The organism is Streptomyces sp. NPDC031445 (assembly GCF_055581365.1).
Map to the genome: position 1 here is coordinate 1 of NZ_JBVIJO010000013.1, position 227,542 is coordinate 227,542.

Below are 227,542 nucleotides of genomic sequence, written 5' to 3' on the forward strand. Positions count from 1 at the left end.
TCGCTTCCTTTGTACTCACCCTCTCGGGCTTTCCTCCGGGCGCTTCCCTTCGGTCTTGCGTTTCCGACTCTATCAGATCTTTTCTCGATCCGATTTTCTCGGTGCTTTCCAGGTTCCCGCTCTCGCGTTTCCCTTTCCGGCGGTTCCGACTTTATCAGAAGTTCTGAGTCGGTTTTCCCACCCGCTCCGGGCATCCGTGTCCAGCGCGTGAAGTGCTGGGGTTCCCGGTTGGGCGGAGCCGTAAACGTACTGGAGCGGGGTGCCTCGATGCAAATCGAGGCACCCCGCTCCAGGTTCGGGCCGACGAGGCGTCAGACCTCCACGACCACCGGCAGGATCATCGGCCTGCGGCGATAGCTGTCCGAGACCCACTTGCCGAGGGTCCGGCGGATGAGCTGCTGGAGCTGGTGGGGCTCCACGACGCCGTCCTGGGCGGACCGCTCCAGGACCTCGGTGATCTTCGGGAGGACGTCCGCGAACGCCGAGTCCTCGATGCCGGAACCGCGCGCCTGGACGTGCGGGCCGCCCGTGATCTTGCCGGTGGAGGCGTCCACGACCACGAAGACCGAGATGATGCCCTCGTCGCCGAGGATCTTGCGGTCCTTCAGCGCCGGCTCGCCGACATCGCCGACCGAGAGGCCGTCGACGTAGACGTAACCCGCCTGGACCTTGCCGGCGATCTTCGCCTTGCCCTCGACCAGGTCGACGGCCACGCCGTCCTCGGCGATGACGATCCGGTCGTGCGGGACGCCGGTCAGGGCACCCAGCTCCGCGTTCGCCCGCAGGTGCCGCCACTCGCCGTGGACGGGCATCAGGTTCCTCGGGCGGCAGATGTTGTAGAAGTACAGCAGCTCGCCCGCGGACGCGTGGCCGGAGACATGCACCTTCGCGTTGCCCTTGTGGACGACGTTGGCGCCCCAGCGGGTCAGCCCGTTGATCACGCGGTAGACCGCGTTCTCGTTCCCGGGGATCAGCGAGGACGCGAGGATGACCGTGTCGCCCTGGACGATGCGGATCTGGTGGTCGCGGTTGGCCATGCGGGACAGCGCCGCCATCGGCTCGCCCTGCGAGCCCGTGCAGACGAGGACCACCTCGTGGTCGGGCAGGTCGTCCAGCGTCTTGACGTCGACCACCAGACCCGGCGGCACCTTCAGGTAGCCGAGGTCGCGGGCGATCCCCATGTTGCGGACCATGGAGCGGCCGACGAAGGCGACCCGGCGGCCGTACTCGTGGGCCGCGTCCAGAATCTGCTGGATGCGGTGGACATGGCTGGCGAAGCTCGCCACGATGATCCGCTTGCGGGCGCCGGCGAAGACCTGCCGCAGGACGCTGGAGATGTCGCGCTCGTGCGGGGTGAAGCCCGGGACCTCGGCGTTCGTGGAGTCGGCGAGGAGGAGGTCGATGCCCTCCTCGCTCAGCCGCGCGAAGGCGTGCAGGTCCGTGAGGCGGTTGTCCAGCGGGAGCTGGTCCATCTTGAAGTCGCCGGTGTGCACCACCATGCCGGCGGGGGTGCGGATGGCGACCGCCAGGGCGTCCGGGATGGAGTGGTTGACGGCGACGAACTCGCAGTCGAAGGGGCCGATGCGCTCGCGGTTCCCCTCCGCCACCTCCAGGGTGTACGGGCGGATCCGGTGCTCCTGGAGCTTGGCCTCGATCAGCGCGAGGGTGAGCTTGGAGCCGATCAGCGGGATGTCCGGCTTCTCGCGGAGCAGGAAGGGGACGCCGCCGATGTGGTCCTCGTGGCCGTGCGTGAGGACGATGCCCTCGATGTCGTCGAGGCGGTCCCGGATGGACGAGAAGTCCGGCAGGATCAGGTCGATTCCGGGCTGCTCCTCTTCGGGGAAGAGCACTCCGCAGTCGACGATCAGCAGGCGACCGCCGTACTCGAAGACCGTCATGTTTCGGCCGATCTCGCCGAGGCCGCCGAGCGGGGTGACCCGGAGGCCGCCCTGCGGCAGCGGGGGCGGCGGGCCGAGTTCAGGATGCGGATGACTCAAAAGACTCTCCTCACCACGCGCGCCACGTACCGGTACGGCACGTGGCGCGCATGACGTTCGTGCGGAAGCAGTTGTCGTTGTTGATCGCAGGCACCGGTGGCCTGCCTCTTCTTCTGTTGTTCTTCAGTTGTGAAGCCCCTGTGGTGCAAAGTCTGTTGTCAGAGCTGTACCCCGCCGGCGGCAAGATCGATCTTGAGCTGCGCGATCTCCTCGGGGGAACACTCGACCATCGGCGAGCGCAGCGGTCCGGCCGGCAGTCCCTGGAGCGCAAGGGCGGCCTTGGTGGTCATGACGCCCTGGGTGCGGAACATGCCGGTGTAGACCGGGAGCAGCTTCTGGTGGATCTCCGTGGCCTTGACGACGTCACCCGAGGTGTACGCGTCCACCAGGGCGCGCAGGTCGGGGGTGACCAGGTGGCCCACGACGGAGACGAAGCCGACGGCGCCCACGGAGAGCAGCGGGAGGTTGAGCATGTCGTCGCCGGAGTACCAGGCGAGGCCGGACCGGGCGATGGCCCAGCCGGCGCGGCCGAGGTCGCCCTTGGCGTCCTTGTTGGCCACGATCCGGGGGTGCTCCGCGAGCCGGACGAGGGTCTCCGTGCTGATCGGGACGCCGCTGCGGCCGGGGATGTCGTAGAGCATGACCGGCAGGCCGGTGGCGTCGGCGACGGCCGTGAAGTGCCGGTACAGGCCCTCCTGCGGGGGCTTGTTGTAGTACGGCGTGACGACCAGGAGGCCGTGGGCGCCGATCCGCTCGGCTTCGCGGGCCAGCTCGACGCTGTGACGGGTGTCGTTGGTGCCGACTCCGGCGACGACGTGGGCGCGGTCGCCGACGGCCTCCAGGACGGCTCGTACGAGGTCCGATTTCTCCGCGTCGCTGGTGGTGGGGGACTCGCCGGTGGTGCCGTTGACGATCAGGCCGTCGTTGCCTGCGTCCACCAGGTGGGCGGCGAGTCGCTGCGCGCCGTCGAGGTCGAGTGCGCCGTCCGCCGTGAAAGGCGTGACCATGGCGGTGAGGACCCGCCCGAAGGGGGTCTGCGGAGTCGAGGTCGGAGCCATGGTTACACGCTACTCGGTGCTCGATGCGGGGTGCGTCCTCGGGGTGCCGGGAAAGTCAGGACAAAGAGGGAACCCGGCACTGCCTGCTCGGGGGTTCAAGCAGTGCCGGGTCCGTTTGATCAGGCTAGATGAACTTCTCTAAATGCCGCAATACGGACACCTCGCCAGGCTGACCCGTACATCCGTTCCCGGCAGGGGAACAAGGCTTCGTTACGGGGCCACACGCCCGTTCGCATTGAAGGCGGCGTGCGTCAGCGGCATGAGCGCGGCGAACTCCGCCTCCATCTTCTCGCCCACCATCTCGATCTCCCGCTGCGGGAAGGACGGCACCTTGGCCAGCTCGTGCTGGGTGCGCAGGCCGAGGAAGTGCATCAGGGAGCGCGCGTTGCAGGTGGCGTACATCGAGGAGTAGAGACCGACGGGGAGGGCGGCGCGGGCGACCTCGCGGGCGACGCCGTCGGCGAGCATCTTCTGGTAGGCCGTGTACGCCTGCTCGTACGACTCGCGCAGGGCGCCGCTCACTGCCTCGTGCTGGGCCGGGGTGCCCTCGACGAAGACGTACTTGCCCGGGCGGCCCTCCTGGACCAGCTTGCGGTCGGGGCCGGGGACGTAGAAGACCGGCTGGAGTTCGCGGTAGCGGCCCGACTCCTCGTTGTACGACCAGCCGACCCGGTGCCGCATGAACTCGCGGAAGACGAAGATCGGGGCGCTGATGAAGAAGGTCATCGAGTTGTGCTCGAACGGGCTGCCGTGCCGGTCGCGCATCAGAAAGTTGATCAGGCCCTTGGAGCGCTCGGGATCCTTCTTCAGCTCGTCCAGGGACTGCTCGCCGGCGGTGGAGACACGGGCGGCGAACAGCACGTCCGCGTCCGAAGCGCTGGACTTCACCAGCTCGACGGTGACGTCACTGCGGAACGTGAGCGACTCGGGGGTGGTCACGGGGGTTGAGGTCCTTCCCATCACTTCGGTGGTTGCGACCACCTTACGGGGGCACCCGGCGGGGCCTGGCACCGCACCACCTCGCCGCAAAAAACGCACCCACGATTTTTTCGGACATGGGCACCTTTTGTGTCACTCGATCGTCTGTATCGGTGAGGTCCGTACATTCGATCACCAACCCTGGAAGGAACGGCACCCACGATGCCCCGCCCCCAGCTGCCGCCGGGAGGTACCCCCCGCGCGTCCGTACCCTTCGCCTTCCTGGCCGAGGCGGACCGGTTCCGCAGCAATGTCACTCCCCCGCCCCGTCGGCGGGCGTCGTTCGGCGAGATGGCCGGGCGCTGGCTGCTGGGTCTCACCATCGTCGCCGGGCTCATAGGCGCCCTGGTCCTGGGCATGCCGGCGCTCTCCACGCCGGCCCACACACCGGCTCAGCAGTCCCAGGCGTCCCAGGGGCACTGACCACCGGCACTGCCCCTTACGGACGCTCAAGGCTGGTGGGCGGGAACGGGGCCGGATAGCCTCACCGCACAGCTCCCGTGAGGACCGAGTGAGGACCAGCCGTGCCCCTGCCCTTCCTGACGGCCGACCGCACCTTCGAGACGACGGCCGAGAGTGCGCTCCCGTACGACGACCCGGACCGCTGGCGGCGCCCGTACCGGCCCGGTCCCTGGCGGGTGGGCGTGGCCGCGCTGGTACTGCTGCTCGCCTCGTTCGTCCTGTTCGCCGGCGTGCTCACCGCTGTCACCGGCTCGCTCGCCGACGCCGGGGCGGTCCTCGGCGTGGGCCTCGCGATCGTCGTCGGCGCGCTCCGGCTGCTGCGCATGGGGGTGTGGGTGAGCCGGAGCGGACTGCGCCGCACCGGCTTCCTGCTGACGCGGACGGTGCCGTGGGCGCGGGTGGTCTCGGTGCGGACCGTCCAGCAGCCGGTGCGCTGGCTGGGTCTGCCGCGCACGGTGCAGGGGCAGGCGCTGGCGTTCGTACGCAAGGACCGGCGGCCGGAGGACACCCCACCGCTGCTCACCACGCACGGCCTGGACTTCCTCGGCCGGCCGATGGCGTTCGACCGGGCGGCGGACGCGGTGGAGGCGTGGGCGGCGGAGTACGGGCGCCGCTGAGCCGGCGCCGCGGGGGCTCTCGGGCGAGGGCGCCCGGTCAGGCGGCCTGGACCGGCTTCCCGTCGTGCAGGGCGATGGCCCTTTGCATCGCCTTGCGGGCGCGGGGGGTGTCGCGGGCGTCGTGGTAGGCGACGGCCAGGCGGAACCAGCAGCGCCAGTCGTCCGGGGATGTCTCCGTCTCGGCCTTGCGCCTGGCGAACACCTCGTCGGCCGAGTCGCGGTCGATCCGGCCGCTGGGCAGGCGTCGCAGTTCGTCGACCGGCAGGCCGCCCTCGGCGTCGAGTTCGGCGGCCAGCCGGTTGGCCTTGCGGACGAACTGGGTGTTCTTCCACAGGAACCACAGGCCGATGAGCGGCAGGATCAGCACCGCCACGCCGAAGGTGACGGTGACGGCCGTGCCGGACTGGATGAGCAGCACGCCACGGCTGCCGACCAGGACGAAATAGAAGACCAGGACGGCGGCCGTGACGAGATAGGTGATCTTCGCGCGCATCGGAGGGGTGTCTCGGCTCGTTCGTCTCAGCTCAGGTCCAGGAAGTGCTCCAGGCCGAAGGTGAGGCCCGGAGTGGTCACCACCCGTCGGGCGCCGAGCAGGATGCCCGGCATGAAGCTGCTGTGGTGCAGGGAGTCGTGCCGGACGGTGAGGGTCTCGCCCTCGCCGCCGAGCAGCACCTCCTGGTGGGCCAGCAGACCGCGCAGGCGGACCGCGTGCACGGGGACGCCGTCGACGCTGGCGCCCCGCGCGCCGTCCAGGGCCGTGACGGTGGCGTCCGGCGCCGGTGCCGTCCCGGCCGCCCGGCGGGCCTCGGCGATGAGCTGGGCCGTGCGGGTGGCCGTACCGCTGGGTGCGTCCACCTTGTTCGGGTGGTGCAGTTCGACCACCTCGACCGACTCGAAGTACGGCGCGGCGAGCTGCGCGAACTTCATCGTCAGCACGGCTCCGATGGAGAAGTTCGGCGCGATGAGCACGCCGGTCTCCGGGGACTGGGCGAGCCAGCCCGTCAGCTGCGCGAGGCGGTCCTCGGTCCAGCCCGTCGTACCGACGACGGCGTGGATGCCGTGGCGCACGCAGAAGTCCAGGTTGCCCATGACCGAGGCGGGGGTGGTCAGCTCGACGGCGACCTGGGCGCCGGTCTCCGCCAGCGTCTCCAGCTTGTCGCCGCGGCCGAGGGCGGCGACCAGCTCCATGTCCTCGGCGGCCTCGACCGCCTTGACGGCCTCCGAACCGATCCGGCCCCTGGCACCGAGGACCGCCACGCGCAGCTTGCTCATGTTCCTGTTTCCTAACCGGTGGTGTTTCAGGCGACCGCGTCGTGCAGCCGGGAGGCCTGCTTGTCCTTGAGCGGGCCGATGACCGACAGCGACGGGCGCTGTCCCAGGATGTCGCGGGCGACCTCGCGGACCTCGTCCGGAGTGACCGCCGCCATCTTCGCGAGCATGTCGTCCACGGACATCTGCTCGCCCCAGCACAGCTCACTCTTGCCGATACGGTTCATCAGCGCGCCGGTGTCCTCCAGGCCGAGGACCGTGGAGCCCCGCAGCTGGCCGATGGCGCGGGCGATCTCGTCGTCGGTCAGGCCGTTCTGCGCGACGTGGTCGAGTTCGTCGCGGCAGATCCGCAGGACGTCGTGCACCTGGCTGGGCCGGCAGCCGGCGTAGACGCCGAACAGGCCGCAGTCCGCGAAGGCGGAGGTGTACGAGTACACGCTGTAGGCGAGGCCGCGCTTCTCCCGGACCTCCTGGAAGAGGCGGGAGGACATGCCGCCGCCGAGGGCGGTGTTGAGCACGCCCATGGCCCAGCGGCGGTCGTCGGCGCGGGCGATGCCGGGCATGCCGAGGACGACATGGGCCTGCTCGGTCTTGCGGGCGAGCAGGTCGACCTTGCCGGCGGCGCGGATCGTCCGGCGGCCCTCGCGCGGGGCGATGGGCCGCGCGTCCGGGTCACGCAGGGCGCCCGCCTTCTCGAAGGCCGCGCGGACCTGTCGGACGACCTTGTTGTGGTCGACGTTGCCGGCGCAGGCGACCACGAGGTGGGTCGGGTCGTAGTGCTTCTTGTAGAAGCGGCGGATGCGGTCGGCGGTGAGGGCGTTGACCGTGTCGACCGTGCCGAGGACCGGGCGGCCGAGGGCGTTGTCGCCGAACATGGTCTGCGCGAACAGGTCGTGCACGCAGTCGCCCGGGTCGTCCTCGGTCATGGCGATCTCTTCGAGGATCGCGCCGCGCTCGACGTCGACGTCCTCCTCGCGGATCAGCGAGCCGGTCAGCATGTCGCAGACGACGTCGATGGCGAGGGGCAGGTCGGTGTCGAGCACGCGCGCGTAGTAGCACGTGTACTCCTTGGCCGTGAACGCGTTCATCTCGCCGCCGACCGCGTCGAGCGCGGAGGAGATGTCGAGCGCGCTGCGACGGTCCGTGCCCTTGAAGAGCAGGTGCTCGAGGTAGTGCGTGGCGCCGTTCAGCGACGGGGTCTCGTCGCGGGAGCCGACGTGCGCCCAGATGCCGAAGGTGGCGGAGCGGACCGAGGGCAGGGTCTCGGTGACGACGCGCAGGCCGCCCGGGAGGGTGGTCCTGCGGACCGTGCCGATGCCGCCTGTGCCCTTGATGAGGGTTTGGGTACGGGCGACGGCCCGCGCCTCCGAGGAGGAGCGGGCCGTCACCTTGGAGCCATGGGACGTCACTGCTCGGCGTCGTCCTTCGCCTCGTCGGAGCCCTCTTCACCCTCGATCACCGGAACGAGGGAGAGCTTGCCGCGGGAGTCGATCTCGGCGATCTCGACCTGGACCTTCTGGCCCACGCCGAGCACGTCCTCGACGTTCTCCACGCGCTTGCCGCCGGCGAGCTTGCGGATCTGCGAGATGTGCAGCAGACCGTCCTTGCCGGGCAGCAGGGAGACGAACGCACCGAAGGTGGTGGTCTTGACGACCGTGCCCAGGTACCGCTCGCCGACCTCGGGCATCGTCGGGTTGGCGATGCCGTTGATCGTGGCGCGGGCGGCCTCGGCCGAGGGACCGTCGGCGGCACCGATGTAGATCGTGCCGTCGTCCTCGATGGTGATCTCGGCGCCCGTGTCCTCCTGGATCTGGTTGATCATCTTGCCCTTGGGGCCGATGACCTCACCGATCTTGTCGACCGGGATCTTCACGGTGATGATCCGCGGAGCGTTCGGGGACATCTCGTCGGGCCGGTCGATGGCCTCCATCATCACGTCGAGGATGTGGAGGCGGGCGTCGCGGGCCTGCTTGAGGGCCGCGGCGAGGACGGAGGCCGGGATGCCGTCCAGCTTGGTGTCGAGCTGGAGGGCGGTCACGAACTCCTTGGTGCCGGCGACCTTGAAGTCCATGTCGCCGAAGGCGTCCTCCGCACCGAGGATGTCGGTGAGGGTGACGTAGTGCGTCTCGCCGTCGATCTCCTGGGAGATCAGGCCCATGGCGATACCGGCGACCGGGGCCTTCAGCGGCACACCGGCGTTCAGCAGCGACATGGTGGAGGCGCAGACCGAGCCCATGGACGTCGAGCCGTTGGAGCTCAGCGCCTCGGAGACCTGGCGGATCGCGTAGGGGAACTCCTCGCGCGCCGGCAGCACCGGCACGAGGGCGCGCTCGGCGAGGGCGCCGTGGCCGATCTCGCGGCGCTTCGGGGAGCCGACGCGGCCGGTCTCGCCGGTGGAGTACGGCGGGAAGTTGTAGTTGTGCATGTAGCGCTTGCGGGTCACCGGGGAGAGGGTGTCCAGCTGCTGCTCCATGCGGAGCATGTTGAGGGTGGTGACGCCCAGGATCTGGGTCTCGCCACGCTCGAACACCGCGGAGCCGTGCACGCGCGGGATGGCCTCGACCTCGGCGGCCAGGGTGCGGATGTCGGTGACACCGCGGCCGTCGATGCGCTTCTTCTCCTTGATCACGCGCTCGCGGACCAGCTGCTTGGTGAGCGAGCGGTACGCGGCGGAGATCTCCTTCTCGCGGCCCTCGAACTCCGGCAGGAGCTTCTCGGCGGCCAGACCCTTGACGCGGTCCAGCTCGGCCTCGCGCTCCTGCTTGCCGGCGATGGTGAGCGCCTGGGCCAGCTCGGGGCGGACGGCCGCGGTCAGGGCCTCGAACACGTCGTCCTGGTAGTCCAGGAAGATCGGGAACTCGGCGGTCGGCTTGGCGGCCTTGGCGGCGAGGTCGGCCTGCGCGCGGCACAGGACCTTGATGAAGGGCTTCGCGGCCTCCAGACCGGCGGCGACGACCTCCTCGGTCGGCGCCTCGGCGCCGCCCTCGACCAGCTTGATGGTCTTCTCGGTGGCCTCGGCCTCGACCATCATGATCGCGACGTCGCCGTCCTCCAGGACGCGGCCGGCGACGACCATGTCGAAGACGGCGTCCTCGAGCTCGGTGTGCGTCGGGAAGGCGACCCACTGGCCGCGGATCAGCGCGACGCGGACGCCGCCGATCGGGCCGGAGAAGGGCAGACCGGCCAGCTGCGTGGACGCGGACGCGGCGTTGATCGCCACGACGTCGTACAGGTGGTCGGGGTTGAGGGCCATGATCGTGGCGACGACCTGGATCTCGTTGCGCAGGCCCTTCTTGAAGGACGGGCGCAGCGGACGGTCGATGAGGCGGCAGGTGAGGATGGCGTCCTCGGACGGCCGGCCCTCACGGCGGAAGAAGCTGCCGGGGATCTTGCCGGCGGCGTACATCCGCTCCTCGACGTCCACCGTCAGCGGGAAGAAGTCGAGCTGGTCCTTGGGGTTCTTGGAGGCGGTGGTGGCCGACAGCACCATGGTGTCGTCGTCCAGGTACGCCACGGCGGAGCCGGCGGCCTGCTTGGCCAGGCGGCCCGTCTCGAAGCGGATGGTGCGGGTGCCGAAGGGACCGTTGTCAATGACGGCCTCGGCGTAGTGGGTCTCGTTCTCCACTAGCGTTTTCTCCGTTACGTATCGTCTTTCGTCCCTTGGCTGCCCGTGTGGCAGGGGGACGGTGGCGGAGAAGCGCTCCGTGCGGTGCGGGCCGGTCTTCGATCGAAGCACCCGGGGCTCGCTTCCCCCCGGGGGCCACTACCGAGGACCGGCGGCGGCTGGTGCGCTTCTCCTCGTTCAGTGACGTACCCCGTCATGCGTGGCGTACGTCGTTCCGTGTCGTGCGTCGTTCCGTGTCGTGCGTATTGCGTTGTGCTACCACACTACAAAGCGTGAGTGACACTCCGCACGTCTCCGCTCGTACGGCGGAAGGTTCCGTGTGCGCGGCGGGGCCCCGCATACGGCAAAGGGAGCGGCCCCCGACTACGTTCGGGAACCGCTCCCCTCATGGCGTCTTACCGGGCGCCCGCCGCACCGCGGCGGATGCCGAGGCGGTCGACCAGCGCACGGAAGCGCTGGATGTCCTTCTTCGCCAGGTACTGCAGAAGGCGGCGGCGCTGACCGACGAGGATCAGCAGGCCACGGCGGGAGTGGTGGTCGTGCTTGTGGGTCTTGAGGTGCTCCGTCAGGTCGGAGATCCGACGGGACAGCAGAGCGACCTGGACCTCGGGGGAGCCGGTGTCACCCTCCTTGGTACCGAACTCGCCGATGATCTGCTTCTTCGTAGCGGCGTCGAGCGACACGCGTACTCCTCATAGTCTGTTGAGTGCCACCGAGTGCCCCCGGTCTACGTCTCGGGGAAGCTTCCGTTACTCGGGAGGCGGGGATCCGCTGGGCGCGGCCTCCAGAACGAGCACGGGGCGGTTCCGGGGGTGCGTACACAAACGGCCGTCACTCAGGGTACCAGGCGACGGCGGGCACCTTGCGCCCGGTCGGCGAACCGCCCTGGTGGGGCGGCCCCGGCCACTAGGGTGAGCGCCCGGACCGTACCTACCTCGGGAAGGGGTCGCTGCACGATGGCGGAAACGGAAGCGGAGATCAAGGCGCGCAAGGAGCGGGAGCGGGACGAGCTGTACGCCCTCGACATCTCGGGCGTCGAGTGGCACTGCGCGCCGGGCACGGAGGAGCACGAGGAGCGGGTCGAGATCGCGTACCTGCCCGGCGGGGCGGTGGCGATGCGGTCCTCGCTCGACCCGGACACGGTGCTGCGCTACACGGAGGCGGAGTGGCGGGCGTTCGTGCTGGGAGCCCGGGACGGGGAGTTCGATCTGACGCCTACGGCTCACAACGGGGGGCTGGAGGCGTAGCGAGCCGGGCATGAGAAAGGGCGGCACGCGCGCGTGCCGCCCTTTCTGCCGCGCGCGTGCCGCCCTTTTTCTGCCGCCCGGCTCATCGCCGGTGACGGCCGGTGGCCCGGGCTCGCGGGCCGGCGCTCCGGTGGTCTGGCGGACCCCGACGCGCTGTGCGCCGCTCCCGCCGTCGGGCTGCTAGCTGGTCATGGCCCGTGCCTGCGCGTACACGTCGAAGACGGCCAGGGACAGGGGGATGAGGGTGAGGAGGACGAAGCTCTCGGCGATCTCCAGGAAGCGGCCCCAGAAGGGGGTGACACCGCGTCGCGGGGTGATCAGTGCGATCGAGGTGACCAGGGCGGTGGCCGCGGCGACGGCGGCGGCGAGCCAGACGCTGCGGATGTCCAGGGCCGTGGTGTCGCCCCGGAGCGCGTCGATCAGGTAGTCCTGGGGCGGGTTAAGGGCCAGCCCCAGGCCGAGGAAGACGATGGCGGCGAGCCCCGCGGCCAGGGTGGCGCCGACCTGCGCGGTGTAACGGAAGAGGTGCGCCCGCATGAGCATCGCCACGCCGGTCGCGAGAGCCAGCAGCTGCGCCCAGATGTTGCTGGAGAACCCGAGGACGATGGACGCGCCCACGGCGACGAGAGCGCAGCCGCCGACGAGGCCGACGAGGAGTTCGTGGCCGCGCCGGGCCTGGGCGGCCACGCGTTCGGCGTCCACGGGCTCCTGGGGAGCGGGCTCGCCGGTGTCGTAACCGCCGCGCGAGGGGTTGGGCGGTTCGAAACCGATGGGCAGCCGCGCGAAACGCATGGACAGCCCGGGCAGGAAGGCCAGCGCCACGACGGAGAGCGGGGCGCAGACGGCGGCCGTCTCGATGGACTTCAGCTCGGTGAGGATCGCGACGAAGGTCGTGATCAGGCCGATGGCGGAGGCGAAGACGAACGCCACGAAGGGTCCGTCTCCGCCCGGCGACACCAAGGTGAGCACCAGGGAGGCGACCAGGACGGTCGTGCAGGCGAGCAGGAACTGCAGTCGCCCGATGCCCTCGCCGGCGGAGAGCGACAGCAGGCCCGAGCCCGCCACGGCCACGTTGGGCAGTGCGCCGAGTCCCAGCGCGACGGCGGAGGCCCGGTCGTCGTACACACGCGCGCGTACGCACGCGATCGTGACGAGCAGGACGCCGCAGACTCCGGCGATGATGCCCTGCAGACTGTGCATGTCGTGCCGGATCTGCGAGCTCCAGGCCACGAACGCGAGCAGCGCGGGCAGGATGCCGCCCGCGACGAGCCCGGCGGCGCGGGTGAGGTCGCCGCTCCACAGGGTGCGGTCCCGGGTGACGGCGGCGGCCACCGCTTCGGAGACGTCGTCGAGGACAGCCGGGGGCAGCGACTCGGCGAACGGACGCAGGGTCAGCAGCTCGCCGTCGAGGATGCGCTGGGCCGTGAAGGACCGGGAGCCGTCGAGGACGGTCCCGTCACGGCGCACAAGGTGGTAACCGACCGGAGCGCCCTCGGCGGGGCTCTGCTGGGACAGGCGCAGGATCTCCGGATAGAGGTCGGCGACCGGTACGTCGTCGGGCAGTGCGACGTCGATGCGGCTGTCGGGCGCCACGATGGTGACGCGGCAGAAGCCGAAGCCCATCCCCGCCCCGGAAGGGGCTCCGGTGCCCGGTCCGCCGGTCGCGCCGGCCGGCACGGAGGCCGTCATGCTCACCTGCTGTTCCCCCTCGTCGGTGGTGGGGCGGCCCACGGTGCCACCGCGCACCTTCCGCCCGTAAAGATGCTGTGTAGGTTGTGCGGCGCCCTCCCGCCCCACCGGCCGACCGAGCGGTTCTGGCCGGGATCCGCGCAAGGCGCTGGCTTCGAGCAGGTGCGGATTGCCCGGGTTTTCCCGGAACGATTCGCAACTGCTCACGCGCTCCACCGGCACCCTACCGCCCGCCGTTGGCCGTGGTTGTCAGTAGGATCGCGGTTCGCGATCGACGTCCGTCTGACACGGGGCGGCGGATGAAAAATCTCGGTCCGGCAAGGGAATTGGTGCGTAGTGAGCCACATCATCGTCAAGCGCCCGCCACGGGCACTGCCGAAGGAAGTGCCCACGGACGAGATCGTGCTGCAGGCTCCGCCGGAACTGCCGCGCGGTCAGCAGGAAGGCGCACTGATGCAGCTCCTGCCCATGCTGGGCATGGGCGGATCCGTGGTGTTCTTTTTCAACCCGCAGGCCCAGCCCTTCATGAAGATCATGGGCCTGGTGATGGTGGCCTCGACAATCGCCATGGGCATCTCGATGCTCGTCCGCTACCGCCGCGGCAATCAGGGGCAGATGGCCGACCTGCGCCGTGACTACCTCCGTTACCTGTCACAGACCCGACGCGTCGCCGTGGAGACCGCGCAGGCCCAGCGCGACACCCAGTACTATCTGCACCCTTCGCCGGAGCAACTGTGGGCACTGGTCGCCGAGGGCAGCCGGGTATGGGAACGGCGCACCGCCGACGAGGACTTCGGGCAGGTGCGCGTGGGCCTCGGTCCGCAAGCCCTGGCCACGCCCCTGATCCCGCCCCAGACCGCCCCGGTCGACGAGCTGGAGCCACTGACCGCGGGCGCGATGCAGCGCTTCCTCGCGACGCACAGCACCCTCGACGACCTGCCGATGGCGGTGTCGCTGCGCGCCTTCTACCACGTGACGATCAGCGGCGAGCCGGGCACCGTGCGCGGCACGGCCCGAGCCGTCACCGCCTCCCTCGCCTCGCTGCACTCCCCCGAGGACCTGGTCATCGCCGTCGTCACCGCGCGTGAGTCGGCGCCCGAATGGGAGTGGGCCAAGTGGCTGCCGCACGTACAGGCCCCGGGCGTCACCGACGGCGCCGGCAGCATGCGCCTGATCAGCGCCGACCCCGTGGAGCTGGAGGACCGGCTCGCCTCCCGCCTCGAGGGCCGTCCGCGATTCCATCCCTCCGGGCCGCCCGTTCCGGAACACCCCCACCTGGTGGTGGTGCTCGACGGCGTCTCCCTACCGCCCACCTCCTTGCTGGCCAGCCCCGAGGGCCTGCAGGGCGTGACGGTCCTGGAGGTCGTGCCGGGCGACCTCACCATCGGACGCGGCGACCTGTCCGTCGTCGTGCAGCCGAAGGAACTGCGCCTGGAGTCCGCCCACGGCATGGTCTACGAGGGCACCCCTGACGTCCTTTCGTACGAGGCGGCGGAGGCGTTGGCGCGCCAGCTGGCGCCGTTGCGCATGGCATCCGGTGGTGACGACGACGAACCGCTGCTCTCCAACCTGGAGTTCACCGACCTGCTGAACCTGGGCGACGCCGCCTCGGTCGACCCTAAGCGGACCTGGCGGCCCCGGTCGCAGTCGGAGCGGCTGCGCGTACCGATCGGTGTCGGTGAGGACGGCCGGCCCGTGATGCTCGACCTCAAGGAGGCGGCGCAGGAGGGTATGGGTCCGCACGGCCTGTGCGTCGGCGCGACGGGCTCCGGCAAGTCCGAACTGCTGCGCACCCTCGTCCTCGGTCTCGCCGTGACCCACTCCTCCGAGACGCTGAACTTCGTCCTCGCCGACTTCAAGGGCGGTGCCACGTTCGCGGGTATGGCCCAGCTCCCGCACGTGGCCGCCGTGATCACCAACCTCGCGGACGACCTCACCCTCGTCGACCGCATGGGTGACTCCATCCGCGGTGAGCTCAACCGCCGGCAGGAGATGCTCCGCGACGCGGGCAACTACGCCAACATCCACGACTACGAGAAGGCGCGCGCGGCGGGTGCCCCGCTGCAGCCGATCCCGTCCCTCGTCCTGGTGATCGACGAGTTCAGCGAGCTGTTGACCGCCAAGCCGGACTTCATCGAGATGTTCGTGCAGATCGGCCGTATCGGCCGTTCGCTGGGCGTGCACCTGCTGCTGGCCTCCCAGCGCCTGGAGGAGGGCCGCCTGAGGGGCCTGGAGACGTACCTCTCCTATCGGATCGGTCTGCGGACGTTCTCGGCTGCCGAGTCCCGCGCCGCGCTCGGCGTCCCGGACGCCTACGAGCTGCCGAACGTCCCCGGTTCCGGCTTCCTGAAGTTCGGCACGGACGAGATGGTGCGTTTCAAGGCCGCGTACGTCTCCGGGGTGTACCGCACGAGCTCCCAGCAGGCCGCGGTGTTCGGCGGCCCACTGCCCGTCGACCGCAGGCCGGTCCTGTTCACGGCGGCCGAGGTACCGGTGCAGTACGTGCCGATCCCACAGCAGCGGCAGGAGGAGACCGGCAAACGGCAGGACGACGCGCTCGCCGACACCGTGCTCGACGTGATCGTGCGGCGTCTGGAGGCGCAGGGCCCGGCCGCCCACCAGGTGTGGCTGCCCCCGCTGGACAGCCCGCCGTCGCTCGACGCTCTGCTGCCGGGGCTCGCTCCGGTGCCCGGCCGCGGCATGACCCAGCCGGGCTACGAGGGCGCGGGCAGACTCGTCGTCCCGGTCGGCCTGATCGACAAGCCGTACGAGCAGCGGCGCGACCCGCTGTGGCTGGACTTCGGCGGCGCGGCCGGCCATATGCAGATCATCGGCGGCCCGCAGTCCGGCAAGTCGACGCTGCTGCGCTCGATCATCGCGTCGTTCGCACTGACCCACACGCCGTGGGAAGTGCAGTTCTACGGCCTCGACTTCGGTGGTGGCGGGATGGCCTCGGTGGCCGGCCTGCCGCACGTGGGCGGTGTCGCGTCCCGCCTGGACCCGGAGAAGGTCCGGCGCACGGCGGCCGAGGTGTACGGCGTCATGACCCGGCGCGAGGAGTACTTCCGCTCGGCGGGCATCTCCTCCATCGCGGAGTACCGTACCCGTCGCGCGCGCGGCGACATCTCGGTGACCGACCAGCCCTGGGGCGACGTCTTCCTGGTCATCGACGGCTGGGGCAACTTCCGCACGGATTATGAGGCGCTGGAGCCGTTGGTGCTGGACATCGCCGCGCGCGGCCTGGGCTACGGCATCCACCTCGTCCTGACCGCCTCGCGCTCGATGGAGGTCCGCGCCAACCTCAAGGACCACCTGATGAACCGCCTCGAGCTGCGGCTTGGCGACCCCATGGACTCCGAGATCGACCGCAAGGTCGCGGCGAACGTCCCCACCGGTGTGCCGGGCCGCGGTCAGACCCCGCAGAAGCAGCACTTCATGGCGGCGGTCCCGCGCATCGACGGTCTTTCGTCCGCCACGGACCTCGCGGAGGCGACGACCGCCCTCGCGGCCGAGGTCACCCGCCACTGGCAGGAGCCGGGCGCGCCCGAGGTGCGCCTGCTCCCCCGGGAGTTCCCGGCCACGCAGCTTCCGCCGGGCGACCACTTCCCGAACCGCGGCGTCTCCTTCGCCCTCGACGAGGACAACCTGGAACCCGTGTTCGTGGACTTCGAACAGGACCCGTTCTTCCTGGTGTTCGGTGAGAGCGAGTCCGGCAAGTCGAACCTGCTGAAACTGCTGATCAAGCGCCTGACAGAGCGGTACGACGGCAACACCTGCAAGCTCTTCGTCGTCGACAACCGCCGCTCGCTGCTCGGAGTGACCCCGAAGTCGCACCTGGCCGAGTACATCCCCATGTCGAACCAGATGCAGCACCACATGGACGCATTGGCCGACCTGATGCAGCGTCGCACGCCGACCGCCGACGTGACCCCGGAGCAGCTGCGCAACCGCAGCTGGTGGCGGGGCCCCACGGTGTACGTCGTCATCGACGACTACGACCTGGTGTCCACGTCGAGCGGCAACCCGCTGGCGGGCCTGACGGAACTGCTGCCGTTCGCCCGTGACGTCGGCGTCCGCTTCATCATCGCCCGCTCCACGGCGGGCGCCGGCCGTGCCGGCTACGAGTCCTTCATGCAGCGCATCAAAGAGCTCGGCGCCCAGGGCGTGGTCCTCGCGGGCGACCCGGCCGAGGGCGACCTGCTGGGCGGTGTCCGACCGCGGCCGATGCCGGCGGGGCGGGGGATTTTCGTGTCCCGGAAGCGGGGGAAGCCCATGATTCAGGTGGGGTCGATGGACATGGAGAACTGAGGCACGTAGGCACGGCTGACCTGACGAGGCTCTCGCTCATGAGCCGGAGCGGAGAGACGGGAGGAACCGCGCATGGCGTGGGACGAGTGGGAAGAGCTGAAAGCAAGGGCAGCGCAGAACCAGTCAGCACACATGCGGCTGAACCATGTGACGCCCGACGACGGAGGAGGCGAAAGTACGCGTGGCGATCTCACCGTGCGCCAGAAGGACCTCACCGCGATCGGTTCCGCGGCCCACGAATTGTTCCAGGACCTCAGCCGGTTCAGCGACCACGCTCGTCTGTCCTCCATCAAGGCGGCGGGAGGGCTCGAGAGTGAGGGCTTCGCCATCGGGGCGGCGCTCGATCACGTAGCCGAGCGCTGGGTGGACCAGGTACAGAGCCTCCTCGATGCCTGCGCCCACATCTCCAACCATCTCCGCTACACCAAGAACCAGCACGACGCTGACGAGTCCTACATCGCCGGCACTCTCAGCAGCATCTCCCAGCTCGACCAGGGCTTTGACGAGCGGAAGGGCAGCTGACGGCCATGGATCTCGACGCTTTGCGCTACGGAAACTTCTCGCAGCTGGGAGAGGCCATCACCGACTGGGAGGAGATGACCAAGAATCTGGCTGCGCTGAAGGAGGATGCCCAGAGCAACCTGAAGGGTCGCGCGGACAAGGCGGACTGGGCCGGTGTCAACGCTCAGGTGAGCCGGGAGTTCATCGACAAGACCGCGGAGGAGTTCGCGGACGCCCACGCGCAGGCGGATTCCATCACCAAGATCCTCAAGGACACCCGCGGCGAACTCATCGGCTACCGCGATCAGCTGAACGAGACCCTTGAGCGGGCGCCGTACAAGTACTGCACCGTCATCGACACGGGCGGCGGGACCTTCAGCGTCAGCGGCAACCCTCGTCCCGACTGGACATCCGATCCCAGTGGCAACACAAGCCCGGTCGGCCAGGCAGACGTCGATGCCCTTCGAAACGAGATTCAGCGCATTCTCAGCAAGGCGACCGAGAGTGACAGTACTGCGGCCAAGGCACTCGGTCTCCTCGTCGACCAGGCGAAGTACGGCTTCTCGGGCGCCCACTACGAAACCCGGGACGAAGCTGCCCATGCCATCTCGGAGGCCGACCGGATGGCCAAGATCCTTGCGAAGAACCCGCACGACGTGACGAGTACGGAGCTCGCCTCACTCAACTCGACCCTGACCAAGTACAAGAACGACCCTCTGTTCGCGGAAGAGTTCGCCACGCAGGTCGGCCCGAAGAAGGTGCTCACCTTCTGGGCCGGCATCGCCGATCCCTACCAGGGAACGTACGACCCCGACCGCGCCAAGCAGGCGAAGCAACTGCAGAAGAACCTCGGGACCGTCATCGGCCAGGCCACGCTCTCGGACAGCGACAAGATGCAGAGCTGGGAACGGCAGATGATCCGGCTGGGGCCCGACCAGCTCGGAATCGACGACGCGAGCAACCCGACGGGTTACGCGGTCATGAGTAACCTCATGCGCTTCGGCGACTACGACGACCAGTTCCTCAACGACTACGGCGACAAGCTCCTCGCGTACGACAAAAAGATGAACGGCCAGGGCATCAACGCCTGGGTCAACAACTTCAACGACGGTGACCTCAACTACTGGGGCTACAAGAACGATCGTGGCCGCGACCCCATGACCGGATTCCTGGAGGCGCTCGGTCACAATCCGGATGCGTCGACGCAGTTCTTCGCCCAGCCCGATGGCAGCGGCGAAACAGTCAACAAGGACGCCGAGGTCAACGAGCACCTCAAGTACCTGACGAAGGAACGGGTCTGGGTCTCCGACGCCACGATGGAGGGCGACCACGACTACGTCGCAGCACGCAACTCACTGGGCCGAGCGCTGGAGGCGGCCACGACCGGCTACTCTGCGGACGCCTCCCCGAAGGACGTCGCGGCAGGTGACCGACGCACCGCGGCCACGGCCGGCGTCATGGAACAGGTCGCCTACCTCTACGGTGGCGAGGACGGCCCGAAGATGCTGCACGATCAGCCCGAACTGGCCGACAGTCTGGGCAAGATGGCCGGCGCGTACATCGATGACATCGACTACGAACTGTCCGGTATCGGGGACCACGGCAAGGACGCCGGGGACTTCCCTGCGCGATATGCCGGACGCGCCCACTTCGGCAACCAGGGAGCCATCGATTTCCTGAGCGTCCTCGGGCAGGACGAGCACTCGCACAAGGCCGTGACCGCCGCCCAGCATGTGTACACCTTGAGCATGCTCGACGCCCATCCCCCGACCAGTGATGCCCATATGAACCAGGCGCGGGACATCATGTCGGTGGGTGCGGAAGCCCGCGGCATTCTGGATAATTCGCGTGTAGAGCAGGCGGCAACGACATACGGTGAGGACTCGGACGAAGCCAACAAGGCACTGGGACGATCGGGAGACTGGAAGAAACTCCTGGTCGGAGCAGTAGTCGCTGGTGGAGTCGCCTCCATCCCGCTGCCCGGTTCGACGGCTGCCGCAGTCGTCATCGCCCCCGTCGCGGCGGACACGATCACGAATGCGGCCAACACGCTGCTCGGGCACGAGATCGACAAGGCCACCGATGACGCGGAGTCCGATCCTCTGATTCCGTCACAGATGACGAGCCGTGAATTCTACGGCCGAGGGGTCGACGATCTCGGATCGACCTACGATGCGTACTTCAAGGACCACCCAAGCGCCAGGGCTGCCGCTGACCAGCAGCAATGGGTCGAAGAAACAAAAAGCAGTTACCTGGGCACCGGCTCCCACGAGAACGACTACCGTGGCCGGCCTCCCTACAAGGACTGAGCAGGGGCGTAAAGTGCTGCAAATCGTAAGGAATGGTACATATGGGACTGCTCTCTCTCTTACGGCTGTGGCGCTTCTTGTCGCAAGTTGCAGCAGTGATCCTGAGCATGAGCAGGCGAAGACGTCCGATACGACAGCGAGCAAGGTTTGCGGCGGAGCGCTCGACACTTCCGCCAGGCAAGCCCTGCGGAACCTGGCCGGTACGGATCAGTTCGACGACTCCACAGGTGCCGACGGGGCCGGACAGTCTCGTACGTTTTCCGTGCAGAACGCGGTCAGGCACCTGCACGACGAATATCGTCAGCGCGCAGCGTGCTGGGTGTACAGGGCCGGCGACGAGAGCGGGAAGCCCCTTCTTGAAATACGCTTCTCGGCGTCCCAGAGTTACCCCGCACCGTCCGACAGAGAAGTCAGCGGCAGTAAGGTCAGATACCCCGTGGGGCTGTATGCCCAAGTGGGCCGCGACGGAGCTGACTTGTTTTTCCGGTGCCCCACCAGAGCGGGATCAAAAGACGCGTACATCGGTGACACCAAGTATGTGAAAGCGGAACTCTATTCCACTCGTGCCCAACTGCGCGGGGACAGCGTCAACAAAGACCGTATGGTGATCCTCAACTCCGTCTCCCGCGAGGTGGCCCGAGAGGCAGGCTGCGCTTCGGAGGCCGGCCTGCCGACCGCGGTTCCCGATGCGTGATCGAAGCCGCGGGCGGCGAGGGGGACGCCGGCTGAATGCCGCGCAGACCGCCGGGCATGTCGTCGATGACGGCTGGGGCCGCCATAGGCGAGCCGGTGTAACGCTCCAGCCCGGTCCATAGCCGGGGACGGCGCGCGCAACTTCAGCCCTGTCCGCTGATCGGCTTCCTGCCGGACACGACAACAGGGTGGGCGCCTCCCGCACACGCCCACCCTGGAGTTGCTTCGTCACTTCCGCGAGTCTCGGCCTAGCGGAAGTAGCTGGCCGCCTTCTTGTCGCCTTCCATGTACGTACCGCCGGACTGGGCGACGACGTGGCCGATACCGGCCAGCGCCTGGTGGATGTCGTTCGCTTCCTTGTCCCAGTGGTTCAGCTTCTCGTGGAAGGTGTCCTGGGCCTGGCCCTCCCAGTACTGCAGGCTGCTCACGACCAGCCGACGCAGCTCCTGGAGGTCCTGCTCGAGCTGGCTCGCCTCGTTGCCGATCTTGGTCGCCGCGACGTCGAGCCCGTCGTAAGTGACGGACAGACCGTCAGCGTTGTTGGCCATACCTGTTACCTCGTCTCGCTGATGTGGATCCGATGGACGTGCCGGGGGTGCCCGGCCGAAGTTCTGGGTGCCGACCGGTCAGTAGGAGCTGAGCGGAGACACGGTGGGAGCGCCGTCCCGCACGTCGATCTTGTTGACGGCGGCGCGGACCTCGTCTTCCTTGCTGTCCTTGATGTTGCGCGTCGCGGTCATGGCCTCGATGACGTCACCGAGGATGCCGCCGATGGCCTGGAGGGACTGGTTGATCTCGTACTGCTTCGAGTCGAAGGCGGCACGACCGATACCGTGCCACTGGCCCTCCAGGCCGTCGATCACGCCCTGCAGCCCGTGCACCCGCTTCCGGATGCCGTCGTACTTCTCCAGCATCTGCTTCTGCAGGTGGATTACTGCGGCATCTTCGAGCTTCTGCTTGTTCTCGGCCATCTCAGCCCTTTCTCTCTGTCTCGTTGGTCCAACTGTCTCGGCCCACTACCGCACAGTGCGGTACGGCGGCGGGCGCGTACTGCACGCCCTATCCGAAGAGCACAGGGCTACAGACGGCTGACGTCGTCACTTGGCACGTCGCGCCCGCGCGACGGCCAGCCCGCCACCGCCGATCACGACGAGGGCGGCCACGGCGGCGAGCACGGCCCAGAGGGTGGTGTTGTCGTTCAACGACCGCGTGCTCGATCCTGCCGCCGAAGTACCGCCGGTAGAACCCTTGTCAGGGGCTTGTGACGGGGTTGATGCGGAGGAGGAAGCCGCGGACGGGGACGAGGAGGGAGACGTGGAGGACGCCGCGGACTTGGCCAGCAGGTCGCCGCCGTTCTCCTTGGCAAGCGGATCAACGTTCGCAGGACCGGGGTCGTAATGGGGGTTTGCCAGAACCACGCGCGGGCGAACGGCACCATAGCCAAGGTACTTGCTTGGTTTGTTCTTCGGCCAGCTACGGCCGGCGGTGTCGATCAGGGCACGGGTGACCTGGTTCACCGTCCAGTCGGGGTGAGCGGACCAGATCAGAGCGGCAGCCCCCGAGGCGATTGCGGCTGCCGGACTCGTTCCGTTCGCGTCATCGCAGTAGGAGCGGAAGGATATGTCGCACCAACCGGGGAAGCCCTGGCCCGGTGCCGCGAAGTCCACGTAGCCGCCGGACGAGGCGAACTTCGAAACAGTGCCGGTCTTGTCGGCCGCCGTCACACCCACTACGTAGGGGAAGGCGGCTGGGTAGCCGATGTTGTCCCCCGACGTCAGGCCCTCATTGCCGACCGCGGCGATCAGTAGCTTTCCCTTCGAGGCCGCGTACTTGATGGCCTCTTCCACTTCGGGTATCGGCGCGGACTCGCCGAAAGACATGCTGATGATCTTCGCGTCGGTGTCGGCCGCAGCCCTGATCGCGTCCTCGGGCTCGGGAGTCCTCTTCTTCTCCTCCGCCCCGCCCTTCAGATCGTCGAGCTCGATCCGGTACGGAACGATTTTCGCACCCGGCGCCAGCCCCTTAAGACTGCCATCGGCTCCCGTACCCGCGATCAACTCCGCCATGGTCGTTCCATGACCCTCGTAATCGACCGTCGCACGGTACGCCACCGACTTCGGGGTCTCGTCAACCAGAACCTGACCCTTGAGTGACGGAGTATCCGCGTTCACCCCACTGTCAATAAGGGCGACCTTCACCCCCTTCCCCGTGCTGACCTTCCACATCTGCTCGGCCTGCATCGGACCCAGGTACCACTGCTTCGCCTGGACGTCATCCGCAACAGCACCCGGCGCAAACACCACGGTCACAGCCACCAGGGCACCGACGGCCGCGCCTACAGCACTCACTCGTCTGCCACCGCGCGCCCCGTGGAGCGTATTCCGCTCGGCTCGTCGGCTCATCCCTGACTTCATCGTCTTCCGTGTCCTCGCTCGCGGTCAGTTCGCCACCGGCGGCACATCACGCCGGGGCTTGTCGGGCAGCTGTGTCTCTTCGTCCGCGTCCTCGGCCTTCCGTTTACGGTCGGCGCCGCGTACGAGACCGGCACCACCACGCGTCATACCGTTCCGCTCGGCACCCGCAGCTGAGTTCCGCCCAGCAGGCCTGCCCGTGACAGCTTCGGACACACCGGCGCTGGTACGAGCCCTGGAAGGGTTCGCTGGCTTCGCGCCGGGCCGCGCCGAAGACTCGGGCGCTCCGAAGACTCCACGCTGACCGAGCCGACCGGCCGTGGACTGCGAATTGGCCTGTCCCTCAGCCCCGATGACCGTGCCACGGGGAATCCTCGCGCCGCCCTTCACCGGACTGCCTGCGGCCGTCGGGCGCCCACCGACGACTCCGTTAGAACGACCGGCGCCGGTGGCCGGCGTGGCGTTCCCCTGGGGTGCCGCCGTGCCACCGGGCCGCGGCGTACCACCTGAGACCGCACGGCCCATCGAGGAAGCAGTACCCCCCCTGCCCGCGGGCTGTCCCGTCGACGCGGCACGCCCTATCTCGTTCATGGGCCCTCGTGCCGCGGTACGCCCGGGACCCTGGGGATTGGTAAGTCCCTCCGCACCCGCACGCCCCTGAACGAAGGGAGGCGTTCGGTACCCAGCCGAACCACTCATGCTTCGGCCTGACGTCGGATTGGGCAGTGGAAGCCGGTATCCAGCGCCACCCATCGGGTCGGGCTGACCGCCGCCCAGTGGGGGCGTTCCGGTGACCGGCGGGGTGGGACCGGTCGTGTGCGTGGTCGTGGGCGGAGGCAGCGTACCGGTGCTGTCGATGTTCGTACCGACCGGCACCTCTGGCACCGGGATTGTGTGGGTGTTGTGTGTCGTCGAAACCTGGGGCGGGGTGGCGTCACCGGTGACGTGGTGGGCGACGTTGTCCGCTCCCGCCATAGTTGCGTGATGGCTGACGACAAATGCCGAGCCGGTACCTGTGTGCAAGCCCGTGCCGGCCGTTGGACGGTCAGCCCCGTACGAGCTGACGGGCTGCGGCCGGGGCACTCCGACCTTGGGCATCGACGTGAAGTTCGGCGTCTTGTCCTTGGCGGGCAGCGCCGCCAGCACCTCTTCCGAGACCGCGTAGTACGACGCCAACCGGTTCATCTGGTTGATCGCCTCTTGGCGGTGCTTCTCCACCTGAACGGCGTGGTCGTACTCCGTCTTGTTCGCGGCCTTCTCCGCCTCGGTGAACTTCTCGGGCCGCTTCGGGTTCGCTCTGGTGTCGCGCGCCGGCATGGCACCCCGGACAGACGCGAGGCCCACGGCGGCAGCCGTGATCTGGTCGCCTGCTGCTCCGGCGAACTCACTGAGATGATGGGTGTTCGTGACCAGGTTGTTTCCCCAATCACGGAAGTCCTGACCTGACACTCCGACCCAATGCACCTTGTCGATGTAGGCCTTGAGGTCGTCAGCAGCCTTCTTGATGGCGTCGCGCGCATCCCACAGGGCCTTGCCGGATGACTCGAGGTCCTCCGGGTCGGTCTCCTTGACCAGATCGATCATCTTGTTGAGATCAAGGTCGCGCTTGTCGAAGTCGGTCCGAGCGGCAACCGCCCGCCCGAAGGGCGTCGTTTCCACTACCGAGCGCATCATGCCGTTGAGGAATCCGCCGAGCGGACCGTCCTCGATACCCCGGACGATGTCCGTCGCGGAGTTCTGCTGAGACACTCGATGCAGGTCGTCTCTGTGCTTCTTGTCCGTCATCGTCACCACTCCGCGCCGGTCTTCGAGTCGTTGGCGTCCTGATGGCCGTCCTTCTTGCGCTGGAGCTTCCCGATCTCCGTCTGGATTGCCCAGAACCGCTGACGCTGCTCCTCTTCGAGGTTGTCGAAGCCTTTGCGCGCACCAGTGACCGCGATACCGATCGCCTCGATCTGCAAGTGCAGGATCTTGGACAGGTTTGTCAGTTCCTGATGAACTCTTGTGTACTGCTTGTACAGACCGTGCGCCTCAGGGAACTCGCTCTCCCCGCCCGACGTCAGCGACGTGGCCCTGATCGTCTGGGCGCCAACCTTCGCCGGGTTGCCCGCAGATCCTTCGAGAGCGCTCAGCACCTCGTCCACTTGGCCCACGAACTTGCCCAGCGCCTCGCCACTGGCCTCCAGGTTCGCCGCCCTGGTCGCCGACACGCCCCCCACCATGTCTGACGGAAGCACGACGCTCCTCCCCGTTTCCCCGTACATCCATCGGCCACTCCGGAGCGAGGGCCGACCAACCGCTCGCCGTACGATCGCAAAGCGAGCCGCGTCTCACAACGCCTTTACCACTCTAGTCAACCCGTCCAACCGGTCCAACCAAGCAGGCGTGTTGACTCGGCTTCGCCGCCGAGGCAGGTGCCACACTTCGCCGGAAGTGCCGGTTTCTAGCGAGCGAACACGCACGGTGCGACGGAGTCACGCCTCACCACTCCATCGGTGAACCATGAGCTCACCTGAAAGGCATCAACGCATCGCCCTCATGCGATCTGCAACAAATCTCCACTCCTCATGGAATCTGTTCTCCGACGATTCCAGGCGAAGGTCTCGCCGGAGCCGCGTTCGGACGATGGCCAGGACTCGACCGTCCCTCATGGCAACGGCGGTCAGTGCGCCAAGCGTCACGCAGGAAGGGCTTCCGGCTCTTAGGCGGGGCTGATACGGAGAGGAAGGGGAGGGACCACGCAACGACACGCACGAGCAGACCGAACGGCGGAGCGGAAGCCTTTGTGGGTCAGGTCCCCGGGGCTACGACCTCGGTGACGCCATGGATCACTGAGGTCGCAGGCGCCTCCGGCTTTGCAAGCGCACTCGAGCGCCGAACGCGGGGCTCCATCTTCATCGGACCTCCACAGCCCGCGGCCACCGGAACGGTTGGGGCACGGCGCCGGCTCGCAGTACAGGCCATCAGACATAATCGCGTCCCATGACCGTACTGATGCCCGTGCTCATGATCCTGGTCGTGGGAGGGATCTTCGCCCTCGTCATCACCATGATGGTGCGCGCCCAGCGGAACCGGGCGCACGGCGTGCAGGCGAGAGCCGCGGCGATCCAACTCGCCCAGGAGCGCGGCTATGGCTACCAGCAAGCCGCCTACGGGGTGATCGACGGACTCTGTGGCACGGCGCCGTTGCCCGTCAGAGGTCACAACCTGCGGGCGGAGCACTACATCACCGGGGAGTTCCGGGGCCGCGGCTTTCGCTGCTTCGAGTATGTGACCGGCACCCTCAACGTCCACGACGGCCCGGGGCGGAGCCAGCCCGTCTTCTGGACGGTGTTCGCGGTAGCCGCGCCGGGCCCCGGGCCCGAGATGGTGGTGCGGCGGCCGCAGACGCTCGACGGGGTGACACAGCGGGGCCATGTGGTGCAGCTCGGCGTGCCGGAGTTCGACGAGGCGTTCCGGGTGATCACAGATGACGAGTCGTTCGCCCGTAACGCCCTGACGGGCGGCGTGGTGCCCTTCCTCACCGCGCAGCCACAGGCCGTGCAGGACTCCCCGATCCGGCTGCACAACGACGAACTGCTCACCTGGCGCCGCGGCCGACTGAGCCCGCAGGACTTCGACGAGCGGCTCGACTACCTGTGCGACGTGCTGGACCGCATCCCACCGCAGGTCTGGTCGGCGGTCTGAGCCCCCCGCCCCGGGGTCAGGCGGCTTGGTCCGCCCGTACCGAGCGGACGAACCGCTTGAAGTCGTCCAGCACCGCCGCCAGCTGTTCCGGCTTCGCCGTGAGCACCAGCTCGATCACGGCCCGCTGTGACGGACGGTCCACGTCCTCCAGGCCGAGGTAGACCTGGCTCTGCACCAGTTCGAGCGGTTCTCCGTGCAGGGTGGTCGACAGGCGCAGGTTCTGGACGATGCCTGGTGAGTCGGTCAGCCCCGGGATGTCGGGAGTCCCGACCTCTTCCTGCTTGGTGACTTCCACGGCGCCGGCCTGCCCGAGCCGCCGTACGGACTCATCGGCGATCTGCCGCATGGTAGCGCTGTCGTTGCGCATCCCGCCGGCGATGGTGATGTTCGCCGTGAACCCGTCGATGGAGGCGGGGTGCAGCGCGACGAAGGCCGCATCGGGCGCCCCCACCTCGTCGGGCGTTGCCGACCGCCAGCCGTCCGGCAACGAGAACGAGATCTTGACCGGCAGTGTGCCCGTCATCGTGAACCCACTTCCTTGCTGAGCTTCATCGCCGGCCTAGAACCACTTGCCCAGTGTGTGGTCGTACGCCGAGCCTGCGGCATCGCCGATCGCGTCCGCCGCGTCACCGACCGTGTCGACGACCTCACCCGGATCGACGGTGACCTGGAAGCCCACCTTCCCACCGAGTCCGAGTCCGACACCGACCTCACCGCCGACGTGGTACTTGCCGTCGTCCCCCTTGCCGACGTCGGCGCTGGCGGAGGCCCCCGCGCCGGCCCATGCCTCGCCGGTCACACCGGCACCGACACCGCCCACATCAGCGGCGGCCGACCCTTCGGCCTTCGCGCCGGCGAAAGCCTCCGCGCCCCCGTGCAGGCCGTCCTTGCCGACGGTGGCCTTCGCTTCGGCGTTGGCCCCCACCAGGGCGCTGCCCTGGGCCTGGAGACCGAGAATCCCGTACTCGGCCCTGCCGCCGACCTCGGCCTTGGCGAGATACAGGCTGGCCGTCCCCTTCACCTCCAGGTTCCCGTCGGTGACGCCTGCGACCGCGGAGGCGTCATAGCCGAGCAGTGAGACACCCGCGTTGCCGGACAGCTTGACGCCGCCCACCGTGGTCTCGCCCTTGGCGTCCGCCGACCAGACATTGGCGCCACCGCTGAACTCGGCGATCTTCACCGACCAGCTGACCTTCTTGGGCGCGTCAGGATCCTCCGACGTGGCGTTGGGGTCCTGGTAGCCCCATTGCCGCTTCCGCTTGTCGGCAGGGTTGTTGCCGTACTGCCACAGCTCGTCTTCCTTGACGGTGGTCTGGCCGAGCCCGAGCTCCTTGGCGAGCTGTCGCGCCTGGGTCAGCCAGCTCGGGCTGTCCTTGGCGCCGCCGGACAGCTTCTCCAGCTTGGACGACAGCGTTCCGGCCTCATGCTCCAGCTGGGTGCGCGCGGTGCTGAGGACCTGCTGTGCTCCCGCGTGATCGCCCTTGTCCCACTTCTCTATCGCGTCGGCCGCCTGCCCCTGTGCCCAGTGGAGCACGCTGGTGTACGACTTGATGGCACCGGCCGCACCTGCCATGTGGTCGGAGGCGACGTACCACTTGCCCTTCTCGCCGTCCAGGCTCCTCCAGAACGCGTCGCTGGCCTCTCCGTGCCAGCCGGGGACCTTCACGTCCCGCAGATTGGACCCGACCTTGTCGAACTTGTCGGACCAGTGCTGCAGGGTGTCTGCGAGCTCGGTCAACGCGTGTACGTCACCGGGAATGAGCTCCTTGGGGTCCTTCGTCGACCCGAGTGCGGCTGCCACTGCTTCCCCGCTCTTGCCTTACTTGCCCTGGTTCGTCTTGACGGAGTTGGCCGCGTCCCGGACCTGACCGTCCGTGTCCGTCAAGGTGCCCGACGCCGAGACCAGCCCGGCCGCACGCCGGGCCGTGCTGCCACTGAGGAGCTGCGCGCCCGCCTGCCAGGTCGCACAGAACGCCACGAACGACGAGGACACCGACGAATGTCCGAAGGACGAACCCCGCCCTGCCGACTCCTCCAAGTCGAAACCCTCGGTCGGGCGCAGGGCCTCGGTGACGTCTTTGGCGCCCTTTTTGAGAATCTGTGAATCCGCACCCAGATCAGGGTCACCCATTGCCGTCCTCTCCTTCTTCAACTCCTGCCGAAACGCTGCCTATTGGCGTACGCAGTGATCGGCGCGCGAAGTGTAGCATCGGCACTCACGAGCATCAGAAGGCGAACTCAGCGATGAACTTCGAGGACCTGCCGCATCCGGCGAAACGACGCGACGTGGTCATCGTCAACGACCGGGAGATACCCCGTCGTTACTTTCTTCTGGCCGCCGCAGGTGTCTTCGTCCTCTTCGGCGGCGCTTTCGGTGGGATCGTCTGGGCGAGCTGGTCCGACGCCCAGGAGGACCCCCTCGGTGATGACGAGGCGTCCGCCCTCGTCTCCCTTGCGCAGCGGCGGGGGTGGACGTACCGGGCGCAGGTCGCGGGAGGCGCCGATCGCTACGAGGGTGCGGCTCCCTTTCCTGACGTGTCGTCGGGATTGAGCGCCTGGAACTGCGTCGACGGCCGGCATCGAGGCCGCACCATCCGCTGCTTCGAGTACCGCGATGTGCGGACCGTCCAGTCGGCGGGCCCCGGGCACTCCCTCACGAAGACGTCGTACTACGGCGTCTTCTCCGCCACCGCCCCGGACACCGTCCCGCGTACCGCGCTCCGCGCAGCGGACGCCGAAAGGCCGCTGCGATTCGACAGGGGTGAACTCGTCACGTGGACCAAGGGTCGGCTCCGGGAAGAAGACGTCCTGCCGAGGCTCAATTACCTGTGCGATGTTCTCGACCGCGCGTTTGATTCCCGGTGATGCTTTTCGGCAGGCCAAGTGAAGGGCCGCGCAAGGGGAGTGGAGGATCCATGAAGCTTTCCGGGTGCCAGTATGATTCCGCCGTTCTCTCGTCCTGACACCCGGAATGGAGCCCCCTATGGTGATAGCCCGCGCGTCCGCGGCAGCATGGAGTCTTTCGGCTGTGGCCGCCGGTGTGCTGCTCGTCGGCTGTTCGGGATCGGTCACCGTGGAGAAGTCCGAGCCTAAGATCTCCGCCGGCAAGCTGGCCGACACGGTGGCCGGGAAGCTCGCGGCCCAGACGGGTCGGCCGAAGCCGGACATCACCTGTCCCGAGGACCTCACGGGCAAGGTCGGCGCCACCACCCGCTGCACGCTCACCGCCGACGACGGCAGCACGCTGGGCGTGACCGTGACCGTCTCCTCCGTGAAGGGGAGCCAGATCGGCTTCGACATCAAGGCCGACGACAAGGCCTCCCCGCCAACGAGCTGACGCGGGCGCTTCAGAGCGAACACCGTGGTACGACGTGCGGCGGCGGTGCCTCCCGAGGCACCGCCGCCGCACCACGTCTCCGTCTCCAACGGCGCCGAGAGCCGCTGTCAGGAGGTGCGCGGGCGGCCACCGCGTCTGCGGCGCGCGTCCCGGACCGCCACCGCCGTACCCGCCAGGCCTGCCACCAGCACCAAACCTCCCACGACCGTGTACGTCGCCAAACGGCTGTCGCGTTCCTCCGCCGTCTCACCGAAGTGCAGGGGCGTCACCGACGGGGCCTCTCCCCTGGCCATGCCGTTCTCGGGTTTCGGCGACTCGACGGGGTGCGCCGGGTCCACCTCCGCGAGTGCCTTCACTGGGTCCACCACGCCCCAGCCCACCAGCCGGTCGCGCCCGGGGATCGAGCGTTCCGCGGTCTGTTCGATCTGGGCGACGACCTGCTGGGCCGTCCAGTCGGGGTACTTGGACTTCAACAGGGCGGCCACGCCCGCGACATAGGGCGCCGAGAAGCTCGTACCGTTGTCCGAGCAGTGGCCGTTGCCCGGGACCGTGGAGATCATGTCGACGCCCGGCGCCGCGACACCCACGAAGTCCCCCGACTGTGAGAAGGCGGCGCGTTCGTTGTTGCGGTCGGAGGCCGCCACTGCCAGCACTCCTTCGTATGACGCCGGGTACGTGACCTTGACGTTGCCGCCCAGGCCGTCGTTGCCGGCGGAGGCCACCACGACGACCTTGCGGTTCAGGGCGTAGTCGACGGCGTCCTTCAGCTTCGAGGTCTTCGGGTTGAGCGCCTCGGCCGTGTCCTGGGAGATGTTGATGACGTCGGCGCCCGCCTGGACCGCGTACGTGATCGCCTGGGCCAGTGAGTCGGCCGTGCCGTCCCCCTCGGCGTCGTTCTGCTTGATCGGGATGATCGTGGCGTCCGGCGCCAGGCCCACGAAGCCCGTGCCTTTCGCAGGGCGGGCCGCGATGATGCCTGCCACGCGCGTGCCGTGGCCGACCGTGTCGGTGGTGCCCGACTTGTTGCCGCGGTCTATCTTCTCGCCCTCGCGGTTCTTGTCGGGTAGCAGGTTCCTGCCCCTGGACGCGTCAACGGCCTTGGTGAGCTGCGGGTTCTTCACGTCCACACCCGTGTCGATCACGGCCACCTGTACGCCCTTGCCCGTGGACCGCGCCCACAGCTCGTCCAGGTTGACGCGTTGGAGCGCCCACGGTCGGCCCGCGTACGGCTTCGAGGGGAACGTGCACTGGCCGTCGTCCGCGCGAGCCGGGGAAGCGGGCAGGGCGAGCACCGTGGTGGACGCGGTGAGGGCCACCGTCGCGGCCACGACCGCCGCCCGGCTCGCAGCTGCCGACACCCTTGCCTTCAGCATGAGTCCGTCCTCCTCCGCGCGCCGCTACGAACCCTGCGGCTGACGCGCCGCCGCCTCCGACAGGCGCGGGCCCGTCGGCAGGAACGTCGACCACGTGAGCGGGATGGGCGTGGGCGTCAGTTTCTCGTAACCGAGGCGGGTCTGGGCGATCCTCGCCTCGGCCAGTTCCTCCTTGCGCTTTTTGGCGGAGGTGCCGATGCCCTTGTCGTCGGTGGCGCTGTCGCTGTTGGACTGCAGGGCGTAGCGCAGGCCCGTGTCGGTGACCAGGAAGACGCCGCCGGCCGCGGTCTCCGTGCCCTGGAACTGACGGTAGAGCTGACCGGAACCAGCGGTGACGTAGGCACTGGAGGAACCCGTGGGCAGTTGCGCCGGGAAGTCCTTGCCGACCCAGGTGGACAGGGTCGTCACTCCCTTGGCGCCGACCGAACGCAGCACGTTGCAGACCGTGTTGCGGCCGCTGGTGGCGCTGGAGCCGTCGTTCACCGTCCTGGGCTTGTACGTCGGCCAGTCCTTGTCCGCGTCGAAGGCCGTGCTGTCGGCGACCGCGCCGGGGCTCACCTGCTGCGCCTCACCGGCCTGGCCGACGCCGACGAGCTGACCGCTGTTGAGCAGGAGCGTGGCGGTGAACTCGGAGATACGGGCCACCTCGCCCCGCAGGACGACGTAGTACCGCAACACCTGTCCGTCGTAGGCCTTGATGACCTCGCCTACCTTGTCGTACTGCGCGGGCATGATGCCGGCGTCGGCCTTCGCGCCGGGTGTGCCCTTGATCGGCGGGATGCTGATCGGGGTGCCCTTGCGGAGGGTGTCGAGCCATTCCTGGGAGACGCGCTGCGGGGCACGGCCCCGGGTGTCGAGGGCTTTGAGGAGTTCCTTGTCGCCCGGGTCGGCGAGCTTGTACGCCGTGCCCCGCGCGTCGACGACGTACTGGGTCTTGCCGTCCGGACCGACGACGTACATCAGGTCACCGCGGGTGAGCCTGTCGGGTCCCTCCGTCTTGGACCACTCCTTCTTCGCGAGGACGAACGCCGCCTTCTGGATGGCCCGGCCGCCGTCGGCGGGGCGCTCGCAGACCGCCCAGCGCTTGGCGGCCCCGGCCTCGTCCGGGGAGGGCATGCGGTCGGGGGCGTACGGGATGCCGATGGTGGCGCCGTGCGGAGGCTTGCCGCTGTCCAGGATCTTCTCGTCGACGGTGATGACGCTGGCCTTGCCGGGGTCCAGGAGCAACTTGGCCGAGGCCATGTTGAGGACGGGGTGGAGCTGCTTCTGCTTGCCCGTCTTCAAGACGACGTATCGGGTGGTCGACTTGCTGGCGACGATGACGTGTTCCTCGGGGGTGTCCCAGCCCTTGGGAGCCGTCGGGCTGAACATGCCGATCGCGCCGAACACCGCGAGGATCACGACACCGACGACGACGCCGGGGACCAGCGCGCCCAGCGGCTTGGGAGCACTCTCCTCAGAGCCGGAGGGGGAAGGCTGCAGGAAGGACGCGAGCGTGCGGCGCTTCGCGAAGGTGTAGGCGTTGAGTTCGTCCCGCCGTGATGCCATCTGTGTCCGCTCTCTCCCCGTTGCGGAGCCGTGGGGGACCTGTGAAGATCCGTCCCCCGTCCTCGGTTTGCCTCTGGTGACTCGACTGTCAGACCCGGCCCCTACTATGCCTGTTACGGAGACGTGCTGGTGGCACGGGTAGGGTGCTCAGGGCTTGAAGGGACCGGAGCGCACGGTCTTTCGGGAGAGTTCGGGGGTTTTGAAGTGATGGCTTCCGCAACGCGGATCCGGTCGCGATCGCAATCGAGGGCACGATCGGGCGGCGCACGCCGGTCGGGTGCCCTCGGCTCTTCCTCCGAGCGGGGTGGCGCCTCGCAGGCACCCACGTCCTACCGGGGCGCCTTCGCGCCTCGTCTGGCATCCCGATCGGGCCGTGGCGGTTCGTTCGCGGTGCAGCGGCTGGTGCTGCTGGAGATCACGGGCGCGCTCGCGCTGTGCGGCTGGCTGATCGGGACAATCGCGCTGATCGCCGTCGCCCCCGTCTGCGTGGTGCTCGTGGGCCTCGCCGTCGTGCGACGCCGGGGACGTTCCCTGCCGGAATGGCTCGGCACCCTGCTGGCGATGCGCGCCCGCATACGGCGGGCCTCGAGCATTCCGGTGGCTCCGGGGACCGACTCCGGTCTCGCGCCCGCCGTGGAGTGCGACCCGACCCTGCGCACATACAGCTTCAACCGCGGTGACGACCGCGATCAGCGGCCGATCGGCATGGTGGGCGACGGCGGCTTCCTGACCGCGGTGCTCCAGGTGGAGTCGGACGTCGACGCGCTCCGCGCGGAGCACGGAAGGCGACCGCTGCCGATGGCCCTGGTCCGGGACGTCCTCGGAGTCGACGGCATCCAGTTGGAGTCGGCGCAGATCGTGGTGCACACCCAGCCCGCGCCCGCGCTGCACCTGCCCCAGCAGTCCGTCGTCGTCAGCAACTACGCGCCGTTGCAAGCCCAGACCGGCTCCCCCGCGGTCCGCATCACGTGGATCGCGCTGAAGCTCGACCCCGAGCTGTGCCCGGAGGCGGTGGCCGCGCGCGGCGGCGGGCTGCTGGGGGCCCAGAAGTGCCTGGCACGCTCGGCCGAACACCTGTCGAGCCGGCTGACCGGCGCCGGGTTCCGGGCGAACGTGCTCACCGAGGAGGAGCTGACGGCCGCCATCGCCACTTCGGCGTGTGCCAACCCGATGGTGACCGCCCAGGCCGGGCGGGGCGAGGCGCCACAGCGGCGGACCGAGGAGTCCAGCCGAAGCTGGCGCTGCGACAACCGCCGGCACACCACCTACTGGGTGCGGCGCTGGCCCCAGCTCGGCGGCTCCGAGGGCTCGCTGGCCCAGCTGGTGGCACAGCTGACCGCGGTGCCGGCGCTCGCGACGACCTTCAGCCTGACGCTGGCCAAGGGCGCGCAGCAGGACGTGTCCGTCACCGGCCACGTGCGGATCACCGGCCGCAGCAAGCAGGAACTGACCGACGCGCGACGCGATCTGGAACGTGCGGCGCAGCAGGCACGCACCGGGCTGGCGCGCCTGGACCGTGAACAACTCCCCGGCGTTCTGGCCACGCTGCCGCTCGGAGGTGCCCGCTGATGACCACGACGACCCCATCCGCCCCGTCCGGTCCGGGCCTCGGTGAGCGGCTGCGCACCGGCTTCGGGCTGCTCGGTCCCCGTCACCCGCGGCACACCCTGCCCGTGGAGCAGGCGGACGCGCTGACGCTGCCCATCGGTGACGACGGTGTGGTGGTCGGCGTCAACAACGAGGGGCGGCCCGCCATCCTCGGGGTGAACCGCCCCACGCCGTACGACATCGTGCTCATCGGCGGCCTGTGGACCGCGCAGGTCATGGCTCTGCGCTCCGCCGCCACCGGTGCCCGGGTCGCGGTGGAGACCGGGCGGCCGCAGGCATGGATGCAGATGGTGCATGCCATGGGCGGTGGGCAGAACGGGTTGTCCGTGTACGACGTCGGGCGGGTGCCGCCGCAGGGGGCCTCCGCCGGTACGCCGGTGCTGGTGGTGCGGGACTGCGGTATGCGGCCCCCGCGCGGCCGGGTGGTGTCCGGGCCCTGGCAGTCGGTGCTGACCCTGCTGCCGTACCTCAGCCCCGTCGCGCCCCGGCTGCTGCGGCAGGCGCGGCTCGCCGGTATCCAGCGGGTCTCGCCCGACGAGGCGGCCGAACTGGGGCGCACGATGGGGTTGTCGCGGACCGAGGTGGAGTCGCTGCCGGGGCTGCCCGACGGCGTCACCCTGTGGTGTACCGACCGCGACCGGCAATACGTGCTGACGCAACCCACCGATGCCGAGATCGGATTGTTGGGCACGCCTCGCCGGATGGACTGAACTGCCCTTTTCCCTCCCTTTTGTTCAGGGTGACGTAGGCGATCGCGCGGCGCGGGCGGGTGTCTGCGCGCGTGCCGTGACCTGGTGCGCGGGCGCGGAGGGGCGGGCGGCCCTGCCGAGGGGTGGCTCCTGGTGATTAGGCTGGGAGCGGGCGCGATGGCAGGACCCGTGAACCGGCGTCGGTGTCCCCGGGGGGAGAGCCGGTGCTTCGGACCGCCCCGAACGACTACGGACGACTCGGTACGACACGACATGGTCGCCCCGGCACGGCATGAGGGTGCTCGACCACACCAGGAGGAACTGTGAGCAGCGATCGGGACGGGATGCGCGGGGGCTGGGACACACCCGGCGATGACCAGCCCGACGCGGAGGCCGTCGAGACCACCGGCGAGTTCACCATCGACTACGCTCCCCCCGCCTGGTACACGCAGAACGCGTCCGGAGCGGGCGGTACGGGTACCGGTGGCGCGGGCGGTGCGGGCGGTTTCGCCGCATCCACCGGGTCCGCGGCCGCCGGTGAGCCGGTCGCTCCGGCGGCTCCTGGGCTGCCGTTCCCCACGGGCACGCCGGTTCCGGGTCCGACACCGCCTCCGCCGGCCGCCCCGCCGGTGGGTACTCCGCCGCAGGGGACGCCGTTCATTCCGGGGCAGGGGGCTCCCTACGGTCCGGCGCAGGACGCCTCGTCCACTCCGCCGCAGGGCGCTGCCCACGCTCACCCGGCCGGGCCCGCGCAGCCCGCGCCGCCGACCGGTGATCCCGTCCCGATGCCGCGGCTGCCCGAGGGCTTCGAGCCGCAGCCGGCCCAGCCCGCCCAGCCGGAGGCGTCGGCCGCTTCCGGCGCGGTCGAGCCGGAGACCGACAACGGGGATCTGGAGAGCGGGGCGACCATGCGGTTCTCCGCCGTCGCCCTGAAGCGGCAGATGGCGGAGATCGCCGAGCGGGCCGGCACCGGGGGTGAGGGTTCCTCCGGTAACGAGGGCGCCAACGGTGCGGGGCGTTCAGGTGGTTCGGAGGGTTCCGGTAGGTCGGACGACACCGCTGGTGTCGAAGGGGCCGCTGGTGCCGACGGTTCCAGCGGCTCAGACGGTTCTGTCGGTGCTTCCGGTGCCGCCGGTGGCGACCGGGCCGTCGATGCCGAGGGCGACGTCGGCCGTGCCGGGACGTCCGGTGGCCAGGACGGTGCCGAGGAGTCCGGTGGCGAGGTTGCCGCGCGGGACGGTTCGGTGGCGGAGGCCGCCGTTTCCGGGGGTTCCGCGTCCGACGCGACCGCCGCCGATGAGAAGGCCGCAGCGGAAGAGAGCATGGCCGAGCAGGCCGCCGCCGAGCTGACCGCCAGTGAGAAGGACGGCTCCGACGAGGAGCGCGCCGAGCAGGGTGGTGCCGACGAGGGCGCGGCCGACGCCGTGCGCCCTGCCCCGGCCTCCGTAGGCTCCTCCGACTCGGCGCGGTCCGACGTGCCGGAGCCCTCGACCGCCGGGGCAGCGGACCTGGCGGCCCCGGCCGGTGCGCCTCAGGCGGACGCGGCGGAAGACGGCGCCCCGTCGGGTGGTGAGGCTGCGGACCACGGTGCCTCCGACAGCCCGGACCAGCAGGCCGGCGCCGCCCAGCCCGGTACCCCCGGACCCGGCGCTCCGCAGGCCGACGCGCCCCAGCCTGTCCCCGGCGCGCCCGGCGGATACGGCTTCCCCCAGCGGGACGCCGCCCTTCCCGGCGCCCAGCCCGCCCCCGGCGCCCAGCCCCTCGCGGCTCAGCCCGCCCCCGGCGCCCCCTACGGCGCCCTGCCCCCCGCTCCCCCGGCCCCGCCGGGCGCCCAGCCCGGCTGGACCGCGCCCGCGTCGCAGGGCGGGGTGCCCCCGCTGCCGCCGTCGTACCAGCCGGCCGCCCCTGCCGCCGCCGCCCAGTGGCCCGCGCAGCCCGGGCAGCAGCCGGGTGCCGCCCCGCAGCAGCCCGGTCCGATGCCCGGTCAGCAGCCGCAGTCGACCGGCCCGCAGGGCCCCGCCGGCGCACCCGGTCAGCAGCCGCCGTTCCACCCGCAGGCCCCGCAGCCCGCGCCCGCCGCGTGGAACCAGCCGCACCACACCGCGGACCAGGCCGACCCCGCCCAGCGACCGGGCCAGCAGGGCGCAGCCGGCGCGCCGGTCCCCAACGGCCCGACTCCCGGCCCCACACCCCCGAGCGGCTACGGCTTCCCCCAGCCCGGCGCCCCGGCTCCCGGCGTTCCCAGCCCGTCGGCCCAGCCCGGCGCCGGCCATCCGCCCGCCCAGACAGGCGGTTACGGCTTCCCGCAGCCCCCGGCACCCCAGCCGCACCCCAACGGTTCCACTCCGCCGAGTGGTTACGGCTTCCCGCAGCCGGGCGCGCCCAACCCCCCGGCGCAGACCGGCGGCTACGGTTTCCCGCCGCCAGGGAATCCCAACCCCCAGGCCCAGCCGGGCGGTTACGGCTTCCCGCAGCCGCCCCACAACCCGGACGGCACCCCCGGCGCCCCGCAGGTCCCGCACGCCCCGGTCGACCCCCGCTCCGGTGCCTCGTGGCCGCAGCCCGTTCAGCACGATCAGCGGCAGCCGACCAACCCCGGTGCCGCGCCGCTGGGTTACACGGCCGCCGTGGAGCTGTCCTCGGACCGGCTGCTCAACAACAAGAGGCAGAAGGCGAAGAGCGGGCGGCCCGCGGCGGCGGGCGGCCGGTTCAAGCTCGGGGGCAAGAAGGAGGAGGCCGAGCGGCAGCGCAAGCTGGAGCTGATCCGTACGCCGGTGCTGTCCTGCTACCGGATCGCGGTCATCAGCCTCAAGGGCGGCGTCGGGAAGACCACGACCACCACCGCGCTCGGCTCCACCCTCGCCACCGAGCGGCAGGACAAGATCCTCGCCATCGACGCCAACCCGGACGCCGGTACGCTCGGGCGGCGGGTGCGCCGGGAGACCGGGGCCACCATCCGTGACCTCGTCCAGGCCATCCCGTACCTGAACTCGTACATGGACATCCGGCGGTTCACCTCCCAGGCGCCCTCCGGTCTGGAGATCATCGCCAACGACGTGGACCCGGCCGTCTCGACCACGTTCAACGACGAGGACTACCGGCGCGCGATCGACGTGCTCGGCCGGCAGTACCCGGTCATCCTGACCGACTCGGGCACCGGGCTGCTGTACAGCGCCATGCGCGGGGTGCTCGACCTCGCCGACCAGCTCATCATCATCTCCACGCCGTCCGTGGACGGCGCCAGCAGCGCCAGTACGACGCTGGACTGGCTGTCCGCGCACGGCTACTCCGACCTGGTCTCCCGGTCCCTCACCGTGATCTCCGGGGTGCGCGAGACCGGCAAGATGATCAAGGTCGAGGACATCGTGGCGCACTTCGAGACCCGCACCCGCGGGGTCGTCGTCGTGCCGTTCGACGAGCACCTGGCGGCCGGCGCCGAGGTCGACCTGGACATGATGCGGCCGAAGACGCGCGAGGCGTACTTCAACCTCGCCGCGCTGGTCGCCGAGGACTTCACCCGCCACCAGCAGGCACACGGCCTGTGGACGAGCGACGGCAACCCGCCCCCGGTGGCCGCCCCGCCCATGCCGGGAGGGCCGATGCCGCCCGCACCCATGCCGGGAGCACCCATGCCGGGCCAGCCCGGGCCCGGACAGCCCGTGCCCGGACAGCCGCTGCCGGAACAGCTGTACGGCGCCGGGCAGCCGTACCCCCAGGCTCCCGGCCAGCCGTATCCCCCGGCCGCAGGCCAGCCGTACGCCCCGGCCCCCGGTCAGCCGTACGCCCCGCCCGCAGGCCAGCCGTACGCTCCGGCGCAGCAGCCGTACCCGCCTCAGCCGGGCCAGCCACAGCCCTATCCGGGGGCGCCGCAGCAGCCGGGCTACCCGCAGGCCGGACAGCCGCAGCCGCAGCCGCCGTCACAGCCGCAACCGCAGCCGGAACCGCAACCCCAGCCGGGGCAGCAGGCGCAGCAGCCTCCGCAGGCGCCCCCGGCCCCGCCCCAGCAGTAAGGGCCGCGAAAAGAGGGCGGCCGGTGCTCACCGCACCGGCCGCCCTTCTCGTGTGACGAGGCCCGCCGAGGGCCTCCCGCCGCAGCGGCTACTCCTGGGCCGCCACGATCTCCCGGCACCGCTTCACGTCCGCGGCCATCTGCTCCAGCAGGGCCTCCAGCGAGTCGAACTTCGCCTGCCCGCGCACGTAGGCGAGGAAGTCGACCGCGACGTGCAGGCCGTACAGATCGAGGCCGACGCGGTCGATCGCGTACGCCTCCACCGTGCGCTCGGTGCCGTCGAACTGCGGGTTCGTGCCGACGGAGATCGCGGCCGGCATGGCCTCGCCCTGCGCGTGCAGATACCCGGCGTACACGCCGTCGGCCGGGATGGCGGTGTGCGGGAGCGTCTCGACGTTGGCCGTCGGGAAGCCCAGTTCCCGGCCGCGCTGGGCGCCGCGGACGACGACGCCCTCCACGCGGTGCGGGCGGCCGAGGATCTCGCGGGCGCCCGCGACGTCGCCCTCGGCGACCAGGCGGCGGGTCAGCGTGGAGGAGAACGGCTCGCCGCCGCCCGCCTCACCGGTGACGTACAGGTCGACGACCTCGACGTCGAAGTCGTAGATCTTGCCCTGCTCGATGAGGAACTCGACGTTGCCGGCCGCCTTGTGGCCGAAGCGGAAGTTCGGGCCCTCCACGACCGCCTTGGCGTGCAGCTTGTCCACCAGGACCTTCACCACGAAGTCGGCGGGCGAGAGCTTGGAGAACTCGGTGGTGAAGGGCAGGACGAGGCACGCGTCGACGCCCAGCTCGGCCATCAGTTCCGCACGGCGGTGGTGCGGGGCGAGCAGCGGCGGGTGGCTGCCCGGGCGGACGACCTCGCTGGGGTGCGGGTCGAAGGTGACCATGACGGCCGGGACGCCGAGCTCGCGGGCCCGGTCGACGGCGTGCTTGATGATCAGCTGGTGGCCGCGGTGGACGCCGTCGTAGGAACCGATGGTGACGACGCTGCGCCCCCAGTCCTGGGGAATGTCCTCCAAGCCACGCCAGCGCTGCACTGTGACCGCTCCTCGAACCCGTGTCCGTGTCTACCTTGACCTCGTCGTGCAGGTCTAAGGGTGCCATGCCGGGTGCATCTCGCCAGCATCGGCATGGGGGCTGTGACGGGGCGCACGCTCCCGCCGCCGCTCAGGCCGGTACGCGGATGCCCGACAGGTTCTCGATCGTGCGGCGGGCGCTGGGGCCGACGACGGCCGCCCAGTCGTCCGGGGCCTCGGTCAGCCAGCGTGCCATGCGGGCGGCGAAGCCGGGCACCTGCCGGCCGATGTCGACCAGGGCGCGGTCGAAACGAGTGGCTCCCTCGGGTGTGCGGACGAGGAGCAGGCCGGTGCGGTGGACCAGGCCGCGGGCCTCCTCCGCCCGGCCGCCGTGTTCCGTGGCCGCGTACAGGACGGCGAGCAGGACGGACGGGTCCTCCTCCCGGGCGAGCAGAGCCTCCAGCAGCTCGCGGCGGAGCGGGTGGGAGGCCGGGGTGCCGGGGGCGGCGAGGACGGTGGCGAGGGCCGCCCGGAGCGGTTCGGGGCCGCCGTCCAGCAGGCCGGTGACGAGGGGCAGCAGGACCGGGCGGGCGGTGGGGCCCTGTTCCAGGCGGCGCTCGACCTGGACGGCGACCTGTCCGGCGACGGGTCCGGCGGCCTCCGGGCGCCGCAGCAGCGCCTCCCGGACGAGGACGGCGACCCGGCGGGCCAGGGCCGCGGTGGGGACCTGGGTGAGACCGCGCAGGACCGCTCCGGTGTCCGGACCACCGGCGCCCGGAGCGCACAGGCGGGCGCGGAAGGCCTCCAGGACCGGTTCCGGGTGCGTGGCGAGGGCCGGGACGAGGGCGCTGGGCGGGAACTGCGGATCGCCGTCGGTGAAGTGGCGCAGGGCCGCGGACAGGTGCCGGTCCCGGGTGCGCGGATCGCGGACCAGCAGGGCCAGCGCGGCGCCGTGCAGGCCGCGGTCGGCGGGGCGGGCGAGCAGGGTGAGGGCGGCGTAGCGCAGCAGCTCGCGGTCGGCGTCCGAGCGGGTGTGGGGGGCCGCGCGCAGGGCGAAGGCCACGGCCGCGACCCGGCGGGCGGGACGCTCGTCGTGCGCCCAGCGGTCCACCGCCCGGCACAGGGCCGACGGCTCCTCCTCGGCGAGGACGGCGAGCAGTTCGTCGGCACGCCGGTGCGCGCAGGCCACCAGCACCTCGGTGAGGTCGTCCAGGGCACCGTGCCGGTGGGTGTGCAGCAGTGCCTGCGCGGCGGTGGCCACGGTGGCGTGCGGGGTCGCGGGCAGCGGCCGCTCGTCCGTGAACCACTGGGTGAGCAGGGGCTGTACGACGGCGGGTGCGGCGGCGAGCAGTCCGGCGGCGGCGTCCAGGTACCGGTCGCCGGCGGCGGGCGGCGCCGGGTCCGCCAGGACGAGGCGGCGCAGCAGGTCCACGCGCTCGGCGCCGGGGAGGGGCAGGCCGGTCCAGAAGGCGGGGCGGAAGTCGGCCGGCACGGGCCGTCCGTCACCGTGCCAGGCGACGACACGGTCCGCGAGCAGACGCAGCACCTCGGTGTACGGCGTCGCGTCCGGGACCTGGAGCAGGGTCCGGGCGAGCAGCCGCGCGGCCCACCAGGAGCCGGTGTCACGGTCCAGCGCGTCCACCATCTCCCGCAGGCGGAGGGCGAGTTGTCCGGGACCCTGCTGGCGGGCGAGGAGCAGCAGCGCCTGGACGACGGGGCCGACGCGGTGGTGCGGCACCGGAACCGGGCGGGCCGCGCCCGGCTCGCCGGCGCGGTGCACCAGGGCCGGCAGTGCCGCGTCCAGGTCCAGGTGCGTGCCCTGGATCCAGTCGGCCAGCTCCTCGTGGGCGAAGCGGTAGCCGGTGCCGGCCGGCACGAGGAGGCCCTCGGCCAGCACGGCGGACGCCCAGCCGGTGCCGCCGCCGAGCCGGGCCGGGGCGGGACCCCGGGGGAACAGCGCCTCGAACGACTCCCGGTCCAGCTCCCCCTGACCCGGTCCGAGACTGCGCCGGGCGGCCTCGTGCACCTGCCCGGCCACCCGCGCCGCGAGCCGCCGCAGGGCCGTGCCACGCGGACCGCCGGCGGCGGCGAGGCGGACCGCGACGCGCAGGCACATCAGATCGAGGTAGGCGGCGAACACGTCGTGCCGGTCGACGGGCCCGGCGACCGGTGCGTCGGGTACGGCGGCCCGGACCTCGGACAACAGCCGCAGCACGAGCGGATGCCGCGCGTCCCGCTCACCGAGCACGCCCTCCGGGATCCCGTACCGCACCCGAGCCCACCGCGCCTCCCCGAACGAGAAGTCCCCGATCCGCAGACAGGGCGGAAGGGGATCGGTGGCTGGGGGGTGGGGGGCTTCGCCGGGGGGCGGCTCGGTGGGTACGGGGCGGGGCGGAGGCTCGGAGGTGCGGGCAGGGCGGTCCGGTGCGGGGCTGTCGGACGGGGAGCTGAGGTGGCCCGGTGGGAGGTCCGGGTCGGGGCTGCCCGCCGGGGAGGTGAGGCGGACCGGGGTGTGATGGGGCTCGGGACCGCCCTCCGAGGAGGCGAACCGGGGCAGGGGGACCCGCGGTTCGCCGCCGTCGGTGGAGGCGCCGCCGGCCGAGGCACCGGGCGAGGGCAGGCGACCGGCGAGACCGTACGGCGGCTCGGCCGGTCCGGCTGAACCCGGGGGCGCGGCCGGAGGACCGGCCGGTGCGCTGCGCGGCGGATCACCGCCACACGCCAGGACGACGGGCCCAGCCGGGCCGCGCCTCGCGCCGGCACCGTCCGCCTCGGCCACAGGGCCGGTCGACGCACACCCCGCACCGGCACCGTCCGCCTCGACCGCGGGCCCAGCCGACGCGCGCTCCGCTCCGGCACAGTCCGCGGCCGACGGCTCACCGTTCTCCGCCGCAACGCTGTGATCCCGCTCCCCCGGGTCGCCCGGCACGTGCAGGACGTCCGGTGGGAAGGCCCGGCCAGTGCGTTCCCAGTGTTCCTCCCGGCAGGCCACCACCAGGCGGGTTCCCGTCCCGGTCAGCCAGGTGGCCGTGGTCCGGGCCCAGGCGGACAGGCGGTCGGCGAGGGCGGGGGGCATCTCCTCGGGGCAGTCCAGGAGGAGCAGCAGCGGACGGCCGGCCCGGGCGGCCAGGCGGGCCACGCGTTCGGGCGTGACGTCGCCCAGGTCGTCGGGCCGCCCGGCACGGGCCCCGGCGACGACCCGGGCGGCTCGCGCCAGGGTGCGGCGGGCCACGTCGGCCACCGAGTCGTCCGTGGCCCTCAGGTCGGCACCGCGCAGCCAGAGCGTGGGGGCCGGCCGCTCACCCCGGGCACGGCGGGCGGTGAGCGCCGCGAGTTGTGTCGTACGCCCGCAGCCCGGCGCGCCGACGAGGCCGAGCACGGGCCGGTCGCCCGTGGTGAAGGCGGCCAGCTCGCGGGCGACGCCGGGGCGTTCGACCGGCTCGACGGCGCCCGGAGGGCCGTCGGGTCCGGCCGAGGCCGTGGTCAGCTGGAGGATGCCGGCGAGGTTGAGGTCGGCGCCGTACGCGGGCACGGTGGCCGCGTTGCGGGCGAGCAGGTCGGCGAGGGCGCCGTCGAGCGGCCGCAGCGGCACCGCGAAGCCCGCGTCGCGCTGGGCGCTGTGCAGGGCGGTGCCGAGGACGCCGACGACCGCGCCGGTGCGCGCGTCGAGCACCGGTCCGCCGGCCGCGCCGCCGCCCAGCCGCAGCGCGTCCCGGCCGGCCGTGCCGATGGCGAGTTCCAGCGCGTCGTCCAGGAGGTGGAAGCGGTCCGTGGCGGTGTACGTCACCTGCGTGGCGGCCAGCACCCGCGCCTCGCGCCAGCAGCCGGCGGCGACCTGCACGTAGGTGCCGGCGTCGATGCGCTCCCGCACGGTCAGCGGCAGCGGCTCCACGCCGAGGCCCTCGGTGCGCACCAGGGCGAGGCCGAGACCGGGCAGTGCGGTGACCGCGTCGGGGCCGACCACGCAGGTACGGTCCCCACCGGCGTGCAGCACCAGCCGGGGCAGGCCGTCGACAGCCTCGTGGCTGGTGAGCAGGGTGCCCTGGTGATCGGCGAGGAAGCCGAGTCCGCGCGGGCGCCCTGCCAGGTCCCGGATGCGGACGAGGGCGGCGGCCCGGTCACCCGGACCCGCACCCGGCGCGCCGCCCGCACAGCCCCCGTACGCGCCGTCCCCGCCCGCGCGGTCCCCCTCCGCGCGCTGCTCGGACGGCCGCTCCTCGCTCCCGTCCCCCCGGCGCCCGCTTCCGCTCCGCGGGCCCCGTTCCGTCATGCTCGTACCTCCCCGCCCGTCCCCGTGCCCTGGGTCCGACGGTAGGCGCGGGATGATCGGCCGGAAAGATCGCGCGGGGAACGCGCCCCCTTCCGCTCCCCCGGTTCACTCCGAGCGCCTGCCCGGACGGGTGAATAGGCGGATGTCGCTGGATATCCCTAGGGGTGGGGGAACCGAGGGGGGACCGTGGAGCGGCGGCAAGACCGACCCCGTGTGGCCGGCCGCCGCTCCACGGCGGACGGCCACTCCACGGCGGGCGACCCGGGGCCCGGACGCCGGCGCCTCAGCCGAACACGGCCAGGCTCTTCGCCTTCCCCCGGTCCTCCTCGACCAGCGCGAGGAAACGGCCGTCGGGGTCGAACACGGCGACGGCACCGGCTCCGGCGTACTCGTCGGGGATCTCCAGCCGGACGCCGTTGAGCAGCAGCCGGGACCGCTTGGCGTCGACCTCCCAGCGCGGGAACGCGGCGGTGGCGGCCTCGGCGATCGGCATCACGGTCAGCTCCTGCTGGAGCTGGTCCAGTGTCCTCGCCGCGTCCAGCCGGTACGGGCCGACGCGGGTGCGGCGCAGCGCGGTGAGGTGGCCGCCGACGCCGAGGTCGGCGCCCAGGTCGCGGGCGAGGGCGCGGATGTAGGTGCCGGAGGAGCAGACCACCGACACCACCAGGTCGAGCACGGGCGTGCCGTCCTCGGCGACCGCGTCCCGGACGTCGTACACCGCGAAGGAGGAGATGGTCACCGGCCGGGCGGGGATCTCGAAGTCCTCGCCCTCACGGGCCCGCTTGTACGACCGTACGCCGTCGATCTTGATGGCGCTGACCTTGGACGGCACCTGCATGATGTCGCCGGTCAGCTTGGCGATGCCCGCGTCGATGGCGTCCCGGGTCACCTTGGAGGCGTCGGTGGACGAGGTGATCTCGCCCTCGGCGTCGTCGGTGAGGGTGTTCTGGCCCAGGCGGACCGTGCCCAGGTACTCCTTCTCGGTGAGCGCGAGGTGCCCGAGGAGCTTGGTGGCGCGCTCGACGCCGAGGACCAGGACGCCGGTCGCCATCGGGTCGAGGGTGCCGGCGTGGCCGACGCGGCGGGTCCTGGCGATCCCGCGCATCTTGGCGACCACGTCGTGCGAAGTGAAGCCCGACGGCTTGTCGACGATGACGAGGCCGTCGGGCGTGGTGTGCTTCGAGGTCATTCGGTGGCGTCGCCGTCCGTGTCGGTGTCGTCGTCCGCCGGCTTGCGGTACGGGTCGGCGCCGCCGGCGTACGTGGCGCCCGTGGCCGCCTCGCGCACCTTCTCGTCGGACTGCCGGGCCTTGTCGAGGAGGTCCTCGATGGTCCGGGCGGTGTCCGGCAGGGCGTCCGCGACGAAGGCCAGGGTGGGTGTGAACTTCACCCCGGCCGCGCGGCCCACCTCGGAGCGCAGGATGCCCTTGGCGCTCTCCAGGCCGGCGGCCGCCGCCTCGCGCTCCTCCTCGTCGCCGTAGACCGTGTAGAAGACGGTCGCCTCCCGGAGGTCACCCGTGACCCGGGTGTCCGTGATGGTGACGTGTGAGCCGAGCCGCGGGTCCTTGATCCCGCGCTGCAGCTTCTGGGCCACCACCTCCCGGATGAGGTCCGCCAGCCTTTTAGCCCGCGCGTTGTCGGCCACTGGTCCGTCTCCCGTTCTTTCTCTTGCTTGCGTTTCGTGGTCAGTCGTCGTCGCCGTGGATGCGCCGTCGCACGGACAGCAGTTCCACCTCGGGGCGGCCGGCGACCAGCCGCTCGCACCGGTCCAGGACGTCGGTGAGGTGCGCCACGTCGCCGGAGACCGCGGCGAGGCCGATGACCGCCCGCCGGTGGAGGTTCATGTGGTCCACCTCGGCCGCGCTCACGGCGTACTTCCGCTGGAGTTCGGCGACGATCGGGCGGACGACGGAGCGCTTCTCCTTCAGCGAGTGGACGTCGCCGAGGAGGAGGTCGAAGGACAGAGTCCCCACGTACATGTGTGCAACCGGTTCACCCGCCGGTACGGGATCGATGGCCCCGGGTCCGTGTGGCCGGGGACATCAAGAACCGTACCGCGTACCCGCCGGTGGCTCGACAGGGTTTCGGTGCGGCCGGCCGGACGGGCGCCCGGCGCAAAACGGCGCGCTGGCCGACGGGACCGCAGTCCCGCCGGCCAGCGCGAACCCCGGGCGTTACGCCCGCGGCTTCTCCCGCATCTCGTACGTCGCGATGACGTCGTCGACCTTGATGTCGTTGAAGTTTCCGAGGTTGATACCACCCTCGTAGCCTTCGCGGATCTCGGTGACGTCGTCCTTGAAGCGACGCAGACCCTCGATGTTGAGGTTCTCCGCGATGACCTTGCCGTCGCGGATGAGGCGCGCCTTGGTGTTGCGCTTGACCTCGCCGGAGCGGATGAGGACACCCGCGATGTTGCCCAGCTTGGACGAGCGGAAGACCTCGCGGATCTCCGCCGTACCGAGCTCGACCTCTTCGTACTCCGGCTTGAGCATGCCCTTGAGGGCCGCCTCGATCTCCTCGATCGCCTGGTAGATGACCGAGTAGTACCGGACGTCCACGCCCTCGCGCTCGGCCATCTGCGCCGCGCGGCCGGCCGCGCGGACGTTGAAGCCGATCACGATGGCGTCCGAGCCCATCGCCAGGTCGATGTCGGACTCCGTGACCGCACCGACGCCGCGGTGCAGGACGCGGATGTCGACCTCTTCGCCGACGTCCAGCTGGAGCAGGGAGGACTCCAGGGCCTCGACCGAACCGGAAGCGTCACCCTTGATGATCAGGTTCAGCTGCTGGACCTCGCCGGCCTTGAGCACCTTGTCCAGGTCCTCCAGCGAGACGCGGCGCGTGCGCTTGGCGAAGGCCGCGTTGCGCTCGCGGGCGGCGCGCTTCTCGGCGATCTGACGGGCCGTACGGTCCTCGTCGACCACCAGGAAGTTGTCGCCCGCACCCGGGACGTTGGTCAGGCCCAGGACCTGCACCGGCGTCGACGGGCCGGCCTCGGCGACGTTGTTGCCGTTGTCGTCGAGCATGGCGCGCACACGGCCGTAGGCGTCGCCCACGACCATCGTGTCGCCGACCCGCAGCGTGCCTCGCTGGACGAGGACCGTCGCCACGGCACCGCGGCCGCGGTCGAGACGGGACTCGATCGAGATGCCCTGCGCGTCCTGGTTCGGGTTGGCCCGCAGGTCGAGCGAGGCGTCCGCCGTGAGGATCACGGCCTCCAGCAGCGAGTCGATGTGCAGACCCTGCTTGGCGGAGATGTCGACGAACATGGTGTCGCCGCCGTACTCCTCGGCCACCAGGCCGTACTCGGTCAGCTGACCGCGCACCTTGGTCGGGTCCGCGCCCTCGACGTCGATCTTGTTGACCGCGACGACGATCGGCACGTCGGCCGCCTTGGCGTGGTTGAGCGCCTCGACCGTCTGCGGCATGACGCCGTCGTTGGCCGCGACGACCAGGATCGCGATGTCGGTCGACTTCGCACCACGGGCACGCATGGCGGTGAACGCCTCGTGACCCGGGGTGTCGATGAAGGTGATCTTGCGCTCTTCGTCGTTGACCTCGGTCGCGACCTGGTAGGCACCGATGTGCTGGGTGATGCCGCCGGCCTCGCCCGCGATGACGTTCGTCTTGCGGATGGCGTCGAGCAGCCGGGTCTTACCGTGGTCGACGTGACCCATGACGGTCACGACCGGCGGACGGACCACCAGGTCCTCGTCGGAGCCCTCGTCCTCGCCGAACTCGATGTCGAAGGACTCGAGCAGCTCGCGGTCCTCCTCCTCCGGGCTGACGATCTGAACCGTGTAGTTCATCTCGTCGGCGAGGAGCTGGAGGGTCTCGTCGGAGACGGACTGGGTCGCGGTGACCATCTCGCCGAGGTTCATCATGACCGCGACGAGGGACGCCGGGTTGGCGTTGATCTTCTCCGCGAAGTCGGTGAGCGACGCGCCGCGGGAGAGACGGATGGTCTCGCCGTTGCCGCGCGGCAGCATCACGCCGCCGACGCTCGGGGCCTGCATGGCCTCGTACTCCTGGCGACGCTGCCGCTTCGACTTGCGGCCACGACGCGCCGGACCGCCGGGACGGCCGAAGGCGCCCTGCGTGCCACCGCGGCCACCGGGACCGCCGGGACGGCCGCCGAAGCCGGGACGGCCACCGCCGCCAGCGCCGGGACCGCCGCCGAAGCCGCCGCCACCGCCGGGACGGCCGGCGAAGCCGCCGCCACCACCCGGACGGGCACCGCCGCCGCCACCGGGACGGCCGGCGAAGCCGCCGCCACCGGGACGACCGCCGCCGCCGCCGGGACGACCGGCACCGGCCGGGCCGCGACCGCCGCCGGGGCCGGGACGCGGGCCGGCAGCGGGACGCTGCGGCATCATGCCGGGGTTCGGACGCGGACCGGCCGGGCCGGGACGCGGACCGCCCTGCGGCCGGGGCATGCCGGCCGGCGACGGACGGGCACCGCCCGGAGCCTGCGGACGCGGACCGCCGCCCTGGGCGCCGGGCGCCTGCGGACGGGGACCGGCGCCGGGGGCACCGCCGGGGCCGGGACGCGGACCGCCCTGCGGGCGCGGGGCCTGCGGACGGGCCATGCCGGCGTTGCCGCCGGAGGTGAAGGGGTTGTTGCCCGGACGCGGACCGGCCGGACGGGCACCGGGACGCGCGGCCTGGCCACCGGGGCGGCCACCGCCCTGACCCGGACGGGCACCCTGGCCCTGGCCGGGGGCCGGACGGGCGCCACCGGGCTTCGGGGCACCGGGACGGGCGCCGGGACGCGGGCCCTGGGCGGCCGGAGCCTGCGGGGCCTGCGCGGCCGGGGCCGGCGGAGCGGTGAACTCCGGGGCGGCCGGGGCCGGACGCGGCGCGGGCTTGGGACCCGGCACCGGGCGCGGGCCCGGGGCCGGAGCCTGGGCGGGCGCCGAGGGGGCCGACGGGGCGGCCGGCTGCTGGGCAGCGGGCGCCGTCGCGGGCTTGGGGGCCGCCGGCCTCGGGGCCGGAGCAGCCGGACGGGCCGCCTGCGCCGGAGAGGGCGCGGCGGGCCTGGGGGCGGCCTTGCGCGGGGCGGGCTTGCCGGCGGACTTGCCGTTGCCACCGCCCTGGAAGGCGTCGGTCAGCTTGCGTACAACCGGCGCTTCGATGGTCGAAGACGCCGAACGGACGAATTCACCGAGTTCCTGGAGCTTGGCCATGACGACCTTGCTCTCGACACCGAACTCCTTGGCGAGTTCGTAGACCCGGACCTTAGCCACTTCGCTCCTTTGAGGTCCGGGTTGAAGCCGGACCGTCGCTAGTTCATGGGCGTACTCATCGCGTACTCATCGAGTGCTCATCGCAATCTCGACCTGCTTTCGACTCGCGAGGTACCAGACCGCACGGGGTTCCGTGCGGCTTGTCTTACCGCGTTGCCTGCTCGGCAACTGTTGTCTGCTCGACGTATCGGCGCAACGCCTTTGTGTCGAGCGGTCCCGGGACGCGCAGTGCCCGCGGGAACGCCCGGCGGCGTACCGCCTGGTCGAGACAGACCAGGGCGGGGTGTACGTACGCACCCCGGCCGGGCAGCGTACCGCGAGGATCGGGGACGCACGCATCCCCGGTCTTCACGATCCGCAGGAGATCGTTCTTGGCCGCCCGCTCCCGGCACCCCACACAGGTGCGTTCAGGGCGTGCTCGGTCGTGCGTCCGGCCAGACACAGCTAAGTCTACCTCCCCGTACCGACCTCACCCCTTCGGGGCAAAAATCGAACGGCTGTTGTCGTGATCTCAGCGCCGGGCGGCTTGGATCTATTCCCCCGGCGCCTCGGGCCGCTCCCCGGTCTACTCCCCGGCCTGCTCGGTGTCGGGCCGGATGTCGATCCGCCAGCCGGTCAGCCGGGCCGCCAGGCGGGCGTTCTGGCCCTCCTTGCCGATCGCCAGCGACAGCTGGTAGTCCGGCACGGTCACCCGCGCGGACCGGGCGGCCATGTCCACGACCTCCACCTTGCTCACCCGAGCGGGTGACAGGGCGTTCGCGACCATCTCCGCCGGGTCGTCCGACCAGTCGACGATGTCGATCTTCTCGCCGTTCAGCTCGCCCATCACGTTGCGCACCCGGCCGCCCATGGGGCCGATGCAGGCGCCCTTGGCGTTCAGGCCCGAACGGGTGGACCGTACGGCGATCTTGGTGCGGTGACCGGCCTCGCGGGCGATCGCCGCGATCTCCACGGACCCGTCGGCGATCTCCGGCACCTCCAGGGCGAAGAGCTTCTTCACCAGGTTCGGGTGCGTACGGGAGAGGGTGACGGACGGCCCGCGCACGCCCTTGGCCACCCGGACGACGTACGACCGCAGGCGCATGCCGTGCGGGTAGGTCTCGCCGGGCACCTGCTCCTGCACCGGCAGGATGGCCTCCAGCTTGCCGATGTCCACCAGCACGTTCTTCGGGTCGCGGCCCTGCTGGACCACACCGGTGACGATGTCGCCCTCGCGGCCGACGTACTCGCCGAGCGTCGCGTCGTCCTCGGCGTCGCGCAGCCGCTGGAGGATCACCTGCTTGGCGGTGGTGGCGGCGATGCGGCCGAAGCCGGACGGGGTGTCGTCGAACTCACGGGGCTCCTGCCCCTCGGCGAGGTCGTCGGGGTCCTCCTTCGCCCACACGGTCACATGCCCGGTCTCCCGGTTGAGCTCCACGCGCGCGTGCCGGCGGCTTCCCTCGGTGCGGTGGTAGGCGATGAGGAGGGCCGACTCGATCGCCTCGACCAGCAGGTCGAAGGAGATCTCCTTCTCCCGAACCAAGCCCCGCAGGGCGCTCATGTCGATGTCCACGGCTACGCCTCCTCCTCTTCCTTCATGTTCTTCTCGCCGGCCTGGCCGGCGCTGTCCTTGCGGTTGAACTCGACCTGCACGCGCGCTCTGGCGATCTCCGGGAAGCCGAGTCTGCGGGCGGTGGCCTTGCGGCCCTTCACGCCGGGCACCTCGACGTCGACGCCCTCGTCGTCGACCTGAAGGATCCGCGCGACCAGCTCGCCGCCCTCCGTGAGCTGGAACCTCACGAGCCGGTCGGTGGCGCGCACGAAGTGCCGGTGCTCGGTGAGGAGGCGCTCCGCGCCGGGGGTTCCGACCTCCAGGTCGTACGCCGCGTCACCCATCGCGTTGGTCTCGTCCAGCTTCGCCGAGAGCGCGCGGCTCACATCGGCGACGGCGTCCAGATCCGCCCCGGCGTCGGAGTCGACGACCACGCGCAGCACCCGCTTGCGTCCGACGGAGTCCACGGCGATCTCTTCGAGATCCAGCCCCTGGGAGGTGACGAGCGGTTCCAGCAGCTCTCGCAGCCTCTCGCTCTGGGTGGTGCTCATCCGGGTGACTCCTCGGCCGCGTGTGCTGTTGTGGGATGGGTCGCGTGTCTGATCAAAGGGTACTGCCTCCGGCGGGGGCCGGATCGCAGGAGAGGTCCGGGGCGGTTCGCGGGCAGGACGGGCAGGACGGGCGGCCGTCGAGCCGGTGACGCGAGGCGGAGGGACTCGCGGGTACCGTGATCAACGGCGGGCCGGCGTTCCCGCCCGTGTGTTCGTACGAGCCCCCGAGGACGTCAGCCGTGCCGTACCCCCCGCCTCCGCGCGTGCCCCCGGGGCCGCGCAGAAGAACCCTGCTCGCCTCGGCCGCCGGCGGCGCCCTGCTGGTGGGCTGCTCGGCCGGACCAGGCTCCGGCGACGACGGTCCGTCGGCCGCGCAGCGGGCACGCGCGCGTGCGGCGCGCGACAGCCGGGGGCTGCTGGCGCGGTACGACGCCGTGCTCGCCGCGCATCCCGGGCTGGCCGGGCGGCTGCGCCCGCTGCGGGCCCAGGTGGCGGCGCACGCGGCGGCCTTCACGGACGGCACGGCGCCCACGGCCTCCGCCACGGCCACCGCCTCGCCCGCTCCCGTCCCGGCCGGCGAGAAGGACGCCGTGGCCGGGCTGGCCGCCGCCGAGCGCGCCCTCGCCGACCAGCGCGCCAAGGACCTGCTGGAGGTGCCGGGCGAGTTGGCGCGGCTGCTGGCGTCGGTCGCGGCGGCCGGGGCCGCGCACGCGTACCTGCTGACGGAGGGGGCCAAGTGAGCGACGGGACCGAGCAGGCCGCGGATGCCGAGCTGACCGCGTTGCAGGCCGCGCTGGCGGCGGAGCACGCGGCGGTGTACGGGTACGGCGTCGTGGGCGGACGGATCGGCGAGCCGCGGCGGGCGGAGGCGCGGTCGGCGTACGACGCCCACCGCGCGCGCCGGGACGCGCTGGTGCGCGCCGTGCGCGACCTGGGCGGCGCGCCGGTCGCCGCGAGCGCCGCGTACGCGCTGCCGTTCCCGGTCGAGGACGGGGCGGCCGCGCTGCGGCTGGCCGCGCGGCTGGAGGAGCGGGTGGCCGGCGTGTACTCGGACCTGGTGCGGGCCACGAGCGGCGCGCGGCGTGCCGACGCGGCCGGGGCGCTGCGGGAGGCCGCGGTGCGGGCGGTGCGCTGGAGCGGGGGGAGCGTAGCCTTCCCTGGTCTGGCCGAGCGGTCCGGCGAGCGGACGGGCGCGGCCGGCACGGCGCCGTCGCCGTCCGGGTCGCCGGCGCGTTGACCGCCGGCGGGGCGGCAGGACGGCAGGACGGCACCGGACACGAAGGGAACGACTCGCGCATGGCTTTCGAACCGCCGCAGCGCCTGGTGCGGGCGCTCGGTGAGACGGCACCGGCCGGTGACGACTGGCTGGCGCGGCTGCCCGCGGTGGCCGAGCGGGCCGTCGCCCGGCGCGAGTTGACCGTCGAGCGGGTGCAGGTGCCGGGCGGCCGCAGCAGCCTGGTGGTGCTGGTGCGGCGGGCCGACGGCACCCCGGCCGTGCTGAAGCTGGCGCCGCCCCGGGCCCGCCCGGAGAGCGAGCGGGCGGCGCTGGCGCACTGGGGCGGGCTGGGCGCCGTACAGCTGCTGGAAGCCGGGGCGGAGGACGGGGTGCTGCTGCTGGAGCGGCTGCACCCGGACGTGTCGGTGCGGTCGCTGCCGGAGGCGAAGGCGCTGCTGGAGGCGGCGGGCACGCTGCGCAGGCTGTGGGTCGCGCCGCCGGCCGGGCACGTCTTCGAGACCGTCGCCGAGCGGACCGGACGGCAGGCGGTGGCGATGCGGGCGGGTGCCGGGGCCGACCCGGAGGCGGCCCCGCTGGTGGAGGCGGCCCTCGCCGCCCGTGCCGAGCTGCTGGCCGCGCCGCCCGAGCACCTGCTGCTGCACGGCACGTTCCGGCAGAGCAAGGTCCTCTCCGGGGACCGGATGCCCTGGCTGGCGGTGGGCCCGGACCCGGTGGTCGGCGAGAGCGCCTTCGATCTGGCGCGGCTGGTGCGCGACCGGGTGGAGGACCTCATCGCGGCGTCCTCCGGGCCGTCCACCACCCGGCGCCGGATCAAGCGCCTCGCCGAGTCGCTGGAGGTCGACCAGGAACGGCTGCGGGGCTGGACCCTGTTCCGGGCGGTGGAGTCCGGGGTACGGGCCCGCCGGGTCGGCCGCGAGAAGGACGCGGAACTCCTGCTGGAGTTCGCGAGCTGGCTCTGACCGGCCGACGCCGCCGTGCCCGGACCGGCGACGAGAAGCGGCGCCATCGAGCCGGGCGCGGGCGGGCCGCGTCGGCCGGCGGGGCCTGATGCGCGCGAGACCCGTCGGCCGGCGGCAGCCCGGTGCGCGCAGGCCGCGCAGGCAGCGGAGCGTGCTAACACGAGGGGCCCCGCGCGAGCGCGGCCGAACGACGGGGCCAGGCGGAGCCAGGCCGGGCCACAGGGCCCGCGAGCCGTGAAAGGCTCCCCCGCACCACCGAGCCAGGCGCGGCGGAGCCTACGGCGCCCGGACCGCGCAACGCGCCAACGGAAGGGCCCCGCGCGAGCGCGGCCGAACGACGGGGCCAGGCGGAGCGCGGCCGGCCCGCCACCCTCGGGAGCCGTGAAGGACAAGTCGTCCGGCGCCGGCGAGCCGGTCGCGGCGGGGCCTGATGCGCGCGAGACCCGTCGGCCGGCGGCAGCCCGGTGCGCGCAGGCCGCCCAGGCGATGGACGGCGCCGACGCGAGAAGCCCGCGCGAGCGCCGCCGAACGTCAGCGCCTGGGTGAGCGGGGCCGGGCCGCCAGGCCCGTGAGCCGTGAAGGACAAGTCCCCGGCACCACCAGGGCTCCGGGCGCGGCGACCGCGCCCGGGCTCACGGACTGCACGGGCTCCTGGGACGCCCCGGTCCCATGAGACGCCCCGTGTCCATGGAACGCCCCGGGGCGGACCCGGGGTGTCCCTCGCCGCTGCCGCTCCCGCTTACCGTGCGGTCAGGCGGGCGATCGCGGCCTCGACCGTCAGTTCCTCGCGCTCGCCGGTCTTGCGGTCCTTCAGCTCCAGGACGCCCTCGCCGGAGCGGCGGCCGGCGACCAGGATCTGCGGGACGCCGATCAGCTCCGCGTCGGTGAACTTCACGCCCGGGGAGACCCCGGCGCGGTCGTCCACCAGGACGCGGACGCCCGCGGCGGCGAGCTTGTCGGAGACCTCGAGGGCCAGCTCGGTCTGGAGCGCCTTGCCGGCGGCGACGACGTGCACGTCGGCCGGGGCGATCTCCTTGGGCCAGACCAGGCCGTGCTCGTCGGCGGTCTGCTCGGCGAGCGCGGCGACGGCACGGGAGACGCCGATGCCGTAGGAGCCCATGGTGACGCGGACCGGCTTGCCGTTCTGGCCGAGGACGTCCAGCTTGAGCGCGTCGGCGTACTTGCGGCCCAGCTGGAAGATGTGGCCGATCTCGATGGCGCGGTCCAGCTTCAGGCCGGTGCCGCACCGGGGGCAGGGGTCGCCCTCCTGGACCACCACGACGTCCACGTACGCGTCGACCTCGAAGTCCCGGCCGGCGACGACGTTCCTGGTGTGCGTGTGCTCCTTGTTGGCGCCGGTGATCCAGGCGGTGCCGGGGGCCACGCGCGGGTCGGCGATGTACTTCACCTTCTCGCCCAGGCCCTGCGGGCCGACGTAGCCACGGACCAGGTCGCCGCGCGCGGCGAAGTCCGCCTCGGTGACCATCTCGACGGTGGCCGGGGCGAAGTGGGCCTCGACCTTGCCCAGGTCCACCTCGCGGTCCCCGGGCACGCCGACGGCGACGATCTCGCCGTCCACCTTGACCAGCAGGTTCTTCAGCGTGGCGGAGGCCGGGACGCCGAGCGAGGCGGCCAGCGTCTCGATGGTCGGGGTGTCGGGGGTCGGGATGTCCTCGGCGGCGGGCACGCCGGAGGCGTCCACCGGCTTCAGCTCGTACGTGATCGCCTCGGTGTTCGCGGCGAAGTCGCAGTTCGGGCAGTCGGCGAAGGTGTCCTCGCCGGCCTCGGCCGGGGCGAGGAACTCCTCCGACTTGGAGCCGCCCATGGCGCCGGCGGTGGCCGCGACGATGCGGTAGTCGAGGCCGAGGCGCTCGAAGACGCGCCGGTAGGCCTCGCGGTGCAGGGCGTAGGACCGGGCGAGGCCCTCGTCGTCCAGGTCGAAGGAGTACGAGTCCTTCATCAGGAACTCGCGGCCGCGCAGGATGCCGGCGCGGGGCCGGGCCTCGTCACGGAACTTGGTCTGGATCTGGTACAGGATCACCGGCAGGTCCTTGTAGGACGTGCACTGGTCCTTGACCAGGAGGGTGAAGATCTCCTCGTGGGTGGGGCCGAGGAGGTAGTCGCCGCCCTTGCGGTCCTTGAGCCGGAACAGCTCCTGGCCGTACTCGTCCCAGCGGCCGGTGGCCTCGTAGGGCTCACGCGGCAGCAGGGCGGGCAGCGTGACCTCCTGGGCGCCGATGGCGTCCATCTCCTCGCGCACGACGCGCTCGACGTTGGCGAGGACCTTCTTGCCGAGGGGCAGCCAGCTCCAGATGCCGGCGGCCGTGCGGCGGACGTAGCCGGCGCGGACGAGGAGCTTGTGGCTGAGGACCTCGGCGTCCGCCGGGTCGTCGCGCAGCGTCTTCGCCATCAACTGGGACATGCGCTGGACCGGTGCGTTGGCCATGGTTCTCGTACTCCTGCCGGGTAAAGGTGATGGCATGGAGGTTAGCCGGGCCGCCCGTGCCGGTGGAAATCGGTTAACGCCTGCGCAGTGGCAGCGGGGCGCCCATCACGGCGTACGGCCTCGGCGCGCTCGGGAAGTGGACTTGGCGGGCGAGGTCGACGTAGCCGAGGGAGTGGTAGAGGCCGCGGGCGGGGCTGTCGGTGTCGATCGCGGAGAGGATCGAGCGGGGTTCGTCGGCGGTGTCGGTGATGGTGGTGATCAGACGCCGGCCGATGCCGCGGTTCTGGTGGTCGGGGTGGACGTGCAGTTCGGTGATGACGAAGGAGTCGTCCAGCCAGAAGTCGTTGCCGCCCGCGCGCAGGTAGGGCTCGACGACGGTGGACCACCAGTGGGTACGGCTGTTGGGCATGCCGTAGACGAAGCCGACGAGCCGCCCCCGGACGGTGGCCCCGTAGGCGCGCGCGCCGCGGTACTGCATGTGCCGCTGGACGATCTGCCGGCGCACGGCGACCTCGTCCGGGCCGAGCCCGAAGGCGAGGGCTTGGACGGCGAGGGCCTCGTCCACGTGGGCGGTGAGGTCCAGGGGGCCGATCACGAGGTCCATGCGGGGAGCGTACAGGGCGGTCAGAAGAGCACGCTCATGAAGGCTCCCACCTCACGGAAGCCCACCTTGCGGTACGCCCTGCGCGCCGCGGTGTTGAAGTCGTTCACGTACAGGCTGACCACGGGGGCCACGTCGGTCAGGGCGTAGCGCAGTACGGCCGCCATGCCGGGGGCCGCCAGGCCCCTGCCCCGGTACTCGGGGGCCACCCACACGCCCTGGATCTGGCAGGCCTGGGGGGTCGCCGCGCCGATCTCCGCCTTGAACACGACCCGGCCCTGGTCGTCGACGCGGGCGAAGGAGCGGCCGGAGCCGACGAGTTCGGCGACCCGGGCCTGGTAGAGCAGGCCGCCGTCGCCGGCGAGGGGCGAGACGCCGACCTCCTCGGTGAACATCGCCACGCACGCCGGCATGATCGTCTCGATCTCGTCCTTGCGGACGCGGCGGACGTACGGGTCCGGGGTGATGTCGGCCGGCATACGGTCGGTGACCATCAGCGGCTGGTGGGCGCGGACCTCGCGGGCCGGACCCCAGTGCGGCTCCAGCAGCCGCCACAGTTCGGCGGTGGATTCGGCGGGGCCGACGATGGAGGAGCAGCGCCGGCCGGCCCGGCGGGCGCGGTCGGCGAAGGCGCGGACGGCGCGGGGGGTGGCGCAGATCGGCACGAGGTTGGCGCCCGCGTAGCACAGGGACGTGAGCATGCCGTCCTCGTACCAGCCCCACATCTCGCCGCCGAGCCGCCAGGGGTCGAGGCCCGCGACCTGGACCCGGGAGGTCACGAAGGCGTTCGCGACCGGCTCGCGGTCGAGGACGGCGAGCGCGGCGTCCAGGTCGCCGGGTTCGAGCACTCGTGAGGTGGTCTGGGTCAACACGTGCGGGGCCTCACGCTGGGGGTCTGCTGATCTCCGCACTATAGCCGCGCCGGCTTCGGGGTGCGCCTCCGAGGCCGGGGGCCGGGATCGCCGCCGACCGCGGGCCGGCCGTGGCCGCGCGCCCCCGTGGCCGAGCCGCGCATCCAGCGTGGTCCCGCGCCCCTTGCGGGGCGCGGTCCGGCCGGTGCCGGAAAGCTCAGCCCGCCACCGACACCGACGGTTCGCCGGAGGCGACGCCCTCGGCCTCCATCTGCTCCGCCAGCTTCATGGCCTCCTCGATGAGGGTTTCCACGATCTTGGACTCGGGGACGGTCTTGATGACCTCGCCCTTGACGAAGATCTGCCCCTTGCCGTTGCCGGAGGCGACGCCGAGGTCGGCCTCGCGGGCCTCGCCGGGGCCGTTGACGACGCAGCCCATGACGGCGACGCGGAGCGGGACCTCCATGCCGGTCAGGCCGGCGGTGACCTCTTCGGCGAGCTTGTAGACGTCGACCTGGGCACGGCCGCAGGACGGGCAGGAGACGATCTCCAGGCCGCGCTGGCGCAGGCCGAGCGACTGGAGGATCTGCAGGCCGACCTTGACCTCCTCGACCGGCGGGGCCGAGAGGGAGACCCGGATCGTGTCGCCGATGCCCTGGGAGAGCAGGGCGCCGAAGGCGACGGCCGACTTGATCGTGCCCTGGAAGGCGGGGCCGGCCTCGGTGACGCCGAGGTGGAGGGGGTAGTCGCACTGTTCGGCGAGCTGCCGGTAGGCCTCGATCATCACGACCGGGTCGTTGTGCTTGACGGAGATCTTGATGTCGCGGAAGTCGTGCTCCTCGAAGAGGGACGCCTCCCACAGCGCCGACTCGACCAGGGCCTCGGGGGTGGCCTTGCCGTACTTCTGGAGCAGGCGCTTGTCCAGGGAGCCGGCGTTGACGCCGATGCGGATCGGGGTGCCGTGGTCCTTGGCGGCCTTGGCGATCTCCTTGACCTTGTCGTCGAACTGCTTGATGTTGCCGGGGTTGACGCGGACGGCGGCGCAGCCGGCCTCGATGGCGGCGAAGACGTACTTGGGCTGGAAGTGGATGTCCGCGATCACCGGGATCTGGGACTTCTTCGCGATGGTGGCGAGGGCGTCGGCGTCGTCCTGGGTGGGGCAGGCCACCCGGACGATCTGGCAGCCGGAGGCGGTCAGCTCGGCGATCTGCTGGAGGGTGGCGCCGATGTCGGACGTGCGGGTCGTGGTCATCGACTGGACCGACACGGGCGCGTCCCCGCCGACCGCCACGCTTCCGACCTGGATCTGCCGGCTCTTCCGGCGCTCGGCGAGCTTGGTCGGAACGGACGGCATGCCGAGAGAAATCGCAGTCATCTGCTGTGCAACCCCAAGTCGTGAATCAAGGTCCGGTCCCGTGCAACGGCGGGCTCCAGGCTTTGAGATTACGGCACCGGGTCCCGCGTCAGCACATCCCACCCGTAAACCACCCGATGGAATGCGGCCCGGAACCCGAGGGTCCGGGCCGCGGTGGGGCGACGGGCGGCTAGGAGATCTTCACCGGGTTCACGACGTCGGCGATGAGCACCAGGACGGTGAAGCAGACGAAGATCCCGGCGACCACGTACGCCACCGGCATCAGCTTGGCGACGTCGAACGGTCCGGGATCGGGGCGGCGCAGCACCCGGGCCAGGTTGCGCCGCAGCGACTCCCACAGGGCGCCCGCGATGTGCCCGCCGTCGAGCGGGAGCAGCGGGAGCATGTTGAACAGGAACAGGGAGAGGTTGAAGCCGGCCAGCACGAACACGAACATGGCCAGCTGCTGTGAGGCGGGGATGTCCAGGGTGGCGATCTCGCCGGTGACCCGGGCCGCGCCGACGATGCCCATCGGGGAGTCCGGCTCGCGCGGGCCGTCGCCGAAGGCCGCGTCCCACAGGGCCGGGATCTTGCCGGGCAGGGCGACGAGGGAGTCGACGGCGTCGCCGACCCGGTCGGTCATCCAGGTCACGGACTGGCCGAAGTCCTGTTTGACGACGCCGGTGGCGGGGCTGAAGCCGAGGAAGCCGGCCTTGACGTAGCCGTCGACGTAGTTGCCGCCCGTGTCCTTCTTGGCGACCTGGTTCGTGGCGATCCTCGCGTGCAGGGTCACGTCCCGGCCGTCGCGGTCGACGACGAAGGAGACGTCCTTCCCGGCGCTGTCCCGGATGAGGTCCGAGAGCGTGTTCCAGTCCTCGGTCGGCTTGCCGTCGAAGGAGACGATCCTGTCGCCCGCCTTCATGCCGGCCTGCGCGGCCGGGGACGACGGGTCGGACTTCTTGCAGCTGTCGCGGTGCTGGCTCTGCGCGATGACGCAGGGCGAGACGGATTCCACGACGGTGGTCTCCTTCTGGATGCCGAAGCCCATCAGCACCGTGAGGAAGAGGGCGACCGCGAGCACCAGGTTCATGAAGGGGCCCGCGAACATGACGATGACCCGCTTCCACGGCTTGCGCGTGTAGAACATGCGCGTCTCGTCGCCGGGCTGGAGCTCCTCGAAGGCCGCCGAGCGGGCGTCCTCGATCATGCCGCGCCACGGGGAGGTGGAGCGGGCGGAGACCCGGCCCTGGTCGTCCGGCGGGAACATCCCGATCATGCGGATGTAGCCGCCGAGCGGGATCGCCTTGATGCCGTACTCGGTGTCGCCCTTCCTGCGTGACCAGATGGTCGGGCCGAAGCCGACCATGTACTGCGGCACGCGGATGCCGAAGAGCTTGGCCGTCGACAGGTGCCCCAGCTCGTGCCACGCGATCGAGACGAGCAGGCCGACCGCGAAGACCACTATGCCGAGGATGAACATCAAGGTCGTCATGCACGCGCCTCCGCGGTCGCCGTCGTGGCTGTGAGTTCACGGGCCCGGGCCCTCGCCCAGGTCTCCGCTTCGAGGACGTCCGACACCGTGAGTGAAGTTCCCGTGACCGGGGTGCCGTGCTCCTCCACCACCCGGGTGACGGTATCCATGATCCCGTTGAAGGGCAGCGCGCCGCTCAGGAAGGCCGCGACGCACTCCTCGTTGGCGGCATTGAACACCGCCGGGGCCGTGCCCGCGAGCCGCCCCACGTGCCGGGCGAGGTTCACCGAGGGGAAGGCCTCGTCGTCCAGCGGGAAGAACTCCCAGGTGGATGCCTTGGCCCAGTCGAACGCGGGGGCCGCGTCCGGGACACGTTCGGGCCAGCCCAGTCCGATGGCGATGGGCCCGCGCATGTCGGGGGGCGTCGCCTGGGCGATCGTGGATCCGTCGGTGAACTCGACCATCGAGTGGACATACGACTGCGGGTGCACGACCACCTCAATGCGGTCGAAGGGAAGGTCGTAGAGGAGGTGGGCCTCGATGACCTCCAGCCCCTTGTTGACGAGGGTCGCGGAGTTGACGGTGATGACCGGGCCCATCGCCCACGTGGGGTGGGCGAGGGCGTCCGCGACGGTGACGTGTTCCAGTTCGTCCCTGGTCCGGCCGCGGAAGGGGCCGCCGGAGGCGGTGACGACGAGCTTGCGGACGTCGGCCCGGGTGCCGGCGGCGAGCGCCTGGAAGAGGGCCGCGTGCTCGGAGTCCACCGGGATGATCTGGCCCGGCTTCGCGAGCGCGGTGACCAGCGGGCCGCCGACGATCAGCGACTCCTTGTTGGCGAGCGCGAGGGTGCGGCCCGCCTCCAGGGCGGCGAGGGTGGGCGCGAGGCCGATGGAGCCGGTGATGCCGTTGAGCACCGTGTGGCACTCGGAGGCGGCGACCTCGGTGGCCGCGTCCGGTCCGGCGAGGATCTCGGGCAGCGGCTCCGCGCCGCCGTACTCGGCCGCGAGCGCCTCGCGCAGCGCGGGCACGACGTCCTCGCGGGCGACCGCCACGGTCCGCACCCGCAGCCGGTGCGCCTGCTCGGCGAGGAGCGCCACCCGGCCGCCGTTCGCGGACAGGGCGGTGACCCGGAAGCGGTCGGGGTTGCGCAGCACGAGGTCGATGGCCTGGGTGCCGATGGATCCGGTGGAGCCGAGGACCACCACGTCCTTGGGGCCCCCGCCGGGGGCGGGGTCGTAGACGAGGTGCGGGTCGGCGAGGGGGGCCGGACGGGCGGGACTGTCGGTCATCCCCCCATTGTGGCGGCACGCGGTGACGGCCCGGACAGCGCGTCCCCCGCGCGGGTGCGTTCAGCAGAACTGTGGACACATGGTGAAGATCATGTGATAACACTTCAGTCCGGGCCGGTCGCCGACCGGCCCGGCCACGACTTCGCGGACGACATCCTGGGGGGATCTCTCCATGCGTACTGTGCGCATACGCGCAGCCCTGCCCGCCCTCGCCGGCGCGGCCCTGCTCACCGGCACCCTGCTCAGCACCCCGGCCGAGGCCGCCGGTGGCGTGCGGATCCACCACGTGTGGTTCGACAGCCCCGGCACGGACAACCGCTCGAACAAGAGCCTGAACGCCGAGTGGGTGCAGCTGAAGAACACCAGCGGCTCGGCGGTCTCGCTCAAGGGGTGGGTGCTGAAGGACGCCTCCAACCACAAGTACGTCTTCGGCAACGTCAAGATCGGCGCCGGGAAGTACGTGAAGGTGCACACCGGCAGCGGCTCGGACACGGCGTCGGACAAGTACCAGGGCCGCCGTGCCTACGTCTGGAACAACGACAAGGACACGGCGACCCTGACCAAGGCGGGCGGCAGCAAGGTCGACACCTGCTCCTGGACGACGCGGGACCCGAGCGACAAGTACTGCTAGCCGCCGAAGGGGCGGCGGGCGTTCTCGTGGGTCGAGGGTCCGGGGGTCGCGTCCGCGATCCACGGCCCCTCGCCCGACGGGTCGAGGATGCCCTCCTCCAGCCAGGTGTAGGCCCCGCCGAGGACGTGCTTGACCACCTTGCGGTCCAGGTCGTCGGTGTTGGTCCACAGCCGGGCGAAGAGTTCGTCCACCCGGATGCGGGCCTGGCGGCAGAAGGCGTCGGCGAGCTGGTATGCCTCGCGGCCGTGCTCGCCCTCGCGCCACAGCCGCTCGGCGCGGACGCAGGCCGCGCTCATCGCGAACAGCTCGGCGCCGATGTCCACGATCCGGCCGAGGAAGCCCTGCTTGGTCTCCATCCGGCCCTGCCAGCGGGACATGGCGTAGAAGGTTGAGCGGGCCAGCTTGCGGGCCGTGCGCTCGACGTAGCGCAGATGCCCGGAGAGGTCGATGCCGTGCTTGAACTCGCCGTACGCCGTCGGCAGCTGCCCCGGTCCGGCGACCAGCTTCGGCAGCCACTTGGCGTAGAACACGCCCGCGTTGGCGCCCGCCTTCGCCTTGGCGGACAGCGGTTTGTCGGGGTCGATGAGGTTACCGGCGACCGAGAGGTGGGCGTCGACGGCCTCCCGTGCGATCAGCAGGTGCATGATCTCCGTGGAGCCCTCGAAGATGCGGTTGATGCGCAGGTCGCGCAGGATCTGCTCGGCCGGCACCGCACGCTCGCCGCGCGCCCGCAGCGACTCGGCCGTCTCGTAGCCGCGCCCGCCCCGGATCTGGACCAGTTCGTCGGCCATCCTCCAGGCCATCTCGGAGCCGTAGAGCTTGGCGAGGGCGGCCTCGATGCGGATGTCGTTGCGGTCCTCGTCGGCCATCTGCGAGGACAGGTCGAGCACGGCCTCCAGGGCGAAGGTGGTGGCCGCGATGAAGCTGATCTTGGCGCCGACCGCCTCGTGCAGCGCGACCGGCTTGCCCCACTGCTCGCGCTCGGCCGCCCACTCGCGGGCGATCTTCAGGCACCACTTGCCGGCACCGGCGCACATCGCGGGCAGCGACAGCCGGCCGGTGTTCAGGGTGGTGAGGGCGATCTTCAGCCCGGCTCCCTCGGGGCCGATGCGGTTGGCCGCAGGGACCCGCACCCGGTGGAAGCGGGTGACGCCGTTCTCGATGCCGCGCAGCCCCATGAAGGCGTTGCGGTTCTCGACGGTGACGCCCTCGGACGCCGCCTCCACGACGAACGCGGTGATGCCGCCCTTGTGCCCCTCGGACTTCGGCACGCGCGCCATGACGACGAGCAGGTCGGCGACCACCCCGTTGGTGGTCCACAGCTTCACCCCGTCGAGCACGTAGTCCTCGCCGTCGGGTACGGCGGTGGTGGCGAGGCGGGCCGGGTCGGAGCCCACGTCCGGCTCGGTGAGCAGGAAGGCGGAGATGTCGGTGCGGGCGCAGCGGGGCAGGAAGGCGTCCTTCTGCTCCTGGGTGCCGAACATCTTGAGCGGCTGCGGTACGCCGATCGACTGATGGGCGGAGAGCAGCGCGCCGACGGCGGGGCTGACGGAGCCGACCAGGGCGAGGGCCTTGTTGTAGTACAACTGGGTGAGGCCGAGGCCGCCGTACGCGGGGTCGATCTTGATGCCGAGGGCGCCGAGTTCCTTCAGGCCCGCCACGACCTCGTCGGGGATGCGGGCCTCGCGCTCGATCCGGGCGGGGTCGATCGCGCTCTCGCAGAACGCGCGCAGCTTCGCCAGGAACTCCTCGCCGCGGCGCACGGACTCGTCGTCGGGCAGCGGGTGGGGGTGGATGAGGTCGAGCCGGAAGCGCCCGAGGAACAGCTCCTTGGCGAAGCTGGGCTTGTGCCAGTCCTGCTGCCGGGCGGCCTCCGCCACCTGGCGCGCCTCGCGCTCGGTGACGGTGGTGCGTGGGGTGGTGGTGGCGGACATGCAGGCTCACCTCGCCGCGAAGAGGGACGAATGGGACCGTTCGTTACCGACCAGTGCTACTGGATCGTTGGTACCCGAAACGGGCCGACCCCACCACCCCTCGCGCGCGAACGGTGGAAGGGCCCGCCGGAAGTGTCGAAGCGCTTCGACACCTATGGACACCCTGCCTAGCTTGCGGTTAGTGTCTGCCTTACCCTTACCCACCTTGTCCGTACGGCGCAGCGTCGAAGCGCTTCACAAACTCTGGAGAGCCGGATGGTCACCCTCGCCGAGGTCGCTCAGCACGCCGGGGTCTCGGCGAGCACGGTGAGCTATGTCCTCAGCGGCAAGCGGTCCATCTCCGCGGCCACCCGGCAGCGGGTCGAGCAGAGCATCCGGGAGCTGGGCTACCACCCGAACGCGGGCGCCCGCGCCCTGGCCGGCAAACGGTCCAACATCATCGCGCTGATGGTCCCCCTGCGCACCGACATGTACGTGCCGGTGATGATGGAGATCGCCATCGCGGTGGCCACCACGGCCCGGGCGCACGGCTACGACGTCCTGCTGCTCACCGGTGAGGAGGGGCCCGACGCGGTGCGCCGGGTCACCGGCAGCGGTCTCGCCGACGCGATGATCCTGATGGACGTCGAACTGGAGGACGAGCGGCTGCCGCTGCTGCGGGGCACCGGCCAGCCCTCGGTCCTCATCGGTCTGCCCGCCGACACCGCCGGGCTGACCTGCGTGGACCTGGACTGGAGCGCGACCGGCGCGCTGTGCGTGGAGCATCTGGCGGGGCTCGGGCACCGCGACATCGCCGTCATAGGCGAGGCCCCGGCGGTCTACGAGCGGCACACCGGCTTCGCCGAGCGCACCCTGGACGGCCTGCGCTCGCGCGCCCGGGAGACGGGCGTGCGGGTGCTGCACCGGCCGTGCGAGGGCGGCTACGACGCGCTGGCGCTGACCGTGGCCCGGATCTTCGACGAGCGGCCGGGGACGACCGGGTTCGTGGTGCAGAACGAGTCGGCGGTGGAACCGCTGCTCGCGCTGCTGCGCCAGCAGGGCCGGGCCGTGCCCGAGGACGTGTCCGTGGTCGCGGTCTGCCCGGACCAGGTCGCCGTCCAGGCCTCGGTACGGCTGACCTCGGTCGCCATCCCCGCCCAGGAGATGGGCCGGCAGGCGGTGGAGCACCTGGTGGCGAAGCTGGACGGGCCGGGCGGCGACGAGGTCGTGCTGCTCACGCCCGAGCTGACCGTACGGGCGAGTTCGGGACCGGCGCCGGCCGCGCCCTGACCACCCGCCGGGCCCGGCATCGGAAGGCATGCCGGGCCCCTACGGGGTGGCGGGGTGCGGGGGACGTGCCCTGTCACCGTTAGCGGACCACGATGATCACGGTGCCTCCGTTGCCGAACCGGTGATCGAACCGATGATCGAAGCGGTGGTCGAAGCGATGCCCGAAGCCGTGGTCGAAGCGATCGCCGAAGCCGTGGTCGAAGCGATGGTCGAAGCAGCTCCAGCCGTAGTGGCCCCAGCACCAGTCGTCGGTGACCCGGGTGGACACGGCGGGGGCTGCCGCCGAAGCCGTGCCTGCCGCGCCGACCGCGGCGCCGCCGGCCATCACCAGGCCGGCCGCGGACGCCGCGACGAGGCGCCTCGCGCGTGATGCTCGCATGATGGCCCTCCTTCTTCCCTCGGGGATGCGGCCCTACTTTCTGTACGTCCGCGGAGCCCTTCCGGATTGCCTCGGCGAGAGGGAACGGCGAACGGCCGCAGCCCCCGCACAGTGGGCTGCGGCCGTTCCGTTTCCCGACCTGTCCGAGGCAGGTCAGAGCGCGAGGCCGGTGAGGACCAGCACGCGCTCGTAGGTGTAGTCCTCCATCGCGAACCGCACACCCTCGCGGCCCACACCGGACTGCTTGACGCCGCCGTACGGCATCTGGTCGGCACGGTAGGACGGGACGTCGCCGATCACCACACCGCCGACCTCCAGGGCGCGGTGGGCCCGGAAGGCGGCCTGGAGGTCGTGGGTGAACACGCCCGCCTGGAGGCCGTACTTGGAGTCGTTGACCGCGGCGAACGCCTCGGCCTCGCCGTTCACCTTCTGCACGGTGAGGACGGGCCCGAAGACCTCCTCGCAGGAGAGGGTCGCACCGGCCGGTACGTCGGTGAGCACGGTCGGCGCGTAGGAGGCGCCGTCACGGTCACCGCCGGTGAGCAGGCTGGCGCCGGCCTCGACCGCCTCCTTGACCCAGGACTCGACGCGCTTGGCCGCGTCCTCGCTGACCAGCGGGCCGACGTCGGTCTTCGGGTCGGACGGGTCACCGGTGACCTGGGCCTCGACGGCGGCGACGATCCGCGGCAGCAGCCGGTCGTACACGGAGGCGTCGGCGATCACGCGCTGCACCGAGATGCAGGACTGGCCGCCCTGGTAGTTGGAGAAGGTCGCGATGCGGGTCGCGGCCCAGTCCAGGTCGGCGTCGGAGGCGTAGTCGCCGAGGACGACCGCGGCCCCGTTGCCGCCCAGCTCCAGCGTGCAGTGCTTGCGCGGCACCGAGTCCATGATCGCGTAACCGACCTTCTCGGAACCGGTGAAGGAGATGACCGGCAGGCGCTCGTCCTGGACCAGGGCGGGCATCTTGTCGTTCGGCACCGGCAGGATGCTCCACGACCCGGCCGGCAGCTCGGTCTCGGCGAGCAGGTCACCGATGATCAGGCCGGACAGCGGGGTGGCCGGGGCCGGCTTGAGGATGATCGGGGCGCCGGCGGCGATCGCCGGGGCGACCTTGTGGGCGCACAGGTTCAGCGGGAAGTTGAACGGCGCGATGCCGAGCACGACACCCTTCGGGAAGCGGCGGGTGAGCGCGAGCCGGCCCTGGCCGCCGGCGTCGGTGTCGAGCCGCTGGGCCTCGCCGCCGTTGAACCGGCGGGCCTCCTCGGCCGCGAACCGGAACACGGAGACGGCACGGCCGACCTCGCCCCGGGCCCACTTGACCGGCTTGCCGTTCTCGGCGGAGATCAACTGGGCGATCTCCTCGGTGCGCTCGGCCAGCCGCTTGCTGACGTGGTCCAGAGCGGCGGCGCGGACGTGCGCCGGGGTGGCGGCGAAGTCATCGCGGACGGCGTACGCGGCGGCCACGGCCTCCTCGACCTGGGCGTCGGTCGGCACGCTGACCTTGCCGACGAGCCGGCCGTCCCACGGGGAGGTGACGTCGAAGGTGTCCTCGCCGGTGGCCTGGCGGCCGGCGAGCCAGAAGGCATGGGTGGAAGTCATGTACGAGTCCCGGCCCTTCCGCGTTGGAGGTGTGTCGCTTGGCTTGCGTGGTCCACGGTAGGGCGGGGCCGGCTCGGGGGTGCTTGTCCGAGTCGTAGCAGTGGGCGGACGGGACACTACTGATTGGACTACTCGGCGCTCCAGCCCTCTCCATGCCACTTCGTCCGACTGGGGTCTAGTCCGTGGACGTCGCCTTCAGGGCGAGCCACAGCTCCATCCGCACATCGGGATCGTCCAGGCTGCGCCCCAGGATCTCCTCGACCCTGCGCATCCGGTACCGCAGGGTGTGCCGGTGCACCCCCAGGTCGGCCGCCGCCGCGTCCCACTGCCCGTGCCGCGACAACCACGCCCGCAGCGAGGCGACCAGGTCACCCCGGCCGGTGGCGTCGTGCTCGTGCAGCGCCCGCAGCAACCCGTCGGCGAACGCCTTGACCGCGTCGTCGGCCAGCAGCGGCAGGACCGACCCGGCGGCGAGCTGCTCGTGCTCCACGAACACCCGCCCCCGCCGCCGCGCCACCGACAGCGCCTGCTCGGCCTGCTTGTACGCCGCCGCCGCCGCGATCGGCCCGGCGGGCGCGGACAGGCCGACGACCAGCGTGTCCTCCTCCGCCCGCCCCTGCTCGGCCGCCGCCCGGTCGGCCTCCCGCGCCGCCGCGTGATCGACGCACGCGGCCACCGCGGCGCCCCGGTCGGCGGCCAGCACGACCAGCCGCTCCCCCTCGGGCACGACCAGCACGGCCTCCCCGGCCCGCGCCGCCGCGCTCTCCACGGTCTCCGCCAGCTCGCCCAGCGGTTCGCCGGCCGGGCCGGAGCCGGACTCGGCGACGATCATCCGGAACGGGGCGTCCAGCAGCTCGCCGTACAGGTCCCCGGCGACCGCCCGGGCGTGGTCGGGCTCGCCCGCGAGGAGCATGCGCAGCACCGCCGCACCGACGCGCTGCTCGGCCGCGTGCAGCGAGCGGGAACGTTCGGTGGTGAGGGTGAGCAGGGCGATGGCGGAGTGCACGGCGTACCGTTCGGCGGTGCCGAGCGCGGCGGCCGTCCCCACGGCGAGCGCGGCGCGCGGGCGGCGGCCGGTGCCGAGGCTGTGCAGCTCCACCCGGTCCTCGTGCTCGGGGCCGCCGACGACGGAGGACGCGGGCGCGGGCCGCTCCCGCAGCCGTTCCACCTCGGTGGTGAGCCGGGCGGCGCGGCGGCCGGCCCACTCCGGCGCGGCGGCGACGACGGCGCCCGAGGCGTCGTACAGCGCGGCCCAGCCGTCGACCTGGGCGGCGAGCGCGGTGAGCACCCCTTCCGGGCCGGCGTTCAGCGCCTGTCTGGTCAGCTCGCGCTGGGCGGCGAAGCCCGCGGTGACGGCCCGGTACTGGTCGGCGGCTATCGCCGCGGAGACGGCCTTGCTGATGGCGAGGAAGGGGGTGCGGCGGGGCACCTCCAGCAGCGGCAGCCCCTCCTGCGCGCAGGCGTCGACGAGGGCGTCGGGGATCTGTTCGTAGTTGACCCCGACGGCGAAGCCCAGCCCGACCACGCCCGCGCCGACGAGCCGCCGCACGTACCGCCGCATGGCCTCGGGATCCTCCGCGTCCAGCTTGAGCGCGGTGATCAGCAGCAGCTCGCCGCCCTCCATGTAGGGGACGGGGTCGGCCAGCTCGCTGACGTGGGCCCAGCGGACGGGCACGTCCAGACGGTCCTCGCCCGCGCGCACGGTCAGCTTGAGCGCGGAGTGGTGGACGAGCGAGGCGAGAGTCGGAGGCATGGGGCCTTCACGGTGAGGGAGATCCGTCGATCCCGGTGATCTTGGCCGCCGTGTATGAACGGCCCACGCCGATTCTGCCTCACCGTACGAGCCCGCGCCCGCCCCTCACCCCCGCAGATCCACCAGCAACGGCGGCGCGTGCTCGCCTTCCACGGTGGTCAGCGACAACACGGCATGCCCCGGCGGCACCCCGTGGGCCAACTCGGAAGCCGACCACCGCTCCCGCTCGACCTGGCGCACGGTGACGGCACGGGCGGTGGGCGCCTGGCCGGTGATGACCCGGCGCAGCATGTGCACGGCCTTGCCGGCCGGGGTCTCGGCGATGATCTGCCGGTCGGTGACGTCCCGGGTCTCGGTCCACTCCTTGCCCCACACCTCGGCGAAGTCCTGGCCGTCCCAGGGGGTGAGCCCGGACAGCGCCATCCGGCAGCCCGTGGCGCCCAGCAGCGGTCCGCGCAGCGGCCGGGGCGCGTCGTCCAGGGTGCGCAGCGTGAGCACCACGCCGGCGTTGGCGCTGCGCAGCCGCTGGATGCCGCGTACGGCCTCCGGCGTGACGACCCCGGAGGCGTCGTCGAGCAGCAGGCAGGCGAAGAGCGACCGGTCCTCCCGCACCGTCACGGAGGCCGTGAACTGGGCGAGCACCAGCCGCGCCAGGATCCGGGAGGCGTCGGCGTGACCACGCTGGGGCAGGTCGATGCGGACCCGGACCGGGTGGTCGAGAGCCTTCAGGGAGAACGGCCGGCTCTGTCCGGAGGTGTCGAAGAAGGCGGCGAAGGCGGGCCGGTCGAGCAGGGCGATCCGGTCGGCGAGGACCGTCCCGACGTCGCCCGGGTGGGCCATCTGCCGCTCCCGGGCGTCGAGTTCCCTGAGCAGGGACGCGTTCCCGGTGTCGGTGAGGCCCTTGCGCAGCGCGGCCAGCGGGCCGGGGGCGCCGTCGAGCAGTTGCCGCAGCTCCGGCACGGAGGGGAAGCGGTCGTGGACGGCGCGGAACGGGCCGAGCAGCTGGGCGAGGACGGTGGTGGACCGGCGGCTGTCGCTGCCGGGGTGCGGGTCCGCGAGGTCGCCGACGAGGGCCTCGGCGAGTATGGCGGCGGCCTCGTCGGGGTCGGTGGTACCGCCGTAGAGGTCGAGGTCGTACACGGATTCGGGGTGGCCGACGCGGACGACGACGTCGTAGGCCTCGGCCGGCCCGAGCCCGGCGCCCGCCGCGCCGACCACCACGACCGACGTCCGGCCGGCCAGCGCGTGCAGGCACAGGGACTCGGCGAGCGGACGCACCACCGCGCCGGTCTTCCCCGAGCCGGCCGGGCCGACGGCGAGCAGGGAGGTGCCGAGCAGGTCGGGGCCCAGGGCGAGGCCGGCGCCGCGGTAGTGGTACGGGTTGCGGGGGTCGTCGGCGGTGGTGCCGAGCCGGACCTGTCCGGTGAGCAGGTCGTGGCGGGCGTGCCGGGCGGGCAGGTCGCGTTCGCCGGAGGGGTGCGGGCAGGCGGCGGCGCCGTCCTTCAGTACGGCGCCGGTGAAGCCGGCCAGGCTGTGCCGGCCGGACCGCACGCCCTGCCAGGCCCTGCTGATCCGCGCGTGATCCACGTCTCGCATGAGCCCGGCCCTCGCCTCACCGGCCAGCCGCTCGGCAGCCTCGTGGGCTCCGGCCTGCCGCAGCAGCGGCCATTCGGCGGGGTCTTGTCCGGGGGTGGGCGGGGGTGCGGCCGCGGGCGTGGCGGGACGCCAGGCGCGCGGCCCATAGCGGCGCCAGACCTCGCCCCAGCGGCCCAGGCGGCCGACGACGAACAGGATGGCGAGGGCGATGAGGGTGTAGTACGAGTACCAGAGGATCGCGTTGCCCACGGCGTCGTTGCCCTGGCGCCAGGAGTCCGGTGTGAACAGCTCCAGCGGCAGCACCCACCAGGCGCCGAGGTAGCCGTTCCACAGCAGGGACCACACCAGCCAGCCCACGAGGAAGGCGATCAGCGCGCCGCTGAGCAGCTGCCGGGAGGGGATCTGCTCGGGCTCCTGCTCGGGACGGGGCCGGTGTCCGAAGCGCCACACACCCGGCGGCGCCTCCGGGCGGGGGGTCCGCAGCCAGGTGAGGAAGACAGAGCCGTCCGGTTTCGGCGGTGCGCCGGGCGGCATCGGGGGCGCCGGCGGCACCCCGGGCGGCATCGGGGGTACTCCCGCCCCCTCCGGCGCCGCCATAGGCCGCGGTAGCGGGTTCGCGTGGGTGCCGCGGGTCTCGCGCGTCGCGTCGCTGTCCATCGACCTTGCCCCCTGACCAGCCGTTCCGTCCGTCGTCAGCGAGTCAATCTAACGCCCCGGCAGGGGGAGTTCACCGCTTACGCGGCCGTAAGGAGCCGGCCCGCCCGGCCGGGCTATGTCCACGGCGGACAAGGGGGGCCGCCGACAACGCCCACATGGAGCATGCCCACCTTCCGGAACCGGTCTTAGCCTGCGAGAAAAGAAGGTATGCGTCCGAAAACGCACCGCCCGGAACCGCCCGGGACCGCCCGGTACGCAAGATCATCAGGGAGCCCCCATGACCGCACTTCCGCAGGAGCGCCGCGTCGTCACCGCCATCCCCGGTCCGAAGTCGCAGGAGCTTCAGGCCCGCCGTACCGCCGCGGTCGCCCAGGGCGTGGGCTCCGTGCTGCCCGTGTTCACCGCGCGCGCCGGCGGCGGCATCATCGAGGACGTCGACGGCAACCGGCTGATCGACTTCGGGTCCGGCATCGCCGTGACGAGCGTCGGCGCCTCCGCCGAGGCCGTGGTGCGCCGCGCGAGCGCCCAGCTCGCCGACTTCACCCACACCTGTTTCATGGTCACCCCGTACGAGGGCTACGTGGAGGTCGCGGAGGCGCTCGCCGAGCTGACCCCGGGCGACCACGCCAAGAAGTCCGCGCTGTTCAACTCGGGCGCCGAAGCCGTGGAGAACGCCGTCAAGATCGCGCGTGCCTACACCAAGCGGCAGGCCGTGGTGGTGTTCGACCACGGCTACCACGGGCGGACCAACCTCACGATGGCGCTGACGGCGAAGAACATGCCGTACAAGCACGGCTTCGGCCCGTTCGCGCCCGAGGTGTACCGCGTGCCCGTCGCGTACGCGTACCGCTGGCCGACCGGCCCGCAGAACGCCGGCCCGGAGGCCGCCGCGCAGGCCATCGACCAGATCACCAAGCAGGTCGGCCCGGACAACGTGGCCGCGATCATCATCGAGCCGGTGCTCGGCGAGGGCGGCTTCATCGAGCCGGCCAAGGGCTTCCTGCCCGCCATCCGGCAGTTCGCCGCCGACAACGGGATCGTCTTCGTCGCCGACGAGATCCAGTCCGGCTTCTGCCGGACCGGGCAGTGGTTCGCCTGCGAGGACGAGGGGATCGTGCCCGACCTGATCACGACCGCCAAGGGCATCGCCGGCGGTCTGCCGCTCGCCGCCGTCACGGGCCGCGCGGAGATCATGGACGCCGCGCACGCCGGCGGCCTCGGTGGTACCTACGGCGGCAACCCGGTCGCGTGCGCCGGTGCGATCGGTGCGATCGAGACGATGAAGGAGCTGGACCTCAACGGCAAGGCCAAGCGCATCGAGGAGATCATGAAGGGTCGCCTCACCGCCATGGCCGAGAAGTTCGACGTCATCGGTGACGTGCGCGGACGCGGTGCCATGATCGCGATCGAGCTGGTCAAGGACCGCACCACCAAGGAGCCGAACCCGGAGGCCACCGCCGCGCTCGCCAAGGCCTGCCACGCCGAGGGCCTGCTGGTCCTGACCTGCGGCACCTACGGCAACGTGCTGCGTTTCCTGCCGCCGCTGGTCATCGGCGAGGACCTGCTGAACGAGGGCCTCGACATCATCGAGCAGGGGCTCGCCCGCATCTGAGCGGCGCCCCGGGACCCGCGCATCCGAGCGGGAGGTCCGCACCTTGGAAGGCGCCTGCGGCAGGCCGTGTGAAGAAGGTGTGCGGGGTGGATGACGGGAGCCGATTCCGTCTGCCCAAGCGCCGCCGCCTGCCGTAGGTTCTCCTCAGATGAGAGATACACCCGCCCGCGGGGGACTGCGGGCGGACGCCGGGCCGGGGCCTCCCCAGCTTCGACCTGGTCGTGCCCTCGCGCACACAACCGGCGCCTGACGGCTCCGGGATCTCCTCACCGATCGGACGGTCGCCGCCCCAAACCCCCCGGGGCGCGCGACGTTCCGGTCCGGACGGCCGCCTCGGAACCACCCCCCCGTTCCGGGGCGGCCGGCCTCCTCCCCCGCGGCCGTCTGCCAAGCTGGGCCCATGCTGCTCCTGGTCCTCCCGGCGCTCGTCTTCGCCCTCGTCACCTGGCAGGTCGTCGCCGACGGGCCGCTGCTCGGGCTGGACGCGGACGCCAGCCGGGCCCTCGTGCACCCGGACCGGTTCTCCCAGCTGCTCTCCGACCTCGGCAACGTCCAGGTCGCCCTGCCCGTGCTCGCCGTGGCCCTCGGGTACACGGCCTGGCGGGGCCGGGCCGCCGGTGCCGGGCGGTGGTGGCTGCCGCCGCTCGCCGCGGCCGTGCTGATGGCGCTGGTCCCGGCGGTCGTCGTCCCGCTGAAGGAGTGGACGGCCCGGCCGGGGACACCGGTGGTGCCCCCGGGGACGGGCTACTTCCCGTCCGGTCACACGACGACGGCCGCGGTCGCGTACGGTTCCGCGACCCTCCTCCTCCTCCCCTGGCTCCGCTCCCCCGTCGCCCGCCGCGCCCTGGTCGCGGGGTGCGCGGCCCTGGTCCTCGGGGTGTCGTACGGCCTCGTCCGCCACGGCTGGCACTGGCCGCTGGACGTGGTGGCCGGCTGGTGCCTGGGCACCGTGCTGCTGGCCGCCCTGTCCCGCGTGCTCAGCCGAAGTACGCGTCGAAGTTCTTCTGGAACTCCCAGTTCGCGTAGCGGTCCCAGTTCACCGACCACGTCATCAGGCCCCGCAGCGCGGGCCAGGTCCCGTGGGTGGCGTACGAGCCGCAGTTCGTCCTCTTCGTCAGGCAGTCCAGGGTCTTGGTGACCTCGGACGGGGAGACGTAGCCGTTGCCCGCGTTGGTCGACGCCGGCATGCCGATCGCGACCTGGTCGGGGCGCAGCGGCGGGAAGACGTTGCCGGGATCGCCCGCGACCGGGAACCCGGTCAGGAGCATGTCGGTCATGGCGATGTGGAAGTCGGCGCCGCCCATGGAGTGGTACTGGTTGTCCAGGCCCATGATCGGGCCGGAGTTGTAGTCCTGGACGTGCAGGAGCGTGAGGTCGTCCCGGAGCGCGTAGATCACCGGGAGGTAGGCGCCGCAGCGGGGGTCCTGGCCGCCCCATTTGCCGGTGCCGTAGTACTGGTAGCCGTTCTGCACGAAGAAGGTCTCCGGGGCCATGGTGAGGACGAACTTCGCGCCGTACTTGGCCTTCAGGGTCTTCAGCGCGGAGATGAGGTTCACGATCACGGGGGTGGTCGGGTTCCTGAAGTCCGTGTCGTTCGCGTTCAGGGAGAGCGAGTGGCCCTCGAAGTCGATGTCCAGGCCGTCGAGGCCGTAGGTGTCGATGATCTTCGAGACGGAGGAGACGAAGGTGTCGCGGGCCGCGGTCGTGGTGAGCTGGACCTGGCCGTTCTGGCCGCCGATCGAGATCAGGACCTTCTTGCCGGCGGCCTGCTTGGCCTTGACGGCCGCCTTGAAGTCGGCGTCGCTCTCCACGTTCGGGCACTCGGTGACCGGGCAGCGGTTGAAGCGGATGTCCCCGGAGGTGACCGAGGTGGGCTCGCCGAAGGCCAGGTCGATGACGTCCCAGCTGTCGGGGACGTCGGCGAGGCGGGTGTAGCCGGCGCCGTTGGCGAAGCTGGCGTGCAGGTAGCCGACGAGGGCGTGGGCGGGCAGGTCGGACGTGCCCCCGCCGCCGGTGCCGGTGCCGGTCGTCGCCGTCACGGCCGCTGACTTCGCGGACTCGCCGGCGTCGTTCACCGCGGTGACCTGGAAGCTGTACGCCGTGGAGGCCGCGAGGCCGGAGACGGTGGCCGAGGTGCCGGTCACGGTCTGCGCTTTGGTGCCGTCGCGGTAGACCGCGTAACCGGTCGCGCCGGTCACCGCGGACCAGGACAGGCCGACGGAGGACGAGGTCACGGTGGTGGTCCGCAGACCGGTGGGGGCGGCGGGCGGCTGCGCGGTGCCGCTGCCGCCGGGGCCGACGAGGGTGAGGTCGTCGGCGTAGTAGGCGCCGGTGCCGTACCAGCCGTGGGTGTAGATCGTGACCTTGGTGGTGGCCGCCCCGGTGCGGAAGGTGGTGCTGAGCTTCTGCCAGTCGGGGGCGGACTGGGTCCAGGTGGAGACGTCGGTGGTGCCGGTGCCGCTCGCGCCGAGGTAGACGTAGGAGCCGCGGACGTACCCGGAGAGGGTGTACTGCGCGTTCGGCTGGACGGTGACCGTCTGGGAGCACTGGGCGTTGTCGCTGCCGGCCGGGGTGGCCTGGAGCGCCGCGCTCCCGCTGTGCACGGGCGAGGTGACGGTGGTGCCGGCGGTGCAGGTCCAGCCGGTCAGGCCGGACTCGAAACCGCCGTTGACCGCGACGTCCGCGTCGGCCGCGCGGGCGGCCGACGAGAGCGCGGTGATGCCGGGCACGGCCAGCAGTGCGGCCGTGAGCACGGCGAGGACGGATCTGGGGCGTCGGGCACGATCCACAAGGGCCTCCGGGTGCCGGGGAGTTGGAGGGGCGGAGCGCACACAACTTGGTCCAGACCAATCGCGTTGTCAAGGTGTCGGGGCGTCAGCGGTTCCCACCTCTCTCCCTCGCCGCCCCCGCCGCCGCCTCGTGCATCGCCAGTTCCAGCAGCGCCGGGTCGGTCAGCGTGCCCGAGCCGTCCGGCGGCACCAGCCAGCGCACGCCCCGGGTCGCCCGGCCCGGATACGGCACGACGATCCAGGTGCCGGCCCCCGCGGTCCTGATCCCGGTGCCGAGCCAGCGGGCCGCGGTGCCCGGGGGCACGAGGAACCCGACCCGGTCGTCGCCGAAGCCGACGAGCACCGGGCCGAGTTGGTCGAGGACGCGGGTGAGCACGTCGAGGGTCGGGTAGCCGAGGGCACCCGGCAGGATCAGGACGTCCCACGCCTTGCCGGCGGGCAGCAGCGCGACCCCGAGGGGGTTGCGCTCCCACTCCCGGCGGCAGGCCTCGGGGTCCGGTGCGGCGGATGCCAGCCATTCGACCGCCGTCTTCGACCCAGTCATGGCAGGGCCTCCCTCTCTCCCGTGGTTGTCGTGGACGCGGTCGCGTCCGTCACGGGGGAGAGGGAGGTCCTGCGGGGAGCATTACGCGGGTTCGGCCGACTTGTCACGGTGGCCCGGGGTGGACCCGGGCTAACTGTCGAAGCCCAGTCCCAGCCGGTCCATCGTCCGCAGCCACAGGTTCCGGCGGCCCCCGTGGGCGTCCGCGCGGGCCAGCGACCACTTGGTCAGGGCGATGCCCGTCCAGGCGAAGGGCTCCGGCGGGAACGGCAGCGGCTTCTTGCGGACCATCTCCAGCTCGGTCCGCTCGGTGCGCTCCCCGTCCAGCAGGTCGAGCATCACGTCCGCGCCGAACCGGGTCGCGCCGACGCCGAGGCCGGTGTAGCCCGCCGCGTAGGCCACGCGGCCCTGGTGGGCGGTGCCGAAGAACGCCGAGAAGCGGGAGCAGGTGTCGATCGCGCCGCCCCAGGCGTGGGTGAAGCGGACGCCCTCCAGCTGCGGGAAGCACGTGAAGAAGTGGCCCGCGAGCTTGGCGTACGTCTCGGGCCGGTCGTCGTACTCGGCGCGGACCCGGCCGCCGTAGGGGTAGATCGCGTCGTAGCCGCCCCACAGGACGCGGTTGTCGGCGGACAGCCGGAAGTAGTGGAACTGGTTCGCCGAGTCCCCGAGGCCCTGTCTGTTCTTCCAGCCGATCGAGGCCAGCTGCTCGGCGGTCAGCGGCTCGGTCATCAGGGCGTAGTCGTAGACGGGGACGGTGTACGAGCGCACCCGGCGCAGCAGGCTCGGGAAGATGTTCGTGCCGAGCGCGACCTTGCGGGCGCGGACGGCGCCGTACGGGGTGCGTACGGCCATCCCGGCGCCGTAGCCCTTCAGGGTCAGGGCGGGGGTGTGCTCGTACACCCGCACCCCGAGCTTCAGGCAGGCCTTCTTCAGGCCCCACGCCAGCTTGGCCGGGTGGAGCATGGCCACGCCCCGGCGGTCCCACAGGCCGGCCTCGAAGGTGGGCGAGTTCACCTGCTCGCGCACGGCGTCGGCGTCCAGGAACTCGATGCCGTCCGCGAGGCCCTTCTCCTGGAGCTGCCGGTGCCAGTCGCGCAGTTCCCGGGCCTGGTAGGTCTCGGTGGCGACGTCGATCTCGCCGGTGCGTTCGAAGTCGCAGTCGATGCCGTGCCGGGCGATCGCCGCCTCGATCCCGTCGAGGTTGCGCCGGCCCAGCTCCTGAAGCCTGTGGATCTCGTCGGGCCAGCGGGCCAGGCCGTTGGGCAGGCCGTGCGTGAGGGAGGCGGCGCAGAAGCCGCCGTTGCGGCCGGAGGCGGCCCAGCCCACCTCGCGGCCTTCCAGCAGCACCACATCGCGCCGCGGGTCGCGCTCCTTGGCGTTGAGCGCGGTCCACAGCCCGCTGTAGCCGCCGCCGACCACCAGCAGGTCGCAGGTCTCGGTGCCGGTGAGGGCGGGCTCGGCGGGCGGCTTGCCGGGGTCTTCCAGCCAGTACGGGACCGGCTGGGCTTCGGAGAGAGAGGCGGTCCAGTCGTCTTTGCCACGGCTCATGGCGCTCGGGGCCATGATTTCAACTCCCTACAGAGGACGTGCCGGGAAAGGGCTTATGCCTTTTGCTTGTTCCGGCGATTGCCGACGACCATCGACGTCAGCACGAGGAGAACGGCGATCAGGAACATGGCCGTGCCGATCACGTTGATCTGGACGGGTGTTCCACGCTGGGCCGAGCCCCACACGAACATGGGGAAGGTGACGGTCGAGCCCGCGTTGAAATTGGTGATGATGAAATCGTCGAAGGAGAGCGCGAACGACAGCAGCGCGCCCGCGGCGATCCCGGGGGCCGCGATGGGCAGGGTGACCCGCACGAAGGTCTGCGCGGGACCGGCGTACAGGTCCCGGGCGGCCTCCTCCAGGCGCGGGTCCATCGACATCACGCGGGCCTTGACCGCGGTGACGACGAAGCTCAGGCAGAACATGATGTGGGCGATGAGGATGGTCCAGAAGCCCAGCTGGGCGCCCATGTTCAGGAACAGGGTGAGCAGCGAGGCGGCCATGACGACCTCGGGCATCGCCATCGGCAGGAAGATCAGCGAGTTGACGGCGCCGCGCGCGCGGAAGCGGTAGCGGACCAGCGCGAAGGAGATCATCGTGCCGAGGATCGTGGCGCCGACCGTCGCCCACACGGCGATCTGGAGGCTGATGGACAGCGAGCCGCACATGTCGGCGACGCCGCAGGGGTCCTTCCAGGCGTCCGTGGAGAACCGCTGCCATTCGTAGTTGAAGCGCCCCTTCGGTTTGTTGAAGGAGAACACCGTGACGACGACGTTCGGCAGCAGGAGATAGGCGAGCGTCAGCAGTCCGGCGATGACGACGAGACGGCGCTTGAGCCAGGTGACGAAGGGCATTTAGACCAGATCCTCCGTCCCGGAGCGGCGGATGTAGAGCGTGACCATGGCCAGGATCGCGGCCATGAGGATGAAGGAGAGGGCCGCGGCCGTCGGATAGTCGAGGATGCGCAGGAACTGCGTCTGGATGACGTTGCCGATCATGCGGGTGTCGGTGGAGCCGAGGAGTTCGGCGTTGACGTAGTCACCGGCCGCCGGGATGAAGGTCAGCAGCGTCCCGGAGACCACGCCGGGCATGGACAGCGGGAAGGTGACCTTGCGGAAGGTGGTCCACGGCTTGGCGTACAGGTCGCCGGCCGCCTCGTGCAGCCGGCCGTCGATCCGCTCCAGCGAGGTGTACAGCGGCAGGATCATGAACGGCAGGAAGTTGTACGTCAGGCCGCACACGACCGCGAGCGGGGTGGCCAGGACGCGGTCGCCGGCCGTCCAGCCGAGCCAGTTGGTGAGGTCCAGGACGTGCAGTGAGTTCAGCGTGTGCACGACCACGCCGTTGTCGGCGAGGATCGTCTTCCAGGCCAGGGTGCGGATCAGGAAGCTGGTGAAGAACGGCGCGATCACCAGGATCATGATCAGGTTCTTCCACCGGCCGGCACGGAAGGCGATGAGGTAGGCCAGCGGATAGCCCAGCAGCAGGCACAGCACGGTCGCGGCGGCGGCGTAGAACACGGACCGCAGGAACTGCGGCCAGTACGCGGACAGGGCGTCCCAGTAGGTCGCGAAGTGCCAGGTGACCTTGTAGCCCGCCTCCAGGGAGCCCTGCTGCACGGAGGTGGAGGCCTGGTAGAGCATCGGCAGCGCGAAGAAGACGATCAGCCACAGCATGCCGGGCAGCAGCAGCCAGTAAGGGGTGAACCTGCCGCGCCTGCGCGGGGGCTCCTTGGCGGGTTCGGCGGGGGCGAGGGGCGGTGGCGCCTCGGTGAGCGTCGACATCAGGCGGCGACCTCTTCCTCGGTGCCCGCGGAGCCCACTGTCCCAGCAAGCAGGGACTGAGCCGCGTCCAGTCCGAAGGTGTGCGCCGGGCTCCAGTGCAGGACGACCTCGGCGCCGGGCACGAGCCGGCCGTCCCGCTCGACGTTCTGCACGTACACCGCCAGCTCGTCGCAGACCGGGCTGTCGATGACGTACTGCGTGGAGACGCCGATGAAGCTGGCGTCGGCGATCGTGCCGGTGAGGCGGTTGCGGCCCGCCGGGATCTCCCCCGCGTCGTCGGCGTGCGTGAGCGAGATCTTCTCCGGGCGGATGCCGACCAGCACCTTGCCGCCGGCCGTCGTCGGGGCGGAACACCGCGCCTCGGGCAGCACCAGCTTGCCGCCGCCCGCCTTGAGCACGATGTCGTCGCCGTTCTTCGTGTCGACCTCGGCCTCGATGAGGTTGGAGGTCCCGAGGAAGTTCGCGACGAAGGTGCTCCGCGGGTTCTCGTACAGGTCGGCCGGCGAGCCTAGCTGCTCGACCCGGCCGCCGTTCATCACGGCGACCGTGTCGGCCATCGTCATGGCCTCCTCCTGGTCGTGCGTGACGTGGACGAAGGTGATGCCGACCTCGGTCTGGATGCGCTTGAGCTCCAGCTGCATCTGGCGGCGCAGCTTGAGGTCCAGGGCGCCGAGCGGCTCGTCCAGCAGGAGCACCTTGGGGTGGTTGATCAGCGCGCGGGCCACGGCGACGCGCTGCTGCTGGCCGCCGGAGAGCTGGTGCGGCTTCTTGCGCGCCTGCTCGCCGAGCTGGACCAGCTCCAGCATGTCCTCCACCTGCTTCTTCACGCTCTTGATGCCGCGCCGGCGCAGACCGAAGGCGACGTTCTCGAAGATGTCGAGGTGCGGGAAGAGGGCGTAGGACTGGAAGACCGTGTTCACCGGCCGCTTGTACGGCGGCAGGTGCGTGACGTCCTGGTCGCCGAGCCGGACCGTGCCCGTGGTGGGCTCCTCCAGGCCGGCGATCATGCGCAGGGTGGTGGTCTTGCCGCAGCCGGAGGCGCCGAGCAGGGCGAAGAAGGAGCCCTGCGGCACGACCAGGTCGAGCGGATGCACGGCGGTGAAGCCGTTGTCGTAGGTCTTGCTGATACCGGAGAGGCGGACGTCGCCGCTGTTGTCTGTCGTCATGGTCGTCACGCCCCTGTGAGCTTCGCGAACTTCTCTTCGTAGGCCGTCTCTTCCTTCTGGCTCAGCGAGCGGAAGGAGTGGGACTTCGCCTGCATGGCCTTGTCGGGGACGATCAGCGGGTTGTCCGCCGCGTCCTGGTCGATCTTCGCAAGGTAGGGCTTCACGCCGTCGACGGGAGTCGCGTAGTTGATGTACGCGGCGAGCGCGGCGGCCTGCTCCGGCTCGTAGTAGAAGTCGATCAGCCGTTCGGCGTTCGTTTTGTGCCGCGCCTTGTTCGGGACCAGCAGGTTGTCGCTGGACGTCATGTAGCCGCCGGCCGGGATGACGTAGTCGACGTCCGGGCTGTCGTGCTTGAGCTGGACGATGTCGCCGGCCCAGGCGACACAGGCGGCGATGTCGCCCTTGGTGAGGTCGGACGTGTAGTCGTTGCCGGTGAAGCGGCGGATCTGGCCCTTGTCGACGGCCTTCTGCAGCCGGGCTATGACCGCGTCGAAGTCGTCGTCGGTGAACTTCGCCGGGTCCTTGCCCATGTCGAGCAGCGTCATGCCGATGCTGTCGCGCATCTCCGACAGGAAGGAGACGCGGCCCTTCAGCTTCGGGTTGTCGAGCAGGTCGGAGACCGACTTCACCTCGATGCCGTCGAGCGCCTTCTTGTTGTAGGCGATGACCGTCGGGATGCCCTGCCAGGGGTAGGAGTACGCCCGCCCCGGGTCCCAGTCGGGGTCGCGGAACTGGGGCGAGAGGTTGGTGTACGCGTGCGGGAGGTTCGACGGGTCGAGCTTCTGCACCCAGCCCAGGCGGATCAGCCGGGCGGCCAGCCAGTCGGTGAGGACGATGAGGTCGCGGCCGGTGTCCTGGCCCGCGGCCAGCTGCGGCTTGATCTTGCCGAAGAACTCGTTGTTGTCGTTGATGTCCTCGGTGTAGTCGACCGTGATCCCGGTCCGCTTGCGGAAGGTCTCCAGGGTGGGGTGGTGCTTGCCGCTGTCGTCGACGTCGATGTACTCGGTCCAGTTGGAGAAGTTCACGGTCTTCTCCCGGGCCGAGCGGTCCTCGGCGGAGGTGCCGCCCTGGGTCCTGCCCGCGGCGGGGATCCCGCAGCCGCTCAGCGCCCCGAGGCCGCCGGCGGCGAGCGCGCCGCCCGCGGACGCCCGCAGCAGCGACCGGCGGGTCAGAGCGGCCCTTCCGCCCAGCAGGCTGCGCCGCATGGCGGCCACCTGGGGCGGAGTGAGGCGGTCGGGCTCGTACTGCTCCATGCGCGTGGTGCCCTTTCGGAGGATCGGCCTGGTCGGTGGCCTGGTCGTCGCTAGCGGTCCCCGAAGATCGTGCGGTGCCAGTCCTTCGCGGCCACCGCGGTGTTGTCGAACATTACGTGTTTGACCTGCGTGTACTCCTCGAAGGAGTACGCCGACATGTCCTTGCCGAAGCCGGATGCCTTGTAGCCGCCGTGCGGCATCTCGCTGATGATCGGGATGTGGTCGTTGATCCAGACGCAGCCCGCCCTCAGCTCGCGGGTGGCCCGGTTCGCGCGGTAGACGTCGCGGCTCCACGCGGAGGCGGCGAGGCCGTACGGGGTGTCGTTGGCCAGCCGGATGCCCTCATCATCACTGTCGAACGGCAGTACGACCAGTACCGGACCGAAGATCTCCGACTGGACGATCTCGCTGTCCTGGGCCGCGTCGGCGATCAGGGTGGGCCGGTAGTAGGCGCCGTCCTTGAGATCGCCCCCGGGGGCCTCGCCGCCGGTCACCACGCGCGCGTAGCCCCGCGCGCGGTCCACGAAACCGGCGACCCGGTCGCGCTGGACGTGCGAGATCAGCGGCCCCAGGTCGGTGCCGGGCGCGAAGGGGTCGCCGAGCCGCACGGTCTCCATCAGCGCGGCGGTGCGCTCCACGAACGCCTCGTACAGCGGGCGCTGCACGTACGCGCGCGTGGCGGCCGTGCAGTCCTGCCCGGTGTTGATGAGCGCGCCGGCGACCGCGCCGTGCGCGGCGGCCTCCAGGTCGGCGTCGTCGAAGACGACGAAGGGCGCCTTGCCGCCCAGCTCCAGGTGCAGCCGCTTGACGGTGGCGGTGGCGATCCGGGCGACGCGCTTGCCGACGGCGGTGGAGCCGGTGAAGGAGGTCATGGCCACGTCGGGGTGCCCGACGAGGTGCTCACCGGCCTCCTTCCCGGTCCCGGTGACGACGTTGACCACGCCCTCCGGGATGCCGGCGTCCACGGCGGCCCGCGCGAACAGCAGCGAGGTCAGCGGGGTCAGCTCGGCGGGCTTCAGCACGATGGTGTTGCCCGCGGCGATCGCCGGGAGGATCTTCCAGGCGGCCATCTGGAGCGGGTAGTTCCAGGGTGCGATGGAGCCGACGACCCCGATGGGCTCGCGCCGGACGTACGACGTGTGGTCGCCCGAGTACTCACCGGCGGACTGCCCCTGCAGGTGCCGCGCCGCGCCCGCGAAGAACGCGGTGTTGTCGATGGTCCCCGGCACGTCGAACTCGCGGCTGAGCTTGAGCGGCTTGCCGCACTGGAGGGACTCCGCGCGGGCGAACTCCTCGGCGCGGTCGGCGAGCACGGCCGCGAACCGGTGCAGGGCGTCCGAGCGCTCGCCCGGGGTGGCGGCGGCCCAGCCGGGGAAGGCGGCGCGCGCGGCGGCGACGGCCGCGTCGACGTCCTCGGTACCGGCCAGCTCGTAGGTGTACACCTCGGCGCCGGTGGCCGGGTCGACCACGGAGTGCGTACGGCCCGAGGTGCCCCCGGCGGGCCGGCCGGCGATGAACTGCGCGCCGTCCGCGAGGCGGTCCTGTGCGGGGAATCGTTCCGGGGTGGCGGTGCCCGGGTTGTGCATGTCGCTCTCCTCCGCCGTGCGCCCGTCCCGAGGGGCGGGGGGCGTGGCTCCAGCTCGATTTGAGTGCCGATCCTGACAGAGGGGCCGGACGCCAACAAGTGATTCCGTTGTTGCCTTTTGGTTACGCGACGGAATCTGTCGACCAGGTGTCGAGTCGGGGCGGAAAAGGACGGACGGAGTGTCAGTGGTGCGTGCCACACTCGCGTGCATGGGGAAGATCGACGGGGTGGACGCCCTGATCAGGGAGGTCCGGGCGGGGTCCCGGATCAGGTACCTGCACTTCTGGGGACACCGGCCGCGGCCGGACGGCCGGATCGGGGCGAGCTGTCTGAGCCAGTGGTGGCCGTCACCGTTCGTGGTGGACGGCGTGCGGTACGCGACGGCCGAGCACTGGATGATGGCGGGCAAGGCCCGGCTGTTCGGGGACGCGGAGGCCGAGCGCCGGGTGCTGGCCGCGGAGCACCCCGCGGAGGCGAAGAAGGTGGGCCGGCTGGTGCGGGACTTCGACGCGGCGGTGTGGGAGCGGGAGCGCTTCCGGCTGGTGGTCGAGGGCAGCGTGCACAAGTTCGCCGCCGACGACGACCTCGGGATGTTCCTGCTGGGGACCGGTGAGCGGGTGCTGGTGGAGGCGAGCCCCGTGGACCGGATATGGGGCATCGGCCTCTCGGCGGGCGACGAGGCGGCCTCTGACCCGGAGCGCTGGCAGGGCCTGAACCTCCTGGGCTTCGCCCTGATGGAGGCCCGGGAACGACTGGCGGGGGCCGGCGCGTAGGCCTGCGGCGCTTCGGCGGGGTCGTCGGCCTGTGGTGCCTCGATGGGGCGGCGTGTGCCGGGGTGCTTCGGGAGGGTCAGCGGGTGCGGGGGCACCTTGGCGCGGCGGCCGGTGTCGGGGTGCCTCGGGAGGGTCAGCGGGCGCGTGGGCACTTTGGCGCGGCGGCCGGTGCTGGGGTGCTTCGGCGGGGCGGCGGGGGCCGGGGTGCTTCGGGCGGGGCGGCGGGGGCCGGGGTGCCTCGGGTGGGGCAGCGGGGGCCGGGGTGCCTCGGGTGGGGCAGCGGGTGCCGGGGCGCCTTGGCGAGGCAGCCGCTTCGGCACGGCGGCGGGTGCCGGGCACATCGGCAGGGCAGCGGGTGCTGGGGCACTTCGGGCGGGGCGGCGGGGGCCGGGGTGCCTCGGGCGGGGCGGCGCGTGCTGGGTGCTTCTGGCGGGGCAGCCGGTGCCGGGACACTTCGGCGAGGCGACGGGTGCTGGAGCTTCGAGCGGGGCGGCGGGTGCCGGGCGCCTCGGCGAGGCAGCCGGTGCTGGGGCATTTCGGACGGGGCGGCGGGGGCCGGGACACATCGACGGGGCAGCGGGTGCTGGGGCACATCGACAGGGCAGCGGGTACTGGGGCATTTCGGGCGGGGCGGCGGGTGCCGCAGTGCTTCAGGCGGGGCGGCGCGTGCCGGGGCACATCGACGGTACAGCCGGTGCTGAGGTGCTTCGGGCGGGGCAGCACGCTTCGGCGGGCGGCGCGCGCCGGGCGGTGCGTCAGACGCCCGTCGCTATGAACGCGGCGAACAGGACCAGCACCAGGACGATCCCGGCGGCGCCGCAGATGATGCCGGCCAGGGCCACGCCCGGGTTCGTCGCCTCGCCCCGGTTGGCCTTGCGCCGGCCCAGCCCGCCGAGGATCAGGGCCAGGATGCCCATGGCCAGGGCGATCGGCCACAGGACGAAGCCGACCGTCGAGACGATGCCCAGCACCAGCGAGGCCGTACCCATGCCGTTGCTGGGGGGCGGCCGCATACCGGGCCAGGCGTAGCCGTGGGCGGCGGGGTAGGGGGCGACGCCGCCGTACGGGGCCTGCTGCGGGCCGGGGTAGCCGTACGCGGGCCCGGGCCCCGGGTAGCCGTACGCCGGCGCCGCACCCGGGTAGCCGTACGGCACCTGGCCGGGCCCGTCGGGGGCGATGGGGGGCGGCGGCACCGGCTCCGCTCCCCCGTGCGCGCCCACGGGGGGCGCCGGCGGGGCGAAGGGGTTCGCCGTGGGCGAGTAGGAGTGCGGCGGCGGTGCGAACGGGTTCGGCGAGGGGGCCGGGACCCTGGAGGTGGGGCCTTCAGCCGGGGCGGCCCAGGGCGCGGGTGCGGCGTCGGCGGGCGTGGCCGGGCCCGGGAACGCCGGCAGCGACGTCACCGTCTGCTGGTCGTGCACGGCGCCGGGGCCGGGCGCGGGGGCGGCGTCCTGGACGCGTGCCCCGTCCGCTCCCCGGGCGGCCGGTGCCGTCCGCTCCGGTTCCTTGTCGAAGGAGACCCGGGGTGTCACGGAGTAGGGCCCGTCGCTCCGCTCCCCCGGCGTGGACCGCGGAACCTCGTCGGACATGGTCGGCACACCCCTCGGCTGGACGTCCCGTCATGCTACGGGCAGCGCGGGGCACCGCGGCCCGGGGCCTACGATGATGCGGCGCAACCCGATCAGCCGATCACCGCGCCCGCACCACGGACCGCGTCCACCGCACGACGTGCCGGGGACCACGTGCCGCGGGCGCCCGTCCCGGGGAGGACCCCTTGACCGACAGCTCCGTACCCGCCACCGGCACCGCCGACCGCGATCTGCGCGCCTTCATCGCCGGCCTGCCGAAGGCGGAACTGCACGTCCACCACGTCGGCTCCGCCTCCCCCCGCATCGTCTCCGAACTGGCCGCCCGGCACCCCGACTCCAGGGTCCCCAGCGACCCCGAGGCCCTGGCCGACTACTTCACCTTCACCGACTTCGCGCACTTCATCGAGGTGTACCTGTCGGTCGTGGACCTCATCCGCACCCCGGAGGACGTCCGGCTGCTCACCTACGAGGTGGCCCGCGACATGGCCCGGCAGCAGGTGCGGTACGCCGAGCTGACGATCACCCCGTTCTCCTCGACCCGGCGCGGCATCGACCCGCGGGCGTTCATGGACGCCATAGAGGACGCCCGGAAGGCCGCCGAGGCAGAGTTCGGGACCGTGCTGCGCTGGTGCTTCGACATCCCCGGCGAGGCCGGTCTGGAGTCGGCCGAGGAGACGGTGCGGCTGGCCACCGACGACCGGTTCCGCCCGGAGGGCCTGGTGTCGTTCGGGCTCGGCGGGCCGGAGATCGGCGTGCCCCGGCCGCAGTTCAAGCCGTACTTCGACCGGGCCATCGCGGCCGGCCTGCGCTCCGTCCCGCACGCCGGGGAGACGACCGGCCCGGAGACGGTGTGGGACGCGCTGACCGAGCTGCGCGCCGAGCGGATCGGGCACGGCACCAGCTCGGCGCGGGACCCGAAGCTGCTCGCCCACCTCGCCGAGCACCGCGTCCCGCTGGAGGTGTGCCCGACCTCCAACATCGCCACCCGCGCGGTCCGCACGCTGGAGGAGCACCCGATCAAGGAGTTCACGCGGGCCGGGGTACTGGTCACGATCAACTCCGACGACCCGCCGATGTTCGGCACCGACCTGAACAACGAGTACGCGGTGGCCGCCCGGCTCCTGGACCTCGACGAGCGGGGCGTGGCGGACCTGGCGAAGAACGCCGTTCAGGCCTCCTTCCTGGACGCGGCGGGCAAGGCGCGGATCACGGCGGAGATCGACACGTACACCGCCGCCTGGCCGGCCTCCTGACACCGGCCACAATGGGGCCATGCAGACGCTGACCGCCGTGGCCCACCGCGGCGACCCCTACCGTTTCCGTGAGAACACCCTCCCTTCACTGCGGTCCGCGCTCGACCGGGGCGCGGACGCCGTGGAGGTCGACGTACGGCTCACCCGGGACGGCGTTCCCGTGCTGCTGCACGACGACACGCTGCGGCGGCTGTGGGAGGCCGACCGGCCGCTGGCCGCGCTGTCCGCCGACGAGCTGCGCGGGCTCACGGCGGGCGGTGTGCCGACGCTGGCGGAGGCGCTGGCCGCGACCGGGGACAGCAGGGTGATGGTGGACCTGTGCGGACCGGTCGGCCGTCGCGCGGTGGCGCGGACCCTGGACGTGGTCCGGCAGTGCGGGGCCGGGGAGCGGGTCTACTACAGCGCGCACGCCGAGGCGATGCTCGCCGTCCGCGCCGCCGACCCGGCCGCCGAGATCGCCCTGACCTGGACGAGCCTGGCGCCGCCCCGGCCCGCGCTGCTGGCCGCGATCCGCCCGCGCTGGCTCAACTACCGCTTCTCCCTGGTGAGCCGGGAGCTCGCGGCCCGCGTGCACCACGACGGTCTGCTGCTGTCGGTCTGGACCCCGGACACCCGCCGTTCCATGAGCCGCCTGCTGGACCTGGGCGCCGACTCCATCACGACGAACCGGATCGACGTCCTGCACGCCCTGCGCACCGCGGGCTAGGGTCCTTCGTTCGGACCGGGCCCGGATCAGCGAGCGGGGTCCGGTGCCGTGCATCGCGTTCGAGCACGGCGACGAGGTGACGGCCGCACGGGAGCACCGCACCCGCGCGGGAGCGGACCGTAGGGGTGATCCCGGACAACTCCCCTAGAAAAGCGGCTGGTTGATCGGGGACGAGCAAGGGGCGCGGGACCTCCTCGGTGAGGATCCGCCGCCCGGCCCGGCGTCTGAGGATGATCACGCACCGTCTTCCGGTGCCCGACGTCCGGCCCCCCGAAGGAGTCCCGCATGCCCCGCACCAGCCGTTCCGCCCTCCTGGCCGCCGCCCTCGTCACCGCGGTGGCCGCCGGCCCGCTGGCCGCCCCCGCCTTCGCCGCGCCCGCCCGTACCGCGGCCACGACCGCCACGACCACCCCCGACACCACCGGCCCCGACACCGAGGCCCTCGCCGCCGCGATCGCCGGGCTGCCCGACCACGACGCCACCGCCGCGCTGCTCCGCGTCGGCGGTGACGGGACCTGGCGCGGGACGGCCGGGGTGCGCGACGTGCGCACCGGAGCGCCGGCCCTGGAGGACGCGCGCTTCCGGGCCGGTTCGGTGACGAAGGTGGTGACCGCGTCGATCGTGCTGCAACTGGCCGCGGAGGGCCGGATCGACCTCGACGGGACCGTGCAGCACTATCTGCCGGGCCTGCTCACCGCGGACTTCGCGCCGGTCACCGTACGGCAGTTGCTGAACTACACCAGCGGACTGCGCCCGGGTGCGTCCCTCGGCGACACGGTCGAGGAGGGCTACCCGCACCGCTTCGAGACGCTGACGCCACGTCAGGTGGTCGCGGACGCCGTGGCGGGGGGTCCGGCGTACGCGCCGGGCACGCGGCAGACCTACGGCAACATCCACTACACCGTGCTCGGCATGCTCATCGAGAAGGTGACCGGCGACTCGTACGCGCACCAGGCCGAGGTGCGGGTCTTCCGGCCGCTCGGCATGCGGCACAGCTCCTTCCCGGTCGGCGCGGACCCCCGGATCCACGGCCCGCACAACCGGGGCTACGACTGGATCGACGGCGAACTGGTCGACGTGACCGACTGGAACATGTCCGACCGGTTCGCGGCCGGCGACCTGATCTCCACGACCGCCGATCTGGAGCGGCTGCTCGTCGGGCTGTTCCGCGGCCGGGTGGTGCCGCAGCCGCAGCTGAAGGAGATGTTCACGCTGCCGGACGTGCCCGGGGCGCGGTACGGCGCGGCGCTGGAGCGGTTCGAGGTGAACGGCAAGGTGATCTGGGGCAAGACCGGTTCGCGCCCCGGCTACGCGACGGTGATCGCCGCGACCCCGGACCTGTCCCGCACGCTGGTCTACTCGGTCGACTCCACGGACGCCAAGGGCGACGGGCTGGCCACCGCCCAGCGCTTCGCGTTCCCGGCGTTCAACCGCTGACCGGGGATGACCCGTTCGCCGGTGCCCCGGTTCAGCCCGCGGCGGTGGCGGCCGGGAACCCGGACGGCGCGCCGCCGAGCGCCTCCAGCCGCTTGGTCTTCTTCCGTACGAGGTACAGCGGGACGATCCCGAAGACCCCGAACGACATGTCGATGACGCTCCACCAGAAGGGGATTCCGCGGACCGGTCCGCAGACGAGGGCGAGCGGGATGATCCCGGCACAGGCGATCATCCCGAACTCGACCACCCAGATGTTGCGGACGGGGTCGCGGTAGGGGCCGTAGAACGCGACCGCGATGACGAGGTGGGCGAAGGCGAGCCAGTCGGTGCCGTACAGGACGAAGGGCTGGTCGGCGTCGACGGTGTCCAGCCCGTCCCGCACCCGGGAGATCCACGCCATCAGCCCGGGCAGGTACTCCGGCACGGACAGCGCCCGCAACGCGCTCTCGGTCCAGCGCAGTTCGTGCACCAGCGGGAAGGCGGTCGCCCCGCTGAGGGCGAGGCACACGACGAAGAGGGCCAGCCAGACGCGGATGCCCTTGAGCAGGGCGGCTCTGTCGCTCATGGAAGCAGCGTACGCGTGGAATTGAACATGTTCAAAACCTTGCGAGCGAGGTGACGGGTACCGCCGAATCGGAACGAACCTCCCTGAATCATTGCGAAATTCCCGGACATCCCAGTAAATTGCGCCCCACCCTTCGAGACGTCACCGGCAGACGGGGCAACGGATGAGCACGGACGACCGCGCCGCGGTGACGACCGGGATCGAATCTCCGACCGGTTGCGGCGCGCCGTCGACGCGGGCGACGACCCGCTGCCGCTGTGCGACCCACCGGCACCACCCGCCGACTGGGCCGGCGCCGACGTGCTGCTCTACCCCTGAGCCCGCGGCCGCCGTCGTACGCCCCGCCCCGGCACCGAGGCCGTACCGACCGCCCTCGCCGCCCACTGCCCCGCACCCGCGCAGGAAGGACACCGCCGTCGATGACCGACCGCACGACGACATCCGGGGCCGGGACGCGCGGTTTCCGCGTGGGTGACGGGCCCGGGCTGGTGGAGGCCTGGCGGCGGAGCGCGCCGGCCGATCCCCTCACCCCGGACCGCTTCCGCTCCCTGGTGCTGCTCGACGCCAACTTCGATCCGGAGGGGCTCCGGGTCGCCGTCGACGGCGACCGGGTCGTCGGCGCGGCCTACGCGGTGCGCCGCCTGACGCCGATGAGCGGCACCGACCTGGAGCCGGAGCAGGGCTGGATCCCGTTCTTCTTCGTCGACCCGGCCGCCCGTGGGCGCGGCCTCGGCCGCCGGCTGGTGACCGACGCCCTCGACTGGCTGCACGGTCACGGCCGCACCCGCGTGGACTTCTCCTCGTACACCCCGAACTACGTCCTGCCCGGGCTGGACGCCGAGACGTACCCGGAGGCGGCGAAGCTCCTCGACTCGCTGGGCTTCCGGACGCTGTACGAGGCGGCGGCGATGGACCGCTGCCTGGTCGGCTACCGCTTCCCCGGCGTGGCCGCGCGCCGCCACGACGAGCTGACGGCCCGCGGCCACCGGTTCGCCACCCCGTCCGACGACGACCTGGTGGACCTGCTCGCGCTCGCCGGACGCTTCAACCCGGACTGGGCGCGGGCGATCCGGGGCTGCCTGGCCGCCGGCACGCCGCTGGACCGGATCGTCGTCGCCCGGGACCCGTCGGGCCGCCTGGCCGGGTGGGCGATGCACGGCGCGTACGCGTCGGCGGACGAGCGGTTCGGGCCGTTCGGCGTGCTGGAGGAGATGCGCGGCACCGGGCTCGGCACGGTCCTGCTCCACCTGGTCCTGGAGCGGATGCGGGCGCGCGGCGCGCACTCCGCGTGGTTCCTGTGGACCGGCGAGCGGTCCCCGGCGGGCCGGCTGTACCGCGCGGCCGGCTTCACCACGACCCGGGTGTTCCGCGTGCTGCGCCGGGAGGCCGCCCGATGACTCAGCCCCGCCGCACCGACGGCCCGCCCGGCCGCCGGCCACCGCGCCGCACCACGCGCCTGAGCCGCCGTCACTTCGCGCTGGCGCTCCCCTCGGCACTGCTCGCCACCGGCTGCGCGGCGCCGCACCGGGGCACCGGGCGGCCCGGTGACCCCATCGTCCTCACCATCCTCTCCCACTACGCGAGCGGGGAGCTCAAGGAGGCGCTGCGGGGCCCGGTGGACGAGTGGAACGCCACGCACGACCGGGTCAAGGTGCGGACGACGGCGGTGGAGTTCACGGACCTGCTGACCACGTTCATGGTCCGGCAGGCCGCCGGCCAGGGCGCCGACATCCTCCACCCGTACTGCCTGTGGAACGGCCAGCTCGTCCGGGCCGGCGTCCTGCGGCCCGCTCCGGACGAGCACGCGGAGGAGATCCGGCGCGGCTACAGCGCCGCCGCGGTCGGCGCGGCGTCGGTGGGCGGCCGGGTGTACGGCTACCCCACCGAACTCCAGACGTACGCCCTGTACTACAACAAGCGGCTGCTGCGCGCGGCCGGCGTCGACGGGCCGCCGCGCACCTGGCGAGAGCTGGAGGAGACCGCCTACCGCACCACCAGGCGGGACCCGTACGGCAACACGCTCGTCCAGGGTTTCGGCCTGTCGGTCTACGACGACTCCACCACCGTCGGCCAGACGCTCGCGCTGCTCAACGCCGCCGGCGGGGCGTTCGTCTCGGCGGACGGCAGGAGCACCGGCATCGACTCACCGGCGGGCCGGGCCGTCTTCGGCCTGGAGGACCGCCTCGTCACCAGGGGGGCCAGCTCCCCCGGGGTCAACGTCTACCGCGCGTTCCCGTCCGGGCAGGTGGCCATGGTGATCAGCGCCGGCTGGTGGACCGCCAGCCTGAAGAGCGAGATGGGCGCGGACTACCGCGACGTCGGCGTCGCGCCGCTGCCCCTGCCCGAGCCGGGCGGCACCCGCGCCACGCTCTGCACCGGGTTCATGCTCGGGGTCAACACGGCCAGTGCGCACCCGCGCGAGGCGTGGGAGTTCCTGCGCTGGCTCAACGCCGAGCGGGCGGCCGCCGGGAAGGGTGCGGTGGCGACCCGGATGAGCGCCCTCCAGGTGGCGGTCGGCTCCCTGACCGGCCGCGCCGACGACATGCGGGCGCTCCTGGGCGCGGGCGGCGGGAAGGGCGGGGCCGGCGATCCGAACCTGCGGCCCTTCCTGGACGCGCTGGCCTACGCGGTGCCGGAGCCGAACGTGCCGGGCGCGCAGCAGGCCAAGTCGCTGCTGCGCACGAACATCGAGGGGCTGTGGACCGGCCGGCGGTCGGTCGAGGAGGCGCTGCGCCTCACCCGCCGTCAGGTCGATCAGGAGGTGGCGCGCGCATGGTGAACGCCCTGGTGCCGGAGGCGGCCGAAGGGGCCCCGCGCGAACGGGCCGTCCGGCCCGCCGTCGACGGCCGCGTCCGCCACCGGCGCCGCCAGAGTGTCGTCGCCTACCTCTTCCTGGCGCCGGTGCTGCTGTTCTTCGCGGTCTTCCTGGTGCTGCCGCTCGGTTTCGCGCTGCTGCTGTCGACGTCCCACTGGTCCGGGTTCGCGCTGGGCGACATCGAGCCGGCCGGCCTGGACAACTTCACCGGCCTTGTCGCGGACGGGTCGACGTTCCTGACGCCGGTCCTCACCAACACGCTGCTGTTCGCCCTGGGCACCGTCGCCCTCGCCCTCACGGGCTCGGTGCTCGTCGCGACCTGCATCGACAGGCTGCGGTTCCAGGGGCTGTGGCGCACCCTGTACTTCCTGCCGATCGTCACGACCGTCGTCGCCGTCGGCAACGTGTGGAAGTACATGTACGAGCCGGGCGGTCTGGTCAACGGCGTCCTCAACGCCGTCGGGCTGGACTCGGTGGCGTTCCTCGCGGACCCGGACACCGCGCTGCCCTCGGTCGTGGTCGTCCAGGCGTGGGCCTCGCTCGGCTCGGCGGTCCTCGTGCTGACCGCCGGGCTGAAGTCCGTCCCGGAGTCGTACTACGAGGCCGCCGCGCTGGACGGCGCCGGGCCGGTCACCGTCTTCCGCAGGATCACCCTGCCGCTGCTGCGGCCGTCGCTGCTGTTCGTGTGCGTCACCCAGTTCCTCACCGGTCTTCAGTCGTTCGCGCTGATCACCGTGATGACCAGGGGCGGGCCGGGTGACGCGACCGACGTGGCCGCGCTGGAGATGTACCGGCTGGCCTTCGGCTACGGCGACTGGGGCACCGCGAGCGCCGCGGCGTTCGTGCTGTTCGTGGTGGTCCTCGCGGTCACGCTGGCGCAGTTGTGGTGGTTCCGGCGCACGGGGGAGGACGCGTGACGCGGAAAAGGGGCGCCGGCCGCCGTGGTGTGCCGTGGCTGTCGTACCTCGTGGTCGTGACCGGCGCCGTGCTCACGGTGGTGCCGTTCCTCGACATGGTGATGACGTCCTTCAAGGGCCCCGGTGAGGCCGGCACGCTGCCGTACCGCTTCCTGCCCCAGGCGTTCGACCTCTCCAACTACCGGGCGGCGGTGCGCCAGTTGGACCTGCCGGTGCTCTTCCGCAACAGCGTGGTCGCCACCGCGCTGATCACCGGCTCCGTGCTGCTGACGTCGTCCCTGGCGGGCTACGCGCTCGCCAAACTGCGCTTCCCCGGCCGCGACTTCGTCTTCCGCCTCGTGCTGTCCACGATGATGTTCCCGCCGTTCCTCTTCTTCGTCCCGCACTTCCTGATCCTGGTGCACTGGCCGCTGGCGGGCGGCAACGACCTGTCCGGGCGCGGCGGCGCCGGCCTGACCGTCAGCATCGCGGCGCTCGCCGTGCCGTTCCTCGTCAACGGCTTCGGGATCTTCCTGACCCGCCAGTTCATGGTCGCGATCCCGGACGAGGTCCTGGAGGCGGCGCGCATCGACGGGGCCGGGGAGTTCGCCGTGTGGTGGCGGATCGTGGTGCCGCAGACCAAGCCGGTCCTGGTCACGCTCGGGCTGCTGACCTTCGTCGACGCCTGGAACGAGTACATCTGGGCGCTGCTCGTCTCGACCGCCAACCCGGACGTGATGACCCTGCCCGTCGGCATCCAGCTGCTCCAGGACCACGTCGACCCGGCCCGCACGATGCCCATCGTCATGGCCGGCCTCGTCCTGAGCGTCCTGCCGGTCCTGCTCCTGTTCCTGCTGCTCCAGAAGCACTACGTCAGGGGCGTCATGCTCAGCGGCCTGAAGTGACCCCGGCCCCGCCGCCGGCCGGCCGCGCGCCGGGGCCTAGAACCCCACGATCCCGTTCCACCGCCGGGTGAACTCCGGGCGTTCCGCGGAGGTGATGTCGCGGGCGACGGCGAGGCGGCGGCGCATGCCGGAGTCCGGGAAGATCAGGGGGTTGCCGGCGAGGGCCGCGGTGTCCTTGTCCTTGGCGGCGGCCAGGACCTCGCGGGCGGCCGGGACCGGGCAGACGTAGTTCACCCAGGCGGCGAGCCGGGCCGCGACCTCGGGGGCGTAGTAGTAGTCGATCAGGCGCTCGGCGTTGGCCTTGTGGCGGGCCCGGTCGGGGATCATCAGGGAGTCCGACCACAGTTCGGCGCCCTCCTCGGGGACGACGAAGCGGATGTCGGGGTTGTCCGCCTGGAGCTGGATGACGTCGCCGGAGTACGCCTGGCAGGCGAGGACGTCCCCGCTGACCAGGTCCTTGGTGTAGTCGTTGCCGGTGAACCGGCGTATCTGGCCCCGGTGGACCTGCCGCTCCACCTGGTCGCAGACCCGGTGGAAGTCGTCCGCGGTCCACCGGGTGATGTCGACGCCGTTGCCCTGCATGAGCAGCGCGAACGACTCGTCCAGGCCCGACAGCAGGGTCACGCGTCCCTTGAGGTCCTTGGCCCACAGGTCGGAGACGGACCGTATCTCGCGGCCGAGCCCGCGGCGGTTGTAGGCGATGCCGGTGATGCCGGACTGCCAGGGCACGGTGAACCGGCGGCCCTTGTCGAAGGCGGGCGAGCGCAGCAGCGGGTCCAGGTGCCGCGCCACGTTCGGCTGGCGGGCGCGGTCCATCTCCTGTACCCAGCCGAGCCGGACGAACCGGGCGCACATCCAGTCGCTGATGACGATCAGATCGCGGCCGGTGGACCGGTGGCTCATCAGCGCGGGGCTGATCTTGCCGAAGAACTCGTCGTTGTCGTTGATCTCCTCGACGTAGTCGACGGAGATCCCGGTGCGTTTCCCGAACCCCTCCAGCGTGGGCCGCCGGCCGGGGTCGTCGTCGGCGGTGTCGATGTAGAGCGGCCAGTTCGCCCAGGTCAGCTTGTTGTCGCGGGCGGACGCGTCGGCGACGGCCCGGTCACCGGGCGTCACGTACGCCGCGGGCACCCCGCAGCCGGCGAGGGCACCGAGCGCGGCGGTGCCCCCGAGGGCGGCGAGGAGGGAACGGCGGGACGGCCAGGGCGTGCGGGAAGGGGTCCGGAACACCCCGGAAGCATGCCGTCCCACCGTGTCCACGGACAATCAGCCCCGTCGGCCGTCAGCCGTCAGCCGTCCAGCGACGTCATCACGTGCTTGATGCGGGTGTAGTCCTCGAAGCCGTACGCCGACAGGTCCTTGCCGTAGCCGGACTTCTTGAAGCCGCCGTGCGGCATCTCGGCGACCAGCGGGATGTGGGTGTTGATCCACACGCAGCCGAAGTCGAGCTTCTTGGACATGCGCATCGCGCGGGCGTGGTCCTTGGTCCAGACGGAGGACGCGAGGGCGTACTCGACGCCGTTGGCCCACTCGACGGCCTGGTCCTCGTCGGTGAAGGACTGGACGGTGATGACCGGGCCGAAGACCTCGTTCTGGATGATCTCGTCGTCCTGCTTCAGGCCGGAGACGACGGTCGGGGCGTAGAAGTAGCCCTTGTCGCCGACCTGCTGGCCGCCCGCCTCGACCTTGGCGTGGGCGGGGAGGCGCTCGATGAAGCCGGAGACCTGCTTGAGCTGGTTGGGGTTGTTCAGCGGGCCGAACAGCACGTCCTCGTCGTCCGGCCGGCCGGTCTTCGTCTCGGACGCGGCCTTGGCGAGCGCGGCCACGAACTCGTCGTGGATGGACTCCTGCACGAGGACGCGGGTGGCGGCCGTACAGTCCTGGCCGGCGTTGAAGAAGCCCGCCACGGAGATGTCCTCGACGGCCTTGGCGATGTCGGTGTCCTCGAAGACGACGACCGGGGCCTTGCCGCCCAGCTCCAGGTGGACCCGCTTGAGGTCCTTGGACGCGGACTCGGCGACGGACATGCCGGCGCGCACGGAACCGGTGATGGAGGCCATGGCCGGGATGTCGTGCTCGACCATCATGCGGCCGGTGTCGCGGTCGCCGCAGATGACGTTGAAGACGCCCTTGGGCAGGATCGAGCCGATGATGTCGGCGATCAGGACGGTGGAGGCCGGGGTGGTGTCCGACGGCTTCAGGACGACCGTGTTGCCGGCGGCGATGGCCGGGGCGAACTTCCACACCGCCATCATCATCGGGTAGTTCCACGGCGCGACCTGCGCGCAGACGCCGACCGGCTCACGGCGGATGATCGAGGTCATCCCGTCCATGTACTCGCCCGCCGAGCGGCCCTCCAGCATCCGGGCCGCGCCCGCGAAGAAGCGGATCTGGTCGACCATCGGCGGGATCTCCTCGGAGCGGGTGAGCCCGACCGGCTTGCCGGTGTTCTCCACCTCGGCCGCGATCAGCTCCTCGGCGCGCTCCTCGAAGGCGTCGGCGATCTTCAGGAGGGCCTTCTGGCGCTCGGCCGGCGTGGTGTCGCGCCAGCCCGGGAAGGCACGGGCGGCGGCCTCCATGGCGGCGTCCACGTCCGCCTGCCCGGACAGCGGCGCGGTGGCGTACGCCTCGCCCGTCGCCGGGTTGACCACCTCGGTGGTCCGTCCGTCGGCGGCGTCCCGGAACTCACCGTCGATGTAGTTGCGCAGACGACGCAGCTCGGTGCTCACTGCCGGCCTCCTGATCTGGTTCAAGCTGTCCGATCTCTGAGACACCCACCCTAGTCGGCGCGCCGACGTTTTCAACACCCCCAGCGCGACCAGTTCTGCGAAATCCGCAAGGTGTGGTCCCGTAAACAACGAATTTCATCGCTCGGGCCTTGCGAAACTGTCGAGACGTCGTGCACAGTGAGGCCGTGGCCAGTCGAAGCGCAGACCAGAGGGACCCGTCCCGCGAGTCAAGGAACGGCGGCAGTCCCCAGCTGGACGCCGTCTCCCTCGCCATCATCCAGCAGCTCCAGGAGGACGGCCGCCGGCCGTACGCCGCGATCGGCAAGGCCGTCGGCCTGTCCGAGGCGGCCGTGCGGCAGCGCGTGCAGAAGCTGCTGGACCAGGGCGTGATGCAGATCGTCGCCGTCACGGACCCGCTCACCGTGGGCTTCCGCCGGCAGGCGATGGTCGGGATCAACGCCGAGGGCGATGTCGAGAAGATCGCGGACGCGCTGACTGACATGTCGGAAGTCGAGTACGTGGTGATGACCGCGGGCTCGTTCGACATCCTCGCCGAGATCGTCTGCGAGGACGACGACCACCTGCTGGACGTCATCAACAAACGCATCCGGTCCCTGCCCGGAGTGCGCTCCACCGAGAGCTTCGTCTACCTGAAGCTCAAGAAGCAGACCTACATGTGGGGAACCCGATAACCGTGAGGACCCGATAACCGTGAGCAGCAAGGACCTCAGCCGCACCGCGTACGACCACCTGTGGATGCACTTCACCCGCATGTCCTCGTACGAGAACTCCCCCGTACCGACCATCGTGCGGGGCGAGGGCACCTACATCTACGACGACAAGGGCAAGCGCTACCTCGACGGTCTCGCGGGTCTGTTCGTGGTCCAGGCCGGACACGGCCGCACGGAACTCGCCGAGACCGCCTTCAAGCAGGCCCAGGAGCTCGCCTTCTTCCCGGTGTGGTCCTACGCCCACCCCAAGGCCGTCGAGCTGGCCGAGCGCCTCGCCGACTACGCCCCGGGCGACCTGAACAAGGTCTTCTTCACCACCGGCGGCGGCGAGGCCGTCGAGACCGCCTGGAAGCTCGCCAAGCAGTACTTCAAGCTCCAGGGCAAGCCGACCAAGTACAAGGTCATCTCCCGCGCGGTCGCCTACCACGGCACCCCGCAGGGCGCCCTGTCGATCACCGGCCTGCCGGCCCTGAAGGCGCCGTTCGAGCCGCTCGTCCCGGGCGCGCACAAGGTGCCGAACACCAACATCTACCGCGCCCCGATCTTCGGTGACGACCCGGAGGCCTTCGGCCGCTGGGCCGCCGACCAGATCGAGCAGCAGATCCTCTTCGAGGGCCCGGAAACCGTCGCCGCGGTCTTCCTGGAGCCGGTGCAGAACGCCGGCGGCTGCTTCCCGCCGCCGCCCGGCTACTTCCAGCGCGTGCGCGAGATCTGCGACCAGTACGACGTGCTGCTCGTGTCGGACGAGGTCATCTGCGCCTTCGGCCGCCTCGGCACGATGTTCGCCTGCGACAAGTTCGACTACGTCCCGGACATGATCACCTGCGCCAAGGGCATGACCTCGGGCTACTCCCCGATCGGCGCGTGCATCGTCTCCGACCGCGTCGCCGAGCCGTTCTACAAGGGCGACAACACCTTCCTGCACGGCTACACCTTCGGCGGCCACCCCGTGTCGGCCGCGGTGGGCCTCGCCAACCTGGACCTGTTCGAACGCGAGAACCTCACCCAGCACGTGCTGGACAACGAGGGCGCCTTCCTCCAGACGCTCCAGAAGCTGCACGACCTGCCCATCGTCGGCGACGTCCGCGGCAACGGCTTCTTCTACGGCATCGAACTGGTGAAGGACAAGAACACCAAGGAGTCCTTCAACGAGGAGGAGACCGAGCGCGTCCTGTACGGCTTCCTCTCCAAGGCGCTGTTCGACAACGGCCTGTACTGCCGTGCCGACGACCGCGGCGACCCGGTCGTCCAGCTCGCCCCGCCGCTGATCTCCGACCAGGGGACCTTCGACGAGATCGAGCAGATCCTGCGGGCCACCCTCACGGAGGCGTGGACCAAGCTCTGATCATCCGACGGGATGACCGAACCCGGCCCCGGCGCCCTCCGTTCGAGTGAGAACGGCGGCCCGGGGCCGTGTGCTGTCCGGGCTCCCGTCCGGGACCTGCCTAGCGTGCCAGTGACCGATCGGCCCTGCCTTCGTTCCCCCGGACGGGGGAACAGGCACGGGAAAAACGGATCTGAACCGAGGTGTACGCCCATGGAGGCTCCGCCGGACAACGACGTGCTCTGGGCACGCTCCCTGCACTTCACCCACCGCGACGGCTCCCCCGGACTCGCCGGGATCTCGCTCGGCGTACGGCAGGGCGAGATCCTCGCCGTGAGCGGACCCCGCGGCAGCGGCAAGACGACCCTGCTGCGCTGCCTGTCCGGCCTGGAGCCGGTGCGGTGCGGCGAGGTCTGGTTCAACAGCTCCCCCGTGCACACCCTCGGCCCGATGGCCCGCGAGCGGCTGCGCCGGGACCGCTTCGGCTGGATCGACCCGGAGCCGTTCCTCGTCCCCGAGCTGAACGTCTGGGAGAACGCCGCGCTCCCGCTGATGCTGCGCGGCGCCGGGCGCCGCCGGGCCAAGGTGGCCGCGCTGGAGTGGCTGGAGCGGCTGGACGTCGGCGAGAAGGCCCGCAGCCGCCCCCGCGACCTCCAGCACGCCGAACGCCAGCGCGTCGCCATCGCCCGCGCGCTCGCCCCCGGGCCCACGGTCCTCTTCGCCGACGAGCCCACGGCCCCGCTGCACCGCGCCGACCGCGGCCACGTCCTGCGCACGCTCACCGCGGCGGCCCGCTCGCACGGCATCACGGTCGTCCTCGCCACGCACGACGCCGAGACCGCCGCCCTCGCCGACCGTACGGTGGCCCTGCTGGACGGGCGGCGCGTGCACACCGTGCACCTGCCGGACAGCCCCGACACGGAAGGCCGGGCCGCGTGCTCGCTCTCCGCCTGACCCGTGCCGCCCGGCCCGCCGTCCAGCTGCGCCGCCTGCTGGTGGCCGCGGCCTCGGCGGGCACCGGTTTCCTGCTGCTGTCCTGCCTCGCGCACGCCCTGAAGCACCCGGAGGCCGCGAGCGCCTCCGCGCAGCGCCTGGCCTGGTGCGCGGTGCCGCTCGCCGCCACGGTGTACCTCGCGCTCGCGGTCGCCCGCACCGACCCCGGCACCCGGCCGCGCCCCGGCCTGTCCGCCGTGGGCCTGGGCCCGGCCCGCCTCATGGCCGTCTCCGCGCTGACGACGGCCCTGTCCTGCACCCTGGGCTCGCTGCTGGCCCTGCTGGTCTTCCTCCACCTGCGCGGCGACCTGACGGGCATGCCGTTCGACGGCGCGGCCGCGGGCATGCTGGCGGCGGACCGCTCCCTCCCCCTCCCGGCGACCCTGACCCTCCTCGCCCTGCTCCCGGCCACGGCGACGGCGGCGGTGGCCCTGGCCCTGCGCCCGAGGGACCCGGTCCCGCCGCCCCGCACCGGCCGGGGCTTCGGCCGCTTCGGCGCGTACGGGGGGTCGCCGGGGAAGGAGACGTTCAGAGCGGCGGGACGCTTCAGGGGACGGGCGACAAGGCCGAAGGCACCGGCCGCGGCGAACCCGTCCGCCACGGGCGGCCGTGCCGCCGGGGCGACGGTCACGGACGGCGACGCACCGGCGCCGGGTACCGGAGCCGGCCCCGAGCCCTCCGCACCGGCGCCGGACACCGAGGTCCGGCCCCCGGCCGGCCTCCCCTGGGGCGTGGCCCTCGTCACCGCCGGACTGGCCGTACAGGCCTACTCCGGCCGCACCGCGCCCGCCCCCGCCCTCGCCGTGCTCCTCGGCTGGCTGCTCACCGCCACCGGTCTCGTCCTGGCCGCCCCCGGCCTCACCCACCTGTGCGGACGGCTCCTGCAGTCCACGCGCCCGGGAGCGCTGAGGCTGCTCGCCGGCCGGGTGCTCATGGCGGAGGCCGCCCGGATCGGCCGCCCGCTGGGCGTGGTGTGCGCGGTGGCGTCCGCCGGCTACGCCATGACCGCCCTGTACGACGGCACCGGCCCGGGCTCCGCCTCCGGGCCGCTGTCCGCCCTCGGCGCGCTCGTCGTCGCCGGTTCCACGCTCGCCACCCTGCTCACCGCGGCCGTGGAGGCCCGGCAGTGCCGTGCCGACACCATCGCCGCGCTGCTCCGCCTCGGCGCGCCCGCCGGGATGCTGCGCGGTGCCGCCGCCCTCCGCGCGGCGGCCCTGCTGGTCCTGTTCGTTCCGCTCACCCTCGGGATCGCCGCGCTGTCGGTGCTGCCGCTCAGCTGAGAGCAACCCCGGCGGTCGCCGATGAGTTCGGCGCGGGCCGCCGGTCTACCCACCGAACGCGACGAACGCGCACCACCCGGACGGGAGAGGCCCGCATGTACCAGCAGATGATCTTCGTGAACCTGCCCGTGAACGACCTGGACGCCTCGAAGAAGTTCTTCACGGAACTCGGCTACTCGATCAACCCGCAGTTCAGCGACGACAAGGCGGCCTCCGTGGTGATCAGCGACAGCATCGTCGCGATGCTGCTGACCAAGCCGTTCTACGCGACCTTCACCGACAAGGAGATCGCCGACGCGACGACGACCAGCGAGGTGCTGCTCTGTCTGAGCGCCGAGAGCCGCGAGAAGGTGGACGAGCTGGTCGACCGGGCCGTCGCGGCCGGCGGCACGGCGAGCGGCCGGACCCAGGACCACGGCTTCATGTACGGCCGTGCCTTCGACGACCTCGACGGCCACACCTGGGAGGTCGTGTGGATGGACCCGGCGGCCGTCCAGGGCTGACCGCGCGGCCCGAACATCCGTGCCAGCATGGGCGGGTGCAACCGACACCCGCCCAGCCGCACCGCGCCGCCCACGACCGCGAGATAGAGTCGCTCGCCGAGTTCGACGAGGCCGTCGCCGAACACGGCTCGCTCGCCCGGTTCCGGGTCCAGGCCGTCGACCTGACCAGCCGTACGGACGTCCTGCTCCGCCTCGACACCACGGGAGCCGTCTTCCTCGGCTGCCCGATGGACCCGGAGGCCGCCGCCCGGGTCCGGGCGTCCGGGGCCCTGGTGTTCCCGCCGGTACCCGGGCTCCCGTTCGACCCGTACCGCGCCTTCGTCTACACCCCCGGCGAACTGTTCGAGTCACTGGACACGGGGTACGAGGTGACGCCGGACGCACGCGCCTACGCCTGGTACCAGCGCACGAAGGCCGACGGAGACGTCTTCTCCTCGATGCTCCGCGCGATACACGACGACGCCGTCTCCGACGCGCTGGACGAACTCCTCGCCGGAGCCCGGGTGGTGGGCGTCATGGGCGGCCACGCGATGGCCCGTGGGACCGAAGCGTACGCCGGTGCAGCCCGGCTCGGCCGCGAACTCGCCCGCGCCGGTTACACGGTCGCCACCGGCGGCGGACCGGGCGCGATGGAGGCCGCCAACCTCGGCGCCTACGCCGCCCCGTTCGCCGACGGCATGCTGGACGACGCGCTCCGGCTGCTCGCCAAGACGCCCTCGTTCCGGCCGTCGGTCAGCGAGTGGGCGCGCGCCGCGTTCGAGGTGCGCGAGCGCTGGCCGGGCGGCGGGGACTCGGTGGGCATCCCCACCTGGTTCTACGGCCACGAGCCGCCGAACGCCTTCGCCGCGCACATCGCCAAGTACTTCGCCAACGCCACCCGCGAGGACGGCCTGCTGGCCCGCTCCACCGCCGGGGTGGTCTTCCTGCCGGGCGCCGCCGGGACCGTGCAGGAGGTCTTCGACAACGCGACGCCCAACTACTACGAGTCGCGCGGCGAGCCGACCCCGATGGTGCTCGTGGACAGCGGGCACTGGACGCGGGAGCTGCCGGTCTGGCCGTTGCTCCGGTCGCTGGCGCGGGGGCGGGCCATGGAGTCCCGTATCGCCCTCGTTGACCGGATCGAGCAGGCTCCGGACGCGCTCAAACGTCTGGGCGGTTAATAAGCGGGCAAAGTCAACGGCCGTTGACGGCCTGCGCGTTGACACTTCTTATGGAGCGCTTATAAACCTGGGAGCCTCCCGGGGATGCTGGGGCCTCAGCTGTCCGTCGTCTCGTCCGACGCCCCAACTCCCCCTCCACCCCCCGCAATTGCACTCTGTAAAGGACAAACGTTGTCCATGACTCTCCGCGGCGTACGCCGTTCCGCACGCGTCCTGGGTGTCGCCTCCGGGTCGGCGGCGCTGGTGCTCGGACTGGCCGGCTCGGCCCTCGCGTGCAACATCAAGGACTTCTCCGCCGAAGCCAAGTGCGACGGTGACAAGGGCGTCATCGTCGTTACCGACACGGACGCGTCCGCCAAGGACGCCACCGTCAGCGTCTTCCTCAAGGGCGTCGGCGGCATCGAGACGAAGGTCGGCGAGCAGCCGGTCACGGGGTCCAAGGAGGGCGCCCGGATCACCTTCTCCGAGGACTGGAAGCCGAGTGCCACCTACCGGATCCACGTCAAGGCCGGGAACATCGTCGACGAGGACATCCAGCCGGACCTGGTGACCCCGTCCACCGCCTGCACGACCGAGAGCGAGACCCCGAAGCCGACGGCCAGCGCGACCCCGTCGCCCTCGGCGACGCCGTCGTCGTCGCCGAGCGAGTCCGCCCCGGCCCAGCCGGCGACCCCGGTCCCGTCCGCCTCCGGGTCGAGCTCCGCCCCGGCCGGCACCTCCGGGAACGCGCCGTCCCCGGCCGCCGGTGAGTCCAACCTCGCCGAGACCGGTGCGAACTCCAACACCGGTCTGATAGCCGGTGTCGCGGCGCTCCTGGTCGTCGCCGGCGGCGGCGCCGTCTGGTTCGGCATGCGCCGCCGCGGGGCGAGCCGCAACGGCTGACCGCACCTCGGTACCACGTCCCGGCCCGTCCCCCGCACCCAGGGGGGCGGGCCGGGGCGCGTCAGCCGAACGAGGTCCGCTCAGAACGCCGGCACCTAGGTGAGCGGGCCGCGCGGGGCGACCGTCGCCTTCTCGTGCCCACGCCCCTGCGGACCGGCGCCTTTTCGCCAGGGGCGCGTTGATCAGTCGAGCACGACCGTTTCGGCCGCGTCGAACTCCACGCCGACCGGCGCGCCGGGCTCCGGCGCGTCCCGCAGCGGGCAGGCCGCCTCCAGCCGGGGGCCGTCCGCCGGCTGGAGGCGGACGGCCACATGGGTGCCCTTGAAGGTGCGCGCGGTCACCGTGCACGCCAGGCCCTGGTCGGCGGGCACGAGCCGGACGCCGGCCGGGCGGACCAGGACCGTGCGGTGGCCCTGCGCGGACCCGTCGGGCACCGGCACCTTGCCCCACGGGCTGTCGGCGGCGGTGCCGGCGACGGTCGCCGGGACCACGTTCTCGAAGCCGAGGAAGCGGGCCACGAACGCGTCGGCGGGCCGCTGCCACACCTCGAGCGGCGTCCCGGACTGGGCGATCCGCCCGTCCCGCATCACCACCACCCGGTCGGCCAGCGCGAACGCCTCCGACTGGTCGTGCGTCACGGCGAGCACGGTCGTCCCCAGCCGGCCGAACAACTCCCGCAGTTCGACCACCAGCCGCTCCCGCAGCGAACGGTCAAGCTGGCCCAGCGGTTCGTCCAGCATCAGCAGCCGGGGCCGGGGCGCGAGCGCCCGGGCGAGGGCCACGCGCTGCTGCTCGCCGCCGGACAGCGAGGCCACCGCCCGCCGGGCGGCGCCGGGCAGCCCGACCAGCTCCAGCAACCGGCCCACCTCGGCGTCCCGTTCGCCCTTGGCGACGCCGTGCATGCGCAGACCGAAGGCCACGTTCGCGCCGACGTCCCGCTGCGGGAACAACTGGTGGTCCTGGAACATCAGTCCGACGCCCCGCCGGTGCGCGGGTACGCCCGCCTGGTCCCGGCCCCCGAGCAGGACGCGGCCGCCGGACAGGTGCTGAAGCCCGGCCACGGCCCGCAGCAGGGTGGACTTGCCGCTGCCGCTGGGGCCGAGGACGCACACCACCTCCTGCTCGGCGACATCGAGGGCGACGGCGTCGAGCACGGCCCGCCCGCCGAAGCGCACGGTCGCGGCATCCAGGTTCAGCAGCATCTAGAACTCCCCCGTCCGGTCGGTCCGCAGCCGCTCCAGAACGAGCAGCGCGGCGGCGCACACCACCATGAGAATCGTCGAAAGGGCCATCGCCTGGCCGTAGTTGAGTTCGCCGGGGCGGCTGAGCAACCGGGCCACCGCGACGGGGAGCGTCGGGTTGTCGGGCCGGGCGATGAACACGGTGGCCCCGAACTCGCCCAGTGACACGGCGAACGCGAACCCGGACGCGACCAGCAGCGCCCGCCGCACCAGCGGCAGGTCCACCTCCCGCCACACCCGCCAGGGCGAGGCGCCGAGCACGGCCGCCGCCTCCCGGAGCCGGACGTCCACCGCGCGCAGCACGGGCAGCATGGTCCGTACGACGAAGGGGGCGCCGACCAGTGCCTGCGCGAGCGGCACCAGGATCCAGGACTGGCGCAGGTCCAGCGGCGGCCTGTCGAGGGCGATCAGGAAGCCGAAGCCGACGGTCACGGCGGAGACGCCGAGCGGCAGCATGAGCAGGGCGTCGAAGCCCCGCACCAGCCGTCCCGCGTCCCGCCGGGCCAGCGCGGCGGCGGCGAGAGCGCCGATCACCACGGCGATGGCGGTGGCCGCGACCGCGTACTGCAGCGAGGTCCACACCGCGTGCACGGGCGCCACCAGGAACGTACCGCCGTCCGCGCGGGTCAGCGCCCGGTAGTAGCCGAGACCGGGCGCGTCCAGGGAGCGGCGGACGAGGACGGTAAGGGGCAGGACCAGCAGCAGCGCGACGACGGCGAGGACCGAGGCGAGCAGGGTCCACTGTCCGGCGCCGCGCGGGCGCCGGGCCGTCACCGCCGGGTCCACGAGCCGCAGCGCGGTCTCCCGGCGCCGTACCGTCCAGGCGTGCACGGCGAGGACCGCGCCGACCGCCGCGAACTGGACCAGGGTGAGGACGGCGGCCGTGGACAGGTCGAAGACCTCGGAGGTCTGCCGGTAGATCTCCACTTCGAGGGTGGAGAAGGTGGGGCCGCCGAGGATCTGCACCACGCCGAAGGAGGTGAAGGTGAACAGGAACACCATCAGGGCGGCGGCGGCCACGGCGGGCGCGAGCGCGGGCAGGGTGACCTTCCGCCAGGCCGTCAGCGGTGAGGAGCCCAGCATCCGGGCGGCCTCCTCCTGCCGGGGGTCGAGCTGCGCCCACAGGCCGCCCACGGTCCGCACGACGACCGCGAAGTTGAAGAAGACGTGGGCCAGCAGGATCGCCCACACCGTGGTGTCCAGCCGTACCCCCCACAGCTCGTCCAGCAGCCCGCCCCGGCCGAGCAGCGCCAGGAAGGCGCTGCCCGCGACGACGGTCGGCAGCACGAACGGGACGGTGACGACGGCCCGCAGCAGCTGCTTGCCCGGGAAGTCGAGGCGGGCGAAGACGTAGCCGGCGGGCAGGGCGAGCAGCAGGGTGAGCGCGGTGGAGGCGAGCGCCTGCCAGGTGGTGAACCACAGCACGTGCCGGATGTCCGGCCGGGTGACGACGCCCGCGATCCGGCCGAGGTGCCAGGCGCCGTCCGTCTTCAGCCCGCGCGCGACGATCGCGGCCACGGGCCAGGCGAAGAACAGCGCGAAGAACGCGACGGGCAGGGCCATGAGGCCGAGCCGCACCGCGCTCCCGCGCCGGTCCCTGACGCGGGCGGTCACTTCAGTACGAGTGACGTCCACGACTTGACCCACTGGTCGCGGTTGGCGGCGATCTTGTCCGGGGCCACGGTCGCGGGATCCTTGGCGGCCGGCCCGTACTTCGTGAAGTCGGCGGGGACGGCCGCCCCCCGCACCACCGGGTAGACGAACATGTTCAGCGGCATGTCCTGCTGGAACTCCTTGGTCAGCAGGAAGTCGAGGAACGCCTTGCCGCCCTTGGTGTTCTTCGCGTTGCTCAGCAGTCCGGCGTACTCGGTCTGCCGGAAGCAGGTGCCGTACGACACCCCGGTCGGGGCGGTGCCGGGCCGCTTCTTGGCGTAGATCACCTCGGCGGGCGGGGAGGAGGCGTACGACACCACCAACGGCCGGTCGCCACCCGCCTTCTTGCCCTCGGAGGAACCGGAGAACTCCTGGTAGTAGGCCTGCTCCCAGCCGTCGACGACCTTGACGCCGTTGGCCTTGAGCTTCTTCCAGTAGTCCTGCCAGCCGTTGTCCCCGAACCGGGCGGCGCTGCCGAGCAGGAAGCCGAGGCCCGGCGAGGAGGTGGCCGCGTTCTCGGTGACGAGGAGGTTCTTGTACGCGGGCTCGGCGAGGTCCGCGAAGGACTGCGGCGGGGTCAGCTTGTGCGCGCTGAACCAGGCCTTGTCGTAGTTGACGCAGATGTCGCCGGTGTCGACGGGCGTGACGCGGTGCTTGTCCTGGTCGACGCGGAACTCGGGCCGGACGGTGTCGTAGCCCTTGGCCAGGTACGGCTGGAACAGCCCGTTGTCCAGGGCTCGGGAGAGCAGGGTGTTGTCGACGCCGAAGAAGACGTCGCCCTGCGGGTTGTCCTTGGTCAGGACGGCCTTGTTGACGGCCTGCCCGGCGTCGCCGTCCTTGAGGACCCTGACCTTGTACCCGGACTGCTTCTCGAAGTCCTTCAGCACGTTCTTGGAGACGGCCCACGAGTCGTGGCTGACCAGGGTCACGGTCTTGGAGTCCGCGGCCGGCCCGCTCGTGCCGGAACCGCACGCGGACAGGCCGAGCAGGCCGAACCCGACCGCCACGGCCACGAAGGTCTTGTTGTGCACTGGATGTCCTCCTGGGGTTGGCCAGGAAGAGGCGCGGCCCTGCCCGGGCTCCGCTGGGGAGACCGGGCAGGGCGCAACAGCTTGAGTGGTGACCGAACTTCCTACCCAGAATGACCTGGGCGAGGTTCAGAGGGTCTGCGGCCCGGTGCCGCACTCTCAGCGCTGTGGCGCTCCCCTGTCGGAATATGAAGATATGTGGACGGGGTCAGATTACCGCTCGGTGGCCGCGAGCTGACCGCAGGCCCCGTCGATCTCCTGCCCCCGGGTGTCCCGGACGGTGACGGGCACGCCGTGCGCGGCGATCGCCTCCACGAACGCCTTCTCGTCCTCCGGCCGCGACGCGGTCCACTTCGACCCCGGCGTCGGGTTCAGCGGGATGAGGTTGACGTGCACGGGCTTGCCCTTCAGCAGCCGCCCGAGCCTGTCGCCCCGCCACGCCTGGTCGTTGATGTCGCGGATGAGCGCGTACTCGATGGACAGCCGGCGCCCGGACTTCTCGGTGTACTCGAACCCGGCGTCCAGCACCTCGCGCACCTTCCACCGCGTGTTCACGGGGACGAGGGTGTCGCGCAGCTCGTCGTCGGGGGCGTGCAGGGAGATCGCGAGCCGGCACTTCAGGCCCTCGTCGGCGAACCGGTGGATGGCCGGCACGAGTCCGACGGTGGAGACGGTGATCCCGCGCTGCGAGAGGCCGAGCCCGTCCGGGGCGGGGTCGGTGAGCGCCCGGATGGCGCCGACGACCCGCTTGTAGTTGGCGAGGGGCTCGCCCATCCCCATGAAGACGATGTTGGACAGCCGCGCGGTCCCACCGGGCACCTCGCCGTCCCGCAGCGCCCGCATGCCGTCCACGATCTGGTGGACGATCTCCGCGGTGGACAGGTTCCGGTCCAGCCCGGCCTGCCCGGTCGCGCAGAACGGGCAGTTCATACCGCACCCGGCCTGCGAGCTGATGCACATGGTGACCCGGTCCGGGTACCGCATGAGCACCGACTCGACCAGCGTCCCGTCGAACAGCCGCCACAGCGTCTTGCGCGTGGTCCCCTGGTCGGTGGACAGGTGCCGGACGACGGTCATCAGCTCCGGGAACAGCGCTTCCTGAAGCTTGGCGCGGGAGCCGGCGGGGATGTCGGTCCACTGCTCCGGGTCGTGCGCGTACCGCGCGAAGTAGTGCTGCGAGAGCTGCTTGGCACGGAACGGCTTCTCACCGATCCCGGCCACGGCGTCCTTGCGCTCGGCGGGCGTGAGGTCGGCGAGATGCCGCGGCGGCTTCTTGGCTCCGCGCGGCGCGACGAAAGTGAGTTCTCCGGGCTTGGGCATGGTGCATCCAGTGTCGCAGATCGACTCGGGTGACCTGGGGCTGCTGGCTGCTACGACTGTCGATAGTGGCCGTCAGCGGTTGCGATTGATCGACCTCGGACGGCCCGGAGACGGCCCAGCGGACAGGCTCAGGCACCGGCCTCCGGATCACGATTTCTCCGGAACACCCCCCTCCACGCATGACCTAGGTCACACTGACTGTCCAGTCGAAGCAACAGGGGAGATCGTGAGCAACCCGTACATCAACGCGCCCATCCGTGCCCGCATGTACACGACCACCCTGCACAAGGTCATCTGGGTTGTAGTGGTCGTGGCATCGGCCGGCCTTCTGGCGCCGCCCCTCTTCTTCATCGCAGCCAAGAAGCGTGTCGTGAGCATGGCCGTGCCCGCGATCTACGCTGCGATCATCTACGGCTCAGCCATCCTGGGGTCGGTGCTCGGCAACCCGAAGAACTGGATGGGTGGCGTCCTTGCTATCACGATGATCGTTGCGGCCGTGCACGCAGCCATCCTCGACACAGACTGGAAGCCGGGTCGGTAACGGCCCGGACAGCTACCCTGCCGGGCCGGGCCCGAGGGTTCCCGTGTGGGCACGACGAGTCGGGTCCGGAAGCCCTGCTAGTAACCGTGGTTCCCCGTCTATCGGGCACGGATGGGGCACGGGCTTCAGTCGCCCTGGAACCACAGATAGCTGCCTGGAGTGCCGGCGCACTGCTCCAGCGACTTTGCAAGGTCGCCCAAGGCAGCGAGCTGACGCTCATCGGTGCACCGTTGCCGTAGATCGGGGACCTCACCGAGAGCAACGGCAGCCTCCTGCTCGTTTATCAGAGCATCCCCATACGGATCCAAGGCGGCCAGCCGCCCAGGCACTCCGAGCAGCCGGAGCGAGCCGATCGCATCGGCCAACGCGTCCCCGTGCCCGTACGAACTCTGTAGCAGCGTCGCTCGGGACTTGCGCCAGTTACGCGTTGGCCGTGCTGAGTGCAGCTCCACGTCTATCCCCACGTGGCCATAAGGCCTGCCCCAGAGGCTCAGCATCTGATCCGTAGCTATATGTGGATCGGTTGGCGGCGGTCATACCGGTTGCGCTGAGGTCCTGTAAGTGCGTTGCCGACCGAGGGCGGTTGCTGTGGTTGCTGTACTTCGCTGCTGTACAGCGCCTGTTGTCGGGGCGGTCAGTCCTTCGGCCTAGGCTGCACCTATGTGGAAAGAAGCCGCTGCCGAGGCCTTGCCCGAGGTCGAGTTCCGCGCACCCGTTGACGCGACTGCTCTAGCCAAGGCGGAACGGCGCCTTGGCCGAGGCTTGCCGGCGCAGCTGACTGCTCTGCTGATGGAAACCAACGGAATGGTCGGCGAGTACGGGACTGACGTCGTATGGCCCCTGGATCGGATTGTGGAGCAGAACCTGCTGTTCTGGTCCCCCGATACCTACTCTGGCCTGTACATGCCCTTCGATCCGCTGCTGTTCTTCGGCGACAACGGCGGGGGCGACCAGTTCGCCTTCGTTCTAACGCCTGAGCGTCCGGACGTCTTCGCCTGGGACCATGAGAATGACAGTCGGCTGTGGGCTGCGCGCGAGCTGGAGGACTACCTGCACCGTTCCCTCGCAGGCGATGGCGACTGGTACCGGTAGCCACCCTCTATGTCCCTAGTTCGGAAGATCGCGTATGTGGATGGGGTCTGACCTGGCAAGACGCTGACCTGCGTGTTCCCGGACTGGTTACCGTGACTCCTCGCTGTTCCCCGGCTGCTACTACCAGATCGGGCACGCAAGGGGCACATGAGGCTCCGGGGCGCGGTCAGGGGTTCCCGCGCGTGGCTGTCTCTTGGTCGTAAAGGCGCTGATACTCGGCGACGGTGTCACCAAACTGCCTGCCGCCGAGTTCCTCGAGGCGGCCATCGCGGCGGTCAACAACGATAGGTCCGGTCCCGACCCACATGTCTCGCGTGTTGCCCGTCTGCACGTACATGGAGCTTTGATACCGAAATTCCCACCCGAAGCGGTGTTCCTGGACTCGGATGATCACAGCGGTAACGCCCGGTTCTGGAGGGTATGGCTCCATCTGGGCGAGATGGGCGTCAACAATCTCTCTAGCTTGTTCAGCCGTGATCACCATACGAGTCTACATAGGGCCGTAGGTCGGAGGAGTCTCAGTGATCGAGTCAACGTGACCGGCGCCGACCCACAGTGAGGAGGGCGCCCGCACGCGGTCAAGGCTTTGAGGCCGGTGCTCATCCTTATCAGGTCGATCACGGGGAGTCGGCGGCGTCGAGCACCCGGCCCTGCGCCTCGGCCGGTCGTCCGCTGAGGTCTGACGCCGACCGCTGCCGTGCGTGGTCGTTGGTGTCAGACACTGGTGCCAGACTCAGGAGCGTGCCGGAAGCTATCAGCACCGAACCCTTCCCATTCGACCGTCATGCTCTTTTTTGTCAGGCCCCAGACTTTGCCCACGGTCCGTTTTGCATGCGGAGCCTTGCATTTCAATCGAATAGTGGGGATATCACCCTCTTGAGTGACGGTGCCTTCGCATTGATCCCTGCTCTGCAGTTCGACTCGATGACCGTTGATGTGAAGCCCTACGGTGGAATCGGGATTGAAAGCAACCCACGATCCATTGAGTGCGCTGTCGATCTCACCAGTGGTGGTTGGCGGTTCGGGCGCCCCTGTGACGTCTTCAGCCGTAGCTGATGAGGAAGACGTTGGCGTACCTTCTGCCCCTGAACTGGAGCTGCACCCGGCCAAGCCGAGCATCGCAAAGACAGCCATTGCTTGGTATATCCGCTTGATCACTTGAGCCCCCGGGCGTGCTACCCGCAGCCGGGTAGCAAAGAGGTACGGGTCGAAGCGGCAGAGAGTATCAATGCGCGACCCTTGCGTCCTTCATCGACCCACCACTCTCCCCGGTTCCCATCCCGTACGCCGTCGACCCACACACCGTGGAGCGGGCGTGGTTCATGGCGTCCAGGTGGAGCGCGCCACTGCACGAACGACCTGGACGCCATGGGCCGCGCCTGCTCCACTCTGCCTGGGTCGATGGCGTACGGGATGGGAGCACCCCGCGCACGCCACTACGAACCCGCGGCCGGAGACGGCGCCCCTCCATCCCGGTGCCGGCCGATCCCCCGCCGGAGGCATCGTCCTTGACCGTGCCCGCTCTATGCGGTGATCGGCTCATGGCCACCGGCCCTCTCCACCTGTGGGCACGCGTCGGCGCAGCGCGCGCGGAGCGGGCCGAAGGCAGGAGCGGCGCGCGGAGCGGAGCCGGGAAGCGCGCCCGGCGGAGCGGAGCGCAGCCGGGGCTTGATGAGGTAGAGAAACCTGTAACAGCTCTCAGGCTGCGGTCACGCAGAACCGTCAGGCAGAGGAGTGGCCGGTAACCAGGAGTCGGCTGGTGAAGCCCTCGCGGCACAGCCGGTCGTATGCCTGGCGTACGTCGTCCGGCACGGGCTGACTGATCATGAAGCCCTGTGCCGGGTAGATCAGCAGTCGCTGTAGCGCTCCCGCGCCGCCCAGCAACGAGCCGCCCTCGGCAGGCCCGACCCCGACGAAGAGACCGAGGCCGCCACGCTCACCCCCGCCCACTGGACCTACGCCGGCCACGGCCACACCCCCGGCGAATCCTGGCTCGCCGCCAACATCCGCCGCGACATCCAGCACAACCGCGAGATCGCGCGCGAAGAACTACCCGCCCTGCTCGCCGACGAAGGGAACTGCTTTGTTCGACCTTCCCAGCGGGGCGCCGGAAGCACACCGGTCCCCGCGGCTTCCGCGTCGGCCGACACCTGCGCTTCGACCCGCGCGACGTGCGGGCCTGGGTGGACTCCCAGCTGGGAGAGGCTGCCTGATGGCCGGCCACGTCCAGGACCGCTGGTACAAGACCGAGCCCGGACCGGACGGCAAGCTCGTCAGGGTCAAGACCGAGCGCTACGGCACCGGCATGCGCTACCGCGCCAGGTACATCGGGCCTGACGGCACCGAGAAGTCCAAGAGCTTCCCGGATCGGCAGAAGCGCCTCGCCGAGCAGTGGCTGACCGACATTGCGTCGGACATGTCGCGCGGTCAGTACATCGACCCGCGTGCAGCTCGCGTCACCTTCAAGAGCTACGCGGAGAAGTGGCTCAAGACGCACGTCATCGACCCGGCCAGTGTGGTCGTGGTCGAACAACGCCTGCGTCTGCACGCGTTCCGGCTGATCGGTTCTCGGCCACTGGATTCGTTCCGCCCGGAGCACATCCGCGGCCTGGTGAGTGCGCTGGAGAATGACCCGGCCGTGAGTGGCGGCTACGCACGCAACATCTACGGCGACGTGCGGGCCGTGCTCAGTGCGGCGGTTGACGATGGGCTGCTGCCTCGCAACCCTTGCTCCGCAAAGTCCGTCCGCCCGCCGGCCACCGAGCAACGTCGCGTCGTGCCGTGGATGCCTGCGCAGGTTCGCGCGGTCCGTGCAGCACTCCCCCGGCGCTACCGGCCCATGGTGGACGTGGGTGCCGGGTGCGGATTCCGCCAGGGGGAGATCGTGGGACTGGCTGAGGATGCGCTCGACTTCGACAGCAGCATCATCCGGGTGGTCCGGCAGGTGAAGCTGATCAGGGGCAAGGCCGTGTTCGCTCCGCCGAAGTGCAACAAGGAGCGGGACGTACCACTGCCGCCATCGGTGGCTGAGGCTCTGCGCGCCCACATGGACGCCTTCAAGCCGGTCGAGATCACGTTGCCCTGGCGCAAGCCGGACGGTCCAAAGGTGTCGGCCCGTCTCCTGTTCACGAACACCGCGAGCGGGCTCGTCTGGCGCAGCAACTTCAACATCCAAGAGTGGAAGCCTGCCCTCGCGTCGGCTGGTCTGATCGCAGCGGCCGGTGAGGACGGCAAGTACGCGTCCGCTCGTGAGCACGGCATGCACGCCCTGAGGCACTTCTACGCCTCGGTGCTGCTGGACGCCGGCGAGAGCATCAAGGCCGTGAGCGAGTACCTGGGCCACTCCGACCCCGGGTTGACGCTGCGGGTGTACGCGCACCTGATGCCGTCGAGCCAGGAGCGTACGAGGAAAGCCGTGGACCGGGTGCTTCTCCCGGCCCCGCGCGAGCCTGACGGCCCAGAGACGGCCCAGTGACCCACACCAGGCCCCCTATCCACGCCGAAAGCGCTGGTAGGGGGCTTGTTGCTGCCCAACTACTGCCAGTTCTCCGGGCTTGGGCATGGTGCATCCAGTGTCGCAGATCCACACGGGTGGCCCGGCGGGTGTGTGACGCGGCCGTTCCTGGTCGCCGTCGGTGTTCCCGGTCCGGTTCCGGTTCTTCTCTTGCCACCCGGCCTGTCACCACGTCACGGGCAGGGTCCTCGGCCCGCGGATCAGCCCCTGCGTCTGGAACTCGACTTCCTCGGGCGGCACGGCCAGGCGGATGCCGGGGAAGCGGGTGAGTACGGCGCCGATCATGACCTCGGCCTCCATGCGGGCCATGACGGCGGCCAGGCAGTGGTGCGGGCCGTGCCCGAAGGCCAGGTGGGCGGGGCTGTCGCGGTCGAAGTCCAGGGCGTCCGGGCCGCGGAAGACCTCGGGGTCGCGGTTGGCGGCGAGGTAGGCGTTGTAGACGACGTCGCCGGCCCGTATCAGCCGGCCGCCGACCGCCACGTCCTCCGTGGTGACGCGCGGGATGCCGACGCCGTTGCGGTGCGGGACGTAGCGGAACAGCTCCTCCACGGCCCGGGGCAGCAGCTCCGGCTCACGGCGCAGCCGGTCCAGGAGCCCGGGGTGGGTGAGCAGCGCGTACATCATCGAACCGCTGTTGTTGCGGACCGCGTGACCGCCGCTGACCTGGACGGCGATGGCCAGGGACACCGCCTCGTCGTCCGTGATCTCGCCCGCCTCGGCGGCCCGCGCCAGCACGCCTGCCAGATCGTCGCGGGGGTCCTCTCGGCGCCTGTGGAGCAGTTCGGTGATCCGGGCCCGGGTGACCAGGGCCGCTTCCCTGGCCCGCTCCTCCGCATCGGCTCCCGCGGACGCGGACAGCAGGGCCTCGCCCGTCACGGCCCAGCGATGCCAGTCCTCCTCCGCCACGCCGAGGAAGTCGCGGAGCACGGCGATCGGGAAGGGGCCGTGCAGGTGTTCCATGAGGTCGGCCGGGGCGCCGGCGCGTTCCATCCCCGCGAGCAGGCCGGCGGCCCTGCGCTCCGCGAGCGGCCGGAGCCGCCGCATGCTCCGCCCGGTGAACGCGCGGGCGACGACCCGGCGCAGCCGGGTGTGCCGGGGCGGATCGATGTACTGCAGGCCCGCCGTCTGCGAGGCCACCGGCACCGGGCGCATGGTGGTGACGGCCCGGCCGGCGACCCGTTCCCGGGAGAAGCGCGGGTCCGAGGTGACGAACCGGACGTCGTCGTACCGCGTGACCAGCCAGGCGCACCCCTCGCCGTACGGCAACCTGATCCGCGCGACCGGTTCCTCCCGCAGCAGCACCTCCAGGAGGGGATCGGGGGCGAGTGCGGGCAGGTCGTCGACGGGCCAGAACCGGACGGGCGGGGGTGGCGGGGCGGCGACGAGGTCGGTGACGGGGGCAGCGGAGGCGGGGGCCGGGTCGGCAGGGGCGAGGGCCGGGTCGTTCGGGGTGGGCGTCGGGTCGAGGCGCATCGGCTCACTCCCTGCTGCGTCGCCGGGCGTCGGTGGAACGGCCGTCCTGTGAAGGAGTCTGCCGCGCGCCGGCGCCGGCCGCCGAGTCGAGATGCGGCATCCGGGTGCCGCGCGGGGAGGGTCCGGGTACGGCAACGGCCCCCGCCCTGTTCCAGGACGGGGGCCGAAGAAGACGTACCGCTACCGCTACGGCCACCGCTCACGCGGAGCCGACGAAGATCACCATCAGCAGCCACACCACCGGCGCCGTGGGCAGCAGCGAGTCGAGGCGGTCCATGATGCCGCCGTGCCCGGGGAGCAGGGTGCCCATGTCCTTGATGCCCAGATCCCGCTTGATCATGGATTCGCCGAGGTCGCCCAGCGTGGCGCTGGCCGCGACCGCGAGGCCCAGCAGCAGGCCCTGCCACCAGCGGCCGCCGTCGATCAGGAAGTGCATGCACAGCGCGCCGGCGACCATCGCGAACAGCACCGCGCCCAGCAGCCCCTCGCGGGTCTTGCCGGGGCTGATGCGCGGCGCGAGCTTGTGCTTGCCGAAGCGCCAGCCGACCGCGTAGGCGCCGGTGTCGCTCACGACCGTCAGCAGCAGGAACGTGAGCACCCGCCAGGGACCGTCGTCGGCGGTGAGCATCATCGCGACGAACGTGGCCAGGAACGGCACGTAGAACGCGGCGAAGAGACCGGCCGTGACGTCCCTGAGGTAGTTCTCCGGCGGCTCCGTCATCCGCCAGACCAGCGCGGCCAGCGCGGTCAGCGCCATGGCGACCCACGCGCCCTCGGCGCCCCGCACGTACCCGGCGACGACCATCGCCGCGCCGCCGACCGCGAGCGGCACCAGCGGCGCCTTGATGCCCTTGCGCTCCTGGAGCCTGCTGGTCAGCTCCCACAGGCCGACGACGACGGCGACCGCGATCACGCCGACGAAGACGGCCTTGACGATGAACAGGGACGCGATGATCACCACACCGAGCCCGACGCCGACGCCTATGGCCGCGCTCAGGTCACGGCCCGCGCTCTTCTTCTGCGGCGCTGGCGCCGGCTGCGGGGCGTCGGGCATGGGCTCCGGGTTCTGGGTCTCGGCCGGGAGTTCCCGGGCCTGATACGTCTCGTCCAGGAACAGGGGGCCGCTCAGCCGAGCGGCCCCCCGGTCGTCGTCCTGGTCTCCTCCGCCGTACGCGGGGGCGTCGGGCACAACGGACATGGGGCGGGTCTGCTGCGCCTCAGGCGCATCGTATGCGGGACCCGCCGGGCCGGCCCCCGGGACAGGCTGGGCGGGCCCGCCTGCGGTGGGAACCCAGTACCCGGCCTGGCCCGCCGATGGCGGCGCCCCCCAGGAAGAGTCGCTCATCAGACTTCGAGCAGCTCCGCTTCCTTGTGCTTGAGGAGCTCGTCCACCTGGGCGACGTACTTCGCCGTGGTGTCGTCGAGCTCCTTCTCCGCACGACGGCCCTCGTCCTCGCCGACCTCGCCGTCCTTGATCAGCTTGTCGATGGCGTCCTTGGCCTTGCGGCGCACCGAGCGGATCGAGACCTTGGCGTCCTCGCCCTTGCCCTTGGCCACCTTGATGTACTCGCGGCGGCGCTCCTCGGTCAGCTCGGGGAACACCACCCGGATGATGTTGCCGTCGTTGCTGGGGTTGACGCCCAGGTCGGAGTCGCGGATGGCCTGCTCGATGTTGCGCAGAGCGCTCTTGTCGAACGGGGTCACGACCGCCATGCGCGGCTCCGGCACGGAGAACGAGGCCAGCTGGTTGATCGGCGTCGGGGCACCGTAGTAGTCGGCCACGATCTTGTTGAACATCGCCGGGTGCGCACGGCCGGTGCGGATCGCGGCGAAGTCCTCCTTGGCGACCACGACGGCCTTCTCCATCTTCTCCTCGGCTTCGAGGAGGGTCTCTTCGATCACCACTTGCTCCTGCGTGTCTTGAGTAAGGCCCGGCTGCGGTTCCTGAAGTCGGTCGGCGGCCGGCTGCGTCGCGTCTTCTTCCTGCACGGTTCCCGACCGGCAGGACATTGTCCATCCCCCGGCCGGGGTCCGGCCCCCTCACAGGGCCGCACATCACCGGCCGGGCTGGTCCAGGTCAGCCCCGGCTGCCCTGGTCACCCACCAGCGTGCCGATCTTCTCACCCTTGACGGCGCGGGCGATATTGCCCTCCGCGAGAAGCTCGAAGACGAGGATCGGGAGCTTGTTGTCGCGGCACAGCGTGATGGCGGTGGCGTCGGCGACCTTCAGGTCGCGGGTGATGACCTCGCCGTAGCCGAGGGCGTCGAACCTGACGGCGTCGGGGTTGGTCTTGGGGTCGGAGTCGTAGACCCCGTCCACGCCGTTCTTGCCCATGAGCAGCGCCTCGGCGTCGATCTCCAGGGCACGCTGGGCGGCGGTGGTGTCGGTGGAGAAGTAGGGCATGCCCATACCGGCGCCGAAGATGACCACGCGCCCCTTCTCCAGGTGGCGCACGGCGCGCAGCGGGATGTACGGCTCGGCGACCTGGCCCATCGTGATGGCGGTCTGCACGCGGGACTGGATGCCCTCCTTCTCCAGGAAGTCCTGGAGGGCGAGGCAGTTCATCACGGTGCCGAGCATGCCCATGTAGTCGGAGCGGGCACGGTCCATGCCGCGCTGCTGGAGTTCGGCGCCGCGGAAGAAGTTGCCGCCGCCGATGACGACCGCGATCTGGGCGCCGTCACGCACGACGGCCGCGATCTCACGCGCGATCTTGTGCACCACGTCCGGGTCGACGCCCAGTCCCCCGCCACCGGAGAAGGCCTCTCCGGACAGCTTCAGCAGAAACCGGCCGCGTACTTTGCCGTCGTCGCTCTTCTGGGCCTTGGTGGTCATGGGGATCCCAACTCTTTCACGTGTTGCACATACGAAGAAGGCCATTGCCGGTGGGGTTGCTTTTCGCTCCCATGCGCGGCAATGGCCTCCTCGTCAGATCTGCTGCCGTCCGCCCCACGCCGGGGTGCGGCGGTGTGCGCGGACGACTGCGGTCGACCCTATCGGGATTTCCTCGTGGATTTCTCCGGGGGTCGCGCGTCGATCGCGTACGGACTCAGATGCCGACCTTGATGCGCGAGAAGCGCTTCAGGGTGACACCGGCCTCGTCCAGCACCTTCTGGACCGACTTCTTGTTGTCGAGCGCGTACGGCTGGCCGAGCAGCGTGGCGTCCTTGAAGAAGCCGTTGAGACGACCCTCGACGATCTTGGCGATCGCGGCCTCGGGCTTGCCCTCGGCGCGGGTGGTCTCCTCGGCGATGCGGCGCTCGGACTCGACGACGTCGGCCGGCACGTCCTCCTTGGAGAGGTACTTCGGCGCGAAGGCGGCGATGTGCTGGGCGACGCCCTTGGCGACCTCGGCGTTCGGCTTGTCGAGCTCGACCAGGACACCGATCTGCGGGGGCAGGTCGGGCATGGTGCGGTGCATGTAGGCGGTGACGTAGCCGTCGGCGAACTGCGCGAAGCGGTCCAGGACGATCTTCTCGCCCAGGTTGGCGTTGGCCTCGTCCACGTACGCCTGGACGGTCTTGCCGGGCTCGATCTCGGAGGCCAGCAGGGCCTGGAGGTCGGCCGGGTTCGTCTTGGCGACGTGCTCGGCGATGGCGTTGGCCACGGCCTGGAACTTCTCGCCCTTGGCGACGAAGTCCGTCTCGCACTTCAGCTCGACCAGGACACCGGAGGAGTTGTCGTCGGCGATGATGGAGACCACGGCGCCGTTCTCGGCGGAGCGGCCCTCGCGCTTGGCGACGCCCTTCTGGCCCTTGATGCGCAGCGCCTCGACGGCCTTCTCGACGTTGCCCTCGGCCTCGTCCAGCGCCTTCTTGCAGTCCATCATGCCGGCGCCGGTCAGCTCACGGAGCTTCTTGACGTCGGCGGCGGTGTAGTTCGCCATGAGTCTGTGAGTCTTTCTCGAAGTCTGGTTTAGATCCGCACGGTCGCGACCCACATGTAGTCGCGGACCGCGTACGTCGTGCCGACCTACGGGTGAACAGCGGGGGCGGAGCCATGTCCCGCCCCCGCCGTCGAACGCTGACGGACCGGCGTCAGGCCTGCTCGCCCTCGGCGGCCGGAGCCTCGGCAGCCGGAGCCTCGGCGGCCGGAGCCTCAGCGGCCGGAGCCTCGGCAGCGGCCTCGGCCGGCTTCTCGGCCTCGGCGGCCGGAGCCTCGTCCTTCTTCTCACCCTCGAGCAGGTCGCGCTCCCACTCGGCGAGCGGCTCGCCCGCGGCCTTCTCGCCCTTGTCGCCGGTGGCGACGCCGGAACGGGCGATGAGGCCCTCGGCGACGGCGTCGGCGATCACACGGGTGAGCAGGGTGACGGAGCGGATCGCGTCGTCGTTGCCCGGGATCTTGTAGTCGACCTCGTCGGGGTCGCAGTTGGTGTCGAGGATCGCGACGACCGGGATGTTCAGCTTCCGGGCCTCACCAACGGCGATGTGCTCCTTCTTGGTGTCCACGATCCAGACGGCGCTGGGCACCTTCTGCATCTCGCGGATACCGCCGAGGGTCTTCTCCAGCTTGGCCTTCTCGCGCGAGAGCACGAGAAGCTCCTTCTTGGTCAGACCGGACGCGGCGACGTCCTCGAAGTCGATCTGCTCGAGCTCCTTGAGGCGCTGCAGACGCTTGTAGACGGTCGAGAAGTTGGTGAGCATGCCGCCCAGCCAGCGCTGGTTGACGTAGGGCATGCCGACGCGGGTGGCCTGCTCGGCGATGGCCTCCTGCGCCTGCTTCTTCGTGCCGACGAACATGACCGTGCCGCCGTGGGCGACGGTCTCCTTGACGAACTCGTAGGCGCGGTCGATGTACGACAGCGACTGGAGCAGGTCGATGATGTAGATGCCGTTGCGCTCGGTGAAGATGAAGCGCTTCATCTTCGGGTTCCAGCGACGGGTCTGGTGACCGAAGTGGACGCCGCTCTCCAGCAGCTCCCGCATCGTGACGACGGCCATGGCCGTTTCTCCTTGGTTTCTCGGTTGTGCCGCTTCCGCCGGACGGCGAAGGCGCCTGACGCCCGCGATGCGCCGTGCCGCGAAGGACCGAGGGGCGCTTGGTACGAACCGTTGCCGGCTGCCGTACCGGGGCGTGCGAAGTCGACCCGGTGACCCGGATCGCCAGAAGAAGTGTACGGGACCGGCGGGGTACCGGGTGACGCCGCTGTCCACAACCGGCGAGTGGTCCACAGGGCCGGGGCACGGCCGGCGGGTGTGCGGGACGGTGTCGGCATGCGACGAAGGATGCGATCTGCGCTGTTGTGGCCGGTGCTGGTCCTCGGGCCGGCGGCGGTCCTGCTCACGCCCCTGGCCTGGGCCGACACGTTTCCCGGGGCTCCGCAGGCCCCTCCGGCGGCGCCCGTGCCGCCCGTGGCCCGCGCCTGGCCGGTCGGAGCCCGCCCACCGGTCCTGCGTGGCTGGGAACCACCGGTGACGGTGTACGGCCCCGGGCACCGGGGGGTGGACCTGGGAGCACCGGCCGGGTCGCCCGTACGGGCGATCGCACCGGGCCGGGTGCTGTTCGCGGGCCGGGTGGCGGGACGGGGCGTGGTCTCGGTGGAACTGCGGGGAACGGATCTGCGGACGACGTACGAGCCGGTGCGGGCGTCGGTCCGGAAAGGGGAGGAGGTGGGGGCGGGGGCGTTGGTCGGGGTGGTGGAGCCGGCGGGGTCCCACTGCGGGACGCGGACGTGCGTGCACTGGGGTCTGCTGCGGGGTGACGCGTATGTGAACCCGCTGTCCGTACTGCCGCCGTGGCTGCTGAACGGGGGGCCTTCGAGGTTGCTGCCGGTTGCGCCTTAGCGGGGCCGGCTGCGCCTTGGCTGCGGGGTGGGCTGCGGGATGGGCTGCGCCCTGGTTGCGGAGTGGGCTGCGGGGTGGGCTGCTGCGGGGCGGGTGGGGGGAGGTCGCTGCGGTCGGGCGTCGGGCGCGGGTCCGTCGTGGTCGTTCGCGCCGTTCCCCGCGCCCCTTTCGGGGCGCTGCTGCGCCCGAGCTGCCGGAGTGCTGCCGGGGCGGCCGGATTGCCGCGGTCGTGTGTCGGGCGCGGGTCCGTCGTAGTCGCTCGCGCCGTTCCCCGCGCCCCTTTCGGGGCGCTGCGCCCGGCCCGCGTCGGTGGGGTCAGCCCTTTACCCCTCCCAGCGCCATGGCCACGGCCGCGTTCGTCACCACCGTGGGATCCTCGGCCGCGCCCAGCTCGATGCGCCGGACCGCCGCGTCCACGACCCCCTGCAACAGCATCGCCGCCAGCCGGGGCTGCTCGTGTCCCAGTTCGTGGAGTGCCTCGACGATCATCGCGACCAGGCCCCCGTGGGCCGCCCGGATCTTCTCCCGGGCCCCTGCGTCCAGCTCGCTCGCGGAGATGGCGACGACCGCCCGGTGGCGCCGGTCCCCCACCAGCGCCAGCTGCCGGCGCACATACGCCTCGACCTTGCCCTCGGCCGTCCCGGCCCGCTCCATCGCCGCCGCGACCTCCGCCGCCCACACCGGGAAGTCGACCTCGCACAGCTCCTCGACCACGGCGGCCCGGGACCGGAAGTACTCGTACACGGACGAGCGCGCCAGCCCGGTCCGCTCGGCCAGCGCGGGAAAGGTCAGCGCCTCCGTCCCGCCCTCGGACAGCAGGGACCGAGCCGCGTCCAGCAGGGCGGCTCGCTGCATCGACCGGTGTTCGGCCACGGAGGCCGCTCGAATCCTTGGCACGTCGACCACTGTACGGACACGCCCTTGTGGAAGGGAGGAGTCAGCGCCCGAAGCTCGCCAGCTTGGCCCGGAGCTGGAGCACCGACTTGGTGTGGATCTGGCTGACCCGGCTCTCGGTGACCCCGAGCACGTTGCCGATCTCGGCGAGGGTGAGCCCCTCGTAGTAGTACAGGGTGACGACGGTCTTCTCCCGCTCGGGCAGCGTGTTGATCGCCCGCGCCAGGAACCGCCGCAGCTCGCGGTCCTCGGCCACCTCCACCGGGTTGTCCGCCGCGGTGTCCTCCAGCGTGTCCATCAGGCTGAGCCGGCCCCCGCCCTCGCCACCGACGTGCAGCAACTCCTCCAGGGCGACGACGTTGGCCAGCGACAACTGGCTGAAAACAGCGTGCAGTTCGTCGACCTCCATGCCCAGCTCGACGGCCACCTCCCCCTCCGTCGGCGTCCGTCTCAGCCGCGCCTCCAGAGTGGCGTAGGCACGCTCGACGTTCCGCGCCTTCTGCCGGACCGAGCGGGGGATCCAGTCCAGCGCCCGCAGCTCGTCGATCATGGCGCCGCGGATCCGGGTGATCGCGTACGTCTCGAACTTGATCTCCCGGTCGATGTCGAACTTCTCGATCGCGTCGATCAGCCCGAACACACCCGAGGAGACGAAGTCCGCCTGCTCCACATTGGGCGGCAGCCCGACACTGACCCGGCCGGCCACGTACTTGACCAGTGGCGAGTAGTGCAGGATCAGCTGCTCTCGCAGCCGGTCGTCCCCCGTCGCCTTGTACGACCGCCACAGCTCGTCGAGCGTCGAGGGAGCGGGCGGTCGCACGCTGCCACCGTCGCGGGCGGCTGGGGGGATCGCCGCCCGGTCGGACCCGGAGGTGTGCTGGGGCATTCGTCGCCTTGTGCCGTTCTGCCGTGAAGTGCTGTGAAGTGCCGTGGAGTGGGTGTGGGTGGGGTTCCTGGGGTGAAGTAGGGCTGCATGGGTGAGCTGACGGACTGATGCAGGGTTGGCGCGATCTGCGCCACCGCCTTCGTGAGCGTAGCGTGACTGAGGAGTCGCGGTGTGCGAACAGGGCTGCGCCACCCGTGCGCGGGGCGCTCGCGCCGGTCGGGCGACCCCCTGCCGGGGCTCGCTCTGTGTGACCGGCCAAAGGCGCCAACTCCGGGAAACGTCAAGGGCGTCGGGAGTTCCCCCGGACGGCCGAACACCGTCGGTCAGCACGGACGGTCACCGTTCCGGACCGAGATCACCGCCTGGCGTGTCAACTTCCAGCCGTCGCCGTGTCGTTCGACGTAACCAAGTGCTCGGAGTTCGTACAGTCTCGCGATCGCGTCGTCCCGCGTGGTGCGCGCGCCGAGCGCGATCTCGTCGGCCGGGGCCGCCCGGTCGCCGGGGAGGGCGGCGAGCACGGTCCGGGCGGCGGGTTGCAGCAGGTCACGCGGGAGTACGGGACCACGCCGGGCCGGCGCCAGCTCACCCATGTCACCCACGAGTTCGATGACCTCCGTGGCATCGGTGACCAGGGTGGCCTCCGCGCGCAGCAGTTCGTGCACACCGGCGGAGAGGGCGCTGGTGACCGGGCCGGGGACGCCCATGGTGAACCGGCCGAGGCGCTGGGCGGCCCGCGCGGTGGCCAGCGAGCCGCTGCGGCAGGCGGCCTCCACGACGACGGTGCCTCTGGTCAGCGCGGCGATGACGCGGTTGCGCAGGATGAACCGGCTGGGTGTCGGATGGTCGCCCGGCGGCAGCTCACCCACCACCAGCCCCTGTTCCGCGATCCGGGCGATCAGCGCGGCGTGGCCGCGAGGGTAGGACTGGTCGACGCCACAGGCCAGGACGGCGATGGTGGCGCCGCGGGTGGCGAGGGCGCCGCGGTGGGCGGCGCCGTCGATGCCGTAGGCGCCGCCCGAGACGACGACCCAGCCGCGCTCGGCGAGACCGCAGGAGAGGGTGGCGGCGGCGTGGGCGCCGTACTCGGTGCAGGCCCGGGCGCCGACCACGGCCACGGACCGCAGCGCCCACATCCGCAGGTTCGGCCGGCCCCGCACCCACAGCCCGAGGGGGCGCGCGTCCCCCAGGTCGTCGAGCTGCCGGGGCCACTCGGCGTCCCCCGGACAGACGAACCGCGCCCCGGCGGCCCGGGCCGCCTCCAGGTCCCGCTCCGGCTCGGCCCGCCGGGCCCGTGCGACGAGCCCCTCCCACCGGTTCCCGCTGACGCCCGGCAACGCGTCCTCGCCGCACCGCAGCCGCCGTACCACCTCCCCCACCCCGAACTCCCGCACCCACCGACCGCCGACCTCGTCCCCCGCCTCCACGACCCGCCCGAGGAACACCCGCCCGAGCAGTTCCGCACCGGGGTCCTGCTCTCCGGTCATGTCAGCGCTCCGATGGCCACCGGCACCCCGCGGGGGACGCCGGTGCGCAGTTGCAGGGCCAGGGCGACGTCGGCGGCGTCCGGGCGGTCGTGTCCGACGAGGTCGGCGACCGTCCAGGCGACGCGCAGGACACGGTCGATCCCGCGGGCGGTGAGCACGCCCCGCTCCAGGCTGCGTTCGGCGTCGTCCATGGCCCCGGGGGCGGCGTGGTACCGGCTGCGCAGTTCGCGGCCGGGCACCTCGCTGTTGGTGCGCCACGGGGTGCCGGCCAGGCGGGCCGCCGTCCGCTGCCGGGCCTGCCGCACCCGGTCGGCCACGGTCGCCGTGGACTCCCCGCGGGCGCCGGGCTCGGTGAGCTGGGCCCGGGTGACCGGGTCGACCTCGACGCGCAGATCCACCCGGTCCAGCAGCGGGCCGGACAGCCGGGACTGGTAGCGGCGGATCGCCGACGGCGGACACTCGCACAGCGAGTCACGGAGGGAGAAGCGTCCGCAGGGACAGGGGTTGGCCGCCAGGACCATCAGGAACCGCGCGGGGAACCGGACCACGCCCGCGCTCCGCGCGATGACGACGTGCCCCGACTCCAGCGGCTGCCGCAGGGCGTCCAGGGTCTGGCTGTGGAACTCGGGCGCCTCGTCCAGGAACAGCACGCCGCGGTGGGCGAGGGACACCGCGCCGGGCCGGGCGATGCCCGGTCCGCCGCCGACGAGTGACTGCATCGTCGCCGAGTGGTGCGGGGCGCAGTAGGGCGCGACGTCGATGAGCGGCTTGCCCGGGGGCAGCAGCCCGGCGACCGAGTGCACGGCCGTGACCTCCAGCGACTCCTGCCGGGCGAGGCGCGGGAGCACGGCGGGCAAGCGCTCGGCGAGCATGGTCTTGCCCGCGCCGGGCGGTCCCTCCAGGAAGAGGTGGTGTCCGCCGGCCGCGGCCACCTCCACCGCCGTGCGGGCGGAGATCTGCCCGACGACATCGGCCAGGTCGTGCTCGTGGTCCTGGTGAGTGGCCCCGATGCTGTGCATGCCGGTGGCGGCGCCCGTGCCCGGTACGCGCAGTCCTGCCAGGAGGGGGTCGAGCCGTCCCTGTTCGTCCGGCGTCTCGTCGGGGACGGGCTCCTCGGTCAGGACCGCGACGAGCTGTCGCAGACTGCGGACGCCCAGCACGGACACACCGGGGACCAGCGAGGCCTCGGCGGCGGCGCACTCGGGTACGACCACTTGCTCGTACCCGGCGTCGGCCGCCGCGAGGACGGCCGGCAGGATGCCCCGCACGGGGCGCACCCGGCCGTCCAGGCCCAGCTCTCCGATCATGACGATGTCGGCGAGGACCCGGGGATCGATCCGTTCGGCGGCTCCGAGCACCGCGCAGGCGACGGCCAGGTCGAATCCCGAGCCCGCCTTCGGTACGGAGGCCGGGCTGAGTCCGACGGTGAGCTTCTTCTGCGGCCATTCGCCGCCCGAGTTCACCACCGCCGCCCGCACCCGGTCCCGGCTTTCCGTCAGGCTCTTGTCCGGGAGGCCGACCAGGGTGAAGGCCGCGACTCCGGGTTCGAGGTCGGCCTGGACCTCGACGACCACGCCTTCGACGCCGACGAGGGCGACCGAGCATGTACGGGCGAACGCCATTCAGGCCACCCCCCGCGCGTGCTCGACGGACGGGGCGCCGCGGCGGGGCAGCAGGACGCCGACGAGGTCGATGCGGACGCCGCCCGGCGGTGCTCCTCCGTGGACCTGGAGCCAGTGCTCGGCGAGGGCGCGGAGCCGGGCGGCCTTCGCGGGGGTCACCGCGGCCATCGGGTGTTCGTAGCCGCCGCCCCTGCGGGTCTTCACCTCGCAGACGACCAGGGCGTCGCCGTCCCTGGCCACGATGTCGATCTCGCCGGACCTGCCGGAGCGCCAGTTGCGCTCCAGGATCGTCATGCCCTGTTCCGCCAGCCGCCGGGCGGCCAGGTCCTCGCCGTACCGGCCGAGTCCGTTGCGTGCCTTGCTCATGTCGGCACCACCTCCGGCGCCAACGGTCACGCATCCGGCCGAGCGGTGTTGATCTTGGTGGACTACTCAGCGGTTGTGGAAAACTCCGTCACCCGCCCGGCAGCTCCAGATCGCTCTTGTTCAGCTCCTCGATGTTCACGTCCTTGAACGTCAGCACCCGGACCTGCTTCACGAAGCGAGCCGGCCGGTACATGTCCCAGACCCAGGCATCAGCCATGGTGACCTCGAAGAAGACTTCACCCTGTACCGAGTGCACCTGCATCTCGTAGTCGTTGGTGAGGTAGAACCGCCGCTCGGTCTCGATCACGTATTTGAACAGACCGACGACATCTCGGTACTCCCGGTAGAGCTTCAGCTCCATCTCGGTCTCGTACTTCTCGAGGTCCTCGGCGCTCATGGCATGTTCCCCTTCAGCCGTGCGATCCCCCCATTGTGCGCCAGTCCCGGGAACCCTCAGACGATTTCCGTGTCGAGGGTCACGGGCCGGGCGGGGGGACCTTCGACGAGCAGCGTGCGCAGCAGCTCGGCGAGTCTGGTCGGATACACCGTCTCATGTGCCCGGGTCAGTTCCTGACACGTCCACCAGCGCGCTCCGGCGACGCTGCGCCGTTCCAGCTCGGTCAGCCCCGTCGCCGCGGTGGCCGTCTGGGTCGTACGGGCCAGGTAGTACCACTCGTCCTGGTCCCAGCGGCGGCCCGCGAACGGGAACGAGCACCGCCGCCGCCAGAGCACGGGCCCGAGGACGACATCGGTGATGCCGGTCTCCTCCGCGAGTTCCCGCAGCGCGGCCTCCTCGCGTGTCTCGGCGCCCTCCAGGCCCCCGCCGGGCGTGAACCACCAGTCGTCGGCCGGGTCGTCCGGTTCGTGGCCGTGCAGGAGCAGGATGCGGTCCTCCGGGTCGAGGAGGACGACCCGGGCCACCTTCCGCAGGCCGGTCCCGGCCCCGCCTTCGTCCTCGCCCTCGTACGACTCCCCCGCCGGCCGCGTGGTCTCAGCGCACACCGGCCGTCTCCGGAGGGGCCGTGCGGGCGCGGGAGCGGCTCATGCGGCCCGCGACCGGGCCGTAGGCGCCGCCGCCGAGGACCAGGACGGCGCCGGCCACGATCAGCAGCTCGATCGTGCGCAGCGGGCCGGGCTCGGAGAGGGCGCCGAGCGTCTCGAAGCCGGTGGGGCGCTTGAGCGTGCCCTTCCAGGGCCAGACCACGGCCTCCACACGGGCGGACACGGCACCGCGGGACACGGTGCCCTGGGCGGCGTCGGTGAGGTGGGCGGTGGAGTCCAGGGAGCCCTGGCGCTCGTCGCCGAGGAGGAACAGCCGCCCCGCCGGGACGGTCACCGTGGCGAAGTTCTTGATCTCGGCGAGGCTGCCCTCGGGCAGGTACGGCTCGTCGATCTGCTTGCCGTTGACGGTCAGCTTGCCGTTCGTGCAGCAGGAGACGGTGTCCCCGCCCACGGCGACCACGCGCTTGACCACCTTGGCGTTGCTGACCCAGGTCTTGTCCTCGAAGACGACCACGTCACCGCGCCGCACCTCGCCGCCGTCGACCCGCTGGGCCAGCACCCGGTCGCCGGCGTCGATGGTGGGGGTCATCGAGCTGGTGGGCACGGTGTAGGGCCGGTAGACCAGCGCTCCCCAGACGAAGCCGCCGAGGAACAGCACCAGACCCAGCGCCACGGCCAGTCCGGACAGCCGCTGCCCGAGCCGGCTGCCGCCGCCGGCCCGTGCCGTGCCGGTGCCGCCGCCCCGAGGGGCCGTACGCGTCATGCTCTCGCCACCCATGGACCCGCACCCTACCCGGCGGTACCGAACGGGGGCAGCCCCTCCCGCCCGGCCAGGGCGGCCGCTTACCGCTTCTTGAACTCCGCGGGCTCAAGCCCGGCGTTCCCGGACTCCTGGCCGTCGGCGCGCCGGCGCCGCCACAGCACCACCGGCAGGACCGCCGCGACGGCGATGCCCTCGGGGGCCACCGTCAGGGACGCGGCGGCGGAGGACTGCTCGTTCAGACCGGGCTGGTCGAAGGTGTCCGGGACCGGCAGGGTGCCCCAGCGGTTGATCGGCCAGGCCTTGACGATCGCGCGGCCGACGACCTTTTCGACCGGGACCATGCCGTGGTTCTTGTCGGACTGGTTGTACCGGGAGTCACGGGAGTTCTGGCGGTGGTCGCCCATCACCCAGATGAAGCCCTCGGGCACCTTCACCTTGAACTGGCCACCCTGGTCGTCCACGCTGCACGGTGTGTTGCCGGGGTAGACGTACGGCTCGTTCAGCGCCTTGCCGTTGACCTTCAGCGGGCCGCTGCCCTTGCACTCGACCGTGTCGCCGCCGACCCCGATCACGCGCTTGATCAGGTCCTTCTCCTCCGCCGACGGCATCAGGCCGATCCAGCTGAGGACCTTCTGCACCGGGTTCGGCGTCGGCGTCGGCTCGCCCGCCAGCCAGTTGTCCGGGTCGTGGAAGACGACGACCTCACCGCGCTCGGGCTCGGCGCCGAACCACGGCGTGAGCTTGTCGACCAGCACCCGGTCGCCCTGCTGGAGGGTGTTCTGCATCGAGTCGGACGGGATCGAGAACGCCTGCACCAGGAACGTCTTGATCAGCAACGCCAGGACCAGCGCGATGCCGACCAGGATCGGCAGCTCCTTCCAGAAGGAGCGCGGCTGCCTCGGCCGCGCGGCCGAGGCGCCCGCGCCGTCACCGCGCGGCTCCGGCCCGCCCTCCGGCGTGCCCTCGTCGCCCGCCGGCGCGTCATTCCCGGAGCTCATGGCGCTGCCCGGTACGGGAACGTCCGGTTCCACAGGGTGCCCGCGGTGCTCCTCGCCGTCGTGTCCCGACCGTGCGCCAACCGCCACATCCCCCACGCCAACTCCTCACTCTGTGCCGCCGCCCGCGCCGCACCCGGCGCAGGCCCACCACTCCCATAACGAGCGGGAGTTCCGCAGGGGTCGGGAGCTGGGTCATTCCGTTCGGATTCTCGGAGGCAACCCTATGCGACGCCTGGGGACCAGCGGTCGTCCCCGACGCCGAGTCGGTGACGCTTGCGAAGGTTTTAGGTTCTTCCAGACGCGTCCAGTGGCCGACCGGCCAGCCGATGACCATGGCCCGGCCGACCACGGACTCCAGCGAGACCGTGCCGCCGTAGGCCGTGTCCTGGTGGGAGCGGGAGTCCGCGGAGTTGCCGCGGTGGTCGCCCATCACCCACAGCCGGCCCTTGGGGACGGTGATGTCGAAGGGCATGGCCGACGGCGCGTCCCCGGGATAGAGATAGTCGCCCTCGGTGAGCGGGACGCCGTTGACGGTGACGCGGCCCTGGGCGTCGCAGCACTTGACGTGGTCGCCGCCGACACCGATGACCCGTTTGATCAGGTCCTTCTCGTTGTCGGACGGCAGCAGGCCGATGAAGGTGAGGCCTTCCTTGAACTGCTTGACGACGACGGGGTCGTGCTTCTTGGCGGTCTGCTCGTCCTGGAGCCAGCCGCCCGGGTCGTGGAAGACGACCACGTCCCCGCGCCGCGGCTCGGAGCCGAACCACGGGGTGAGCTTGTCCACCAGGACCCGGTCGCCGATCCGGATCGTCTCCTCCATGGACCCGGACGGGATCACGAACGCCTGCACGAGGAAGGTCTTCAGGACGAGCGCGATGAGGACGGCCACACCGACCAGGAGGGGGATCTCCCGGACGGCCGAACGTCTGCGCTTGCGCTTGACCTTGCGCTGCAATTGCCGACGCTCCGCGCGCGTGCGGCCACCGCCGGGCGCGGAGGTGCGGCGTACCCCGGTGGGCAGCAGGTTGTCGGCGGGCGTGCCGGGCACTCCGCGCGGTTTGCCGCGGTTACCCATGGGCGCCTCCGGTGGGGGCGGCGGGCACGCGCGCGTAGGCGGACGGCCGGGTCAGGTGCGTCCAGTGGCGGTACGGCCACACGATCCAGTCGGCCCGGCCGATGACGTCCCCGACGGGGATCATGCCGCCGCCGGGCGAGCCGAGGTGGTCGCGGGAGTCGCTGGAGTCGCTGCGGTGGTCGCCGAGGACGAAGAGGCGGCCTGGGGGCACGGCGACGTCGAAGGGGACGCTGGAGGGGCTGTCCCCGGGAAAGAGGAACGCCGTCTCGTCGACCGGTCGGCCGTTCACCTCGATCCTCCCCTTCTTGTCGCAGCAGACCACATGGTCTCCCGCCACACCGGCCACGCGCTTGATGTAGTCGGCGTCCCCGAAATACCCGGTGCCGTCGAACACAATCACGTCGCCGCGGCGCGGCTGGGCACCGAAACGGTACGCCAACTTGTTTACGAGAACGCGGTCGCCGATCCTCAATCCCTGCTCCATGGATCCGCTTGGAATCTGGAACGGTTGCGCCACGAACGCGTTGAGGACCAGCAGGAACGCCAGGCAGAGGAAGAGCGTGAGGGTGATCCTGCCGCCGGGCAGCCACTCGGCGGCCCGCGACACCAACGCGAAACGCGACCGGCCCTCCGGCCCCGGAGTACCGGGGTGGGAGGAACGGTCGCGTTCCGTCGGCTGTGCTTCGGTGTCCATCGGAGCCAGATGCTATCCGGCTCCGCTGTGACTCCGGGAAAGCGCTCAGTTCTCGCGCTTCTCCTTGATCTTCGCGGCCTTGCCGCGCAGCTCACGGAGGTAGTACAGCTTGGCGCGGCGCACGTCACCACGGGTGACCAGCTCGATCTTCTCGACGATCGGGGTGTGCACCGGGAAGGTGCGCTCGACGCCGACGGAGAACGAGACCTTGCGGACCGTGAAGGTCTCGCGGACACCGGAGCCCTGGCGACGGATCACAACGCCCTTGAACTGCTGCACACGGGAGCGGTTGCCCTCGATGACGCGCACGTGGACGTTGACGGTGTCACCCGGGCGGAAGGCCGGGATGTCGCTGCGCAGCGACGCGGCGTCGACGGAGTCGAGCAGGTGAGACATTTCGTCTGCTTTCTTCGCTGATGCCACAGGTCATCAACGGGAGCTAGGTGTACAGGAGGCTGCCGTGCGGGTCGGGACGGGCGTCGTGTCCCCCTGTGGCAGGGGCGCACGCCGGACGGGCGCACAACAGCCGCCTATTCTTCCACGCCCTCGGCCCGGCGCCAAAATCGGCCGTACGGCTCCCCGTCCGGGTCCGGTTCCCAGCCCAGGATGGACAGCATCTCGCGGTCCTTCTTGTCGAAGGCCTCGGGGTCGCAGCGCTCGATCAGGTCGGGGCGGTTCAGGGTCGTGCGCCGCAGGGCCTCGTCCCGTCGCCAGCGGGCGATCTTCCCGTGGTGGCCGCTGAGCAGTACCTCGGGGATGTCCCGGCCGCGCCAGACGGGCGGCTTGGTGTAGACGGGGCCTTCCAGGAGACCGGCCATCGCCCCGGGGGCGAAGGAGTCGTCGCGGTGCGACTCCGCGTTGCCGAGGACGCCGGGCAGCAGCCGGGCGACGGCCTCGGTGATGACCAGGACGGCCGCCTCGCCGCCGGCGAGGACGTAGTCGCCGATGGAGACCTCGTGGACCGGCATCCGGGTCGCGTACTCGTCCATGACGCGCCGGTCGATGCCCTCGTAGCGCGCCGGGGTGAAGATCAGCCAGGGGCGCTCGGACAGTTCGACGGCCAGCTCCTGGGTGAAGGGGCGGCCGCTGGGCGTGGGCACGATCAGCGCGGGCGCCCCGGCGCCCGTCTCGTAACCGTCGGCGAGGACCGTGTCCAGGGCGTCTCCCCACGGATCGGTCTTCATGACCATGCCGGGGCCGCCGCCGTACGGCGTGTCGTCCACCGTGTTGTGCCGGTCGTACGTCCACGCGCGCAGGTCGTGCACCTGGACGTTGAGCTGCCCACGCGCGCGTGCCTTGCCGACGAGGGAGACGTTCAGCGGCTCCAGGTACTCCGGGAAGATCGTGACGACGTCGAGCCTCATGCGCCGTCTTCCCCGGACTCCGCCCCGGCTTCGTCCCTGGAGGAGGCGATCACGGCGCGGTCGTCGATCAGGCCGGGCGGGGGCGCGATGACCGCCTTCTGCTCCGCCAGGTCGATCTCGGTGACGATCTCCTCCACGAAGGGGATCAGCACCTCGGTGCCGTCGGGGCGCTCCACGATGAACAGGTCCTGCGTGGGCAGGTGCGAGATCTCGGTGATCCGGCCGACCTCCGTGCCGTCCTCGGTGACGACGTCGAGGTCGATGAGCTGGTGGTCGTAGTACTCGTCCTCGCCCTCGGGCAGTTCCTCGGGGTCCACCTCGGCGATCAGCAGGGTGTTGCGCAGGGCCTCGGCGGCGTTGCGGTCGGTGACGCCCGCGAAGCGCAGCAGGAGGCGGCCGCTGTGGACGCGGCCCGTCTCGATGGTCAGCGGCCCCGCCGAGGCGGGATCCGTGGCGAGTACGGCGCCGGGCGCGAGCCTGAGTTCCGGCTCGTCGGTACGTACCTCGACGGTGACCTCGCCCTTGATGCCATGGGCACGGCCGATCCGTGCGACTACCAGCTGCACGTGTCCAAATCTCCTGTCGTACGACTGCGGGCCGGGGACGGCCCTGTGGCCCTCCCCGGCCCGAGCCGGTTGCGATGAAGCGTCAGCGGACGTGGTCCACGTCGACCAGGTCGACGCGGACACCGCGACCGCCGATGGCGCCCACGACGGTGCGCAGGGCGCGCGCGGTGCGGCCGTTGCGGCCGATCACCTTGCCGAGGTCGTCCGGGTGGACCCGGACCTCCAGCACACGCCCACGGCGCAGGTCGCGCGAGGCGACCTGCACATCGTCAGGGTTGTCGACGATGCCCTTCACGAGGTGCTCAAGCGCCTCTTCGAGCATGCTGCTCAGGCCTCGGTGGACTCGGACTCGGCAGCGGCCTCGTCCTTCTTCTCAGCCTTCTTCTTCTGGGTGATCGCCTCACCCTTGCCCTCGTCGTCACCGCCGAGAGCCTCGAACGACGGGCGGGTGGCCTTCGGCTCGGCGACGAGCAGCGGCGCGGGAGCCGGCTCGCCCTTGAACTTCTGCCAGTCGCCGGTCTTCTTCAGGATGGCGAGCACGGGCTCGGTCGGCTGGGCGCCGACGCCGAGCCAGTACGCCACGCGCTCGGCGTCCACCTCGATGACCGACGGGTTGTAGGTCGGGTGGTACTTGCCGATCTCCTCGATGGCCCGGCCGTCACGGCGGGTACGGGAGTCGGCGACGACGATGCGGTAGTGAGGCGCACGGATCTTGCCCAGACGCTTCAGCTTGATCTTGACTGCCACGGGAGTGGGTTCTCCTGGATTTGACGTGGTTGGGCACGGCGAGTCGCCGCGTGGGGTTGCGGTACCCGAGTGCCCGATGGACGCGTCAGCCGGAGGAGAGAGGGGTCCTGTGCGGCTGTCGAGTACAGCTGGCCATTCTGCCATACCCCGCGGGCCGCTCCGGGCCGAGGGTGCGCCGGCCCTGCCCGGGCATGCCGGGGAGGCACCCGGCGTGGAGGTGAGGTCACGTCGGGTGCGCCGGCCGGTGCGGTGAGGTCGCCGTCGGCCACGGCTGCCACGAGCAGCCGTGACCGCTACGCCGCTCCCACGACCTCCGGGATCCTGAACGGCTTGCCGCAGCCGCCGCAGACGATCGGGGCCTGGGCGAGGACCGAGGGCACCACCCGGACGTTGCGGCCGCAGTCGCACACCGCCTTGACCCGGACGCCGCCGCCGGAGGAGCCGTGCCGGGCGGCCGGGCCGCGGAAGGTGCGGGAGGTGTCGGCCGAGGTGGCCGCGGTGTGGGCCTTCAGGGCGCGCTGGAGCCGCTCGATGGTCGGGCGGTAGCGCCGCTTGGCCTCGGTGTTGAGCGTGACCAGCGAGAAACCGCTGCTCGGATGCGGCTCCTCGGGGTGGTCCAGGCCCAGCTCCTCGGCGATCGCGAGGAAACGCCGGTTGTGGTAGCGGCCGGCCCGGGAGGTGTCGCGGACGCCGCGGGCGGCGGCGATGCCGTGGACTGCCTCGTGGAGCAGCCTTTCGAAGGAGAGTTCGTGACCGCACGCGGACGACGACTCTCCGATCAGGGATTCAGGCGCGGCAAGGTCGGGCAGCTCGGGGTGGTGCCGCTGAATGTCGGCCCACGCCTGCGCCAGCTCTGCGGCGAGAACAGGTGGTGTCTGTGTCGTGCTCACGTAATGACAACGAGCGGGAGTGCCACTGTGTTCCTATTCCGGGGCATCCCAAATATTTTGCACGTACCCGTCAGTTGCCACTGATGCGTCCTGACGAGGGCGGGTGCGCTGATCTGCGGAGAAGCGTCACAGCTCCTACCAAGCTGGTGCGTAGCCCGCACTACGCACCGCCGGTGAGCCCTGGGGCGACGGGCGCGGGCCGCCGCGCAAGGGAGGTTTCGGCCGCTCTCGGCGCGCGCCCTCATCCCGGTCAGCGTCCACGGCCTCCGTGACGTTACCGCGTACCGCCGCGACCTCCGTCACCGGCCCGCCTTCCGGGGGCCGGCTCCGCGGGGCCGTCCGGATTGCCGGGATGTGAAATCTCGCCACACCGGCGTCCACACCTCAAGCCGGGCCCCACGACCCCTGGACGCCACCGCGAGCCGGGAGTTACCTGGCATACGTGGGAAGGGCGCGCGCACGGCACGGGGGCACGCAACCGGGCGCGGCGGCGAACTGTCGGCGGATTGGGGCGCTTACCTATGACACCTACGCTCGTGCGGCAGCACACGTCCCACGCGGAGTCCTCACCCCGCGTGGACCCGGGCGCACGCGCGCGTGACTGGTCCGAGATCCAGGAGCGGATGCTCGTACCGCTCTACGAAGCCGTGTACGACCGACTCGAGGTGGGCCCCGCCACCCGGTTGCTGGGCCTGAACTGCGGTTCGGGGCTCGCCCTGCTGATGGCGGCCTCCAGGGGCGCCGCGGTCACCGGTGTCGACTCCGCCTGCCCCGAACGGCTCGCCCTCGCGCGCGAGCGCCTGCTGCCGGACGCCCCGCCCGGCCGGGGCGGCGACGGCGGAGCGGGCACGCGCGCGCGTACGCCGGTGGAGCTCTACGACGGCCCGCCCTCGGCGGCGCAGGCGGCGGACGGCACGCGGGCGGGCGCGTACACCCTGGTGACCGCCTTCGAGCCGGTCGGCGGCCTCGCGGGCGACGCCGAGGGGCTGGGCGACCTGCTCGCCGGTGTGCTGCCGCTGGCCGGGCGGGGGGCCGCCGTGGTGCTGGCCGCCTGGGGACCGCCGGAGCGCTGCGCCACCTCCTCGGTGCTGCGGGTGGCCGCCAAGCTGGCCGATCCGCTGCGCGGCGCGCGCAGCCGGACCTCCGCGCGGCGCGACGTCCTGGAGGAGGTCGCCGGGCGGGCCGGGCTGAAGCCGGACGGCTCGGGCCGGGTCGCCTGCCCGTTCGGGTACGCGGACCTCGACAGCGCCGTACGGGGGCTGCTGTCCACCGGCCTGTTCGACGCGGCGGTCTCGGCGACGGACGCCAAGCAGGTCGACAAGGAGCTGACGGAGGCCCTGCACCCGCACCGGCGCCCGGACGGCACGGTGTGGATGCCGAACGTCTTCCGCTACCTCGTCGCGCGCGTGCCCTAGGGTCTTCCGTCCGGGTCAGGCCGGTGCCGGGGCCCGCGAGCCCGGCGTGATCCGGACGAGAGGCCCTGGTGTTGGACAGGCCCCGGGGAAGCCGGTCCGTCGTCAGTCCGCGCCCTGCTTGGTCAGGCGTGTGATCCCGGCGATCCGGTAGGCGTCCGCCTCCTCCAGCGTCTCGTTCTCCAGCAGCGCCCGCGCGAGGTCGTCCAGCCGGCCCCGGTGGTCGCGCAGCTTGCGGCACGCCTCCTCGTAGCACTCGTCCACGATCCGCCGCATCTCGGAGTCGATGACGTCGAGCGTCTGCGGGGCGGCCGACAGCCCGTACGCCTGCTGGGCGTCGCTCGGCAGGGCGGACAGCCGGCCGACGCGCTCGCTCATGCCCCAGCGGCCCACCATCCCGCGCGCGATGTTGGTGACCTGTTCCAGGTCGTTCTCGGCGCCCGTCGTGACGACCCCGTAGACGACCTCCTCGGCCGCCATGCCGCCCAGGGCGCCGATGATGCGCCCGCGCAGGTACTCCTCGGAGTGCGCGTACCGCTCCACCTCGGGCGTGGACATGGTCACCCCGAGCGCCCGGCCGCGCGGGACGATGGTGATCTTGCGGACGGGGTCGGCGCCCGGCTGGAGCATGCCGAGAAGGGCATGGCCGCTCTCGTGGTACGCGGTACGCCGGCGGTCCTCCTCCGGCATGACCAGGGTGCGCTCGGCGCCCAGCTGCACCTTCTCCAGCGCCTCGGACAGGTCGGCGCCGGTCACCTGCTCCTGTTTGCGCTTGACGGCGAGCAGAGCGGCCTCGTTGGCGAGATTGGCCAGATCCGCGCCGGTCATGCCCGGGGTGACGCGGGCCAGCTGCGTCAGGTCCACGTCGGGCGCGAGCGGGATCTGCCGGGTGTGGATCCGCAGGATCGACTCGCGGCCGCCGCGGTCCGGCGGGGAGACGGTGACCACCCGGTCGAAGCGGCCCGGCCTGGTCAGCGCCGGGTCCAGGATGTCCGCGCGGTTGGTCGCCGCGATGACGATCACGCCCTCGGCCCCGGAGAAGCCGTCCATCTCCGTGAGGATCTGGTTCAGGGTCTGCTCGCGCTCGTCGTGGCCGCTCACCGACGCGCTGCCGCCGCGCGCGCGTCCGATGGTGTCGATCTCGTCGATGAAGATGATCGACGGCGCCACCTTGCGGGCCTCGGCGAACAGCTCGCGGACGCGGGACGCGCCGACGCCCACGATCATCTCGATGAACTCGGACGCCGAGGCCGAGAAGAACGGCACGCCGGCCTCGCCCGCGACCGCCCGTGCGAGCAGGGTCTTGCCGGTGCCGGGCGGTCCGGCCAGCAGCACCCCGCGGGGCAGCTTCGCGCCCATCCTGCGGTAGACGTCGGGGTGCTCCAGGAAGTCGACCACGTCGTCGAGTTCGCCCTTGACCTCGTCGATGCCGGCGACGTCGGCGAAGGTCGTGCGCTCGGTGTCCGGCCGCGGCCCGACCGGTCTGGGCGGTGACCGGCGGCCGAAGAGGCCGCCCCCGCCGGGCAGCATCCCGCCGAGCCGCCGCTGGACGAGGAGCCACACCACGACCAGGACCGCGAGGGGGATCAGGGACATCAGCAGGTTGGTCGCCAGGCTGCGTTCCTGCACGACCGGCCGCGCGGTCACGGTGACCCCGTGGCTGCTCAGGTTCTGCCACAGCCGGTCGTCCGCGAAGGCCGGTCGCTGTGTCTTGAACTTGGTGTACGAGCCGCCGCCCTCGGGATCGGAGCGGGGGGTCCTGAGCTGGCCCTGGATCGCGTCGCCCTTGGAGTAGATCGTGGCGACATTGCCCTCGCCGACCTGCCTGCTGAACTCCGTGTACGAGATCGTCGGCTCGTTGCCCTGGCCGAAGTAGTGCAGCCCGGCGTAGGCCAGCACGAAGACGACCACCGCGGTGGCGAGCAGGCCCCACCATCGGCCACCCCGGAACCTGCCGGGCCGCCGGGGAGGCTCCTCCGGTGTGCCCTCGGCGCGCCACGGCTGATCAGGCGCCTTGCGGGGCGGCGCCGCATCACTCATATCTGGACGTTACGACACCCCACGGGCCTCGGCACGCGCAAAGGGGCGCCCCCCGCGACAGGAGGCGCCCCCGGCGTTTCGTGCGAGCGGGACTCCGTCCGTGCCCTTCCCGGACCCAGCCCGCGCCCTTCGGCGCACTCAGCCCATGAACTTCTTGAACTCGTCCGGCAGTTCGAAGTCCTGGCCGTCCTGCTGCGGCAGCCCGAAGGCGTTCCCGCCCTGCGCGGCGGCCTCGCGGCGCTGCGCCGCCTCCAGTTCCTGCTGCCTGCGCTTCATCGGGTTGCCGGAGCGCTGCTTGCCCTTGGCCTTCTTCTGCTGCTTCTTCTGCCGGCCGGGGCCGCCGCCCATGCCCGGGATCCCCGGCATGCCCGGCATACCGCCCTGGGCCATGCGGGACATCATCTTGCGGGCCTCGAAGAACCGCTCGACCAGGCTCTTCACGGCGCTGACCTCGACACCGGAACCCCGCGCGATACGGGCGCGGCGGGAGCCGTTGATGATCGTCGGGTCCTGCCGCTCGGCCGGGGTCATCGACTTGATGATCGCGGCGGTGCGGTCGACGTCCCGCTCGTCCAGGTTGGCGATCTGGTCCTTGATCTGGCCCATGCCCGGGAGCATGCCGAGCAGCTTGCTGATGCTGCCCATCTTCCTGACCTGCTCCATCTGGGACAGGAAGTCGTCCAGGGTGAAGTCCTGGCCCTTCTTCGACGCCAGCTTGGAGGCCATCTTGGCGGCCTCTTCCTGGCTGAACGTCTTCTCCGCCTGCTCGATCAGGGTGAGCAGGTCACCCATGTCGAGGATGCGGGAGGCCATCCGGTCCGGGTGGAACGCGTCGAAGTCGTCCAGCTTCTCGCCGTTCGACGCGAACATGATCGGCTTGCCCGTGATCTGCCGGATGGACAGGGCCGCACCACCGCGGGCGTCACCGTCGAGCTTGGAGAGGACCACGCCGTCGAAGCCGACGCCGTCGCGGAAGGCCTCGGCGGTGTTGACGGCGTCCTGGCCGATCATCGCGTCGACGACGAACAGGATCTCGTCCGGGGAGACGGCGTCGCGGATGTCCGCGGCCTGCTGCATCATCTCGGCGTCGATGCCGAGGCGGCCGGCGGTGTCCACGATCACGATGTCGTGGACCTTGGACTTCGCGAAGTCGATGGAGTCCTTGGCGACCTTCACCGGGTCGCCGACGCCGTTGCCCGGCTCCGGCGCGTACACCGCGACACCGGCGCGCTCGGCGACGACGCTCAGCTGGTTGACGGCGTTGGGGCGCTGGAGGTCGGCGGCGACCAGCAGCGGGGAGTGGCCCTGCTCCGCGAGCCACTTGCCGAGCTTGCCCGCGAGGGTGGTCTTGCCGGCGCCCTGGAGACCGGCCAGCATGATCACGGTGGGCGGCTGCTTGGCGAACCGCAGACGCCGGGTCTCGCCGCCGAGGATGGTGACCAGTTCCTCGTTGACGATCTTGAGGACCTGCTGGGCGGGGTTGAGCGCCCGGGAGACCTCGGCCCCGAGCGCGCGCTCCTTGACGTTCTTGATGAACGCCCGCACGACGGGCAGCGCCACGTCGGCTTCGAGGAGCGCGATGCGGATCTCGCGCGCCGTGGCGTCGATGTCCGCCTCGGAGAGCCGTCCCTTGCCGCGCAGGTTCTTGAAAGTCGCTGACAGGCGATCGGAGAGAGTGTCGAACACGGCGCTCGCGGTCCTCGGGGTCGGTGACGGTCTTGAAGGTCGCCCTCCAGGGTATCCCGGCGCCGCAAGCACCGGGGCAGGTCATCCGCGCAGCGTCTCCTCCAGCACCCCCGCCAGCGACGCCGCGTCCCCGGCGGGCAGGGGCGCACCCGCCCCCGTCGTGACGTAGAACGCGTCCACCGCGTTGGAGCCCAGCGTGCTCACGTGCATGCTCCGGACCCGTACGCCGGCCTTCTCCAGGGCCATGCCGATGCGGTACAGCAGGCCCGGGGCGTCCTGGGCGCGGACCTCGATCACCGTGGCGTGGTGGGAGGCGGCCGGGGCGACCGTCACGCGGGGCGGCGGGGCGGTCCAGCCGCGGCGGCGCGGGTAAGCGGCGTCGCGTTCGGCGAGGCGGCCGGCGATGTCGAGGGTGCCGTCCAGGGCGCGGACCAGGTCGGTGCGCAGCCGGGCCGCCTGGGGCAGGGAGCCGTACTCGGCGGCGACCCGCCAGTTGAGGAGGAGGACGGTCGCGTCGTCGACGTCGTCCGGCAGACGCAGCGCGCGCAGTTCCGCCGTGCGCACGGTGAGGCGGTGCACGGCGAGGACGCCGGCGACCGCGGGGAGGACACCGGGCTGGTCGGGCACGGCGATGAGCAGCTCCACGCCCAGGGGTTCCGGGTCGCCCGCCGGGTCCTCGGCGGTGACCGGTTCGGTCTGGGCGCGCAGGGCGAGGACGGGGCCGCCGGTGCGGTAGGCCTCGATGGCGAGGCGTTCCTGCTCGGCGGTGGGCGCGGCCGGCTCGGGCTCGTCGGGGGCGTCCCCGGCGAGGACGGCGCGGACGCGCCGGACGAGGTCGGCGACGAGGGAGCCGCGCCAGGAGGACCAGGCGGCCGGGCCGGTCGCGAGGGCGTCCGCCTCGGTGAGGGCGTGCAGCAGCTCCAGGGTGCCCTGGCCGCCGACGGCCTCCGCGACCGAGCGCACGGTGGCGGGGTCGTCCAGGTCGCGGCGGGTGGCGGTCTCGATGAGCAGCAGGTGGTGGCGCACCAGCAGGGACAGCACGGCCACGTCCGTGCGGTCGAAGCCGATCCGCGCGGCGACGTCCTTGGCGATGATCTCGCCGGCCACCGAGTGGTCGCCGGGCCAGCCCTTGCCGATGTCGTGCAGCAGGGCGGCCACCAGCAGCAGGTCGGGGCGGCTGACGCGGCGGGTGAACTCGGACGCGCGGACGGCCGTCTCGATGAGATGGCGGTCCACCGTCCACACGTGCACGGCGTTGCGCTGCGGCCGGCAGCGCACCCGCTCCCAGTCGGGCAGCAGACGGGTGACCAGGCCCTCGGCCTCCAGCGCCTCCCAGACCTCGATCGTCGGGCGGCCGGAGCCGAGCAGGGTGACCAGCTGCTCGCGGGCCTCGGCGGGCCAGGGCGTGGGCAGGGGGCGCGCGGTGGCGGCCATGCGCCGTACGGCGTGCAGGGAGAGCGGGAGGCCGGCCTGGGCGGCGGCGGCCGCGGCGCGCAGCGGGAGCACGGGGTCGCGCTCGGGGCGTGCGGCGCGGGCGAGCACCACCTCGCCGTCCTGTTCCACCACGCCTTCGGCCAGCGGCGACCGTTCGGCGACCGGCTTGCCGCCGCCCATGATGGCGCGCAGGCGCGGCCGGACGGCGCGCGAACGCAGCACGCGCCCCACTTCGCGCCAGGTCACGTCACTGGCGTACGCGATCACCCGCGCCGCTTCGTAGACCTGCCGCAGCAGGGTGTCGGCGTCGAGCAGTCCCAGCTCGGCGGCCACCTGGTCCTGTTCCTGGAGGGCGAGCCGGTCGGTGGCGCGGCCGGTGGCCAGGTGGAGGGCGTCCCGGACGTCGAGGAGGCGGCGGCGGGCGTCGGCCAGGCCCTCGCGGGGGGCGTCGGCGAGCCAGGAGGCGGCGACGGCGCGCAGGGCGGTGGCGTCGCGGAGGCCGCCGCGGGCCTCCTTGAGGTCGGGTTCCAGCAGGTACTGCAGCTCGCCCTGGCGCGCGGCGCGTTCGGCGCACAGTTCCTTGAGTGCGGGGAGCCGCTTGGGGGCCTGGTTGCGCCAGTCGGTGAGGACGGCGGTGCGCAGGCCGGCGGTGAGCCCGGCGTCGCCGGCGAGGTGGCGGGCGTCCAGCAGGCCGAGGTGGACCTTGAGGTCCTCGCCGGCCGTCTTGCGGGCCTCGGCGGGGGTGCGCACGGAGTGGTCGAGGGCGAGGCCGAGGTCCCAGACGGGGTACCAGATCCGGTCGGCGAGGGCGGCGACCGCGCCGGGGTCGGAGCCGTCGTGGAGCAGGACGAGGTCGAGGTCGCTGCGCGGGGACAGTTCCCCGCGGCCGTAGCCGCCGACGGCGACGAGCGAGACGCCGTGTGCCGCGCCCGCCGCCGCGCCGAACAGTCCGGCGAGCCAGTCGTCGGTCAGGCCGGAGAGGGCGGCACGGCGCGGCGGCCCTGACCGCGCCCCCTCCGTGAGGAGGCGCAGCCGGGCCGCCGCGTAGCCGCCGGGTCCCGGGTCTTCCGTCTCTTCGCGCACATCCGTACCGGTCACCCAGCGACTCCTGTTCCGTTTCCCGCGGCCTTCCCCTGACCTGGATTGTGCTCTGTCAGAGCGCGTCCGGCCCGCGTTCGCCCGTGCGGACCCGTACGGCGGTCTCCACGGGCAGCGACCAGACCTTGCCGTCCCCGATCTTGCCGGTGCGGGCCGCCTTGACGATGACCTCGATCAGCTGCTCGGCGTCGTCGTCCTCGGCCAGCACCTCGACGCGGATCTTGGGCACGAGGTCGACGGTGTACTCGGCGCCGCGGTAGACCTCGGTGTGGCCGCGCTGCCTGCCGTAGCCGCTGGCCTCGGTGACCGTGAGTCCGTGGACGCCGAAGGCCTGGAGGGCGTCCTTGATCTCGTCGAGCCGGTGCGGCTTCACGACGGCGGTGATGAGCTTCATGCGTCCACCTTCCTGTTCTGCGCGGCGGCCGGGGCCGGGGCGGAGAGGGACCCGGCGACGCCGCCGCCGGCGCCGCTGAAGTCGTATGCGGTCTCGGCGTGCTGGGCCTGGTCGATGCCGGAGACCTCCTCGTCCTCGGTGACGCGCAGGCCGAGGGTCCTGTCGAGGAGGAAGGCGAGGACGGCGGAGACGATCAGGGAGTAGGCGAGGACCGCGAAGACACCGGCGCACTGCTTCCACAGCTGGGTGAAGGTGTGGTCGCCGTAGAAGACGCCCGTGGCGGTGGACTGGCCCTTGCCGGTGGCGAAGAAGCCGATGAGCAGGGAGCCGATGATGCCGCCGACCATGTGGACGCCGACCACGTCCAGGGAGTCGTCGTAGCCCCACCTGAACTTCAGGCCGACGGCCGCGGCGCAGGCGACACCGGCGATGGCGCCGACGGCGATCGCGCCGAGCGGGGAGACCGCACCGCCGGACGGGGTGATGGCGACGAGACCGGCGACCGCGCCGGAGGCGGCGCCGAGCGTGGTGAAGGCGCCGTGCCGGATCTTCTCGTAGGCGAGCCAGGCCAGCATGGCGGCGGCCGTCGCGACCTGCGTGTTGACGAACATCAGCGCGCCGACGCCGTCGTCGTTGCCGAGCCAGGAGCCGGCGTTGAAGCCGAACCAGCCGAACCACAGCAGACCGGCGCCGAGCATGACCAGCGGGAGGCTGTGCGGGCGCATGGGGTCGCGCTTGAAGCCGACGCGCTTGCCGATGACGAGGATGACACCGAGCGCCGCCGCACCGGCGTTGATGTGGACCGCCGTACCGCCCGCGAAGTCGATCACGCCGAGCTTGTAGGCCCAGCCGTCGGCGCCCCAGACCCAGTGGGCGACCGGGACGTAGACGATCGTGGCCCACAGGGCGACGAAGAGCGCCCAGGCGGAGAACTTGACCCGGTCGGCGAGGGCGCCGCTGATCAGGGCCGGGGTGATGATCGCGAACATCAGCTGGAAGACCATGAACACGAAGATCGGGATGGTGTAGCCGTCCCAGAGCTGTGTCAGGCCGACGTTGCTGAGGCCGATCCAGTCGGCGTTCCAGCCGAGCAGGCTGTTGCCCGTGCCGAAGGCGAGGGAGAAGCCGTAGAGGACCCACAGGATGGTGACGATCCCGAGGCTGATGAAGCTCATCATCAGCATGTTCAGGGTGCTCTTGACGCGGACCATGCCTCCGTAGAAGAAGGCCAGTCCCGGGGTCATCAGCATCACCAGGGCGGAACAGATCAGCATGAAGCCTGTGTTCGCGGACGACAGTCTGGGTGCGTCCGCCGCAAGCATGATGGCTGGTGCCATCGGCGTCTCCTCGTCGGTTGGTACGGCCCCGTGCGGGCGGTGCCTGAGCGGTCCGGGCGGGTGAGGGGTGGGCCGGTTATGCGCCACGAGACTGACGCAGCGCGGTTTCGGTGGAAGCCCCTCGTTGTTTCGCCGGGGTGACGAAGGCGCCCTGTGTGTTACGCGCCCGTGAAGTGCGGGGTGCCGGGGCCGCGCGCTCGTTATCGTGGCGCGACCTTCCGCGGGGGACCCGTTCGCGGACACAAGCCGGCCGCGGCGGGCCTTCCGATGACCTGGCATGGGGGAGCCGAGTCGGGCGGTTCGGGAGGACCGGCCGCGGCCGGGGTCCGGGGTGCTGCGGTGGTCAGACGGCTTCGGCGTTCTCCGGGAGGTCGACGGCGAGCTGGTCACCGAGGTCGATGACGGCGGCGAGGTCGCCGTAGTCGCGGACGGCCGTGTCGACCGTCTTTCGGATACGGGTGTTCACACGCTCGGAGCGGACCTTCTTGGCGATCTCCATGGCACGCGTGGCGTAGGCCGTGCTCTCCTCGGGCTCGCGCTGGAGCAGGTGCACGGTGGCCATGCCGATGAGGTTGAGCGCGTACGACCGCTGGTGCTCGGAGTCGTCGGCGAACAGCTCCACCGCCCGCCGCATCAGCGGCTCGGCGAGGGAGGCGTAGGTGGGGCTGCGCCCGGCCACGTAGGCGAGGTCGCGATAGGAGTGGGAGTTCTCTCCGTGGAGCTCGGCCTCGGAGAAGAAGCGGATCCAGTCGGGGTCCGGCTCGTCCCACTCGTCGACCTCGGCGAAGGTGTCCTCGGCCATGCGGACGGCACGCTTGGTCTTGCCGGGCTGGCCCATGTTGGCGTAGGCGCGGGCCTCCATCGCATACAGCATCGACTGGGTGCGCGGGCTCGCGCAGTCGCGGCTGCCGTACTGGGCGAGGTGGATCAGCTCCAGGGCGTCCTCCGGCCGGCCGAGGTGGATCATCTGGCGGCTCATGCTGGAGAGGATGTACGAGCCGAGCGGCTTGTCCCCGGCTTCCTTGGCCGCGTGCAGTGCGAGCACGAAGTACTTCTGGGCGGTGGGCTGGAGGCCGACGTCGTACGACATCCAGCCGGCCAGCTCGGCCAGTTCCGCGGCGACCTTGAACAACGTGCGGGTGGTGGCCTCGGGCTGGGGCTCCTGGAGCAGGTCGGTGACCTCGTGCAGCTGGCCGACGACCGCCTTGCGGCGCAGGCCGCCGCCGCACTGGGCGTCCCACTGGCGGAACATGCGCGTGGTGGACTCCAGCAGCTCCAGCTCCGGCCGGGACAGCCGGCCCGGCCTGCGCGCGTCGAGGGCGGTCTGCAGCTCGGGCGGGGCCGGGGAGGGCGGGGCGGGCACCAGCCAGCGCTGCATGGGCTCGATGAGGGAGGGACCGGCGGACAGCGCGAGCGAGGTCCCGAGGAAGCCGCGCCGGGCGAGCATCAGGTCGCTGCGGGAGAACTCGCCGAGCAGGGAGACCGTCTGCGGGCCCGTCCAGGGCAGGTCGACCCCGGAGGCGGCGGGCGGCTGACGGGCGGCGCGCAGGCCGAGGTCCTCGATGGAGACGACACAGCCGAAGCGCTCGGAGAACAGCTCCGAGAGGATGCGCGGGATCGGCTCGCGCGGGTTCTCGCCGTCCAGCCAGCGGCGCACCCGGGAGGTGTCGGTGGAGATGTGGTGGGCGCCCAACTGGCGTGCCCGGCGGTTCACTTGGCGGGCCAGCTCGCCCTTGGACCAGCCGCTGCGCACGAACCACGAGCCGAGCAGCTCGTTGGGGCGCTTGTCAGCGTGTGTCCCGCCTCCGCCGTTGCCGCCCACTGGAACGCCCCCATCCCTGAGACCACTTGCCGCCCGATGCGCCAAGCCCTATCAGAATGCCGGTAAATACGGCCTCGCGTCCGCCGGTTCTCACCCTTCGAACGGTTTGGCGACTTGCCTCCGGCATACCCGCGAGTGCATGTGCCCCGGGGACTCGTGCACTCACAGTAATCCTACGATCACCCGTCCAACCACAGGGATCCCTGAAACGCCACCATTCGCCACCCCTTCGAATGAACTCACGGTGGCCGGGGCGCGATTCACTTGACACAGGACGGCCGGAAGTGGGCGGAGTGATGCACCCAGGGGCGCGTTTCCCTCCGGTGCGCCACCCTCCGTACTCCAAGAAGCCGCCTTAGCGCCGCGTCGCCGCGGGGAGGCGGAGCCGTAGCGTTACGTTCCGCTTCCGTATCGCTCCGTGGCGTAACCACCGGCGCGCTGGACCCGTTGGAGGGGGCATGGGCTTCACGATCGGCGGCATCCGCGAGATCCGCTCCGGCACGCGCCGGCGCGGCCGGTCCGCGGAGTGCACCGCCGTCGCCGAGTTCACCGGGCTGTGGGGCTGGGACGTCGTGCCGGGGGCGCGGGCCGCGGGCGGCGTCTGCTCGTGCGGGCGGCGGGACTGCCCGGCGCCGGGCGCGCATCCGCTGGGCTTCGCCCCGCCCGTCCCGGCCGGGGCCACGCTGGACGAGGTGGGCAAGGCCTGGTCGGAGTTCCCGGGCGCCTCGGTGATGCTGCCGGTGGGCCGGGCCTTCGACGTCATCGAGGTCGCGGAGCCGGCCGGCCGCCGCGCCCTGGTCCGCCTGGAGCGGATGGGCCTCCCGCTCGGCCCGGTGACCGCGACCCCCGACGGCCGCGCCCACTTCTTCGTCGCGCCCGGCGCCACCGCCGACCTCCCCCGGCTGCTCTACCGGATGGGCTGGGACGATCCGGGCGCGCTGGACCTGCGCGGCCTCGGCCCCGGCACGCACATCACCGCGCCGCCCTCCGACCGGGGCGGCCTGGGCCCGGTGCGCTGGCTGCGCCCGCCCGCGCTCGACTCGGCGACGCGGCCCCCGGCGGCCCGGCTGCTGCTCGGCACACTGGCGTACGTGGCCCACCGGTCACGGGCCAGGGCGTAGGTCCTGTCGTCGAACTCCCGTCTGCCCCGCGACGCCATGCACGCTCCCCCACTGCCTCAACGGGGTGGGAGGTGCCCCCACTCGCCGCACCGGGCCCCGACCCAAGTACATCCAGTACGAGGGCCAGGGCCCGGCACTCCCCCAGCCTTCGGCCGGGGGACCCCCAGAGCGCGCACCTGACGCCGCGCGGCCCACCCTCCGGGCGGACGACGGGAGTTTGACGACAGGCCCCAGCTAGGCCCCGCCAGGACGAAGCTCCCGTCCCCGACTGCACCTCGGGGCGGGAGCTTCCTGGTGGCCGCGCGGCCACCTGTCGGTGTCCGCGGGTGGTTCACTCTCCGATGAGCGCGTCCACGAACGCCTCCGGCTCGAACGGCGCGAGGTCGTCCGCGCCCTCGCCGAGCCCGACCAGCTTGACCGGCACGCCCAGCTCGCGCTGGACCGCGACGACGATGCCGCCCTTGGCCGTACCGTCCAGCTTGGTCAGCACGATGCCGGTGATGTCCACGACCTCGGCGAACACGCGGGCCTGGACCAGGCCGTTCTGGCCGGTGGTGGCGTCCAGGACGAGCAGCACCTCGTCCAGCGGCGCGTGCTTCTCGACCACGCGCTTGACCTTGCCCAGCTCGTCCATGAGGCCGGTCTTGGTGTGCAGGCGGCCGGCGGTGTCGATGAGGACGACGTCGACCCCCATCTCCTTGCCCTCCTTGACCGCGTCGAAGGCGACGGAGGCGGGGTCGCTGGCCTCGGGGCCGCGCACGGTGTAGGCGCCGACGCGCTCGCCCCAGGTCTGGAGCTGGTCGGCGGCGGCGGCGCGGAAGGTGTCGGCGGCGCCGAGCACCACAGTGCGGCCGTCGGCGACGAGCACGCGGGCGAGCTTGCCCGTGGTGGTGGTCTTGCCGGTGCCGTTGACGCCGACGACCATGACGATGCCCGGCTTGCGGTCCTCGGGCTCGGTCCTGACCGTGCGGTCGACGTCGGTGCCGATCAGCTTCAGCAGCTCCTCGCGGAGCAGGATCCGCAGCTCCTCGGGGGTGCGGGTGCCGAGCACCCGGACGCGTTCGCGCAGGCGCTCGACCAGTTCCTGGGTCGGCAGCACGCCGACGTCGGCGGTGAGCAGCGTGTCCTCGATCTCCTCCCAGGTGTCCTCGTCCAGGTGCTCGCGGGAGAGCAGCGTGAGAAGGCCCTTGCCGAGGGCGTTCTGCGAGCGGGACAGGCGGGTGCGCAGGCGGACCAGCCGGCCTGCCGTGGGCTCCGGGATCTCGATCCCGGGAGCCTCGACCACGGGAGGCTCCTCGACGACGACCGGTGCGGGGCCGCCGGGAAGATCCACCTCCTCGATCGTCCGGCGCGGTTCGTCGCGCGGCGTCTCGGCCTCGTCGCCGACGTGCGGCTCGGCCGGGGGCGCGGTGATGTCGGGCGCTTGGGGGGGCGGCGGGGGCAGCGGCTTCCGGCGCCGGCTGCCCACGATCAGCCCGCCGAGCGCGCCGAGCACGACCACGGCGATGACTACAGCAAGGATGACGGTTTCCATAACGCGTCCAGTATCGGCCATGGGGTGTTCGCGGACGCCGTTTGTGGCTTCCTCCCAGAGACAAACGCCACGTATCGCTAGGAGTGGGAGCAAAGTACGATGGTGGGTGCGCTGTTGACGCGCGTAGAGTCCCCTCGTCCCTGTCCCCCCACGTCTGGCACCTCCTTCATGACGAAAACCGTCGAGACCGAAGGCGCTCTCGAAACGCGCGGTATCGAACAGGTCCCCGACCACGAGCGCACGGCGAAGACCCGGGAACTGTTCCCCACCTGGGTCGGTGCGAACATCAGCGTGCTGCTGCTGACGATGGGCGCGAGCCTGGTCGTCGCGTACCACCTGGACATCTGGCAGGCGCTGGTCGTCGCGGTGACGGCGCCGGTCGTCTCGTACGGCCTGGTGGGCCTGATCGGCATCGCTGGCAAGCGGGGCGGCGCGCCCGGCATGGCGTTGTCGCGGGCGGTCTTCGGGCAGCGCGGCAACCTGCTGCCGGGTTCGCTGATCTGGGTGGCGCGCTGGGGCTGGGAAACGATCAACGCGGTGACCGGCGCCTACGCGATGCTCACCATCCTGGACATCCTGTTCGGCATCAGGGCGAACAGTGTGCTGGACATCGTGACGCTGCTGGTGTTCGTCGTCGCGACCTTCGCGATCTCCGGGCTCGGCATCAACGCCGTGCAGCGGTGCAACACGTACGCGACCTACCTCTTCGGCGTCTTCTCGGTGCTGGTCCTGGCCTATCTGGCGGCGAACACCGACTGGTCGAAGGTGATGGACCACAGGGCCGGTTCCACGGCCGCGGTGATCACCGGCGTCGGCATGATCGCCGCGGGCGGGGTCAGCTGGATCCCGTCCGCCCCGGACTTCACCCGCTACCTGCCGCGCACGGCCTCGTCCAGGGCGATCGTGGGTACGGCGGTGGGCGGCGCCGGTGTCGTCGTGCTGCCCATGGTCCTGATGGGCGCGGTGATGGCCGTCGCCACGCCGGACCTGGCCTCGGCGAGCGACCCGGTGTCCTTCCTCGGCGAGATCCTGCCGACCTGGATCGCCGTGCCGTACCTGTGCATCGCGCTGATCGGCATGCTGCTGATCAACTCGATGTCGATGTACTCGGCGGGCTTCACCGCGCAGACCCTGGGCTTCAAGGTGCCGCGGCACTGGGCGGTCTCCGTCAACGCCGTGATCTCGCTGGTCTTCGGCGGGGTGCTGATGCTGGTGGCCACGAGCTTCATGGGCTCGTTCATCGCCTTCCTGTCGCTGCTGGCGGTCGCCTTCTCGGCCTGGGTCGGCGTGTTCGGCGCGGACATGTTCCGCCGCACGGAGTACGACGGCCGGGCCATGGCCGACACCACCCGCACCAGCGCCTACTGGTACCGGGGCGGCTTCTCCCCCGCGGCCGTGGCCGCCTGGGCGGTCGGCCTGGTGTCGGGCCTGATGTTCACCACCTCGGACTGGTTCACCGGCCCGCTGGCGGCGAACAACGTGATCGGCGAGTACGGCCTCGGCTGGGTCGCGACGATCGTGATCTCCGGCGGCCTGTACCTGGTGCTGCCGAAGCCGGCGGTGGCCCGCCAGGCCGGGACGGCCGAGCCGGCCCCGCAGCGGGAGACCGCCGGCGTGTGAGGCGCCCCCGCCGGACGCGGCGCTCCCCCGCCCGGAGGGGCCCCCGCCTCCCCCGGACAGACCGCCCTCGTGCGGGGCGGCACTCGCCCGGAAACGCAGCCGGCCGCGCCCCCGTCTCCCCGGTCCCGGATATCTGAGTCAGCTGAGGTCCCCCTCCACCGCAGCGCAGCGGAGGGGGACCTTCCGCTGCCCGTCACGGTCGTCCAGCCCTCGCCCCTCGCCTTCGCGGGCGCGGTGTTCGGGGCGACCCGCCGGATCGCGGTGACGGTGTCGGCGGTCCTCGGCCCGCTGCACGGCCCGCTGCGGCCGGCCGAGGAGATCGCCGTGCTGGACCTGCTCAGCGGCGGCCGGCCGGTGTCCGGGCCGGGATCGGGTACCGGCCGCAGGAGTGCCGCCCGGCGGGCGGCCGTTCTTCCCGAGCGTGCACCTGCCGGAGCCGGAGACGTACTACAAGGAGAGGCTCACCGAGTACGGCACCGGGGCCTGGACCAAGATGCCGACGGCCGAGACCCCGCTGCTGCACCTCGCCGAGGACCCGTGCCGGGCGTGGGCCGAGTACGGCGGGCACTTCCCGCACGAGGCGCGCGGATCGACCGCAGCCCCGATCCCGCCGACCGGCGCTCGTGCATCCTGCGCCTGCCGGGCCATCACAAGGCGCGCACGTACGCTTCCCGGCAGTCGGGCGGGGTCCGCTCGGCGGTGAGGTCGGCGGCCACGACGGTGGCGGGGCTGCGCGCCGCGGCGGGTCCTTCCGGCGCCGGCGGACGGACTGAGCCGGGCCGTCCGGCCGTACGACACACCGCCGCCCCCGGTCCGGGCAGTGGCCGGGCCGGGGGCGGCGGACGGTTCGAGGAGAGGGGCAGCGGGGACTTGGCCCTTCTCCCCGAGTTCGGGGCGCCTCGCTACGAGGCTCAGCCCATCTCCTCCAGGGACTTGCCCTTCGTCTCCTTGACGAACTTCAGGACGAACGGGATGGAGAGCGCGGCGAAGACGGTGTAGATCACATAGGTGCCGGAGAGGTTCCAGTCGGCCAGCGACGGGAAGCTCGCGGTGATGGCCCAGTTGGCGATCCACTGCGCGGCGGCGGCCACGCCCAGGGCGGCGGCACGGATCCTGTTCGGGAACATCTCGCCGAGGAAGACCCAGACGACCACGCCCCAGGAGAGGGCGAAGAAGAGGACGAACACGTGGGCGGCGATCAGGGCGATCCAGCCCTGGGTGGCCGGCAGCTTGCCGTCGACCAGGTGGTGGCTGAACGCCCAGGCCTCCAGCGCGAGGCCGACGACCATGCCGACCGAGCCGATGAGGGCGAGCGGCTTGCGGCCGACACGGTCCACGAAGATCATCGCGATCACGGTGCCGATGATGTTGATGATCGACGTCGTGAAGGAGTAGAAGAACGAGTCCGTCGGGTCGACGCCGACCGACTGCCACAGCGTCGAGGAGTAGTAGAACGCGACGTTGATGCCGACGAACTGCTGGAAGACCGACAGGCCGATACCGATCCAGACGATCGGCTTGAAGAAGAAACCGCCGCCGAGCAGGTCCTTGAACGTGGACTTGTGCTCGCTCTTCATCGCGTGCTCGATCTCGGCGACGCGGGCGTTCAGGTCGACGTCCTTGCCCTCGACCTCGGCGAGGATCTCCTTGGCGCGCTCACGCTTGCCGACGGAGAGCAGGAAGCGCGGGGACTCGGGGATCGCGAGGGACAGCAGGCCGTAGAGGACGGCCGGGACGACCATCACGCCGAGCATGACCTGCCAGGCCTCCAGGCCCATCAGCTTGCCGCGCTGGTCGCCGCCGGCGGCGTTGAGCAGGCCCCAGTTGACCAGCTGCGAGATGGCGATGCCGACGACGATCGCGGCCTGCTGGAAGGAGCCGAGCCGGCCGCGGTAGGCGGGCGGGGCGACCTCGGCGATGTAGGCCGGGCCGATGACGGAGGCCATGCCGATGGCGAAGCCGCCGACGACGCGCCAGAAGGCGAGGTCCCACAGCGCGAAGGGCAGCGCGGAGCCGACGGCGCTGATGGTGAAGAGGACGGCGGCGATCTGCATACAGCGGATGCGGCCGATGCGGTCGGCGATGCGGCCGGCGGTGGCGGCGCCGATGGCACAGCCGATCAGGGCGATCGCGATGACCTGGGCGAGGGCGGCGGACCCGACGTCGTAACGGTCGCGGATGGCCTCGACGGCGCCGTTGATGACGGAGCTGTCGTAACCGAAGAGGAAACCGCCCATGGCGGCAGCCGCCGCGATGAAGATGACGTGCCCGAGATGATCGGGGTGAGCCGTCCCGGCTCCTGACTGAGGTGCCTGCGCTGTGCTGGTCACGTGTAACTCCTCGGGCCACGGCAGCGCTGCCGCGGGTGGGGGCGAGCCCTTACAGGTGGGACCTGAAGGTAAAAGCAACGTTGCAGAGACTATGCCTTCAAGTTTCGAAGTCAATAGCTCAACAGCTGTGAGTTTTTCGATATGCCACCGCGCTCTGTGTTCATTTCTTGAACACAGAGTCAGTTGATCTTGAGCGAAGTGCCTACCGGAGGCGCTGGGAGATGACCTTCGAGACACCGTCGCCCTGCATGGAGACGCCGTAGAGCGCGTCGGCCACCTCCATCGTGCGCTTCTGGTGCGTGATCACGATCAGCTGCGAGGCCTCCTGCAGCTCCTGCATGATCCGGATCAGCCGCTGGAGGTTGGTGTCGTCCAGCGCCGCCTCGACCTCGTCCATGACGTAGAAGGGGCTCGGCCGGGCCTTGAAGATCGACACCAGCAGTGCGACGGCCGTCAGCGAGCGCTCGCCGCCCGACAGCAGGGAGAGCCGCTTGACCTTCTTGCCCGGCGGGCGCGCCTCGACGTCCACGCCCGTAGTGAGCATGTTGTCGGGGTCCGTCAGGACCAGCCGGCCCTCGCCACCGGGGAAGAGGCGGCTGAAGACCCCCTCGAACTCCCGGGCGGTGTCCCGGTAGGCCTCGGTGAAGACCTGCTCGACGCGCTCGTCGACCTCCTTCACCACCTGGAGCAGGTCGGCGCGGGTCTTCTTCAGGTCCTCCAGCTGCTCGCTGAGGAACTTGTGCCGCTCCTCCAGCGCCGCGAACTCCTCCAGCGCCAACGGGTTGACCTTGCCCAGCTGCTGGTACGCCCGCTCGGCCGCCCTGAGCCGCTTCTCCTGCTCGGCCCGCACGAAGGGGCGCGGCTGGTTGCGCGGGTGCTCCGGGTCCTCGGGCAGCTGCTCGCCGTCGGCGGGGGGCGAGGGCGGCACGAGCTGGCGCGGCCCGTACTCCGCCACCAGACCCTCCGGCTCGACACCCAGCTCCTCCAGCGCCTTGGTCTCCAGCTGCTCGATGCGCAGCCGCTTCTCCGCACCGAGTACCTCGCCCCGGTGAACTGAATCCGTCAACTTGTCGAGTTCGGCCTTCAGTTCACGGCCCGCCGTACGGGCGGCGGCCAGCTCCTGCTCGCCCCGGGCCTTGGCCGCCTCGGCGGCGGACCGCTCCCGCTCCGCCCGGGCGAGGGACACCTCGACGTGCGCGAGCAGCTGCCGGGCCCCCGAGGCGACGGCTTCCGCGACCGCCGCCTCGTGCCGCAGCCGCGCCCGGCGCTGCTCGGCACGCGCGCGTGCCTCGCGTTCGGCACGGGCCGCGCGGTCGAGCGAGTCGGCGCGTCCGGCGAGCCCCTTGACCCGCTCCTCGTGCGTACGGACCTGGAGGCGGGCCTCCATCTCGGTCTGCCGCGCGTTGGCCCCGTCGGCGGCGAGCCGGTCGCGCACCGAGGTGTCCGGCTCCTCCTCCACCGGCATCTCCTCGGCCACGGCCAGCCGCTCGGCCAGTTCCTCGGCCTCCTGCACGGCCTTCTCCAGCGCCTCCTGCGCACGGGCCGCCGCAGCGGCCGACCGCTCGGCCTCCCCGGCGGCGCCGCGCGCCTGTCCGGCGAGCCGGCCGAGCTGCTGGGCCACGGCCGACTTCTCGCGGTCGGCGGCGCGGCGGCGCTCCGCGAGCTCTTCCACGAGGGCGGCGGCCCGCTCGCGGTGCCCGGCCGCAGCCCGCTGCGCCTCGGCCAGCTCCCGGCAGCGGACCTCCAGCTCGGCCAGCTCGGCCGCGGCCTCGTCGACGGACGCCTGCACCTCCAGCAGGCTGGGCGCGCCCGCCGAACCGCCGTGCGCGAAGTGGGCACCGAGGAGGTCGCCCTCGGCGGTGACGGCCGTCAGCTCCGGGTGTGCGTGGACCAGGGCCTCGGCGTCGTCCAGGGTGTCGACCACGACGATGCCGGCCAGGAGGCGGCGGACGGCGGGCATCAGCTCGACGGGTCCGCGGACGAGGTCGGCGGCGAAGGGGGCGGTGGCGAGGGGGGCGGTGGGCCGCCGGCCGGGTGCGGGACCGTCGTGGTCGCTCGCGCCGTTCCCCGCGTCCCTGGCCTGCGCCTGCTCCGGGGCTCCTGAGAGGAGGAAGGTCGCCCGGCCGCCGTCCTGCTTGCGCAGGAGGTTGATGGCCTCGGTCGCCGCCGCGGGGGTCGTCACGGCGAGGGCGTCCGCCGCCGTGCCCAGGGCCGCCGCCAGCGGGATCTCATAACCCGGTGTGATCGTCAGCAGCTCCGCCGCGGGGCCGAGGAGTCCGGTGAGGCGGTCCCGGGCGCCGAGCAGTATCCCGGTGCCGTCCTTCCGGCGCAGGCCCAGCGCCAGCGCCTCGTGACGGGCCTGGGTCGCGGCCCGGCCGCGCTCGGCGGCGGTCAGCGCCTCGCGGGCCGCTGCCAGGGCGGTATCGGCCTCCGCCAGCCGCCGTCTGGCAGTCTCGTGCTGTTCGGCGAGGTCGGCGTCGCCGGCGTCCAGGCCGTCGACCTCGGCCTGGAGGGCCTCGTACTCCTCCTGGGCGCGGACGGCGCGTTCCTGCGCCTCGTCGCGGGCCGTGGCCAGCCGGTCGATCTCGGCCTGAGCGGACGCGGCGCGCGAGCGGGCCGCGTTGACCTGCCCGGACAGGCGGGCCAGCCCTTCGCGGCGGTCCGCGATGGCGCGGGCGACGTCCTTCAGCCGGCGTTCCTCGACCGCCAGCTCGCGCTCGAGTTCGGCGCGGTGGGCGACCGTGTCGTCCAGCGCGTGCTGGGCCGCTTCGAGGGCGGCCTCCAGCTCGGCCTCCTGCTCACGGACGCGGGCGGCCTCGCGCTCCAGGTCCTCCGGGTCCCGGCCGCGCCGCTCGTCCGGGGGCGCGGAGGTGGCGCTCTTGACCCGGGCGTCGGCCAGCGAGATCGTGCCGCGCACGCGTTCGGCCAGCTGGGACAGCTCGTACCAGGTCTGCTGGGCGCGCTGGAGGCGCGGGGTGAGCCGCCGTACCTCGTCCTCCAGCAGGGCCTCGCGGTGGAGGGCCTTCTTCAGCTCCTGCTCGGCGGACTCCTTGCGCTCCTTCAGCGCGGCCTCGTCAGCGATCTCGGCCTGGAGCGCTTCGCGCAGGCGGACGAGGTCGTCGGCGAGGAGCCGCAGGCGGGCGTCGCGCAGGTCGGCCTGGATGACGGCGGCCCTGCGAGCGACGGCGGCCTGCCGGCCGAGGGGCTTGAGCTGGCGCCGCAGCTCGTCCGTCAGGTCCTGCACGCGCGCGAGGTTGGCCTGCATCGCGTCCAGCTTGCGGAGCGCCTTCTCCTTGCGCTTGCGGTGCTTGAGGACCCCGGCCGCCTCCTCGATGAAGGCGCGGCGGCCCATGGGGTCGGCGTGCAGGACGGAGTCGAGCTGGCCCTGGCCGACGATGACGTGCATCTCGCGGCCGATGCCGGAGTCGGAGAGGAGTTCCTGGATGTCGAGGAGGCGGCAGGTGTCGCCGTTGATCTGGTACTCGCTGCCGCCGTTGCGGAACATGATCCGCGTGATGGTGACCTCGGCGTACTCGATGGGCAGCGCGCCGTCGGAGTTGTCGATGGTCAGGGACACCTCGGCGCGGCCCAGCGGCGGGCGGCCGGTGGTGCCGGCGAAGATGACGTCCTCCATCTTGCCGCCGCGCAGCGACTTGGCGCCCTGTTCGCCCATGACCCAGCTGAGCGCGTCCACGACATTGGACTTGCCCGAGCCGTTCGGTCCGACGACACACGTGATGCCCGGTTCGAACCGGAGTGTGGTCGCCGAGGCGAACGACTTGAACCCGCGGAGGGTCAGGGCCTTGAGGTGCACGCCGCTGGACTCTACCCGCCGCCGCCATCTCACTCCATGAACCCTCGTGACCGCGCGGTTTCACTCGTGACCATGCAGGGCACACCAGATGTTGAAGAGCCTGAAAGGATGCGGCCAACTGCCGTCGGGGGAAGGCGGGGGAAAGAAAGAAGGGACGCCGAAGCGTCCCTTGCAACTCTGACGGCTGGATCTCAGCCGTCCGATCAACTGAGCGGTTGATACGGGCAGCCCGATCGTTGCGACTGCTCTCGTGGAGCGATGCAGCGATCAGGTGAGCGCAGGCTCCGCCTGGTGTGCGTCGATGCTCTCCATGATCCTGTCCTGAGAGGCGGCAGCCGTCAGCGCTTCGTTCTCCGCCTGGATCCGTCCGAGCTCGGACTCCAGGTCCTGGACTCGCTGCTGCAGCCGTCGCATCTCGGCGAGGAGTCGAGGGTCGGAGCCGCCGACGTAACCGAGAAGCGCCTTTGCCATGATGGATGGTCCTCCACAATGAGTGACCGACCGATGCGGTGTGGGTCGTGAGGGATTCGCACCCGTGGTGCTTGGCACATCCGGGTGTTGCTCTGGTGTTGCTCCATGCCAAACAGCTAAGGTGCGCGGGGCTTTCAGCGTCTCACCAAAAAGTTTGACGGTCAACACGATCACGCCCTGTATTGGCGGGCGAACCGGGGCGCGCGGCCGGTGAAGCGGCGGCGCTGCGACTCCTCCGGACCCTCAGGGCGTGGCGACCAGCAGTACGTGCGGAGCCTGCCACGCCGCGCCCGTCTTGGCAACCACCAGGGCGTTTCCGTCTCCCGCATGTGCCCCCGGCAGCTTGCCACGCTCCCGCACGCCGGGCCGAGCCCTCCGGATCAGCGGATGGCGAAGCCGTCGTAACCGCCCCGCGGTGTGTCCCAGATCTCGGTGACACCGTCCACACGCCCGGGCGTGTCGCTGCCCTGGAGCCAGTCCAGGAGCCCCTCGCAGCCCTGCCGCGACCCCTCCGCGACCACCTGGACCCGGCCGTCGGCCAGATTGAGAGCAAAACCACTCAGCCCGCCGATCTCCAGCGCCTTGGCGCGCGTGAACCAGCGGAATCCCACGCCCTGCACGTGTCCGCGCACCCAGGCGATCAGTCGTACTTCCTCGTTCATGGGTGCAACCTAACCGGCCGGTGTAGGCCGGGACACACCGTCCCCGAGCGGCATGGGGTACCGTCCGAACTCGATGCATTTCGTATGAAACTCACTCGATCAAGTGAGTTCGGTTGGCCAGAGGAAGTCGCTCGCCGTGAGTCGCTCGGGGACTCACGCGCCGCGCAGGCGCCGGTCAACCGCAGGCACGAGGAAGAGGGCAAGGACATGGGACGCCACCGACGCTCCGACGCCGGCCGCGCCGCCACGGGCCGCGCCACGGGGGCCGACCACACGCAGCACCCGGGATCCGGGAGCGACGGCCCCGAGCACTCGTCCGCGGAGGAACGGCGGGTGCCCACGGGCATCGCGCCCTATCTGGCCCCGGAGGCCTACGCCGACGCCACGGCGAAGGCCCGCGAGTACCTGTTCGCGACGGACGACGGGGCGGCGCCGGGCGCGCCGGGGCAGGGCTCCGGATCCGGCGGTGGCTCGGCGGGCGGCGGTTCCACCCCGTCCGGCGGGCCGTCCGGTGAGCCCCGGCGGCGGAACGGGCTCGGGCGGCCGGTGCGCGCGGGTCTGCTCGGTGCGTCCCTGGCCGTCGGCATCGGCGCGATCGCGGTGGCCACGGGTTCCATACCGGGCCTGGAGCAGTACCAGCTCGGCGGCGGTACGCACACCTCCGGCGGGGACCGGGTACGAACGGCTGCCGCCCCCAGCGACACGGCCGGCGAGCAGGGCGGCACGTCGGGCAGGGCCGGGGTGTCCGCGGGCCCGACCGGCAGCGGGAACGGCACGCGCGGCGGCTCCACGAGCCCGTCGCCGTCACCTTCGTCGTCCGCCCCGCGCGCCTCCTCCACGCACTCCTCCCCCACGCACTCCCCCTCCGCCTCGCGTCCGGCGTCCCCGCCTGCCGCGAAGCCGGAGGCTCCCTTGAAGACTGCGGCCCCCTCGAAGCCGAAGGCTCCCTCGAAGCCGAAGGCTCCCTCCAGGACTGCGGCCCCCTCGAAGACCACCGCCCCGGCGAAGACGGCGAGCCCGCGGACGACGGGGACCCCCTCGGAGAGGGCAACCCCGTCGAAGAGGGCAACCCCGTCCAGGACGGGAAGCCCCTCGAAGACGGCAATGCCCTCCAGGACAGCGACTCCCTCGAAGACGGCAATGCCCTCCAGGACAGCGACTCCCTCCAAGACGGCGACGCCCTCCAAGACGGCGACCGGGAAGCCGACTCCGACCAGGACGGCGCCGAGGAGCACGCCCTCCTCACCGGCCAGGCCGCCCGCGCCGTCCAAGACGCCCGCGCCGTCCGCATCGGCCAAGCCGTCGACGTCGGCCAAGCCATCCGCACCGGCCAAGCCGTCCACGCCGAAGGCCGCCCCGTCCCCTGCGGCCACCAAGACCCCGACCCGCACCTCCGCACCGGTGACGGTGTCGCGGGAGGCCGCGGCCGAGGCCCAGGTGCTGAAGCTCGTCAACGACCAGCGGGCGAAGGCCGGCTGCAGTCCGCTGGCGGCGAACTCCTCGCTGACGAAGCTGGCCGAGGTGTTCAGCGACGACATGGTGGCGCGCGGCTACTTCGACCACACCGACCCGGACGGCAGGACGCCGTGGGACCGGGCGGCGGCGGCCGGCGTCACCGGTCTCGGCGGCGAGAACATAGCCCGCGGCCAGGCCGGTGCGGCGGCCGTGGTGGCGGCCTGGATGAACAGCCCCGGCGACCGTGCCAACATCCTGAACTGCGGCTTCAAGACCCTCGGTGTCGGCGTCCACTTCGGCCCGGGCGGACCCTGGTGGACGCAGGACTTCGGATACTGAGCGGCGCCCTCGGAGCCCTGGTCGTTGTTGCTCCGGGCGGCGGCGCCGGCGCGGGCGCTAACCATGGGTTAGTGCAACCTGGTGGAGAGCGCTGCGTCGGCGTACGCTTGCCTGTATGACCGCCACCACCCAGGGCCACGAGGACCTCGCGTACAACGTCTTCGCCAAGGCGTGCCCGTCACGGGGCACGCTGGAGCACGTCACCGGCCGCTGGGGCGGGCTGACGCTCGGCGCGCTGCACGAGGGGTCGTTGCGCTTCAACGAACTGCGCCGGCGTGTGGACGGGGTGAGCGAGAAGATGCTGTCCCAGACGCTGCACGCGCTGGAACGCGACGGCCTGGTGCACCGCGAGGCCCAGCCGACGAACCCTCCGCGCGTGGACTACGAGCTGACGGCCCTGGGACGGCAGGTCGCCGAGCGGCTGCTGGCGCTCATCCACTGTGTGGAGGGCGCGATGGACGACGTCCTCGCGTCCCGCGCGCGTTACGACGAGACGCGCGGCGCCCTCTGACACTTGGGGCAGAAGTAACTGGACCGGTTCATCCAGGGGCGCCGGCGTATGGGGGTGCCGCAGCGGCGGCAGGGCTCGTCCTCGCGGCCGTAGGCGTCCAGGGAGCGGTCGAAGTAGCCGGACTCGCCGTTGACGTTGACGTACAGGCTGTCGAAGCTGGTGCCGCCGACGGCGAGGGCGGCGTTCATCACGTCGCGGATGTGACCGAGGAGTTCCGCCGTGACCGGGCGGGTGAAGTTCGCCGTGGGGCGTTCGTAGTGGATGCGGGCGCGCCACAGCGCCTCGTCCGCGTAGATGTTGCCGACGCCGCTGATCAGCGACTGGTCCAGCAGGGCCCGCTTGATGGTGGTCCGCTTGCGGCGCAGCGCCTGGTGGAAGGCCGCGTCGTCGAAGAGCGGGTCCAGCGGGTCGCGGGCGATGTGCGCGATGACGTCGGGCAGGCCGTCGGGGGTGTTGTCGTGCAACGACAGCCCGCCGAAGGTGCGCTGGTCGACGAAGCGCAGTTCGGTGCCGAGGGAGTCGGCGAACCGCACACGGATGCGCAGGTGCTTCTCGTCGGCCGCGTCGTGCGGCTGGACCAGCAGCTGGCCGCTCATGCCCAGGTGGGCGAGGACGGACTGGTTCGTCTCCTCCAGCGGCAGCCACAGGTACTTGCCGCGCCGCCGGGGCGTGCCGATGTGATGGCCCTTGAGCCGGTGCGCGAAGTCGTCGGGCCCGGCGGCATGCCGGCGTACGGCTCGCGGGTGCAGCACCTCGGTCTCGGCGACGGTCCGGTGGGCGACCCAGCGCTCCAGGCCCCGGCGGACGACTTCAACCTCGGGCAACTCGGGCACGGCACTCCTTCGGGCGACTGCGGAAGAGCTGAGGGCAGGGTATCCCGGCGCTCGGCCGGCCCACCGGGCCGGTGCCCTCTGCCGGCAGCGCCCGCGGACGGCGGGCGCCCGCGAATGGCCCGGCAGCCGTGGACGGCCGAGCGCCCGGCCCGCGGGAGGCGGGACGGGCGCTCGGGTGCTGCCGTTTTGCGTTCCGGTCAGGCGGTGGCGGACGACGCGTCGCCGTCCTTGGCGGCCCGGCTGCCCTTGACGGCCTCGTCGGCCGTCTCCTTGATGGGCTCCTTGACCACCTTGGCCCGCTCGTCCGCGGCGGCCCGGATGGACCGCCAGGCGGACTCGGCGGCCTGCTGCTCCGCCTCCTTCTTGCTGCGGCCGGTGCCGGTGCCGTACGAGACGCCCCCGACGCGGGCGGCAGCAGTGAAGGTCTTCTCGTGGTCGGGGCCGGTCTCCGTGACCAGGTACTCGGGCACGCCGAGCCCCTCGATCGCGGTGAGCTCCTGGAGGGACGTCTTCCAGTCCAGGCCGGCACCGAGGTTGGAGGACTTCTCGATCAGCGGGTCGAACAGGCGGTGCACCAGTTCGGAGGCCGCGTCGAGGCCCTGGTCGAGATAGACCGCGCCGATCACCGCTTCAAGGGTGTCGGCGAGAATGGATGCCTTGTCCCTGCCGCCCGTGCCCTCTTCACCCCGGCCGAGCCGGATGAAGGCGCCCAGGTCGAGGCCGCGGCCGACCTCCGCCAACGCACGCGAGTTGACCACCGCGGCCCGCAGCTTGGCCAGCTGGCCTTCGGGCAGGTCGGGGTGGGTGCGGTACAGCGTGTCCGTGACGACGAGGCCCAGCACGGAGTCCCCGAGGAACTCCAGGCGCTCGTTCGTCGGCAGACCGCCGTTCTCGTACGCGTAGGAACGGTGGGTCAGCGCTCGCACCAGAAGGGCGGACTCGAGCTGGTAGCCGAGCCGCCCTTCCAGAAGCGTGTGGGACGAGGCCTGGTTGTCCGCAGAGGATTTCTTCGGTGTGGACACAGTGCCTCTCACCAGCCCGCTCAGACTTCGAGGACCTGGCGCTTGTTGTAGGTGCCGCAAGACGGGCACGCGATGTGCTGCTGCTTGGGCTCGTGGCAGCGCTCGCACGCAACCAGGGTGGGGACCGCAGCCTTCCACTGCGACCGGCGGTGGCGCGTGTTGCTGCGCGACATCTTCCGCTTCGGAACAGCCACGGCTACTTCTCCTGCTTCTCGTCGACGCCCGCTTCGGCGCCGCTCATCTCGTCCTTCTCGCCGTCCGTCATCGAACCGGCGAGTCCCTGCAAAGCCGCCCAACGGATGTCGACGGCGTCATGGTGGTGGTCCGGGTCGTCCGCGAGCCGTGCTCCGCACTCGGAACACAGGCCCGGGCAGTCGTCCTGGCACACCGGCTGCATCGGCAGTGCGAGCACCACCGCATCGCGCAGCACGGGTTCGAGGTCGAACAGGCCGTCCTCGAGGAAGAACCTGTCCTCGTCGTCCTCGGCGTCGTCGCCCGGTTCCGCGATCACACGGCCCCGGTCGTCGGCGTCAGGGTACGAGAACAGTTCCTGGAAGTCCGCTTCGAGCTCCAGCTCGACCGGCTCAAGACACCTTACGCACTCCCCTCGGGCCGTTGCACGGGCGGTGCCTGTGACAAGCACACCTTCCATGACCGACTCGAGACGGAGGTCGAGTTCCACCGGGGCGCCTTCCGGCACTCCGATGACTCCCTGGATGCCGAGATCCCGGGGAGCGTCGATCTCGCGGGTCAGGCGCTGCAACGCGCCAGGACGCCGACCCAGCTCGTGCGTGTCGAACACGAGGGGGTTGCGGTGGTCGAGGCGGGCGTTGGGAGCCATTCCTGCTTTCAGTCTTCGAACTCGAAGGGACACCACCCGTCGGTGTTCCGGGCAGCGGTGATCGCGGACATACGCGCGACCGAACAGCCAGGATACTGGACCTTTCGCTCAGCGCCCAATCCGCCCCTGGCTACAGGCCCCGGCCCTGCTCGTACGCCCTGAGCTGCTCCGCACTGATCATGCTCGTGTCGAAGAGGCTGGTCTCGTCGAGGGCGTACCCCTGCTGGTCCTGGTGCGGCGCCTGCTGCCGGCCCTCGTGCGGGTGCGGGGCCTGCTGGGGGTCGTAGCCGGTCTGCTGGGCGTCGTAGCCCTGGAAGGGGGCGCCTCCCGCCGGAGCGTATCCGGGGGCGGCGGAGTACGGATCGGCCTGCTGGTAGCCGTACGGGTCCTGCTGCGGGGCGTACTCCGGCTGCTGCGGGAAGCCCGCGTACGGGTCCGGCTGCTGCTCGTAGCCGTAGGCCGGCTGCGGCTCGTACGACGGCTGGGGCGGCTCGGGCTGCCGCTGTGCCGCGCGGTCGCTGTCCGCGAGGGCCGCGAGGTCGGCGAGGTAGTCGGCGTCGCTGGAGTGCTGGAAGGTGGTGGTGTCGTCGGCGAGGGCGCCGAGGTCGTCCGTGGCGATCCGCCCGTGCAGCTTCTGCCGGCCCCGGCCGACGGCCTCCAGGGTCTTGGCGAGGACCGCCTCGAAGGCGCCGAGCTTGGCGTCCACGTAGGCGTCGGCGTTGTGGCGCAGGGTCTCCGGGTCCTGGCTGCGCTCGGGGGCGTCCTCGTCCTCGTAGCCGTTCTCGTCCAGGCCCGGGCCGGTGCCGAGGAGCTTCTCACGGCCCCGTCCGACGGAGCCGAGGGTCTTGGTGAGCACGACCTCGAAGTTGGCGAGCTTGGAGTCGACGTAGTCGTCGGCCTCGGCGCGGATCTCCTCGGCCTCCTGGCGGGCCTCGGCGAGGATCCGGTCGGCCTCGGCCTGGGAACGGCGGGCGATCTCGGTGTCGGAGATCAGCGATCCGCGCTCGGCGTGCGCGTTCTCGATGATCCGCTCGGCCTCCAGCCGTGCCTGCTCGACCATCTGCTCACGGTCGCCGATCAGCTCCTGGGCCTGGGCCAGGGAGCCGGGCAGCGCCTGGCGCACCTCTTCGAGCATCGCGAGCAGCTCGGCGCGGTTGATCACGCACGACGCCGACATGGGCATGGACCGGGCACTGGAGACCGAGGAGACGATCTCGTCGAGCTTCTTCTGCACGTCCACCTGTGCTCGCCACTCTCTACAGCCGGGTTGGAGACGGACGGGACGACTGTAGCCCCATCATCCCTTGGCGAGGCGCTTGTTCAGCGCCTCCAGGACCTCGGCCGGCACCAGGTGGGAGACGTCGCCGCCCCAGGCCGCGACCTCCTTGACGAGGGAGGAGGAGAGGAAGCTGTAGGTGGGGTTGGTGGGCACGAACAGCGTCTCCACGCCGGTCAGGCCGTTGTTCATCTGCGCCATCTGCAGTTCGTAGTCGAAGTCGCTGACGGCCCGCAGGCCCTTGACGATGGCGGGGATGTCGCGCTGCTTGCAGAAGTCGACGAGGAGGCCGTGGAACGCCTCCACCCGGACGTTGGCGTACTCGGCGGTGACCTGGCGGATCAGCTCGATCCGCTCCTCGATCCCGAACAGGCCCTTCTTGGACTTGTTGATCATCACCGCGACGTAGACCTCGTCGTAGAGACGGGAGGCCCGGGCGATGATGTCGAGATGTCCGTTGGTGATCGGGTCGAACGACCCGGGACAGACGGCGCGGCGCACTTGTGATCCCTCGCTCTCCGGTCCGGTCATCGTGCGTCTTCGCACGTAGAGGCGGCGCGACCGTACCAAAACGTTCCCTCGCCGTAGCGCCGGGACCGAAGGGGCTCGAAGCCGTCCGGCCAGTGGAATGCGCCGCCTCTGGTGCTGCGCTCCACGGTGACGAGGGCTTCTTCGGCGAGCCAGCGTTCCGAGCGGAGTGTGAGCAGGATCTCTCGAAGATCGTCGTCCGTGACGGCGTACGGGGGGTCGAGGAAGACGAGGTCGTAGGGTTCTTCCGGTACGGCTTGCCTGACGACCTGTTCCGCTTTGCCCGTTCTGACCTCGGCACCGGGCAGGCCCAGGTTTCTCACGTTCTCCCGGACGGTCCGCGCGGCCCGGGTGTCCGCCTCGACCAGCAGGACGTGACGCGCGCCGCGGGACAGGGCCTCCAGGCCCACGGCGCCCGAGCCGGCGTAGAGGTCCAGGACCCGTTCACCGTCCAGGGGGCCGCCGAGGAGGGACTGCCAGGTGGAGAAGAGGCCCTCGCGTGCGCGGTCGGAGGTCGGCCGGGTTCCGGTGCCGGGCGGTACGGAGAGGCGCCGTCCGCCTGCCCGGCCGGCGATCACGCGAGTCATCTTCGGTCCTTGTTCGGGGTGTGATTACGGATTCAGTCTGGCAGGCGGCGGGGACGCCGCACCTCAGCCCTTCTCCAGGTACTGCTCCCTCTCCTCGTCCAGGAGGGCGTCCAGCGCTGCGCGCAGGCCGGGCAGGTGCTGTAGCTCCGGGTCGGCCGCGACCACCGCCGCCGCCTCCTGCCTCGCCTCGGCGATGACCTCCTCGTCCTCGATGACCGCCAGGACCCGCAGGCTGGAGCGGGCGCCGGACTGGGCCTGGCCGAGGACGTCGCCCTCGCGGCGCTGTTCGAGGTCGATGCGGGAGAGTTCGAAGCCGTCGAGGGTGGAGGCGACGGCGCCCAGGCGCTGGCGGGCCGGGCTGGCCTCGGGCATCTCGGTGACCAGGAGGCACAGGCCGGGGGCGGAGCCACGGCCGACCCGGCCGCGCAGCTGGTGGAGCTGGGAGACGCCGAAGCGGTCGGCGTCCATGATGACCATGGCCGTGGCGTTGGGGACGTTGACGCCGACCTCGATGACGGTGGTGGCGACCAGGACGTCCGTCTCCCCCGCGGCGAAGCGGCGCATCACGGCGTCCTTGTCGTCGGGGTGCATCCGGCCGTGCAGCACCTCCACCTTCAGGCCCGTCAGGGGGCCGCGGGCGAGCTGGTCGGCGACGTCGAGCACGGCCAGCGGGGGGCGTTTCTCCGCCTCGTCCTGCGGGGGCTTCTTCTTGCCGGACTTCCCGGGGTCGTCCTCCTCGTCCCCGATCCGCGGGCAGACCACGTACGCCTGGTGGCCGCTCGCGACCTCCTCGCGGACCCGTTCCCAGGCACGGGCCAGGAAGTGGGGCTTGTCGGCGGCCGGGACGACATGGCTGGCGATCGGGGAGCGGCCGGCCGGGAGCTGGTCGAGAACGGAGGTCTCCAGGTCGCCGAAGACCGTCATGGCGACCGTGCGCGGGATGGGGGTGGCGGTCATGACGAGGAGGTGCGGGGACCGCCTCTCCCCCTGGGAGTGCGCCTTGCCGCGCAGCGCGTCGCGCTGTTCCACGCCGAAGCGGTGCTGTTCGTCGACCACGACCAGGCCGAGGTCGTGGAACTGGACTTTGTCCTCGATCAGGGCGTGGGTGCCGATGACGATCCCGGCCTCGCCGGTGGCCAGGTCCAGCAGGGCCTGGCGGCGGGCGGCCGTGCCCATGGAGCCGGTGAGCAGGACGACCTTGGTGGCGTGCTCGGCGCCGCCCAGCATGCCTCCCTCGGCGAGTTCGCCCATCATCTCGGTGACCGAGCGGTGGTGCTGCTGGGCGAGGACCTCGGTGGGCGCGAGCATGGCCGCCTGGCCCCCGGCGTCGACCACGGCGAGCATGGCGCGCAGGGCTACCAGCGTCTTCCCGGATCCGACCTCGCCCTGGAGCAGGCGGTGCATCGGGTGGGCGGTGGCGAGGTCGGCGAAGATCTCCTGGGTGACCTTGCGCTGGCCCTCGGTGAGGGTGAAGGGGAGGCGGTCGTCGAAGGCCGCGAGGATGCCGTGGGGGCCGGGGACGCGGGGGACGGCGGGGAGCTGGGTCTCGGCGTGCCGGCGGCGGGCCAGGGCGACCTGGAGGACGAAGGCCTCGTCCCACTTCAGGCGGGCGCGGGCGTCGGCGACGTCGGCCTTGGTGTGCGGGCGGTGGATCTTGAGCAGGGCCTCGGGGAGCGGGAGCAGGCCGCGGCCCTCGCGCAGGCTGCCGGGCAGCGGGTCGAGGGCTTCCTGCGCGCTCGGCAGGACCGTCTGCACGGCCTTGCCGATCTTCCAGGACTCCAGTTTGGCGGTGGCCGGGTAGAGGGGGATCAGGGCGCCCGCCCAGGTCTCGACGGTCTCCTCGCCGTCGCCTCGCAGCAGTTCGTAGGCGGGGTGGGCCAGTTGGAGGCGGCGGTTGAAGACGGAGACCTTGCCGGCGAACATCGCGCGGGTGCCCGGCAGCAGCTCCTTGTGGGGCTTGTGCACGCCGTTGCCGAAGAAGACGAGCTGGAGCCGGCCGCTGCCGTCGGTGATGGTGACCTCCAGGCGCTGGCCCTTGCCGCGGGGGGCCTTGGCCGAGGCGAAGGTGTGCAGGCGGGCGTCGGCGACCTGGGCGACCACCGTGACGTGCTCGTCCATGGGGAGGTCGGCGAGGTGCGTGAGCTGGCCGCGCTCCTCGTATCTGCGCGGATAGTGGTGGAGCAGGTCGCCGACGGTGTGCAGGCCGAGGTGCTCGGCCATCACCTTCGCGGTGGCGGGGCCGAGCACCTTCTTGAGCGGTTCTTGCAGTGCGGGCACGAGATCCATTGCACACCACGCCACTGACAATGCCGTACACCCTGCCCCGCGGATTGGCGGCCGGATGCCGTAAACATCAGGGAAACTCCTGGTCAGGCGGGCTGCTCCGGCTCTAGGATGGCGCGCTCCGGCCATCCTTCGCGGTCACCGCCCCGCCGGGACCGCCCGACCCCGCGCCGCACGCACGCCCCCTCCGGCGCAGTGACGATGGACTCCCAGACCTCTCAGGCATCCCAGCCCTCCCAGTCGCCCCATCCACCTCACAGCTTCCAGGTCGACCTGCGTGGTCTGGTGGACCTGCTCTCCCATCACCTCTACTCCAGCCCCAAGGTCTATCTGCGCGAGCTGCTGCAGAACGCCGTGGACGCCGTCACCGCCCGCCGGGCCGCCGACCCGGACGCCCCGGCGCGGATCCGGCTGTACGCGGCGGACGGCGGGCTGCGGGTGGAGGACACCGGCGTCGGGCTCACCGAACCGGACGTGCACGGCCTGCTGGCGACCATCGGGCGCAGCTCCAAGCGGGCCGAGGGCCTGGAGGAGGCCCGGTCGGACTTCCTCGGGCAGTTCGGCATCGGGCTGCTGGCCTGTTTCGTGGTCGCCGAGCGGATCCGGGTCGTCAGCCGCAGCGCCCGGACGCCCGGGGCCCCGCCGGTGGAGTGGACCGCCCGGGACGACGGCTCGTACACCGTGCGCACGCTGCCCGACGCCGAGCGGCCCGAGCCGGGCACGACCGTGTACCTGACCGCGCGGGCCGGTGCGGCCGAGTGGCTGGCCCCGGAGCGGGTCCGCGACCTGGCCCGGGACTTCGGCTCCCTGCTGCCGTACGACGTCCGGGTCGGCGACGAGCCCGTCACCGAGCTGCCCGCGCCCTGGGACCGCGTCCATCCCGGTCCGGCCGGCCGCCGGGTGGCGCTGGCCCGGCACTGCCGTGAGCTGTTCGGGTTCACGCCGCTGGACTCCATCGACCTGGACGTGCCGGTGGCCGGGGTCCGCGGGGTGGCGTACGTGCTGCCGTCGGCGGTCAGCCCGGCCCAGCGGGCGACCCACCGCGTGCACCTGAAGGGCATGCTGCTCACCGAGCGGGCCGAACAGCTGCTGCCGGACTGGGCGTTCTTCGTGCGCTGCGTCCTGGACACCGACAGCCTGCGGCCGACCGCCTCGCGCGAGTCGCTGTACGAGGACGAGACGCTGGCCGCCGTGCGCGACGCGCTCGGGACGCGGATCCGGTCCTGGCTGACCGGGCTCGCCGCCGGCGATCCCGAGCGCCTCGCGGCCTTCCTCGCCGTGCACCACCTGGGCGTGAAGTCCCTCGCCCGGCACGACGCCGGCATGCTGCGCACGATGCTGCCGTGGCTGCCGTTCGAGACGACCGACGGGCAGCTCTCTCTGGAGGAGTTCGCACGGCGGCACCCGGTGGTGCACTTCACGCGGACGGTCGAGGAGTACCGGCAGGTCGCGCCGATCGCGGCCGCCCAGGGCGTCGGCGTGGTCAACGGCGGTTACACGTACGACAGCGAGCTGGTCGAGGCGCTGCCGCGGGTGCGGCCGGGGACGGTGGTCGCCGAGCTGGACGCGGACACCGTGACCGCGCACCTGGACGCGGTGGACCCGGCCGAGGAGCTGGCGCTGTCCGGGTTCCTGGCCGCCGCGCGGGACCGGCTCGACCCGCTGGGCTGTGACGTCGTCCTGCGGGCCTTCCACCCGCTGACCGTGCCCGCGCTGCACCTGGACGACCGGGCCGCCCGGCACGAGCAGGCCCGCGCGGCGGCCGAGGAGCAGGCCGACGACCTGTGGGCGGGCATCCTGGGCTCGCTGCGCGGCAGCGCCCCGCGCGCGCGTCTGGTGCTCAACCACCTCAACCCGCTGGTCCGGCGGATCGGTTCGCTCGGCGACCCGGAGCTGATCGGCACCGCGACCGAGTCGCTGTACGGGCAGGCCCTGCTGATGGCGCAGCGCCCGCTCAGGCCGGCCGACTCGGCGCTGCTCAACCGGGCGTTCATCGGGCTGCTCGAATGGGCGACCCACGGGGAGGGGGACGGACGATGAGCGGGATCACCGACTTCGACGCGCTGCGCCGGGCACTGGCGGAGAACTCCGAGCAGCCGGAGGGCCCGGCCCGCAACGCGCGCGCGGAGCAGCTGCTCGCCGAGGCCGAGAAGCTGGACGTCCCGCTCGCCGTGATCGAGGCGCTCGGGCACCAGCTGAAGGTCTACAACTACAGCTCCGAGAAGGACAAGATGTTCGTCCCGTTCGCGCGGCTGCTGCGCATGTGGGACGAGCGGCCCGAGGACTTCGACGCGTACGAGACGCACTCGCTGTACTGGGTCTTCAAGTGGATGTCGGCGGGCATGCTGGACCAGCCGCACATCCCGCTCGCGTCGGTGGAGAAGTGGCTCGGCGAGATGGAGCACCGCTACCGGCTCGCCGGGCACTCCGAACGGGCCGTGCGCAGCGCCGAGTTCAGCGTGGCCGCGCACATCGGGGACCTCGCGCGCGCGGAGCGGGCGTACGCGGCGTGGCTGGCCGCCGACCGGGACCGGATGGCCGACTGTCACGCCTGCGAGCTGCACGGGCAGGGCGTCTGGCAGGTGCGGTGCGGGCGCGACGCCGAGGCGCTCGAACTGTGGCGGCCGGTGCTGGAGGGCGAGTTCGCGTGCGCCCACGAGCCGCACAACGTGCTCGCCTCCTCGCTGGCCCCGCTGCTGCGGCTGGGGCGCGTCGAGGAGGCCCGCGCGCACCACCTGCGGGGCTTCCGGCTGGTGCGGTCCATGGAGAGCATGCGGGGCGCGTACGCCGACCACGTGGAGTTCTGCGCGCTGACCGGGAACGAGGCGCGCGGTCTGGAGCTGCTGGCGGAGCGGCCGGCGTACTTCACGGACACCGGGCAGCCGCGCAGCCGGCTGGACTTCCTGGCCGTGGTGACGCTGCTGATGGACCGGCTGACCGAGCTGGGGCACGGCGGGCAGCGGGTGCCGGGGCCGGCCGGGCGGAGCTGGACCGCGCGGGAGCTCGCCGCGCACGCGCGCGCGGAGGCGACGGAGCTCGCCGAGCGGTTCGACCGGCGCAACGGCACGTCCGCCGTCGGCGACCGCGTCCGCGCGCGGATGGCCCAGCGCCCGCTGGCGGACCGCCTCCCGCTGGGCGTGCGTACGGTGCGTACCGCGCCGGCGCCTTCGCCCGCGGTCGCCCCCTCGGCGCCGGCGGCCCCCGCCGAACCGGACCTGCCCGCCCTGCTCGCCGAGGCGCGGCGCCTGTCGGACACCCTGCGGCCGCAGGCCCTCGATGCATGGGCGGCGGTCGCACGGGCCGCGCGGGACGGCGCCGCCCTGACGGCACGCGACCGCGCGGAGATCGCCGACCACGAGGCGATGGCCCGGGGGCCGGAGGGGATCGGGCTGTTCGAGCGAGCCGCGGCCCTGTACGCGGAGGCGGGCGACCCCGGCGAGGCCCTGGCGGCCCGCGCGCGCGGGGCCCATATCCGCGCCCTGACGGGCGAGCTGGACGCGGCGCTCAGCACGGTCACGTCCCTGTACGACGAGGTGCTCGCCCTGTACGCCGACGAGGCCACCGGAGTACGCCAGACGGCGTCGGTGGCGATGAGCCGGGCCCGGGTACTGATGCGCCGGGTGCACGAGGCGGCGGGCGCGGGCGCCGGGGTCAGCGGGGATCAGGGGTTCGAGGAGTCCGCGGGGGCGGGTTCCCGGGAGGCCGGGCAGGCAGGGGACGAGCCCCGGGGAGACGGCATCGCTGAGGCCGAGGCCGCCGTGCGGGAGGTGCTGGCGCTCGTCGACGGGCGTGGTGGCGACGACGTGCGGCTGGCGGCGCGGGGCGCGGAGGCGTGGGCCATGCTCGGCGAGCTGGCCGGGGTGACCGGCGACGCCGGGCGGGCGGCGGAGTCGTTCCGGCGGGCCGCCGACGCGTACGTGGCCGCCGGGCTCGCCTGGTTCGCGGTGGAGTACCAGGTGCAGGTCGCCGCCCTGGCCCACCAGACCGGTGACCCGGCCGGGGCCGAGCGGGCGCTGCGGGCGGCCCTGGAGCACGGCGCGCCGTACGTGGAGCCGGTCGGCCGGGCCCAGTTGCACCTTCAGCTCGCCGAGGTGCTCGGTGGCCGGGACGCGCCCGGTGAGGCGGCCGAGCACGCGCTGGAAGCCGCGCACTGGGCCGACGAGGCCGGTGAGAGCGGCACCCTGGGGGCCTGGGCACGGCAGCAGCTCGGCGGTTTCCTGCTGCGCCGGGGCCGGTACGCGGAGGCCGCCGAGGTGCTGGAGTCCGCGCTGGCCGACCTCAGCGCCGACACCCACGGCGACGGGACGGTCGTCCAGGCCCGCTGGTGGCTCGGGGACTGCCTGGGCGAGCTGGGCGAGCACCGGGCCGCGGCCGAACAGCGGCTCAAGGCCGCCGACCTCGCCCGGCACTGGCCCGAGCAGCAGGACCACGCCACGCTCGCCCACCTCGCCGCCGAGTCACTGGGCAACGCCGGGCTGGCGGCGGAGGCCGACCGCGCGTACGCGCGCGCGGGTGACCTGTGGCGCGCGCTCGGCAGCACCCCGTTCCTGGTCCGCTCGCTGCGCGCCCGCGCCTGGCTCGCCCTCGACGGCGGGCCGGGGCCCGCGGACGCCCGCGCGCTGATGGGCGAAGCGGTACGGGAGTGCGAGACCGCGCTGGCGGCGGCCGAGGAGGCGGCGGACCGGGCGGAGCTGGCCACCGAACTGGGCGGCACGTACCGGCAGTTCGCGGAGCTGCTGGCCCGTTCGGCAGCCGGGGAAGCCCAGGAGGCCGGGGGACCGGCGGCCGGGGACGCGTTCGAGGCGGCGCTGGAGCAGATGACCCGGGCCGTGGCGGTGTTCGCGACGCTCGGCGCGGCCGGACTGCACGACCGTACCGGCGCGGAACTGGCCGCGGGCCGGCTGGAGGCGGCCCTCGGCCGTCCGGCGCGGGCGGCGGCACGCGCGCGGGGGGTGCTCGCGGTCTACGAGGGCGCGGCCGGCGGGGACGACACGGCCCGGGCCCGGCGGGAGGAGGCGGCCGAGTTGCTGGAGACGGCAGTCGAGCTGGAAGGGGAGGACGCCGAACGGGGCTGAGCCGGGGGCCGAGCCGTTCCCGCCGTCACTCCACGCCGATCAGCAGCAGGGCCCCCTGCCGGCCGCCCCGGTACACCACCGTGTCCACGGCCAGGTAGGACTCCCGTACGCGTGCCTCCAGTCGGGCGGCGGCGTTCTCGGGCGCCTCGTCGCCGACGACGAGCGTGACCAGTTCGCCGCCGGCCTGGAGCATGCGGTCGAGGACGGTGCGGGCGGTGGCGGTGACGTCCGTGCCGATCACCGCGACGTCGCCGTCGATCAGACCGAGCACGTCCCCGGCCTGGCAGACGCCGGCCGTCGTCCAGGACTGGCGCTCGGCGACGACGACCTCGGCGTACCGGGTGGCGCCCGCCGCCGAGGTCATCTGGACGACGTCCTCGTCGAACCGGCGCCCCGGCTCGTGCACCGCGAGCGCGGCGATGCCCTGGACCGCCGAGCGGGTCGGGATGAGGGCCACGCGGATGCCCTCGGTGCGGGCCTGTTCGGCCGCGGCGGCGGCCGTGTGGCGCAGGTCGGCGTCGTTGGGCAGCAGCACGACCTCCCGCGCGTGGGCCCGCCGCACCGCCTGCACCAGCTCTCCGCTGGCGGGCGGCTCGCCGGGGCGGGCGAGGACGGTCGTCGCGCCCGACTCGGCGTACAGCGCGGCCAGCCCCTCGCCGGGTACGACGGCGACGACCGCCCGCTGGGCCCGCTCGCGCGGCGGGCGCTCGCGGCCGGTGCGCATGTCGCCGAGCCCGAAGTGGGTGATCCGGATCCGGTACGGCCGCCCGGCCTCCACCCCGGCTTCCACGGCGGCACCGGCGTCGTCGACGTGCACATGGACGTTCCACAGCCCGTCGCCGCCGACCACGACCAGGGAGTCCCCGAGGGCGTCGAGCCGCGCGCGCAAGCGCGCCACGGCCGCGTCGTCGGCTTCCAGGAGATAGATCACCTCGAAGGCCGGTCCGCCGGGTGCGGCGGCGTCGGCGCACCGCTCGGGGGCCGCCACGCGCGCGTGCGCGGGTGCGTCGCCGTCGGCAGCGGACACGGGTACGGACACGGGTACGGGCACAGGTACCGGCACGGTTCCCTGGGGCTGCGGGATCTCCCGCAGCAGGGACTCGCGGGCCGGAAGCTCGCGGGCCGGGACGTCACGCACCGGAAGCTCGCGCACCGGCTCCCGTACCGCCTCCCCCGTGAACGCCTCGACCAGCGCCCCCAGCACCGCCACCAGCCCCCGGCCGCCCGCGTCGACCACACCGGCCCGCTCCAGCACGGCCAGCTGGGCCGGGGTCGCCGCGAGGGCCGTCCGCGCTCCCTCGTAGGCGGCCCGCGCGACCGTCCGGCAGTCGCCGTCGGCTCCCTCGGCGGCGTCGGCGGCGGCCGAGGCGACCGTGAGCACCGTGCCCTCGACGGGTCGGGCCACGGCCTGCCGGGCGGAGTCGGCGGCCCGGCGCAGGGCCAGCCGCAGTCCCTGGCCGTCGATGTGAGAGGCGTCACCGTCGTCCGCGAGCACCTGCGCCATCCCGCGCAGCAGCTGCGCGAGGATCGTCCCCGAGTTGCCCCGCGCCCCGATCAGCGCGCCGTGCGCCATGGCCCGGACGGCGTCCGCCAGCGCGGGCTCCCCCGAGCCGGTCTCGTACCCGGCGAACACCGCCTCGACGGCCGTCGCCGCCGACTCCACGGTCAGGTACAGGTTGGTCCCGGTGTCGCCGTCCGCCACCGGATACACGTTGATCGCGTCGATCTCCTCGCGGGCCCTGCCCAGGGCCCGCAGCGCCAGACCGCACCAGGTGCGCACCGCGAGAGCATCGAGGAACGTCTGCGGCACCTGCGTCACCTGCGCCTCCTTGAGCTGGCTCGACGTGGGACGCAGCGTAGACCCCGGACCGGTTCCCTCCGGAAGAGGGCCGGGCCGGGGGCCCGCGCTGCCGTGGTAGTTTCGTTGTACGGACGCAGCCGTTGTATGCTGCTCCGGTTGCCCGATCCGATCGGGCCATTCCCCTGGCAGCGCCACTCAAGATTCAGGTTCCATAGGATCTCGATCCCGGCATGCCGGGATCAACCGTAAGTGCATCTGAAGTCTTTGGAGTGACCCGTGGCTGCCAACTGCGACGTCTGCGGCAAGGGGCCGGGCTTCGGCAACAACATCTCGCACTCGCACCGCCGTACGTCCCGCCGCTGGAACCCGAACATCCAGCGTGTGCGTACCGTGGTGGGCGGGACGCCGAAGCGCGTGAACGCTTGCACCTCGTGCATCAAGGCCGGCAAGGTCTCGCGCTGACGCAACCTCCCCCACTCTCGATTCGTTCGAGCGGGGGGACCCCCATCCGCGCGCGGCCACTGTCTGGTTCGCTGCACTGAGCCGGTCCACCTCCGGGTGGGCCGGCTTTTTGCCGTGCCCCCGGGGCCCTCGGCGCGCACCAGTCCCAGATCCCCCGGCCACGCCCTCGCCGTCGCCCCGGACGCGGCCGACGTGCGCCGCCTCGCGCGCCTGAAGCCGGCGCCAGCGCCTCGGCGGACCGCCCGGTCGCGGGCAGGGCCCGCATCAGCTGCCCGTGCAGCCGTTCGTCCAGCGGACGTGAGCGAAGCAGCGCCCGCAGCTCGGGCACCAGCTCCGGCCCGCCTTCGAACCGCCGTCGAGCCGCCGGCCTGCCCCGCCTGAGCCCTCAGCGGGCGTCCCGCCGCAGCGCCCACCCGTGGTCCACGGGCCCGATCCCCGCGCCGAGCGCGAACCCGGCGGCGATGGCCCCGGTGACGTACTCCTTGGCCGCCGCGACCGCCTCCGGTACGGACCGGCCCCTGGCCAGGCCGCAGGCGATGGCGGAGGCGAGGGTGCAGCCGGTGCCGTGGGTGTGCCGGTTGTCGTGGCGAGGCGCCCGCAGCAGGTGGACCTCGGAGCCGTCGGTGAGCAGGTCCACGGCGTCGCCCGCCAGGTGTCCGCCCTTGATCAGCACCCAGCGCGGCCCGAACTCCAGCACGGCCGCGGCGGCCCGTCGCAGATCGTCCTCCGACGCGACGCGGACGCCGGTCAGTTGGGCCACCTCGTCCAGGTTCGGGGTGGCCACGGTCGCCGCCGGCAACAGCCTCGTCCGTACGGAGTCCAGCGCGGAGGCGGCCAGCAGCGGGTCGCCGTGCTTGGAGACGCCGACCGGGTCGACCACGGCCGGTGCGTCCGTGCCGGTGATCAACTCGGCGACCGCCTCGACCAGTTCGGCGGAGGCCAGCATGCCGGTCTTCACGGCCTGGACGCCGATGTCGTCCACGACGCTGCGGTACTGGGCCCGGACCGCCTCCACGGGCAGTTCCCAGGCGCCCTGCACCCCCACCGAGTTCTGCGCGGTCACCGCGGTGAGCACGCTCATGCCGTGCACGCCGAGCGCGAGCATCGTCTTCAGGTCGGCCTGGATGCCGGCGCCGCCGCCGGAGTCCGAGCCGGCCACCGTGAGCACCCGGGGGATCACGACTCGATGTCCCCGAAGTGGTCCCAGCCGCCCTTGCTGGTCCAGGGCGCCCCGTCGACGGTCACCTGGGGCAGCGCGGAGGGGTTGAGGACCTCGCCGATGACCTTCCAGCGGGCCGGGAGCTTGGCGTCCGGCGGGAAGGTCGCCACGATCGCGTGGTCCTCTCCCCCGGTCAGCACCCACTGGAGCGGGTCGACGCCGACGGCCTGCCCGATGTCGTTCATCTGCGTCGGGATGTCGATCGCGCCGGAGCGGATGTCGATGCGGACCTTGCTGGCCTCGGCGATGTGCCCGAGGTCGGCGATCAGGCCGTCGCTGACGTCGCACATCGCGGTGGCGCCGAGCGCGGCGGCGGCCGGGCCCGCGTGGTACGGCGGCTCGGGGCGCCGGTGGGCCTCGACGAAGGCGCGGGGCGAGCGGAAACCGCGGACGAGCACCGCGTACCCGGCCGCCGACCAGCCCAGCCAGCCGGTGACGGCCACGAGGTCGCCGGGCTGGGCACCCGCGCGCGTGACGGGTTCGTGGTTGCGCAGATCGCCGAGCGCGGTGATCGACACCATGATCGTGTCGCCGCGTACGACATCCCCGCCGACCACGGAGGCGCCGGCGACCTGGCACTCGTCGCGCAGGCCGTCCATCAGCTCGGTCGGCCAGGTGACCGGCAGTTCCGCGGGGACGACCAGGCCGAGCAGGAGCGCGGTCGGCACGGCGCCCATGGCGGCGATGTCCGCGAGGTTCTGCGCGGCGGCCTTGCGGCCGACGTCGTAGGCCGTGGACCAGTCGCGGCGGAAGTGCCGGCCCTCCAGCAGGATGTCGGTGCTCGCCACCACCCGTCGGTCGGGCGCGGCGACCACCGCGGCGTCGTCGCCGGGGCCGACCCGGACCGCCGGGGTGGTGGTGAGACGGGAGGTCAGCTCCCGGATGAGCCCGAACTCACCTAGCTCACCCACTGTGCCCTTCATTGCCTCAAGCCCCTTCTGTGCCTTGCCACGCCCGGTCGCGCGTCACCAGTGTCCCCGATACGGTCGAGGTGACCGTCAACTTCCGTCGTGCCTGCACCCTGGCGCGCAAGCCCGGTTCCCGCAGGTCTCCCCTCGGGGAGCGGCGACGCGATACCGTGGCGTTCCTTTTCCCCACATGATCCTCGTGGCCGCCCTGGAGGTTCCGTGGTACAGGCGTACATCCTGATCCAGACGGAGGTCGGCAAGGCGTCGACCGTCGCCGAGACGATCAGCAAGATTCCCGGAGTGCTCCAGGCCGAGGACGTGACCGGGCCGTACGACGTCATCGTGCGGGCCCAGGCCGAGACGGTCGACGAGCTCGGCCGCATGGTGGTCGCGAAGGTCCAGCAAGTGGACGGCATCACGCGCACCCTGACCTGTCCGGTGGTGCATCTGTAGCCCCCGTCTACGCTTGGCCGGTGAACATCTTCCGTCACCGGCCCCTCGCCCTGCTCGCGCCGGCCCTGCTCGTCGCGGTCGCGGGCTGTTCCACGGCAGACGACAGCGGCACCGTGGCGGTTCCCACCCCTGACGCGCGGACCGCCCCGCTCTGCCGGGACCTGGACAAGGTCCTGCCGCGGAAGGTGGACGGGCAGCCGCGCGCCGACCCCGAGCCCCGGTCCGCCTACACGGCGGGCTGGGGAAGCCCGGCGATCATACTGCGCTGCGGCATCGTCCGGCCGCCGAAGATGGTCGATGCCAAGGTGGCCCTGGGCGAGGACCCGAACGCGATCGCCGGCGGGGTGAACGGCGTCGAGTGGCTGATGGAGAAGCAGGGCGACGGCACCTGGCGGTTCACCACGTCCAACCGCCGGGCGTATGTGCAGGTGACCCTGCCGAAGAAGCTGTCCGGGCCGGACGACAGCGCCCAGGTGATGACGGACCTGGCGCCGGCCGTGAAGAAGGCGATCCCGAAGGGGATCGCCTCCATGCGCGGCTGAGGGCCGAGGGGGTCAGCGCAGCCCCGTCGAGCGGCGCAGCGCCGCCTGCACCAGGCGGTCCACCAGCTCGGGGTAGCTGATCCCGCTCGCCTGCCACATCTGCGGGTACATCGAGATCGGCGTGAAGCCGGGCATGGTGTTGATCTCGTTGATCACGAACTCGCCGTCCTCGGTGAGGAAGAAGTCCGCGCGGACCAGGCCCTCGCAGGAGGCCGCCTCGAACGCCTCGACGGCGAGCGCGCGCACCTCGTCGGTCTGCTCCCCGCTGAGCGGGGCCGGGACGATGCCGGGCGTGGAGTCGATGTACTTGGCCTCGAAGTCGTAGTACGCGTGCGCGTCCGGCGGCGGGATCTCGGCCGGGACGGAGGCGCGCGGGCCGTCCTCGAACTCCAGGACGCCGCACTCGATCTCACGGCCGCGTACGGCCGCCTCGACCAGGATCTTCGGGTCGTGGGACTGCGCCTCGGCGATCGCCTCGTCCAGGCCGGACAGGTCGTCGACCTTGGTGATGCCGATGGACGAGCCCGCGCGCGCGGGCTTCACGAACAGCGGCCAGCCGTGCTCGCCGGCGAAGTCGACGATCCGCTTGCGGGCGGCGGACTCGTCCTGGGCCCACTCGCGGGGGCGGATCACCAGGTACGGGCCGACCTTGAGCCCGTAGGAGGTGAAGATCCGCTTCATGTACTCCTTGTCCTGGCCGACGGCCGAGGCGAGCACGCCGGAACCGACGTACGGCACTCCGGACAGCTCCAGCAGGCCCTGGAGCGTGCCGTCCTCGCCGTAGGGGCCGTGGAGCACCGGGAAGACCACGTCGACCTCGCCGAGCGCCTTGGGCACGGAGCCGGGCTCGCTGTAGACGACCTCGCGGTTCGACGGGTCGACGGGGAGCACCACGCCGCCCTCGTGCGATTCCGCCAGCTCGGCCACGCTGGGGGTGCGGCGGTCGGTGATGGCCATCCGCTCCGGCTCGTCGGCCGTCAGCGCCCAGCGGCCGTCCGTGGTGATGCCGATCGGCAGGACGTCGTACTTCGTCCGGTCGATGGCCTTGAGGACGGCGCCGGCGGTGACCACGGAGATCCCGTGTTCGGAACTGCGCCCACCGAACACGACGGCCACGCGCGGCTTGCGCGACGGCTGCTCAGGGCTCTGGGGAAGGTTCTCGGTGCTCATATCGCGTTGAGAGTACCTGGAGGCAGCGCCCAAGTCAGCGCGCGCTCCCGGGCCGTCGCTCAGCGTCGCACGGACGGTCGCTCAGTGTCGTACCCAACCCCTCCCGAACGGCCCGACGCCTCCCCGAGCCCGGCACGGGGACGCCCCCGCGGGCCCACGTCCCGGACTTCCCGGGCAAGGTCCGCCGGCCCGGCCCATGCCCCGGCACCTCCCGGCGCCGACGCGTCCTCAAGGCGCCGGCGTCTACGGGCTCGGCGTCTCCCCTGCCCCGGCGCCTCCGGACCTCGGCCGCTTCCGGCGCCGGCGCGTCCCCGGGGCGCAACGTCTCCCGGACTCACCGCCCTCGGACAACGCCTGACGGCCCCCGCGCTTTCCCGGGTGCCGACGCCTGTGGTCCTCACCGCCTCCCCAGGCAACGCCTCCGGGCCTCCACGCCTCCCGTCCTTGGCGTCTCCCCGTCCCGACGCATCCCGGCTCTGGCACGTCCCCGGGGCCCAACGCCTCCCGCGCTGACCGCCCCCAGGCAACGCCTTCGGGCCTCGACGCCTCCCGTCTCTGGCATCTCCCGGTCCCGACGCATCCCGGCACTGGCACGTCCCCGGGGCCCAACGCCTCCCGCGCTGACCGCCCCCAGCCAACGCCTCCGGGCCTCCACGCCTCCCGTCTCTGGCATCTCCCGGTCCCGACGCATCCCGGCTCTGGCACGTCCCCGGGGCCCAACGCCTCCCGCGCTGACCGCCCCCAGCCAACGCCTTCGGGCCTCGACGCCTCCCGGGCCCGGCGCCTCCCAAGCCTCGGAATCTCCCGGCGTCGGCACCTCCCCAGGCCCAACGCCTCCCAGGCCCAACGCCCCCGGGCTCACCGCCTCCCGGGCCAACGCCTTCCGGCTCCGGCATCTCCCGGCGCGGGCACCCGCCGGGCTCGCCTCACCAGGCAACCTCTTCGGGCCTCCGCGCCTCCCAGTGTCGGCATCTCCCAGGCCCGACGTCGTCCCGGCCTCCGCCTCCCCCAGGCCCAACGCCCCCGGGCTCACCGCCTCCCGGGGCAACGCCTTCCGGCTCCGGCAGGCACCCGCCGGGCTCGCCTCACCAGGCAACCTCTTCCGGCCTCCGCGCCTCCCGACGTCGGCATCTCCCAGGCCCGACGTCGGCCCGGCCTCCACGCCTCCCCAGGCCCAACGCCTTCCGAGCTCACCGCTTCCCCGGACAACGTCCCCTGACCTCAGCGCCTCCCCAGGCCCAACGCCCCCCGGGCTCACCGCCTCCCAGGCCCGGAATCTCCCGACGCCGGCGCCTGCTCAGGGCCCAACGTCTCCAGGCCCCGACACCGCCCGACTCGGCTCCCCCCGCCCCGGCACCGCCAGGTCCCCGCACCGCCAGGTCCCCGCGCCTTCCCCGCCCCGGCATCTCCCGGCCGGCGGCGGACCGGCGTCTTCGAGACCCGGGGTTCCCCCGGGCTCAGTGGCGCTCGGGCTTGGCGCTGCGGGCCATCAGTTCCTTCAGCGCGACGACCGGCGACTTGCCCTCGTGCACGATGCTGACGACCGTCTCGGTGATGGGCATGTCGACACCGTGCCGGCGGGCCAGATCCAGCACGGACTCGCAGGACTTGACGCCTTCGGCGGTCTGCTTGGTGACCGCGATGGTCTCCTCCAGCGTCATGCCCTTGCCCAGGTTGGTGCCGAAGGTGTGGTTGCGGGACAGCGGCGAGGAGCAGGTGGCCACCAGGTCGCCCAGGCCCGCGAGTCCCGAGAAGGTCAGCGGGTCGGCGCCCATCGCGAGGCCGAGCCGGGTGGTCTCGGCGAGGCCGCGCGTGATGAGCGAGCCCTTGGCGTTGTCGCCGAGCCCCATGCCGTCGGCGATGCCCACCGCGAGCCCGATGACGTTCTTCACCGCGCCGGCGAGTTCGCAGCCGACCACGTCGGTGTTGGTGTACGGCCGGAAGTACGGCGTGTGGCAGGCGGCCTGGAGCCGCTGGGCGACCCGCTCGTCGGTGCAGGCCACGACCGCCAGGGCGGGCATGCGGGCGGCGATCTCGCGGGCCAGGTTGGGTCCGGTGACGACCGCGATCCGGTCCGCGCCGACCTTGGCGACGTCCTCGACGACCTCGCTCATCCGCATGGTGGAACCGAGTTCGACGCCCTTCATCAGGGAGACGAGGACGGTGTCCGGAGCGAGCAGCGGGGCCCACTCGGCGAGATTGGCGCGCAGGGTCTGGGAGGGGATGGACAGGACCGTGAAGTCGGCGCCGGCGGCGGCCTCGGCCGGGTCGGTGGTGGCCCGGACGTTCTCGGGGAGTTCGACGCCCGGCAGGTAGTCGGGGTTGGTCCGGGTGGTGTTGATCGCGTCGGCGACCTCCGGCCGGCGGGCCCACAGGGTGACCTCACAGCCGGCGTCGGCGAGCACCATGCCGAAGGCGGTGCCCCACGAGCCGGCGCTGAAGACCGCCACCCTTACCGGTGCGCTCACTTGCTCTGCCCTTCCACTTGCCGGCCCTCCGCCTGCGCCCGGGTGCGACGGCGCTGCTCGATCCGCTCGCGGCGCGGGTCGTAGGGCGTCTCGGGCGCCTTCTCGCCGCGGATCTCCTCCAGCTGGCGGGTGATGGCCGCCATGATGACCTCGGTGGCCTCCTTCAGCACCTCGGGGGTCATCTCCTGGTCGTAGAAACGGGAGAGGTCCACGGGGGGTCCCGCGAGCACGTGGTGCGTCTTGCGCGGGAAGAGGTTCGGCTTCTTGGCGTACGGCGGCAGCAGTTCGTTGGCGCCCCACTGCGCGACCGGGATGACCGGGCACTTGGTCTGCAGGGCGACCCGGGCGGCGCCGGTCTTGCCGGTCATGGGCCAGCCGTTCGGGTCGCGGGTGAGGGTGCCCTCGGGGTAGAACGCGACGCACTCGCCGCGCTCCACGGCGTCGATCGCGGCCCGGAAGGCGCTGAGCGCGTCCGTGGACTCGCGGTAGACGGGGATCTGCCCGGTGCCGCGCATGGCGGCGCCCACGAATCCCTTCCTGAAAAGCCCGCTCTTCGCCAGGAATCGCGGGACGCGTCCGGTGTTGTACTGATAGTGCGCGTACGCGAAGGGGTCCACGTGGGAATTGTGGTTCACCGCGGTGATAAATCCGCCCTCGGCCGGAATGTGCTCCATTCCTCGCCAGTCCCGCTTGATCAGAACCACCAGCGGCGGTTTGCAGATCACCGCGGCGAAGCGGTACCAGAAGCCGATTCTGCGGCGGGACACAAGGACACCTTCCTCTAGGGCTGCAACCCCGGCGGGGGCCGCACAAGTGTGGCCCCGGGCCGCCGGTCTGTCGAGAACACCGTACGCCCCGCCTCCCGCGGCGCCGGAGGGCGCGGGGGACAATGAGCGCGACTAGAGAGGGACGGTACGCCGGTGCAGTGGACCTTGGTCATCCCCCTGAAGCCCCTGGCGCGAGCCAAGAGCAGGCTCGCGGACACCGCCGACGACGGGGTGCGGCCGGGCCTGGCCCTGGCGTTCGCGCAGGACACGGTGGCGGCGGCGGTGGCATGTCCGGCGGTGTCCGATGTGGCGGTCGTCACGGACGACGAGCTGGCCGGCCGGGAGCTGGCCGCGCTGGGCGCGCGGATCGTGCCGGACACCCCCGGCAGCGGCCTGAACGCGGCGCTGGCGCACGGCGCGGCCGTCGTGCGCGCGGTCCGTCCCGGCGCCGCGGTGGCGGCCCTGAACGCCGATCTGCCGGCCCTGCGTCCGGCGGAACTGTCCCGGGTTCTGGCGGCGGCCTCGCAATTCCCGCGCGCCTTTCTCGCGGACGCGGCGGCACTGGGCACGACTTTGCTGGCGGCGGCCGGTGATCGTGAATTGCGGCCGGCGTTCGGCCTCGATTCCCGTGCCCGCCACCGGGCCTCCGGGGCGGTGGAACTCGGGCTCGCGGAGGTGGATTCGGTCCGCCAGGACGTCGACACGGCGGCGGACCTGCGGGCGGCGCTGGCACTGGGCGTGGGCCCGCACACGGCGGCGGCGTCGGCGGGACTCCTCATCCCGGGCCCCTGAAGCGCCCGAAAGGGCACGGGGCCGTATCGAAAGCGCCGAAAGGGCACGGGGCCGTACCGACGTGCGGCTCCGCCGCGTGGGCGCGAGCGGCCCGTGACGGCCGGCGGCCGGCGTACGACGCGCACCCCCGGCGGCAAGCCGGCGCAGGCACTACGCTGGCGGCCATGCAAGCGACCGCCTACACCTACGACCCGGAGACCCGCAGCGGCCAGGTGCTCCTCGACGACGGCACCCCGGTGCCCTTCGACGCGGCGGCGTTCGACCGGGGCGGACTGCGGCTGCTGCGGCCGGGACAGCGGGTGCGGATCGAGACGGAGTCCGAGGGCGGCGCCCTGCGGATCACCCTCGTAACCCTTCAAACCCTCTGACCGTCCTTACACACACCGCGGGCCGGGCTCCCTGGGGAGCCCGGCCCGGCGCGTGAATGCCCTGGCGGCCTTACGACGTCGCCTTGCGGGCGGTGGTCTTCTTGGCGGTGGTCTTGCGGGCCGTCGACTTCTTCGCCGGGGCCTTCTTGGCGGTGACCTTCTTCGCCGGAGCCTTCTGGGCCGTCGTCTTCTTGGCGGCGGTCTTCGTCGCGGCGGTCTTGGCGGTCGCCGTGGTCTTCTTGGCGGGAGCCTTCTTCGCCGTGGTCTTCTTCGCGGCGGCGGTGGTCTTCTTCGCCGCCGTCTTCTTCGCCGCGGTGCCCGCGGTCTTCTTCGCCGCGCCCGCCGTCTTCTTGGCGGCGGCCTTCTTGCCGACGGCCTTCGCGATGGTGGGCGGCGGGCCGGACAGGCTGCCCTTCGGCGCCTTCTTGACCGCCACCTCGCCCCCGCGGGGGAGCTTCTTCGAACCGCTCACCAGGTCCTTGAAGCCCTGACCGGCGCGGAAGCGCGGCACCGAGGTCTTCTTGACCCGAACCCGCTCGCCCGTCTGAGGGTTGCGCGCGTAGCGGGCGGGGCGGTCCACCTTCTCGAAGGACCCGAAGCCGGTGACGGAGACCCGCTCGCCCGCGACGACCGCGCGGACGATGGCGTCCAGAACATGATCGACAGCGTCTGCGGCCTGCTGGCGGCCGCCCAACTTGTCGGCAATCGCTTCTACGAGCTGCGCCTTGTTCACGTCTTCCCCTTCGGAGACATCGCCAGAACGAAAGTGTTCAAGCTTTTTCGCACGTTAGGCAGATATATACCGCAAATCAAACACGAAACGGGCTTATCACCCTTGTGCCGCAACGGACTCGGCTGTCCCGGACGGTTCAGCGGTCCTCTTCGGGGACCCGGCCCGCGTCGAGATCCGCCGTGAACCGATCGAGCCGCCTTGCCGCGTCGGCGAGATCGTGCTTGGCCGCGGCCGTAATGACCAGCAGCTTCCGGGTCAGCGCCATCCGTACGCCCTCCGGGACTTGCAGTGCGCGCACCCTTGCGTGCGCTTCCTTGAGCTGGTTCGCGACCGCCGTGTAGAGCTGGAGTTGGCCGTCGTGTTCCATGCACAGATTGTGCCATCTGGGGCGAGTTGTCGCCTGCGCAGGGTGCAACTACCGCCTCAAATGGCTTTCCAGGCACTTGCGGAAGACGCGAACACAGCACTCACCTACCCGGACAACAGCCCGCGTAACGTGGGAAGTTGAGCGGGCCGGGGCAGAGCCGCAGGGCCGTTCGGGTGCAGACATGGCTGTACCCCCAATCGTGGCGATCGGGGGTACAGAGGGGGTGTTGGAGTGGCCGAAACCTGACCTTCGCGGAGGCCGGCCCGCTCCGGATCAGACCTGGAGCGTCCGCGGCTTGTAGGCGGGCCGTCCGGCCTCGTAGGCGGCGATCTCGTCCTCGTCGCGGAGGGTGAGGGAGATGTCGTCCAGGCCGTTGAGCAGCCGCCAGCGGGAGTTCTCGTCCAGCTCGAAGGGGGCGGTGATGCCCGCCGCGCGCACCTCACGCGCCTCAAGGTCCACAGTGACCTCAGCCGTGGGGTCCGCTTCGACGATCTCCCACAGGGCGTCGACGGTCTTCTGGTCCAGGACGACGGTGAGCAGGCCGTTCTTCAGCGAGTTGCCGCGGAAGATGTCGGCGAAGCGGGAGGAGATCACGGCCTTGAAGCCGTAGTTCTGCAGCGCCCAGACGGCGTGCTCGCGGGAGGAGCCGGTGCCGAAGTCGGGGCCGGCGACCAGGACGGTGGCGCCCTGCCGCTCGGGGCGGTTGAGGACGAACTCGGGGTCCTTGCGCCAGGCCTCGAACAGCCCGTCCTCGAAACCGTCCCGGGTGACCTTCTTGAGCCAGTGAGCAGGGATGATCTGGTCGGTGTCGACGTTGCTGCGGCGCAGCGGGACGGCCCGGCCGGTGTGGGTGGTGAAGGCTTCCATGGTTCTCAGACTCCAGCGGGGACGTCGGTCAGGTCGGCCGGGGAGGCCAGGTGGCCCAGGACGGCGGTGGCGGCCGCGACCTGCGGTGACACCAGGTGGGTACGGCCGCCCTTGCCCTGCCGGCCCTCGAAGTTGCGGTTGGAGGTGGAGGCGGAGCGCTCGCCGGGGGCCAGCTGGTCGGGGTTCATGCCCAGGCACATCGAGCAGCCCGCGTGCCGCCATTCGGCGCCGGCCTCCTTGAAGACCACGTCCAGGCCCTCGGAGACGGCCTGCAGACCCACCCGTGCCGAGCCGGGCACGACCAGCATCCGTACGCCGTCGGCGACTTTGCGGCCCCGCAGCAGGTCGGCGGCGGCGCGCAGGTCCTCGATGCGGCCGTTGGTGCACGAGCCTACGAAGACGGTGTCCACGGTGATGGACCGCAGCGGCTGCCCCGCCTCCAACCCCATGTACTCCAGGGCTTTTTCGGCGGCCAGGCGCTCCGAGGCGTCTTCGTACGAAGCGGGGTCGGGGACGTGCGCCGAAAGCGGTGCGCCCTGGCCGGGGTTGGTGCCCCAGGTCACGAACGGCGACAGCTCGGCGGCGTCGATGACGACCTCGGCGTCGAAGACGGCGTCCTCGTCCGTGCGCAGCGTCTTCCAGTACGCGACCGCCGCGTCCCAGTCGGCGCCCTCGGGGGCGTGCGGGCGGCCCTTGAGGTAGGCGAAGGTGGTCTCGTCGGGGGCGATCATGCCCGCGCGGGCGCCGGCCTCGATCGACATGTTGCAGATGGTCATCCGGGCCTCCATCGAGAGCTTCTCGATGGCGGAGCCGCGGTACTCCAGGATGTAGCCCTGACCGCCGCCGGTGCCGATCTTCGCGATGATCGCCAGGATCAGGTCCTTGGCGGTGACGCCCTCGGGCAGCTCGCCGTCGACCGTGATCGCCATGGTCTTCGGGCGGGCCAGGGGCAGCGTCTGGGTGGCCAGCACGTGCTCGACCTGCGAGGTGCCGATGCCGAACGCCAGCGCGCCGAACGCGCCGTGCGTGGAGGTGTGCGAGTCACCGCAGACCACGGTGGTGCCGGGCTGGGTCAGGCCCAGCTGCGGGCCGACGACGTGGACGACGCCCTGCTCGACGTCGCCCAGCGGGTGCAGCCGCACCCCGAACTCGGCGCAGTTCTTGCGCAGGGTCTCCAGCTGGGCCCGCGAGACGGGGTCCGCGATGGGCTTGTCGATGTCGAGGGTCGGGGTGTTGTGGTCCTCGGTCGCGATGGTGAGGTCGAGGCGGCGCACCCGGCGGCCGTTCTTGCGGAGCCCGTCGAAGGCCTGCGGGCTGGTCACCTCGTGCAGCAGGTGCAGATCGATGTAGAGGAGGTCGGGCTCGCCCTCGGCGCGCCGGACGACATGGTCGTCCCAGACCTTCTCCGCGAGTGTCCTACCCATCGCTTTCCCTCCGGCCGGCAAGCGTCCACCGACCCAACTAGAGATCTTCAGCAGCGGTGGCCTGCCCGTCTCGGGGCCCCTGAACGTCGTGATTCCGGGCGTCCACCGCCAGGCCCGTTCGTCTGCGGGCCGCTGTGTGATTCAAGGGTGGCGCGTTCCACGGAAAATTGAACTTGCGTTTCACAGAGTGAGACGTGAGTATCGTTGCATGGACAACAGTAGCGGCGTCGGCGTTCTGGACAAGGCGGCCCTCGTCCTGAGCGCTCTGGAGTCCGGTCCGGCCACCCTCGCGGGACTGGTCGGCGCGACCGGACTGGCACGACCCACGGCCCACCGCCTGGCCGTGGCCCTGGAACACCACCGCATGGTGGCACGCGACATGCAGGGCCGGTTCATCCTCGGCCCGCGCCTGGCGGAGCTGGCGGCGGCCGCGGGCGAGGACCGCCTGCTCGCGACGGCGGGCCCCGTGCTCACCCACCTCCGTGATGTCACCGGCGAGAGCGCGCAGCTCTACCGTCGCCAGGGTGACATGCGGATCTGTGTGGCCGCGGCGGAACGCCTGTCCGGTCTGCGGGACACCGTCCCGGTCGGCTCCACGCTCACGATGAAGGCGGGCTCCTCGGCGCAGATCCTGCTCGCCTGGGAGGAGCCCGAGCGCCTGCACCGGGGGCTGCAGGGCGCCCGCTTCACGGCGACGGCCCTGTCCGGCGTTCGGCGGCGCGGCTGGGCCCAGTCCATCGGCGAGCGCGAGCCGGGCGTCGCGTCCGTCTCCGCGCCCGTGCGCGGCCCCTCCAACCGCGTGGTGGCCGCCGTCTCCGTCTCGGGCCCCATCGAGCGCCTGACCCGCCACCCGGGCCGCATGCACGCCCAGGCAGTCATCGACGCGGCGGGCCGCCTCTCGGAGGCCCTGCGCCGCTCGGGCTGAGAGCGGCGGAACCGCTCGGCCGGGAAGCGGCCGCCTCAACGCCGCGGCGGCCCCTTCGCACCCCGAGCGCACTCCCCCACCGCGCCTACGCGCGCACATCACCGCCCGACCGGTACGCGAACCGGTCCCTCGCGTACCGCCCCCGCTCCTCCAGCGGCACCTGCCCGTGCGCGGCGGCCAGTCCGAACGCCGGCATGTCCCCGTAGACCGCTTCGTAGGACCCCTCCGGCACGACGTACGCCTCGTGCCAGATCCCGACCTGCCCGCGCAGCTTCCCGGCCCGCTCCTTGCGGTTGATCCGGGCCCAGACCTCGTGGTGGAAGGCGTCCGGCGCGGTCGCGTAGGCGTGCAGCTTGTCCTTGGACTCCCAGTACTGCACGACGTAGTACGTGCGCGGTGACGCCGTCAGCAGCACCTTGGCCAGCAGCCCGCGCGCGGGGTCCTTCTCCAGTTCCCGCAGCATGCGCAGCATCGCGAGCATCACCGGCAGCCACAGGTGGACGGCCCGAAAGCGGTTGACGCGCATGCCGATCAGCAGGACGACGACGTCGCCCTTCGCGTCGGCGGTCGTACGGGACACCATGGCGGCCCCTTCATAGGTGAGCGGCACTATCCAACGGGCACTGCTTGGATAGTGGCGGTATCCCAAGAGGAGCGCAAGACATGCGGCTCGCCGAACTGAGCAGACGCAGCGGTGTGGCCACCGCGACGATCAAGTACTACCTGCGCGAGGGCCTGTTGCCGCCCGGCCGCCGGGTCAACGCGACCACGGCCGACTACGACGAGGCGCACCTGCGCCGGCTGCGGCTGGTCCGCGCGATGATCCAGGTCGGCGGGCTCCCGGTGGCCACGGTCCGGGAGGTGCTGCGCCACGTCGACGACGAGTCCCTGGGCCGCACGATCCGGCTGGGCGCGGCTTTGTGGGCGCTGCCGCAGGTGCCGGAGCCCGACGAGGACGACGCGTACGTCCGGGCCGCGCGCCGGGAGGCGGACGAGCTGCTGGACCGGCTGGGCTGGTCGAACGCGCGGCTACTGACGACGATCTCCCCCGCGTACCGCTCCCTGGTGGTGGCGGTCGCCGCGTTCCGTCGGCTCGGCTACGACTGGGACGGCGAACTGCTCGTGTCGTACGCCGAGTTGATGCACCGGACGGCGAGGCTCGATCTGGACTTCGTGGAGACCCGTCCGTCGGAGGCGGAGAAGGGGGAGACGGCGGTCCTCGGCGCGGTGCTGACCGAACCGATCCTGCAGGCCCTGCGCCGGCTGGCCCAGGAGGAGGAGTCGGCCCGGCGGTACGGCTTCGAGTAGCGCCCGGCACGGCGAAGGCCCCCCACCGAGGTGGAGGGCCTTCCCTGTGCGTACCCCCGACCGGATTCGAACCGGCGCTACCGCCTTGAGAGGGCGGCGTGCTAGGCCGCTACACAACGGGGGCGTGGACTCTGCGTTTCCGCAGGTCCGAGCTGGTCTACCTGGACTCGAACCAAGACTAACTGAACCAGAATCAGTCGTGCTGCCAATTACACCATAGACCAATGATGGTTTAGACCAGTCAGTACCCCCGACCGGATTCGAACCGGCGCTACCGCCTTGAGAGGGCGGCGTGCTAGGCCGCTACACAACGGGGGCCCTAGCGATCCCGACGAGGTCGAGATCAGTACCCCCGACCGGATTCGAACCGGCGCTACTGCCTTGAGAGGGCAGCGTGCTAGGCCGCTACACAACGGGGGCTTTGCAGATAAGCTCTGCGAGCTGGCCTACCTGGACTCGAACCAAGACTAACTGAACCAGAATCAGTCGTGCTGCCAATTACACCATAGGCCACTGGAACTCAAGCCCCTACGGGGTTCTCGTTCTAGCTTGCTCCGCGGGGCTCCGGCCTTCCGGCCCGCGCCCCTCGGCGCAGGAAGAACATTACCCGAAGGTGGACGGGGCTCCAAAACGGCTATCCGCACGGACGAGCGCCGGGAGTTCGGCGAGGGTCGAGATCCGGTGCGCCACGACCTCCCCGGCGGCCCGCGCGTAGGCCGCCCCGCGGTCGATCCACACCGACAGCAGCCCGGCCTCGGCGGCACCCCGCCCGTCGATCTCGGGGTGGTCGCCGACGTACGCCACCTCGTGCGGGGGCAGCCCCAGCGCCTCGCAGGAGGCCAGGAAGGCGCCCGGCTTCGGCTTGGAGACGCCCAGCTCGGCGGCGCACAGCACGGACTCGAACCGGTGGAGCAGGCCGAGCCTGCGCAGCTTGTGCTCCTGGACGGCCACGCTGGAGTTGGACAGCACCGCGTGCCGGTGGCTGGCCGCGAGTGCCTCCAGGGCGGGCAGGACGTCCGGAAAGACGCTCCAGGCCGCCTCGTAGTGCCCGATGTACCGCCCGAACCAGTCGTCGGCCTCCGCGTCGGTCAGGTCCTTGCCCAGGAAGACCCGGACCCGGTCGCGCCGCTGGTCCTGGAAGGTGGTCTCGCCGGCGGCGTAGCGCGCCCACTGCTGCTCGGTGATCTCCCGCCACCGGGCCAGCGCGGCCTCGGCGCTGCCGTGGCCGGCGAGCAGCCCCTCCACCGCGAGGTGGGCCCGCATGCCCTCCCGGTCGGCGGTCGTGTAGTCGAACAGGGTGTCGTCCACGTCCCAGACCACGGCTCTGATCGTCATACGACCGACGGTACCGCCGCGCCCGCGGGTGCCGGGGAACCGGACCGTGTCCGTCGGGCCCGGTCAGACCTGCTCACAGGCCGGGTCCGGGGCCACGAAGAAGTCCGTCACGAAGCAGGTGACCTCACCCGACGCCGAGCGGCCCGTCCAGGTGGGGTAGCAGCCGTCACCCCAGCCGGAGGTGAACGCGGCCAGGCTGTGTCCGCCGTCCGCGGACCTGACCAGGTGCGGCCCCGCCGACCAGTCGCTGTTCTCGAACGCGTCCCACAGCGGCCCTTCCTCCTCCTGGGTCCCCGGGAACGCCTCCTCGGCCGAGGCGTCGTAGAAGCAGCCCGTGCCGGCGTCGACGCCGTACCCGTAGAACTCGTCGTCCCCCAGGCCGGCGGGGTCCTGGCCGGGGAGCAGGGCCAGTTCCCAGGTGACGGCCGGCTCGTCGCGGATGACGAGGCGGGCGGCGGCCACGCGCAGGTGGGGTATCCCGGACGGGGGCTCGCCGGGCCGGGTGAGGGTCGCGACGGCCGCGTCGACGCGGTAGCGGCCGGGCTCGACGGTGGCCGTGAAGGGCTCGACGTCGCCGCTGCCGAGGTAGACGAACGGGTCGCTCGCGACGACCCGGCCGGTGGGCAGGTCCAGCTCGCCGCCCTCGGCCAGGTGGATCACACCCGTGGTCCCGGACTCGTAGGCGAACGTGCTGCCCGGGGTGAACAGCCAGGTGTAGTCCCGCGGACTCATCGGCATGACGGCGCCCTCCTCGATCCCGCTCGCTGCGCGAGCCCTGTGAGCCGGAACACTAGTGCGGCCCGCTGACAGGCATGCCGAAGGGGCGGCAGCCGTACGGCCGCCGCCCCTCGGGTGCGCGTGCGCCTACGCCGTCAGCCTGGCCAGCGCCGCGTCGACGCGGGCCAGGGTCTTCTCCTTGCCCAGGATCTCCAGGGACTCGAAGAGCGGCAGGCCGACGGTGCGGCCGGTGACGGCCACCCGGACCGGGGCCTGGGCCTTGCCGAGCTTGAGGCCGTGCGCCTCGCCGGCGGCCAGGACGGCCTCCTTGAGCGACTCGGCGGAGGTCCAGTCCGCCGCCTGAAGCTTCTCGCGGGCGGTGCGCAGCAGGGCGTCGGAGCCCTCCTTCATCGCCTTGGTCCACGAGCCCTCGTCGAAGACCGGCTCCGGCAGGAACAGGAAGTCGACGTTGTCGGTGATCTCGGACAGGACCTTCAGCCGGGTCTGGGCGTGCGGGGCGATCGCCTGCCACTTGGCCTCGTCGAAGTCCTCCGGCGCCCAGGGCGCGAACGGGGCCTTCAGCCAGGGGCGGCAGCGCTCGGTGAACTCCTTCACGTCCAGCATGCGGATGTGGTCGGCGTTGATCGCCTCGCACTTCTTCAGGTCGAAGCGCGCCGGGTTGGGGTTCACGTCGGCGACGTCGAAGGCCCGGACCATCTCCTCGATCGAGAAGATGTCCTGGTCCGCGGAGAGCGACCAGCCCAGCAGGGACAGGTAGTTGAGCAGGCCCTCGGGCAGGAAGCCGCGCTCGCGGTAGAGGTTGAGGGACGACTGCGGGTCGCGCTTGGAGAGCTTCTTGTTGCCCTCGCCCATGACGTACGGCAGGTGGCCGAAGCGCGGGACCTCCTGCGCGATGCCCAGCTCGATCAGCGCCTTGTACAGCGCGATCTGCCGCGGGGTGGAGGAGAGCAGGTCCTCGCCGCGCAGGACGTGGGTGATCTCCATCAGCGCGTCGTCGACCGGGTTGACCAGCGTGTACAGCGGGGCGCCGTTCGCGCGGACGATGCCGTAGTCGGGCACGTTCTCCGGGGTGAAGGTCAGCTCGCCGCGGACCAGGTCGGTGAAGGTGATCGTCTCGTCCGGCATCCGGAAGCGGACGATCGGGGCGCGGCCCTGGGCCTTGTACTCCTCGACCTGCTCGGCGCTCAGGTCGCGGCAGTGGCCGTCGTAGCCGGAGGGCCGGCCGGCGGCGCGGGCGGCCTCGCGGCGGGTGTCCAGCTCCTCCTGGGAGCAGTAGCAGTGGTAGGCGTGGCCGCCGTCCAGCAGCTTGCGCGCGACGTCGGCGTAGACGTCCATGCGCTGCGACTGGCGGTACGGCGCGTGCGGTCCGCCGACCTCGGGGCCCTCGTCCCAGTCGAAGCCGAGCCAGCGCATCGCGTCGAGCAGCTGGTTGTACGACTCCTCCGAGTCGCGGGCCGCGTCGGTGTCCTCGATGCGGAAGACCAGGGTGCCCTGGTGGTGCCGGGCGAACGCCCAGTTGAACAGGGCGGTGCGGACCAGGCCCACGTGGGGGTTACCGGTGGGCGAGGGGCAGAAACGGACGCGTACGGAGCCGGGTGCGCTAGCCACGCTTGACAACCTTGTTGGTGAGAGTGCCGATGCCTTCGATGGTGACGGCGACCTCGTCGCCGACGCTCAGGGGGCCGACCCCCGCGGGGGTGCCGGTGAGGATCACGTCGCCGGGGAGCAGCGTCATGGCCTCGGAGATGTTGACGATCAGGTCCTCGATGGGGTGGATCATCTCGCTCGTGCGGCCGAGCTGGCGCTGTTCGCCGTTGACCGTGAGCTGGACGGTGAGGTCGTTGGCGGCGTCGACCGTGAGGCCGGTCTCCACCCAGGGGCCGAGCGGGCAGGAGGTGTCGAAGCCCTTCGCCCGGGCCCACTGCTTCTCGCGCTTCTGCACGTCGCGGGCGGTGACGTCGTTGGCGCAGGTGTAGCCGAAGATCACGTCCTTGACGCGCTCGCGCGGGACCTCGCGGCACAGGCGGCCGATGACGACGGCCAGCTCGGCCTCGTGGTGCAGTTCCCGCGAGAACGAGGGGTACTGGATGTCGTCGCCGGGGCCGATCACGGAGGTGGACGGCTTGAAGAAGGCGAAGGGCGCCTCGGGCACGTCGTTGCCCAGTTCGCGCGCGTGCTCGGCGTAGTTGCGGCCGAAGGCCACGACCTTGTTGGGGAGCACCGGCGGGAGCAGCCTGACCTTGCTCAGCGGCACCTTCGTCCCGGACAGCTCGAAGTCCGCGAACGGGATGCCCTTGATGATGTCGAGGACGAGTTCGTCCTGCTTGTCGCCCTCGACCGCGCCGAAGGCTACGTTCCCGTCGATGGAGAACCTGGCGATGCGCACGGGATGCTCGCGCCCCTATCTGAGAACCGGCGTACTGACGCCTCAGGTTATCGGAGCTATGCGAAGTTGTTCGCTTCCGGGGGCATCGCCGCAGGTCAGAAGCGGGTCACCAGGGCGGGCGGGGGCATGGCCGCCGCGGCCGGCCCACCGGACCGTACAAGCGGGCGCGGCCGGAAGGGACCGTCGTGGTCCTTCCGGCCGCGCCCGGCGGAGCCGTCGGTCACTCGCCGGCCGGGGCGCCCGCGCCGGCCGGGACCTCCATCAGGACGGTGCGCCTGGGGTTGGCGGTCTGGGCGGGCAGGTCGACGGAGTGCTCCGGCAGCTCGGGCGTGTGGAGTTCGCCGGTGTCCTTCAGGTGCGCCAGGGTCGTGCGCCGCGGGTTGGCGATCTTGTGGAACATCATCGTCGTCTTCACCGTTGTCGTCCTGTGCCCTCTGGTCGGGTGGTTGGCAGAGTCTTCCCTCTTGTAAAGCGTCAGGCTAAACATCCGATTCCCCGACGAAGACGCCAACTCCCTACGAGTCGCGTGTGAGTTTGCTCACGAAGTCACGGGCAAACCGGTCAATTCCGACCGGCAACCCGCCCTGGAGAAACGGACATTGACCCCCTGAAGGCATCATTCCGCTCCTGATCATGGCGACTGGGACAGAGGGCGCCGCGCGGCGTCTCGCATGGGTACGCCCGTTATGCCCAAGATCCGGTTCCACTGCTGGTAACCCGGCACTCACGGGCCGTCACGGAGGTCACAGCTCGGCTCACTGCCCTTGTTGGAGATCCTGCACTGTGCTGGAATTCCACGGACCGCCGCGGGATGAACCGGCGCAGGGGGCGCGCACAGCGCCGAGCGGCGGCGAGACAGGGGGGAACCAGCGCCGGTCACTCAAGACCACCCGGGGGGCGTATTCAGGGCGCTCCCCACAACGCCGACACCGTGTCCCTCCGTTCGCGCGGAGGGGCGCCTGGTCCAGAGGTTGCGACGCTAGTGCAGGGACGTTTCAAGAGGGATGGCAGCGCTTCGGCGGAGCCGGAGCCGCACGGCGGGACTGGCCCCAAGGCCGTCAGCTCCTCGCCCCAGCACGCCCAGAACCCGGGCCAGGGCCAGGCCCCGGACAGCGGTGAGCGCGCCGGGCGTCCGGGCGCGTCGGCCTCCGCGACCGCGACGCCCTCGGGCGACCCGGCGCCGCCGGTGAAGCCCGCGCAGGGCCCGACCGGCACCGGTTCGCGGCTCGCCCTGCGCAACTGGCGCATCTCCACCCGCCTGGTGTCGCTGCTCGCGCTGCCGGTGGTCGCGGCCACCTCGCTCGGCGCGCTGCGCATCGACCAGTCCGTCGAGGACATCCAGCAGCTCGACAACATGAAGCTGCTGACGGAGATGACCAAGCAGGCCACCGAGCTGGCCCACGCGCTCCAGGAGGAGCGCGACCAGTCCGCCGGTCCCCTGTCGCACGGCGGCCTGAAGGCGAACGACTACCAGATCAAGGCCTACCAGCAGAAGACCGACCGGGCCCGCGAGAACTTCCTCGACTCCTCCGAGCAGATCGACGCGGCCAGCAAGGACGGCAATCTCCAGGGCGTCCGCGACGCGCTGGTCGGCCTCGCCAACCAGCTGGACGACCTCGCCAAGATCCGCAAGTCGGCCTACACGTCCAAGGACAACGCGACCCAGACCGTCGAGTCCTACCACCGGCTCATCACCCAGCTGATCGGCCTCTCCCAGGACATGGCCGAGGCGTCCAGCAACCCGGAGATGATCTCGCGCACCCGCGCCCTGGCGGCCTTCTCCACCGCCAAGGAGTACGCCTCCGTGCAGCGCGCGATGATCGCCGCCGCGCTGCCGGCGACCACCAACACCAAGGGCGACCTCACCGAGAACGACCGCCTCTACGGCCAGTCGGCCTACGAGAGCGAGGGCTCGGAGCTGGCGATCTTCCGCAAGATCTACGCCAGCCAGAACGCCGAGGAACTGCTCAAGCCGATCGACGAGGGCAACCCGACGATCGAGTCCGCCGACACCTACGCCAAGCGCTCCTTCGAGTCCCCGGACGGCCTCCAGCAGCTCCCGGCGCGGTCCTACAAGGACTGGGTGGACGACAGCTCGACCAAGATCGAGCAGATGAAGAAGATCGAGCGCACGCTCCTGGAGGAGATGGAGCAGAAGGCGCGCGAGCTCAAGAGCGCCACCCAGCGTGACGCGATCATCTCCGGTGCGCTGATCCTGCTCGTGCTCGGTGTGTCGCTGGTCGGCGCGTTCGTCGTCGCCCGGTCCATGATCCGCTCGCTGCGCCGGCTCCAGGAGACCGCGACCAAGGTCGCCCAGGACCGCCTGCCCGAGCTGGTCAAGCAGCTGTCGGAGTCGGACCCGCAGGACGTCGACACCTCCGTCGAGTCGGTCGGTGTGCACTCCCGGGACGAGATCGGCCAGGTGGCCGCGGCCTTCGACGACGTGCACCGCGAGGCGGTCCGCCTCGCCGCCGAGCAGGCCCTGCTGCGGGGCAACGTCAACGCGATGTTCACCAACCTCTCGCGCCGCTCCCAGGGCCTGATCCAGCGCCAGCTCTCGCTCATCTCCGAACTGGAGTCCCGCGAGGCCGACCCGGACCAGCTGTCCTCGCTCTTCAAGCTCGACCACCTCGCCACGCGTATGCGCCGTAACGGTGAGAACCTCCTCGTCCTCGCGGGTGAGGAGCCCGGCCGGCGCTGGACCCGCCCGGTCCCGCTGGTCGACGTGCTCCGCGCCGCCGCGTCCGAGGTGGAGCAGTACGAGCGCATCGAGCTGGCCTCCGTCCCCACCACCGAGGTGGCCGGCCGGGTCGTCAACGACCTCGTGCACCTGCTCGCCGAGCTGCTGGAGAACGCGACCTCGTTCTCCTCGCCGCAGACCAAGGTCAAGGTCACCGGTCACGCGCTGCCCGACGGCCGCGTCCTGATCGAGATCCACGACACCGGTATCGGCCTCTCCCCCGAGGACCTCGCGGCGATCAACGAGCGGCTCGCCTCGCCGCCCACCGTGGACGTCTCCGTCTCCCGCCGCATGGGCCTGTTCGTGGTCGGCCGGCTGTCCCAGCGGCACGGCATCCGCATCCAGCTGCGCCCGTCCGACTCCGGTGGTACGACCGCGCTGGTCATGCTGCCCGTGGACGTCGCCCAGGGCGGCAAGAAGCCCGCTCCGGGCAAGCACGGCGCCCCCGTCTCGACCGGTGGTCCCGCCGCCGCGCAGGCCGCCGCCGGTGCGGCCGCGGCGCGGCGGCAGACCGCCGGCAACGGCGGCGCCCCGGGCGGTGGCGGTCTGCTCGGCGCCGGTCCCGGCCCGCGTGGCCAGACCGGCTCCGCCCAGGGGTCCCGGGCCGCGCTGCCCGGCACGGGCCAGGGCGGCCGTCCCGGCGCCCGCGGTCCCCAGGGCGGCCGGCCGGCGCCGGCCGGCGCCGGTGCGGGCGGCTTCGGCGGTCAGGCTCCGGGCGCCCCGCAGGGCCTCCAGGCCGCGAACCCGGCCGGGCCCCAGCAGGACGTCTTCGGCGGCCGCGGCCGGAAGCGGTCCGGCGGCGCCCCCGACCAGGGCCGCCGGCCCCAGCTCCCGCCGCGCGGCGGCCCGCGGGCCGAACTGCCCGGCGGTGACCCGCAGTCCCGCACGCCGGACTGGAGCGACGCCCAGGCCCCGCTGTCGCGCGCCTCGCTGGACACCCCGCGCGGCCACGACGAGCAGGACCCGGCGCAGACCGCGCACATGCCGCGCGTGGACGACCGGCAGGGTCCGGGCTCGACCGCGGAGATGCCGCGGATCGACGCCCAGGGACCGGCCGCGACCGGCGAGTTCCCGCGCGCCGAGCTGAACGGCGGCTCGCCCACGGGCCAGTTCGGCCGCCCGGACTCCGCCCAGCAGGGCGGCCAGTACGGGCGTCCGGAAGGCGCCCAGAACACGGGCCAGTTCGCGCGGCCCGACAGCTTCCAGCAGACCGGCCAGTTCCCGCGGCCCGAGAACCTCCAGCAGACCGGCCAGTTCCCGCGGCCCGAAAGCCCCCAGGACACCGGCCAGTTCGGGCTTCCCGACGACGGCCGGCAGCAGGGCCGTTTCGACGGCGGCGACCAGCAGGGCACCGGCTCGTACGTCCGCTCCGACGTGTTCGGCACGCCGGCGCCCGGGCGGCAGGACGACGGTGCTCGGCATACGGGTCAGTTCCCGGTCCAGCAGTCTCCGCAGGGGTACGACACCGGCTACGACGCAGGCTCCACCGGGCAGCACGCCCTGCCCGGCCGCCAGAACCCCGGTCACACCGGTCAGTTCGAGCGCCCGCAGCCGGCCCGCGCCGACTTCGGCGCCCCCCGTCCGCCGGCCCCGCAGCAGCGTCCGGTCCAGCAGGAGTCCGGCAACCGGGGCGCCGCCCAGGCGCCGGGTGACGGATGGGCCCTGCCGCCGGCCAGCGGCCCGGGCGACGGCCGTACCCCGCTGTACGACACGCTGGAGACCAACTGGTTCCACGGTCAGCAGCAGGAGGAAGCGCCCGCGCAGCGGCAGCCGCAGGCACCCGCTCCGCAGCGTCCCGCGCCCGCCGGCAACAACGGCAGCGCCAACGGCAACGGCAACGGCTCCTGGCGCACCTCGCCGAACGACGAACTCGTCCGGCAGGCCGAACGCGTCCGTCAGCCCGCGGCCGGCGGGATCACCACCTCCGGCCTGCCGCGCCGCGTCCCCCGGGCGAACCTCGTGCCGGGCACGGCACAGCAGCAACAGCACCAAAGCGGTCCGCAGGTCTCGCGCGCGCCTGACGACGTGCGCGGACGGCTGACCAATCTCCGTCGGGGCATCGCTCAGGGCCGTCAGGCCGGCAGCGGCCAGACCGGCAGCTTCCCGAGCCCCACTCACCAGCAGGAGCGTTAGTTGAGTCCGATGAGCCAGGCGGCACAGAACCTGAACTGGTTGATCACCAACTTCGTGGACAACACCCCTGGGGTGTCCCACACCGTGGTGGTCTCCGCCGACGGCCTTCTGCTGGCGATGTCCGAAGGCTTCCCTCGGGACCGCGCCGACCAGCTCGCGGCCGTCGCGTCCGGTCTGACGTCGCTGACGGCCGGGGCGTCCCGGATCTTCGAGGGCGGCACCGTGGCACAGACGGTCGTCGAGATGGAACGCGGGTTCCTGTTCCTGATGTCCATCTCGGACGGGTCGTCCCTCGCGGTCCTGGCCCATCCCGAGGCGGACATCGGTCTCGTCGGCTACGAGATGGCACTGCTCGTCGACCGCGCAGGGGCGGTCCTCACTCCGGACCTGCGCGCCGAACTCCAGGGAAGTCTGCTTCACTGACCGCCCCCGGCACCACCCACCTCACGAAAACACCGTCCGGCCGCCACAATCCCCCCACCGGCCCCGTCAGACGGCTTGACTGACCGACTTGCTGTCCCGCCCGGAGGATTCATGACCCCGCCCACCGCCCATCATGATCCGTACGCGGAGCCGTACGGGGACGAGGGGGACCAGCCGCTGGTGAGGCCGTACGCCATGACCGGCGGCCGGACCAGGCCTCGCTACCAGCTCGCCATCGAGGCGCTGATCAGCACCACGGCCGACCCGGCAGCGCTCATGGGGCTGCTCCCGGAGCACCAGCGCATCTGCCACCTGTGCCGCGAGGTCAAGTCGGTCGCGGAGGTCTCCGCGCTGCTGGCCATGCCGCTCGGTGTGGCCCGGATCCTGGTGGCCGACCTCGCCGAGGCCGGCCTGGTCGCCATCCACCAGCCGGGTGGGGACGAGAACAACGGCGGCGCACCGGACGTGACGCTGCTCGAAAGGGTGCTCAGTGGACTTCGCAAGCTCTGACGGGGGCCGGGCCACCACCTCCGCGAAGATCGTGGTGGCGGGCGGCTTCGGCGTGGGCAAGACCACGTTCGTCGGCGCCGTCTCGGAGATCAACCCGCTGCGCACAGAGGCCGTCATGACGTCCGCTTCGGCCGGCATCGACGACCTCACCCACACCGGGGACAAGACGACGACCACCGTCGCCATGGACTTCGGCCGCATCACCCTGGACCAGGACCTGATCCTGTACCTGTTCGGCACCCCCGGCCAGGACCGCTTCTGGTTCATGTGGGACGACCTGGTCCGCGGCGCCATCGGCGCCGTCGTCCTCGTCGACACCCGCCGCCTCGCCGACTGCTTCCCCGCGGTCGACTACTTCGAGAACTCGGGCCTGCCCTTCGTCATCGCCCTCAACGGCTTCGACGGCCAGCAGCCCTACACCCCGGACGAAGTACGGGAAGCCCTCCAGATCGGCCCGGACACCCCGATCATCACCACGGACGCCCGCCACCGCGCGGACGCCAAGAGCGCGCTGATCACCCTGGTGGAACACGCCCTGATGGCACGGCTGAAGTAGCACTCAAGTAAGACGGTCCGTACGGCAGTTGCCGTAGGGGGTGCGGAGCCGACTGTGGCCTTTGACACGGTCGGCTCCGGTGTTCATAACAGTTCGGCAGAGGAATCGCCCGGCATCACCACGCGACGCGGTCGTGTGGTGCCGCTGTGCGTACGAACGCCCCGCCTTTTGGCGGGGCTCGCTCTTTATGACCGTTTTATCTGTCGCTTACAACCGCTCCGTCACCGGGTTCCCACTGTTTGGAAGTGCACTGGTCCACGTGCTGGAATGCCTGAACTGCCCAATGGTCGAAGACGTACTGAGTACGTACCGAGTACGTACTGGTGGTCGATGGCGAACCGGGCTCTGAGAGACTGCGGCACGACGTAGGTGCCGACCGCCGAGAGGTTGTTGGTCGAGTGAGGCGAAGCAAGAACGGTCCCGAGCCGTCGGCACGGGGCAACTTCACCCCGCCGCCGCGCGCTGCGGCGCCCACCCCCGTTCCCGCTGCGGAACCGGCGGCCACTCCCGCGCCCAGCGGCGGTCGTCTCTCCCCCCGGAACTGGCGGGTGCCGACCCGGCTGAACGCCATCCTGCTCATACCCGTGGCCGTCGGTCTCGTCATGGGCGGCTTCCAGGTGAAGAGCTCGATCGACACCTGGCAGCAGGCCCGCGACGCCGAGAACACCGCCCTTCTCGTACGTGCCGCCCTCACCTACGCCGACGCGCTGGAGAGCGAGCGCGACGTCACCGCGGCACCGCTGCTGCTGAACAAGAAGGACCCACAGAGCAAGGCGGTCGTCGACAACGCCCGCAAGGCCACGGACCAGGCCGCCGACGCCTTCGACCAGGCGACGAAGAGCATGCCCGCCACGTCCGGCCTGCAGCGCCGGCTGAAGCTGTTCCGCGAGACCGAGCCCAAGCTGACGCAGCTGCGGCAGCTCGCCTACACCTCCAAGGCGACCGGCGTGAAGACCGAAGAGGGCTACGTCGAGGTCAGCCACCCCCTGATGGAGTTCGCCAACGAACTCGGTCTGGGCACCGGGAACATCACCTCCTACGGCCGTACCGTCTACGCCATCTCGCTGACCAAGGCGGCACTGTCGCTGGAGCGTTCGATCGGCACCCACCTGCTGGTCAAGCCCGGCCCGGACGCCCCGAACCTCGCGACGCAGCGGGTCTCCCTGTCCTCGTACGCCTACCTGGAGCGCATCGCCCGGGAGGAGTACCTCGGCGGTGGCACCGAGGCCGACGCGCAGAAGCTGAGCGACGCGGAACAGAAGATCAAGACGGACGCGGCCGCCATGGTGCAGAAGGCCAAGGCGAGCAACCCGCAGTACGTCGCCCCGCCCTCCGAGCTGACCCAGCTCGTGACCGCGGTCGCCACGATGAAGGACACCAGCAATGCCACGCGCGACCAGTTGGCGGCGGGCGGCATCACCGCCGACAACTGGTGGGCGGTCAACACGCTGAAGTACAAGGCCTACCGACAGATCGAGTCGGACATGGCCGACAAGGCGGTGAACGAGGCCTCGGCCATCGCCGACGACGCCAAGACCTCGGCGTTCATCACCGGTGCCGCCGTCGTGATCGCGCTGCTGCTGGCCTTCATCCTGGCCGGTGCGGTGGCGCGCCAGATGAGCCGCTCGATGCGCCAGCTACGCAACGCCGCCTTCGGCATCGCCGAGCAGCGGCTGCCGATGCTGGTCGACCAGCTCTCCCGCACCGACCCCGGCCGGGTCGACACCCGGGTCGCGCCGATCCCGATCACCACCAAGGACGAGATCGGCGAGGTCGCCCGCGCCTTCGACCAGGTCCACCGCGAGGCGGTCCGGCTCGCCTCCGAGCAGGCCCTGCTGCGGGGCAACATCAACGCGATCTTCACCAACCTCTCGCGCCGCAACCAGTCGCTGATCGAGGGCCAGCTGACCCTCATCACCGACCTGGAGAACAACGAGGCCGACCCGGACCAGCTGGAGAACCTCTTCAAGCTGGACCACCTGGCCACCCGTATGCGCCGCAACGGCGAGAACCTCCTGGTCCTCGCGGGCGAGGAGCCCGGCCGCCGCTGGGACCAGCCCGTGCCCCTCGTCGACGTGCTGCGCGCCGCCTCCTCCGAGGTGGAGCAGTACGAGCGCATCGAGCTGTCGGGCGTGCCGGAGGCCGAGATCCACGGCCGCGCGGTCACCGACCTCGTGCACCTGCTGGCCGAGCTGCTGGAGAACGCCACCACGTTCTCCTCCCCGCAGACCAAGGTCCGCGTCACCGCGACCCGTCTCCCCGACGGCCGCGTGATGATCGAGATCCACGACAAGGGCATCGGTCTGACCGCCGAGGACTTCGCGGACATCAACCACAAGCTGGCCAACCCGCCGACCGTGGACGCCGCGATCTCGCAGCGCATGGGCCTGTTCGTGGTCGGCCGGCTGTCCGACCGGCACGGCATCCGGGTCCAGCTGCGCCCCTCGGGCGAGCAGGCCGGCACGACGTCCCTGGTCATGCTGCCGGACGCGATCACGCACGGCGGCGGCGGCGAGGGCCCGCTGGACCGCGAGGAGTTCACCGTCTCGCAGATCATCCCGGAGCAGCAGTTCCAGGGTGAGAGCTTCGGCCAGCTGCAGCCGATGCGCACCGCCGCCGAGCTGGGCTTCGACGACAGCCAGTACCCGCAGGTCCCCGACGACATCCGCGACCTGGACCCCGTGGGCCGCTCGCTGATGCGCGAGGAGCGCCGCGCCGCCCTGGAGGCCCAGAACCACGGCCAGCAGCCCGCCGAGCCGCGGCAGGAGGCCGCCGAGACGCCCGCCGGCTACACGGACCCGTTCACCGGGCAGCAGCAGGCGTACCTGGAACAGCAGCAGCAGTCGTACGAGGCTCCGGTGTACGAGGAGCAGCCGCAGCACACGTCGTACGAGCAGCAGTACGAGCAGCAGTCCTACGACGAGCGGTACTACGCGCCGAACGGCGAGGTGCCGCAGCACGACGGCTTCTCCGCAGGCGGTGGTTACCCGGAGCCCGCGTCGCCGTATGCGGAGCCTGCCCAGACGACGTCCTACCAGGACGACTGGCCCCAGCAGGACGGCTACCAGAACGGCTATCCGGCCCAGTACGCTCCGGAAACGGAATCCTCGGGGGCCGCTGACGCGAGCGAGCGGAACCGCGTAGGCTTCGACCGTCCGGGAACGGCCTCTCCCGCCGAGCACGCGCTGACCGACGCCGGGCTGCCCCGCCGCGGTGGTTCCGCGAGCGACTCCCACGGCGCCGGCTCCGCGAACGGCACGGCCCACGTGCAGCAGGAGGCGCCGGCTCCCGCACCGGGGAACGCTCCGGGGACGGGCGGCCAGAGCAGCTGGCGTTCGGCGAACGACGAGCGGTGGCAGCAGGCCGCACAGCTCCGGAAGCCCAAGGCAGGCGGGGTCACCGCCTCGGGCCTGCCGCGGCGGGTGCCCAAGGCCAATCTGGTCGAGGGTTCCGCCGAGACCACCCCCCAGGGAGGCCCGCAGGTCTCCCGCGCCCCGGAGGACGTCCGGGGCAGGCTGAGCAACCTGCGCCGGGGCGTCCAGCGCGGACGCAGCGCAGGCAGTGAAACGAACGGCCAGGGCTTCGGTCCTGACAGCACCTACAACCAGGAGCGTTAGTGTGAGCCCGATGAGCCAGGCGGCACAGAACCTGAACTGGTTGATCACCAACTTCGTGGACAACACCCCGGGGGTGTCCCACACGGTGGTGGTCTCCGCCGACGGACTCCTTCTGGCGATGTCCGAAGGCTTCCCCCGCGACCGCGCCGACCAGCTCGCGGCCGTCGCCTCCGGTTTGACGTCTCTGACGGCGGGCGCCTCCCGGATCTTCGAGGGAGGCAGCGTAAATCAGACGGTTGTGGAGATGGAGCGGGGATTCCTCTTCATCATGTCCATCTCCGACGGTTCCTCGCTCGCGGTCCTGGCCCACCCGGAGGCGGACATCGGCCTCATCGGGTACGAGATGGCCCTTCTGGTGGACCGCGCGGGCACGGTCCTCACCCCGGATCTCCGTGCGGAACTCCAGGGAAGCCTTCTCAACTAATAATCGGACGGTGCGTATTCGCGTCCCGGGGCCGTAAGGTTTCGGGACGGGTTCCCCAGGAATGGGTGCCCGGCGCAGTCGGAGGAGGAGAAAGTGGCAACACCCCCAGGCGGTTCGTCTTCGGGCAACTGGTCGTACGGTCCCGCACAGGGGCAGGGCGACGGCTCGGCGAACCCGTACGACTTCCCCTCCGCTCCCCGCCACCGGCAGCCGTACGCCCCCCAGGGTCCGGGCCCGTCGCCGTACGACCAGCCTCCGGCGCCGCGCATCCAGCCGGTCCAGCCGCAGCGCCGCCCCGAGCCGGCACCGGCCTCGGCGTCCAACAACCCCTTGGTGCGTCCGTACGCCATGACCGGCGGCCGGACCCGCCCGCGCTACCAGCTCGCCATCGAGGCACTGGTGCACACCACCGCCGCTCCGCACCAGATGCAGGGTCAACTGCCCGAGCATCAGCGGATCTGCAACCTCTGCCGGGAGATCAAGTCGGTGGCCGAGATCTCGGCCCTTCTCACGATCCCCCTCGGCGTGGCCAGGATCCTCGTCGCCGACTTGGCGGAGGCGGGCCTGGTCGCCATCCATCAGCCCGGCGGCGACGAGAACGCCGGTGGCCAGCCAGACGTGACACTGCTCGAAAGGGTGCTCAGTGGACTTCGCAAGCTCTAGCGGCGGTCCTTCCCGCTCCACCACCTCCGCGAAGATCGTGGTGGCGGGCGGCTTCGGCGTGGGCAAGACCACGTTCGTCGGCGCCGTCTCGGAGATCAACCCGCTGCGCACAGAGGCCGTCATGACGTCCGCTTCGGCCGGCATCGACGACCTCACCCACACCGGGGACAAGACCACCACCACGGTGGCCATGGACTTCGGCCGCATCACCCTGGACCAGGACCTGATCCTGTACCTGTTCGGCACCCCCGGCCAGGACCGCTTCTGGTTCATGTGGGACGACCTGGTCCGCGGCGCCATCGGCGCGATCGTCCTCGTCGACACCCGCCGCCTCGCCGACTGCTTCCCCGCGGTCGACTACTTCGAGAACTCGGGCCTGCCCTTCGTCATCGCCCTCAACGGCTTCGACGGCCAGCAGCCCTACACCCCGGACGAGGTCCGCGAGGCGCTGCAGATCGGCCCGGACACCCCGATCATCACCACGGACGCCCGTCACCGCGCGGACGCCAAGAGCGCGCTGATCACCCTGGTGGAACACGCCCTGATGGCCCGCCTGCGCTAGCCGGTCCCGCGCGAGGGGCCCTTTCCGTCCGGAGAGGGCCCCTTTGCCGTACCCCGGGGGGCGTACGGCGGCCCGGCGCGCGACCGGGTGCCGGACGCACCGCGGCCCCGCCTCCCACGAGGGGTGGCGGGGCCGCGGTCGCGTGCCTGAGGCTCAGTGCCAGCTGTGCGGGGCCCGGAAGCCGGGCTCGCGCTCCAAGCGGCGCCAGCCCGCCTTCGGGCGGGCGCGGTGGGTCACCGTGGGCTCGGGGCGGGCGGCGGCGCGGGCCAGCAGGATCGCCGTGATGGCGGCGACCTCCTCGGGCTCGGCGTGGCCCTTCTCGACGCGGATGTCAGCAGTGCTCATGGGTGTCGTTCTCCCTGGGAGAGGTGTCCGCCGGGTTACTGCGGAGGGTTGCCGTGCTTGCGGGAGGGCAGGTCGGCGTGCTTGGTGTGCAGCATCGCCAGGGACTTGATCAGCACCTCGCGGGTCTCGGCGGGGTCGATGACGTCGTCGACCAGGCCCCGCTCGGCCGCGTAGTAGGGGTGCATCAGCTCGGACTTGTACTCCTTGACCATCCGTGCCCGCATGGCCTCGGGGTCCCGGGCCTCAGCGATCTGCCGGCGGAAGATGACGTTGGCCGCGCCCTCCGCGCCCATCACGGCGATCTCGTTCGTCGGCCACGCGTACGTGAGGTCGGCGCCGATCGACTGGGAGTCCATGACGATGTAGGCACCTCCGTACGCCTTGCGCAGGATGAGCGAAATCCTCGGCACGGTCGCGTTGCAGTAGGCGTACAGCAGCTTCGCGCCGTGGCGGATGATTCCGCCGTGCTCCTGGTCGACACCGGGGAGGAACCCGGGAACGTCCAGGAACGTGACGATCGGGATATTGAAAGCGTCACACATCTGGACAAAGCGCGCAGCTTTTTCGCTCGCCTCGATGTCCAGCACGCCCGCCAGGACCTGCGGCTGGTTGGCGATGATGCCGACCACCTGGCCGTCCAGACGGGCGAGGGCGCAGATGATGTTGCGCGCCCAGCGCTCGTGGACCTCCAGGTACTCGCCGTCGTCGACGATCTCCTCGATGACCTTGGCCATGTCGTAGGGCCGGTTGCCGTCGGCCGGGACCAGGTCCAGCAGCACGTCGCCGCGGCGGTCCGCCGGGTCCGCGGAGTCGACCCGCGGAGGGTTCTCGCGGTTGTTCTGCGGGAGGAGCGACAGGAGGTAGCGCACCTCGGCGATGCACGTCTCCTCGTCGTCGTACGCGAAGTGGCAGACGCCGCTCGTCTCGGCGTGGACGTCCGCGCCGCCCAGACCGTTCTGGGTGATCTCCTCGCCCGTGACGGCCTTGACCACGTCGGGGCCCGTGATGAACATCTGGGACGTGTCGCGGACCATGAAGACGAAGTCCGTCAGCGCCGGGGAGTACGCCGCGCCGCCCGCGCACGGGCCGAGCATCACGGAGATCTGCGGGATGACACCGCTCGCCTTGGTGTTGCGCTGGAAGATGCCGCCGTAGCCGGCGAGGGCGGAGACGCCCTCCTGGATGCGGGCACCGGCGCCGTCGTTGAGCGACACCAGCGGCGCGCCGGCCGCGATGGCCATGTCCATGATCTTGTGGATCTTGGTGGCGTGGGCCTCGCCGAGGGCGCCGCCGAAGATCCGGAAGTCGTGGGCGTAGACGAAGACCGTACGGCCCTCCACCGTGCCCCAGCCGGTGATGACACCGTCGGAGTACGGCTTCTTGGCCTCCAGGCCGAAGCCGGTCGCCCGGTGCCGGCGCAGCTGCTCGACCTCCTGGAAGGACCCGGGGTCGAGGAGCAGCTCGATCCGCTCCCGCGCCGTCAGCTTGCCCTTGGCGTGCTGCGCCTCGGTCGCCTTCTCGCTCGGGCCCGCCAGGGCCCGGGCACGGATCTCGTGCAGTTCGGCGACCCGTCCGCGTGCGTCCGTCGGCTCACCGGTCGGCTCACCCGTCGTCTCTTCCAAAACGGTCATGTAGCGACCTTACGAAGGACCCGAAGAAAAGCGAGCCGTCGACTCCGTACAGTCTCCGGCCCGTTTTCCTGGTGCCAGTGAACAGAACCGTGACGGCATGCAGGCATTCCGACTGCTCAGGAGGGCGTCCCGTTGTAGGGAGACCACAAGGCCGTCAGCCGAGAGCCAGCTCACATTCGTGGGTGGCACATGCCATCCCCGGAGTGACACGGAGCCTCAGACGGCGGTCAGCCGAAAGGACCTCGACGCCGTCGCCGGCCCGGGTCACCCCGCGCACCGGACGGTCCCAGACCAGCTCCAGCGGGGCTCCGGTGCGGGGCGGCTCGCTCACGCGGAGGGCGGCCGTCCGGCCCCGGCGCACGACGAGCACGCTCGCGCCGGCCGAGACCGTCAGGTCCCCCACCGTACCGGCCCGCCAGAAGTTCCACGCCGTCAGGCCCAGCCGGGGGACGGCGACGGCCTGGTGGCCGGCGTCGTTGGCGAGGACGGACAGCCAGTGCCGGTCGGCGGCCCGGGCGGCGGTCTCGGCGCGGGAGGCGCCGGGCAGCAGGACGTAGACGTAGCGGGCGGCCTCGGGGTCGGTGCCGTGGTCGAGCCAGAGGGTCTGCCACCGCCGGGTGCGCCGCTCGTCCGTGCTGGTGGTGTTGATGTCCGACCAGGCGCCGGTGCGGTCCTCGCGCAGGGTGCGCAGCTCGCCGCCGTACGGCAGGACCCAGCCGCCGTGCTCCTCCAGATGGGCCCAGTTCCGCCCGCGTACGAAGCCCTGGGCGCCGTCCTCGCCCAGGTTGCGGCTGTCCACCACCGTCTCCACCGGGACGCCGTCGGCGCAGGAGATCCCGGCGCCGAGGCAGACCACGGCGTCGTCGAGGAAGAACCAGGACTTGTGGGCCTCAAGGGTGGAGCCGAGGCCCTTGAGGTGCTGTCCGACCGCCGCGTACGTGCCGTCGGTGGTCCCGCCGACCCAGCGGACGTCCGGCTTGGGGGCGCCCCACTCGCCGCCGGCCCGGTCGGACAGCCGCTTCGTGGACACGGTGGTGCCGGGCAGCCGGTACCAGTCGACGGTGGGCCAGTACCAGTCGGTGTACTGGTCGCTGCGGCCCCGGGGCCACCAGGAGAGCATGCCGGACCCGGTGTGCCAGCCGCGCGGGTTCTCGCCGTTGCCGCACTCGTAGTGGGCGATGCGGTCGCTGGCCATCGCGAGGGCGGCGGTGAAGCGGGGGGTGCGGTGGACGGCGCGGTCCATGGCCGGGAAGAGGCGGTGGCCGAGGGGTTCCGGGGCGGCGGGTCCGGGCGAGGCGGCGATGGCGCGCAGCCGCGCGAGGTCGGCGACACCGAACTGAGGCGACGTCAGCACGGGTACGACGGTGTCCCGTTCGATCCAGCCCCTGATCCGGCCGTGCCACCGCTCCCGCTCGGCCGCGCTCGCGCCGTCCGCGAGCAGGGCGACGGCGGCGATCAGGGCCTGCCCGTGGTAGTGGTCGCCGCGCAGCACGTGCTGGTCGTCACCGCGCAGGTAACCGCGGCTGATGGCACGGCCGTTGACGCAGTCCATCACCAGCCCGTCGTGGATCAGGGGTGCGTAGGCGTGCTCGACGCCGTCCAGGATGTTCTGCCGGGCGGGGTCGGTGACCTCCCACTGGGACCCGGCGAGCAGCGCGAACAGCCGGCCCAGCCCGTCGAGCAGGACCTGGCCGTACGTACCGGAGTAGGCGACCCAGGTGTGCTGGACGAAGGAGCCGTCGGCGTAGAGGCCGTCGCCCCGCGTCACGTACGGGAAGACGGGCGAGAGGGCGTCACGGGCCAGGGAGATCTTCTCCGGACTGCGGCCCAGGACGCCGCGCACGGCGACCGAGCGGCACAGGTCGACGCGGTTGGCGCCGGTGGAGGTGCCCGAGTAGTCGGTGAGCACGGCGTCCGGGACGAAGTGGTCGACGGCCGCGCAGGCCGCCGCCACCCGCGCGGGGCCGGCCTGCTCGTACAGGGCGGCCGTGATGTCCGTCAGCAGCCGGGGGCTGCCGATCTGCCACTCCCACCAGTTGCCGTAGCGGGTGGTGGCCGGGTTGTAGACGGTGGCGGAGAGGTGGTCGAGCCCGCGCAGTACGTCGGCGAGGAGACCGGGATCGCCGGTGGAACCGGTGCCGGCCTGGACGTACGCCTGGGCCATGGTCCACAGGCGGTCGTAGCTGGAGGTGATCCCGGAGGGCGGGTCGAAGGGGTGCCCGGGCCAGAGCGAACCGGGACCGGGGACCATCCCGGCCCGGAACTCCCTCGCCTGCTCCCCGAGTTGAGCGAGCCGGGAGGCGTACGGCTCGGCGGCCGGGTCGTACCCCGTGCCCAGGGCGATGCCGAGCCAGCGGCGGCGCAGCACGTCGTACGGGTCGCCGGCCGCCCGCGCGCCCGGCGCCGGGACGGCGGCGAGGGCGGCGGCCAGCAGCAGCGCGCGTCGGGTCATGCGCATGGGCCCGGTCACCGCCCTCTCCCGCCGGCTGCCGGCTCAGCAGCCGCCGCAGTTGTAGTAGAGGACGTCCCAGTGGCTGCCCTCGTCGGCATAGATGTTGCCGGAGCCGGACTGGTACTGCGGGGCGCCGTCGCCGCGCAGGCCGATGTAGCCGAAGTTGTTCTTGATGTACGACGTCACACAGGTGTTCTTGCCGTAGTCGAGCTTGTAGCCGTTCCAGTGGGAGTAGGTGCCGGAGGCGTGGCCGGTCTCGGTGCCGCCGGTGATGTTGAGGGCGCAGCCGCTGGCCCGCTTGAGGGTCTGGGCGCCCTGGGCGGTGGCGAGGTTGAGCTGCTCGAAGGAGGTACAGGTGGAGTTGTTGCGGTCGGAGCAGTTGCCCGAGGAGGACCAGGTGATGCCGACGTCGCGGAACATCTGGGTGGCGGTCGCGTGGCTGATCTTGGTGACGGCGAAGGCGTCGGTGGCGGTGCCGAGGACGGCGACGCCGGGGGCGACGACGAGGGCGAGCGCGGTGAGCAGCGAGCGGGTCGTGAGCGGCTTCATGGGGACCTTTCCTGCGGTGGGCCGTGCGTCCTGTGGGTCGGCTGTGCAGGTGGTGCAGCCAGATGGTGCCCGAGCGCTCGGCCGGTGCGCCAGAGGGCGGAATCGATTACTCGGAGCATTCACGGAAACACGCTGCGGATGATGTTGAAAACCGAACCGAATGGGTCTACTGTCTGAGTCGCAGGTTGGTTCAACGTTCAACAAAGATCTCGAGGAGCACGCCATGGGAATCTTCAGCCGCAAGGACACCACCCCCGCCCCCGCCGCGCAGGCCGCCGCCGGCCCCGACCTGACCGCGCTGACCGGCGACTACACCGTCGACCCGTCCCACAGCACGATCGGTTTCGTCGCCCGGCACGCCATGGTCACCAACGTCAAGGGCGGCTTCCAGGACTTCACCGGCACGCTCCACCTCGACGGCGCCGACCCCACCAAGTCCACGGCCACGCTCGACGTCCAGGTGGCCAGCATCGAGACCGGCAACGCCGACCGCGACGGCCACCTGAAGTCGTCCGACTTCTTCAAGATCGACGAGCACCCGGTCATGACGTTCCGCTCCACCAAGGCCGAGTCCCTGGGCGGCGACGACTACCGCATCACCGGCGAGCTGTCCCTGCTCGGCGTCACCAGGCCGCTCACCATCGACCTGGAGTTCAACGGCGCCGCGAAGGACCCGTTCGGCAACGAGCGCGTCGGCTTCGAGGGCAAGGCCGAGATCCTGCGCTCGGAGTGGGGCCTGACCTGGAACGCGGCGCTGGAGACGGGCGGCGTCCTGGTCTCCGACAAGATCAAGCTGGTCTTCGACATCTCGGCGATCAAGAACGCGTGAGCCTCCGGCGGCCGACGGGGGGCGCCACGTCATCCCACGCTCACCGCAGCCGGCCCGGAACGGCCACCTCGTCACCCCGCACCGCGAACTCGCACCACACGATCTTGCCGGGGTTCCGCTCCCCCACCCCCCACTTGTCCGCGAGGGCCGCGACGAGGAGCAGACCCCGGCCGTGTTCCGCCTCCGCAGCCGGCTCCGGGGTCCGCACCTCGCCGGGACCACTGTCGTGCACCTCGACGCGGAGGACGCCGTCCGTGTGCAGGGTCAGCCGCAGGAGGAAGCCGCGGCCCGCGGGCACGCCGTGGAGAAGGGCGTTGGTCGCAAGCTCGCTCACGCACAGCAGTACGTCGTCGCCGCGCTCGGCCGCGGCCCAGTCCGTCAGCGCCTGGCGGGCGAACTCCCGCGCGAGCCGTACCGACCTGCGGTCCCTGCGGTAGAAGGTCTGGCGTGTGCGGGGGTGTCGGGGTTGTGCGTTCATGCCGCGAGTGTCACTGTGCGTCACTACACTGGGTCAGTGAGTGAGGTCGTAGTTCTGATTGCTACGAGTCCACTACGAGAGCTTGGCGTGCATACGGGGGAAGGGAACGGCCATGCACGTGGCATCGAGGCCCAAGAAGGTCGGTTCGTGGTACGCGGTCGGCGCGCTGGTGGCGCACTTCCGGAAGAAGGCCCGCCTCACACAGGAACAGCTCGCGGAGTCGGCGAACCTCGCGGTCGACACGGTGAGGTCGATCGAGCAGGGGAGGCTGGCCCTCCAGCCGGATCGCGCCGAGCAGTTCGATGAACTCCTCGACACCGGTGGGGCGTTAACGGTGGTGGTGGCCAAGCTGCCGGTACGGGACCGGATCGTTCAGTTCGCGCAGGGGTTGGTGGATCATGAGCAGGAGGCGGTGGGCGTCCTCTCGTACCAGAGTCTGGCGGTTCCGGGGCTCCTCCAGACGCCCGAGTACTGCCGCGCCGTGTTCGACTACCGGTACCCGGCGATCGGGAGCGAGACCGCAGAGCAGTGGGTGCAGGCCCGCATGGAACGACAGTTGATCTGGCAGCGGGACAGGCCACCGGTGGGGCACTTCATCCTGGAAGAGAGCATCCTACGGCGGGAGGTCGGCGGGCCGGAGGTAATGCGTGCGCAGATCCGGCAGATCCTGGAGTACACGCGGCCCATTCACATGAGCTTCCAGATCATGCCCATGCACCAGAGGCCTCACGCGGCACTCGACGGACCCATGGTGCTGCTGGAGACTCCGGAGCACGAACGGCTGGTCTACCTGGAAGTCCAGCGCGCGAGCTTCCTCGTGGATGACCCGGATGAGGTCAGCGACTATTACCACAAGTATGGGATGCTGCGGTCACAGGCGCTCTCCTGCGACAAGAGCGAGCGCCTTCTGATGGGACTGCTAGGAGAGTCATGAAGACCGCAGCACTGGCATGGTTCAAGTCGAGCTACAGCGGTAGTGAGGGCGGCGACTGCGTCGAACTCGCGTACACCTGGCGTAAGTCCAGCTACAGCTCCAGCGAAGGCGGCAACTGCGTGGAAGTAGCCGCCCACCCCACCACCATCCACATCCGCGACTCCAAAACCACCCCCGGCCCCACCCTCACCCTCTCCCCCGCCACCTGGACCCGCTTCCTCGACGGCATCGCCCGCTGAGCGGCGGCGCACCGCTCAGAAGTCCCCGCCGAAGTCCCCTCCCCCGCCCCCGCCGTCGAATCCGCCCCCGTCGCCGAAGCCGCCGCTGAAGTCGCCGGGGTCGAAGTCGGTGCCCGAGACGTCGCCGCCCTCGTAGCCGCCGCCCCCGCCGAAGTCGCCGTATCCGGTGCCGTAGTCGGCGGCGTACGACGGGGTCGCCATCACGCTGCCGAGCAGGGTGCCGACGAGGAGGCCGGGGAGGAGGCCGCCGCCGAAGTAGCCGCCGGCCCAGGGGCCGTAGGCCGGGCCCGCGTCCCAGTAGGGGCGGCGGCCGTAGTCGGTGTCGACCTCGCGGATCACCGGGTCGCGGCCGTCGGCCAGACGGGTGGCGTCGGCCGCGCAGACCGGGACCTCGCGCGGGGCGCCGCCGGGCGGGGTCCAGGTGGCGTCGGTGACGGAGGGGCCGTGCCGGGGGTCGAAGAAGCAGGGCGGGCGGCGCTCCGGGAGCGGGCGGCCCTCGCGGCGGGCGGCCAGCTGGGCGAGGGAGAAGCGGCCGTCCTCCACCGCCTCGGTGACCGACCGGACGTCCTCCGGTCTGCGGGCCGCGGCCATGCGCTGCTTGGCGGTCTCGTAGGCGTCCAGCGCGCGCTCGTAGTCGGCGCGCATCGTGTCGTCGGCGCCCGCTTCCGAGGGGTGGAAGTCCAGGCGGTCGAGTTCCTCGCCGAACGCGGTGATGTCCTCGTCCACGACCACCCGCAGCCGGTCCAGGGCGGCCCGCTGCTCGTCCTCGCGGCGCCGCCGGTTGCGGCGGACCAGCGCGTAGGCGCCGCCGCCCGCCGCCACCAGGACGGCGGCCGTCGTGATCAGCGCGGTGGCGGAGGCGCCGCCGCCGGCCGAGCCGCCCCAGCTCCGGGGGGCGTGGCCGCCCATGTTGGCCAGGGCGCGGTCGGTGAAGTCGGTGAGCTGGGCCTTGGCGTCCTCGCCCTGGACGCTGCGGACCAGGTTCTGCCGGGCCGTGGCCGACATGACGGAGGAGTCGGCGCGGGCGTCAAAGCGGTCGCCGAGGCGGATGCCGTACAGGCCGGTGACGCCGGTCGCGGAGCGCAGGTCGGCGAAGAGGCTACCGGTGGGGTATCCGGTCGGGAGGACGGCGATGAACAGGGGTTTGCCGGCGTCCTTGATCCGGGTGGCGAGTGCGCCGGCGTCCGCGGCGGACAGCTGGTCCCGGGCCGCGGGGTCGACGTAGACGGGGCTCTTGCGCAGCGCCTGCGCGATCGTGGAGACGCTGGTGTCCGCACTCGCCCCGGGCGCGAACAGGGTCGTCAGCGCCAGGGCGAGGGCGGTCAGCAGCAGGGCGGGGAGGCTTCGGGTCCGCGGCACGGCCTTCATGTCTAGAAACTACCCGAAGCCTTCCCAAAGCGGTCACTCGTCCGATGGCGGGATCAGACCGCCCGGTACGCCTCCGCCAGCTTCTCCACCGCCTTTCCGTACCCGCCGGTCAGCAGCAGGTGGTCGGCGTCGGCGAAGGGCTTCGCCACGGCCGCCGTGAGGTGGCCGTCCGCCTTCTGCTGGACGAGCAGCCGGGCCTGGGTGACCAGCGCGCGCCCGGTGCGGGCGTCGTGGCGCCGCTCGGCCTTCGCCGCCCGGACGGCGAGGTCGCGCAGGGTGGCCGTACCGCCCTTCGGGACGTCGGTGCGGGTGCTCAGGCCCCAGCCGTACGGGAACTGCGGGTCGTACGCCGTGTCGCCCACGTTGATCGGCAGCTGCGCCTCCGACTTGGGCCAGGTGACCGGGAGCTGTCCGGTGAAGGGGCGCTTGCCGTAGAGGACGTCGGCGACGCCCTCGCCCTCGGTGCCGGGCAGCCAGGACGCGACCAGGGCGTCGATCTCGCCCAGCCGGTCGCCGACGAGCTGCGGGCGGCCGGAGACGATCAGCACCGCGCACTTCATGGCCGCGCACACCTTGTCGACGGCGGCCTGGTCGGCGGCGGACAGCTTCAGGTCGTGGCCGTTGCCGACGTCGCCGACGCCCTCGGCGTACGGGGTCTCGCCGACCACGACCACCCCGACGTCGTAGCCGCCGGTGGGAGCGGAGGCGTCCTTGGAGTAGGTGACGTTCCCGCCCGCCTCGCGCAGGCCCTGGAGAATGGTCGTGCCGGGGACGGTGTTGCCGGAGGCGCCCTGCCAGGTGAGGGTCCAGCCGCCGGTCTGGTTGCCGATGTCGTCGGCGTTGGACCCGGCGACGTACACCTTCTCGCTCTTCTTCAGCGGCAGCAGCCCGCCCGCGTTCTTCAGCAGCACCTGCGACTCGGCGGCGGCCCGGCGGGCGACCTCGCGGTGGGCCGGGGAGCCGATGGCGGCGGCCCCGCTGGTGTCGGCGTACGGGTGCTCGAAGAGGCCGAGCCTGAACTTCTCGGTGAGGATGCGGGAGACGGCGTCGTCGATCCGCTGCTCGCTGATCCGGCCCGCCTTCACCTCGTCGGCGAGCGTGGTGCTGAACTCCTTGTAGGTGTACGGCACCATCATCATGTCGACGCCCGCGTTGACCGAGGTGCGGACGTGGGACGCGTAGTCGCCGGGCAGCTGGTCGATGGCGTTCCAGTCGCTGATGACGAAGCCGTCGAAGCCCATGCGGCCCTTGAGCACGCCGTTGATCATGTCGCCGCGGGCGTGCATCTTCACCGCGCCCTTGCCGTCGCCGGCGATGTCGAGGGAGGAGTACGACGGCATGACCGTGCCGACGCCCCGCTCGACGGCCGTGCGGAACGGCGCGAGGTGGATGTCCTCCAGCTCCTGGCGGGTGACCTTGGTGACGCCCTGGTCGATGGTGTACTTCCCGGTGGTCGAGGAGCCGTACGCGGTGCCGCCGTCGCCGACGAAGTGCTTGGCCGTGGCGAGCACCTTGTCGCCGCGCCCGAGGTCCTGGCCGCCGGCGCGGCCCTGGAGGCCCTGGATCACGGTCTCCATGGACTGCACCAGTGCCGGGTCCTCACCGAAGGACTCGTAGGAGCGGCCCCAGCGTTCGTCGCGGCTCACGCACAGGCAGGGCGCGAAGTCCCAGGGAACGCCGGTCGCGCGGACCTCGGCGGCCGTCACCGCGCCGGTCTGCCGGGCCAGCCGGGGATCGCGGGTGGCGCCGATGCCGACGTTGTGCGGCATGACCGTGGCCCCGGAGAGGTTGTTGTGGCCGTGGACCGCGTCGACGCCGTAGACGAGCGGGATCTGGAACCGGGTCGCCTGGGTGCGCAGCTGGAAGGCGTCGATCATCTTCGCCCAGGCCGCGGGCGTGTTGGGGGTGGGCGTCGAGCCGCCGCCGGAGAGCAGGGAGCCGAGGGCGTAGGCGGCGATGTCGTTCGGCTGGGACATGGCGCCGCGTTCGGCCTGGGTCATCTGGCCGGCCTTCTCCGCCAGGGACATCCGGCTCAGCAGGTCGGCGACCCGCTTCTTCACCGGCAGCTTGGCGTTCAGGTACGGCAGTCCGTGCGCGTCGATCACGACCTGCGGTGTCTCGGCGGGGGCCTTGGCGCCGGTGACCGTGAGCTTCACGGGGACGGTCTCGGCGGGTTCGGCCGCCCGGTCCCGGCGGGTGGGCACGGCGATGGTCCGCGCGGTGCCGGAGGCGGTGCCGGCCGGGAAGGTGAGGGTGCCGGAGACGGGGGTGTAGTCCTGGCCGGCGGTGGCGGTGCCGTCCCCGGTGGTGTAGGTGACGGTCACGGGGTCGGTGAGGGGCTGTTCGCCGGTGGTGGCCACGGTGACCCTGACCTTCGCCGTGCCGCCCTCCTCGACCGGGTACACGGGCGCGTCGGTGCCGACGGTGGCGCGCAGCGCCTGGTCGGCCCTGCCGTACAGCTCGACGTCGTCCATGGCGAAGTCGCCCTTGGCGCCGGCCGGGAGGGTCAGGGCGTAGCCCCACATCTCCTTCAGGCCGAGGACGTGGTCGATGCCGCCGACGGGCTGGTAGTCGGTGCGGTAGGCGAAGTCGGTGAAGGGGAGCTGGATCTGCTTCCAGCCGGTGAAGTCGTCGGTGAAGGAGGTCGTCCACAGCTCGGACGCCTCGCCGTTGGCTCCGCCGTCCTTGATCTCGAAGGGGATCTTCTTGCCGGTGTTCCGCCCCTCCCACCAGAACCGGATGCCCTGGTGGGCGGACCAGTCGTGGGCGGGCGCGGTGGCGGCGAAGTCGTGGGTGAAGCCGCCGTAGCCGCTGATGTCGTAGGTGCCGGCGAGGACCTTGCCGCCCTCGGGGGCGTCGGCGCGGTCGGCCAGGCGGAGCGTGGGCGGGTCGTCGGAGTCGCCGCCCCAGGTGAAGATGCCCTCGGCGGGCTGGGAGGCGAAGGGCACCTCGCCCTCGAAGCGGTCGACGGGTACGGGGGCGGGCTCGTCGGCGGCTCGCGCGGTCGCCGCCCAGGGCAGCAGACCGGCGAGGAGTGCGGCGGAGGCGAGCAGGGCGGTTCTTCGCATGGACCTTCCCTCGGCTCTCGTGGTTCACTCAGGGCTTAGCTCACGCCGTGAGTTAACTAGGGGCACACACCCCCGTCAAGACGACCCGTCAGCTCCGCCGATCCGAGAGGAAGGGCGACGCATCATGAGGAGATCCCCCCGCGCAGTCCGGCTGTTGCTCGCCGGGCTGCTCTCCGCAGCCGGTCTCAGTGTGGCCGTACCCCCCGCGCACGCGGCCGGTGAGCAGGTCACCGCCTGGCTCACCACCACCGACGACGCCGCCGGCCGGCACGTCGTGCGCGGCCTCCAGCCGCAGACGCCGTTCGCCTTCCAGTCCGGGACGGGCGGGAGCGGCGAGAACATCACCGTCGACGAGAACACCCGCTACCAGACCTTCACCGGCGGCGGCGCGTCCTTCACGGACACCGCCGCCTGGCTGATGAACAGCAGCGGGGCGCTGTCCCAGGCGACCCGGGACGCGACCATGCGCAAGCTGTTCTCGCCGACGGACGGCATCGGACTGTCGTTCCTGCGCAATCCGATGGGCGCCTCGGACCTCGCCCGCTACGGCTACACCTACGACGACGTGCCGGCCGGGCAGAGCGACCCGTCCCTGGCGAAGTTCTCCCTCGCGCACGACCTGGCCGACGTCGTCCCGCTGACCCGGCAGGCGCTCCAGCTCAACCCGTCCCTGACGGTGATGGCCTCGCCGTGGACGGCGCCGGCCTGGATGAAGGACAGCGGCTCGCTGAACGGCGGCTGGCTGAAGGCCGAGGACTACGGGGCGTACGCCTCCTACTTCGTGAAGTACCTCCAGGCGTACAAGGACCAGGGCATCAACGTCTCGTACGTCACCGCGCAGAACGAGCCGACCTGCTGTTCCGGCTATCCGTCGATGAGCTGGAACGCGAGCGGCCTCGCGTACTTCACCAAGAGCGAGCTGCTGCCCAGGCTCCAGTCGGCGGGCCTGACCACCAAGGTGCTGGCGCACGACTGGAACTGGGACGTCTACGACTCCTACGCGGCCCAGACCGTGGACGACCCGGCCGTGCGCAACCACCCCAACTTCGGCGGCATCGCCTGGCACGGCTACGGCGGTGACATCACCAAGCAGACCTCCGTGCACAACCAGTACCCGGCGCTGGACGCCTTCGGCACCGAGCACTCCGGCGGCACCTGGATCGCCGACCAGCAGCGCGAGGACATGTCCAACATCATCGACTACACCCGCAACTGGGCGAAGTCGGTGACCAAGTGGTCGCTGGCCGTGGACCAGAACATGGGCCCGCACAACGGCGGCTGCGGCACCTGCACCGGTCTGATCACCGTGCACAACGGCGACGGCGCGAGCGGGACCGTGGACTACACCGTCGAGTACTACGACATGGGCCACCTGACCAAGTTCGTCCGCCCCGGCGCCCAGCGCATAGCCTCCACCGCCTCCACCACGGTGCCGAACGTCGCGTGGCGCAACCCGGACGGCAGCAAGGCGCTGATCGCGTACAACGACTCCTCGTCGGCCCACACCGTGACCGTCAACTGGGGCTCCCAGCACGCCACGTACTCGCTGCCCGGCAACACCTCGGCCACCTTCACCTGGTCCGGCACCCAGTCCGGCGGTGGCGCCAGGACCGGAGCCTTCGTGGGCCTCGCCGGCAAGTGCCTGGACGTGGCGGGCGGTTCGAGCGCCAACGGCACGGCGGTGCAGCTCTACGACTGCAACGGCAGCACGGCCCAGCAGTGGACCGTGCAGGCCGACGGGTCGGTGCAGGCGCTCGGCAAGTGCCTGGACGTGACCTCCGCTTCGACGGCGGACGGCGCCAAGGTGCAGTTGTACGACTGCAACGGAACCGGTGCGCAACGGTGGTCGTACAACGCCGCCACGGGTGATGTGGTGAACACGGCGGCGAACAAGTGCCTCGACGTCACCGACAACTCGTCGGCGAACGGGGCGCGGGCCCAGATCTGGTCGTGCACCGGCGCCGCCAACCAGAAGTGGACCCTGCGGTGAGGCGGTAAGGCGGACCATGCGACGTACGGGGGCCGTGGCGGCGGGGATCGCCGGCGGGATGCTGCTGCTCAGCGGCTGTGGCGCCGCCGACCTGCCGCTCGCGGGGGTATGGGCCGCGCCGGACGGGACGCCGTACGCGGTGTTCCGTCCGTGCGGTGACGACGGCTACCGGGGCCCGGCCCTGGACGGGCGGGCCCGGGGCGCCGGGAAGGGCCCGGTCACCACCGGGTGGGACGTGCGCAAGGACGGCCTGCGCGGCGACGCCGGCTTCCCCCTGTTCGACCCGCCCGCCGCCTGGCACGCCCGCCACCGGGGCACCCGGCACCTTCTGCCCCGGCACCGCTACGTCCTCCGGTTCGGGCACTACGCCGGCGGCGACTCCTACAACGGGGTCGTTGAGTTCACCGGCGAGCAGATCGGCCGGCTGAAACCCGGCCAGGTCTGGGCGGACGACCGGGCGATGAGCCTCGCCGCGTTCGAACGGCTCGCCGCCGGCTCGTGCTGAGCGGCGGCCGCCCGGCGGCTGGGGGACGATGAGGGGGGCCGGTCCCCAGCCGGCCGGCCACCCACCGAGAAAGCGGGATCATGCGCGAGTTCCTGGTCGAGATCACCACCTCGGTGCCCGACGGCACCCCCGGGGAAGAGGTCGCGCGGCGCCGGGCCGCCGAGGCCGTCCGGGCCCGGGAACTGGCCGCCTCCGAACGACCCCGGCCGCGGCTGACGGCCGGTGACCTGGAGCCCTCATGACGACACCGCAGGACCTGTTCCTCGTCAGCCTGGACGTACCGGGCGAGCACCCCGTCGAGCAGGGCGATCTGTCGCTCGCGCTCGCCGGTGCGGAGCTGATCGACCTGCTCGGCGCCCGCGCGCTCACCCTGGACGGCGAGCGCATCGTGCCCGGGCCGGTGCTGACCACGGGTGACCGGCTGCTGGACGAGGCCGGGGCGAAGCTCGTCCGCGAGGAGCCGTACGAGACGGTCGAGGACTGGCTGTGGCGGCGCGGCGAGGGGCTGGCCGTGGCCTACCGGGACGTCCTGGAGGCCGACGGGCAGCTCACCGGGAAGCGCCGGCACTGGTGGCCGGGGCGGGGCGGCACCGAGACCCCGGCCGACACCGCCGCGCGGCGGCACGCGACCGACCGCTGGGACTCCCACGACCCGGTGCTGACGGGCCTCGCGGGCACGCTGGGCATCGAGCCGGACCGGGCGGCCTCCTCCGGACTCGACGACGAGGCGGTGGTCACCGTCCTGGCGGCGGTCGGCGACGCGGTCACCGAGCTGGAGGCGGTGCGCGAGCGGCGCCGCATCGAGAACATCGCCTTCGACAACATCTGGCGGGCGCCCTGAGCGGCGCGGGACCGGCCGGCCGGCGTCACAGGATGAGCTGGCCGATGCCCAGCAGGTTGCCCTCGCTGTCCCGGAACCACGCGCCCCGCTCCGCCTGCGCGCCCTTGCTCGGGTAGTTGCCCTCGATCTCGGCGATGCCGTCCCGGGTGCGCAGGCCGGGCACGTCGACCTCCTGGAACTCGACGCCCCGGCCGCGCAGCTCGGTGACGGCCGCCTCGATGTCGTCCACCTCGAAGGCCATCTGGGTGAAGGTGCCGGGCGAGGCCCCCGTCGAGCGGAACACGACGAAGTCCGCGCCGGCGCAGCGGTACAGCAGCCCGCCGGGCCGTTCGTCCACCGGGTACAGGCCGAGCTTGTCGGCGTAGAAGCGACGGGCCCGGTCCAGGTCCCGGGCCGGCAGCCGGGTGGCGACGCGGGCCCGGGACAGCACGTCTGGGTCTTCTGAGGTCATGCCTCCACTGTGGCTACTCCGCGGGCTCCACGCCCGCGCGGAGGAGGCCGTACGTGTACGCGTCCTCCAGCGCCTGCCAGGAGGCGGCGATGACGTTCTCGGCCACGCCGACCGTGGCCCACTCGCCGGAGCCGTCCGAGGTGGAGATCAGCACCCGGGTGGTGGACTGGGTGCCGTGCTTGCCCTCCAGGATGCGGACCTTGTAGTCGACCAGGTCCAGCTTGGCGAGCTGCGGGTAGATCTTCTCCAGGGCCACGCGCAGGGCGCGGTCCAGGGCGTTGACGGGGCCGTTGCCCTCGGCGGTGGCGACGATCCGCTCGCTCTTGGCCCACAGCTTCACCGTGGCCTCGTTGGCGTGGGTGCCGTCGGGGCGGTCCTCGACGATGGCCCGCCAGGACTCGACCTCGAAGTACTTCAGCGGCCTGCCCTCGGCCTCGGCGCGCAGCAGCAGCTCGAAGGAGGCGTCGGCCGCCTCGTAGCTGTAGCCCTTGAGCTCGCGCTCCTTCACCCGTTCGACCACCCGGCCGACCAGCTCCCGGTCGCCGCTCAGGTCGATGCCCAGCTCCTTGCCCTTCAGCTCGACCGAGGCGCGGCCGGCCATGTCGGAGACGAGCATGCGCATGGTGTTGCCGACCAGCTCGGGGGCGATGTGCTGGTACAGGTCGGGGTCGACCTTGATGGCGGAGGCGTGCAGGCCGGCCTTGTGCGCGAAGGCGGAGACGCCGACGTACGGCTGGTGGGTCGACGGCGTCAGGTTGACGACCTCGGCGATGGCGTGGGAGATGCGGGTCATCTCGCGAAGCCGGCCCTCGGGCAGCACCTTCTTGCCGTACTTCAGTTCCAGGGCGGCGACCACCGGGAACAGGTTGGCGTTGCCGACGCGTTCGCCGTAGCCGTTGGCGGTGCACTGCACGTGGGTGGCGCCCGCGTCGACGGCGGCCAGGGTGTTGGCGACCGCGCAGCCGGTGTCGTCCTGGGCGTGGATGCCGAGCCGGGCGCCGGTGTCGGCGAGGACGGTGGAGACGACCGCGTTGACCTGGGCGGGGAGCATGCCGCCGTTGGTGTCGCACAGGACGACGACGTCGGCGCCGGCTTCCGAGGCGGTGCGGACGACCGCCTTGGCGTACTCGGGGTTGGCGCGGTAGCCGTCGAAGAAGTGCTCGCAGTCGACGAAGACGCGGCGGCCCTGCTCGCGCAGGTACGACACGGTGTCGCGGACCATCTCCAGGTTCTCGTCCAGGGTGGTGCGCAGCGCCAGCTCCACGTGCCGGTCGTGCGACTTGGCGACCAGGGTGATCACCGGGGCGCCGGAGCTGAGCAGTGCCTTGACCTGCGGGTCCTCGGCCGCCGTGCTGCCGGCGCGGCGGGTGGCGCCGAAGGCGACCAGCTGGGCGTGGCGGAAGTCGATCTCCGCCTGCGCGCGGGCGAAGAACTCCGTGTCGCGGGGGTTCGCGCCGGGCCAGCCGCCCTCGATGAAGCCCACGCCGAACTCGTCCAGGTGCCGGGCGATGGCGAGCTTGTCCGCGACGGTGAGGTTGATGCCCTCGCGCTGCGCGCCGTCGCGCAGCGTGGTGTCGAAGACGTGGAACGAGTCGTCGAGCTCGCTGTTTGCCGTCTCGGTCATGTCTCAAGGCTCCTGTGGGAAATCTTCGGTCTTTACCGGAATGACCGGCTCCACCGTTCCTCCATGCTCCCTCGCGCTCCGCCTCCGGCTGCGGGTGGGCCGGAAAACGAAAAAACCCCTCGCGGGTGCGAGAGGTCTGCGCGCGGGTCGAGGACGACGGTGGCCACCCGCACCTGGTCGTACGAGGTGGTCACTGCGGACCGGCGCGCCTGCTGCCGATAATCATGGCGAACGAGAGCACGGGGGCAGTCTGGCACACCCGCGCCCCCGGCTCACCGACCGTCTCAGGATGCGGTCGTCACGCTGGACTCCGCGCGGGCCTTCACGCGGGCCAGATCCAGGTCCTTGGTCTCGCGCATGGCGACGTACACCACGAGGGAGACGGCGGCGCAGCCGGCCACGTACCAGTAGAAGCCGGACTCGATGCCGCCCTTCTTGAACCACAGGGCGACGTACTCGGCGGTGCCGCCGAAGAGGGCGTTGGCGATGGCGTAGGGCAGGGCGACGCCGAGCGCGCGGACGCCGGTCGGGAACAGCTCGGCCTTCACGCAGGCGTTGATCGAGGTGTAGCCGGTGACCACGACCAGCGCGAGCAGGGCGAGGCCGAGGGCGGGCCAGTAGCCGTCCGCGTGCCTGAGCAGCGTCATGACCGGAACCGTCAGGATGGTGGAGCCGACGGCGAACGTGATCAGCAGCGGGCGGCGGCCGATGCGGTCGGACAGGGCGCCCGCGAGCGGCTGGAGGCACGCGAAGACGATCAGCGCGGTGAAGGAGACGAGCGTGGCGGTCTCCTTGGACAGCCCCGCCGAGTTCGACAGGTACTTGGTCAGATAGGTGGTGTACGTGTAGTACGCCACCGTGCCGCCCATGGTGAGGGCGATCACCAGGAACGCCTCCCGCCGGTGCCGCCACAGCGCGCGCAGGGTGCCGCGCTCCTCGGTGTGCGAGGCGTCCTCCTCGTACACCTCCGTCTCCAGCATGGTGTGGCGCAGGTAGAAGACGACGGCCGCGCCGAGCGCGCCGACGACGAACGGGATGCGCCAGCCGTAGCTGTGCAGGGCGTCGTCGGACAGGGTGCGCTGGAGGACGATCTGGAGGCCGAGGCCGGCGATCTGGCCGGCGGTCATGGACACGTACTGGAAGCTGGACGCGAAGCCGCGCCGCCCCGGGTCCGACGCCTCGGTCAGATAGGTGGCGCTGGCCGCGTACTCGCCGCCCACCGACAGGCCCTGGAGCAGGCGGGCGACGAGCAGCACGAGGGCCCCGCCGTAGCCGGCGACGCCGTAGGTGGGGGCGACGGCGATGAGGACCGCCGAGGCCGACATGAGCGTGACGGTCAGGGTCAGTGCCGCCTTGCGGCCCTTGCGGTCACCGACCCTGCCCAGCAGCCAGCCGCCGACGGGGCGCATGAAGAAGCCGACGGCGAAGATGCCGGCGGTGTTCATCAGCTGGGCGGTGGGGTTGCCGCTGGGGAAGAAGGCACCGGCGAAGTACGTGGCGAAGCTCGCGTACACGAACCAGTCGAACCACTCGACCATGTTGCCCGCCGAGCCGACCCAGATCCTCTTCCAGTGTTGTCGTCCCATGGGCCGTTACCTGCCCGTCTGCGGAGGAAAGGATTCCGATGCGCCGCCGGACGTGCGCCCCTAGGGGGTGGCGGCGAGCCCGTCCTCGATGAACTCCCGGACGTGCGCGAGGACTTGGCTCCTGTCCGTGCCCCGCAGCCCGATCGCCACGTGGATGGAGAACCCGTCCAGCAGCGCGCGCAGCCTCGTCGCGAAGCGGTCCGCGTCCACCGGGCGGAACTCCCCCCGTGAGATCCCCTCGGCGATCAGGGCGACCAGGTCGCGGTGCCACGCGCCCTCGATCGCCGCCTGCCGGGCCCGGGCGTCCTCGTCGGCGTTCTGCGAGCGGTTCCAGACCTCCAGCCACAGGGTCCAGTGCGGATCGCGGTGCCCGTCGGGGACGTACAGGTCGACGTACCCGGACAGCCGCTCCCGCGCGCTCCCGGTACGGGCCAGCAGCCGCCCCCGTTCCGCGCCCAGCCGGCCCTCGCTCCACTCCAGCGTCTGGAGCAGCAGCTCGTCCTTGGAGCGGAAGTAGTACAGCAGGTGGCCGCTGCTCATGCCGACCTCGCGGCCCAGCCCCGCCATGGTGAGCTTCTCCAGACCGCACTCGGCGATCATGTCCATGGCGGCGGCGAGGACCGCCTCGCGCGGCGGCGCGTTCCTGCGCGCCCGGCCCGCACCGGTCATCTGCCGCTCCCGTGTGTGTCAGACCCTCGGCTGCTGTTGCGTGATGCAGTGGATGCCGCCCCCGCCAGCGAAGATCGTACGCGCGTCCACCAGCGTCACCGTCCGCTCCGGGAACAGGCGCCGGAAGATCCCGGCGGCGGTCTCGTCGCGCGGGTCGTCGAAGCCGCACAGCACCACGCCGCCGTTGCAGAGGTAGTGGTTGATGTAGGAGTAGTCGGCCCAGTGGCCGTCCGCCTCCAGGGCGGTGGGCGCGGGCACCTCCACGACCTCCAGGCGGCGGCCCCGGGCGTCGGTCGCCGACCTCAGCAGGCCGATGACCTCCTGGGTGACCTCGTGGTCGGGGTGGGCCGGGTCCGGCTGGTGGTGGGCGACCACGACGCCCGGCCGGGCGAACGCGGCGACGATGTCGACGTGGCCGAGGGTGCCGAAGCCGTGGGGAGGGTAGTCGCCGGTCAGGCCGCGCGGCAGCCATATCGCCTTGCTGGTGCCGAGGTGGGCGTGGATCTCCGCCTCGGCCTCCTCCTTGGTCCAGTCGGGGTTGCGCTCGGGACCGAGCTGCACGGTCTCGGTGAGCAGCACGGTGCCCTCGCCGTCGACGTGGATCGCGCCGCCCTCGTTGACCAGCTTCGAGGCGTACGTCGTGGCGCCCGCGAGGCCGGAGACGTACGCGCCGATCCGGGAGTCGTGCTCCCAGCGGGCCCATGCCTGGGCGCCCCAGCCGTTGAACGTCCAGTCCACGGCGGCCAGCCGGCCCCGGCCGTCGGTGAGGAAGGTGGGGCCGATGTCCCGCATCCACGCGTCGTCCAGCTCGCGCTCGACCGTGTCGACGCCGGGGCCGAGCAGCGCCCGGGCCTCCTGCGACTGGCCGGGGCCGCACACGACCGTCACCGGTTCGAAGCGGCGGACGGCGCGGGCCACGGACGCCCAGGCGGTCCGGGCGGCGGCCAGGTCGTCCGGGTCGTCGAAGGTGGGGTTGGGGCTCGGCCAGGCCATCCAGGTGCGCTCGTGGGGGGCCCACTCGGCGGGCATGCGGAAGCCGTCGGCGGCGGGGGTGCTCATGGCGCGGGTCCTTAGAGGAAGTAGAGGCGGTTGAGGGAGACGGAGTCGGCCGGTTCCGAGCGGATCGGGTCGCCGTCGAGGGTGACCAGCCCGGTGCGCCGGTCGACGTCCACCGCTCCGGTACGGGAGTTCAGCCGCAGGTCGGCGGGGCCGATGCCGCGGGTGCCGCGCACGGCGACCCTTCTGCGCCGGGTCGGCATCCGGTCGTCGCCCTGGTCGACGGCGGCGCGGGCGACGAACGCCACGGAGAGATCGGCGGCCGTGGCGCCGTACGCCCCGAACTGCGGGCCCAGGACGAGGGGTTCGCAGGTGTCGGTGGCCGCGTTGGGGTCGCCGACCACGCCGTACGCCGGGAAGCCGGCCTTGAGGACGAGCTGCGGTTTGGCCCCGAAGTACTCCGGGCGCCACAGCACGATGTCGGCGAGCTTGCCCACCTCGATCGAGCCGACCTCGTGCGACAGCCCGTGCGCGATGGCCGGGTTGATGGTCAGCTTGGCCAGGTAGCGCAGGACGCGCGCGTTGTCGTCGTTCTCGCCGTCGCCGGCCTGCCCGTCATGGGGAAGCAGGGGCCCCAGCTCGGCCTTCATCTTGCCGGCCATGGCGAAGGTGCGGCGGACCGTCTCACCGGCCCGGCCCATGCCCTGGGCGTCGGAGGAGGTGATGCCGATCGCGCCCAGGTCGTGCAGCACGTCCTCGGCGCCCATGGTGCCGGCCCGGATCCGGTCGCGGGCCATGGCGGCGTCGCCGGGCAGGTCGGGCTTCAGGTCGTGGACGGAGACGATCATGCCGTAGTGCTCGGCGACCGCGTCCCGGCCGAAGGGCAGGGTGGGGTTGGTGGAGGAGCCGATGACGTTCGGCACGCCGGCCATCT

At 71.7% G+C, this 227,542-nt stretch carries 194 protein-coding genes, 5 tRNA genes and 7 pseudogenes (1 of these 206 cut by a window edge); 71 read left to right on the forward strand and 135 right to left on the reverse strand.

The window, feature by feature from the left end; all coding sequences use genetic code 11:
• Nucleotides 1-311 precede the first annotated feature (311 nt).
• The 3 genes from ACZ5DC_RS29510 to thyX form a co-directional block, all read right to left on the reverse strand.
• Entirely contained in the window at nt 312-1,997 is a 1,686-nt protein-coding gene (locus ACZ5DC_RS29510) for a ribonuclease J (protein ID WP_468657697.1), read from the reverse strand.
• A 158-nt stretch (nt 1,998-2,155) separates the two neighbouring features.
• Nucleotides 2,156-3,055 (reverse strand): 4-hydroxy-tetrahydrodipicolinate synthase, encoded by a 900-nt coding sequence (gene dapA / locus ACZ5DC_RS29515; protein ID WP_468657699.1) that lies wholly within the window; start codon nt 3,053-3,055, stop codon nt 2,156-2,158.
• 210 nt (nt 3,056-3,265) lie between these two features.
• Complete coding sequence (gene thyX, locus ACZ5DC_RS29520) at nt 3,266-4,015, reverse strand: FAD-dependent thymidylate synthase (protein WP_468657701.1); 750 nt, start codon at nt 4,013-4,015, stop codon at nt 3,266-3,268.
• Nucleotides 4,016-4,195: 180 nt separating this feature from the next.
• Between thyX and ACZ5DC_RS29525 the strand changes: the two genes are divergently transcribed.
• Nucleotides 4,196-4,456, forward strand: coding sequence for a hypothetical protein (locus ACZ5DC_RS29525; RefSeq protein ID WP_468657703.1), 261 nt, complete (start codon nt 4,196-4,198; stop codon nt 4,454-4,456).
• Nucleotides 4,457-4,557: 101 nt separating this feature from the next.
• A complete protein-coding gene (locus ACZ5DC_RS29530) occupies nt 4,558-5,112 on the forward strand; it encodes a hypothetical protein (protein ID WP_468657705.1) in 555 nt (184 codons plus the stop codon).
• Between the two features lie 37 nt (nt 5,113-5,149).
• On the opposite strand, the gene ACZ5DC_RS29535 is transcribed toward ACZ5DC_RS29530, so the two are convergent.
• The 5 genes from ACZ5DC_RS29535 to rpsO all read right to left on the reverse strand — a co-directional run bounded on the left by ACZ5DC_RS29535 (nt 5,150) and on the right by rpsO (nt 10,689).
• Complete coding sequence (locus tag ACZ5DC_RS29535; RefSeq protein ID WP_468657706.1) at nt 5,150-5,605, reverse strand: hypothetical protein; 456 nt, start codon at nt 5,603-5,605, stop codon at nt 5,150-5,152.
• A gap of 26 nt (nt 5,606-5,631) precedes the next feature.
• A complete protein-coding gene (gene dapB / locus ACZ5DC_RS29540; RefSeq protein ID WP_468657708.1) occupies nt 5,632-6,384 on the reverse strand; it encodes a 4-hydroxy-tetrahydrodipicolinate reductase in 753 nt (250 codons plus the stop codon).
• A gap of 26 nt (nt 6,385-6,410) precedes the next feature.
• On the reverse strand, nt 6,411-7,790 hold the full coding sequence (locus tag ACZ5DC_RS29545) for a M16 family metallopeptidase (RefSeq protein ID WP_468657710.1): 1,380 nt from the start codon (nt 7,788-7,790) through the stop codon (nt 6,411-6,413).
• Nucleotides 7,787-10,006, reverse strand: a complete 2,220-nt coding sequence (locus tag ACZ5DC_RS29550; protein WP_366751196.1) for a polyribonucleotide nucleotidyltransferase — start codon at nt 10,004-10,006, stop codon at nt 7,787-7,789. The genes ACZ5DC_RS29545 and ACZ5DC_RS29550 overlap by 4 nt, the downstream gene beginning before the upstream one ends.
• 395 nt (nt 10,007-10,401) lie before the next feature.
• Nucleotides 10,402-10,689 carry a 30S ribosomal protein S15 gene (gene rpsO, locus ACZ5DC_RS29555; protein WP_171152312.1) on the reverse strand — a complete coding sequence of 96 codons (288 nt, stop codon included), beginning with the start codon at nt 10,687-10,689 and terminating at the stop codon, nt 10,402-10,404.
• A 273-nt stretch (nt 10,690-10,962) separates the two neighbouring features.
• Between rpsO and ACZ5DC_RS29560 the strand changes: the two genes are divergently transcribed.
• Complete coding sequence (locus ACZ5DC_RS29560; RefSeq protein WP_468657712.1) at nt 10,963-11,253, forward strand: DUF397 domain-containing protein; 291 nt, start codon at nt 10,963-10,965, stop codon at nt 11,251-11,253.
• Nucleotides 11,254-11,433: 180 nt separating this feature from the next.
• On the opposite strand, the gene eccD is transcribed toward ACZ5DC_RS29560, so the two are convergent.
• The gene (gene eccD / locus ACZ5DC_RS29565) at nt 11,434-12,942 is read right to left on the reverse strand and encodes a type VII secretion integral membrane protein EccD (protein ID WP_468658142.1); all 1,509 of its coding nucleotides are present in this window, start codon (nt 12,940-12,942) and stop codon (nt 11,434-11,436) included.
• Nucleotides 12,943-13,278: 336 nt separating this feature from the next.
• On the opposite strand from eccD, the gene eccCa reads away from it, so the two are divergent.
• From eccCa to ACZ5DC_RS29585, 4 genes are all read left to right on the forward strand, one after another.
• A complete protein-coding gene (gene eccCa, locus ACZ5DC_RS29570; protein WP_468657714.1) occupies nt 13,279-17,250 on the forward strand; it encodes a type VII secretion protein EccCa in 3,972 nt (1,323 codons plus the stop codon).
• A 72-nt stretch (nt 17,251-17,322) separates the two neighbouring features.
• On the forward strand, nt 17,323-17,772 hold the full coding sequence (locus tag ACZ5DC_RS29575) for a hypothetical protein (RefSeq protein WP_468657716.1): 450 nt from the start codon (nt 17,323-17,325) through the stop codon (nt 17,770-17,772).
• 5 nt (nt 17,773-17,777) lie between these two features.
• Complete coding sequence (locus tag ACZ5DC_RS29580; protein ID WP_468657718.1) at nt 17,778-20,060, forward strand: hypothetical protein; 2,283 nt, start codon at nt 17,778-17,780, stop codon at nt 20,058-20,060.
• 67 nt (nt 20,061-20,127) lie between these two features.
• Nucleotides 20,128-20,754, forward strand: a complete 627-nt coding sequence (locus ACZ5DC_RS29585; RefSeq protein WP_468657720.1) for a hypothetical protein — start codon at nt 20,128-20,130, stop codon at nt 20,752-20,754.
• 247 nt (nt 20,755-21,001) lie between these two features.
• Here the strand turns inward: ACZ5DC_RS29585 and ACZ5DC_RS29590 are convergent, their stop codons facing one another.
• From ACZ5DC_RS29590 to ACZ5DC_RS29610, 5 genes are all read right to left on the reverse strand, one after another.
• Nucleotides 21,002-21,301: a WXG100 family type VII secretion target gene (locus ACZ5DC_RS29590; protein ID WP_171152320.1), complete on the reverse strand. Its 300-nt coding sequence runs from the start codon at nt 21,299-21,301 to the stop codon at nt 21,002-21,004.
• Between the two features lie 78 nt (nt 21,302-21,379).
• Entirely contained in the window at nt 21,380-21,724 is a 345-nt protein-coding gene (locus ACZ5DC_RS29595) for a WXG100 family type VII secretion target (protein WP_030657588.1), read from the reverse strand.
• A 126-nt stretch (nt 21,725-21,850) separates the two neighbouring features.
• Nucleotides 21,851-23,101, reverse strand: coding sequence for a S8 family serine peptidase (locus tag ACZ5DC_RS29600; protein ID WP_468657722.1), 1,251 nt, complete (start codon nt 23,099-23,101; stop codon nt 21,851-21,853).
• A 90-nt stretch (nt 23,102-23,191) separates the two neighbouring features.
• The gene (locus ACZ5DC_RS29605) at nt 23,192-24,949 is read right to left on the reverse strand and encodes a DUF5585 domain-containing protein (protein ID WP_468657724.1); all 1,758 of its coding nucleotides are present in this window, start codon (nt 24,947-24,949) and stop codon (nt 23,192-23,194) included.
• A 2-nt stretch (nt 24,950-24,951) separates the two neighbouring features.
• Nucleotides 24,952-25,374 carry a hypothetical protein gene (locus ACZ5DC_RS29610; protein ID WP_468657726.1) on the reverse strand — a complete coding sequence of 141 codons (423 nt, stop codon included), beginning with the start codon at nt 25,372-25,374 and terminating at the stop codon, nt 24,952-24,954.
• Between the two features lie 772 nt (nt 25,375-26,146).
• Between ACZ5DC_RS29610 and ACZ5DC_RS29615 the strand changes: the two genes are divergently transcribed.
• Nucleotides 26,147-26,851: a hypothetical protein gene (locus ACZ5DC_RS29615; RefSeq protein WP_468657728.1), complete on the forward strand. Its 705-nt coding sequence runs from the start codon at nt 26,147-26,149 to the stop codon at nt 26,849-26,851.
• Nucleotides 26,852-26,867: 16 nt separating this feature from the next.
• On the opposite strand, the gene ACZ5DC_RS29620 is transcribed toward ACZ5DC_RS29615, so the two are convergent.
• From ACZ5DC_RS29620 to ACZ5DC_RS29630, 3 genes are read right to left on the reverse strand one after another with little or no spacing between them, the layout of a single operon-like run.
• Entirely contained in the window at nt 26,868-27,374 is a 507-nt protein-coding gene (locus ACZ5DC_RS29620) for a hypothetical protein (protein ID WP_468657730.1), read from the reverse strand.
• Between the two features lie 36 nt (nt 27,375-27,410).
• On the reverse strand, nt 27,411-28,652 hold the full coding sequence (locus tag ACZ5DC_RS29625; protein WP_468657732.1) for a putative T7SS-secreted protein: 1,242 nt from the start codon (nt 28,650-28,652) through the stop codon (nt 27,411-27,413).
• A gap of 18 nt (nt 28,653-28,670) precedes the next feature.
• Nucleotides 28,671-28,982 (reverse strand): hypothetical protein, encoded by a 312-nt coding sequence (locus tag ACZ5DC_RS29630; protein ID WP_468657734.1) that lies wholly within the window; start codon nt 28,980-28,982, stop codon nt 28,671-28,673.
• Between the two features lie 113 nt (nt 28,983-29,095).
• Between ACZ5DC_RS29630 and ACZ5DC_RS29635 the strand changes: the two genes are divergently transcribed.
• Complete coding sequence (locus tag ACZ5DC_RS29635) at nt 29,096-29,716, forward strand: hypothetical protein (RefSeq protein WP_468657736.1); 621 nt, start codon at nt 29,096-29,098, stop codon at nt 29,714-29,716.
• 118 nt (nt 29,717-29,834) lie between these two features.
• Nucleotides 29,835-30,188 (forward strand): DUF4333 domain-containing protein, encoded by a 354-nt coding sequence (locus tag ACZ5DC_RS29640; RefSeq protein WP_468657737.1) that lies wholly within the window; start codon nt 29,835-29,837, stop codon nt 30,186-30,188.
• Between the two features lie 107 nt (nt 30,189-30,295).
• On the opposite strand, the gene mycP is transcribed toward ACZ5DC_RS29640, so the two are convergent.
• Nucleotides 30,296-31,561: a type VII secretion-associated serine protease mycosin gene (gene mycP / locus ACZ5DC_RS29645; protein ID WP_468657739.1), complete on the reverse strand. Its 1,266-nt coding sequence runs from the start codon at nt 31,559-31,561 to the stop codon at nt 30,296-30,298.
• A gap of 24 nt (nt 31,562-31,585) precedes the next feature.
• Nucleotides 31,586-33,109, reverse strand: a complete 1,524-nt coding sequence (gene eccB, locus ACZ5DC_RS29650) for a type VII secretion protein EccB (RefSeq protein WP_468657741.1) — start codon at nt 33,107-33,109, stop codon at nt 31,586-31,588.
• Nucleotides 33,110-33,316: 207 nt separating this feature from the next.
• On the opposite strand from eccB, the gene eccE reads away from it, so the two are divergent.
• The 3 genes from eccE (at nt 33,317) to ACZ5DC_RS29665 (ending at nt 39,416) form a co-directional block, all read left to right on the forward strand.
• On the forward strand, nt 33,317-34,678 hold the full coding sequence (gene eccE, locus ACZ5DC_RS29655; RefSeq protein ID WP_468657743.1) for a type VII secretion protein EccE: 1,362 nt from the start codon (nt 33,317-33,319) through the stop codon (nt 34,676-34,678).
• The gene (locus tag ACZ5DC_RS29660; RefSeq protein WP_468657745.1) at nt 34,678-35,427 is read left to right on the forward strand and encodes a hypothetical protein; all 750 of its coding nucleotides are present in this window, start codon (nt 34,678-34,680) and stop codon (nt 35,425-35,427) included. Before eccE ends, ACZ5DC_RS29660 begins: the two co-directional genes overlap by 1 nt.
• A 323-nt stretch (nt 35,428-35,750) precedes the next feature.
• A complete protein-coding gene (locus ACZ5DC_RS29665) occupies nt 35,751-39,416 on the forward strand; it encodes an SCO5717 family growth-regulating ATPase (RefSeq protein WP_468658144.1) in 3,666 nt (1,221 codons plus the stop codon).
• 88 nt (nt 39,417-39,504) lie between these two features.
• Here the strand turns inward: ACZ5DC_RS29665 and ACZ5DC_RS29670 are convergent, their stop codons facing one another.
• From ACZ5DC_RS29670 to rimP, 9 genes are all read right to left on the reverse strand, one after another.
• Nucleotides 39,505-40,452: a bifunctional riboflavin kinase/FAD synthetase gene (locus ACZ5DC_RS29670; protein WP_468657747.1), complete on the reverse strand. Its 948-nt coding sequence runs from the start codon at nt 40,450-40,452 to the stop codon at nt 39,505-39,507.
• A gap of 130 nt (nt 40,453-40,582) precedes the next feature.
• A complete protein-coding gene (locus ACZ5DC_RS29675) occupies nt 40,583-44,701 on the reverse strand; it encodes a trypsin-like peptidase domain-containing protein (protein ID WP_468657749.1) in 4,119 nt (1,372 codons plus the stop codon).
• 283 nt (nt 44,702-44,984) lie between these two features.
• Complete coding sequence (gene truB, locus ACZ5DC_RS29680) at nt 44,985-45,890, reverse strand: tRNA pseudouridine(55) synthase TruB (protein ID WP_468657751.1); 906 nt, start codon at nt 45,888-45,890, stop codon at nt 44,985-44,987.
• Nucleotides 45,887-46,345, reverse strand: coding sequence for a 30S ribosome-binding factor RbfA (gene rbfA, locus ACZ5DC_RS29685; RefSeq protein WP_468657753.1), 459 nt, complete (start codon nt 46,343-46,345; stop codon nt 45,887-45,889). Before rbfA ends, truB begins: the two co-directional genes overlap by 4 nt.
• Nucleotides 46,346-46,385: 40 nt before the next feature.
• On the reverse strand, nt 46,386-46,679 hold the full coding sequence (locus ACZ5DC_RS29690; RefSeq protein WP_366751173.1) for a DUF503 domain-containing protein: 294 nt from the start codon (nt 46,677-46,679) through the stop codon (nt 46,386-46,388).
• Nucleotides 46,680-46,874: 195 nt separating this feature from the next.
• Nucleotides 46,875-49,946 carry a translation initiation factor IF-2 gene (gene infB, locus ACZ5DC_RS29695; protein ID WP_468657755.1) on the reverse strand — a complete coding sequence of 1,024 codons (3,072 nt, stop codon included), beginning with the start codon at nt 49,944-49,946 and terminating at the stop codon, nt 46,875-46,877.
• 145 nt (nt 49,947-50,091) lie between these two features.
• Nucleotides 50,092-50,388 carry a YlxR family protein gene (locus ACZ5DC_RS29700; protein ID WP_468657757.1) on the reverse strand — a complete coding sequence of 99 codons (297 nt, stop codon included), beginning with the start codon at nt 50,386-50,388 and terminating at the stop codon, nt 50,092-50,094.
• Nucleotides 50,389-50,511: 123 nt separating this feature from the next.
• Complete coding sequence (gene nusA, locus ACZ5DC_RS29705; RefSeq protein WP_366751170.1) at nt 50,512-51,498, reverse strand: transcription termination factor NusA; 987 nt, start codon at nt 51,496-51,498, stop codon at nt 50,512-50,514.
• A 2-nt stretch (nt 51,499-51,500) separates the two neighbouring features.
• On the reverse strand, nt 51,501-52,028 hold the full coding sequence (rimP, locus tag ACZ5DC_RS29710; protein WP_468657758.1) for a ribosome maturation factor RimP: 528 nt from the start codon (nt 52,026-52,028) through the stop codon (nt 51,501-51,503).
• 239 nt (nt 52,029-52,267) lie between these two features.
• Here rimP and ACZ5DC_RS29715 point away from each other — a divergent pair, with 239 nt between their 5' ends.
• Genes ACZ5DC_RS29715 through ACZ5DC_RS29725 form a run of 3 tightly spaced genes read left to right on the forward strand, consistent with a single transcriptional unit; the run spans nt 52,268 to nt 54,224 of the window.
• Nucleotides 52,268-52,768 (forward strand): hypothetical protein, encoded by a 501-nt coding sequence (locus ACZ5DC_RS29715; protein ID WP_468657760.1) that lies wholly within the window; start codon nt 52,268-52,270, stop codon nt 52,766-52,768.
• Complete coding sequence (locus ACZ5DC_RS29720) at nt 52,765-53,265, forward strand: ferritin-like domain-containing protein (RefSeq protein WP_468657762.1); 501 nt, start codon at nt 52,765-52,767, stop codon at nt 53,263-53,265. The genes ACZ5DC_RS29715 and ACZ5DC_RS29720 overlap by 4 nt, the downstream gene beginning before the upstream one ends.
• A gap of 59 nt (nt 53,266-53,324) precedes the next feature.
• A complete protein-coding gene (locus tag ACZ5DC_RS29725; protein ID WP_468657764.1) occupies nt 53,325-54,224 on the forward strand; it encodes an aminoglycoside phosphotransferase family protein in 900 nt (299 codons plus the stop codon).
• Between the two features lie 739 nt (nt 54,225-54,963).
• Here ACZ5DC_RS29725 and ACZ5DC_RS29730 read toward each other — a convergent pair.
• The 6 genes from ACZ5DC_RS29730 to dxr form a co-directional block, all read right to left on the reverse strand.
• Nucleotides 54,964-56,670 carry a proline--tRNA ligase gene (locus tag ACZ5DC_RS29730; RefSeq protein WP_468657766.1) on the reverse strand — a complete coding sequence of 569 codons (1,707 nt, stop codon included), beginning with the start codon at nt 56,668-56,670 and terminating at the stop codon, nt 54,964-54,966.
• Between the two features lie 73 nt (nt 56,671-56,743).
• A complete protein-coding gene (locus tag ACZ5DC_RS29735) occupies nt 56,744-57,274 on the reverse strand; it encodes a GNAT family N-acetyltransferase (protein WP_468657768.1) in 531 nt (176 codons plus the stop codon).
• Between the two features lie 20 nt (nt 57,275-57,294).
• Complete coding sequence (locus ACZ5DC_RS29740; protein ID WP_468657770.1) at nt 57,295-58,143, reverse strand: GNAT family N-acetyltransferase; 849 nt, start codon at nt 58,141-58,143, stop codon at nt 57,295-57,297.
• Nucleotides 58,144-58,339: 196 nt separating this feature from the next.
• Complete coding sequence (gene ispG, locus ACZ5DC_RS29745) at nt 58,340-59,497, reverse strand: flavodoxin-dependent (E)-4-hydroxy-3-methylbut-2-enyl-diphosphate synthase (RefSeq protein WP_058082097.1); 1,158 nt, start codon at nt 59,495-59,497, stop codon at nt 58,340-58,342.
• A 169-nt stretch (nt 59,498-59,666) separates the two neighbouring features.
• Complete coding sequence (locus tag ACZ5DC_RS29750) at nt 59,667-60,968, reverse strand: M50 family metallopeptidase (protein WP_468657772.1); 1,302 nt, start codon at nt 60,966-60,968, stop codon at nt 59,667-59,669.
• Complete coding sequence (dxr, locus tag ACZ5DC_RS29755; RefSeq protein WP_468657774.1) at nt 60,965-62,236, reverse strand: 1-deoxy-D-xylulose-5-phosphate reductoisomerase; 1,272 nt, start codon at nt 62,234-62,236, stop codon at nt 60,965-60,967. Before dxr ends, ACZ5DC_RS29750 begins: the two co-directional genes overlap by 4 nt.
• A 172-nt stretch (nt 62,237-62,408) precedes the next feature.
• Between dxr and ACZ5DC_RS29760 the strand changes: the two genes are divergently transcribed.
• Entirely contained in the window at nt 62,409-62,867 is a 459-nt protein-coding gene (locus tag ACZ5DC_RS29760) for a lamin tail domain-containing protein (RefSeq protein ID WP_366751160.1), read from the forward strand.
• Here the strand turns inward: ACZ5DC_RS29760 and ACZ5DC_RS29765 are convergent.
• Complete coding sequence (locus ACZ5DC_RS29765) at nt 62,864-64,801, reverse strand: acyl-CoA dehydrogenase family protein (RefSeq protein WP_468657776.1); 1,938 nt, start codon at nt 64,799-64,801, stop codon at nt 62,864-62,866. The two genes, ACZ5DC_RS29760 and ACZ5DC_RS29765, sit on opposite strands and share 4 nt — an antisense overlap.
• A 255-nt stretch (nt 64,802-65,056) precedes the next feature.
• On the opposite strand from ACZ5DC_RS29765, the gene ACZ5DC_RS29770 reads away from it, so the two are divergent.
• Nucleotides 65,057-66,070: a LacI family DNA-binding transcriptional regulator gene (locus ACZ5DC_RS29770; protein WP_468657778.1), complete on the forward strand. Its 1,014-nt coding sequence runs from the start codon at nt 65,057-65,059 to the stop codon at nt 66,068-66,070.
• 79 nt (nt 66,071-66,149) lie between these two features.
• Here the strand turns inward: ACZ5DC_RS29770 and ACZ5DC_RS29775 are convergent, their stop codons facing one another.
• The 4 genes from ACZ5DC_RS29775 to ACZ5DC_RS29790 all read right to left on the reverse strand — a co-directional run bounded on the left by ACZ5DC_RS29775 (nt 66,150) and on the right by ACZ5DC_RS29790 (nt 72,054).
• Complete coding sequence (locus ACZ5DC_RS29775; protein ID WP_468657780.1) at nt 66,150-66,449, reverse strand: hypothetical protein; 300 nt, start codon at nt 66,447-66,449, stop codon at nt 66,150-66,152.
• Nucleotides 66,450-66,602: 153 nt separating this feature from the next.
• On the reverse strand, nt 66,603-68,048 hold the full coding sequence (locus ACZ5DC_RS29780; protein ID WP_468657782.1) for an aldehyde dehydrogenase family protein: 1,446 nt from the start codon (nt 68,046-68,048) through the stop codon (nt 66,603-66,605).
• A gap of 175 nt (nt 68,049-68,223) precedes the next feature.
• Nucleotides 68,224-69,801, reverse strand: a complete 1,578-nt coding sequence (locus tag ACZ5DC_RS29785; RefSeq protein WP_468657784.1) for a PucR family transcriptional regulator — start codon at nt 69,799-69,801, stop codon at nt 68,224-68,226.
• A 105-nt stretch (nt 69,802-69,906) separates the two neighbouring features.
• A complete protein-coding gene (locus ACZ5DC_RS29790) occupies nt 69,907-72,054 on the reverse strand; it encodes an ATP-binding protein (protein WP_468657786.1) in 2,148 nt (715 codons plus the stop codon).
• 277 nt (nt 72,055-72,331) lie between these two features.
• Here ACZ5DC_RS29790 and gabT point away from each other — a divergent pair, with 277 nt between their 5' ends.
• Together gabT and ACZ5DC_RS29800 are read left to right on the forward strand one after the other, a co-directional pair.
• Nucleotides 72,332-73,666, forward strand: a complete 1,335-nt coding sequence (gene gabT, locus ACZ5DC_RS29795; RefSeq protein ID WP_468657788.1) for a 4-aminobutyrate--2-oxoglutarate transaminase — start codon at nt 72,332-72,334, stop codon at nt 73,664-73,666.
• A 400-nt stretch (nt 73,667-74,066) separates the two neighbouring features.
• Nucleotides 74,067-74,702 (forward strand): annotated as a pseudogene (locus ACZ5DC_RS29800) (phosphatase PAP2 family protein); the annotation flags it as partial.
• Here ACZ5DC_RS29800 and ACZ5DC_RS29805 read toward each other — a convergent pair.
• The 8 genes from ACZ5DC_RS29805 to ACZ5DC_RS29840 all read right to left on the reverse strand — a co-directional run bounded on the left by ACZ5DC_RS29805 (nt 74,644) and on the right by ACZ5DC_RS29840 (nt 84,333).
• Entirely contained in the window at nt 74,644-76,455 is a 1,812-nt protein-coding gene (locus ACZ5DC_RS29805; protein WP_468657790.1) for a chitinase, read from the reverse strand. The pseudogene ACZ5DC_RS29800 and the gene ACZ5DC_RS29805 sit on opposite strands and share 59 nt — an antisense overlap.
• 85 nt (nt 76,456-76,540) lie before the next feature.
• Nucleotides 76,541-76,999 (reverse strand): bifunctional DNA primase/polymerase, encoded by a 459-nt coding sequence (locus tag ACZ5DC_RS29810; protein WP_468657791.1) that lies wholly within the window; start codon nt 76,997-76,999, stop codon nt 76,541-76,543.
• Nucleotides 77,000-77,128: 129 nt separating this feature from the next.
• Nucleotides 77,129-78,559, reverse strand: coding sequence for an NAD(P)/FAD-dependent oxidoreductase (locus tag ACZ5DC_RS29815; protein WP_468657793.1), 1,431 nt, complete (start codon nt 78,557-78,559; stop codon nt 77,129-77,131).
• A 38-nt stretch (nt 78,560-78,597) separates the two neighbouring features.
• The gene (locus ACZ5DC_RS29820; RefSeq protein WP_468657795.1) at nt 78,598-79,398 is read right to left on the reverse strand and encodes an ABC transporter permease; all 801 of its coding nucleotides are present in this window, start codon (nt 79,396-79,398) and stop codon (nt 78,598-78,600) included.
• Nucleotides 79,399-80,328 (reverse strand): ABC transporter permease, encoded by a 930-nt coding sequence (locus ACZ5DC_RS29825; RefSeq protein ID WP_468657797.1) that lies wholly within the window; start codon nt 80,326-80,328, stop codon nt 79,399-79,401.
• The gene (locus tag ACZ5DC_RS29830) at nt 80,328-81,494 is read right to left on the reverse strand and encodes an ABC transporter ATP-binding protein (protein WP_468657799.1); all 1,167 of its coding nucleotides are present in this window, start codon (nt 81,492-81,494) and stop codon (nt 80,328-80,330) included. The genes ACZ5DC_RS29825 and ACZ5DC_RS29830 overlap by 1 nt, the downstream gene beginning before the upstream one ends.
• Nucleotides 81,495-81,499: 5 nt before the next feature.
• Nucleotides 81,500-82,747: a polyamine ABC transporter substrate-binding protein gene (locus ACZ5DC_RS29835; RefSeq protein WP_468657801.1), complete on the reverse strand. Its 1,248-nt coding sequence runs from the start codon at nt 82,745-82,747 to the stop codon at nt 81,500-81,502.
• 50 nt (nt 82,748-82,797) lie between these two features.
• Nucleotides 82,798-84,333, reverse strand: a complete 1,536-nt coding sequence (locus tag ACZ5DC_RS29840) for a gamma-aminobutyraldehyde dehydrogenase (protein ID WP_468657803.1) — start codon at nt 84,331-84,333, stop codon at nt 82,798-82,800.
• A gap of 208 nt (nt 84,334-84,541) precedes the next feature.
• Here ACZ5DC_RS29840 and ACZ5DC_RS29845 point away from each other — a divergent pair, with 208 nt between their 5' ends.
• On the forward strand, nt 84,542-85,105 hold the full coding sequence (locus ACZ5DC_RS29845) for an NADAR family protein (protein ID WP_468657805.1): 564 nt from the start codon (nt 84,542-84,544) through the stop codon (nt 85,103-85,105).
• Between the two features lie 755 nt (nt 85,106-85,860).
• On the opposite strand, the gene ACZ5DC_RS29850 is transcribed toward ACZ5DC_RS29845, so the two are convergent.
• Nucleotides 85,861-86,691 carry a DUF4190 domain-containing protein gene (locus ACZ5DC_RS29850; protein WP_468657807.1) on the reverse strand — a complete coding sequence of 277 codons (831 nt, stop codon included), beginning with the start codon at nt 86,689-86,691 and terminating at the stop codon, nt 85,861-85,863.
• Nucleotides 86,692-86,876: 185 nt separating this feature from the next.
• Between ACZ5DC_RS29850 and ACZ5DC_RS29855 the strand changes: the two genes are divergently transcribed.
• From ACZ5DC_RS29855 to ACZ5DC_RS29865, 3 genes are all read left to right on the forward strand, one after another.
• Nucleotides 86,877-87,944 carry an adenosine deaminase gene (locus ACZ5DC_RS29855; RefSeq protein ID WP_366751142.1) on the forward strand — a complete coding sequence of 356 codons (1,068 nt, stop codon included), beginning with the start codon at nt 86,877-86,879 and terminating at the stop codon, nt 87,942-87,944.
• Nucleotides 87,945-87,963: 19 nt separating this feature from the next.
• Nucleotides 87,964-88,650 carry a glycerophosphodiester phosphodiesterase gene (locus ACZ5DC_RS29860; RefSeq protein ID WP_468657808.1) on the forward strand — a complete coding sequence of 229 codons (687 nt, stop codon included), beginning with the start codon at nt 87,964-87,966 and terminating at the stop codon, nt 88,648-88,650.
• A 285-nt stretch (nt 88,651-88,935) separates the two neighbouring features.
• Nucleotides 88,936-90,087 carry a serine hydrolase domain-containing protein gene (locus ACZ5DC_RS29865; RefSeq protein ID WP_468657810.1) on the forward strand — a complete coding sequence of 384 codons (1,152 nt, stop codon included), beginning with the start codon at nt 88,936-88,938 and terminating at the stop codon, nt 90,085-90,087.
• Between the two features lie 31 nt (nt 90,088-90,118).
• Here ACZ5DC_RS29865 and ACZ5DC_RS29870 read toward each other — a convergent pair whose 3' ends face one another.
• Entirely contained in the window at nt 90,119-90,652 is a 534-nt protein-coding gene (locus tag ACZ5DC_RS29870; protein WP_468657812.1) for a hypothetical protein, read from the reverse strand.
• Nucleotides 90,653-91,071: 419 nt separating this feature from the next.
• Between ACZ5DC_RS29870 and ACZ5DC_RS29875 the strand changes: the two genes are divergently transcribed.
• The 4 genes from ACZ5DC_RS29875 to ACZ5DC_RS29890 are packed head-to-tail and all read left to right on the forward strand — an operon-like array spanning nt 91,072 to nt 95,268.
• On the forward strand, nt 91,072-92,049 hold the full coding sequence (locus ACZ5DC_RS29875; protein WP_468657814.1) for a GNAT family N-acetyltransferase: 978 nt from the start codon (nt 91,072-91,074) through the stop codon (nt 92,047-92,049).
• A complete protein-coding gene (locus ACZ5DC_RS29880; protein ID WP_468657816.1) occupies nt 92,046-93,431 on the forward strand; it encodes an extracellular solute-binding protein in 1,386 nt (461 codons plus the stop codon). Before ACZ5DC_RS29875 ends, ACZ5DC_RS29880 begins: the two co-directional genes overlap by 4 nt.
• Complete coding sequence (locus tag ACZ5DC_RS29885) at nt 93,425-94,384, forward strand: carbohydrate ABC transporter permease (protein ID WP_468657818.1); 960 nt, start codon at nt 93,425-93,427, stop codon at nt 94,382-94,384. The genes ACZ5DC_RS29880 and ACZ5DC_RS29885 overlap by 7 nt, the downstream gene beginning before the upstream one ends.
• On the forward strand, nt 94,381-95,268 hold the full coding sequence (locus ACZ5DC_RS29890) for a carbohydrate ABC transporter permease (RefSeq protein WP_468657820.1): 888 nt from the start codon (nt 94,381-94,383) through the stop codon (nt 95,266-95,268). Before ACZ5DC_RS29885 ends, ACZ5DC_RS29890 begins: the two co-directional genes overlap by 4 nt.
• 36 nt (nt 95,269-95,304) lie before the next feature.
• Here ACZ5DC_RS29890 and ACZ5DC_RS29895 read toward each other — a convergent pair whose 3' ends face one another.
• Nucleotides 95,305-96,498 (reverse strand): polyamine ABC transporter substrate-binding protein, encoded by a 1,194-nt coding sequence (locus ACZ5DC_RS29895; protein WP_468657822.1) that lies wholly within the window; start codon nt 96,496-96,498, stop codon nt 95,305-95,307.
• A 59-nt stretch (nt 96,499-96,557) separates the two neighbouring features.
• Entirely contained in the window at nt 96,558-97,997 is a 1,440-nt protein-coding gene (locus ACZ5DC_RS29900) for a gamma-aminobutyraldehyde dehydrogenase (protein ID WP_468657824.1), read from the reverse strand.
• A gap of 170 nt (nt 97,998-98,167) precedes the next feature.
• Here ACZ5DC_RS29900 and ACZ5DC_RS29905 point away from each other — a divergent pair, with 170 nt between their 5' ends.
• The 7 genes from ACZ5DC_RS29905 (at nt 98,168) to ACZ5DC_RS29935 (ending at nt 104,870) form a co-directional block, all read left to right on the forward strand.
• A complete protein-coding gene (locus ACZ5DC_RS29905) occupies nt 98,168-98,689 on the forward strand; it encodes an Lrp/AsnC family transcriptional regulator (protein ID WP_132788813.1) in 522 nt (173 codons plus the stop codon).
• A 19-nt stretch (nt 98,690-98,708) separates the two neighbouring features.
• Entirely contained in the window at nt 98,709-100,073 is a 1,365-nt protein-coding gene (locus ACZ5DC_RS29910; RefSeq protein WP_468657826.1) for an aspartate aminotransferase family protein, read from the forward strand.
• Between the two features lie 192 nt (nt 100,074-100,265).
• Complete coding sequence (locus ACZ5DC_RS29915; RefSeq protein WP_468657828.1) at nt 100,266-101,006, forward strand: ABC transporter ATP-binding protein; 741 nt, start codon at nt 100,266-100,268, stop codon at nt 101,004-101,006.
• Nucleotides 100,988-102,325, forward strand: a complete 1,338-nt coding sequence (locus tag ACZ5DC_RS29920; RefSeq protein WP_468657830.1) for a hypothetical protein — start codon at nt 100,988-100,990, stop codon at nt 102,323-102,325. Before ACZ5DC_RS29915 ends, ACZ5DC_RS29920 begins: the two co-directional genes overlap by 19 nt.
• A gap of 95 nt (nt 102,326-102,420) precedes the next feature.
• On the forward strand, nt 102,421-102,828 hold the full coding sequence (locus ACZ5DC_RS29925) for a VOC family protein (protein WP_468657832.1): 408 nt from the start codon (nt 102,421-102,423) through the stop codon (nt 102,826-102,828).
• Nucleotides 102,829-102,863: 35 nt separating this feature from the next.
• Nucleotides 102,864-103,988: an LOG family protein gene (locus ACZ5DC_RS29930; protein WP_468657834.1), complete on the forward strand. Its 1,125-nt coding sequence runs from the start codon at nt 102,864-102,866 to the stop codon at nt 103,986-103,988.
• 177 nt (nt 103,989-104,165) lie between these two features.
• Nucleotides 104,166-104,870, forward strand: coding sequence for an LAETG motif-containing sortase-dependent surface protein (locus ACZ5DC_RS29935; RefSeq protein ID WP_468657836.1), 705 nt, complete (start codon nt 104,166-104,168; stop codon nt 104,868-104,870).
• Nucleotides 104,871-105,052: 182 nt separating this feature from the next.
• On the opposite strand, the gene ACZ5DC_RS29940 is transcribed toward ACZ5DC_RS29935, so the two are convergent.
• The 4 genes from ACZ5DC_RS29940 to rlmN all read right to left on the reverse strand — a co-directional run bounded on the left by ACZ5DC_RS29940 (nt 105,053) and on the right by rlmN (nt 110,112).
• Nucleotides 105,053-106,072, reverse strand: a complete 1,020-nt coding sequence (locus ACZ5DC_RS29940; RefSeq protein WP_468657838.1) for an ABC transporter ATP-binding protein — start codon at nt 106,070-106,072, stop codon at nt 105,053-105,055.
• On the reverse strand, nt 106,073-107,674 hold the full coding sequence (locus ACZ5DC_RS29945) for an ABC transporter permease (RefSeq protein ID WP_468658146.1): 1,602 nt from the start codon (nt 107,672-107,674) through the stop codon (nt 106,073-106,075).
• 47 nt (nt 107,675-107,721) lie between these two features.
• A complete protein-coding gene (locus ACZ5DC_RS29950) occupies nt 107,722-108,795 on the reverse strand; it encodes a thiamine ABC transporter substrate-binding protein (protein ID WP_468657840.1) in 1,074 nt (357 codons plus the stop codon).
• A gap of 210 nt (nt 108,796-109,005) precedes the next feature.
• The gene (gene rlmN / locus ACZ5DC_RS29955; protein WP_468657842.1) at nt 109,006-110,112 is read right to left on the reverse strand and encodes a dual-specificity RNA methyltransferase RlmN; all 1,107 of its coding nucleotides are present in this window, start codon (nt 110,110-110,112) and stop codon (nt 109,006-109,008) included.
• Nucleotides 110,113-110,338: 226 nt separating this feature from the next.
• Between rlmN and ACZ5DC_RS29960 the strand changes: the two genes are divergently transcribed.
• Both ACZ5DC_RS29960 and ACZ5DC_RS29965 read left to right on the forward strand, forming a co-directional pair.
• Nucleotides 110,339-110,653, forward strand: a complete 315-nt coding sequence (locus ACZ5DC_RS29960) for a hypothetical protein (protein WP_381806407.1) — start codon at nt 110,339-110,341, stop codon at nt 110,651-110,653.
• 660 nt (nt 110,654-111,313) lie between these two features.
• Nucleotides 111,314-111,745: an SMI1/KNR4 family protein gene (locus ACZ5DC_RS29965; RefSeq protein WP_468657844.1), complete on the forward strand. Its 432-nt coding sequence runs from the start codon at nt 111,314-111,316 to the stop codon at nt 111,743-111,745.
• A 166-nt stretch (nt 111,746-111,911) separates the two neighbouring features.
• On the opposite strand, the gene ACZ5DC_RS29970 is transcribed toward ACZ5DC_RS29965, so the two are convergent.
• The 3 genes and pseudogenes from ACZ5DC_RS29970 to ACZ5DC_RS29980 all read right to left on the reverse strand — a co-directional run.
• Nucleotides 111,912-112,229 (reverse strand): YrhB domain-containing protein, encoded by a 318-nt coding sequence (locus tag ACZ5DC_RS29970; RefSeq protein WP_468657846.1) that lies wholly within the window; start codon nt 112,227-112,229, stop codon nt 111,912-111,914.
• 230 nt (nt 112,230-112,459) lie between these two features.
• On the reverse strand, nt 112,460-112,903 hold the full coding sequence (locus ACZ5DC_RS29975) for a hypothetical protein (protein WP_468657848.1): 444 nt from the start codon (nt 112,901-112,903) through the stop codon (nt 112,460-112,462).
• Between the two features lie 564 nt (nt 112,904-113,467).
• Nucleotides 113,468-113,614 (reverse strand): annotated as a pseudogene (locus tag ACZ5DC_RS29980) (YdcF family protein); the annotation flags it as partial.
• On the opposite strand from ACZ5DC_RS29980, the pseudogene ACZ5DC_RS29985 reads away from it, so the two are divergent.
• The 3 genes and pseudogenes from ACZ5DC_RS29985 to ACZ5DC_RS29995 all read left to right on the forward strand — a co-directional run.
• Nucleotides 113,615-113,821 (forward strand): annotated as a pseudogene (locus tag ACZ5DC_RS29985) (replication initiation protein); the annotation flags it as partial.
• Nucleotides 113,822-113,850: 29 nt separating this feature from the next.
• Nucleotides 113,851-113,958: pseudogene (locus ACZ5DC_RS29990) on the forward strand (DNA-binding protein); the annotation flags it as partial.
• Nucleotides 113,958-115,220 carry a tyrosine-type recombinase/integrase gene (locus ACZ5DC_RS29995; protein ID WP_468657850.1) on the forward strand — a complete coding sequence of 421 codons (1,263 nt, stop codon included), beginning with the start codon at nt 113,958-113,960 and terminating at the stop codon, nt 115,218-115,220. The pseudogene ACZ5DC_RS29990 and the gene ACZ5DC_RS29995, both read left to right, overlap by 1 nt.
• 204 nt (nt 115,221-115,424) lie before the next feature.
• Here the strand turns inward: ACZ5DC_RS29995 and ACZ5DC_RS30000 are convergent, their stop codons facing one another.
• The 6 genes from ACZ5DC_RS30000 to rpsB form a co-directional block, all read right to left on the reverse strand.
• Nucleotides 115,425-116,732, reverse strand: coding sequence for a cytochrome P450 (locus ACZ5DC_RS30000; RefSeq protein WP_468657852.1), 1,308 nt, complete (start codon nt 116,730-116,732; stop codon nt 115,425-115,427).
• 199 nt (nt 116,733-116,931) lie between these two features.
• The gene (locus ACZ5DC_RS30005; RefSeq protein WP_468657854.1) at nt 116,932-118,077 is read right to left on the reverse strand and encodes a phosphatidate cytidylyltransferase; all 1,146 of its coding nucleotides are present in this window, start codon (nt 118,075-118,077) and stop codon (nt 116,932-116,934) included.
• Nucleotides 118,077-118,634: a ribosome recycling factor gene (frr, locus tag ACZ5DC_RS30010; protein WP_014675285.1), complete on the reverse strand. Its 558-nt coding sequence runs from the start codon at nt 118,632-118,634 to the stop codon at nt 118,077-118,079. The genes ACZ5DC_RS30005 and frr overlap by 1 nt, the downstream gene beginning before the upstream one ends.
• 175 nt (nt 118,635-118,809) lie before the next feature.
• Nucleotides 118,810-119,568, reverse strand: a complete 759-nt coding sequence (gene pyrH / locus ACZ5DC_RS30015; RefSeq protein ID WP_468657856.1) for a UMP kinase — start codon at nt 119,566-119,568, stop codon at nt 118,810-118,812.
• 214 nt (nt 119,569-119,782) lie between these two features.
• Entirely contained in the window at nt 119,783-120,619 is an 837-nt protein-coding gene (tsf, locus tag ACZ5DC_RS30020) for a translation elongation factor Ts (RefSeq protein ID WP_468657858.1), read from the reverse strand.
• 151 nt (nt 120,620-120,770) lie between these two features.
• On the reverse strand, nt 120,771-121,673 hold the full coding sequence (rpsB, locus tag ACZ5DC_RS30025; RefSeq protein ID WP_468657860.1) for a 30S ribosomal protein S2: 903 nt from the start codon (nt 121,671-121,673) through the stop codon (nt 120,771-120,773).
• A gap of 273 nt (nt 121,674-121,946) precedes the next feature.
• Here rpsB and ACZ5DC_RS30030 point away from each other — a divergent pair, with 273 nt between their 5' ends.
• Entirely contained in the window at nt 121,947-122,516 is a 570-nt protein-coding gene (locus tag ACZ5DC_RS30030) for a M23 family metallopeptidase (RefSeq protein WP_468657862.1), read from the forward strand.
• 315 nt (nt 122,517-122,831) lie between these two features.
• Here the strand turns inward: ACZ5DC_RS30030 and ACZ5DC_RS30035 are convergent, their stop codons facing one another.
• From ACZ5DC_RS30035 to ACZ5DC_RS30115, 17 genes are all read right to left on the reverse strand, one after another.
• Nucleotides 122,832-123,389 carry a TetR/AcrR family transcriptional regulator gene (locus ACZ5DC_RS30035; protein ID WP_366751215.1) on the reverse strand — a complete coding sequence of 186 codons (558 nt, stop codon included), beginning with the start codon at nt 123,387-123,389 and terminating at the stop codon, nt 122,832-122,834.
• Between the two features lie 64 nt (nt 123,390-123,453).
• Complete coding sequence (whiG, locus tag ACZ5DC_RS30040; RefSeq protein ID WP_468657864.1) at nt 123,454-124,296, reverse strand: RNA polymerase sigma factor WhiG; 843 nt, start codon at nt 124,294-124,296, stop codon at nt 123,454-123,456.
• Between the two features lie 323 nt (nt 124,297-124,619).
• Complete coding sequence (gene dprA, locus ACZ5DC_RS30045; RefSeq protein ID WP_468657866.1) at nt 124,620-125,780, reverse strand: DNA-processing protein DprA; 1,161 nt, start codon at nt 125,778-125,780, stop codon at nt 124,620-124,622.
• Nucleotides 125,777-127,402, reverse strand: a complete 1,626-nt coding sequence (locus ACZ5DC_RS30050; protein ID WP_468657868.1) for a YifB family Mg chelatase-like AAA ATPase — start codon at nt 127,400-127,402, stop codon at nt 125,777-125,779. The genes dprA and ACZ5DC_RS30050 overlap by 4 nt, the downstream gene beginning before the upstream one ends.
• Nucleotides 127,403-127,768, reverse strand: coding sequence for a YraN family protein (locus tag ACZ5DC_RS30055; RefSeq protein WP_468657870.1), 366 nt, complete (start codon nt 127,766-127,768; stop codon nt 127,403-127,405).
• An 88-nt stretch (nt 127,769-127,856) separates the two neighbouring features.
• Nucleotides 127,857-128,165: a DUF2469 domain-containing protein gene (locus ACZ5DC_RS30060; protein WP_014675276.1), complete on the reverse strand. Its 309-nt coding sequence runs from the start codon at nt 128,163-128,165 to the stop codon at nt 127,857-127,859.
• Nucleotides 128,166-128,221: 56 nt separating this feature from the next.
• Complete coding sequence (locus ACZ5DC_RS30065; protein ID WP_468657872.1) at nt 128,222-128,770, reverse strand: NUDIX hydrolase; 549 nt, start codon at nt 128,768-128,770, stop codon at nt 128,222-128,224.
• Complete coding sequence (gene lepB, locus ACZ5DC_RS30070) at nt 128,760-129,548, reverse strand: signal peptidase I (RefSeq protein WP_468657874.1); 789 nt, start codon at nt 129,546-129,548, stop codon at nt 128,760-128,762. Before lepB (ACZ5DC_RS30070) ends, ACZ5DC_RS30065 begins: the two co-directional genes overlap by 11 nt.
• Before the next feature lie 65 nt (nt 129,549-129,613).
• The gene (lepB, locus tag ACZ5DC_RS30075; RefSeq protein ID WP_468657876.1) at nt 129,614-130,627 is read right to left on the reverse strand and encodes a signal peptidase I; all 1,014 of its coding nucleotides are present in this window, start codon (nt 130,625-130,627) and stop codon (nt 129,614-129,616) included.
• Nucleotides 130,515-131,606: a signal peptidase I gene (lepB, locus tag ACZ5DC_RS30080; RefSeq protein WP_468657878.1), complete on the reverse strand. Its 1,092-nt coding sequence runs from the start codon at nt 131,604-131,606 to the stop codon at nt 130,515-130,517. Before lepB (ACZ5DC_RS30080) ends, lepB (ACZ5DC_RS30075) begins: the two co-directional genes overlap by 113 nt.
• Complete coding sequence (gene lepB / locus ACZ5DC_RS30085; protein ID WP_468657880.1) at nt 131,599-132,300, reverse strand: signal peptidase I; 702 nt, start codon at nt 132,298-132,300, stop codon at nt 131,599-131,601. The genes lepB (ACZ5DC_RS30080) and lepB (ACZ5DC_RS30085) overlap by 8 nt, the downstream gene beginning before the upstream one ends.
• Before the next feature lie 45 nt (nt 132,301-132,345).
• A complete protein-coding gene (rplS, locus tag ACZ5DC_RS30090) occupies nt 132,346-132,696 on the reverse strand; it encodes a 50S ribosomal protein L19 (protein WP_166002513.1) in 351 nt (116 codons plus the stop codon).
• A 134-nt stretch (nt 132,697-132,830) separates the two neighbouring features.
• On the reverse strand, nt 132,831-133,664 hold the full coding sequence (gene trmD, locus ACZ5DC_RS30095) for a tRNA (guanosine(37)-N1)-methyltransferase TrmD (RefSeq protein ID WP_468657882.1): 834 nt from the start codon (nt 133,662-133,664) through the stop codon (nt 132,831-132,833).
• A complete protein-coding gene (rimM, locus tag ACZ5DC_RS30100; protein WP_468657884.1) occupies nt 133,661-134,230 on the reverse strand; it encodes a ribosome maturation factor RimM in 570 nt (189 codons plus the stop codon). Before rimM ends, trmD begins: the two co-directional genes overlap by 4 nt.
• An 82-nt stretch (nt 134,231-134,312) precedes the next feature.
• Nucleotides 134,313-134,552: an RNA-binding protein gene (locus tag ACZ5DC_RS30105; protein WP_005479813.1), complete on the reverse strand. Its 240-nt coding sequence runs from the start codon at nt 134,550-134,552 to the stop codon at nt 134,313-134,315.
• Between the two features lie 5 nt (nt 134,553-134,557).
• Nucleotides 134,558-134,977, reverse strand: a complete 420-nt coding sequence (gene rpsP, locus ACZ5DC_RS30110) for a 30S ribosomal protein S16 (protein WP_189889306.1) — start codon at nt 134,975-134,977, stop codon at nt 134,558-134,560.
• Nucleotides 134,978-135,270: 293 nt separating this feature from the next.
• Nucleotides 135,271-135,867 carry a hypothetical protein gene (locus ACZ5DC_RS30115; RefSeq protein WP_366751106.1) on the reverse strand — a complete coding sequence of 199 codons (597 nt, stop codon included), beginning with the start codon at nt 135,865-135,867 and terminating at the stop codon, nt 135,271-135,273.
• Between the two features lie 521 nt (nt 135,868-136,388).
• On the opposite strand from ACZ5DC_RS30115, the gene ACZ5DC_RS30120 reads away from it, so the two are divergent.
• Complete coding sequence (locus ACZ5DC_RS30120) at nt 136,389-137,282, forward strand: class I SAM-dependent methyltransferase (protein ID WP_468657887.1); 894 nt, start codon at nt 136,389-136,391, stop codon at nt 137,280-137,282.
• 102 nt (nt 137,283-137,384) lie between these two features.
• On the opposite strand, the gene ftsH is transcribed toward ACZ5DC_RS30120, so the two are convergent.
• From ftsH to nsdA, 6 genes are all read right to left on the reverse strand, one after another.
• Nucleotides 137,385-139,319: an ATP-dependent zinc metalloprotease FtsH gene (ftsH, locus tag ACZ5DC_RS30125; protein ID WP_468657889.1), complete on the reverse strand. Its 1,935-nt coding sequence runs from the start codon at nt 139,317-139,319 to the stop codon at nt 137,385-137,387.
• Between the two features lie 138 nt (nt 139,320-139,457).
• Entirely contained in the window at nt 139,458-141,005 is a 1,548-nt protein-coding gene (ffh, locus tag ACZ5DC_RS30130; RefSeq protein ID WP_468657891.1) for a signal recognition particle protein, read from the reverse strand.
• 81 nt (nt 141,006-141,086) lie between these two features.
• Nucleotides 141,087-143,537: a [protein-PII] uridylyltransferase gene (locus ACZ5DC_RS30135; RefSeq protein WP_468657893.1), complete on the reverse strand. Its 2,451-nt coding sequence runs from the start codon at nt 143,535-143,537 to the stop codon at nt 141,087-141,089.
• A 55-nt stretch (nt 143,538-143,592) separates the two neighbouring features.
• Entirely contained in the window at nt 143,593-143,931 is a 339-nt protein-coding gene (locus ACZ5DC_RS30140) for a P-II family nitrogen regulator (protein ID WP_468657895.1), read from the reverse strand.
• Nucleotides 143,928-145,268 (reverse strand): ammonium transporter, encoded by a 1,341-nt coding sequence (locus ACZ5DC_RS30145; protein WP_468657897.1) that lies wholly within the window; start codon nt 145,266-145,268, stop codon nt 143,928-143,930. The genes ACZ5DC_RS30140 and ACZ5DC_RS30145 overlap by 4 nt, the downstream gene beginning before the upstream one ends.
• 343 nt (nt 145,269-145,611) lie before the next feature.
• A complete protein-coding gene (gene nsdA, locus ACZ5DC_RS30150) occupies nt 145,612-147,090 on the reverse strand; it encodes a transcriptional repressor NsdA (RefSeq protein WP_468657899.1) in 1,479 nt (492 codons plus the stop codon).
• A 458-nt stretch (nt 147,091-147,548) separates the two neighbouring features.
• Here nsdA and ACZ5DC_RS30155 point away from each other — a divergent pair, with 458 nt between their 5' ends.
• Nucleotides 147,549-148,211, forward strand: a complete 663-nt coding sequence (locus ACZ5DC_RS30155) for a bifunctional DNA primase/polymerase (RefSeq protein ID WP_468657901.1) — start codon at nt 147,549-147,551, stop codon at nt 148,209-148,211.
• Between the two features lie 331 nt (nt 148,212-148,542).
• On the opposite strand, the gene ftsY is transcribed toward ACZ5DC_RS30155, so the two are convergent.
• Nucleotides 148,543-149,745: a signal recognition particle-docking protein FtsY gene (gene ftsY, locus ACZ5DC_RS30160; RefSeq protein WP_468657903.1), complete on the reverse strand. Its 1,203-nt coding sequence runs from the start codon at nt 149,743-149,745 to the stop codon at nt 148,543-148,545.
• 168 nt (nt 149,746-149,913) lie between these two features.
• On the opposite strand from ftsY, the gene ACZ5DC_RS30165 reads away from it, so the two are divergent.
• A complete protein-coding gene (locus ACZ5DC_RS30165) occupies nt 149,914-151,365 on the forward strand; it encodes a cytosine permease (protein WP_468657905.1) in 1,452 nt (483 codons plus the stop codon).
• A gap of 207 nt (nt 151,366-151,572) precedes the next feature.
• A pseudogene (locus ACZ5DC_RS30170) lies at nt 151,573-152,103 on the forward strand (LLM class flavin-dependent oxidoreductase); the annotation flags it as partial.
• 173 nt (nt 152,104-152,276) lie between these two features.
• Here ACZ5DC_RS30170 and ACZ5DC_RS30175 read toward each other — a convergent pair.
• The 4 genes from ACZ5DC_RS30175 to ACZ5DC_RS30190 all read right to left on the reverse strand — a co-directional run bounded on the left by ACZ5DC_RS30175 (nt 152,277) and on the right by ACZ5DC_RS30190 (nt 158,642).
• The gene (locus tag ACZ5DC_RS30175; protein ID WP_468657907.1) at nt 152,277-153,695 is read right to left on the reverse strand and encodes a sugar porter family MFS transporter; all 1,419 of its coding nucleotides are present in this window, start codon (nt 153,693-153,695) and stop codon (nt 152,277-152,279) included.
• Nucleotides 153,696-153,897: 202 nt separating this feature from the next.
• Entirely contained in the window at nt 153,898-157,509 is a 3,612-nt protein-coding gene (gene smc, locus ACZ5DC_RS30180; RefSeq protein ID WP_468657909.1) for a chromosome segregation protein SMC, read from the reverse strand.
• Nucleotides 157,510-157,776: 267 nt separating this feature from the next.
• On the reverse strand, nt 157,777-157,980 hold the full coding sequence (locus ACZ5DC_RS30185; protein WP_030346494.1) for a hypothetical protein: 204 nt from the start codon (nt 157,978-157,980) through the stop codon (nt 157,777-157,779).
• Between the two features lie 380 nt (nt 157,981-158,360).
• The gene (locus tag ACZ5DC_RS30190) at nt 158,361-158,642 is read right to left on the reverse strand and encodes an acylphosphatase (RefSeq protein WP_468657911.1); all 282 of its coding nucleotides are present in this window, start codon (nt 158,640-158,642) and stop codon (nt 158,361-158,363) included.
• A gap of 546 nt (nt 158,643-159,188) precedes the next feature.
• On the opposite strand from ACZ5DC_RS30190, the gene ACZ5DC_RS30195 reads away from it, so the two are divergent.
• Nucleotides 159,189-160,436, forward strand: coding sequence for a CAP domain-containing protein (locus ACZ5DC_RS30195; RefSeq protein WP_468658148.1), 1,248 nt, complete (start codon nt 159,189-159,191; stop codon nt 160,434-160,436).
• Between the two features lie 115 nt (nt 160,437-160,551).
• Nucleotides 160,552-160,947: a winged helix-turn-helix transcriptional regulator gene (locus tag ACZ5DC_RS30200; protein WP_468657913.1), complete on the forward strand. Its 396-nt coding sequence runs from the start codon at nt 160,552-160,554 to the stop codon at nt 160,945-160,947.
• Here the strand turns inward: ACZ5DC_RS30200 and mutM are convergent.
• The 8 genes from mutM to recG all read right to left on the reverse strand — a co-directional run bounded on the left by mutM (nt 160,920) and on the right by recG (nt 168,320).
• Entirely contained in the window at nt 160,920-161,780 is an 861-nt protein-coding gene (gene mutM, locus ACZ5DC_RS30205) for a bifunctional DNA-formamidopyrimidine glycosylase/DNA-(apurinic or apyrimidinic site) lyase (RefSeq protein ID WP_468657915.1), read from the reverse strand. The genes ACZ5DC_RS30200 and mutM overlap by 28 nt on opposite strands.
• 197 nt (nt 161,781-161,977) lie before the next feature.
• On the reverse strand, nt 161,978-162,814 hold the full coding sequence (rnc, locus tag ACZ5DC_RS30210; RefSeq protein ID WP_468657917.1) for a ribonuclease III: 837 nt from the start codon (nt 162,812-162,814) through the stop codon (nt 161,978-161,980).
• Between the two features lie 8 nt (nt 162,815-162,822).
• Entirely contained in the window at nt 162,823-162,996 is a 174-nt protein-coding gene (rpmF, locus tag ACZ5DC_RS30215; RefSeq protein ID WP_003951102.1) for a 50S ribosomal protein L32, read from the reverse strand.
• A gap of 2 nt (nt 162,997-162,998) precedes the next feature.
• Nucleotides 162,999-163,643, reverse strand: a complete 645-nt coding sequence (locus ACZ5DC_RS30220; RefSeq protein ID WP_366751089.1) for a YceD family protein — start codon at nt 163,641-163,643, stop codon at nt 162,999-163,001.
• Nucleotides 163,644-163,773: 130 nt separating this feature from the next.
• On the reverse strand, nt 163,774-164,883 hold the full coding sequence (locus tag ACZ5DC_RS30225) for an ATP synthase F0 subunit B (RefSeq protein WP_468657919.1): 1,110 nt from the start codon (nt 164,881-164,883) through the stop codon (nt 163,774-163,776).
• A 57-nt stretch (nt 164,884-164,940) separates the two neighbouring features.
• Complete coding sequence (coaD, locus tag ACZ5DC_RS30230) at nt 164,941-165,420, reverse strand: pantetheine-phosphate adenylyltransferase (protein WP_366751087.1); 480 nt, start codon at nt 165,418-165,420, stop codon at nt 164,941-164,943.
• A gap of 26 nt (nt 165,421-165,446) precedes the next feature.
• Nucleotides 165,447-166,034 carry a 16S rRNA (guanine(966)-N(2))-methyltransferase RsmD gene (gene rsmD / locus ACZ5DC_RS30235; RefSeq protein ID WP_468657921.1) on the reverse strand — a complete coding sequence of 196 codons (588 nt, stop codon included), beginning with the start codon at nt 166,032-166,034 and terminating at the stop codon, nt 165,447-165,449.
• A 63-nt stretch (nt 166,035-166,097) separates the two neighbouring features.
• Entirely contained in the window at nt 166,098-168,320 is a 2,223-nt protein-coding gene (recG, locus tag ACZ5DC_RS30240) for an ATP-dependent DNA helicase RecG (protein ID WP_468657923.1), read from the reverse strand.
• Between the two features lie 198 nt (nt 168,321-168,518).
• Here recG and ACZ5DC_RS30245 point away from each other — a divergent pair, with 198 nt between their 5' ends.
• Both ACZ5DC_RS30245 and ACZ5DC_RS30250 read left to right on the forward strand, forming a co-directional pair.
• Complete coding sequence (locus ACZ5DC_RS30245) at nt 168,519-170,357, forward strand: HSP90 family protein (RefSeq protein ID WP_468657925.1); 1,839 nt, start codon at nt 168,519-168,521, stop codon at nt 170,355-170,357.
• Nucleotides 170,354-173,392, forward strand: coding sequence for a tetratricopeptide repeat protein (locus ACZ5DC_RS30250; protein WP_468657927.1), 3,039 nt, complete (start codon nt 170,354-170,356; stop codon nt 173,390-173,392). Before ACZ5DC_RS30245 ends, ACZ5DC_RS30250 begins: the two co-directional genes overlap by 4 nt.
• 25 nt (nt 173,393-173,417) lie before the next feature.
• Here the strand turns inward: ACZ5DC_RS30250 and ACZ5DC_RS30255 are convergent, their stop codons facing one another.
• Nucleotides 173,418-175,211, reverse strand: a complete 1,794-nt coding sequence (locus ACZ5DC_RS30255; protein WP_468657929.1) for a DAK2 domain-containing protein — start codon at nt 175,209-175,211, stop codon at nt 173,418-173,420.
• 258 nt (nt 175,212-175,469) lie between these two features.
• Here ACZ5DC_RS30255 and rpmB point away from each other — a divergent pair, with 258 nt between their 5' ends.
• Entirely contained in the window at nt 175,470-175,655 is a 186-nt protein-coding gene (gene rpmB, locus ACZ5DC_RS30260; RefSeq protein WP_003993230.1) for a 50S ribosomal protein L28, read from the forward strand.
• On the opposite strand, the pseudogene ACZ5DC_RS30265 reads toward rpmB, so the two are convergent.
• From ACZ5DC_RS30265 to ACZ5DC_RS30275, 3 genes and pseudogenes are all read right to left on the reverse strand, one after another.
• Nucleotides 175,630-175,995, reverse strand: a pseudogene (locus ACZ5DC_RS30265) (BTAD domain-containing putative transcriptional regulator); the annotation flags it as partial. The gene rpmB and the pseudogene ACZ5DC_RS30265 sit on opposite strands and share 26 nt — an antisense overlap.
• Before the next feature lie 45 nt (nt 175,996-176,040).
• A complete protein-coding gene (gene thiD, locus ACZ5DC_RS30270; RefSeq protein WP_468657931.1) occupies nt 176,041-176,835 on the reverse strand; it encodes a bifunctional hydroxymethylpyrimidine kinase/phosphomethylpyrimidine kinase in 795 nt (264 codons plus the stop codon).
• Nucleotides 176,832-177,797, reverse strand: a complete 966-nt coding sequence (locus ACZ5DC_RS30275) for a thiamine-phosphate kinase (RefSeq protein WP_468657933.1) — start codon at nt 177,795-177,797, stop codon at nt 176,832-176,834. The genes thiD and ACZ5DC_RS30275 overlap by 4 nt, the downstream gene beginning before the upstream one ends.
• 204 nt (nt 177,798-178,001) lie before the next feature.
• Between ACZ5DC_RS30275 and ACZ5DC_RS30280 the strand changes: the two genes are divergently transcribed.
• Together ACZ5DC_RS30280 and ACZ5DC_RS30285 are read left to right on the forward strand one after the other, a co-directional pair.
• Nucleotides 178,002-178,235: an Lrp/AsnC family transcriptional regulator gene (locus ACZ5DC_RS30280; protein ID WP_030649166.1), complete on the forward strand. Its 234-nt coding sequence runs from the start codon at nt 178,002-178,004 to the stop codon at nt 178,233-178,235.
• A 20-nt stretch (nt 178,236-178,255) separates the two neighbouring features.
• Nucleotides 178,256-178,777, forward strand: coding sequence for a DUF3515 domain-containing protein (locus ACZ5DC_RS30285; RefSeq protein ID WP_366751079.1), 522 nt, complete (start codon nt 178,256-178,258; stop codon nt 178,775-178,777).
• A 12-nt stretch (nt 178,778-178,789) separates the two neighbouring features.
• Here the strand turns inward: ACZ5DC_RS30285 and ACZ5DC_RS30290 are convergent, their stop codons facing one another.
• From ACZ5DC_RS30290 to ACZ5DC_RS30300, 3 genes are all read right to left on the reverse strand, one after another.
• On the reverse strand, nt 178,790-179,947 hold the full coding sequence (locus ACZ5DC_RS30290) for a D-alanine--D-alanine ligase family protein (protein WP_468657936.1): 1,158 nt from the start codon (nt 179,945-179,947) through the stop codon (nt 178,790-178,792).
• Between the two features lie 1,457 nt (nt 179,948-181,404).
• A complete protein-coding gene (locus ACZ5DC_RS30295; RefSeq protein ID WP_468657938.1) occupies nt 181,405-182,415 on the reverse strand; it encodes an NAD(P)H-dependent glycerol-3-phosphate dehydrogenase in 1,011 nt (336 codons plus the stop codon).
• Nucleotides 182,412-183,182 (reverse strand): lysophospholipid acyltransferase family protein, encoded by a 771-nt coding sequence (locus ACZ5DC_RS30300; protein ID WP_468657940.1) that lies wholly within the window; start codon nt 183,180-183,182, stop codon nt 182,412-182,414. Before ACZ5DC_RS30300 ends, ACZ5DC_RS30295 begins: the two co-directional genes overlap by 4 nt.
• 153 nt (nt 183,183-183,335) lie before the next feature.
• Here ACZ5DC_RS30300 and cofC point away from each other — a divergent pair, with 153 nt between their 5' ends.
• Both cofC and ACZ5DC_RS30310 read left to right on the forward strand, forming a co-directional pair.
• A complete protein-coding gene (gene cofC, locus ACZ5DC_RS30305; RefSeq protein ID WP_468657942.1) occupies nt 183,336-183,974 on the forward strand; it encodes a 2-phospho-L-lactate guanylyltransferase in 639 nt (212 codons plus the stop codon).
• A gap of 164 nt (nt 183,975-184,138) precedes the next feature.
• Nucleotides 184,139-184,342: a hypothetical protein gene (locus ACZ5DC_RS30310; RefSeq protein ID WP_014675226.1), complete on the forward strand. Its 204-nt coding sequence runs from the start codon at nt 184,139-184,141 to the stop codon at nt 184,340-184,342.
• Between the two features lie 70 nt (nt 184,343-184,412).
• On the opposite strand, the gene ACZ5DC_RS30315 is transcribed toward ACZ5DC_RS30310, so the two are convergent.
• The 4 genes from ACZ5DC_RS30315 to leuC all read right to left on the reverse strand — a co-directional run bounded on the left by ACZ5DC_RS30315 (nt 184,413) and on the right by leuC (nt 187,733).
• Entirely contained in the window at nt 184,413-185,075 is a 663-nt protein-coding gene (locus tag ACZ5DC_RS30315) for an HU family DNA-binding protein (protein WP_366751074.1), read from the reverse strand.
• A gap of 136 nt (nt 185,076-185,211) precedes the next feature.
• Nucleotides 185,212-185,442 (reverse strand): SCO5555 family protein, encoded by a 231-nt coding sequence (locus ACZ5DC_RS30320; RefSeq protein ID WP_171152489.1) that lies wholly within the window; start codon nt 185,440-185,442, stop codon nt 185,212-185,214.
• 273 nt (nt 185,443-185,715) lie between these two features.
• Nucleotides 185,716-186,309 carry a 3-isopropylmalate dehydratase small subunit gene (leuD, locus tag ACZ5DC_RS30325; protein WP_468657945.1) on the reverse strand — a complete coding sequence of 198 codons (594 nt, stop codon included), beginning with the start codon at nt 186,307-186,309 and terminating at the stop codon, nt 185,716-185,718.
• Nucleotides 186,310-186,314: 5 nt separating this feature from the next.
• On the reverse strand, nt 186,315-187,733 hold the full coding sequence (leuC, locus tag ACZ5DC_RS30330; RefSeq protein ID WP_366751072.1) for a 3-isopropylmalate dehydratase large subunit: 1,419 nt from the start codon (nt 187,731-187,733) through the stop codon (nt 186,315-186,317).
• Nucleotides 187,734-187,941: 208 nt separating this feature from the next.
• Between leuC and ndgR the strand changes: the two genes are divergently transcribed.
• Entirely contained in the window at nt 187,942-188,658 is a 717-nt protein-coding gene (gene ndgR / locus ACZ5DC_RS30335; RefSeq protein WP_014675221.1) for an IclR family transcriptional regulator NdgR, read from the forward strand.
• An 85-nt stretch (nt 188,659-188,743) separates the two neighbouring features.
• On the opposite strand, the gene ACZ5DC_RS30340 is transcribed toward ndgR, so the two are convergent.
• A complete protein-coding gene (locus ACZ5DC_RS30340; RefSeq protein WP_468657948.1) occupies nt 188,744-189,241 on the reverse strand; it encodes a DUF4188 domain-containing protein in 498 nt (165 codons plus the stop codon).
• Nucleotides 189,242-189,321: 80 nt separating this feature from the next.
• On the opposite strand from ACZ5DC_RS30340, the gene ACZ5DC_RS30345 reads away from it, so the two are divergent.
• Nucleotides 189,322-189,966 (forward strand): MerR family transcriptional regulator, encoded by a 645-nt coding sequence (locus ACZ5DC_RS30345; RefSeq protein ID WP_468657950.1) that lies wholly within the window; start codon nt 189,322-189,324, stop codon nt 189,964-189,966.
• A gap of 51 nt (nt 189,967-190,017) precedes the next feature.
• On the opposite strand, the gene ACZ5DC_RS30350 is transcribed toward ACZ5DC_RS30345, so the two are convergent.
• The 10 genes from ACZ5DC_RS30350 to ACZ5DC_RS30395 all read right to left on the reverse strand — a co-directional run bounded on the left by ACZ5DC_RS30350 (nt 190,018) and on the right by ACZ5DC_RS30395 (nt 194,840).
• Nucleotides 190,018-190,090, reverse strand: a tRNA-Glu gene (locus tag ACZ5DC_RS30350).
• Between the two features lie 28 nt (nt 190,091-190,118).
• Nucleotides 190,119-190,190 (reverse strand) — tRNA-Gln (locus tag ACZ5DC_RS30355).
• A 21-nt stretch (nt 190,191-190,211) separates the two neighbouring features.
• Nucleotides 190,212-190,284: transfer RNA gene (locus tag ACZ5DC_RS30360), tRNA-Glu, on the reverse strand.
• Nucleotides 190,285-190,313: 29 nt separating this feature from the next.
• Nucleotides 190,314-190,386 (reverse strand) — tRNA-Glu (locus ACZ5DC_RS30365).
• Nucleotides 190,387-190,407: 21 nt separating this feature from the next.
• Nucleotides 190,408-190,479, reverse strand: a tRNA-Gln gene (locus ACZ5DC_RS30370).
• Nucleotides 190,480-190,569: 90 nt separating this feature from the next.
• The gene (locus tag ACZ5DC_RS30375; RefSeq protein ID WP_468657952.1) at nt 190,570-191,301 is read right to left on the reverse strand and encodes an HAD family hydrolase; all 732 of its coding nucleotides are present in this window, start codon (nt 191,299-191,301) and stop codon (nt 190,570-190,572) included.
• Between the two features lie 63 nt (nt 191,302-191,364).
• Nucleotides 191,365-192,039: a DUF4241 domain-containing protein gene (locus ACZ5DC_RS30380; protein WP_468657954.1), complete on the reverse strand. Its 675-nt coding sequence runs from the start codon at nt 192,037-192,039 to the stop codon at nt 191,365-191,367.
• A 126-nt stretch (nt 192,040-192,165) separates the two neighbouring features.
• On the reverse strand, nt 192,166-193,647 hold the full coding sequence (gltX, locus tag ACZ5DC_RS30385) for a glutamate--tRNA ligase (protein WP_468657956.1): 1,482 nt from the start codon (nt 193,645-193,647) through the stop codon (nt 192,166-192,168).
• Nucleotides 193,640-194,425: a fumarylacetoacetate hydrolase family protein gene (locus ACZ5DC_RS30390; protein WP_366751066.1), complete on the reverse strand. Its 786-nt coding sequence runs from the start codon at nt 194,423-194,425 to the stop codon at nt 193,640-193,642. The genes gltX and ACZ5DC_RS30390 overlap by 8 nt, the downstream gene beginning before the upstream one ends.
• Nucleotides 194,426-194,645: 220 nt before the next feature.
• Entirely contained in the window at nt 194,646-194,840 is a 195-nt protein-coding gene (locus tag ACZ5DC_RS30395; protein ID WP_366751065.1) for a hypothetical protein, read from the reverse strand.
• A gap of 567 nt (nt 194,841-195,407) precedes the next feature.
• Here ACZ5DC_RS30395 and ACZ5DC_RS30400 point away from each other — a divergent pair.
• From ACZ5DC_RS30400 to ACZ5DC_RS30435, 8 genes are all read left to right on the forward strand, one after another.
• Nucleotides 195,408-199,298 (forward strand): sensor histidine kinase, encoded by a 3,891-nt coding sequence (locus ACZ5DC_RS30400; RefSeq protein WP_468657959.1) that lies wholly within the window; start codon nt 195,408-195,410, stop codon nt 199,296-199,298.
• 9 nt (nt 199,299-199,307) lie between these two features.
• Nucleotides 199,308-199,721, forward strand: coding sequence for a roadblock/LC7 domain-containing protein (locus tag ACZ5DC_RS30405; protein ID WP_014675212.1), 414 nt, complete (start codon nt 199,308-199,310; stop codon nt 199,719-199,721).
• Nucleotides 199,722-199,832: 111 nt separating this feature from the next.
• The gene (locus ACZ5DC_RS30410; protein ID WP_009190816.1) at nt 199,833-200,231 is read left to right on the forward strand and encodes a DUF742 domain-containing protein; all 399 of its coding nucleotides are present in this window, start codon (nt 199,833-199,835) and stop codon (nt 200,229-200,231) included.
• Complete coding sequence (locus tag ACZ5DC_RS30415) at nt 200,212-200,787, forward strand: GTP-binding protein (RefSeq protein WP_014675211.1); 576 nt, start codon at nt 200,212-200,214, stop codon at nt 200,785-200,787. Before ACZ5DC_RS30410 ends, ACZ5DC_RS30415 begins: the two co-directional genes overlap by 20 nt.
• 398 nt (nt 200,788-201,185) lie before the next feature.
• Nucleotides 201,186-204,404 carry a sensor histidine kinase gene (locus ACZ5DC_RS30420; protein ID WP_468657962.1) on the forward strand — a complete coding sequence of 1,073 codons (3,219 nt, stop codon included), beginning with the start codon at nt 201,186-201,188 and terminating at the stop codon, nt 204,402-204,404.
• Nucleotides 204,405-204,414: 10 nt separating this feature from the next.
• Nucleotides 204,415-204,828 (forward strand): roadblock/LC7 domain-containing protein, encoded by a 414-nt coding sequence (locus ACZ5DC_RS30425; protein ID WP_004983065.1) that lies wholly within the window; start codon nt 204,415-204,417, stop codon nt 204,826-204,828.
• Between the two features lie 93 nt (nt 204,829-204,921).
• Nucleotides 204,922-205,491, forward strand: a complete 570-nt coding sequence (locus ACZ5DC_RS30430) for a DUF742 domain-containing protein (RefSeq protein ID WP_468657964.1) — start codon at nt 204,922-204,924, stop codon at nt 205,489-205,491.
• Entirely contained in the window at nt 205,472-206,053 is a 582-nt protein-coding gene (locus tag ACZ5DC_RS30435; RefSeq protein ID WP_014675207.1) for a GTP-binding protein, read from the forward strand. The genes ACZ5DC_RS30430 and ACZ5DC_RS30435 overlap by 20 nt, the downstream gene beginning before the upstream one ends.
• A gap of 153 nt (nt 206,054-206,206) precedes the next feature.
• Here the strand turns inward: ACZ5DC_RS30435 and ACZ5DC_RS30440 are convergent, their stop codons facing one another.
• The 4 genes from ACZ5DC_RS30440 to ACZ5DC_RS30455 form a co-directional block, all read right to left on the reverse strand.
• Nucleotides 206,207-206,398, reverse strand: a complete 192-nt coding sequence (locus ACZ5DC_RS30440; protein WP_366753872.1) for an acyl-CoA carboxylase subunit epsilon — start codon at nt 206,396-206,398, stop codon at nt 206,207-206,209.
• A gap of 35 nt (nt 206,399-206,433) precedes the next feature.
• The gene (locus tag ACZ5DC_RS30445) at nt 206,434-208,029 is read right to left on the reverse strand and encodes an acyl-CoA carboxylase subunit beta (protein WP_468657967.1); all 1,596 of its coding nucleotides are present in this window, start codon (nt 208,027-208,029) and stop codon (nt 206,434-206,436) included.
• A gap of 154 nt (nt 208,030-208,183) precedes the next feature.
• Nucleotides 208,184-210,487, reverse strand: coding sequence for a polysaccharide lyase 8 family protein (locus ACZ5DC_RS30450; protein WP_468657969.1), 2,304 nt, complete (start codon nt 210,485-210,487; stop codon nt 208,184-208,186).
• A gap of 36 nt (nt 210,488-210,523) precedes the next feature.
• Nucleotides 210,524-211,030, reverse strand: a complete 507-nt coding sequence (locus ACZ5DC_RS30455; RefSeq protein WP_171152516.1) for a hypothetical protein — start codon at nt 211,028-211,030, stop codon at nt 210,524-210,526.
• 223 nt (nt 211,031-211,253) lie between these two features.
• Here ACZ5DC_RS30455 and ACZ5DC_RS30460 point away from each other — a divergent pair, with 223 nt between their 5' ends.
• Entirely contained in the window at nt 211,254-211,859 is a 606-nt protein-coding gene (locus ACZ5DC_RS30460) for a YceI family protein (RefSeq protein ID WP_468657971.1), read from the forward strand.
• A gap of 40 nt (nt 211,860-211,899) precedes the next feature.
• Here ACZ5DC_RS30460 and ACZ5DC_RS30465 read toward each other — a convergent pair whose 3' ends face one another.
• Nucleotides 211,900-212,337: an ATP-binding protein gene (locus ACZ5DC_RS30465; protein ID WP_468657973.1), complete on the reverse strand. Its 438-nt coding sequence runs from the start codon at nt 212,335-212,337 to the stop codon at nt 211,900-211,902.
• Between the two features lie 112 nt (nt 212,338-212,449).
• On the opposite strand from ACZ5DC_RS30465, the gene ACZ5DC_RS30470 reads away from it, so the two are divergent.
• Together ACZ5DC_RS30470 and ACZ5DC_RS30475 are read left to right on the forward strand one after the other, a co-directional pair.
• Entirely contained in the window at nt 212,450-213,271 is an 822-nt protein-coding gene (locus ACZ5DC_RS30470) for a helix-turn-helix domain-containing protein (protein WP_468657975.1), read from the forward strand.
• Complete coding sequence (locus ACZ5DC_RS30475; RefSeq protein ID WP_225811789.1) at nt 213,268-213,510, forward strand: DUF397 domain-containing protein; 243 nt, start codon at nt 213,268-213,270, stop codon at nt 213,508-213,510. The genes ACZ5DC_RS30470 and ACZ5DC_RS30475 overlap by 4 nt, the downstream gene beginning before the upstream one ends.
• Nucleotides 213,511-213,525: 15 nt before the next feature.
• On the opposite strand, the gene ACZ5DC_RS30480 is transcribed toward ACZ5DC_RS30475, so the two are convergent.
• A complete protein-coding gene (locus ACZ5DC_RS30480) occupies nt 213,526-214,878 on the reverse strand; it encodes a hypothetical protein (RefSeq protein ID WP_468657977.1) in 1,353 nt (450 codons plus the stop codon).
• 53 nt (nt 214,879-214,931) lie between these two features.
• On the reverse strand, nt 214,932-217,946 hold the full coding sequence (locus ACZ5DC_RS30485) for a glycoside hydrolase family 3 protein (protein ID WP_468657979.1): 3,015 nt from the start codon (nt 217,944-217,946) through the stop codon (nt 214,932-214,934).
• A gap of 124 nt (nt 217,947-218,070) precedes the next feature.
• Between ACZ5DC_RS30485 and ACZ5DC_RS30490 the strand changes: the two genes are divergently transcribed.
• The 4 genes and pseudogenes from ACZ5DC_RS30490 (at nt 218,071) to ACZ5DC_RS30505 (ending at nt 221,282) form a co-directional block, all read left to right on the forward strand.
• The gene (locus tag ACZ5DC_RS30490) at nt 218,071-219,936 is read left to right on the forward strand and encodes a ricin-type beta-trefoil lectin domain protein (RefSeq protein ID WP_468657981.1); all 1,866 of its coding nucleotides are present in this window, start codon (nt 218,071-218,073) and stop codon (nt 219,934-219,936) included.
• Between the two features lie 16 nt (nt 219,937-219,952).
• Nucleotides 219,953-220,441: a hypothetical protein gene (locus tag ACZ5DC_RS30495; RefSeq protein WP_468657983.1), complete on the forward strand. Its 489-nt coding sequence runs from the start codon at nt 219,953-219,955 to the stop codon at nt 220,439-220,441.
• An 80-nt stretch (nt 220,442-220,521) separates the two neighbouring features.
• Nucleotides 220,522-220,635: pseudogene (locus ACZ5DC_RS30500) on the forward strand (muconolactone Delta-isomerase family protein); the annotation flags it as partial.
• Between the two features lie 44 nt (nt 220,636-220,679).
• Complete coding sequence (locus ACZ5DC_RS30505) at nt 220,680-221,282, forward strand: GOLPH3/VPS74 family protein (RefSeq protein ID WP_468657985.1); 603 nt, start codon at nt 220,680-220,682, stop codon at nt 221,280-221,282.
• A 25-nt stretch (nt 221,283-221,307) separates the two neighbouring features.
• Here ACZ5DC_RS30505 and ACZ5DC_RS30510 read toward each other — a convergent pair whose 3' ends face one another.
• From ACZ5DC_RS30510 to ACZ5DC_RS30535, 6 genes are all read right to left on the reverse strand, one after another.
• Entirely contained in the window at nt 221,308-221,733 is a 426-nt protein-coding gene (locus tag ACZ5DC_RS30510; RefSeq protein ID WP_468657987.1) for a VOC family protein, read from the reverse strand.
• 13 nt (nt 221,734-221,746) lie between these two features.
• Nucleotides 221,747-223,357, reverse strand: a complete 1,611-nt coding sequence (gene cimA, locus ACZ5DC_RS30515) for a citramalate synthase (protein WP_468657989.1) — start codon at nt 223,355-223,357, stop codon at nt 221,747-221,749.
• A 284-nt stretch (nt 223,358-223,641) separates the two neighbouring features.
• Entirely contained in the window at nt 223,642-224,943 is a 1,302-nt protein-coding gene (locus ACZ5DC_RS30520) for an MFS transporter (RefSeq protein ID WP_468657991.1), read from the reverse strand.
• 60 nt (nt 224,944-225,003) lie between these two features.
• Complete coding sequence (locus tag ACZ5DC_RS30525; protein WP_468657993.1) at nt 225,004-225,612, reverse strand: TetR/AcrR family transcriptional regulator; 609 nt, start codon at nt 225,610-225,612, stop codon at nt 225,004-225,006.
• 18 nt (nt 225,613-225,630) lie between these two features.
• Complete coding sequence (locus ACZ5DC_RS30530; protein ID WP_468657995.1) at nt 225,631-226,671, reverse strand: agmatine deiminase family protein; 1,041 nt, start codon at nt 226,669-226,671, stop codon at nt 225,631-225,633.
• An 11-nt stretch (nt 226,672-226,682) separates the two neighbouring features.
• A protein-coding gene (locus ACZ5DC_RS30535) for an urease subunit alpha (RefSeq protein ID WP_468657997.1) crosses the window boundary here: on the reverse strand, nt 226,683-227,542 show its end. It continues 883 nt past the right edge of the window; the window shows 860 of its 1,743 coding nt (coding positions 884-1,743); the start codon falls outside the window, past its right edge; its stop codon occupies nt 226,683-226,685.

Excerpts from the sequence above, each read along its gene's own strand:
- ACZ5DC_RS30005 (WP_468657854.1), bottom strand. The coding sequence starts at position 118,077 with ATGAGCGACTCTTCCTGGGGGGCGCCGCCATCGGCGGGCCAGGCCGGG.
- leuC (WP_366751072.1), bottom strand. The coding sequence starts at position 187,733 with ATGGGTAGGACACTCGCGGAGAAGGTCTGGGACGACCATGTCGTCCGG.
- ACZ5DC_RS29640 (WP_468657737.1), top strand. The coding sequence starts at position 29,835 with ATGGTGATAGCCCGCGCGTCCGCGGCAGCATGGAGTCTTTCGGCTGTG.
- ACZ5DC_RS30060 (WP_014675276.1), bottom strand. The coding sequence starts at position 128,165 with ATGAGCGCCGAGGACCTCGAGAAGTACGAGACCGAGATGGAGCTGAAG.
- ACZ5DC_RS30510 (WP_468657987.1), bottom strand. The coding sequence starts at position 221,733 with ATGACCTCAGAAGACCCAGACGTGCTGTCCCGGGCCCGCGTCGCCACC.
- ACZ5DC_RS29750 (WP_468657772.1), bottom strand. The coding sequence starts at position 60,968 with ATGACGACCTTGATGTTCATCCTCGGCATAGTGGTCTTCGCGGTCGGC.
- ACZ5DC_RS29885 (WP_468657818.1), top strand. The coding sequence starts at position 93,425 with ATGGTGAACGCCCTGGTGCCGGAGGCGGCCGAAGGGGCCCCGCGCGAA.
- eccD (WP_468658142.1), bottom strand. The coding sequence starts at position 12,942 with ATGACGGCCTCCGTGCCGGCCGGCGCGACCGGCGGACCGGGCACCGGA.
- ACZ5DC_RS29810 (WP_468657791.1), bottom strand. The coding sequence starts at position 76,999 with ATGACTGGGTCGAAGACGGCGGTCGAATGGCTGGCATCCGCCGCACCG.
- ACZ5DC_RS30190 (WP_468657911.1), bottom strand. The coding sequence starts at position 158,642 with ATGAACGAGGAAGTACGACTGATCGCCTGGGTGCGCGGACACGTGCAG.
- ACZ5DC_RS30290 (WP_468657936.1), bottom strand. The coding sequence starts at position 179,947 with ATGAGCACCGAGAACCTTCCCCAGAGCCCTGAGCAGCCGTCGCGCAAG.
- ACZ5DC_RS29760 (WP_366751160.1), top strand. The coding sequence starts at position 62,409 with ATGCGTACTGTGCGCATACGCGCAGCCCTGCCCGCCCTCGCCGGCGCG.
- ACZ5DC_RS30375 (WP_468657952.1), bottom strand. The coding sequence starts at position 191,301 with ATGACGATCAGAGCCGTGGTCTGGGACGTGGACGACACCCTGTTCGAC.
- ACZ5DC_RS29535 (WP_468657706.1), bottom strand. The coding sequence starts at position 5,605 with ATGCGCGCGAAGATCACCTATCTCGTCACGGCCGCCGTCCTGGTCTTC.
- ACZ5DC_RS30465 (WP_468657973.1), bottom strand. The coding sequence starts at position 212,337 with ATGAACGCACAACCCCGACACCCCCGCACACGCCAGACCTTCTACCGC.
- rlmN (WP_468657842.1), bottom strand. The coding sequence starts at position 110,112 with ATGCCCAAGCCCGGAGAACTCACTTTCGTCGCGCCGCGCGGAGCCAAG.
- ACZ5DC_RS29525 (WP_468657703.1), top strand. The coding sequence starts at position 4,196 with ATGCCCCGCCCCCAGCTGCCGCCGGGAGGTACCCCCCGCGCGTCCGTA.
- whiG (WP_468657864.1), bottom strand. The coding sequence starts at position 124,296 with ATGCCCCAGCACACCTCCGGGTCCGACCGGGCGGCGATCCCCCCAGCC.
- ACZ5DC_RS30120 (WP_468657887.1), top strand. The coding sequence starts at position 136,389 with ATGACACCTACGCTCGTGCGGCAGCACACGTCCCACGCGGAGTCCTCA.
- ACZ5DC_RS29840 (WP_468657803.1), bottom strand. The coding sequence starts at position 84,333 with ATGCACAACCCGGGCACCGCCACCCCGGAACGATTCCCCGCACAGGAC.
- ACZ5DC_RS29880 (WP_468657816.1), top strand. The coding sequence starts at position 92,046 with ATGACTCAGCCCCGCCGCACCGACGGCCCGCCCGGCCGCCGGCCACCG.
- pyrH (WP_468657856.1), bottom strand. The coding sequence starts at position 119,568 with ATGACCACCAAGGCCCAGAAGAGCGACGACGGCAAAGTACGCGGCCGG.
- ACZ5DC_RS30155 (WP_468657901.1), top strand. The coding sequence starts at position 147,549 with ATGGGCTTCACGATCGGCGGCATCCGCGAGATCCGCTCCGGCACGCGC.
- ACZ5DC_RS29875 (WP_468657814.1), top strand. The coding sequence starts at position 91,072 with ATGACCGACCGCACGACGACATCCGGGGCCGGGACGCGCGGTTTCCGC.
- recG (WP_468657923.1), bottom strand. The coding sequence starts at position 168,320 with ATGGATCTCGTGCCCGCACTGCAAGAACCGCTCAAGAAGGTGCTCGGC.
- ACZ5DC_RS30490 (WP_468657981.1), top strand. The coding sequence starts at position 218,071 with ATGAGGAGATCCCCCCGCGCAGTCCGGCTGTTGCTCGCCGGGCTGCTC.
- ACZ5DC_RS29845 (WP_468657805.1), top strand. The coding sequence starts at position 84,542 with ATGGGGAAGATCGACGGGGTGGACGCCCTGATCAGGGAGGTCCGGGCG.
- ACZ5DC_RS29665 (WP_468658144.1), top strand. The coding sequence starts at position 35,751 with ATGCGCGGGGGCTGGGACACACCCGGCGATGACCAGCCCGACGCGGAG.
- ACZ5DC_RS30450 (WP_468657969.1), bottom strand. The coding sequence starts at position 210,487 with ATGCGCATGACCCGACGCGCGCTGCTGCTGGCCGCCGCCCTCGCCGCC.
- rplS (WP_166002513.1), bottom strand. The coding sequence starts at position 132,696 with ATGTCTCACCTGCTCGACTCCGTCGACGCCGCGTCGCTGCGCAGCGAC.
- dapB (WP_468657708.1), bottom strand. The coding sequence starts at position 6,384 with ATGAGCAAGCTGCGCGTGGCGGTCCTCGGTGCCAGGGGCCGGATCGGT.
- ACZ5DC_RS29775 (WP_468657780.1), bottom strand. The coding sequence starts at position 66,449 with ATGCGAGCATCACGCGCGAGGCGCCTCGTCGCGGCGTCCGCGGCCGGC.
- ACZ5DC_RS30445 (WP_468657967.1), bottom strand. The coding sequence starts at position 208,029 with ATGACCGTTTTGGAAGAGACGACGGGTGAGCCGACCGGTGAGCCGACG.
- ACZ5DC_RS29860 (WP_468657808.1), top strand. The coding sequence starts at position 87,964 with ATGCAGACGCTGACCGCCGTGGCCCACCGCGGCGACCCCTACCGTTTC.
- ACZ5DC_RS30105 (WP_005479813.1), bottom strand. The coding sequence starts at position 134,552 with ATGCTCGAAGAGGCGCTTGAGCACCTCGTGAAGGGCATCGTCGACAAC.
- thyX (WP_468657701.1), bottom strand. The coding sequence starts at position 4,015 with ATGGGAAGGACCTCAACCCCCGTGACCACCCCCGAGTCGCTCACGTTC.
- ACZ5DC_RS30460 (WP_468657971.1), top strand. The coding sequence starts at position 211,254 with ATGGGAATCTTCAGCCGCAAGGACACCACCCCCGCCCCCGCCGCGCAG.
- ACZ5DC_RS29765 (WP_468657776.1), bottom strand. The coding sequence starts at position 64,801 with ATGTCCGCCACCACCACCCCACGCACCACCGTCACCGAGCGCGAGGCG.
- ACZ5DC_RS30245 (WP_468657925.1), top strand. The coding sequence starts at position 168,519 with ATGGACTCCCAGACCTCTCAGGCATCCCAGCCCTCCCAGTCGCCCCAT.
- ACZ5DC_RS29660 (WP_468657745.1), top strand. The coding sequence starts at position 34,678 with ATGACCACGACGACCCCATCCGCCCCGTCCGGTCCGGGCCTCGGTGAG.
- leuD (WP_468657945.1), bottom strand. The coding sequence starts at position 186,309 with ATGGAAGCCTTCACCACCCACACCGGCCGGGCCGTCCCGCTGCGCCGC.
- ACZ5DC_RS29560 (WP_468657712.1), top strand. The coding sequence starts at position 10,963 with ATGGCGGAAACGGAAGCGGAGATCAAGGCGCGCAAGGAGCGGGAGCGG.
- ACZ5DC_RS30505 (WP_468657985.1), top strand. The coding sequence starts at position 220,680 with ATGACGACACCGCAGGACCTGTTCCTCGTCAGCCTGGACGTACCGGGC.
- ACZ5DC_RS30320 (WP_171152489.1), bottom strand. The coding sequence starts at position 185,442 with ATGGAACACGACGGCCAACTCCAGCTCTACACGGCGGTCGCGAACCAG.
- truB (WP_468657751.1), bottom strand. The coding sequence starts at position 45,890 with ATGACCTCGAAGCACACCACGCCCGACGGCCTCGTCATCGTCGACAAG.
- dapA (WP_468657699.1), bottom strand. The coding sequence starts at position 3,055 with ATGGCTCCGACCTCGACTCCGCAGACCCCCTTCGGGCGGGTCCTCACC.
- ACZ5DC_RS30310 (WP_014675226.1), top strand. The coding sequence starts at position 184,139 with ATGCAAGCGACCGCCTACACCTACGACCCGGAGACCCGCAGCGGCCAG.
- ACZ5DC_RS29620 (WP_468657730.1), bottom strand. The coding sequence starts at position 27,374 with ATGACGGGCACACTGCCGGTCAAGATCTCGTTCTCGTTGCCGGACGGC.
- ndgR (WP_014675221.1), top strand. The coding sequence starts at position 187,942 with ATGGACAACAGTAGCGGCGTCGGCGTTCTGGACAAGGCGGCCCTCGTC.
- ACZ5DC_RS29915 (WP_468657828.1), top strand. The coding sequence starts at position 100,266 with ATGGAGGCTCCGCCGGACAACGACGTGCTCTGGGCACGCTCCCTGCAC.
- mycP (WP_468657739.1), bottom strand. The coding sequence starts at position 31,561 with ATGCTGAAGGCAAGGGTGTCGGCAGCTGCGAGCCGGGCGGCGGTCGTG.
- rsmD (WP_468657921.1), bottom strand. The coding sequence starts at position 166,034 with ATGACTCGCGTGATCGCCGGCCGGGCAGGCGGACGGCGCCTCTCCGTA.
- ACZ5DC_RS30440 (WP_366753872.1), bottom strand. The coding sequence starts at position 206,398 with ATGAGCACTGCTGACATCCGCGTCGAGAAGGGCCACGCCGAGCCCGAG.
- ftsH (WP_468657889.1), bottom strand. The coding sequence starts at position 139,319 with ATGAGTGATGCGGCGCCGCCCCGCAAGGCGCCTGATCAGCCGTGGCGC.
- ACZ5DC_RS30470 (WP_468657975.1), top strand. The coding sequence starts at position 212,450 with ATGCACGTGGCATCGAGGCCCAAGAAGGTCGGTTCGTGGTACGCGGTC.
- ACZ5DC_RS30165 (WP_468657905.1), top strand. The coding sequence starts at position 149,914 with ATGACGAAAACCGTCGAGACCGAAGGCGCTCTCGAAACGCGCGGTATC.
- ACZ5DC_RS30250 (WP_468657927.1), top strand. The coding sequence starts at position 170,354 with ATGAGCGGGATCACCGACTTCGACGCGCTGCGCCGGGCACTGGCGGAG.
- ACZ5DC_RS30520 (WP_468657991.1), bottom strand. The coding sequence starts at position 224,943 with ATGGGACGACAACACTGGAAGAGGATCTGGGTCGGCTCGGCGGGCAAC.
- ACZ5DC_RS30410 (WP_009190816.1), top strand. The coding sequence starts at position 199,833 with ATGACCCCGCCCACCGCCCATCATGATCCGTACGCGGAGCCGTACGGG.
- ACZ5DC_RS29835 (WP_468657801.1), bottom strand. The coding sequence starts at position 82,747 with ATGGAGCAGTACGAGCCCGACCGCCTCACTCCGCCCCAGGTGGCCGCC.
- ACZ5DC_RS29730 (WP_468657766.1), bottom strand. The coding sequence starts at position 56,670 with ATGGCCAACGCACCGGTCCAGCGCATGTCCCAGTTGATGGCGAAGACG.
- ACZ5DC_RS29790 (WP_468657786.1), bottom strand. The coding sequence starts at position 72,054 with ATGGACAGCGACGCGACGCGCGAGACCCGCGGCACCCACGCGAACCCG.
- ACZ5DC_RS29675 (WP_468657749.1), bottom strand. The coding sequence starts at position 44,701 with ATGACGGAACGGGGCCCGCGGAGCGGAAGCGGGCGCCGGGGGGACGGG.
- ACZ5DC_RS30455 (WP_171152516.1), bottom strand. The coding sequence starts at position 211,030 with ATGAAGCCGCTCACGACCCGCTCGCTGCTCACCGCGCTCGCCCTCGTC.
- eccE (WP_468657743.1), top strand. The coding sequence starts at position 33,317 with ATGGCTTCCGCAACGCGGATCCGGTCGCGATCGCAATCGAGGGCACGA.
- ACZ5DC_RS29580 (WP_468657718.1), top strand. The coding sequence starts at position 17,778 with ATGGATCTCGACGCTTTGCGCTACGGAAACTTCTCGCAGCTGGGAGAG.
- ACZ5DC_RS30345 (WP_468657950.1), top strand. The coding sequence starts at position 189,322 with ATGCGGCTCGCCGAACTGAGCAGACGCAGCGGTGTGGCCACCGCGACG.
- ACZ5DC_RS29690 (WP_366751173.1), bottom strand. The coding sequence starts at position 46,679 with ATGTACGTGGGGACTCTGTCCTTCGACCTCCTCCTCGGCGACGTCCAC.
- ACZ5DC_RS29870 (WP_468657812.1), bottom strand. The coding sequence starts at position 90,652 with ATGAGCGACAGAGCCGCCCTGCTCAAGGGCATCCGCGTCTGGCTGGCC.
- ACZ5DC_RS29780 (WP_468657782.1), bottom strand. The coding sequence starts at position 68,048 with ATGACTTCCACCCATGCCTTCTGGCTCGCCGGCCGCCAGGCCACCGGC.
- ACZ5DC_RS29935 (WP_468657836.1), top strand. The coding sequence starts at position 104,166 with ATGACTCTCCGCGGCGTACGCCGTTCCGCACGCGTCCTGGGTGTCGCC.
- ACZ5DC_RS29995 (WP_468657850.1), top strand. The coding sequence starts at position 113,958 with ATGGCCGGCCACGTCCAGGACCGCTGGTACAAGACCGAGCCCGGACCG.
- ACZ5DC_RS30425 (WP_004983065.1), top strand. The coding sequence starts at position 204,415 with ATGAGCCAGGCGGCACAGAACCTGAACTGGTTGATCACCAACTTCGTG.
- lepB (WP_468657878.1), bottom strand. The coding sequence starts at position 131,606 with ATGGGTAACCGCGGCAAACCGCGCGGAGTGCCCGGCACGCCCGCCGAC.
- ACZ5DC_RS29865 (WP_468657810.1), top strand. The coding sequence starts at position 88,936 with ATGCCCCGCACCAGCCGTTCCGCCCTCCTGGCCGCCGCCCTCGTCACC.
- cimA (WP_468657989.1), bottom strand. The coding sequence starts at position 223,357 with ATGACCGAGACGGCAAACAGCGAGCTCGACGACTCGTTCCACGTCTTC.
- ACZ5DC_RS30485 (WP_468657979.1), bottom strand. The coding sequence starts at position 217,946 with ATGCGAAGAACCGCCCTGCTCGCCTCCGCCGCACTCCTCGCCGGTCTG.
- ftsY (WP_468657903.1), bottom strand. The coding sequence starts at position 149,745 with ATGGAAACCGTCATCCTTGCTGTAGTCATCGCCGTGGTCGTGCTCGGC.
- ACZ5DC_RS29615 (WP_468657728.1), top strand. The coding sequence starts at position 26,147 with ATGACCGTACTGATGCCCGTGCTCATGATCCTGGTCGTGGGAGGGATC.
- ACZ5DC_RS30000 (WP_468657852.1), bottom strand. The coding sequence starts at position 116,732 with ATGCGCCTCGACCCGACGCCCACCCCGAACGACCCGGCCCTCGCCCCT.
- ACZ5DC_RS30275 (WP_468657933.1), bottom strand. The coding sequence starts at position 177,797 with ATGAAGGGCACAGTGGGTGAGCTAGGTGAGTTCGGGCTCATCCGGGAG.
- trmD (WP_468657882.1), bottom strand. The coding sequence starts at position 133,664 with ATGAGGCTCGACGTCGTCACGATCTTCCCGGAGTACCTGGAGCCGCTG.
- ACZ5DC_RS29815 (WP_468657793.1), bottom strand. The coding sequence starts at position 78,559 with ATGGCCCCGAGCGCCATGAGCCGTGGCAAAGACGACTGGACCGCCTCT.
- lepB (WP_468657880.1), bottom strand. The coding sequence starts at position 132,300 with ATGGACACCGAAGCACAGCCGACGGAACGCGACCGTTCCTCCCACCCC.
- ACZ5DC_RS30055 (WP_468657870.1), bottom strand. The coding sequence starts at position 127,768 with ATGAGCAAGGCACGCAACGGACTCGGCCGGTACGGCGAGGACCTGGCC.
- lepB (WP_468657874.1), bottom strand. The coding sequence starts at position 129,548 with ATGGGTGGCGAGAGCATGACGCGTACGGCCCCTCGGGGCGGCGGCACC.
- rpsB (WP_468657860.1), bottom strand. The coding sequence starts at position 121,673 with ATGGCCGTCGTCACGATGCGGGAGCTGCTGGAGAGCGGCGTCCACTTC.
- ACZ5DC_RS30380 (WP_468657954.1), bottom strand. The coding sequence starts at position 192,039 with ATGCCGATGAGTCCGCGGGACTACACCTGGCTGTTCACCCCGGGCAGC.
- ACZ5DC_RS30030 (WP_468657862.1), top strand. The coding sequence starts at position 121,947 with ATGCGACGAAGGATGCGATCTGCGCTGTTGTGGCCGGTGCTGGTCCTC.
- ACZ5DC_RS30405 (WP_014675212.1), top strand. The coding sequence starts at position 199,308 with ATGAGCCAGGCGGCACAGAACCTGAACTGGTTGATCACCAACTTCGTG.
- dxr (WP_468657774.1), bottom strand. The coding sequence starts at position 62,236 with ATGACCGACAGTCCCGCCCGTCCGGCCCCCCTCGCCGACCCGCACCTC.
- ACZ5DC_RS30220 (WP_366751089.1), bottom strand. The coding sequence starts at position 163,643 with ATGGCTCCCAACGCCCGCCTCGACCACCGCAACCCCCTCGTGTTCGAC.
- ACZ5DC_RS29970 (WP_468657846.1), bottom strand. The coding sequence starts at position 112,229 with ATGGTGATCACGGCTGAACAAGCTAGAGAGATTGTTGACGCCCATCTC.
- ACZ5DC_RS30495 (WP_468657983.1), top strand. The coding sequence starts at position 219,953 with ATGCGACGTACGGGGGCCGTGGCGGCGGGGATCGCCGGCGGGATGCTG.
- ACZ5DC_RS30530 (WP_468657995.1), bottom strand. The coding sequence starts at position 226,671 with ATGAGCACCCCCGCCGCCGACGGCTTCCGCATGCCCGCCGAGTGGGCC.
- ACZ5DC_RS29575 (WP_468657716.1), top strand. The coding sequence starts at position 17,323 with ATGGCGTGGGACGAGTGGGAAGAGCTGAAAGCAAGGGCAGCGCAGAAC.
- ACZ5DC_RS29770 (WP_468657778.1), top strand. The coding sequence starts at position 65,057 with ATGGTCACCCTCGCCGAGGTCGCTCAGCACGCCGGGGTCTCGGCGAGC.
- ACZ5DC_RS29725 (WP_468657764.1), top strand. The coding sequence starts at position 53,325 with ATGGCTTTCGAACCGCCGCAGCGCCTGGTGCGGGCGCTCGGTGAGACG.
- ACZ5DC_RS29925 (WP_468657832.1), top strand. The coding sequence starts at position 102,421 with ATGTACCAGCAGATGATCTTCGTGAACCTGCCCGTGAACGACCTGGAC.
- ACZ5DC_RS29595 (WP_030657588.1), bottom strand. The coding sequence starts at position 21,724 with ATGGCCGAGAACAAGCAGAAGCTCGAAGATGCCGCAGTAATCCACCTG.
- ACZ5DC_RS29820 (WP_468657795.1), bottom strand. The coding sequence starts at position 79,398 with ATGCCCTTCGTCACCTGGCTCAAGCGCCGTCTCGTCGTCATCGCCGGA.
- ACZ5DC_RS29590 (WP_171152320.1), bottom strand. The coding sequence starts at position 21,301 with ATGGCCAACAACGCTGACGGTCTGTCCGTCACTTACGACGGGCTCGAC.
- ACZ5DC_RS30140 (WP_468657895.1), bottom strand. The coding sequence starts at position 143,931 with ATGAAGCTCATCACCGCCGTCGTGAAGCCGCACCGGCTCGACGAGATC.
- ACZ5DC_RS29940 (WP_468657838.1), bottom strand. The coding sequence starts at position 106,072 with ATGCTGCTGAACCTGGATGCCGCGACCGTGCGCTTCGGCGGGCGGGCC.
- eccB (WP_468657741.1), bottom strand. The coding sequence starts at position 33,109 with ATGGCATCACGGCGGGACGAACTCAACGCCTACACCTTCGCGAAGCGC.
- ACZ5DC_RS30185 (WP_030346494.1), bottom strand. The coding sequence starts at position 157,980 with ATGGCAAAGGCGCTTCTCGGTTACGTCGGCGGCTCCGACCCTCGACTC.
- ACZ5DC_RS30480 (WP_468657977.1), bottom strand. The coding sequence starts at position 214,878 with ATGAAGGCCGTGCCGCGGACCCGAAGCCTCCCCGCCCTGCTGCTGACC.
- ACZ5DC_RS29605 (WP_468657724.1), bottom strand. The coding sequence starts at position 24,949 with ATGACGGACAAGAAGCACAGAGACGACCTGCATCGAGTGTCTCAGCAG.
- ACZ5DC_RS29965 (WP_468657844.1), top strand. The coding sequence starts at position 111,314 with ATGTGGAAAGAAGCCGCTGCCGAGGCCTTGCCCGAGGTCGAGTTCCGC.
- ACZ5DC_RS30145 (WP_468657897.1), bottom strand. The coding sequence starts at position 145,268 with ATGGCACCAGCCATCATGCTTGCGGCGGACGCACCCAGACTGTCGTCC.
- ACZ5DC_RS29735 (WP_468657768.1), bottom strand. The coding sequence starts at position 57,274 with ATGGACCTCGTGATCGGCCCCCTGGACCTCACCGCCCACGTGGACGAG.
- ACZ5DC_RS29825 (WP_468657797.1), bottom strand. The coding sequence starts at position 80,328 with ATGTCGACGCTCACCGAGGCGCCACCGCCCCTCGCCCCCGCCGAACCC.
- ACZ5DC_RS30475 (WP_225811789.1), top strand. The coding sequence starts at position 213,268 with ATGAAGACCGCAGCACTGGCATGGTTCAAGTCGAGCTACAGCGGTAGT.
- ACZ5DC_RS29785 (WP_468657784.1), bottom strand. The coding sequence starts at position 69,801 with ATGCCTCCGACTCTCGCCTCGCTCGTCCACCACTCCGCGCTCAAGCTG.
- ispG (WP_058082097.1), bottom strand. The coding sequence starts at position 59,497 with ATGACTGCGATTTCTCTCGGCATGCCGTCCGTTCCGACCAAGCTCGCC.
- ACZ5DC_RS29830 (WP_468657799.1), bottom strand. The coding sequence starts at position 81,494 with ATGACGACAGACAACAGCGGCGACGTCCGCCTCTCCGGTATCAGCAAG.
- ACZ5DC_RS29945 (WP_468658146.1), bottom strand. The coding sequence starts at position 107,674 with ATGGCCCTGCCCGTCGCGTTCTTCGCGCTGTTCTTCGCCTGGCCCGTG.
- ACZ5DC_RS29635 (WP_468657736.1), top strand. The coding sequence starts at position 29,096 with ATGAACTTCGAGGACCTGCCGCATCCGGCGAAACGACGCGACGTGGTC.
- ACZ5DC_RS30200 (WP_468657913.1), top strand. The coding sequence starts at position 160,552 with ATGACCGCCACCACCCAGGGCCACGAGGACCTCGCGTACAACGTCTTC.
- tsf (WP_468657858.1), bottom strand. The coding sequence starts at position 120,619 with ATGGCGAACTACACCGCCGCCGACGTCAAGAAGCTCCGTGAGCTGACC.
- ACZ5DC_RS30525 (WP_468657993.1), bottom strand. The coding sequence starts at position 225,612 with ATGACCGGTGCGGGCCGGGCGCGCAGGAACGCGCCGCCGCGCGAGGCG.
- rimP (WP_468657758.1), bottom strand. The coding sequence starts at position 52,028 with ATGAGCACCACCCAGAGCGAGAGGCTGCGAGAGCTGCTGGAACCGCTC.
- gabT (WP_468657788.1), top strand. The coding sequence starts at position 72,332 with ATGACCGCACTTCCGCAGGAGCGCCGCGTCGTCACCGCCATCCCCGGT.
- ACZ5DC_RS29630 (WP_468657734.1), bottom strand. The coding sequence starts at position 28,982 with ATGGGTGACCCTGATCTGGGTGCGGATTCACAGATTCTCAAAAAGGGC.
- dprA (WP_468657866.1), bottom strand. The coding sequence starts at position 125,780 with ATGACCGGAGAGCAGGACCCCGGTGCGGAACTGCTCGGGCGGGTGTTC.
- ACZ5DC_RS30340 (WP_468657948.1), bottom strand. The coding sequence starts at position 189,241 with ATGGTGTCCCGTACGACCGCCGACGCGAAGGGCGACGTCGTCGTCCTG.
- ACZ5DC_RS29850 (WP_468657807.1), bottom strand. The coding sequence starts at position 86,691 with ATGTCCGACGAGGTTCCGCGGTCCACGCCGGGGGAGCGGAGCGACGGG.
- ACZ5DC_RS30050 (WP_468657868.1), bottom strand. The coding sequence starts at position 127,402 with ATGGCGTTCGCCCGTACATGCTCGGTCGCCCTCGTCGGCGTCGAAGGC.